This is a genomic window from Xanthomonas sp. NCPPB 3570, from assembly GCF_056725115.1.
In genome coordinates, this window is sequence record NZ_CM161513.1 from 1,077,284 (window position 1) to 1,303,094 (window position 225,811).

The 225,811-nt window shown below is 68.6% G+C and carries 198 protein-coding genes, 3 tRNA genes, 1 pseudogene and 1 riboswitch (1 of these 203 only partly in view); of the genes and pseudogenes, 118 read left to right on the forward strand and 84 right to left on the reverse strand.

The window, feature by feature from the left end; translation table 11 throughout:
- Together AC1PLR_RS04845 and AC1PLR_RS04850 are read left to right on the forward strand one after the other, a co-directional pair.
- On the forward strand, positions 1-243 hold the 3' portion of the coding sequence (locus AC1PLR_RS04845; protein WP_481103526.1) for a helix-turn-helix domain-containing protein. 78 nt of this gene lie to the left of the window's left edge; only the last 243 of its 321 coding nucleotides appear in the window; its start codon lies beyond the left edge, outside the window; the stop codon is at positions 241-243.
- A 343-nt stretch (positions 244-586) separates the two neighbouring features.
- A complete protein-coding gene (locus AC1PLR_RS04850) occupies positions 587-784 on the forward strand; it encodes a hypothetical protein (RefSeq protein WP_481102833.1) in 198 nt (65 codons plus the stop codon).
- 218 nt (positions 785-1,002) lie between these two features.
- Here AC1PLR_RS04850 and AC1PLR_RS04855 read toward each other — a convergent pair whose 3' ends face one another.
- The 4 genes from AC1PLR_RS04855 to AC1PLR_RS04870 all read right to left on the reverse strand — a co-directional run bounded on the left by AC1PLR_RS04855 (position 1,003) and on the right by AC1PLR_RS04870 (position 5,552).
- The gene (locus AC1PLR_RS04855; protein ID WP_481102834.1) at positions 1,003-2,403 is read right to left on the reverse strand and encodes a site-specific integrase; all 1,401 of its coding nucleotides are present in this window, start codon (positions 2,401-2,403) and stop codon (positions 1,003-1,005) included.
- Positions 2,404-2,708: 305 nt separating this feature from the next.
- Positions 2,709-3,407 carry a hypothetical protein gene (locus AC1PLR_RS04860; protein ID WP_481102835.1) on the reverse strand — a complete coding sequence of 233 codons (699 nt, stop codon included), beginning with the start codon at positions 3,405-3,407 and terminating at the stop codon, positions 2,709-2,711.
- A 57-nt stretch (positions 3,408-3,464) separates the two neighbouring features.
- Positions 3,465-5,171: a hypothetical protein gene (locus tag AC1PLR_RS04865; RefSeq protein WP_481102836.1), complete on the reverse strand. Its 1,707-nt coding sequence runs from the start codon at positions 5,169-5,171 to the stop codon at positions 3,465-3,467.
- Between the two features lie 75 nt (positions 5,172-5,246).
- Positions 5,247-5,552, reverse strand: coding sequence for a hypothetical protein (locus AC1PLR_RS04870; protein WP_481102837.1), 306 nt, complete (start codon positions 5,550-5,552; stop codon positions 5,247-5,249).
- A 260-nt stretch (positions 5,553-5,812) separates the two neighbouring features.
- On the opposite strand from AC1PLR_RS04870, the gene AC1PLR_RS04875 reads away from it, so the two are divergent.
- Positions 5,813-7,396 carry a MobA/MobL family protein gene (locus tag AC1PLR_RS04875; protein WP_481102838.1) on the forward strand — a complete coding sequence of 528 codons (1,584 nt, stop codon included), beginning with the start codon at positions 5,813-5,815 and terminating at the stop codon, positions 7,394-7,396.
- A gap of 52 nt (positions 7,397-7,448) precedes the next feature.
- Here the strand turns inward: AC1PLR_RS04875 and AC1PLR_RS04880 are convergent, their stop codons facing one another.
- The 4 genes from AC1PLR_RS04880 to AC1PLR_RS04895 form a co-directional block, all read right to left on the reverse strand.
- A complete protein-coding gene (locus AC1PLR_RS04880) occupies positions 7,449-7,775 on the reverse strand; it encodes a hypothetical protein (RefSeq protein WP_481102839.1) in 327 nt (108 codons plus the stop codon).
- 101 nt (positions 7,776-7,876) lie between these two features.
- Positions 7,877-8,677, reverse strand: coding sequence for an NYN domain-containing protein (locus AC1PLR_RS04885; RefSeq protein WP_481102840.1), 801 nt, complete (start codon positions 8,675-8,677; stop codon positions 7,877-7,879).
- Positions 8,674-10,239: a DUF6538 domain-containing protein gene (locus tag AC1PLR_RS04890; RefSeq protein WP_481102841.1), complete on the reverse strand. Its 1,566-nt coding sequence runs from the start codon at positions 10,237-10,239 to the stop codon at positions 8,674-8,676. Before AC1PLR_RS04890 ends, AC1PLR_RS04885 begins: the two co-directional genes overlap by 4 nt.
- Before the next feature lie 87 nt (positions 10,240-10,326).
- A tRNA-Ser gene (locus AC1PLR_RS04895) sits at positions 10,327-10,419 on the reverse strand.
- A 236-nt stretch (positions 10,420-10,655) separates the two neighbouring features.
- On the opposite strand from AC1PLR_RS04895, the gene dnaX reads away from it, so the two are divergent.
- From dnaX to AC1PLR_RS04915, 4 genes are all read left to right on the forward strand, one after another.
- The gene (dnaX, locus tag AC1PLR_RS04900) at positions 10,656-12,461 is read left to right on the forward strand and encodes a DNA polymerase III subunit gamma/tau (RefSeq protein WP_481102842.1); all 1,806 of its coding nucleotides are present in this window, start codon (positions 10,656-10,658) and stop codon (positions 12,459-12,461) included.
- A 6-nt stretch (positions 12,462-12,467) separates the two neighbouring features.
- Entirely contained in the window at positions 12,468-12,788 is a 321-nt protein-coding gene (locus AC1PLR_RS04905) for a YbaB/EbfC family nucleoid-associated protein (RefSeq protein WP_017909282.1), read from the forward strand.
- 213 nt (positions 12,789-13,001) lie between these two features.
- Positions 13,002-13,616 carry a recombination mediator RecR gene (recR, locus tag AC1PLR_RS04910; RefSeq protein WP_019802203.1) on the forward strand — a complete coding sequence of 205 codons (615 nt, stop codon included), beginning with the start codon at positions 13,002-13,004 and terminating at the stop codon, positions 13,614-13,616.
- Between the two features lie 75 nt (positions 13,617-13,691).
- Positions 13,692-14,039 carry a histidine triad nucleotide-binding protein gene (locus AC1PLR_RS04915; RefSeq protein WP_010342491.1) on the forward strand — a complete coding sequence of 116 codons (348 nt, stop codon included), beginning with the start codon at positions 13,692-13,694 and terminating at the stop codon, positions 14,037-14,039.
- Positions 14,040-14,121: 82 nt separating this feature from the next.
- Here the strand turns inward: AC1PLR_RS04915 and AC1PLR_RS04920 are convergent, their stop codons facing one another.
- Genes AC1PLR_RS04920 through AC1PLR_RS04935 form a run of 4 tightly spaced genes read right to left on the reverse strand, consistent with a single transcriptional unit; the run spans position 14,122 to position 18,494 of the window.
- Positions 14,122-14,640: a Slp family lipoprotein gene (locus AC1PLR_RS04920; protein ID WP_150410546.1), complete on the reverse strand. Its 519-nt coding sequence runs from the start codon at positions 14,638-14,640 to the stop codon at positions 14,122-14,124.
- Positions 14,637-16,586: a transglutaminase TgpA family protein gene (locus AC1PLR_RS04925; protein ID WP_481102843.1), complete on the reverse strand. Its 1,950-nt coding sequence runs from the start codon at positions 16,584-16,586 to the stop codon at positions 14,637-14,639. Before AC1PLR_RS04925 ends, AC1PLR_RS04920 begins: the two co-directional genes overlap by 4 nt.
- Positions 16,579-17,535 (reverse strand): DUF58 domain-containing protein, encoded by a 957-nt coding sequence (locus AC1PLR_RS04930; RefSeq protein ID WP_481102844.1) that lies wholly within the window; start codon positions 17,533-17,535, stop codon positions 16,579-16,581. The genes AC1PLR_RS04925 and AC1PLR_RS04930 overlap by 8 nt, the downstream gene beginning before the upstream one ends.
- A gap of 5 nt (positions 17,536-17,540) precedes the next feature.
- Positions 17,541-18,494 (reverse strand): AAA family ATPase, encoded by a 954-nt coding sequence (locus AC1PLR_RS04935; RefSeq protein WP_481102845.1) that lies wholly within the window; start codon positions 18,492-18,494, stop codon positions 17,541-17,543.
- Positions 18,495-18,530: 36 nt separating this feature from the next.
- Here AC1PLR_RS04935 and AC1PLR_RS04940 point away from each other — a divergent pair, with 36 nt between their 5' ends.
- Genes AC1PLR_RS04940 through AC1PLR_RS04950 form a run of 3 tightly spaced genes read left to right on the forward strand, consistent with a single transcriptional unit; the run spans position 18,531 to position 23,257 of the window.
- Positions 18,531-20,375 carry an ArnT family glycosyltransferase gene (locus AC1PLR_RS04940; protein WP_019801464.1) on the forward strand — a complete coding sequence of 615 codons (1,845 nt, stop codon included), beginning with the start codon at positions 18,531-18,533 and terminating at the stop codon, positions 20,373-20,375.
- 48 nt (positions 20,376-20,423) lie between these two features.
- Entirely contained in the window at positions 20,424-21,413 is a 990-nt protein-coding gene (locus AC1PLR_RS04945; RefSeq protein WP_481102846.1) for a glycosyltransferase family 2 protein, read from the forward strand.
- On the forward strand, positions 21,410-23,257 hold the full coding sequence (locus AC1PLR_RS04950; RefSeq protein ID WP_481102847.1) for a hypothetical protein: 1,848 nt from the start codon (positions 21,410-21,412) through the stop codon (positions 23,255-23,257). Before AC1PLR_RS04945 ends, AC1PLR_RS04950 begins: the two co-directional genes overlap by 4 nt.
- A gap of 1 nt (position 23,258) precedes the next feature.
- Here the strand turns inward: AC1PLR_RS04950 and AC1PLR_RS04955 are convergent, their stop codons facing one another.
- Positions 23,259-23,831, reverse strand: a complete 573-nt coding sequence (locus tag AC1PLR_RS04955; protein ID WP_481102848.1) for a Maf family protein — start codon at positions 23,829-23,831, stop codon at positions 23,259-23,261.
- Between the two features lie 132 nt (positions 23,832-23,963).
- Between AC1PLR_RS04955 and AC1PLR_RS04960 the strand changes: the two genes are divergently transcribed.
- The 13 genes from AC1PLR_RS04960 to AC1PLR_RS05020 all read left to right on the forward strand — a co-directional run bounded on the left by AC1PLR_RS04960 (position 23,964) and on the right by AC1PLR_RS05020 (position 34,796).
- Positions 23,964-24,473 (forward strand): YceD family protein, encoded by a 510-nt coding sequence (locus tag AC1PLR_RS04960; RefSeq protein ID WP_481102849.1) that lies wholly within the window; start codon positions 23,964-23,966, stop codon positions 24,471-24,473.
- Positions 24,474-24,574: 101 nt separating this feature from the next.
- A complete protein-coding gene (rpmF, locus tag AC1PLR_RS04965; RefSeq protein WP_010342479.1) occupies positions 24,575-24,769 on the forward strand; it encodes a 50S ribosomal protein L32 in 195 nt (64 codons plus the stop codon).
- Between the two features lie 97 nt (positions 24,770-24,866).
- Positions 24,867-25,850, forward strand: coding sequence for a beta-ketoacyl-ACP synthase III (locus AC1PLR_RS04970; protein WP_420009064.1), 984 nt, complete (start codon positions 24,867-24,869; stop codon positions 25,848-25,850).
- Positions 25,851-26,397: 547 nt separating this feature from the next.
- Positions 26,398-27,342: an ACP S-malonyltransferase gene (fabD, locus tag AC1PLR_RS04975; RefSeq protein ID WP_043092930.1), complete on the forward strand. Its 945-nt coding sequence runs from the start codon at positions 26,398-26,400 to the stop codon at positions 27,340-27,342.
- 91 nt (positions 27,343-27,433) lie between these two features.
- Positions 27,434-28,177 (forward strand): 3-oxoacyl-ACP reductase FabG, encoded by a 744-nt coding sequence (fabG, locus tag AC1PLR_RS04980; protein WP_010342476.1) that lies wholly within the window; start codon positions 27,434-27,436, stop codon positions 28,175-28,177.
- 205 nt (positions 28,178-28,382) lie between these two features.
- Complete coding sequence (acpP, locus tag AC1PLR_RS04985; protein ID WP_010342475.1) at positions 28,383-28,622, forward strand: acyl carrier protein; 240 nt, start codon at positions 28,383-28,385, stop codon at positions 28,620-28,622.
- A gap of 129 nt (positions 28,623-28,751) precedes the next feature.
- The gene (fabF, locus tag AC1PLR_RS04990) at positions 28,752-29,987 is read left to right on the forward strand and encodes a beta-ketoacyl-ACP synthase II (RefSeq protein ID WP_010342474.1); all 1,236 of its coding nucleotides are present in this window, start codon (positions 28,752-28,754) and stop codon (positions 29,985-29,987) included.
- A gap of 184 nt (positions 29,988-30,171) precedes the next feature.
- Positions 30,172-31,521 (forward strand): aminodeoxychorismate synthase component I, encoded by a 1,350-nt coding sequence (locus AC1PLR_RS04995; protein ID WP_481102850.1) that lies wholly within the window; start codon positions 30,172-30,174, stop codon positions 31,519-31,521.
- Positions 31,522-31,589: 68 nt separating this feature from the next.
- On the forward strand, positions 31,590-32,657 hold the full coding sequence (gene mltG / locus AC1PLR_RS05000; protein WP_481102851.1) for an endolytic transglycosylase MltG: 1,068 nt from the start codon (positions 31,590-31,592) through the stop codon (positions 32,655-32,657).
- On the forward strand, positions 32,654-33,325 hold the full coding sequence (gene tmk / locus AC1PLR_RS05005) for a dTMP kinase (RefSeq protein ID WP_481102852.1): 672 nt from the start codon (positions 32,654-32,656) through the stop codon (positions 33,323-33,325). The genes mltG and tmk overlap by 4 nt, the downstream gene beginning before the upstream one ends.
- Positions 33,322-34,284 (forward strand): DNA polymerase III subunit delta', encoded by a 963-nt coding sequence (locus tag AC1PLR_RS05010; protein ID WP_481102853.1) that lies wholly within the window; start codon positions 33,322-33,324, stop codon positions 34,282-34,284. Before tmk ends, AC1PLR_RS05010 begins: the two co-directional genes overlap by 4 nt.
- On the forward strand, positions 34,281-34,634 hold the full coding sequence (locus AC1PLR_RS05015) for a PilZ domain-containing protein (protein WP_010342469.1): 354 nt from the start codon (positions 34,281-34,283) through the stop codon (positions 34,632-34,634). Before AC1PLR_RS05010 ends, AC1PLR_RS05015 begins: the two co-directional genes overlap by 4 nt.
- Positions 34,635-34,721: 87 nt before the next feature.
- Positions 34,722-34,796: transfer RNA gene (locus AC1PLR_RS05020), tRNA-Val, on the forward strand.
- Positions 34,797-34,898: 102 nt separating this feature from the next.
- Here the strand turns inward: AC1PLR_RS05020 and AC1PLR_RS05025 are convergent.
- Both AC1PLR_RS05025 and AC1PLR_RS05030 read right to left on the reverse strand, forming a co-directional pair.
- Entirely contained in the window at positions 34,899-35,156 is a 258-nt protein-coding gene (locus tag AC1PLR_RS05025; RefSeq protein WP_209229046.1) for a Txe/YoeB family addiction module toxin, read from the reverse strand.
- Positions 35,153-35,404: a type II toxin-antitoxin system Phd/YefM family antitoxin gene (locus AC1PLR_RS05030; protein ID WP_420009087.1), complete on the reverse strand. Its 252-nt coding sequence runs from the start codon at positions 35,402-35,404 to the stop codon at positions 35,153-35,155. The genes AC1PLR_RS05025 and AC1PLR_RS05030 overlap by 4 nt, the downstream gene beginning before the upstream one ends.
- Positions 35,405-35,567: 163 nt before the next feature.
- Between AC1PLR_RS05030 and AC1PLR_RS05035 the strand changes: the two genes are divergently transcribed.
- Positions 35,568-36,338, forward strand: a complete 771-nt coding sequence (locus tag AC1PLR_RS05035) for a DNA-formamidopyrimidine glycosylase family protein (RefSeq protein WP_481102854.1) — start codon at positions 35,568-35,570, stop codon at positions 36,336-36,338.
- 179 nt (positions 36,339-36,517) lie between these two features.
- Here the strand turns inward: AC1PLR_RS05035 and AC1PLR_RS05040 are convergent, their stop codons facing one another.
- Complete coding sequence (locus AC1PLR_RS05040; protein ID WP_481102855.1) at positions 36,518-37,270, reverse strand: ArsR/SmtB family transcription factor; 753 nt, start codon at positions 37,268-37,270, stop codon at positions 36,518-36,520.
- 94 nt (positions 37,271-37,364) lie between these two features.
- On the opposite strand from AC1PLR_RS05040, the gene AC1PLR_RS05045 reads away from it, so the two are divergent.
- On the forward strand, positions 37,365-37,814 hold the full coding sequence (locus AC1PLR_RS05045) for a nuclear transport factor 2 family protein (protein ID WP_371181201.1): 450 nt from the start codon (positions 37,365-37,367) through the stop codon (positions 37,812-37,814).
- 76 nt (positions 37,815-37,890) lie between these two features.
- Here AC1PLR_RS05045 and AC1PLR_RS05050 read toward each other — a convergent pair whose 3' ends face one another.
- The 7 genes from AC1PLR_RS05050 to AC1PLR_RS05080 all read right to left on the reverse strand — a co-directional run bounded on the left by AC1PLR_RS05050 (position 37,891) and on the right by AC1PLR_RS05080 (position 45,910).
- Complete coding sequence (locus AC1PLR_RS05050) at positions 37,891-41,103, reverse strand: error-prone DNA polymerase (protein ID WP_481102856.1); 3,213 nt, start codon at positions 41,101-41,103, stop codon at positions 37,891-37,893.
- Positions 41,100-42,524 (reverse strand): Y-family DNA polymerase, encoded by a 1,425-nt coding sequence (locus tag AC1PLR_RS05055; protein ID WP_481102857.1) that lies wholly within the window; start codon positions 42,522-42,524, stop codon positions 41,100-41,102. Before AC1PLR_RS05055 ends, AC1PLR_RS05050 begins: the two co-directional genes overlap by 4 nt.
- Positions 42,525-42,534: 10 nt before the next feature.
- A complete protein-coding gene (gene imuA, locus AC1PLR_RS05060; protein WP_481102858.1) occupies positions 42,535-43,155 on the reverse strand; it encodes a translesion DNA synthesis-associated protein ImuA in 621 nt (206 codons plus the stop codon).
- On the reverse strand, positions 43,155-43,763 hold the full coding sequence (lexA, locus tag AC1PLR_RS05065; RefSeq protein WP_481102859.1) for a transcriptional repressor LexA: 609 nt from the start codon (positions 43,761-43,763) through the stop codon (positions 43,155-43,157). Before lexA ends, imuA begins: the two co-directional genes overlap by 1 nt.
- A 157-nt stretch (positions 43,764-43,920) precedes the next feature.
- On the reverse strand, positions 43,921-44,277 hold the full coding sequence (locus tag AC1PLR_RS05070) for an XRE family transcriptional regulator (RefSeq protein WP_371181206.1): 357 nt from the start codon (positions 44,275-44,277) through the stop codon (positions 43,921-43,923).
- A complete protein-coding gene (locus AC1PLR_RS05075; RefSeq protein WP_010342458.1) occupies positions 44,274-44,615 on the reverse strand; it encodes a type II toxin-antitoxin system RelE/ParE family toxin in 342 nt (113 codons plus the stop codon). The genes AC1PLR_RS05070 and AC1PLR_RS05075 overlap by 4 nt, the downstream gene beginning before the upstream one ends.
- Positions 44,616-44,668: 53 nt before the next feature.
- Positions 44,669-45,910, reverse strand: coding sequence for a citrate/2-methylcitrate synthase (locus tag AC1PLR_RS05080; protein WP_481102860.1), 1,242 nt, complete (start codon positions 45,908-45,910; stop codon positions 44,669-44,671).
- A 119-nt stretch (positions 45,911-46,029) separates the two neighbouring features.
- On the opposite strand from AC1PLR_RS05080, the gene prpB reads away from it, so the two are divergent.
- The 6 genes from prpB (at position 46,030) to prpF (ending at position 53,401) form a co-directional block, all read left to right on the forward strand.
- Positions 46,030-46,917, forward strand: coding sequence for a methylisocitrate lyase (gene prpB / locus AC1PLR_RS05085; protein ID WP_010342451.1), 888 nt, complete (start codon positions 46,030-46,032; stop codon positions 46,915-46,917).
- Between the two features lie 31 nt (positions 46,918-46,948).
- Entirely contained in the window at positions 46,949-47,551 is a 603-nt protein-coding gene (locus tag AC1PLR_RS05090; protein WP_481102861.1) for a DUF1003 domain-containing protein, read from the forward strand.
- A gap of 40 nt (positions 47,552-47,591) precedes the next feature.
- Complete coding sequence (prpC, locus tag AC1PLR_RS05095) at positions 47,592-48,755, forward strand: bifunctional 2-methylcitrate synthase/citrate synthase (RefSeq protein WP_209032030.1); 1,164 nt, start codon at positions 47,592-47,594, stop codon at positions 48,753-48,755.
- Between the two features lie 264 nt (positions 48,756-49,019).
- Complete coding sequence (acnD, locus tag AC1PLR_RS05100; RefSeq protein ID WP_481102862.1) at positions 49,020-51,635, forward strand: Fe/S-dependent 2-methylisocitrate dehydratase AcnD; 2,616 nt, start codon at positions 49,020-49,022, stop codon at positions 51,633-51,635.
- A gap of 66 nt (positions 51,636-51,701) precedes the next feature.
- Positions 51,702-52,169, forward strand: coding sequence for an SRPBCC family protein (locus AC1PLR_RS05105; RefSeq protein WP_481102863.1), 468 nt, complete (start codon positions 51,702-51,704; stop codon positions 52,167-52,169).
- Positions 52,170-52,207: 38 nt separating this feature from the next.
- Positions 52,208-53,401: a 2-methylaconitate cis-trans isomerase PrpF gene (prpF, locus tag AC1PLR_RS05110; protein ID WP_267081866.1), complete on the forward strand. Its 1,194-nt coding sequence runs from the start codon at positions 52,208-52,210 to the stop codon at positions 53,399-53,401.
- 60 nt (positions 53,402-53,461) lie between these two features.
- On the opposite strand, the gene AC1PLR_RS05115 is transcribed toward prpF, so the two are convergent.
- Positions 53,462-54,061 (reverse strand): hypothetical protein, encoded by a 600-nt coding sequence (locus tag AC1PLR_RS05115; RefSeq protein WP_481102864.1) that lies wholly within the window; start codon positions 54,059-54,061, stop codon positions 53,462-53,464.
- Positions 54,062-54,631: 570 nt separating this feature from the next.
- On the opposite strand from AC1PLR_RS05115, the gene AC1PLR_RS05120 reads away from it, so the two are divergent.
- From AC1PLR_RS05120 to pbpC, 12 genes are all read left to right on the forward strand, one after another.
- On the forward strand, positions 54,632-56,851 hold the full coding sequence (locus AC1PLR_RS05120) for a TonB-dependent receptor (RefSeq protein ID WP_043092898.1): 2,220 nt from the start codon (positions 54,632-54,634) through the stop codon (positions 56,849-56,851).
- A 75-nt stretch (positions 56,852-56,926) separates the two neighbouring features.
- The gene (locus AC1PLR_RS05125; protein ID WP_481103527.1) at positions 56,927-57,916 is read left to right on the forward strand and encodes a nucleoside hydrolase; all 990 of its coding nucleotides are present in this window, start codon (positions 56,927-56,929) and stop codon (positions 57,914-57,916) included.
- 508 nt (positions 57,917-58,424) lie between these two features.
- Positions 58,425-63,314, forward strand: coding sequence for an alpha-2-macroglobulin family protein (locus tag AC1PLR_RS05130; RefSeq protein ID WP_481103528.1), 4,890 nt, complete (start codon positions 58,425-58,427; stop codon positions 63,312-63,314).
- A 289-nt stretch (positions 63,315-63,603) separates the two neighbouring features.
- Positions 63,604-64,260: an HAD family hydrolase gene (locus AC1PLR_RS05135; protein ID WP_481102865.1), complete on the forward strand. Its 657-nt coding sequence runs from the start codon at positions 63,604-63,606 to the stop codon at positions 64,258-64,260.
- Between the two features lie 474 nt (positions 64,261-64,734).
- Positions 64,735-67,425 (forward strand): TonB-dependent receptor, encoded by a 2,691-nt coding sequence (locus tag AC1PLR_RS05140; RefSeq protein WP_481103529.1) that lies wholly within the window; start codon positions 64,735-64,737, stop codon positions 67,423-67,425.
- 19 nt (positions 67,426-67,444) lie between these two features.
- Complete coding sequence (locus AC1PLR_RS05145; RefSeq protein ID WP_481102866.1) at positions 67,445-68,386, forward strand: glycerophosphodiester phosphodiesterase family protein; 942 nt, start codon at positions 67,445-67,447, stop codon at positions 68,384-68,386.
- A 147-nt stretch (positions 68,387-68,533) separates the two neighbouring features.
- A complete protein-coding gene (locus AC1PLR_RS05150) occupies positions 68,534-69,784 on the forward strand; it encodes an efflux RND transporter periplasmic adaptor subunit (RefSeq protein ID WP_481102867.1) in 1,251 nt (416 codons plus the stop codon).
- A 21-nt stretch (positions 69,785-69,805) separates the two neighbouring features.
- The gene (locus AC1PLR_RS05155) at positions 69,806-70,576 is read left to right on the forward strand and encodes an ABC transporter ATP-binding protein (RefSeq protein WP_481102868.1); all 771 of its coding nucleotides are present in this window, start codon (positions 69,806-69,808) and stop codon (positions 70,574-70,576) included.
- Positions 70,573-73,014, forward strand: coding sequence for an ADOP family duplicated permease (locus tag AC1PLR_RS05160; RefSeq protein ID WP_481102869.1), 2,442 nt, complete (start codon positions 70,573-70,575; stop codon positions 73,012-73,014). Before AC1PLR_RS05155 ends, AC1PLR_RS05160 begins: the two co-directional genes overlap by 4 nt.
- A gap of 42 nt (positions 73,015-73,056) precedes the next feature.
- On the forward strand, positions 73,057-74,451 hold the full coding sequence (locus AC1PLR_RS05165) for a sigma-54-dependent transcriptional regulator (protein WP_481102870.1): 1,395 nt from the start codon (positions 73,057-73,059) through the stop codon (positions 74,449-74,451).
- A 799-nt stretch (positions 74,452-75,250) separates the two neighbouring features.
- Positions 75,251-75,739, forward strand: a complete 489-nt coding sequence (locus AC1PLR_RS05170; RefSeq protein ID WP_481100839.1) for a sensor histidine kinase — start codon at positions 75,251-75,253, stop codon at positions 75,737-75,739.
- A gap of 301 nt (positions 75,740-76,040) precedes the next feature.
- A complete protein-coding gene (gene pbpC / locus AC1PLR_RS05175; protein ID WP_481102871.1) occupies positions 76,041-78,434 on the forward strand; it encodes a penicillin-binding protein 1C in 2,394 nt (797 codons plus the stop codon).
- A gap of 557 nt (positions 78,435-78,991) precedes the next feature.
- Here the strand turns inward: pbpC and AC1PLR_RS05180 are convergent.
- Both AC1PLR_RS05180 and AC1PLR_RS05185 read right to left on the reverse strand, forming a co-directional pair.
- Positions 78,992-79,576, reverse strand: coding sequence for a ferritin-like domain-containing protein (locus AC1PLR_RS05180; RefSeq protein WP_019801047.1), 585 nt, complete (start codon positions 79,574-79,576; stop codon positions 78,992-78,994).
- Between the two features lie 38 nt (positions 79,577-79,614).
- On the reverse strand, positions 79,615-80,097 hold the full coding sequence (locus AC1PLR_RS05185) for a peroxiredoxin (RefSeq protein WP_010341348.1): 483 nt from the start codon (positions 80,095-80,097) through the stop codon (positions 79,615-79,617).
- 223 nt (positions 80,098-80,320) lie between these two features.
- On the opposite strand from AC1PLR_RS05185, the gene AC1PLR_RS05190 reads away from it, so the two are divergent.
- Together AC1PLR_RS05190 and AC1PLR_RS05195 are read left to right on the forward strand one after the other, a co-directional pair.
- A complete protein-coding gene (locus AC1PLR_RS05190; RefSeq protein WP_481103530.1) occupies positions 80,321-80,734 on the forward strand; it encodes an Hsp20/alpha crystallin family protein in 414 nt (137 codons plus the stop codon).
- Positions 80,735-80,869: 135 nt separating this feature from the next.
- On the forward strand, positions 80,870-81,757 hold the full coding sequence (locus AC1PLR_RS05195; protein WP_048490191.1) for a DnaJ C-terminal domain-containing protein: 888 nt from the start codon (positions 80,870-80,872) through the stop codon (positions 81,755-81,757).
- A 226-nt stretch (positions 81,758-81,983) separates the two neighbouring features.
- Here the strand turns inward: AC1PLR_RS05195 and pilH are convergent, their stop codons facing one another.
- The gene (gene pilH, locus AC1PLR_RS05200; RefSeq protein ID WP_010340114.1) at positions 81,984-82,361 is read right to left on the reverse strand and encodes a twitching motility response regulator PilH; all 378 of its coding nucleotides are present in this window, start codon (positions 82,359-82,361) and stop codon (positions 81,984-81,986) included.
- Positions 82,362-82,443: 82 nt separating this feature from the next.
- Positions 82,444-83,448 (reverse strand): acrylyl-CoA reductase family protein, encoded by a 1,005-nt coding sequence (locus AC1PLR_RS05205; RefSeq protein WP_481102872.1) that lies wholly within the window; start codon positions 83,446-83,448, stop codon positions 82,444-82,446.
- A 141-nt stretch (positions 83,449-83,589) separates the two neighbouring features.
- Between AC1PLR_RS05205 and hflK the strand changes: the two genes are divergently transcribed.
- The 6 genes from hflK to AC1PLR_RS05235 all read left to right on the forward strand — a co-directional run bounded on the left by hflK (position 83,590) and on the right by AC1PLR_RS05235 (position 91,605).
- Positions 83,590-84,732, forward strand: coding sequence for an FtsH protease activity modulator HflK (gene hflK / locus AC1PLR_RS05210; protein WP_371181228.1), 1,143 nt, complete (start codon positions 83,590-83,592; stop codon positions 84,730-84,732).
- Entirely contained in the window at positions 84,729-85,595 is an 867-nt protein-coding gene (hflC, locus tag AC1PLR_RS05215) for a protease modulator HflC (RefSeq protein ID WP_209245784.1), read from the forward strand. Before hflK ends, hflC begins: the two co-directional genes overlap by 4 nt.
- A 386-nt stretch (positions 85,596-85,981) precedes the next feature.
- On the forward strand, positions 85,982-86,167 hold the full coding sequence (locus tag AC1PLR_RS05220; protein ID WP_481102873.1) for a DUF2065 domain-containing protein: 186 nt from the start codon (positions 85,982-85,984) through the stop codon (positions 86,165-86,167).
- 257 nt (positions 86,168-86,424) lie between these two features.
- The gene (locus AC1PLR_RS05225) at positions 86,425-87,717 is read left to right on the forward strand and encodes an adenylosuccinate synthase (protein WP_010340110.1); all 1,293 of its coding nucleotides are present in this window, start codon (positions 86,425-86,427) and stop codon (positions 87,715-87,717) included.
- Positions 87,718-87,857: 140 nt separating this feature from the next.
- Positions 87,858-89,093, forward strand: coding sequence for a DUF1444 domain-containing protein (locus AC1PLR_RS05230; protein WP_481102874.1), 1,236 nt, complete (start codon positions 87,858-87,860; stop codon positions 89,091-89,093).
- A gap of 397 nt (positions 89,094-89,490) precedes the next feature.
- Complete coding sequence (locus AC1PLR_RS05235) at positions 89,491-91,605, forward strand: tetratricopeptide repeat-containing diguanylate cyclase (RefSeq protein ID WP_481102875.1); 2,115 nt, start codon at positions 89,491-89,493, stop codon at positions 91,603-91,605.
- Between the two features lie 208 nt (positions 91,606-91,813).
- Here the strand turns inward: AC1PLR_RS05235 and AC1PLR_RS05240 are convergent, their stop codons facing one another.
- Positions 91,814-92,353 carry a hypothetical protein gene (locus AC1PLR_RS05240; protein WP_481102876.1) on the reverse strand — a complete coding sequence of 180 codons (540 nt, stop codon included), beginning with the start codon at positions 92,351-92,353 and terminating at the stop codon, positions 91,814-91,816.
- Positions 92,354-92,576: 223 nt separating this feature from the next.
- Between AC1PLR_RS05240 and AC1PLR_RS05245 the strand changes: the two genes are divergently transcribed.
- The 7 genes from AC1PLR_RS05245 (at position 92,577) to AC1PLR_RS05275 (ending at position 103,957) form a co-directional block, all read left to right on the forward strand.
- The gene (locus AC1PLR_RS05245) at positions 92,577-93,467 is read left to right on the forward strand and encodes a restriction endonuclease (RefSeq protein WP_481102877.1); all 891 of its coding nucleotides are present in this window, start codon (positions 92,577-92,579) and stop codon (positions 93,465-93,467) included.
- Positions 93,468-93,623: 156 nt separating this feature from the next.
- Positions 93,624-96,125 carry a type I restriction-modification system subunit M gene (locus AC1PLR_RS05250; RefSeq protein ID WP_481102878.1) on the forward strand — a complete coding sequence of 834 codons (2,502 nt, stop codon included), beginning with the start codon at positions 93,624-93,626 and terminating at the stop codon, positions 96,123-96,125.
- Between the two features lie 94 nt (positions 96,126-96,219).
- Positions 96,220-97,443 carry a restriction endonuclease subunit S gene (locus AC1PLR_RS05255; RefSeq protein ID WP_481102879.1) on the forward strand — a complete coding sequence of 408 codons (1,224 nt, stop codon included), beginning with the start codon at positions 96,220-96,222 and terminating at the stop codon, positions 97,441-97,443.
- A complete protein-coding gene (locus AC1PLR_RS05260) occupies positions 97,440-99,101 on the forward strand; it encodes an ATP-binding protein (RefSeq protein WP_481102880.1) in 1,662 nt (553 codons plus the stop codon). The genes AC1PLR_RS05255 and AC1PLR_RS05260 overlap by 4 nt, the downstream gene beginning before the upstream one ends.
- A 151-nt stretch (positions 99,102-99,252) precedes the next feature.
- Positions 99,253-102,600 (forward strand): type I restriction endonuclease subunit R, encoded by a 3,348-nt coding sequence (locus AC1PLR_RS05265; protein ID WP_481102881.1) that lies wholly within the window; start codon positions 99,253-99,255, stop codon positions 102,598-102,600.
- A gap of 16 nt (positions 102,601-102,616) precedes the next feature.
- Positions 102,617-103,318 (forward strand): M48 family metallopeptidase, encoded by a 702-nt coding sequence (locus AC1PLR_RS05270; protein ID WP_481102882.1) that lies wholly within the window; start codon positions 102,617-102,619, stop codon positions 103,316-103,318.
- A 327-nt stretch (positions 103,319-103,645) separates the two neighbouring features.
- Complete coding sequence (locus AC1PLR_RS05275; protein ID WP_481102883.1) at positions 103,646-103,957, forward strand: XAC0095 family protein; 312 nt, start codon at positions 103,646-103,648, stop codon at positions 103,955-103,957.
- 134 nt (positions 103,958-104,091) lie between these two features.
- On the opposite strand, the gene AC1PLR_RS05280 is transcribed toward AC1PLR_RS05275, so the two are convergent.
- The 7 genes from AC1PLR_RS05280 to AC1PLR_RS05310 form a co-directional block, all read right to left on the reverse strand.
- Positions 104,092-105,912, reverse strand: coding sequence for an XVIPCD domain-containing protein (locus AC1PLR_RS05280; protein ID WP_481103531.1), 1,821 nt, complete (start codon positions 105,910-105,912; stop codon positions 104,092-104,094).
- 5 nt (positions 105,913-105,917) lie between these two features.
- Positions 105,918-106,526: a hypothetical protein gene (locus AC1PLR_RS05285; protein WP_481102884.1), complete on the reverse strand. Its 609-nt coding sequence runs from the start codon at positions 106,524-106,526 to the stop codon at positions 105,918-105,920.
- Positions 106,527-106,773: 247 nt separating this feature from the next.
- The gene (locus AC1PLR_RS05290; protein ID WP_481102885.1) at positions 106,774-107,355 is read right to left on the reverse strand and encodes a hypothetical protein; all 582 of its coding nucleotides are present in this window, start codon (positions 107,353-107,355) and stop codon (positions 106,774-106,776) included.
- Between the two features lie 21 nt (positions 107,356-107,376).
- Positions 107,377-107,973, reverse strand: coding sequence for a hypothetical protein (locus AC1PLR_RS05295; protein ID WP_481102886.1), 597 nt, complete (start codon positions 107,971-107,973; stop codon positions 107,377-107,379).
- Positions 107,974-108,037: 64 nt separating this feature from the next.
- Positions 108,038-108,460 carry a hypothetical protein gene (locus AC1PLR_RS05300; RefSeq protein ID WP_481102887.1) on the reverse strand — a complete coding sequence of 141 codons (423 nt, stop codon included), beginning with the start codon at positions 108,458-108,460 and terminating at the stop codon, positions 108,038-108,040.
- A 78-nt stretch (positions 108,461-108,538) separates the two neighbouring features.
- Positions 108,539-108,799 carry a hypothetical protein gene (locus AC1PLR_RS05305; protein ID WP_295842809.1) on the reverse strand — a complete coding sequence of 87 codons (261 nt, stop codon included), beginning with the start codon at positions 108,797-108,799 and terminating at the stop codon, positions 108,539-108,541.
- Between the two features lie 142 nt (positions 108,800-108,941).
- Entirely contained in the window at positions 108,942-109,403 is a 462-nt protein-coding gene (locus AC1PLR_RS05310) for a GNAT family N-acetyltransferase (protein ID WP_481102888.1), read from the reverse strand.
- A gap of 221 nt (positions 109,404-109,624) precedes the next feature.
- Between AC1PLR_RS05310 and AC1PLR_RS05315 the strand changes: the two genes are divergently transcribed.
- Positions 109,625-110,266 (forward strand): HD domain-containing protein, encoded by a 642-nt coding sequence (locus AC1PLR_RS05315; protein WP_481102889.1) that lies wholly within the window; start codon positions 109,625-109,627, stop codon positions 110,264-110,266.
- Positions 110,267-110,397: 131 nt separating this feature from the next.
- The gene (locus AC1PLR_RS05320; RefSeq protein ID WP_481102890.1) at positions 110,398-112,914 is read left to right on the forward strand and encodes an excinuclease ABC subunit UvrA; all 2,517 of its coding nucleotides are present in this window, start codon (positions 110,398-110,400) and stop codon (positions 112,912-112,914) included.
- A 166-nt stretch (positions 112,915-113,080) separates the two neighbouring features.
- On the opposite strand, the gene AC1PLR_RS05325 is transcribed toward AC1PLR_RS05320, so the two are convergent.
- Positions 113,081-113,710: a DUF4291 domain-containing protein gene (locus AC1PLR_RS05325; RefSeq protein ID WP_481102891.1), complete on the reverse strand. Its 630-nt coding sequence runs from the start codon at positions 113,708-113,710 to the stop codon at positions 113,081-113,083.
- Positions 113,711-113,886: 176 nt separating this feature from the next.
- Here AC1PLR_RS05325 and AC1PLR_RS05330 point away from each other — a divergent pair, with 176 nt between their 5' ends.
- The 3 genes and pseudogenes from AC1PLR_RS05330 to AC1PLR_RS05340 form a co-directional block, all read left to right on the forward strand.
- Positions 113,887-115,272, forward strand: coding sequence for a DUF763 domain-containing protein (locus AC1PLR_RS05330; RefSeq protein ID WP_481102892.1), 1,386 nt, complete (start codon positions 113,887-113,889; stop codon positions 115,270-115,272).
- A 374-nt stretch (positions 115,273-115,646) separates the two neighbouring features.
- Positions 115,647-116,219 (forward strand): phosphatase PAP2 family protein, encoded by a 573-nt coding sequence (locus tag AC1PLR_RS05335; RefSeq protein ID WP_481102893.1) that lies wholly within the window; start codon positions 115,647-115,649, stop codon positions 116,217-116,219.
- 124 nt (positions 116,220-116,343) lie between these two features.
- Positions 116,344-116,838, forward strand: a pseudogene (locus AC1PLR_RS05340) (DUF6496 domain-containing protein); the annotation flags it as partial.
- A gap of 478 nt (positions 116,839-117,316) precedes the next feature.
- Here the strand turns inward: AC1PLR_RS05340 and AC1PLR_RS05345 are convergent.
- Entirely contained in the window at positions 117,317-117,667 is a 351-nt protein-coding gene (locus tag AC1PLR_RS05345) for a nucleotide pyrophosphohydrolase (RefSeq protein ID WP_481102894.1), read from the reverse strand.
- A 180-nt stretch (positions 117,668-117,847) separates the two neighbouring features.
- Here AC1PLR_RS05345 and AC1PLR_RS05350 point away from each other — a divergent pair, with 180 nt between their 5' ends.
- From AC1PLR_RS05350 to AC1PLR_RS05370, 5 genes are all read left to right on the forward strand, one after another.
- Positions 117,848-119,011: a zinc-dependent alcohol dehydrogenase gene (locus AC1PLR_RS05350; RefSeq protein WP_481102895.1), complete on the forward strand. Its 1,164-nt coding sequence runs from the start codon at positions 117,848-117,850 to the stop codon at positions 119,009-119,011.
- Positions 119,012-119,215: 204 nt separating this feature from the next.
- Positions 119,216-120,196 carry an acyl-CoA dehydrogenase gene (locus tag AC1PLR_RS05355; protein ID WP_481102896.1) on the forward strand — a complete coding sequence of 327 codons (981 nt, stop codon included), beginning with the start codon at positions 119,216-119,218 and terminating at the stop codon, positions 120,194-120,196.
- Positions 120,184-120,951, forward strand: a complete 768-nt coding sequence (locus AC1PLR_RS05360) for a PIG-L deacetylase family protein (RefSeq protein WP_481102897.1) — start codon at positions 120,184-120,186, stop codon at positions 120,949-120,951. The genes AC1PLR_RS05355 and AC1PLR_RS05360 overlap by 13 nt, the downstream gene beginning before the upstream one ends.
- Positions 120,948-121,544: a class I SAM-dependent DNA methyltransferase gene (locus tag AC1PLR_RS05365; RefSeq protein WP_481102898.1), complete on the forward strand. Its 597-nt coding sequence runs from the start codon at positions 120,948-120,950 to the stop codon at positions 121,542-121,544. Before AC1PLR_RS05360 ends, AC1PLR_RS05365 begins: the two co-directional genes overlap by 4 nt.
- Positions 121,541-122,239: a glycosyltransferase family 2 protein gene (locus tag AC1PLR_RS05370; protein WP_481102899.1), complete on the forward strand. Its 699-nt coding sequence runs from the start codon at positions 121,541-121,543 to the stop codon at positions 122,237-122,239. Before AC1PLR_RS05365 ends, AC1PLR_RS05370 begins: the two co-directional genes overlap by 4 nt.
- 633 nt (positions 122,240-122,872) lie before the next feature.
- Here the strand turns inward: AC1PLR_RS05370 and AC1PLR_RS05375 are convergent.
- Together AC1PLR_RS05375 and gcvP are read right to left on the reverse strand one after the other, a co-directional pair.
- Positions 122,873-124,993 (reverse strand): catalase, encoded by a 2,121-nt coding sequence (locus tag AC1PLR_RS05375; RefSeq protein ID WP_481102900.1) that lies wholly within the window; start codon positions 124,991-124,993, stop codon positions 122,873-122,875.
- 230 nt (positions 124,994-125,223) lie between these two features.
- Positions 125,224-128,085: an aminomethyl-transferring glycine dehydrogenase gene (gene gcvP, locus AC1PLR_RS05380; RefSeq protein WP_481102901.1), complete on the reverse strand. Its 2,862-nt coding sequence runs from the start codon at positions 128,083-128,085 to the stop codon at positions 125,224-125,226.
- Positions 128,086-128,187: 102 nt separating this feature from the next.
- Positions 128,188-128,292, reverse strand: a riboswitch (glycine riboswitch).
- 290 nt (positions 128,293-128,582) lie between these two features.
- Between gcvP and AC1PLR_RS05385 the strand changes: the two genes are divergently transcribed.
- The 12 genes from AC1PLR_RS05385 to AC1PLR_RS05440 all read left to right on the forward strand — a co-directional run bounded on the left by AC1PLR_RS05385 (position 128,583) and on the right by AC1PLR_RS05440 (position 137,769).
- A complete protein-coding gene (locus tag AC1PLR_RS05385) occupies positions 128,583-129,833 on the forward strand; it encodes a multidrug effflux MFS transporter (protein ID WP_481102902.1) in 1,251 nt (416 codons plus the stop codon).
- Positions 129,834-129,883: 50 nt separating this feature from the next.
- Positions 129,884-130,294: a hypothetical protein gene (locus tag AC1PLR_RS05390; protein WP_481102903.1), complete on the forward strand. Its 411-nt coding sequence runs from the start codon at positions 129,884-129,886 to the stop codon at positions 130,292-130,294.
- Between the two features lie 4 nt (positions 130,295-130,298).
- Positions 130,299-130,829 (forward strand): GNAT family N-acetyltransferase, encoded by a 531-nt coding sequence (locus tag AC1PLR_RS05395; protein WP_481102904.1) that lies wholly within the window; start codon positions 130,299-130,301, stop codon positions 130,827-130,829.
- A 512-nt stretch (positions 130,830-131,341) separates the two neighbouring features.
- Positions 131,342-131,977: a hypothetical protein gene (locus AC1PLR_RS05400; RefSeq protein ID WP_481103532.1), complete on the forward strand. Its 636-nt coding sequence runs from the start codon at positions 131,342-131,344 to the stop codon at positions 131,975-131,977.
- Positions 131,978-132,026: 49 nt separating this feature from the next.
- Entirely contained in the window at positions 132,027-133,163 is a 1,137-nt protein-coding gene (locus AC1PLR_RS05405; RefSeq protein ID WP_481102905.1) for a TrbL/VirB6 family protein, read from the forward strand.
- A 24-nt stretch (positions 133,164-133,187) separates the two neighbouring features.
- A complete protein-coding gene (locus AC1PLR_RS05410; protein ID WP_481102906.1) occupies positions 133,188-133,724 on the forward strand; it encodes a DUF4189 domain-containing protein in 537 nt (178 codons plus the stop codon).
- Positions 133,725-133,944: 220 nt separating this feature from the next.
- The gene (locus tag AC1PLR_RS05415; protein WP_481102907.1) at positions 133,945-134,271 is read left to right on the forward strand and encodes a DUF4189 domain-containing protein; all 327 of its coding nucleotides are present in this window, start codon (positions 133,945-133,947) and stop codon (positions 134,269-134,271) included.
- A gap of 225 nt (positions 134,272-134,496) precedes the next feature.
- A complete protein-coding gene (locus tag AC1PLR_RS05420) occupies positions 134,497-134,835 on the forward strand; it encodes a DUF4189 domain-containing protein (protein ID WP_244667380.1) in 339 nt (112 codons plus the stop codon).
- Between the two features lie 54 nt (positions 134,836-134,889).
- Positions 134,890-135,216, forward strand: a complete 327-nt coding sequence (locus AC1PLR_RS05425) for a hypothetical protein (RefSeq protein ID WP_481102908.1) — start codon at positions 134,890-134,892, stop codon at positions 135,214-135,216.
- A 24-nt stretch (positions 135,217-135,240) separates the two neighbouring features.
- Positions 135,241-135,765: a hypothetical protein gene (locus AC1PLR_RS05430; RefSeq protein WP_481102909.1), complete on the forward strand. Its 525-nt coding sequence runs from the start codon at positions 135,241-135,243 to the stop codon at positions 135,763-135,765.
- A 70-nt stretch (positions 135,766-135,835) separates the two neighbouring features.
- Positions 135,836-136,426 (forward strand): hypothetical protein, encoded by a 591-nt coding sequence (locus AC1PLR_RS05435; RefSeq protein ID WP_481102910.1) that lies wholly within the window; start codon positions 135,836-135,838, stop codon positions 136,424-136,426.
- Entirely contained in the window at positions 136,423-137,769 is a 1,347-nt protein-coding gene (locus AC1PLR_RS05440; protein ID WP_481102911.1) for a Tle-like phospholipase domain-containing protein, read from the forward strand. Before AC1PLR_RS05435 ends, AC1PLR_RS05440 begins: the two co-directional genes overlap by 4 nt.
- A 127-nt stretch (positions 137,770-137,896) precedes the next feature.
- Here AC1PLR_RS05440 and AC1PLR_RS05445 read toward each other — a convergent pair whose 3' ends face one another.
- The 3 genes from AC1PLR_RS05445 to AC1PLR_RS05455 form a co-directional block, all read right to left on the reverse strand.
- Positions 137,897-139,885 carry a M2 family metallopeptidase gene (locus AC1PLR_RS05445; protein ID WP_481102912.1) on the reverse strand — a complete coding sequence of 663 codons (1,989 nt, stop codon included), beginning with the start codon at positions 139,883-139,885 and terminating at the stop codon, positions 137,897-137,899.
- 126 nt (positions 139,886-140,011) lie between these two features.
- Positions 140,012-141,673, reverse strand: coding sequence for a phosphoethanolamine transferase (locus AC1PLR_RS05450; RefSeq protein WP_481102913.1), 1,662 nt, complete (start codon positions 141,671-141,673; stop codon positions 140,012-140,014).
- The gene (locus AC1PLR_RS05455; protein ID WP_481102914.1) at positions 141,670-142,449 is read right to left on the reverse strand and encodes a phosphatase PAP2 family protein; all 780 of its coding nucleotides are present in this window, start codon (positions 142,447-142,449) and stop codon (positions 141,670-141,672) included. The genes AC1PLR_RS05450 and AC1PLR_RS05455 overlap by 4 nt, the downstream gene beginning before the upstream one ends.
- Positions 142,450-142,753: 304 nt before the next feature.
- On the opposite strand from AC1PLR_RS05455, the gene AC1PLR_RS05460 reads away from it, so the two are divergent.
- Positions 142,754-143,455, forward strand: coding sequence for a response regulator transcription factor (locus AC1PLR_RS05460; protein ID WP_010340248.1), 702 nt, complete (start codon positions 142,754-142,756; stop codon positions 143,453-143,455).
- Positions 143,445-144,761 (forward strand): sensor histidine kinase, encoded by a 1,317-nt coding sequence (locus AC1PLR_RS05465; protein WP_209229866.1) that lies wholly within the window; start codon positions 143,445-143,447, stop codon positions 144,759-144,761. Before AC1PLR_RS05460 ends, AC1PLR_RS05465 begins: the two co-directional genes overlap by 11 nt.
- 4 nt (positions 144,762-144,765) lie before the next feature.
- Here AC1PLR_RS05465 and AC1PLR_RS05470 read toward each other — a convergent pair whose 3' ends face one another.
- The 5 genes from AC1PLR_RS05470 to AC1PLR_RS05490 all read right to left on the reverse strand — a co-directional run bounded on the left by AC1PLR_RS05470 (position 144,766) and on the right by AC1PLR_RS05490 (position 147,845).
- Complete coding sequence (locus tag AC1PLR_RS05470) at positions 144,766-145,257, reverse strand: hypothetical protein (RefSeq protein WP_209029459.1); 492 nt, start codon at positions 145,255-145,257, stop codon at positions 144,766-144,768.
- A 124-nt stretch (positions 145,258-145,381) separates the two neighbouring features.
- Positions 145,382-145,639, reverse strand: a complete 258-nt coding sequence (gene minE / locus AC1PLR_RS05475) for a cell division topological specificity factor MinE (RefSeq protein ID WP_010340245.1) — start codon at positions 145,637-145,639, stop codon at positions 145,382-145,384.
- A 2-nt stretch (positions 145,640-145,641) separates the two neighbouring features.
- Positions 145,642-146,451, reverse strand: coding sequence for a septum site-determining protein MinD (minD, locus tag AC1PLR_RS05480; protein WP_010340244.1), 810 nt, complete (start codon positions 146,449-146,451; stop codon positions 145,642-145,644).
- A 36-nt stretch (positions 146,452-146,487) separates the two neighbouring features.
- Positions 146,488-147,249: a septum site-determining protein MinC gene (minC, locus tag AC1PLR_RS05485; RefSeq protein ID WP_481102915.1), complete on the reverse strand. Its 762-nt coding sequence runs from the start codon at positions 147,247-147,249 to the stop codon at positions 146,488-146,490.
- Between the two features lie 2 nt (positions 147,250-147,251).
- The gene (locus AC1PLR_RS05490) at positions 147,252-147,845 is read right to left on the reverse strand and encodes a GNAT family N-acetyltransferase (protein ID WP_019801958.1); all 594 of its coding nucleotides are present in this window, start codon (positions 147,843-147,845) and stop codon (positions 147,252-147,254) included.
- A gap of 140 nt (positions 147,846-147,985) precedes the next feature.
- Here AC1PLR_RS05490 and AC1PLR_RS05495 point away from each other — a divergent pair, with 140 nt between their 5' ends.
- The 4 genes from AC1PLR_RS05495 to AC1PLR_RS05510 all read left to right on the forward strand — a co-directional run bounded on the left by AC1PLR_RS05495 (position 147,986) and on the right by AC1PLR_RS05510 (position 151,912).
- A complete protein-coding gene (locus tag AC1PLR_RS05495; RefSeq protein WP_041500026.1) occupies positions 147,986-149,176 on the forward strand; it encodes a sensor histidine kinase in 1,191 nt (396 codons plus the stop codon).
- Positions 149,176-149,817 (forward strand): response regulator, encoded by a 642-nt coding sequence (locus AC1PLR_RS05500; protein WP_010341202.1) that lies wholly within the window; start codon positions 149,176-149,178, stop codon positions 149,815-149,817. Before AC1PLR_RS05495 ends, AC1PLR_RS05500 begins: the two co-directional genes overlap by 1 nt.
- A 455-nt stretch (positions 149,818-150,272) precedes the next feature.
- Entirely contained in the window at positions 150,273-151,439 is a 1,167-nt protein-coding gene (locus tag AC1PLR_RS05505) for a polyketide cyclase (protein WP_481102916.1), read from the forward strand.
- Between the two features lie 101 nt (positions 151,440-151,540).
- Positions 151,541-151,912, forward strand: a complete 372-nt coding sequence (locus tag AC1PLR_RS05510; RefSeq protein WP_481102917.1) for a DUF423 domain-containing protein — start codon at positions 151,541-151,543, stop codon at positions 151,910-151,912.
- A gap of 182 nt (positions 151,913-152,094) precedes the next feature.
- Here the strand turns inward: AC1PLR_RS05510 and AC1PLR_RS05515 are convergent, their stop codons facing one another.
- The 11 genes from AC1PLR_RS05515 to AC1PLR_RS05565 form a co-directional block, all read right to left on the reverse strand.
- Entirely contained in the window at positions 152,095-152,691 is a 597-nt protein-coding gene (locus AC1PLR_RS05515) for a hypothetical protein (protein WP_481102918.1), read from the reverse strand.
- Positions 152,688-153,497 carry a M15 family metallopeptidase gene (locus tag AC1PLR_RS05520; RefSeq protein ID WP_481102919.1) on the reverse strand — a complete coding sequence of 270 codons (810 nt, stop codon included), beginning with the start codon at positions 153,495-153,497 and terminating at the stop codon, positions 152,688-152,690. Before AC1PLR_RS05520 ends, AC1PLR_RS05515 begins: the two co-directional genes overlap by 4 nt.
- Positions 153,498-153,579: 82 nt before the next feature.
- The gene (locus AC1PLR_RS05525) at positions 153,580-154,398 is read right to left on the reverse strand and encodes an APH(3') family aminoglycoside O-phosphotransferase (RefSeq protein ID WP_481102920.1); all 819 of its coding nucleotides are present in this window, start codon (positions 154,396-154,398) and stop codon (positions 153,580-153,582) included.
- A gap of 255 nt (positions 154,399-154,653) precedes the next feature.
- Positions 154,654-155,247, reverse strand: a complete 594-nt coding sequence (locus AC1PLR_RS05530) for a hypothetical protein (protein ID WP_481102921.1) — start codon at positions 155,245-155,247, stop codon at positions 154,654-154,656.
- On the reverse strand, positions 155,244-156,566 hold the full coding sequence (locus AC1PLR_RS05535; RefSeq protein WP_481102922.1) for an alpha/beta hydrolase: 1,323 nt from the start codon (positions 156,564-156,566) through the stop codon (positions 155,244-155,246). The genes AC1PLR_RS05530 and AC1PLR_RS05535 overlap by 4 nt, the downstream gene beginning before the upstream one ends.
- A gap of 1 nt (position 156,567) precedes the next feature.
- Positions 156,568-156,744 carry a DUF4177 domain-containing protein gene (locus tag AC1PLR_RS05540; protein WP_481102923.1) on the reverse strand — a complete coding sequence of 59 codons (177 nt, stop codon included), beginning with the start codon at positions 156,742-156,744 and terminating at the stop codon, positions 156,568-156,570.
- Positions 156,741-156,920 (reverse strand): type II toxin-antitoxin system antitoxin, encoded by a 180-nt coding sequence (locus tag AC1PLR_RS05545; protein WP_010341193.1) that lies wholly within the window; start codon positions 156,918-156,920, stop codon positions 156,741-156,743. The genes AC1PLR_RS05540 and AC1PLR_RS05545 overlap by 4 nt, the downstream gene beginning before the upstream one ends.
- A complete protein-coding gene (locus tag AC1PLR_RS05550) occupies positions 156,917-157,207 on the reverse strand; it encodes a hypothetical protein (RefSeq protein WP_420010168.1) in 291 nt (96 codons plus the stop codon). Before AC1PLR_RS05550 ends, AC1PLR_RS05545 begins: the two co-directional genes overlap by 4 nt.
- 13 nt (positions 157,208-157,220) lie before the next feature.
- The gene (locus AC1PLR_RS05555) at positions 157,221-158,093 is read right to left on the reverse strand and encodes an SPFH domain-containing protein (RefSeq protein WP_026143690.1); all 873 of its coding nucleotides are present in this window, start codon (positions 158,091-158,093) and stop codon (positions 157,221-157,223) included.
- A 344-nt stretch (positions 158,094-158,437) separates the two neighbouring features.
- The gene (locus AC1PLR_RS05560) at positions 158,438-159,064 is read right to left on the reverse strand and encodes a DapH/DapD/GlmU-related protein (RefSeq protein WP_481102924.1); all 627 of its coding nucleotides are present in this window, start codon (positions 159,062-159,064) and stop codon (positions 158,438-158,440) included.
- Positions 159,054-160,205 (reverse strand): aromatic ring-hydroxylating oxygenase subunit alpha, encoded by a 1,152-nt coding sequence (locus AC1PLR_RS05565; protein ID WP_481102925.1) that lies wholly within the window; start codon positions 160,203-160,205, stop codon positions 159,054-159,056. The genes AC1PLR_RS05560 and AC1PLR_RS05565 overlap by 11 nt, the downstream gene beginning before the upstream one ends.
- 194 nt (positions 160,206-160,399) lie before the next feature.
- Between AC1PLR_RS05565 and purT the strand changes: the two genes are divergently transcribed.
- The gene (gene purT / locus AC1PLR_RS05570) at positions 160,400-161,587 is read left to right on the forward strand and encodes a formate-dependent phosphoribosylglycinamide formyltransferase (RefSeq protein WP_481102926.1); all 1,188 of its coding nucleotides are present in this window, start codon (positions 160,400-160,402) and stop codon (positions 161,585-161,587) included.
- Positions 161,588-161,665: 78 nt separating this feature from the next.
- Here the strand turns inward: purT and AC1PLR_RS05575 are convergent, their stop codons facing one another.
- The 7 genes from AC1PLR_RS05575 to AC1PLR_RS05605 all read right to left on the reverse strand — a co-directional run bounded on the left by AC1PLR_RS05575 (position 161,666) and on the right by AC1PLR_RS05605 (position 166,952).
- The gene (locus AC1PLR_RS05575; protein WP_481102927.1) at positions 161,666-162,301 is read right to left on the reverse strand and encodes a hypothetical protein; all 636 of its coding nucleotides are present in this window, start codon (positions 162,299-162,301) and stop codon (positions 161,666-161,668) included.
- Positions 162,298-162,939 carry a hypothetical protein gene (locus AC1PLR_RS05580; RefSeq protein ID WP_481102928.1) on the reverse strand — a complete coding sequence of 214 codons (642 nt, stop codon included), beginning with the start codon at positions 162,937-162,939 and terminating at the stop codon, positions 162,298-162,300. The genes AC1PLR_RS05575 and AC1PLR_RS05580 overlap by 4 nt, the downstream gene beginning before the upstream one ends.
- A gap of 7 nt (positions 162,940-162,946) precedes the next feature.
- The gene (locus tag AC1PLR_RS05585) at positions 162,947-163,702 is read right to left on the reverse strand and encodes a PhnD/SsuA/transferrin family substrate-binding protein (RefSeq protein ID WP_481102929.1); all 756 of its coding nucleotides are present in this window, start codon (positions 163,700-163,702) and stop codon (positions 162,947-162,949) included.
- Positions 163,699-164,199 (reverse strand): PAS domain-containing protein, encoded by a 501-nt coding sequence (locus tag AC1PLR_RS05590; protein ID WP_481102930.1) that lies wholly within the window; start codon positions 164,197-164,199, stop codon positions 163,699-163,701. The genes AC1PLR_RS05585 and AC1PLR_RS05590 overlap by 4 nt, the downstream gene beginning before the upstream one ends.
- Before the next feature lie 9 nt (positions 164,200-164,208).
- Positions 164,209-164,571 (reverse strand): roadblock/LC7 domain-containing protein, encoded by a 363-nt coding sequence (locus AC1PLR_RS05595; RefSeq protein WP_481102931.1) that lies wholly within the window; start codon positions 164,569-164,571, stop codon positions 164,209-164,211.
- Between the two features lie 229 nt (positions 164,572-164,800).
- On the reverse strand, positions 164,801-166,033 hold the full coding sequence (locus AC1PLR_RS05600; RefSeq protein ID WP_481102932.1) for an endonuclease/exonuclease/phosphatase family protein: 1,233 nt from the start codon (positions 166,031-166,033) through the stop codon (positions 164,801-164,803).
- A 91-nt stretch (positions 166,034-166,124) separates the two neighbouring features.
- Positions 166,125-166,952, reverse strand: coding sequence for an arginyltransferase (locus AC1PLR_RS05605; RefSeq protein WP_481103533.1), 828 nt, complete (start codon positions 166,950-166,952; stop codon positions 166,125-166,127).
- A gap of 132 nt (positions 166,953-167,084) precedes the next feature.
- Between AC1PLR_RS05605 and AC1PLR_RS05610 the strand changes: the two genes are divergently transcribed.
- A complete protein-coding gene (locus AC1PLR_RS05610) occupies positions 167,085-167,708 on the forward strand; it encodes an EF-hand domain-containing protein (RefSeq protein WP_481100109.1) in 624 nt (207 codons plus the stop codon).
- Positions 167,709-167,912: 204 nt separating this feature from the next.
- Here AC1PLR_RS05610 and AC1PLR_RS05615 read toward each other — a convergent pair whose 3' ends face one another.
- The 3 genes from AC1PLR_RS05615 to AC1PLR_RS05625 all read right to left on the reverse strand — a co-directional run bounded on the left by AC1PLR_RS05615 (position 167,913) and on the right by AC1PLR_RS05625 (position 170,204).
- On the reverse strand, positions 167,913-168,434 hold the full coding sequence (locus AC1PLR_RS05615; RefSeq protein WP_010341177.1) for a putative signal transducing protein: 522 nt from the start codon (positions 168,432-168,434) through the stop codon (positions 167,913-167,915).
- Positions 168,435-168,444: 10 nt separating this feature from the next.
- Complete coding sequence (gene tesB, locus AC1PLR_RS05620; protein WP_010341175.1) at positions 168,445-169,353, reverse strand: acyl-CoA thioesterase II; 909 nt, start codon at positions 169,351-169,353, stop codon at positions 168,445-168,447.
- A 71-nt stretch (positions 169,354-169,424) separates the two neighbouring features.
- Positions 169,425-170,204 (reverse strand): enoyl-CoA hydratase/isomerase family protein, encoded by a 780-nt coding sequence (locus tag AC1PLR_RS05625; RefSeq protein ID WP_481102933.1) that lies wholly within the window; start codon positions 170,202-170,204, stop codon positions 169,425-169,427.
- A gap of 64 nt (positions 170,205-170,268) precedes the next feature.
- Here AC1PLR_RS05625 and AC1PLR_RS05630 point away from each other — a divergent pair, with 64 nt between their 5' ends.
- Complete coding sequence (locus AC1PLR_RS05630; RefSeq protein ID WP_481103534.1) at positions 170,269-170,685, forward strand: copper chaperone PCu(A)C; 417 nt, start codon at positions 170,269-170,271, stop codon at positions 170,683-170,685.
- 234 nt (positions 170,686-170,919) lie between these two features.
- Here the strand turns inward: AC1PLR_RS05630 and AC1PLR_RS05635 are convergent, their stop codons facing one another.
- Both AC1PLR_RS05635 and uvrA read right to left on the reverse strand, forming a co-directional pair.
- Entirely contained in the window at positions 170,920-171,327 is a 408-nt protein-coding gene (locus AC1PLR_RS05635) for an acyl-CoA thioesterase (RefSeq protein WP_420009161.1), read from the reverse strand.
- Positions 171,327-174,323, reverse strand: a complete 2,997-nt coding sequence (gene uvrA / locus AC1PLR_RS05640; protein WP_481102934.1) for an excinuclease ABC subunit UvrA — start codon at positions 174,321-174,323, stop codon at positions 171,327-171,329. Before uvrA ends, AC1PLR_RS05635 begins: the two co-directional genes overlap by 1 nt.
- Positions 174,324-174,619: 296 nt before the next feature.
- Between uvrA and rplU the strand changes: the two genes are divergently transcribed.
- From rplU to cgtA, 3 genes are all read left to right on the forward strand, one after another.
- A complete protein-coding gene (rplU, locus tag AC1PLR_RS05645; RefSeq protein ID WP_010341170.1) occupies positions 174,620-174,940 on the forward strand; it encodes a 50S ribosomal protein L21 in 321 nt (106 codons plus the stop codon).
- Positions 174,941-174,952: 12 nt separating this feature from the next.
- Positions 174,953-175,213 (forward strand): 50S ribosomal protein L27, encoded by a 261-nt coding sequence (gene rpmA / locus AC1PLR_RS05650; protein WP_010341169.1) that lies wholly within the window; start codon positions 174,953-174,955, stop codon positions 175,211-175,213.
- A 266-nt stretch (positions 175,214-175,479) separates the two neighbouring features.
- Complete coding sequence (cgtA, locus tag AC1PLR_RS05655) at positions 175,480-176,535, forward strand: Obg family GTPase CgtA (RefSeq protein WP_420009163.1); 1,056 nt, start codon at positions 175,480-175,482, stop codon at positions 176,533-176,535.
- 121 nt (positions 176,536-176,656) lie between these two features.
- On the opposite strand, the gene rpsT is transcribed toward cgtA, so the two are convergent.
- Positions 176,657-176,929: a 30S ribosomal protein S20 gene (gene rpsT / locus AC1PLR_RS05660; RefSeq protein ID WP_010341167.1), complete on the reverse strand. Its 273-nt coding sequence runs from the start codon at positions 176,927-176,929 to the stop codon at positions 176,657-176,659.
- Positions 176,930-177,045: 116 nt separating this feature from the next.
- Here rpsT and murJ point away from each other — a divergent pair, with 116 nt between their 5' ends.
- The 5 genes from murJ to ispH all read left to right on the forward strand — a co-directional run bounded on the left by murJ (position 177,046) and on the right by ispH (position 184,292).
- Complete coding sequence (murJ, locus tag AC1PLR_RS05665; RefSeq protein ID WP_481103535.1) at positions 177,046-178,638, forward strand: murein biosynthesis integral membrane protein MurJ; 1,593 nt, start codon at positions 177,046-177,048, stop codon at positions 178,636-178,638.
- Between the two features lie 196 nt (positions 178,639-178,834).
- On the forward strand, positions 178,835-179,833 hold the full coding sequence (locus tag AC1PLR_RS05670; protein WP_481102935.1) for a bifunctional riboflavin kinase/FAD synthetase: 999 nt from the start codon (positions 178,835-178,837) through the stop codon (positions 179,831-179,833).
- 6 nt (positions 179,834-179,839) lie between these two features.
- Entirely contained in the window at positions 179,840-182,671 is a 2,832-nt protein-coding gene (gene ileS, locus AC1PLR_RS05675) for an isoleucine--tRNA ligase (protein WP_481102936.1), read from the forward strand.
- 109 nt (positions 182,672-182,780) lie between these two features.
- Complete coding sequence (gene lspA / locus AC1PLR_RS05680; RefSeq protein ID WP_481102937.1) at positions 182,781-183,284, forward strand: signal peptidase II; 504 nt, start codon at positions 182,781-182,783, stop codon at positions 183,282-183,284.
- Positions 183,285-183,341: 57 nt separating this feature from the next.
- Entirely contained in the window at positions 183,342-184,292 is a 951-nt protein-coding gene (ispH, locus tag AC1PLR_RS05685; protein ID WP_150409294.1) for a 4-hydroxy-3-methylbut-2-enyl diphosphate reductase, read from the forward strand.
- 270 nt (positions 184,293-184,562) lie between these two features.
- Here ispH and AC1PLR_RS05690 read toward each other — a convergent pair whose 3' ends face one another.
- Positions 184,563-185,285 (reverse strand): hypothetical protein, encoded by a 723-nt coding sequence (locus AC1PLR_RS05690; RefSeq protein ID WP_481102938.1) that lies wholly within the window; start codon positions 185,283-185,285, stop codon positions 184,563-184,565.
- The gene (locus AC1PLR_RS05695) at positions 185,282-186,238 is read right to left on the reverse strand and encodes a hypothetical protein (RefSeq protein WP_481102939.1); all 957 of its coding nucleotides are present in this window, start codon (positions 186,236-186,238) and stop codon (positions 185,282-185,284) included. Before AC1PLR_RS05695 ends, AC1PLR_RS05690 begins: the two co-directional genes overlap by 4 nt.
- A gap of 120 nt (positions 186,239-186,358) precedes the next feature.
- Here AC1PLR_RS05695 and AC1PLR_RS05700 point away from each other — a divergent pair.
- The 5 genes from AC1PLR_RS05700 to cyoD all read left to right on the forward strand — a co-directional run bounded on the left by AC1PLR_RS05700 (position 186,359) and on the right by cyoD (position 190,661).
- A tRNA-Thr gene (locus tag AC1PLR_RS05700) sits at positions 186,359-186,434 on the forward strand.
- A 317-nt stretch (positions 186,435-186,751) separates the two neighbouring features.
- The gene (gene cyoA, locus AC1PLR_RS05705; protein WP_010341159.1) at positions 186,752-187,693 is read left to right on the forward strand and encodes a ubiquinol oxidase subunit II; all 942 of its coding nucleotides are present in this window, start codon (positions 186,752-186,754) and stop codon (positions 187,691-187,693) included.
- Positions 187,693-189,693, forward strand: a complete 2,001-nt coding sequence (gene cyoB, locus AC1PLR_RS05710; protein WP_010341157.1) for a cytochrome o ubiquinol oxidase subunit I — start codon at positions 187,693-187,695, stop codon at positions 189,691-189,693. The genes cyoA and cyoB overlap by 1 nt, the downstream gene beginning before the upstream one ends.
- A 3-nt stretch (positions 189,694-189,696) precedes the next feature.
- Positions 189,697-190,323 carry a cytochrome o ubiquinol oxidase subunit III gene (gene cyoC, locus AC1PLR_RS05715; RefSeq protein ID WP_242156489.1) on the forward strand — a complete coding sequence of 209 codons (627 nt, stop codon included), beginning with the start codon at positions 189,697-189,699 and terminating at the stop codon, positions 190,321-190,323.
- The gene (gene cyoD / locus AC1PLR_RS05720) at positions 190,323-190,661 is read left to right on the forward strand and encodes a cytochrome o ubiquinol oxidase subunit IV (protein ID WP_010341155.1); all 339 of its coding nucleotides are present in this window, start codon (positions 190,323-190,325) and stop codon (positions 190,659-190,661) included. The genes cyoC and cyoD overlap by 1 nt, the downstream gene beginning before the upstream one ends.
- Before the next feature lie 200 nt (positions 190,662-190,861).
- Here the strand turns inward: cyoD and AC1PLR_RS05725 are convergent, their stop codons facing one another.
- A complete protein-coding gene (locus tag AC1PLR_RS05725) occupies positions 190,862-191,335 on the reverse strand; it encodes a MarR family winged helix-turn-helix transcriptional regulator (protein ID WP_481102940.1) in 474 nt (157 codons plus the stop codon).
- Between the two features lie 41 nt (positions 191,336-191,376).
- On the opposite strand from AC1PLR_RS05725, the gene AC1PLR_RS05730 reads away from it, so the two are divergent.
- The 3 genes from AC1PLR_RS05730 (at position 191,377) to radA (ending at position 196,227) form a co-directional block, all read left to right on the forward strand.
- Positions 191,377-192,213 carry an SDR family NAD(P)-dependent oxidoreductase gene (locus tag AC1PLR_RS05730; RefSeq protein WP_481102941.1) on the forward strand — a complete coding sequence of 279 codons (837 nt, stop codon included), beginning with the start codon at positions 191,377-191,379 and terminating at the stop codon, positions 192,211-192,213.
- Between the two features lie 159 nt (positions 192,214-192,372).
- Complete coding sequence (locus tag AC1PLR_RS05735) at positions 192,373-194,262, forward strand: M61 family metallopeptidase (protein ID WP_481102942.1); 1,890 nt, start codon at positions 192,373-192,375, stop codon at positions 194,260-194,262.
- 579 nt (positions 194,263-194,841) lie between these two features.
- Positions 194,842-196,227, forward strand: coding sequence for a DNA repair protein RadA (radA, locus tag AC1PLR_RS05740; RefSeq protein WP_017907382.1), 1,386 nt, complete (start codon positions 194,842-194,844; stop codon positions 196,225-196,227).
- Between the two features lie 296 nt (positions 196,228-196,523).
- Here radA and AC1PLR_RS05745 read toward each other — a convergent pair whose 3' ends face one another.
- The 6 genes from AC1PLR_RS05745 to AC1PLR_RS05770 all read right to left on the reverse strand — a co-directional run bounded on the left by AC1PLR_RS05745 (position 196,524) and on the right by AC1PLR_RS05770 (position 206,123).
- Positions 196,524-197,828, reverse strand: coding sequence for a jacalin-like lectin (locus AC1PLR_RS05745; protein WP_420009171.1), 1,305 nt, complete (start codon positions 197,826-197,828; stop codon positions 196,524-196,526).
- A 110-nt stretch (positions 197,829-197,938) separates the two neighbouring features.
- Positions 197,939-199,240 (reverse strand): histidine-type phosphatase, encoded by a 1,302-nt coding sequence (locus tag AC1PLR_RS05750; protein ID WP_481102943.1) that lies wholly within the window; start codon positions 199,238-199,240, stop codon positions 197,939-197,941.
- Positions 199,241-199,333: 93 nt separating this feature from the next.
- A complete protein-coding gene (locus AC1PLR_RS05755) occupies positions 199,334-202,231 on the reverse strand; it encodes a TonB-dependent receptor (RefSeq protein WP_481102944.1) in 2,898 nt (965 codons plus the stop codon).
- Between the two features lie 269 nt (positions 202,232-202,500).
- Entirely contained in the window at positions 202,501-203,496 is a 996-nt protein-coding gene (locus AC1PLR_RS05760; protein WP_481103536.1) for a FecR family protein, read from the reverse strand.
- Between the two features lie 65 nt (positions 203,497-203,561).
- Positions 203,562-204,086: an RNA polymerase sigma factor gene (locus AC1PLR_RS05765; RefSeq protein WP_209029497.1), complete on the reverse strand. Its 525-nt coding sequence runs from the start codon at positions 204,084-204,086 to the stop codon at positions 203,562-203,564.
- Positions 204,087-204,398: 312 nt separating this feature from the next.
- Entirely contained in the window at positions 204,399-206,123 is a 1,725-nt protein-coding gene (locus AC1PLR_RS05770) for an IlvD/Edd family dehydratase (protein WP_481102945.1), read from the reverse strand.
- A gap of 173 nt (positions 206,124-206,296) precedes the next feature.
- Here AC1PLR_RS05770 and AC1PLR_RS05775 point away from each other — a divergent pair, with 173 nt between their 5' ends.
- Positions 206,297-207,094 (forward strand): SDR family NAD(P)-dependent oxidoreductase, encoded by a 798-nt coding sequence (locus AC1PLR_RS05775; protein ID WP_267095909.1) that lies wholly within the window; start codon positions 206,297-206,299, stop codon positions 207,092-207,094.
- Between the two features lie 182 nt (positions 207,095-207,276).
- Here the strand turns inward: AC1PLR_RS05775 and AC1PLR_RS05780 are convergent, their stop codons facing one another.
- Entirely contained in the window at positions 207,277-208,248 is a 972-nt protein-coding gene (locus tag AC1PLR_RS05780; protein WP_371181296.1) for a LysR substrate-binding domain-containing protein, read from the reverse strand.
- A 152-nt stretch (positions 208,249-208,400) separates the two neighbouring features.
- On the opposite strand from AC1PLR_RS05780, the gene araD1 reads away from it, so the two are divergent.
- The 6 genes from araD1 to yjfF all read left to right on the forward strand — a co-directional run bounded on the left by araD1 (position 208,401) and on the right by yjfF (position 215,552).
- A complete protein-coding gene (gene araD1 / locus AC1PLR_RS05785) occupies positions 208,401-209,408 on the forward strand; it encodes an AraD1 family protein (RefSeq protein ID WP_481102946.1) in 1,008 nt (335 codons plus the stop codon).
- Between the two features lie 18 nt (positions 209,409-209,426).
- Entirely contained in the window at positions 209,427-210,866 is a 1,440-nt protein-coding gene (locus AC1PLR_RS05790; RefSeq protein ID WP_481102947.1) for an aldehyde dehydrogenase family protein, read from the forward strand.
- 97 nt (positions 210,867-210,963) lie between these two features.
- Positions 210,964-211,956, forward strand: a complete 993-nt coding sequence (locus tag AC1PLR_RS05795; protein WP_267084573.1) for an ABC transporter substrate-binding protein — start codon at positions 210,964-210,966, stop codon at positions 211,954-211,956.
- 10 nt (positions 211,957-211,966) lie between these two features.
- Complete coding sequence (locus AC1PLR_RS05800) at positions 211,967-213,478, forward strand: sugar ABC transporter ATP-binding protein (RefSeq protein WP_481102948.1); 1,512 nt, start codon at positions 211,967-211,969, stop codon at positions 213,476-213,478.
- Positions 213,475-214,530: an ABC transporter permease gene (locus AC1PLR_RS05805; protein ID WP_481102949.1), complete on the forward strand. Its 1,056-nt coding sequence runs from the start codon at positions 213,475-213,477 to the stop codon at positions 214,528-214,530. Before AC1PLR_RS05800 ends, AC1PLR_RS05805 begins: the two co-directional genes overlap by 4 nt.
- Positions 214,527-215,552: a galactofuranose ABC transporter, permease protein YjfF gene (gene yjfF, locus AC1PLR_RS05810; RefSeq protein WP_481102950.1), complete on the forward strand. Its 1,026-nt coding sequence runs from the start codon at positions 214,527-214,529 to the stop codon at positions 215,550-215,552. Before AC1PLR_RS05805 ends, yjfF begins: the two co-directional genes overlap by 4 nt.
- Before the next feature lie 64 nt (positions 215,553-215,616).
- On the opposite strand, the gene AC1PLR_RS05815 is transcribed toward yjfF, so the two are convergent.
- Complete coding sequence (locus AC1PLR_RS05815) at positions 215,617-218,349, reverse strand: cellulosome protein (protein ID WP_481102951.1); 2,733 nt, start codon at positions 218,347-218,349, stop codon at positions 215,617-215,619.
- Between the two features lie 243 nt (positions 218,350-218,592).
- On the opposite strand from AC1PLR_RS05815, the gene AC1PLR_RS05820 reads away from it, so the two are divergent.
- Positions 218,593-219,213, forward strand: a complete 621-nt coding sequence (locus AC1PLR_RS05820) for a glutathione S-transferase family protein (RefSeq protein ID WP_481102952.1) — start codon at positions 218,593-218,595, stop codon at positions 219,211-219,213.
- Positions 219,214-219,308: 95 nt separating this feature from the next.
- Complete coding sequence (locus tag AC1PLR_RS05825) at positions 219,309-220,028, forward strand: hypothetical protein (RefSeq protein ID WP_481102953.1); 720 nt, start codon at positions 219,309-219,311, stop codon at positions 220,026-220,028.
- Positions 220,029-220,094: 66 nt separating this feature from the next.
- On the opposite strand, the gene AC1PLR_RS05830 is transcribed toward AC1PLR_RS05825, so the two are convergent.
- Entirely contained in the window at positions 220,095-221,360 is a 1,266-nt protein-coding gene (locus tag AC1PLR_RS05830; RefSeq protein ID WP_481102954.1) for a cation:proton antiporter, read from the reverse strand.
- Between the two features lie 178 nt (positions 221,361-221,538).
- Here AC1PLR_RS05830 and AC1PLR_RS05835 point away from each other — a divergent pair, with 178 nt between their 5' ends.
- The 4 genes from AC1PLR_RS05835 (at position 221,539) to AC1PLR_RS05850 (ending at position 225,802) form a co-directional block, all read left to right on the forward strand.
- Positions 221,539-221,874: a hypothetical protein gene (locus tag AC1PLR_RS05835; RefSeq protein WP_481102955.1), complete on the forward strand. Its 336-nt coding sequence runs from the start codon at positions 221,539-221,541 to the stop codon at positions 221,872-221,874.
- Positions 221,875-221,876: 2 nt separating this feature from the next.
- On the forward strand, positions 221,877-222,662 hold the full coding sequence (locus AC1PLR_RS05840; protein ID WP_481102956.1) for a dipeptidase: 786 nt from the start codon (positions 221,877-221,879) through the stop codon (positions 222,660-222,662).
- Positions 222,663-223,126: 464 nt separating this feature from the next.
- Positions 223,127-225,190, forward strand: coding sequence for an elongation factor G (gene fusA, locus AC1PLR_RS05845; protein WP_481102957.1), 2,064 nt, complete (start codon positions 223,127-223,129; stop codon positions 225,188-225,190).
- A 129-nt stretch (positions 225,191-225,319) separates the two neighbouring features.
- On the forward strand, positions 225,320-225,802 hold the full coding sequence (locus tag AC1PLR_RS05850; RefSeq protein WP_481102958.1) for a hypothetical protein: 483 nt from the start codon (positions 225,320-225,322) through the stop codon (positions 225,800-225,802).
- The last annotated feature ends 9 nt before the right edge of the window (positions 225,803-225,811 follow it).

The following is a 225,811-nucleotide window of genomic DNA, read 5'->3' on the forward strand; positions in this document are numbered from 1 at the left end:
CGGGCGTTGGGGGTGCTGATGGGGCTTGATAAGAGGCTGGCCAGTAGCCGGGTCAACCGCTACGAGAACGAGACCAGTGGCATTGACCTGGATGGCTTGGGGAAGTTGGCCGAGACGCTCGGGGTGCCCATGGCTTACCTTGTGGCTGAAGACCAATTCACGGCAGATGTAATATTGGTTTTGGCGACTATGTCGGCGGAAAGAAAAGCAGAGCTGGTTCGGCAGCTATCAGGTGAGACCTGATTCCTCCTGTGATAGAAAATCGATGTTGGGAACGGCGCAAAGGATCGCAATGCACTGGGGGGACGTAACAAGCGGAGGAGTTACCTATTCACTGACGCATCTCCATCCGTTCACTGTGCCTGTGCCGGTAGGAAGTCGCGTCATTAGCCTGCATGTGACCTTCGGATTTCACGTTTTCACAGATGAAAAAGGAAATGGGAAGCCATTGACGCATAGAGGTGAAAACAGGTTTTTCTGTAAAACGCGGTGTCTTGATAGTCATCAAGCGGTTTATTTCCTACAGAATCAGATGGCTACTGCTTTCGCTAGGCCTTACACGACTAAGCGGGGGCAGCAATATTTCGTGATGGACATCGCGGATTACGCAATGTTTTTAACGCTGCGCAAGCCTCAAAACACCGTCAACGAGCTGAAGTGCCACGTCGTTTCAGCCTATAGCGTCGACCAGTGGGGTAAGGCCGGCTTGCCAACGTGGGCCAAGATCAGGACGATGGGCTATGTGTTGGACAGGCGGGAAAGAGGCGAGCAGATCCCAACCTGAATGGACGAGCCGCTCTACCTCTTGACATGGATCCGCTCATGCGTTCAAATGACCCTGTCGCCGCAAACCGGAACCCGAAAGGGGGTGGCGATGCCGGTAGCCTAGCTACCCCTAGCCCTACGAGCAGGATAAGGCGCTTGCGCTGAAAGGGTAGACCGATAATTGAGCATCAAGCAAAACGCCCCGAAAGGGGCGTTTTGTTTTGCTGTCGTCGTCCGTTAGGGATAGAACTTACCGGCATCAGATAGCTGTGACGAAAACTGCCCCCGCTGGTAGCAAGGCAGCTTAACGCTGGGCCGGTAGAGCTCCAACGCCTTTATCTGTTTGGCCCGGGTCACAGCCGGCCGCTTGTGGAGATAGTGCGTCCGCAGAACCTCGACCCGCTCCCGCTTGTCGGTTGCGTGGCCGGTGACCAGGGCAATCTCCCGCTCGGGCACGTCCTGGACATCGAGTTCGGTGGCCAGCGTGTGGCGGAAGGCATGGAATCCGATCCCTTTGTGGAAGCCTAAGGCCTTCAGGTAGCGGCCGAAGTCCACGACAAGTTGCTGGCTATACCGGGCATTGGTCTCGCCGGTCTTGCGGTTCACCCCTGCCGAGAGATGGGGGAATAGCCGAGGGTGGCCTGTTGCCTTCATGTCCTCCACGAAGTCGAGGAAGCCTGCTTCCAACAGCGGTTTGGCAATGGGGATGATGCGCATGCAGCCCTTGCCCTTCATGCTCTGCCGGCTTTGCCGCTGGCGCTTGGGGTCGGCAACCAAGTCTTCGTCCATGGTCTTCCGGAAGGCGATGCACCAGGTGCCGCGCTCCTCGAGAACGTCAATAAGCTTGAGCTGGCAGACTTCGTTGACCCTGGCCCCGGTATACAAACCGATCATGGGTGCCCACCAGTGGTGCGGCTTCTTGGCCCAAGGGATGAAAGTCTCGGGGTTGAAGATGGCTTGCAGCTCCTCGTCCTCAAAGAGGCGAATCGCCTTGCTCGGGTCGATGGTGTAGTCCTGTTCCGGCTTCTTGAACGCATCCATGGGCGAGGAGGGGATGGCCCGGCCGCGCACCAGGTGATTGAAGAACGCAACCAGGAAGCGGCGGTGCCGCTCCTCGGTGGCCGGGGCCAGTGGCGAGACCTCTTGCTCTTTGCCCAGGGCGATGGCCTCTTTGAAGGACAGATCCTTCAGCAGGGGATCGGAAACCAGGTTCTTGGGAGCCCAGCGCAGCAGCTTCCACAGTTCGTGGATGTGCTTGTAGTCGATGCGTGCCACCGAAATGTTGCCGCAGGTCAGCAGGAGCAGTTTGAGGGTGCGATGGGTCGCGTCCACCGTCTTGGGGTCGAGCTTGCGCCGGCGCATGTCCTCCAGGTGGTCTTCAATCTCGGTCGCCAGGGCGCGGGCCGGCGTGCCCATCGGCAGCGGCTCGGGATAGCGGGTCCCGCCCTTGGTGGCGTTCTTTCGACCGGTCTCGTCCAACGCAGCCAGGATGCATTCTTGGAGGTTGATGGCCGCTTCCCGGCCATGGATGACGGCGCGCTCGATGCGGAACCGGCCGATTTGGACGCCCTCCAGGTGGAGCGTGCCGAGCGGGGCGGCGATGTAGTCGGCGAGTGTTGAGGAGGGCCGGTGGGACATGTCTTGCTTCCATCGTTTCGATGGAAGTAGGCATAAAACACGGCGCACTTTCGTCAACCCAGTTGAGACAGAAATCTGCACCGGCGGCGCAGACCTTAGGCATTGGGTTTGGCTGGCAAGGTGGTCACTAAAAGACGGCGAATCGTTATCTTCGGAAAAATCAGCGGAATCAAGGCGTTGACTCGAATCTCGTTCGATTTTCAGCAGTCATAACCGTACTGTTTGCATAACTTAAGCTAACGAATAAGTCGATGCGAGGCCGTCGAATAATTAACCAGAGATAAATTGGTGGTCAAGATGTTAGCTTAATCGTCCTTTTTCGATTCGCTTTCATCTTGTTGAGTCGGGTTACCTTCCCTGAATTCCTCAAATGCTTTTCTTGCTTTGTCCTTCTCGTCTCTTCTGTCCTCGCTGCTAAAGCTATCTACCTTCAGTCGCTTTGAGCCGCGAAGAAGTGGGCTTAAATTCTCATCGATATGCTTTAGCGACTTCGCAAGTTGGACGGTTGGCTCCTCGCCAAGCCTGCTGACCCCTGTTTGGTCAAGCATGCTCAAGGTATAACAGTTGGATTGGACTTCGGCCGCGCCTGCCGATTTGCGCCAAGTGACTTCTACTTTGTAGACGCGTCCCTTTAGTAAAGCGAATTCACAAAGATAGCTTGACAGCCCTTGTGCGGGTTTCAGAACGCTTAGCCGCTGAAGAGGTATTCCCTTGCTCGAACGAATTTCACCGTTTTCCAGCGGCGGGTCAAAGTGCACGTTGATATCGTAGGCGGTGGCATTTCCAGTATTGTCCACATGAATGTCAAAGTGATTCAAAGACCAGTGATTTGGTGCAAGTGTGGCGACCACATGAGGCTGGGCAGAGGCCTCAGCCATGCGTTTCGTTTCTACTGCCAACACGCGGGTCACTTTGAACAAGTAAAAAGTTGCTATGGCTGTAACAACAGTCGCAGCCGCTCCAGTGCTTGCAACGGCAAGGCTGATGATCTGATCCGCGGTCATATCTTATTCCTTTTTGGGAATGACTAGGAACTAGCTGCTGTCTGGCGTAGGAACGCGTTAACGGGGTGGCCTAACTGTCGCCAAAACGCCCAGCATTGAGTTCGCTGCCTGCCGTTTCTCCACGACTTCGCCAGTCTTTTCCTTCCCGTAACCCCACGCAGCGCTTGCTGCTGCAACGGCTGGGACGGCAGCACCGAGGAATGGGGACAAGCTTGGAAGTAGGATGGCCGTAGCCGCTGCGCCCACGCCTGCTATACCGCCCACATAGGCCGCAACCTTCTTAGGCGCATATTTGCGCTCAATGTCATTTAGGCTCTTCTGCTGCCTCTGAACCAGGGAGGCCAATCCATGACTTACCTCTCTTACCATATCGCTAGTTTCGATGGGGCCAGCTGACGCCAGCTGATTAGTATATTTATTCAGCTCTTCTCGGAACCAGCGATGCTCATTGTTGATCAGAAGTTCTCTAAGCGTCTCGACGGGAATCTTGGCCAGCCAAGAAAGGCTGTCGTCCTGGACAGCTCTTAGTGTTTGGAATGCCTGCTCAGAGAGGATCTTCTGGGAGCGAAGGCCTCTTGCATTTGACTCTGAAATTTTCTCGAAATAGTGCCAGTGGACCGGTTGCGACAAAAGTGGCTGCGCATTTAACTCATTTGCATTTTCTAACAGATGGTATTGGGGGCGGAGTCGCTCAATGACCCCGTTGAGCAACAAGATGCCGACTGGCAGTCGCTTCAAATGTTCGACTGCGTCAGATGCTCTAACTCCCTCTAGCTCGCGAAGATATCGGCTTGCAGCCTCGTCAGGTCCGAGCTCGGTGTCAGGCATTCCTCCTGGAGGGATAAAAAGCTTGGCCGGCATGAGGGCATCTAGAAATGCTTTCTCATGATTTTGGGCGTAGTCAAATAGCTCTTCGACTGAAGAAATACTTCCTTGGCAGAGCGGGCCAAGAAGGCGTATCGCCATTTCTCCCAGACCAAGCTTGGTATGGGCATCTCGCTCTTCAAGTGTTTCTTCGAAGCTTGGGAAGACGAAAATCGGAGGGACAGGCAACTCCGCGTCTACTAACGGGCGGAGCTGAAGAAGATAAAAGAGCTGGTTAGCGAGTTGCAGATGGACCGCGTTAAGGTTCAGGTCGGAGCACAAAAAAGGGAACACCGGGTCAGGTATAAGCTGTGTGTCAGCGTAAAGGCCCGTTATACGGACAGCGCTGAGTGCCGAAGGACCAAACATCCTTTGCCCACCGGTCACCAATCTCATGCCGCCTAAAATTTTTGCGTATCTAAACGTGCTGGTCGCATACTGGGTGTAGAACTCTTCAAGCTCTTCGATTGCCCCGTTGACGGAGGTTCTGAAAGCTTCCGGCTCATAACTAACCCTCGAGAGCATGAGGCTTTTTATCTCCTCATCGTTTTGAACGAGACCGTGTGCGCGTCCAGTTAGGGCGGAAAAGAGATTGCTGAAAAGGCTGAAGAGTTCAACCTGTAGCTGTTGCATAGGTGGCGAACTGGCCGATGACTTTTGGCTATCCTCTGCTTGTCCTTGCATGGACATCGCGGTGCCCAATGATTTTGCAATCGTGAGCGCTTCCCGCGACAAAGCTCTGACATCTACCAAGCCGAACGCGGTCAGAGGTGCTGATAAAAGCTCATCTGCGTAGTGTTGAAGGTGGGGAGGGACCTGCGCTTTTCCCTGCTGAATTGCTTCACGTGCTAACAGCAGCCGCTGAGCTGTCCAAGTGTCAACTTCGTCCGTGGTGCTCATGAGCGTCCTCGTTCTCCTATAGAACCCACCGGATGATAGTGTTTGCTCGAGCATCCGGCACGCTACCTGTTGCGATTAGCGCGTTGGCAACCTGAGTCGTTCGGCGCCTCTCGAGTGAGCGAGGTCGCGGACCACTTGGCTTTCTCGATTCGCTGCATGCTCCAAGAGTGCTCCCACAAGCTCCGCGTCGTCCATCGCGTGGGCGCCCGTCAGAAAAACCAGATCGGCCACGCGCTGGCGTCGTTTCATTTCTTCCCGCCTCGCCGCTTCCTGCGCCTTGGCTTCGCGCCGCTGGTTGGCTAAAAGCTCCTTCGCTTGCAGTTGGGCCAACCGTTCCATGGCTCTTCCGATTTGGTCCCGGTAGTGATTCGTTTCGGTCATGCGCATCTCCCTTGGTCTGGCATTGAGTCAACCAGGGAAAACCGCCTCGTCAAGTTTCGACCGCTTCCGAAAATTCGAAGGTTGCGGAATCGTTCAAGTCTGAAAAACAGGAGCTTTCGAGAATAAGCAAGAGCGCACCTAGGCATTCCTGCGGAACGCGTGCGCAAAGGGCTTCGCCCCTTGAACCCCAAGCGCCATGGGCGCTTGCGAAAACCGAAAGCTACGGCATAACCAAAGCATCGTCACCGCTTCGGAGCCGCATGGCCATCTACCACGCAAACCTCAAAACATTTAGCCGCGCCAGGGGCCACTCATCGGTGGCCGCAGCCGCTTACCGTGCCGGCCTTCTGCTCGCCGACGAACGCACGGGCGTGCGCCACGATTACCGTCGACGGGATGGCGTGGTCGAGACCCGGGTCATCGCTCCCGAGCACGCGCCGGACTGGGCCCTGGTCCCTGCCAAGCTCTGGACCGCAGCGGAGGCCGCCGAGCGTCGCAAGGATGCCACCGTGGCCCGCGAGTTCGAGTTTGCGTTGCCTCACGAACTGGACGACGGGCAGCGGTCGGCCTTGGCGGTCGAGGTGACCAGGGCCTTGGTCAACCGTTACGGGTTTGCAGCGCAGGCGAGCATCCACAGCCCGGGCACCAAAGACGGACTGAACTACCACGTCCACGTGCTGGCCACGACGCGACGCGTCGGGCCCGATGGCCTGGCCGACAAAACCCGTGAACTGGACGGCGGGCCATCGGGCAGGGCCGAGGTGGAGTGGGTGCGAGAGCTGGTGGCCGCCAAGACCAACGCCCACCTGGCAGCGGCCGAGCTGGACGCGCGGGTGGATCACCGCAGCCTTAAAGCTCAGGCGGACGAGGCCCTCGCCAACGGCGACTTGGCCACCGCCGCCGTCCTCTCTCGCGAACCCACTCAGCACGTCGGCAAAAATGGCACCGCCATCGAGCGCCGAGGTGGGAAGTCGGAGCGTGCCGAGGTCAACCAAGCGGTGGAAGAAGCGAACGAAGAGACCTTCCGCAAACTGGTGGCACTGTTCGAGGACCAGGGCCGGGCGATGCCTATGCCGGAGGGGCACAACCAGGCCCAAGCGCTTCGCGAAGCCCGCCGTCCCCCGGCCGTCCTTTCCCTTCCGCTGACTTCGGGCCAAGGGCAGATCGTGGTCAACCGCCGCCTGGCCCGGGCGCTCCAAGGACGCAGTGGCACGCAGACAGGTGAGGGCACCGTCACCGCTTCGCCGCCCAGTGCCGAAGAACTGTTCGCGGAAGCGGCCGACCTGTGGTCCCCGATCCTTGACCAGGCCTTGGCCCAAACCCTTCGCGCCACCCGGCAGCTGCTTGCCTGGGCCAAGGAACGGGCATCGGCGTTCGCGGAAAACACGCGGCTGCCGTCGGACCTCAAAGAACTGGTTCGCCGCCTTCGTCGCTTCAAAGCCAACCTACTGAAGTTCTCCCGTCGCTTGGACGCGGTGCGACGCGCCGAACGGCTTTGCCACATGGCGGAACAGTCTTGGGAGGACTTCACCGTCAACCACGCGCAGCCTGGCCCGTCGTGGAGTTCCAAAGATTGGACGCAGCGACGGGGACGACGCCTGTCCACTCTGGAAATGCGCACCCAGGAACTGGCAGAAGTCCGCGTCTTGGTGACTCCGGAGCAGCAAGCGGTGTGCGAGGAAGAAGCCGAGGTCGCGGGCAAGCACCTGGAGGCGTGGAGCCAAGAGCTGCTGGGACGTTACCGGCTGCCATCGGAACCGGCAGAAATCTTGGAGGGTCAGGAGTCGGCAATACCCGCCCCAACGTTGGCGCCTGGAGTTCACCGCCGGCCACGCCTCCACTGAAACGGCAACGCCCCGCAGTGCGGGGCGTCTTCCTGTTGAGGGGGGGCGTTTCTCAGTGAAGCGTTGGCTTCTTCCGCGGCGTGGCGGTGGGGTCGGGTGCCGCTTTTCGCTGCCGGTTTGCCCGCCATTGTTCTTGACTCACCATCTCGCGGACGATGAGCGCTTCTCGGGTCCGAGGCTCTTCCGTTAGCTGGGGTGGGGCGTAATCGTAGGTGGGCGGGGCGCCATCTCTGCCGCTCTGCTGGCGCATCAGTTCGGCGGCCACGTCCAGCGAATAACGGATGTCCAGCATGCTTGCGGGGATGGTTCTATTGGACTGCTGGGAAAGCAGATGGCCGAGCAGTTGGCTTGCGATGCGGAGTTGGGTTTCAGCGGGCATGGTGCTCCTTTCGAGCGTTGAGGGATTGCCTGCATACAACCGCGTATTCAGGAACCCACAAGCGCGGAGGGCGAGCGCTGGTTCACACATCTGAACTTTAGTCAGACTGTCTGCACCGCGGCGGGCGGCTTGGGTGCCAGGCCTACCGACCAGCCGCCGGCTTCCTCTCGCTGGGTGGTCAACAGATCGTAGGTCTTGACCATATTGAGCAGGCCCGAATGGCCGTAGACGTTGGGCGAGAAGGACGGATCGGTTCGCTTCAAATACTGGCCAAGCGCCCCCAGTCCGACCTTGCCCTCGGAGGTGTCTCCAGCGAGCAACGTCACCGCCTCGACCAGGAACAGGGGCCGGCGCTTCGGCAATGGCTTCCCGTCAGACCGGGCAGCTTCTTCTTTGACTGTCTCCGCCTTTGGTGTCTCCGGCTCGGCCGCTTGGCGCTTCGCGGTCGCTTCCTCTTGAGCAGTGCGGTCCCATTCGAAGAACTGATCGCAGGCGTTGCGCAGGGCGTCCGGGGTCTTGGGCTCCCCAACGATGCACACCGTGGCGCCACGCTCGCGGAGCTTGCGGCAGAGGTAGGAGAAGTCCGAGTCGCTGGTCACCAGGCAAAAGGTGTCGGCACGGCCGTCGAATAGGGCTTCCAAGGCGTCAAGCGCCAGGGCGATGTCCGCGGTGTTTTTGCCCGAGGCGTATTGGTATTGAAGGCACGGGGTGAAGGCCTGCCGAACCAAGACCTCCTGCCATTTGTTGGCCAGGGTGGCGTGGTTGCCGTAGCCGCGACGCAGCACGACCCGGCCGAACTGGGCCACCATGCGCAGGGCGTGCTCTACGATGTCGGTGGGCACGTTGTCGCAGTCCACCAAGACAGCCACGCGGGATTCGTGCGGAAGTCCAGGTGTGCTCATGTGGGTTGCTTCCTTGGCTTGGATGGTTTCTTGCTCGGCGTTGGTTCTTCGAGCAAGGGGAGAAGAGCGTCCAGGCCTAGGCCGTAGGCCAACACCGAGAGCCCAGGCGACACACCACGGAGCCCGTCAAGCTTTTCCTTGGCGGTGAAGGCCCGGCTGTAAGTGACGTGGTGCTCATCGTCCAACTCATGGCCTACCAACTGAGCCCGGAGCTCGGACACCACGCCCGCGCCCTGCAACTCCTGGATGAGAGTTTTACGCAAGGAATGAAAGCCGCGCTTGGCCTTGGGCCAGTTCTTGCCCACCTCGGCCAGGTGCCGGCTGAAGGCTTTGGAGATCCAGTTGCCTTGCCCATTTTTAGCATCGGCCTTCGCCGCCGGAAACAAGCGCTCCTGGCCGTCGGCGCGCGACCGCTCGACCCAGGCCAGGATGCCCAGGGCGAGGAGGTCGGGGTGAATCGGCACGGTCCGCAAGCTCACGTCGGTCTTCACTTTCTGGTGTTCGCCCTCGTCCGAAATCTGGATGCAGGGGAGGCCGCCGTCCTCGACCACGTCGGAGGTCAACAGTTGGCCGACTTCCGAAGCGCGGGCGCCGGTATACAGACCAATGAGGGACGCCCACCGCGCGGCCAGGGGCAGGCCCTCGAAGGCCGCGGGTGCGAACAAGGCCTGGACCTGGTGGGCGTCGTAGGCTTTGAAGCCAAACTTGCGCCGCGCGCGCTTTTCCCGAGTGGAGTAGCTCACGTGCCCGGACGCGGGGTTGTCGCCGCGGGGATAGTGGCCCGATGCCTGGGCCCACTCGAAGAACCCGCCCTTGCCGCCGATGTAGCTTTGCTTGTTCGTCAGGGTCGGGGTGGAAGCCTTATTGTCGCGCATGTGCTGATACCACCGGGCCAGGTCGGAGCGGGTGACGGTGTGCAGCTTGGTCTTTTCCCCGAGAAAGCGGGTCAGCAGGTCGATGGCGGTGCGCTTGATGGTCCAGGTCTTGGGCAGGGTGCTGGCTTTGATGCTATCAAGCCACGCGTCCCGGGCCTTGCCCAAGGTGATGGTCTCGATGACCGCTCTGGCTTCGGTTTCGGTCTTGGCTGGATGAACAAAGTCCTCCGCGAAGACCCGCCGCCGGCCTGGCTTGGGCGGGGGCGGGGGCGGGGATGGAGCGGGATAGGACGCCAACTTGGCTTCCAGCTCCATCATCTGCTTGTAGAGCTTGATGTCCTTGGGGCTGTCGATTTCCCAGCGCTCGGACGTGGTGCCGTCCGGCGCGCGGGTCCGGTGCAGGGTGAGCTCTGCAAAGCCGTTGGGGTTGTTGGTCAGCCGAGCGATGAGCTCGTCCACTTCCTGCGGAGTCATCTTGGACACGCGTCGTTCCCTCAACACGGTGAAGGCCTGAGCATAGCCGGCCGCCAACACCAACGCGCGCATCCGCGCGTCTTTCATGTCGCAGGTTTGCAGGGTGCGCTTGAAGGTCTGTCGGCCCACGACCGGCTGCAGATCGACAGGAACCCGCTGCCGGAACGACCAGAGGCCAGACGGTGCACGGGAGAGGTGATGAGGGATGCGCATGGGGCGTCATGTGTCCCGCCTTGCGTCTCTGTAACCCAGTCCTTACGCCAACAAAAAACCCCTGCGTAAACAGGGGCTTGCGTAATCTGGCGGAGAGAGGGGGATTCGAACCCCCGAAGCGCGGTTTAGACGCTTACACACTTTCCAGGCGTGCTCCTTCAACCACTCGGACACCTCTCCGGGTCTTGCGCGGGCCATGCGGTCCGGGCAAGGGCGGGAATTCTAGCCGTCATGGCCGCCGTTCACAAGGCGAGCCGCCGCGGCCGCGCTGACCGGGGTCACCTTCGCCCTGTTCATCGTCGCAGGCGGCCCTACGCCGGAGGCGGCGCGCGTCGGGACGGCGGCTGACCGGGCGACTGAACGATCGCGGTGGCCCGGCGTGGCACAATGGTGGTTCAGATGAAGACGGTCGCCTGATGTCCTATCTCGTTCTCGCCCGCAAGTGGCGCCCCAAGCGTTTCGCCGAGCTGGTGGGGCAGGAGCATGTGGTCCGCGCGCTCACCAACGCGTTGGACAGCGGCCGGGTGCACCACGCGTTCCTGTTCACCGGTACCCGCGGCGTCGGCAAGACCACCATCGCGCGCATCTTCGCCAAGTCGCTGAACTGCGAGCAGGGCACCAGCGCCGACCCGTGCGGCCAGTGCGCGGCCTGCCTGGACATCGACGCCGGCCGCTACATCGACCTGCTGGAGATCGACGCCGCGTCCAACACCGGTGTGGACGACGTGCGCGAGGTGATCGAGAACGCGCAGTACATGCCCTCGCGCGGCAAGTTCAAGGTCTACCTGATCGACGAAGTGCACATGCTCTCCAAGGCGGCGTTCAACGCGCTGCTGAAGACCCTGGAAGAGCCGCCGGAGCACGTGAAGTTCCTGCTCGCCACCACCGACCCGCAGAAGCTGCCGGTGACGGTGCTGTCGCGCTGCCTGCAGTTCAACCTCAAGCGTCTGGACGAGGAGCAGATCCAGGGGCAGATGACCAAGATCCTGGCCGCCGAGCAGATCGAGGTGGATGCCTCGGCGATCGTGCAGCTGGCCAAGGCCGCCGACGGCAGCCTGCGCGATGGCCTGTCGCTGCTCGACCAGGCCATCGCCTACGCCGGCGGCGCGCTGCGCGACGACGTGGTGCGGACGATGCTGGGCACGGTCGACCGCACCCAGGTCGGGGCGATGCTGGACGCGCTGGCCGATGCCGACGGGCAGCGGCTGCTGCAGGTGGTGGCCGGGCTGGCCGAGTTCTCGCCCGACTGGGGCGGGGTACTGGAGGCGCTGGCCGAGGCCCTGCACCGCATCCAGGTGCGGCAGCTGGTGCCGGGCGCGGCCACGCCCGCGCTGGACGGACTGGACCCGGCGCCGCTGGCCGAGCGCCTGCGGCCGGAGATCGTGCAGCTGTGGTACCAGATGGCGCTGAACGGGCGCCGCGACCTGTACCTGGCGCCGAGCCCGCGCGCCGGGTTCGAGATGGCGCTGCTGCGCATGCTGGCGTTCCGGCCGATGGGCGCCGCGGCGCTGCCGGCCGGCACCGCGACCGGTGCGGCGGCGCAAGGACACGGCACTGCGCCGGCCGCGGTGGCTGCCGCTGCCCCGGCGGCGCCTGCCGTTGCCGCGCCGGTTCCCGCTGCGCCCGTGGCGGCTGCGCCCACCGCCGCAGCGGCCCCGCTGGATCCGCCCTGGGATCCGCCGGCAGCACGCCCGGCGCCGTCCGCGCCCGTCGCGACGCCGGCGCCAGTGGTGGTCCCGGCCGCCGCCGCCGAACCGGAAATGGCGATGGTGCCGCCGCTGGCGCCGCCGCCGCGCACCCATGCCCCCGTGTCCGATACGCCGCGCGCGCTGCACAGCGCCGAGGACTGGCTGGAGCTGGTCGCCGATTGCGGCCTGAACGGCCCCTCGCGGCAGCTCGCCGCCAATGCCGCCTTCGTCAGCCATGCCGAGGGCGTGCTGCGCCTGTCGCTGTCGCCGGGCTTCGAATACCTGCAGTCCGAGCGCTCGCTCGGCGAACTGGCCGCGGCCCTGGCCGACGCGCTGGGCCAGCGTCCGAAGATCGTCATCGAAAGCGGCATCGCGGTCGATGCCGAAACCCTGCATGAGCGCTCGCACCGGCAACGCGGCGAGCGCCAGAACGCGGCCGAGGCCGCGTTCATGAACGACCCGGCGGTGCAGGCGCTGATCCAGCAGCAAGGCGCGCGGGTCGTCCCCGATTCCATCCGTCCCTACGATGAGTGAACCACGATGCGCGGCAATATCGCCCAATTGATGCAACAGGCGCAGAAGATGCAGGAAAACCTGCAGCGCGCCCAGGAAGAACTGGCCAAGCTGGAAGTCACCGGCAGCGCTGGCGGCGGCATGGTCAACGTGACCCTGACCGGCGCCAAGGAGTGCCGCAAGGTGCGGATCGATCCGAGCATCCTGGCCGACCAGGAAATGGCCGAGGATCTGATCGCCGCCGCCTTCAACGATGCGTCCAACAAGATCGATGCCGAGTCCAAGGCGCGCATGGGCGCGGCCACCGCCGGCATGCCGATCCCGCCGGGCATGAAGCTGCCGTTCTGAGTTGCCGGGATTGGGGAGTGGGGATTGGGGATTCGCGGTTTTTCGCGAGTGCGCTGCCTCTCCTGCTTCGGTGAATTCCTCTTGTAGGAGCGGCTTCAGCCGCGACCGGTCAGATCAAGCCGTCGCGGCTGAAGACGCTCCTACGAAAACATCGTGTGACAGCGATGTTTTCCTTACGAATCCCCAATCCCCACTCCCGAATCCCCAACCACAATGAGCTCGCCGCTGCTCGAACAACTGATCGATGCGTTCCGCGTGTTGCCTGGCGTCGGCCAGAAGACCGCGCAGCGCATGGCCTACCACGTGCTCGAGCGCGAGCGCGAGGGGGGGCAGCGGCTGGCCGAGCGGTTGCACGAGGCGATCGAGCGCATCGGCCATTGCGCGCAGTGCCGCGATTTCAGCGAAACCGAGGTCTGCGCGATCTGCGCCAGTCCCGCCCGCGACCGCCAGCAACTGTGCGCGGTGGAATCGCCGGCCGACCGGCTGGCGATCGAGCACGCCACCGGCTACCGCGGCCTGTACTTCATCCTGCAGGGCCGGCTGTCGCCGCTGGACGGGATCGGCCCGCGCGAGCTGGGCCTGGACCGGCTCGGCGCGCGGCTCGCGCAGGGCGAGGTGGCCGAGCTGATCATCGCCACCAACTCCACGGTCGAGGGCGAGGCCACCGCGCATTACCTGGCGCAACTGGCGCGCCAGCACGGCGTGCGGCCGAGCCGGCTGGCGCAGGGCCTGCCGCTCGGCGGCGAGCTGGAGTACGTGGATCGTGGCACGCTGTCGCACGCCTTCGGCAGCCGCAGCGAAGTGCCGCGCGCCGGCGCCGGCGAGTAAGCGCCGCACGCGGCTGCGGCGCGACGCCGAATTGGGCTATAACGGCGGCCCCTTCTTTCGTTCCGGGCGCGCTCCATGGACACCATCTTCGGCAAGATCATCCGTCGCGAAATTCCGGCCAGCATCGTCTACGAGGACGACGCCGTGCTCGGCTTCAAGGACATCGCGCCGCAGGCGCCGGTGCATGTGCTCTTCATCCCCAAGCAGGTGGAGATTCCGACCCTGGACGACCTGGCGCCGGAGCAGGCGACCCTGGTCGGCCGGCTGGTGCTGGCCGCGGCCAGCTACGCGCGCGAGCAGGGCCTGGCGCAGGACGGCTACCGGGTGGTGATCAACTGCCGCGAGCACGCCGGGCAGACCGTGTTCCATCTGCACCTGCATCTGCTCGCCGGCGCGCCGCTGGGACGCTTCGGCACGCCGTGAGCCGCGGCTGGCGCGAACGTGCAGGCATAAAAAAACGCCGCTGGGACCAGCGGCGTTTTTCGTTGCGGCAGAAACGCAGGGTTTACCACCAGCCCCAGCGCGGGCCCCACGGACCCCACGGGCCGCCCCAGGGGCCGTACGGGTAGGCGGGCACCACTTCGACCTGGCGCACCACCGGCCACAGGTAGACCACGTCCGCGTCCATCTTCGGCAGGCGGTAGTCGTAGTCGCCGATGCGGGTGTTGTCGTAGCCGGACACGTGGCCGATAAACGTCACTTCGCGGCCGGGCTCGAACACTGCCGGATCGTAGAAGCCGGCGCGGCAGGCGATGAAGCGGCCATCGCTGGCGTCGGCGGCATCGCTGTCCGGGCGGCCGCTGGCATTGAGCGGACGCGACAGCATCTGGAAGCAGGTCTGGCCCTGGCCGGGCGTGGTCTTGATGATCTTGCCGCCCCAGCGCACCGGCGCGCCGGCCTGCTGGCCGGCGACCGAGTCGCGCGGGCTGACGGGCGCGAACTGGCCCTGCAGCGGCTTGGGAGCGGTGGCGCAGGCGCCGAGCGCCAACGCAGCGATCACGGGGAACAGCAGGCGAATCTTCATCGGGATGCTCCAGTGGGCGGACGGTGCCTGCGCAGGTCGCGCAACAATGAAGCGCTGTCCGAATCAGCGCCAGCGTAGCGCGCATCGGCGAAACGCCGGCTGAGCGGAATCAGGCTCGCATCGCCGGTTTCCCGCTCTACGCGCGCTGCCCAGGTCAGTGCCGGTTCGTGCGGGTCGCGGCCCAGCCCGCGCCGGGCGTAGCGCCGGCCCAGCGCCCGCCAGGCCCGCAGCAGCGGATCGCGTTCGCGCTCGCCGCGCGCCAGCCACCAGGCCATCGCACCCAGCAGCACCGCGGCGAATCCGGCGAACAGCGCCACCAGTTGCCCGGGTTCCAACCGGGCGATGCCGAACTGGCTGAGCAGGCGCTGCTGGCGGCTGGCATCGAAGGACAGCACCAGGTCGTTCCAGCCGCGCCGCGCCCAGTCGGCGAGGTCGCGCCAGCGCCAGTCGCCGGCGCCGCCCTGCGCGCCGGCGCCGCCATCGAGCCGGTCCTCCAGGGTGTCGTAGATGCGTTCCGGCGCCACCGCCGCGGTCGGGTCCACCCGCACCCAGCCGCGTCGCGGCAGCCACACCTCGGCCCAGGCGTGCGCATCCATCCGCCGCACCACCCAGTAGTCGCCGAACGGATTGCGGGTGCCGCCGGCATAGCCGGTGACCACACGCGCGGGAATGCCGGCGCCGCGCATCAGCACCACGAACGCCGAACTGAAGTGCTGGCAGAACCCGGCTTTCTGCTGGAACAGGAACTCGTCCACGCCGTCGCGGCCGGGTGGCGGCGTCTCAAGGGTGTAGGCGAAGTCGCGGCGGATCCATTGCAGGGCGCGGGCGACGATCGCCGCATCGTCGGCACCGGCCTGCTGCCGCCACTGCCGGGCCAGCGCCAGGGTGCGCGGGTTGTAGCTGGGTGGCAGCGCCAGCGCGCGCTGCCGTTGCGCCGGCGCGAGATCGGGCTCGACCCGCTGCGGCAGCGCCGACCGCAGCCGCCAGCGGGTCAGCGCGCTGAGCGGACGCTCGGTCTGCAGCACGGCGTCGGCCGTCAGCCGGGTGCCGGCTGGTGCCTGCCGTGGCAGGTCCAGGGCGACCAATTGCCGGCGGTCGGTCGGTTCCACCTCGAGCTGGTAGTCCCAGCCGCCGGGTGCGAGCTGGATCGGCGGTGCCGGCGCGAAGGCGTTGTCGCGCGGCGCACGCCAGGTCTGGCCATCGAAATCCCACAGCACCGGCCCGCGCCAGTAGCGCTGCGCCGGCGCCGGCACCGGGCCGAAGAACTGCACGCGCAACGCGGGAGTGTCGTCGGCCAACAGGTCCAGCCACTGCCCCGGGCTCATCGTGTCCGACAGGCCAGGTCGGCCCAGCGCACGTTCCGGCACGCCCCACAGCGGCGAGCCCAGGCGCGGGAACAGCCAGAACGCGGCCAGCGCCAGCGGCAGGCCCAGCGCCAGCAGGCGGCCGACGCCGCGCAGTTGCCCGCGCAGCGGCCGCCGCGCGCTGTGGCCTTCCTGGTCGGCCAGGCGCTGCATGCACAGCAGCGCCGCGATCACCGCGGCCAGTCCCAGCGCCATCGTCACCGGCCCCTGATCCAGCAGGAAGGCGGCGAACGGGGCGAACAGGGCGAAGCCGAGCAGGCTGCGCGCATCGCGCAGGCTCTTCAGTTCCGAGGGTTTGATCGCCAGCATCGCCGCCAGCAGCGCGCAGCCGGTGTCGCGGCCGAAGCGCAGGCCGACCTGCCAGTACAGCGCCGCGAGCATGACGGCGACCAGGACCAGGCGCAGCAGCGCCGGCAGCGGCCGCCACGCCGAACTGGCGCCGATCAGCAGCGCCGACAGCGCGATCAGCCCGGCCAGGGTGCCGGGCAATTGCAGCAGCAGCGGCAGCAAGGCCAGCAGCGCCGCACCCAGCGCCCAGGCGCGGCTGGCGGCATGCAGCGTCGGCGAGCGCGGCTCAGCCATGCGGCAGCAGCGCCAGCGCGCGCAGGCACAGATGCCGATGCTGCGGGCCGCGGCCCGGGCCCAGTGCCGGCTGCCCCGGCAACAGCAAACGGTAGCGGCGGCCGTCGCGTTCGGCTTCCTCGACCCAGCGCGCCAGCCGCGCGATGCGGCGTTCGTGCGGCAACGTCGGCAGCGTGCGCCAGTCCAGCACCACGTCCACCCCGATCGGGCGTTCGTACTCGCGCACCAGCAGGGTGTCGCGGCGTGCCGAGTGCTTCCAGGCGATCGCCCGCGGTGCGTCGCCGGCCCGATACGGGCGCAGCTGGTGCAGCTCCTCGCCGAGCGCGTGCAGGCGGGTCTGGGTCGGGGTGCCGGCGCCTGCAGGCAGCGGCGGGCCGTCGGCTTCCGGTTGCGGATAGACCAGCAGCGGGGTGTCCGGCCAGAACCAGGCCCAGGCGCGCAGCAGGCCCAGCGGCTGGGTGGTGGAGACCTGGATGCGTTGCAGGTCGAGCCAGCCGCGGCGCTCGGTGGGCACCTCCAGGTCGGCCTCGTTGCGATCGTCGCGGTGCAGGTCGAGGTAGGTGTGCGCTGCGCCGTGGCGCACGCGCAGGCCGCGCCGTCGGCGGCCGTCGGCGGTGGCCAATGCCAGCCGCAGGCGCAGCGGTTGCCCGGCCGCGACCGGCTCGGCCGACAGTGCCTCAAGGCACAGTCCGGACAACTGCAGATGGGCGACGATGGCGCTGGCCATCGCGGCCGCGCCGAGCAGCATCGCCAGCAGCAGCGCGGGATTGTTGTTGTAGTTCAGCGCGCCGAGCAGCATCGCCGCCAGCAGCAGCGCCAGGAAGCCGCCGAATGGCGTGGGCAGGATGTAGATGCGGCGCCGGTCCAGACGCACCGGCAGCGCTTCCGGCGCGCGCGGCGCGGCCAACTGCGCCAGTCGCTGCCGCCAGTCGCGCCGCCCGCCCGGCATCGGTGTCAGTCCACCGCGACGCTGTGCAGGATCGCCTTGGCCAGGGCCTGGCCGGAGGCCGATTCCTGTTCGGCTACCAGGCGATGCTCGGCCACGGCCACGAACAGCGCCTGCACGTCCTCGGGCAGCACATGGCCGCGGCCGAGCAGCAGCGCATGCGCCTTGGCCGCGCGCAGCAGGGCGATGCCGGCGCGCGGCGACAGGCCGACGCGCACGCCGGGATGCTGGCGGCTGCGCGCCAGCAGCGCCTGCACGTAGCCGACCAGCGCCTCGCTGGCATGGATCTGCTCCACGCCCTGGCGCAGGGTCGCCATGTCGGCCTCGCCGAGCAGCGGCTGCGCCTGCGCGATCAGGTCGCGGCGGTCGCTGCCGCTGAGCAGCGCGCGTTCGGCCTCGGCGTTGGGATAGCCCAGCGCCAGCCGCAGCAGGAAGCGGTCCAGTTGCGAGTCGGGCAGGGGGAAGGTGCCGGACAGGTCCACCGGGTTCTGCGTGGCGATCACGAAGAACGGCGAGGGCAGCGGATGGGTGGTCCCGTCGAGGGTGACCTGCTGCTCGGCCATCGCTTCCAGCAGCGCGCTCTGCGTGCGTGGCGGCGCGCGGTTGATCTCGTCGGCGAGCAGCACGTGGGTGAACACCGGGCCGGGGTGGAACTGGAACTGGCGCGACTGCGCGTCGTACACCGACACGCCGAGCACATCGGCCGGCAACAGGTCGGAGGTGAACTGCACGCGCTGGAAGCCCAGTCCCAGGCTCGCGGCCAGCGCATGCGCCAGCGTGGTCTTGCCCAGGCCGGGCAGGTCCTCGATCAGCAGATGTCCGCCGGACAGCAGGGCGACAAACGCCATGCGCACCTGTTGCGGCTTGCCCAGGACCAGCGCGTTGACCTGCTGCTGGGCGCGCGTGAGCGCCGCGCGCAACGTATCGGTTAGCATTTCCGGCAAGCGGGGCGGACTAGGCATCGCATTCTCGCAACGGTTTCAGGGAGTTTACGGGCAATGCAAGGGGAACAACGTGCACGCAGCGTCTTCATCGTGCTGTGGACGCTCGTCACTGCCGCCAAACTGCTGGTCGCCGCGCGCCTGCCGTTGTTCGTGGACGAGGCATTCTATTGGCAGGAAGGCCAGCACCTGGCGCTGGCCTATTCGGACCTGCCCGGGCTGACCGCGTGGCTGGCGCGGCTGGGCGTGGCGCTCGGCGGCGACCACCTGCTGGCGCTGCGCGCGCCGTTCCTGCTGCTGGGCGCGGCCGTGCCCTGGCTGATCGCACGCATCGCCACGCGCTGGTTCGGCGCGGTGGCGGGCTGGCGGGCCGGCAGTCTGGCCTTGCTGATGCCGCTGTCCGGCACCCTGGGCATCCTGGCGCTGCCGGACGTGCCGATGGCGCTGGCGACGATTCTGTGCATCGACGCCACAGCGCGGCTGCTGCGCCAGACCGAGGCGCTGAGCGCGGTGGAGCTGGCGCTGGGCCTGGTCATCGGCGCGCTGAGCCATTACCGCTTCGTCGGCGTGATCGGCGTCGGCGCGATCGCGCTGCTGCTGATCCCGCAGGGCCGGCGCATGCTGCGCGATCCGCAGGTCTGGGTCGCGCTGGCGCTGGGCATGGTCGCCTGGCTGCCGCTGCTGGCCTGGAACGCGGACAACGGCGAGGCCGGTCTCAAGTTCCAGTTGGTCGACCGCCATCCCTGGAGTTTCCAGCCCGCCGGCATCGCCTTCCTGCTGATCCAGTTGCTGCTGGTCACGCCGCTGCTGGCGGTGGCGATGACCAAGGTGGCGCTGATGGCCACGCGCGGCGGTAGCAGCGGCACGCGCGTGCAGTGGCGGTATTTCGGCCTGCTCGGCGGGGTGTCCACGCTGGGCATCTTCCTGCTCGGGTTCTTCACCGACGCCGAGCGGGTCAGCTTCCACTGGCCGCTGCCGGGCTATCTGGCGCTGCTGATCGCCACGCCGGTGATCCTCAACGGCTGGAGCAAGCCGCTGCGCCGCGCGACCTGGCTGCTGGCCGGGCTGGGCCTGGTCGGTGCGTTCGGCTACTACCTGGCGGTGTCGGTGCCGGCGGTGCGCGAGCACACTGCCGGCGACAAGTACTACCCGCGCAACTTCGCCGGCTGGCGGCCGCTGGCCGGCGCGGTGCGTCGCGAACTGGCGAGCATGCCGCCCGGCACCAAGGTGCTGGCGGACAACTTCAAGGTCGGCGCCGAACTCGGCTTCGAACTGCGCGATCCGAACATCCAGGTGCTGCCGCATCCGTTGAACGACAAGCACGGGCGCAGCGCGCAACTGCAGCAGTGGGGCCTGCTCAACGACGGCCACCGCGACGGTCCGCGGCTGCTGGTGCTCTCGCCCAGCGACATGAAGTACCGGCTGCTGCTGCAGCGCTACCACGCGGTGTGCGACTTGGTCGGCCCGCTGCCGCCGCCGCGGGTGGTGTCCAGCGACCACGGCAGCCAGCGCTTCCTGCTGTTCGCGCTGCCGGCGCAGCGCGCGAGCGGGCCTTGCACCACGCCGGCGATGGCCTGGTTCAATACCCCGGACGTGGACGCCAGCGTCGGCCGCCGCTTCGACGTGTCCGGCTGGGCGTTCAAGGACGGGGTGGGGATCGACCGGATCGAGGTGCTGCTCGACGGCAAGGTCGCGGCGCAGGCGCACTACGGCGACGTCTACGACGTGACCAGGTTCTGGAAGATCTCCACCGATCCCAACCATCCGAACATCGGCTTCCGCGCCACCGTCGATGCCAGTGGCCTGGCACCGGGCACGCACTGGCTGGGCCTGCGCCTGCACGGCCGCGACGGCAGCGTCGAGGACTGGTGGGAACAACCGATCGTGCTGCGCCCGCACTGAGCTAGGATGGCGCGCCTTTCCGCCGCCGCGCAGGACCGCACGCCGCCCATGTCCAGTTTCCCCTCCGATCGCCCCGCGGCCGCGCCGCGGATCGCGGTGCTGGTGCCGTGCCACAACGAAGCGGCCACCATCGGCCAGGTGGTGGCCGATTTCGCCACGCAGTTGCCTGGTGCGCAGGTCCACGTGTTCGACAACAACTCCAACGACGCCACCATTGCCCGGGCGCGTGCGGCTGGCGCGGTGGTGCGCGAGGTCGCGCTGCAGGGCAAGGGCAACGTGGTGCGGCGGTTGTTCGCCGACATCGAGGCCGACGTCTACGTGCTGGTCGACGGCGATGCGACCTACGATGCAGCGATGGCGCCGGCTCTGGTCGAGCGCCTGCTGCGCGACGGGCTGGACATGGTGGTGGGCGCGCGCCGCAGCGACGCGGCGGCGGCCTATCGCGCCGGCCATCGCACCGGCAACGTGCTGCTGACCCGTTGCGTGGGCTTTCTGTTCGGCCGCAGCTTCGACGACATGCTGTCCGGCTACCGGGTGTTCTCGCGGCGCTACGTGAAGTCGTTCCCCGCGCATGCCGCCGGCTTCGAGACCGAGACCGAACTGGCGGTGCATGCGCTGCAACTGCGCATGCCGGTGGCGGAAGTGGACACCGCCTACGGCGCGCGTCCGGAAGGATCGCAGAGCAAGCTGCGCACCTGGCACGACGGCACCCGCATCCTGTTGACCATCCTGCGCCTGTTCAAGGCCGAGCGGCCCTTGCTGTTCTTCTCGCTGGGCTTCGGCGCCTGCGTGTTGCTGGCGCTGGCGCTGGCGGTGCCCTTGCTGCAGACCTATCTGCAGACCGGCCTGGTGCCGCGCTTCCCCACCGCGATCCTGTGCTCGGCGCTGGTGTTGCTCGGCGTGCTGCTGCTGGCCTGTGGGCTGATCCTGGACACGGTCACGCGCGGCCGCATCGAGGCCAAGCGCCTGGCCTACCTGGCGATCCCGGCCTGGCCGGCGGCGGACGCGCAGGCTGCGCCGCGGGGAGACGGCGCATGAGCGCGGGCATGTCTTCGGCGGCGCTGCCGCGCCCGACGCGCTGCCAGCGCCTGCTGGCCGCGCTGGATCGCCGCTTCACCTTCCACAGCCGCGGCAACGTAATCGCCGCCGGCGTGGCGGTCGCGCTGCTGGGCGGGCTGCTGTCGCTGTGGCTGGGCCAGGATGCCAACTGGGACCTGCGCAACTACCATCTGTACAACGGCTACGCCGCGCTGCACGGCCGCCTCGGCATCGACCTGGCGCCGGCGCAGATGCAGAGCTACTTCAATCCGCTGCTGGACGTGTTGCATTACGCGCTGTTCGTCGGCTTGCCTGCCCCGCTGGCCGGGTTCGCGATGGGCGTGCTGCACGCGTTGGCGTTCCTGCTGCTGGCCGGCATCGTCTGGCAGGTGCTGGACCCGCGGCTGGACCGCGCGCGGCTGGTGCCATGGCTGGCGCTGGCCGGGCTGTGCAGCGCCGCGTTCCTGTCCGAGTTCGCCGGCACCATGGGCGACAACACCAGCGCGCTGCCGGTGCTGGGCGCACTGCTCGCCGCACTGCACGCGCAACGCCGCCAGCAGGCCGCGGGGCAGGGCGTGGCGCTGGGCTGGTGGGCGCTGGCCGGCGCCCTGCTCGGGCTGGCGATGGCCTGCAAGCTGACCAATGCGCTGTTCGCGCTGGCCCTGGGCGTGACCGCGCTGGTCGCCGGTGGGCGCCCGCGGCAGCGGATCGGCGGCGCCGCGGTGCTGACCGCGGTGACGCTGCTCAGTTTCGCACTGCTGGCCGGGCCGTGGCTGCTGCGGGTCTGGCAGACCTTCGGCAATCCGCTGTTTCCGCAGTTCAACAGCCACTTCCTGGCGCCGCTGGCGCAGCCGGTGGCGGTCAGCGACACGCGCTGGTTGCCGAAGACGCTGTGGGAGTGGCTGACCTGGCCGCTGCAGTTCTCGCTGGCGCCGAACCGGGTCAGCGAGGTGCGCCTGCGGCAACTGGTATGGCCGCTGCTGTATCTGCTGGGCCTGGTCGCGCTGCTGCGCTGGATGCTGCGGCGTCCGCGCGGCTCCGCGCCGGCGGAGGTGGTCGCGCCGGCCTGGCGTGCGGTGCTGGTGTTCGTGGTGGTGGCCTTCCTCGCCTGGCAGGCGGCCTTCAGCATCCAGCGCTACCTGGTGGTGCCGGAGCTGCTGGCGCCGCTGCTGCTGTGGGTGGGGCTGCGGCGGCTGTTGCCGGCGCGCATCGCCGCGCCGGCGGCGCGCTGGACCCTGATCGCCTGTGCGGCCTTTGCGCTGTACGGCTGGGGCGAGTGGGGGCACGAGCGCTGGGCGCGCGAGGCGTTCCGGGTGCAGGCGCCGCCGATGCCGCAACCCGAGCGCAGCCTGGTGCTGCTGGTCGGCGATGCGCCGGAGTCCTGGCGCATTCCGTTCCTGCCCGGGCAGGCGGCGTACGCGTCGGTCGCCTCCAATTTCCCGGAAACGCCGGCCTACGCCGGGCGGGTGCGCGAGATGCTGGCGGCGCGCGGGCAGGGCTACGCGATGTTGCCGGCGGAAGTGGATCGCAATGTCGAGCGCCTGCAGCGGCTCAATGCAGTGGCCGCGCGCCTGGGCCTGGATCGCGGCCCGGACTGCGCGCTGATGCGGCGGCTGGCGTATCGCCCGGTGCGCGCGGGCGTGAACGTCGATGCCGGCCGCTGCCGCTGGGTGCTGCTGCCGGAACGGGCCGTGGATGTCGCCGCCGCGGACCGCCAGACCCAGGCACTGGCGGCGCAGCAACTGGCGCGCTACGGCCTGGCGCTGCAGCCGGGGTCCTGTCAGCTCTACGCATCCTGGGTCGGGCAAGCGCGCTTCCCGTACCAGTGGTGCCGTCTGCAGTGAACTAGGGCAGGGTGTAGCCGGCCTCGCGCAGCAGTTCGGACAGCGCGATCAGCGGCAGGCCGATCAGCGCGGTCGGATCCTGGTTGCGGATCGCGCGGAACAGGCTGATCCCCAGGCCTTCGCACTTGAAGCTGCCGGCGCAGTCCAGCGGCTGTTCGGCGGCGACGTAGCGGGCGATGGCGTCGGGCTGCAGGTCGCGGAACTGGACCTCGGTGAGGTCGCAGGCCTGCAGCGTGCGCGTGCCGCGCTGCAGGCACACGGCGGTATGGAAACGCACGCTGCGCCCGGACATGGCCGCCAGCTGCGCGTGCGCCGCGGCCACCTCGCCGGGCTTGCCCAGCGGTCGGCCATCCAGTTCGGCCACCTGGTCCGAGCCGATCACCCAGGCCTCCGGCATGCTGGCCGCGACCGTCGCGGCCTTGGCTGCCGCCAGCCGCTGCGCCAGCGCCAGCGGCGCTTCGCCGGGCAGCGGGGTCTCGTCGACCTGCGGGCGCACGCACTCGAAAGGCAGGCGCAGCCGCTGCAGCAGTTCGCGGCGGTAGGCGGAGGTGGAAGCCAGGATCAGCGGCGGCATCGGCGGTGGGGCTAGGCGGCGGCGGGCCGGGGCCGGCAGTCTGCGGCGGCCGGCGCGGACCGGCAAGCCAACCCGGGACCGGGTTGGGGCGGTTTGACAGGGGCGCCTGTAGTCCTTAACATTCTGCGGCTTATGTCCGCGAACGTGCCCGAACTGTTGGATGCCTGGCGGATGGTCGCAGCGCGCAGGGTCTTCGAAGACCGCCTGCCGCTCTCGGCGATGACCCGTCTGCAAGGCAGCCTGGCCGACACCGAAGGCGAATGCCGCTACACGCTGGAATTCGGCCGCGACGCTGTAGTGCAAGTGTCCTATGTCGAACTGAAGATCGAAACCGAGCTGCCGCTGATCTGCCAGCGCAGCCTGCAGCGCTTCCTGCTGCCGGTGTCGAGCGTGCAGCGGCTGGGGCTGATCCGCAGCGAGGAAGAAGAAGCCGCGCTGCCGCCGGATCACGAGGCCTTGCTGGTGCCGGAAGACGGCATGCTGCGGCCGGCCGATCTGGTCGAGGACGAGCTGGTGCTGGCGGTACCGCTGGTGCCGGTGGCGCCCGGAAGCGAGGCGGTCGATCGCGACTGGCCGGCGACCGAGGAAGAAACGAGCAAGGTCAACCCGTTCGCGGCGTTGGCGGCGCTGAAGAAACAGTAGCGGTCGGTCCGCCTGCCGCTGCCTGAGGTTGTTGCCGGACGCGCGCGTCCTGCGCGACGTAATGACGACAGATGTAAACGAACCGAGTTTGGAGCAATCCCATGGCTGTGCAGAAATCCCGTGTCACCCCGTCCCGCCGCGGCCAGCGCCGTTCGCACGACGCCCTCAGCGCCAAGCAGCTGTCGACCGATCCGACCAGCGGCGAGATCCACCTGCGCCACCACGTCACCGCCGACGGTTACTACCGTGGCAAGAAGGTGATCGCCACCAAGACCGCGCAGGTCGAAGAAGATTGATCCGTGCCCGTCCACCGCGCTGCGGCGGACGGAGTCACCCATCTTCACAGGCCGCGCCGCACCGGGGCGGCCTGCGTAACAGGCAACAGGAACCAGCATGAGCAAGCGGATCTATTCCAGGATCGCGGGCACCGGCAGCTATTTGCCTGAAAAAGTGTTGACCAACGACGATCTGTCGCAGATGGTCGACACCAGCGACGAATGGATCCGCAGCCGTACCGGCATCCGCGAGCGGCACATCGCCGCCCCCGGCCAGACCGCCGGCGACCTGGGTTACGAGGCCGCGCTGAAGGCGATCGAAGCCGCCGGCATCGATGCCGCCGAACTCGACATGATCGTGGTCGGCACCACCACGCCGGATCTGATCTTCCCGTCCACCGCCTGCCTGATCCAGGCCCGCCTCGGCGTGGTCGGCTGCCCGGCCCTGGACGTCAACGCCGCCTGTTCGGGCTTCGTCTACGCGCTCAGCGTGGCCGACAAGTTCATCCGCAGCGGCGACGCCAAGACCGTGCTGGTGATCGGCACCGAAACCCTCAGCCGCATCGTCGACTGGACCGAGCGCACCACCTGCGTGCTGTTCGGCGACGGCGCCGGCGCGGTGGTCCTGCGCGCCGACGAAGACACCGGCATCCTCAGCACCCATCTGCATGCCGACGGCAGCAAGAAGGAACTGCTGTGGAATCCGGTCGGCATCGCCACCGGACTGGGCGACGGCACCGGCGACCCGGCCGCCGGCGGCATCCAGATGAAGGGCAGCGAGGTGTTCAAGTACGCGGTCAAGGCGCTGGACGCCGTGGTCGACGAGACCCTCGAGGCCAACGGCCTGGACAAGCACGACCTGGACTGGCTGATCCCGCACCAGGCCAACCTGCGCATCATCGAAGCCACCGCCAAGCGCCTGGAGCTGCCGATGGAGCAGGTGGTGGTGACGGTGGACATCCACGGCAACACCTCGTCCGCCTCGGTGCCGATGGCGCTGGACGTGGCGGTGCGTTCGGGCCGCGTGCAGCGCGGCCAGTTGCTGCTGCTGGAAGCCTTCGGCGGCGGCTTCACCTGGGGCTCGGCGCTGCTGCGCTACTGAGCCTGTTCCCGCGCCCGGCGCCGTTGGCGGCGTCGGTGCGCGGATGCCAATCCAATACCGGTGTTGGGCGTCGTCACCACGACGCGCTGCAATGCGCTGGCCGAATCCAATTCTCCTGACGCCAGCGCGCGCATCGCGGCGCGTGGTCTGCGCTGCCCGTACCGCGCGCTGCGTCTGCGATCGCCTTCCTTTCGCAAACATCACGCCGCGCGCGAAAAGCGCGATTCGCCCAGCGTGGTCGCCTGTGGGTGCGCGCTTTTTGCGTTGTCGCCTGGGCGTCCAGCCGCGCCCATCGGACATGCCCCTCGTTCCGCTTCTCCCCGGTTACGCGCTGCCAGCCCCCTTGCCCGCCCTCGTGATCGCAACGCCGTGCGCCCGCGTGCGTCCCGCGCTTCACGTGTGCTGTCGGCCTGACACCGGTCGTCGCCGAGCGAGGCGCGAACGGCGGCATGCGATGGGCGAGCCGCCATTTCACATACGCCCGGGTACAGACGCCCGGCCGGTTTCGCCCGTATCATCGCCGCTCGATTTTCGCAGGGCCAACCGCGTGACCGATTCCACACTCGCCTTCGTCTTCCCCGGCCAGGGTTCGCAATCGCTGGGCATGCTGGCCGAACTGGCCGAATTGCATCCGCAGCTGCGCGACAGCTTCGCCGAAGCCTCCGAGGGCGCCGGCGTGGACCTGTGGGCGCTGAGCCAGGGCGGCCCGGAAGAGATGCTCAACCGCACCGAGTACACCCAGCCGGCGCTGCTGGCCGCCAGCGTGGCGCTGTGGCGGCTGTGGCTGGCCGAGGGCGGGGCGCGTCCGGCGCAACTGGCCGGGCACAGCCTGGGCGAATACAGCGCGCTGGTCGCCGCCGGCGCCCTGTCGCTGCACGACGGCGCGCACCTGGTGCGGCTGCGCGGGCAACTGATGCAGGACGCCGCGCCGGCCGGCGTGGGCGCGATGGCCGCCGTGCTCGGCGCCGAGGACGCGTTGGTCGAAGAGGTCTGCGCGCAGGCCGCCGGCAGCCAGGTGGTGGTGCCGGCCAACTACAACTCGCCGGGCCAGGTGGTGATCGGCGGCGATGCCGCGGCGGTCGACCGCGCGCTGGCGCTGCTGGCCGAGCGCGGCGTGCGCAAGGCGGTGAAGCTGGCGGTCAGCGTGCCCTCGCACACCCCGCTGATGCGCGAGGCGGCCAACCGCCTGGCCGAAGCGATGCGTGGGCTGGCCTGGCAGGCGCCGCAGCTGCCGGTGGTGCAGAACGCCGACGCGCAGGTGCACGAGGGCGTCGAGGCAATCCGCCAGGCGCTGGTCGAGCAGTTGTATCTGCCGGTGCGCTGGACCGGTTGCGTGCAGGCGTTGGCCGCCGGCGGCGCCACCCGCCTGGCCGAGTGCGGCCCGGGCAAGGTGCTGACCGGGTTGGTCAAGCGCATCGACAAGTCGCTCGACGGCCGTGCCCTGGGCACGCCTGCCGAGTTCGCCGGCGCGCGCGAGGCCTGGGCCTCCTGATCGCCGGCCGCCGCGCGGTGCGTGTCGCGCCCGCGCCGGCCTCCTTCTCCTTCCCCGGCGCCATGCGCCGTCCGTCTCCAAGGAAACGCAGATGAGCAAGCCATTGCAGGGCGAGATCGCGCTGGTCACCGGCGCCAGCCGCGGGATCGGCGCGGCCATCGCCGACGAACTGGCCGCACAGGGCGCCACCGTCATCGGCACCGCCACCTCCGACGCCGGCGCGCAGGCGATCGGCGCGCGCCTGGCCGCCCACGGCGGCCACGGCCGCGCGCTGGACGTCACCGACGGCGCCGCGGTCGATGCGCTGATCGAGGCGATCGCCAAGGAATTCGGTCCGGTCTCGATCCTGGTCAACAACGCCGGCATCACCCGCGACAACCTGCTGATGCGGATGAAGGACGACGACTGGCAGGCGATCATCGACACCAACCTGACCAGCGTGTTCCGCACCTCCAAGGCGGTGCTGCGCGGCATGATGAAGGCGCGCAAGGGCCGCATCGTCAACATCGCTTCGGTGGTCGGCGTGACCGGCAATCCGGGCCAGGCCAACTACGCCGCGGCCAAGGCCGGCATCATCGCCTTCTCCAAGTCGATGGCCAAGGAAATCGGCTCGCGCGGCATCACCGTCAACGTGGTCGCGCCGGGCTTCATCGATACCGACATGACCAAGGCGCTGCCCGAAGCGCAACGCACCGCGCTGCTGGAGCAGATCGCGCTCGGCCAGCTCGGCCAGCCGTCCGACATCGCCAACGCGGTGGCGTTCCTGGCCGGGCCCGGCGCCGGCTACATCACCGGCGAAACCCTGCACGTGAACGGCGGGATGTACATGCCGTGAGCCTGCGGCGCAACGGACGCGCCTAAGTGGCTGATCGGCCGGCATTTGTGCAGCGCTGCAAGGGCCAGTCGGTTTCCACTACACTATCCAACGCGGCCATCGCAGCCCGATGGCGTTTTGTGAGTCCCTCACAGGAGCACCGCACATCCGTGTGCGGGGATCCTAAAACTCGAACCACCACTACTCCATCTGGAGCGATATCCCAATGAGCACCATCGAAGAACGCGTCAAGAAAATCGTCGTCGAACAGCTCGGCGTCAAGGAAGAAGAAGTCACCAACAACGCATCGTTCGTCGATGACCTGGGTGCCGACTCGCTGGACACCGTCGAGCTGGTGATGGCCCTGGAAGAAGAGTTCGAGTGCGAGATCCCGGACGAAGAAGCCGAGAAGATCACCTCGGTGCAGCAGGCCATCGACTACGTCAAGGCGCACGTCAAGAGCTGAGGCTGCGTTCGCGATCGCCATCGGCGCCTGCGTGGGCCCGATGCGCGTGACAATCCCATGGGGCCGCGCATGCGGCCCTGTGTTTTTACAGCGTCAAGGCCGCGCGTATCGCGGTGAGGAGATTTCGCAATGAGCCGTCGTGTCGTCGTAACCGGCATGGGCCTGGTGTCGCCGTTGGGCAATGACCTGGCCAGCAGTTGGGAAGGGATCGTCAACGGACGCTCCGGCATCGGCCCGATCACCCAGATCGATGCGTCTCAGTTCACCACCAAGATCGCCGGCGAGATCAAGGATTTCGATCCGACCAAGTTCATCTCGTCCAAGGACGCGCGCAAGATGGACTCGTTCATCCATTACGGCGTCGGCGCCTCGTTCATGGCGCTGGACGATTCCGGCCTGGAGATCACCGAGGCCAATGCCGAGCGCATCGGCGCGATCCTCGGCTCCGGCATCGGTGGCCTGCTCGGCATCGAGGAACAGACCGTCAAATTCCACGAGGGCGGCGCGCGCAAGATCTCGCCGTTCTACGTGCCCAGCACCATCATCAACATGCTGCCGGGCCAGGTGAGCCTGATCAAAGGGCTGAAGGGGCCGACCTTCTCCGCGGTCTCGGCCTGCGCCACCTCCAACCATTCCATCGGTACCGCGATGCGCATGATCCAGCACGGCGACGCCGACGTGATGCTGGCCGGCGGCGCCGAGCGCGGCTCCTCGCCGACCTCGGTGGGCGGCTTCTGCTCGATGAAGGCGATGTCCACCCGCAACGACGATCCCGCCGCCGCCTCGCGCCCGTGGGACAAGGAGCGCGACGGCTTCGTGCTCGGCGACGGCGCCGGCGTGCTGGTGCTGGAAGAGTACGAACACGCCAAGGCGCGCGGCGCGCGCATCTACGCCGAGCTGGTCGGTTTCGGCGCCAGTTCCGACGCCTTCCACATGACCGCCCCGAGCGAGGACGGCGAAGGTGCCGCGCGCAGCATGGTGGCGGCGATGAAGGACGCCAAGCTCAACCCGGACCAGATCGACTACCTCAACGCGCACGGCACCTCCACGCCGCTGGGCGACCTGGCCGAGACCCTGGCGATGAAGCGTGCGCTGGGCGACCACGCCTACAAGACCATGGTCAGCTCCACCAAGTCGATGACCGGCCACCTGCTCGGCGCCGCCGGCGGTGCCGAAGCGATCTTCTCGGTGATGGCGATCCATGCCGGCATCATCCCGCCGACCATCAACCTGCACGAACCGGGCGAAGGCTGCGACCTGGACTACGTGCCGAACGTGGCGCGCGAGAAGCAGATCGACGTGGCGATGTCGAATGGGTTCGGCTTCGGTGGGACCAACGGGACGTTGGTGTTCAAGCGGGTCTGAGGGGGCGTAGCCCCCTCGGGATTCGGGAGTGGGATTCGGGATTGGGTAAAGCCGGCGCCTGATTGATGCCGCGCTTTTTCTCCCTGACACGGGTGCGCGGCATGTCCGCGCTGCCATCCCCGGCGCCGCATCGCCCGACGGCGCCTTCGCCGCCTCACGTTTTCATTCTTCCAGCGGATCTTCGATGCTGCGTACCGTTCCCTTGCCGGCCGAGGTCGATCTGCTGGCGCTGCATCGCCTGGCGCCGCAGCGGTATCCGGTGTTGCTGGAATCGGCGGCGTCGGGCACGGCGCAGGGGCGCTGGGATCTGTTGCTGGTCGCCGACGGGCAAGGCCTGCGGCTGGATCGCGACGGGGGCACTCGCGCGTTGGACGGTACGGCGGTCGCCGGCGATTTCCTCGATGCGCTGGACGCGCACTGGCAGGCCGAGCGCTGCGAACGCGACGAACCGCGCTGGCCGTTTCGTGGCGGCTGGGCGCTGCTGCTGGACTACGAACTCGCTGCGCAGGTGGAGCCGGTGCTGCAGTTGCCGCAGTCCGCCGCGGCCTCGCCTGCCGCGCTGGCCTTGCGCTGTCCCGCGGCGCTGCTGCGCGATCACGTCACCGGCGACTGCGTGGCGCTGGCCGAACCCGCGCATGCGGCATTGCTGGAGGCAGTGCTCGACGATCTGCAGACGCTGCCTACAGCCACACCGGCACCGGCCTGGCAGGCGCCGCTGGCGATCGAGGAAGACCCGCCGCAGCGCTTCGTCGACGGCGTGCGCCGCATCCTCGACTACCTGCGCGCAGGCGATGTGTTCCAGGTCAATCTGTCGCGACGCTGGTCGGCGCGCTTCGCCGCGCCGCTGGCGCCGGCCGCGCTGTACGCGCAGCTGCGCCGCGCCAATCCCGCACCGTTCGCTGGCCTGTTCGTCGGCCACGGCCGCGCCGTGGTCAGTTCCTCGCCGGAACGGCTGGTGTCGGTGCGCGGCGACGTGGTCGAGACCCGGCCGATCGCCGGCACCCGCGCACGCGCGCCGGGCGACGACGAGGCCGCGCGCATCCGCGAACTGGTCGGGCACCCCAAGGAGCGCGCCGAGCACGTGATGCTGATCGACCTGGAGCGCAACGACCTGGGGCGGATCTGCGCGCCGGGCAGCGTCGAGGTCGACGAGCTGATGACCGTGGAGAGCTACGCCCACGTGCACCACATCGTCAGCAACGTGCGCGGCCGGCTGCGTGCGGGCACCACCCCGGGCGAGACGATCCGCGCCACCTTCCCGGGCGGCACCATCACCGGCTGCCCCAAGGTGCGCTGCATGCAGATCATCGCCGAGCTGGAGCAGACCCCGCGCGGCGCCTACACCGGCGCGTTCGGTTGGCTCAACCGCGACGGCGACATGGATCTGAACATCCTCATCCGCACCGCCGAGGTGGACGGCGCGCAGGTGCAGTTCCGCACCGGCGCCGGCATCGTGTTCGATTCGGACCCGGAGCGCGAACTCGACGAGACCCGGGCCAAGGCGCGCGGCCTGCTGCGCGCGCTGGAGCCGTGAGCGGGGCCGCGCGATACCGGGCCATGCCGGCCGCGCGGTATCCTGCACGCCATTGAATTCGCTCCGAGGTGGTCGTGGCTTGGGCTAAACGCGGGTGTCTGACCCTGCTGGGGACATTGCTGGTGCTGGCGCTGCTGGTGGCCGCGGCCGGCGCCTGGTGGTGGCACAGCTATCGCGCCTTTGCCGAGCAGCCGCTGCAGGCGAGCCAGCCCAGCGTGGAGGTGGCGCGCGGCGCCTCGCTCAACGGCGTGCTGCGCAAGCTGCGCGCCGCCGGCGTGACCCAGGGCAGCGACCTGCAATGGCAGGTGCTGGCGCGCGAACTGGGCGTGGCCGGCAAGCTCAAGTTCGGCGAATACGCGTTGCAGCCGGCACTGAGCCCGCGCGAACTGCTGCTGCGCATGCGCAAGGGCCAGGTGATCCAGTACCGCTTCACCATCGTCGAAGGCTGGAACGTGCGCCAGTTGCGCAGCGCCTTGAACGCGGCCACGCCGCTGGTGCACACCACCGCCGACCTCAGCGACAGCGAACTGATGGCCAAGCTCGGCCAACCCGGCCAGCACCCGGAAGGCCGCTTCCTGCCCGAGACCTACCTCTACCAGCGCGGCGACACCGACCTGCAACTGCTGCGCCGCGCGCATGCGGCGATGGACAAGGCCCTGGCCGAGGCCTGGGACGCGCGCGCCAAGGACCTGCCGCTGCAGTCGCCGGAGCAGGCGCTGATCCTGGCCTCGATCGTGGAGAAGGAAACCGGCCTGGCCGCCGAGCGCCCGCAGATCGCCGGCGTGTTCGTGCGCCGCCTGCAACTGGGCATGAAACTGCAGACCGACCCGAGCGTGATCTATGGCATCGGCAGCGCCTACGACGGCAACATCCGCAAGCGCGACCTGGAGACCGATACGCCGTACAACACCTACACCCGCACCGGTTTGACCCCGACCCCGATCGCCATGCCCGGTCGCGAAGCGCTGCGTGCCGCCACCAACCCGGCTCCGGGCGACAGCCTGTACTTCGTGGCCATCGGCGACGGCAGCGGCGCGCATGCGTTCTCCGCCAACTACGCCGAGCACAACGCGGCGGTGGCGCGCTACCTGCAGCGTTTGCGCCAGGCGCGCAGCGACGCGGCGGTGTCGCCATGAGCGAGGCCGTGCTGCGACACCATCGCTTCGTCAGCCTGGAGGGCGGCGAGGGCGCCGGCAAGACCACCGCGATCAACGCGATCCGCGACGCATTGCAGGCGCAGGGCCGCGAAGTGGTGCTGACCCGCGAACCGGGTGGCACGCCGTTAGCCGAACGCATCCGCGCGCTGCTGCTGGACAAGACGCCCGGCGAGGTCGCCGAGCCGCTGGCCGCCGAGACCGAACTGCTGCTGGTGTTCGCCGCGCGCGCGCAGCACGTGCGCGAGGTGATCCGGCCGGCGCTGCAGCGCGGCGCCTACGTGGTCAGCGACCGCTTCACCGATTCCAGCTACGCCTACCAGGGCGAAGGCCGTGGCCTGGACCGCGCCTGGATCGCCGACCTGGAACGGCGCGCGGTCGGCCTGCAGCCGGGCCTGACCCTGCTGCTGGACCTGGACGTGCAGATCGGCCGCGCCCGCACCAGCGGCCGCGATCTGTGGCCGGACCGGATCGAGAGCGAGCAGGACGATTTCTTCCAGCGCGTGCGTGCCGGCTTCCGCCAGCGCGCCGCGCAGGACCCGCAGCGCTTCCGCGTCATCGACGCCAGTCAGCCACCACAGGCGGTCGCCCAGGCAGTCGCTGCTGCGCTGGCGGCGTGGATACAGCAGCAACAGGAGCCGACGCCATGAGCGATCTGCCGTTCGCGCCCTGGCAGCAGCGCGCCTACGACCAGACCGTGGCCGCGCTCGACGCCGGCCGCCTCGGCCACGGCCTGCTGATCTGCGGGCCGGAAGGCCTGGGCAAGCGCGCGGTGGCGCTGAAGCTGGCCGCGCACGTGCTCGGCCAGGGCGAGCCGGCCGCGGCACTGCGCAGCGCGCAGCTGATCGCTGCCGGCACCCATCCGGACCTGCAGCTGATCTCGTTCATCCCCAACCGCACCGGCGACAAGCTGCGCACCGAGATCGTCATCGAGCAGGTGCGCGAGATCTCGCAGAAGCTGGCGCTGACCCCGCAGTACGGCGTGGCCCAGGTGGTGGTGGTGGACCCGGCCGACGCGATCAACCGCGCCGCCTGCAACGCCTTGCTGAAGACATTGGAAGAGCCGCAGCCCGGCCGCTACCTGTGGCTGATCAGCGCGCAGCCGGCGCGGCTGCCGGCGACCATCCGCAGCCGCTGCCAGCGCCTGGAGTTCAAGCTGCCGCCGGCCGACGAAGCGATCGCCTGGCTGCTGGCGCAGGATTTCCCCGAGAAGACCGCACGCGAAGCGCTGGACGCCGCGCGCGGCCATCCCGGCCTGGCCGCGCACTGGCTGCGCGAGGACGGATTGAAGCTGCGCCGGCAGGTGGCCGCCGACCTGGAACAGGTCGCTGCCGGCAAGCTCGGCGCGCTGGACGCCGCGCAGCGCTGGAGCGGCGACGCACTCGCCGAGCAGCGCCTGGGCCATGCCGCAGACCTGGCGCTTGCCCAGGCGTCGCAGGCCGGCTTGACCGACCCGGCGCGATTGCACAAGCTGGCCGCGTGGTTCGACGCCGCCAATCGCACCCGCGATCTGCTGCGGACCACCGTGCGCGCCGACCTGGCGATCGCGGAACTGTTGCTGGCCTGGCGCGATGGCGATCGCCCGGCCCGGAGAGGGGCACAACGATGAGCGCGATGAGCGGACGCCAGGGCATTCTGTCGCTGGCGGTGAAGGACAAGGCGGCGCTGTACAACGCCTACATGCCGTTCGTGAAGAACGGCGGCATCTTCGTGCCCACCCCCAAGCGCTACTTCCTCGGCGACGAGGTGTTCCTGCTGCTGACCCTGCCCGATTCCAGCGAGCGCCTGCCGGTGGCCGGCAAGGTGATCTGGGTGACCCCGGTCGGCGCCCAGGGCAACCGCGCGGCCGGCATCGGCGTGCAACTGCCGGACAACAGCGAAGGCGAGACCATCCGCACCAAGATCGAGACCCAACTGGCCGGCATCCTCAACGCCGACAAGCCCACCCAGACCATGTAGCGGCCGCGCGGCGACGCCGCGCAACGGACCTCGCAAGGACCCATTGACGCCGCGCGCCACAGCCCTATAATGTGCGGCTCGCGACACGGGCGGTTAGCTCAGCGGTAGAGCATTGCCTTCACACGGCAAGGGTCGCAGGTTCGAACCCTGCACCGCCCACCACGAATTTGAGCGTCAACGAAAAAGCCGGCCTAGTGCCGGCTTTTTTCGTAGTTGCGGGATGCAGTGCTATCAGTGATTGCATGCCTCACGCAGGTACTGAAGTTACACGTAGTGATATCGCACTTGTGCAATCAGCAGGACGCCATGCTCGACCTTATAAACGATCCGGTGTTCGTCGTTGATGCGTCGCGACCAGTAGCCTGCAAGTGCATGGCGTAGCGGTTCGGGTTTGCCGATGCCCTGGAAGGGATCGCGTTGAATGGCCTTGATCAGGTCGTTGATGCGCTTGAGCATCTTTTTGTCGGCCTGCTGCCAGTAGAGATACTCCTCCCAGGCGTTGTCCGAGAACTGCAGCGTCACTCGCTAAGTTCCCGCGCCTTGCCGCGACCGGATTCGAGTTGGGCGATGGATTCCAGCAGGCGCTGCGCGTTCTTTGGACTGCGCAGCAGATAGACGGTTTCCTCCATCGCCTTGTAGTCCTCCAGCGACAGCATGACCACGGCTTGCTCGCGACTGCGCGTGATGATCACCGGCTCGTGATTGTTGACCACGCGGTCCATGGTGTCCGCAAGGGCGGCACGTGCGGCGCTGTAGGTGATGGTATCCATTGGATAACTCCGAGTTGTACAATAAATTGTACGATCATACATGGGTCTGTCAACTCGCACCTGGCGGCCGGATTCATGGAGATTTTGAGTGGAGGTCAGAGCGATGACGCGCTTGATATGATCGGCTCACGACCCGCTCACAGCATCGCTCGATACTTGGGCCATGCCAGAAGGTCCCTCGATCGTCATCCTCAAGGAAGAAACCGCCGCGTTCGCCGGGCGCAAGGTGCTGCGGGTGTCCGGCAACAGCAAGCTGGACCTGGAGCGGATGCGCAGTCGCAAGATCCTGTCGCTGCGCAGTTGGGGCAAGCACTTTCTGATCGAGTTCGATGCGTTCAGTGTGCGCATCCATTTTCTGCTGTTCGGCAGCTACCGGATCAATGCGCGCAAGGACGCGTCGGCGCGTCTGAGCCTGGGCTTCGCCAAGGGCGAGGAGCTGAACTTCTACGCGTGTTCGATCAAGTTCATCGATGGGCCGCTGGATGCGGTCTACGACTGGACCGCGGACGTGATGAATCCCGACTGGGATGCGGCGCAGGCGCGGCGCAAGTTGCGGCTGCGGCCGCATACGCTCGCCGCCGATGCCTTGCTGGATCAGGACGTGTTCGCCGGGGTCGGCAACATCATCAAGAACGAGGTGCTGCATCGGATTCGCGTGCATCCGGAGAGCGAAATCGGGGCGTTGCCGCCGCGCAAGCTGAGTGAGTTAGTGGCGCAGGCGCGCGAGTACAGCTTCGATTTCTATCGCTGGAAGAAAGCCTACGAACTGAAGAAGCACTACCAGGTGCACACCAAGACGGTGTGTCCGCGCGACGGTCATTTGCTCACGTATCGCAAGCAACTCGGCAAGGCGCAGCGGCGCGCGTTCTTTTGCGAGCATTGTCAGCGGCGGTATGCGCTGGATGATGGGCTCCAGACCGACATGTTCAAGTAATCCTGCTATCGCCAGCGAAGAGCGGATCGTGTTGGCAGCTAAAGAGGCATGTACCTTGGCTGCAGTGTCCGCGTTGGATGAGGTGGCGGAGACCGCGTCGTCGGTGCCGGCGGCCGGCGCGCATGCGTCAGGAAGGGCATGGGGCGTCGCCGTCCGCCACGCGCGCTGCTCGTGCTTCGTCAGGAGCGCAGCGCCACGGTCTCGTCTTCGCACCGCCGAATGCCCAGTTCGGCGAGCAGGCCGGCCCAACCGAGATCCGTCACGACGAATGCGCGCGAGCCGTCGACGCGGCGCAGCCAGTGTCGGGTGGAGAGTTGGTCGAGCAGGGCGGCGCCCAGGGCGCCGGCGAGGTGGTGGCGGCGTTCGGTCCAGTCCAGGCAGCGCCGAGCCAGAGCCCGTCGGCCTTGGGCAAGCTGTGGCAGATCCACGCCCATGCGCGCAAACCATGCCGCGCCTTCGGGGGAGACGGCGTAGCGGATGGTGTCGTCGTGGGCGATCAGCCAGGCGCGCTGTTCCAGTGCGTCGGTGATCGCCACGCCGAGACGCCCGGCGAGGTGGTCGTAGCAGCAGCGTGCCAGGCGCAGCGATTGGGCGTCGCGATGCGGGCGGCGGCAGCGCGATGTCTGTGGTGGCGCGAGAGTGGCCAGGGTCTCGAGCACGGTGGCGACGTGCGCGTTGGCCAGGCGGTAGTAGCGATGGCGGCCCTGGACCTCGACCGCGAGCAGGCCACCGTCCAGCAGCTTTGCCAGGTGCGCGCTCGCGGTCTGCGGGGTGACGCCGCCGGCGAAGGCCAGTTCGCCAGCCGGCAGTGCGCGCCCATCGACCAACGCCATCAGCATGGCGGCGCGGGCCGGGTCGGCGATCAGGAACGCGGTCGCGGCCAGCTTGGGGTGTTCCAGATGCATCGCCGCGCTCCCGATGGACGTGGCCATGATAGGACCGGCCGCGCCGCGACGTTTCGATGCGCACCGAAACGATGCCGGCGGCGGATTCCTAGACTGCGCGCATTCCTACCGGAGCCTGCCGATGCAGACGAACGAAACGCCGCCGAACCCCGCCGAGCACGATGCGCACCTGGTGTTCGAACGCTGGCATCGGCATGTGGTCGCGCGCGATCTGCCGGCGTTGATGGCGCTGTATGCGCCGGACGCACAGTTGGAATCGCCGTTGGCTTATGTGGCGTCGGCGACGCGTCAGGACGGGCGGCTGCAGGGCCGCGAGGCCATCGCGGCGTTCTTCGCCGCGTCCTTCGCCCAGCCGGAGAACGGCCTGGGGCGCTGGTATCGCAGCGGCCACTGTCATGTCGCGGGGCGGCAATTGGTCTGGGAGTATCCGCGCGAAACGCCGCAGGGCGACCAAGTCGATCTGGTGGAAGTGATGGACCTGGATGCCGCTGGATTGATCGCCTGCCATCGCGTGTACTGGGGCTGGAAAGGCGTGCAGACGTTGCTGGCTGCGCTGGGCAAGCAGTCCTGAACTTGCGGATGTCACAGTAGCGAGCGCGGCTGCACGTGCGCAGGCGTCGCGTCCATCCGCGGGCCGCTCCGTCGCCTCAATGAAAATCCCGGCTGCGGATGTCCAGGCCGAGCAGCATGGGCGTCAGGTCCTCGAGGTGGCCGGCGATCAGGTGGCGCACGCCATCGGCGGTTTCCATGCGGCCGCGCACCAGCAGCAGCCGCGATTCGAGCAGGGCCTGGCGCTGGCGCTCGGCCAGGCGCCGCCACACCACCACGTTGACCAGGCCGTGCTCGTCTTCGAGGGTGACGAAGGTGACGCCGCTGGCGGTCTGCGGGCGCTGGCGCATGGTCACCAGGCCGGCGATGGCGACGGCGCTGGCATGCGGCAACGCGCGCAGTTCGCCGGAATGGCGGTAGCGGCGCGCACGCAGCTGCGCGCGCAGCAGGGTCAGCGGGTGCTTGCCCAGGGTGGTGCCGAGCGTCGCGTAGTCGGCGCGGATGTCTTCGCCCTGGCTGGGCAGCGGCAGCGCGACCTGTTGCTCGGGCGTGGCCGCCAGCGCTTCGAACAGCGGCCGTTGCGCTTCGACGCCGGCCACGGCCCAGCGGGCACGATGACGATGGCCGGCCAGTGCTTTCAGCGCGCCGGCGTCGGCGAGCGCGGCGCGGGCCTTGTCGTCGAGCACGGCGCGGTGGCACAGGTCGGCGAGGTCGTGGAACGGCGCCTGCACGCGCGCCTGCTGCAGGCGCAGGGCGGCGTCCTCGGCCAGGCCGCGGACCAGGCGCAGGCCCAGGCGGATCGCCGGCTGCACCTGTGGATCGGGGCTGTACGCTTCCAGACTGCAATCCCAGTCGCTGTAGCGCACGTCCACCGGCCGCACCTGCAGGCCGTGGCGGCGCGCGTCCTGCAGCAACTGGTCGGGGCTGTAGAAGCCCATCGGCCAACTGTTGATCAAAGCGCAGGTGAACGCCGCCGGCTCGTGGCACTTGAGCCAGCAACTGGCGTAGGTGAGCAGGGCGAAACTGGCGGCGTGGCTCTCGGGAAAACCGTAACTGCCGAAGCCCTTGATCTGCTCGAAGATGCGTCCGGCGAATTCGGCGGTGTAGTTCCTCTCCAGCATGCCCTTCAGCAACTTGTCGCGATGGGGTTCCAGGCCGCCGTGGCGTTTCCAGGCCGCCATCGAGCGACGCAATTGGTCGGCCTGGCCCGGCGTGTAGCCGGCGGCGACCACCGCGAGTTGCATCACCTGTTCCTGGAACAGCGGTACGCCAAGCGTGCGTTTGAAGACCTCGCGCAACTCGTCTGGCAGATCGTCGGTGGCTTCCTCGCCGCTGCGCCGGCGCAGGTACGGGTGCACCATGCCGCCCTGGATCGGGCCGGGGCGCACGATCGCCACCTGGATGACCAGGTCGTAGAACTCTTTCGGCTGCAGCCGCGGCAGCATCGCCATCTGTGCGCGCGATTCGATCTGGAACACGCCGATGGTGTCGGCACGCCGGATCATCGCGTAGGTCTGCGGGTCTTCGGCGGGAATGGTGGCGAGCGTGTAGTCGCGGCCGCGGTGCGCGCGCAGCAGGTCCAGGGTGCGCCGCAGTGCGCTGAGCATGCCCAACGCGAGCACATCGACCTTCATCAGCCCGACCAGTTCCAGGTCGTCCTTGTCCCACTGGATCACCGTGCGCTCGGCCATGGTCGCGTTCTCCACCGGCACCAGGGTGTGCAGCGCATGCTCGGAGATGACGAAGCCGCCAGGGTGCTGCGACAGGTGCCGCGGGAAGCCGATCAGTTGGCTGGCGAGCACCAGCAGCCGCCGCATCACCGGCGTGTCCGGATCGAAGCCGCGTTCGCGCAGCAGCTCCTGCGCCGACTCCACCGGATCGCGCTGACCCAGCGCGGAGGACAGCGCGTCGACGGTATCGCTGGGCAGGCCCAGTGCGCGCGCCACGTCGCGCACCGCGCTGCGCGTGTGGTAGCTGATCGCCACTGCCGCCAGCGCGGCGCGCTCGCGGCCATAGTGGCGGAAGATGTACTGGATCACTTCCTCGCGGCGGTCGTGCTCGAAATCGATGTCGATGTCCGGCCGCTCCTTGCGCTCTTCGGAAATGAAGCGCTCGAACAGCATGCCGATGCGGTCCGGATCGATCGCGGTGATGCCCAGTGCGTAGCACACCGCCGAGTTCGCCGCCGAGCCGCGACCCTGGCACAGGATGTCCTTGGAGCGTGCGAAGCGCACCAGGTCGTAAACGGTGAGGAAGTAGGATTCGTACTTCAGCCGCTCGATCACGCCGAGTTCGTGTTCGATCAGGCGCCGCGCCTTGTCCGGCACGCCGCGCGGCCAGCGCTCGGCCGCGCCGCGTTCGGTGAGGATGCGCAGCCATTGCGTGGGCGTGTGCCCGGGCGGCACCAGTTCGTGCGGGTATTCGTACTGCAGTTGGCCGAGGTCGAACGTGCAGCGCTGGGCGATGCGTACGGTTTCGGCAAGCAGCGCCGGCGGATACAGCGTCGCCAGCGTGGCGCGTGGGCGCAGGTGGCGTTCGCCGTTGGGATACAGGTGGGCACCGGCTTCGTGCAGCGGCAGGCGCTGGCGGATCGCGGTCAAGGTGTCCTGCAGCGCGCGACGGCCGCGCGCGTGCATGTGCACGTCGCCGCTGGCCACGGCGGGCAGTTGCAGTGCATGTGCCAACTGCAGGCGCGCCTGCAGCAGCGCGGCATCGTCGGGGCCGCGCAGCAGTTCCACCGCCAGCCATAGCCGCTGCGGGAAACGTGCCTGCAGCCAGGCACCGTCCGCTGCATCGTCGCCGTCGCCGCGCGGCAGCCACAGGCACAGCAGGTCCGAACCGTCGTCCGCGCTGGCCAGATCCTCGCGCAGCGCGCGATAGGTACCTTTGTCGGCGCGGCGCCGCCCCAGGGTGATCAATCGGCACAGGCGCTGGTAGCCATGCAGGGTCTCGGCCAGCAGCACCAGCTTGGGGCCATGCTCGAACTGGATCTCGCTGCCGACGATGAGGTGCAGGCCCATGTCCCGGGCCGCCTGCCACGCACGCACGATGCCTGCCAGGCTGCATTCGTCGGTGATCGCCAGGGCGCGGTAGCCATGGTGCAGCGCGCGCTCGCACAGCTCCCAGGGATGCGAGGCGCCGCGCTGGAAGCTGAAGTTGGACAGGCAATGCAGTTCGGCGTAGTCAGGCAGGGTGGGGTCGGCTGGCGCGTGCGGCGCGCTGGTGGCGGGCGCGTTGGTTTGCGCAGGCTCCGGTGTCGGCAGCAGCCGCAGGCGCGGCGGCATGCGCGGGTGCGGCGGGGTGTGGCTCATGCGAACCAGCCGTGCAGCATCAGTGCGTCCGGCGCGTCGGCCGGGGCGAAGGCCCAGGCGCGCTGGCCCTGGCGGGTGCGCACGACGTAGTAGTCGCGGCGCACGTCGCCGTCGTCCCACCAGCCGCTCTCGATGCGTTCCGGCCCGGCCAGGCGTTCGGGCGCGCGTTCGCGCAGCGGCACCGGCCGCGGCAGCAGCCAGCCGGGGCGTGGCGGTGCGTTGGCGGCGGGTGTGGCCGTGTTGCGCGCCGGCGTGGACTCGGCGCGCCAGGCCAGTTCCGGGCGGTGGTCGGCGTGCGCGCGCAGGCCATGCACGGCGTCGTCGCCCAGGCGCGCGCGCAGGCGTTCGCGCAGTTGTTCCCACGGCAGCGCCTGTTGCGCGCGCTCGTCGAACAGTTCGCGCGCGGCCGGCACGAACGGCGGCAGTTCGTCGGCGCACAGGCGCAGCGCCTGCACCGGCGCCGGCACGCTGGCCTGCTGCAGGCGCCCGCGCGCCAGTTCGAACAGCATCGCCGCATCGCGCTCGGCGGCGAGCAAGCCCACCGGCACCACGCTGGGCTCCAGGTCCTCGTGTTCCAGCAGCAGGCGGAAGCGCTGCACGCCGCCGTCGCGCCCGGCCAGGAACGCGGCCAGGTCCTGGGTCAGCCGGCGCAGCGGGAACAGCAGCGCCTGGTTGGATTCGGTGGCATAGCCCAGTTCCACGCGCGCATCGAAGCGGTCCGGCGGCAGGTAGTACTGCAGCGGCAGCGGCGCCTGCCCGCGCAACGCATCCAGATGCTGCAACAGGGTGGGCGGATAGCGCCGCGCCAGCCCGGTGCGCGGCAGCGCGAACACCTGCTGCAGGCGGCGCAGGCCCATCCGCGCGAAGCCGTCGGCCAGCGCGGGTGGCAGCCCGGCGCGGGCGATCGGCAACTGCCCCAGCGCGCGCTGCAGTGCGGCGTTGTCGAGCAGGGCGATGCCGTCGTGCGCATTGACCAGCGCACGCGCGGCCAACGGATGCGATGCGACCACGATGCGGTGGCGGAAGCCCAGCGCGGTCAGCTCCTCGCGCAGCCGCGCCTCGAAGCGCGGCCATGGCCCGAACAGGCCGAGGCTGGCCTCGATCTCCAGCAGCAGTGCGCCGGGGTAGTCGGTGCTGACCAGCGAACTGAAGCGGTACGCCCACGCCGCGAGGAACTGCTGGCTGCGGCGGCTTTCCTCGGCATCGTGCAGGGCGGTGGCGAAGCGGTCGCACAGCGCCTGCGCGGTGACCAGCGATTGCCCGGGACGCAGGCCGCGGGCGCGCGCGGCGGCGTTGACCGCCTTCAGCGTGCGCCGCTGCGGCGGGCCGTCGAGCAGCGCCAGCGGTTCGTCCGGCGACGGCCATCGACGCAGGACGGTGTCCAGCGCCAGTTGCGGCAACAGGATGCAGGCCCAGCGCATGGCAGCGGTCTCACCCGGTCGCCAGGGCGGACAGCGCGATCGGCTGCGTCGGCGGCAGCCCGCCGCGGCACTTGAGCACGCGCAGTTGCGCCGGCACGGCATCGAGGGCGATGCGCAGCGCGGCCGGCGACGGATTGGCGGCGGCCTTCAGCGGCCGGTAGGCGAAGCCCAGGGTGCGTCCGGTCTCGGCGGCCACCTGCAGCCGGCGCAGGGTCTTGTCGCCGGCCAGCCCCGGCCAGCACAGCACCGCCGCGCAACTGCCGGCGCGCAGGCACTGCTCGGCGGCCCAGGCCGCATCCGCACCGGCGCGGACGATCTGCACCTGCGCCAGCGCCACCCCGGCCTGGGCCCAGGCGGCGGGGTAGGGCAGGTACGGCGGATCGACCAGCACGATGCGGCCGCCGCCCTGCGACAGCCGCGCCAGCGTCGGCCACAGCAGTTGCAGTTCGCCGATGCCGTCGGCGGCATGCAGCAGTTCGGTCAGCGCCATCTCCGGCCAGCCGCGCGCGGGCAGCACCGCGTCCAGCGCGGCGTGCCCGGTGGGCTGCGCGCTGGGCGGCAGCGCCGTCGGCTGGCCGCGCCAGACCCGGCGCTCGGCCAGCAGGCGGTCGAGGGCGACGACGGCGGCCATCAGCCGGGCCGGATCAGGCCGCAGTAATGCCCTTCGATGGCGAAATCCTGCCCGGGAGCGACCACGATCGGCGCATAGGCGGGATTGCGCGGCAGCAGCGCGATGCCGTCGCCATCGGCGCGGTAGCGCTTGATGGTGAGTTCGCCGTCCAGCCGCGCCACCACGATCTGGCCGTTGCGCGCGTCGGCGGCGCGGCGCACCCCGACCAGGTCGCCGTCGAGGATGCCGTCGTCGATCATCGAATCGCCCTGCACCCGCAGCAGGTAGTCCGGGCGCAGCGCGAACACCGCGCGGTCCAGGCGCAACTGCTGGTCCAGGCCGATGTCGGCGCCGATCGGCGCACCGGCGGCGACCCGGCCCAGCACCGGCAGTTGCAGCAGTTCGCTGCGGCTGCCGGCCTGCGCCGGGCGCAGGCTGCGTGCCTGCTGCGGCACCTGCTCCAGCAGCCCGGCCTCGACCAGCGCCTGCACGTGCTTGCGCGCGGCATTGCGCGAGGCGAAGCCGAAGCGTTCGGCGATCTCGGCCAGGCTCGGCGGCCGCCCGTCCTGCTCGGCGCAGGCGTGGACGTAGGCGAGGATGGCGGCGCGCTGCGGGGACAGGGTGGTCATGGTGTACATTTGTACACCGCGGGCGCGGCCTTGGCGAGATGGGGCGCTGAACGCGTTCGGACGCCACTCCCGCTCTGAGTCGTCGGCGCAGTCCCCGGTCAGCCCGGCGCGTCCAAGCGAGGCGTCGGAAGAGTGACGACTGCGCTGACGACTGCGCTCAGGTGCCGATGCCGGCCGAAGTCTTGGCCTTTGCCGTTGGCGGTTTGCCGACTGACCTGCCCGATTGCGCGGCGACCAGGTCGATCTGGATCCGGTAGCCCAGCGCGGTGGCGGCGCGGCTCAGCGTGTCCAGGGTGAGGCTGGTATCGGTGGCGTCCAGCACGCGGTCCAGTTGCGAGCGACTGGTGTTCATGCGCCGGGCCAGTGCGCTCTTGGTGAGCTTGGCGGACTTCATCGCTTCGGCGACCTGCCAGGCGATCACGCGCTTGGCGGCGAGCGCGGCGGTGTCTTCGAGGATGCCTTCCTCGTCCAGGAAACTGTCGAAGCTGGACCCGATATGGGGATTGCGGCTCATCGCATCACCTTGTCTCTGCGGCGTTTGGCGGTGGCGAGATCGGCGCTCGGGGTCTTGCCCGACTTCTTGACGATGCCGTGCAGCAGCACCATGTCCGATCCAACGGTGGTGAAAAAAATCCGCGCAATGCCCTCGGGAATCGCACTGCGCACTTCCCACAGGCGCTGGTCCAGCTTGCGCACCAAGGGCATGCCCAGCGGCCATCCCAACTGCACCGTCTTGATGTCGCCGCCGATGGCGCGCCTGGCATCGGCGGAGACGTCTTCCCTGAGCCAGACCCGCACCGGCTCGACGCCCGATGCGGCACGGTAGAAGCGCACGTCCAGTGTGGTCTCCATGGCGGCATGGTGTACCAATCTTGGTGCATGCGCAAGGTGCGTTCGCCGCCCTTTCAGCCGCGCCCAGCGCCATCTTCCGGCATCGCCCCGGTGTAGCGGGCGCGTGGCCGGATCAGCTTGCCCAGGGCCTGCTGCTCCAGGGCGTGGGCCAGCCAGCCGGCCTGGCGGGCGGCGGCGAACAGCACCAGGGCGTGCGCCGCCGGCAAGTCGTGGACGAAGCAGAGCGCGGCCAGCAGGCAGTCGATGTTCGGGCGCTGGCCGCTGCAGTCCTGGGCGGCGGCGATCACCGCGTCCACGTGCTGCATGCGCGTGCTGCCGGCGCTGCGTTCGCGCAGCAGGCGCAGCACTTCGGCCGCGCGCGGGTCGCCGTCGGGGTACAGGGCGTGGTGGAAGCCGGGCAGGTCGTCGCCGCGCTGCCAGCGTTCGGCGATCAGGGCGGCAGCGCTGGGCGCGTCCTGAGCGTCGCGCAGCAGGGCGTGGGCGCGGGCGGTGGCGCCGCCGTGGCGCGGGCCGGACAGCGCGGCCAGGCCGGCGCTGACGGTGGCGTGCAGCGGCGCGCCGGTGGAGGCGACCACGCGGGCGGCGAAGGCGGAGACGTTGAGCTCGTGGTCGGCGCACAGCAGCAGCGCGGCGCGCACCAGTTCGGCGAAGTCGGCGTCGCCGGGACGCCAGTGGTCGGCGATCAGGCCATGCAGCGGGCGCGCGTCCGGCGCGGTGCCGACCAGCAGCGCGGCGTTCTGCCGCAGCAGGGTGGCGGCGATCTCACGGCGCACGCCGGGGGCGGCGTTGAGCGACTGCCGAAGCTCCAGGGCCAGCAGCGGGATACAGGCCATGGCGCGTTCCAGCGGCGGCAGCGCGGCATGCCCGGCCAGCGGTGCCAGCACCGCCGGCCACGGCGCGACCGGGGCGCTGGCGAACGGGTCTTCGCCGTCGGGGCAGTCCCATAGCAGCCGCGCGACGTCCTCTAGGCTGGCGCCGGCACGCACCATGGCCACCGCCGAGCGTCCGCGGTAGTAGGGGCCGTCGGGGCGGATCAGCGAGATCCGCGTCTCCAGCACCGGCAGGCCGCGGTCCAGGCTCTGCGCGGCACCACGTGCGGCGCCGCGGCCGGCGCGCTTGCGCTGCGCCAGCCGCTCCACTTCGGCGCGCAGGTAGGCGCGGCTGCGGTGGTCGGCGCCGGCGCGCGAGCTGAGCAGGCCGCGGCTGACGTAGGCATACAGGGTGGCGCTGCTGATGCCGAGCAGGGCGCAGGCCTGTGCGGCGGAGATCAGGTTGCGGTCAGGGCTGTCGGACATGAAGGGACGATAGGTTGATTCATTGAATCAAGATTGATCCATGCCAGCGAGAGTGCCAGATTGGCGCCCATCGCGGAACGCCCGGCGGGGCGTTGCCGCCTCTTCGTCAGGAGTCGCCCATGTCCCTCGTTTCCCCCGGCGCCGGTTTCCGCGCCGCCCTGGCCGCCGAAGCGCCGTTGCAGGTGATCGGTGCGATCAACGCCAACCATGCGCTGCTGGCGCAGCGCGCCGGCTACAAGGCCATCTACCTGTCCGGCGGCGGCGTCGCCGCCGGCTCGCTGGGCCTGCCGGACCTGGGCATCAACACGCTTGAAGACGTGTTGATCGACGTGCGCCGCATCACCGACGTATGCCCGCTGCCGCTGTTGGTGGACATCGACACCGGCTTCGGGCCGAGCGCGTTCAACATCGAGCGCACCATCAAGGCGCTGATCAAGGCCGGCGCGGCGGCCTGCCACATCGAGGACCAGGTCGGCGCCAAGCGCTGCGGTCACCGCCCGGGCAAGGAGATCGTCAGCCAGGGCGAGATGGTGGACCGGGTCAAGGCCGCGGCCGACGCCAAGACCGATCCGGACTTCTTCCTGATCGCGCGCACCGACGCGATTCAGACCGAGGGCGTGGACGCGGCGATCGAACGCGCCATCGCCTGCGTGGAGGCCGGCGCCGACGGCATCTTCGCCGAGGCTGCGTACGACCTGGACACCTACCGCCGTTTCGTCGACGCGGTGAAGGTGCCGGTGTTGGCCAACATCACCGAGTTCGGCAAGACCCCGCTGTTCACCCGCGACGAACTGGCCTCGGCCGGCGTGGCGATCCAGTTGTTCCCGCTGTCGGCGTTCCGCGCCGCCAACAAGGCCGCCGAGGACGTATACACCGCGATCCGCCGCGACGGCCATCAGCAGGGAGTGCTGGAGCGCATGCAGACCCGCGAGGAACTGTACGAGCGCATCGGCTACCACGCCTTCGAGCAGCGCCTGGATGCGCTGTTCGCCGGCAAGGGCGCATGATCGGCGGCGATTTTCCTGCCCGGGCCTGCCCATGAATACCCACGCCAGCGCTGCCTCGTTCCTGCGCAGCCGCATCGACCGCCGCCAGACCGCGCGGCACCTGCTGCAGACCGAACTGGACAAGCTGTCCGAGACCGAGCGCGAGGTGGTGGAGCGCTTCATCGCCAAGCGCCACGTGGCACGCGACATCGTCACGCAGGCCGATCGCGACCGCTCGCTGGGCGAGCGTGTCGCCGACCGCGTCGCCGCGATCGGCGGCAGCTGGACGTTCATCATCGGCTTCTGCGTGGTGCTGCTGGGCTGGATCGTGCTCAACAGCCTGGTGCTGGCGCACGCCTTCGATCCGTATCCCTACATCCTGCTCAACCTGTGCCTGTCGTGCCTGGCCGCGATCCAGGCGCCGGTGATCATGATGAGCCAGAACCGCCAGGCGGCGGTGGATCGCCTGCATGCGCAGAACGACTACGAAGTGAACATCAAGGCCGAGCTGGAAATCCTGCAGGTGCACGAGAAGCTCAACCAGCTGCGCGAGCAGGACTGGGCGACGCTGGTGGAATTGCAGAACCGCCAGATCCTCATGCTGCAGCAACTGCTCGAGCGCGCCGGCGTCACGCCGCCACCGCAGGCCCCCTGATCCACCGCACTCATCCGACCGCAATACCGGGAGATTCGCCATGAACGACACCGCTCCGCAGACCGCCCCCGCCTTCAAGCCGAAGAAATCGGTGGCCCTGTCCGGCACCGCCGCCGGCAACACCGCGCTGTGCACGGTGGGCCGCAGCGGCAACGACCTGCACTACCGCGGCTACGACATCCTGGACCTGGCGCGCAGTAGCCAGTTCGAGGAGATCGCCTACCTGCTGGTGCACGGCAAGCTGCCCAGCAACAGCGAGCTGCGCGGCTACAAGGCCAAGCTGCGCTCGCTGCGCGGCATCCCCGCCGCGGTCAAGGCCGCGCTGGAGCAGTTGCCGCCGTCGGCACATCCGATGGACGTGATGCGCACCGGCGTGTCGGTGCTGGGCTGCGTGCAGCCGGAGAAGGACGACCACAACCATCCCGGCGCGCGCGACATCGCCGACAAGCTGATGGCCAGCCTCGGCTCGATGCTGCTGTACTGGTACCACTACAGCCACAACGGCCGGCGCATCGAGGTGGAGACCGACGACGACTCGATCGGCGGGCATTTCCTGCGCCTGCTGCACGGCTTCAAGCCGCACGAGGAATGGGTGCAGGCGATGCACACCAGCCTGATCCTGTACGCCGAGCACGAATTCAACGCCTCCACCTTCGCCTGCCGGGTCATCGCCGGTACCGGCAGCGACATGTACAGCGCCATCGCCGGCGGCATCGGCGCGCTGCGCGGGCCCAAGCACGGCGGCGCCAACGAGGTCGCCTTCGAGGTGCAGAAGCGCTACGACACCCCGGACGAGGCCGAGGCCGACATCCGCGCGCGGGTCGAGCGCAAGGAAGTGATCATCGGCTTCGGCCACCCGGTGTACACGGTGTCAGACCCGCGCAACCAGGTCATCAAGGACGTGGCGCGCGAGCTGTCCGAGGCGCAGGGCAGCCGCAAGATGTACGACATCGCCGAGCGGCTGGAGACGGTGATGTGGGACATCAAGAAGATGTTCCCGAACCTGGACTGGTTCAGCGCGGTCAGCTACCACATGATGGGCGTGCCGACGGCGATGTTCACCCCGCTGTTCGTGATCGCCCGCACCGCCGGCTGGAGCGCGCACATCATCGAGCAGCGCATCGACGGCAAGATCATCCGCCCCAGCGCGCACTACGTGGGACCGGAGGATCAGGCGTTCGTGCCGATCGATCAGCGCAGCTGATCCTCCCCTCTCCCATCGGGAGAGGGGTCGGGGGTGAGGGTACGGGCGCAGCCTCGTGGTGTTGGGTTGCATTGAGCTTCGCTCGTAACCTCATCCGCCCCTCATGAGGAATCGGGTTGCACCAGGCTTCGCCCGTACCCTCATCCGCCCTCATGAGCGATCTGATTGCATCAGGCTTCGCTCGTACCCTCATCCGCCCCTTCGGGGCACCTTCTCCCGATGGGAGAAGGGATCCGTCTTCGCTTTTTTCTACTGTAGCCAGCCATGAACAGCCACTACCGTAAATCCCTTCCGGGCACCGCGCTGGACTACTTCGACGCGCGTGCCGCGGTCGATGCGATCAGCCCGGGCGCCTATGCCGGCCTGCCCTATGTGTCGCGCGTGTTCGCCGAGAACCTGGTGCGCCGCTGCGATCCGGATCTGCTGCACGATGCCCTGCTGCAGTTGATCGAGCGCCGCCGCGACCTGGATTTCCCGTGGTTTCCGGCGCGGGTGGTGTGCCACGACATCCTCGGCCAGACCGCGCTGGTGGACCTGGCCGGGCTGCGCGATGCCATCGCCGAGCAGGGCGGCGATCCGGCCAAGGTCAACCCGGTGGTGCCGGTGCAGTTGATCGTCGATCACTCGCTGGCGGTGGAGTGCGGTGGCGACGATCCGCAGGCCTTCGCCAAGAACCGCGCGATCGAGGATCGCCGCAACGAGGACCGCTTCCACTTCATCGACTGGAGCAAGCGCGCGTTCCGCAACGTGGACGTGATCCCGCCGGGCAACGGCATCATGCACCAGATCAATCTGGAGAAGATGTCGCCGGTGATCTACGTGCACGACGGCGTCGCCTTCCCCGATACCTGCGTGGGCACCGACAGCCACACCCCGCACGTGGACGCGCTGGGCGTGATCGCGATCGGCGTCGGCGGGCTGGAAGCGGAGAGCGTGATGCTCGGCCGCGCCTCGTGGATGCGCCTGCCGGACATCGTCGGCGTGGAGCTGAGCGGCCGGCCGCAGCCCGGCATCACCGCCACTGACGTGGTGCTGGCGCTGACCGAGTTCCTGCGCCAGGAGCGCGTGGTCGGTGCGTACCTGGAATTCTTCGGCGAAGGCGCCGCCGCGCTGACCATCGGCGACCGCGCCACCATCTCCAACATGTGCCCGGAATACGGCGCCACCGCGGCGATGTTCTACATCGACCAGCAGACCCTGGACTACCTGCGCCTGACCGGGCGCGAGGAAGCCCAGGTGGCGCTGGTGGAGCAGTACGCACGCACCACCGGGCTGTGGGCCGATGCGCTGGCCACCGCGCAGTACGAGCGCGTGCTGCGCTTCGACCTGTCGCAGGTGGTGCGCAACATGGCCGGCCCCAGCAATCCGCACAAGCGCGTGGCGACCACCGAGCTGGCCGCGCGCGGCATCGCCGACGCCAGCAAGCTGGCCGCCGGCCAGACCGAGCAGGCGCAGGGGCGCATGCCCGACGGCGCGGTGATCATCGCCGCCATCACCAGTTGCACCAACACCTCCAACCCGCGCAACGTCATCGCCGCCGGCCTGCTGGCGCGCAATGCGCGCGCGCGCGGCCTGGCCCGCAAGCCGTGGGTGAAGACCTCGCTGGCGCCGGGTTCCAAGGCGGTGCAGCTGTATCTGGAAGAGGCCGGCCTGCTGCCGGACCTGGAGGCGTTGGGCTTCGGTATCGTCGCCTTCGCCTGCACCACCTGCAACGGCATGAGCGGCGCGCTGGATCCGCGCATCCAGCAGGAGATCGTGGAGCGCGACCTGTACGCCACCGCGGTGCTGTCGGGCAACCGCAACTTCGACGGGCGCATCCATCCCTACGCCAAGCAGGCGTTCCTGGCCTCGCCGCCGCTGGTGATCGCCTACGCCATCGCCGGCACGGTGCGCTTCGACATCGAGAAGGACGTGCTGGGCACCGACGCCGACGGCCGCGAAGTGCGGCTGAAGGACATCTGGCCCAGCGACGCCGAGATCGATGCGGCGGTGCGCGCCGCGGTGAAGCCGGAGCAGTTCCGCCGCGTCTATGCGCCGATGTTCAATGTGCGCGTGGAGCAGGGTGCGCCGGTGGCGCCGCTGTACGCCTGGCGCCCGCGCAGCACCTACATCCGCCGCCCGCCGTACTGGGAAGGCGCGCTGGCCGGCGAACGCACGTTGCGCGGCATGCGCGCGCTGGCGGTGCTCGGCGACAACATCACCACCGACCACCTGTCGCCGTCCAACGCGATCCTGGCCGACAGCGCCGCCGGCGAATACCTGGCGCACATGGGCGTGCCGGAGGAGGACTTCAATTCCTATGCCACCCATCGCGGCGACCACCTCACCGCGCAGCGCGCCACCTTCGCCAACCCGAAGCTGATCAACGAAATGGCGGTGGTCGATGGCAAGGTGCAGCAGGGCTCGCTGACCCGGCTGGAGCCGGACGGGCAGGTGCTGCGCATGTGGGAGGCGATCGAAACCTACATGGCGCGCAAGCAGCCGCTGATCGTGATCGCTGGCGCCGACTACGGCCAGGGCTCCTCGCGCGACTGGGCGGCCAAGGGCGTGCGCCTGGCCGGGGTCGAGGCGATCGTCGCCGAGGGCTTCGAGCGCATCCACCGCACCAACCTGATCGGCATGGGCGTGCTGCCGCTGCAGTTCCTGCCGGGCACCACGCGCACGACCCTGGGCATCGACGGCAGCGAGACCTTCGACGTGGTCGGCGCGCGCACCCCAGGCGCCACGCTGACCCTGCGCATCGTCCGCAAGGACGGCGCCGCGGTGGAGGTGCGGGTGCTGTGCCGGCTGGACAGCAACGAGGAAGTGTCCATCTACGAGGCTGGCGGCGTGCTGCAGCGCTTCGCCCAGGATTTCCTCGAGGACGCCCGCAGCGCCTGAGCCGGCTGTCGCTGTCATCGGGCGCGTGCCATGCTGGCCGCGCCCGCCACCGCCGAGGAGACCGCCATGACCACGTCCGCCACCACCACCGGGAGCGTCCACTTGCATCGCGTGCTGCGCGCGCCGGCCGAGCGCGTCTACCGCGCCTTCCTGGAACCGGCGGCGCTGGTCAAATGGCTGCCGCCGCATGGCTTCGTCGCCACCGTGCACGCGCTGGACGCGCGCGTGGGCGGCAGCTACCGGATGAGCTTCACCAACCTCGGCACCGGCACCAGCAGTGCCTTCGGCGGCACCTATCTGGAACTGGTGCCCGGGCAGTTGATCCGCCACACCGACCGCTTCGACAATCCGGACCTGCCCGGCGAGATGATCGTGACCGTGCGGCTGCGGCCGGTGGCCTGCGGCACCGCGCTGGAAATCGTGCAGGAGGGCATCCCGCCGCAGATCCCGGTGGAGTTCTGCCACCTCGGCTGGCAGGAGTCGCTGACCCTGCTGACGCAACTGGTCGAGCCCGAGATTCCCGATTCGCCCTGATCCGCCGTCTCTTCTTTTCGTACGCACCCGGAACCGCCATGGCCCACGCTCCGCAACTCCGCATCCCCGCCACCTACATGCGCGGCGGCACTTCCAAGGGCGTGTTCTTTCGCCTGCAGGATCTGCCCGCGGCGGCGCAGACGCCGGGCCCGGCGCGCGATGCGCTGCTGCAGCGGGTGATCGGCAGCCCCGATCCCTATGCCAAGCAGATCGATGGTATGGGCGGGGCGACCTCCAGCACCAGCAAGACCGTGATCGTGGCGCCGAGCACGCGCCCGGACCACGACGTGGACTATCTGTTCGGCCAGGTGGCGATCGAGCGCGCCTTCGTGGACTGGAGCGGCAACTGCGGCAATCTGTCCGCCGCGGTGGGGCCGTTCGCGATCGCCGCTGGGCTGGTGGATCCGGCGCGGATTCCGCGCGATGGCGTGGCCACGGTGCGGATCTGGCAGGCCAACATCGGCAAGACCATCGTCGCGCAGGTGCCGATGACCGACGGCGCGGTGCAGGAGACCGGCGATTTCGAACTGGACGGGGTGACCTTCCCGGCGGCGGAGATCGCGCTGGAATTCCTCGACCCGGCCGCCGACGAGGACGGCGCCGGCGGCGCCATGTTCCCCACCGGCAACCTGGTCGACACGCTGGAAGTACCCGGCGTCGGCAGCTTCCAGGCGACCCTGATCAACGCGGGTATCCCCACGATCTTTCTCGAGGCGCAGGCGCTGGGTTACCAGGGCACCGAACTGCAGGATGCGATCAACGGCGATGCGCAGGCGCTGCAACGCTTCGAGACCATCCGCGCGTACGGCGCGCTGCGCATGGGCCTGATCGCCACGCTGGAAGACGCGGCGACGCGCCAGCACACGCCCAAGGTCGCCTTCGTCGCGCCGCCGGCCGACTACATCGCCTCCAGCGGCAAGCCGGTGGCGGCCGCCGACATCGACCTGCTGGTGCGGGCGATGTCGATGGGCAAGCTGCACCACGCGATGATGGGCACCGCGGCGGTGGCGATCGGCACCGCCGCGGCGATCCCCGGCACCCTGGTCAACCGCGCCGCCGGCGGCGGCGAACGCACCGCGGTGCGCTTCGGTCACCCCTCGGGCACCTTGCGGGTCGGCGCCGAGGCGCGCCAGGTGGACGGCCAGTGGACCGTCACCAAGGCCTTGATGAGCCGCAGCGCGCGCGTGCTGATGGAAGGCTGGGTGCGGGTACCGGAGACGCCGGCCGGTTGAGCCGGCAGGCCGTGCGGAGGCGCCAGCGCCGCACGGCGCAATCAACGGTGGCGGGTCCGCTCAACTGCAGTCCGCGTTGAGCGACGGGTAGGCCGTGTTGAGCAGCCACTTGCCGTTCGTGGTCCTCGAATTGGCGTACCAGAAGCAGACCTTGACCGGCTTGAACTTGCGCCAGTTGGTGCAGATGCCGTCCCCGTCCGCGGAGGTGCAGGCCCATCCCGCGGTGATGCCGACGCTGGCCGCATCGACGATGTCCTTCGCGCCGCCACTAGTGCCGCAGTCGACGTGCTTGCCGGTCTTGGCCGCTGCCCAGTTGTTGAAGACGCCCTGGAACGTCGCCCAGTTGGCGAACGCCGATTTCCCGAGCTGACTCTGCGCGCCGCTGGGCGGCAGCGGCGTCGTGGCGTTCTGCATGTGCAGGCCGACATGCCCGCCAGTGCCGCCAGCGTCGCGATTGGCGGTGTCCGACGCGGTGCTGGCCACGATGTTGTCGACCGTGGTACAGGTCTTGGCCTGGGCGGAACAGGTGAGCAGCGTCGCGCAGAGCACGGCGACGAGGGACAGGGATCGGGGTGTGAACATCGGGGTCTCTCCAGGGCAGCGCGGATGCGCGCTCTTCAGACGTCGGCAGCGGTCGCTGTGTGAAGCGGCGCGCGGCATGCGATGCGATTCGTGCGGCCCGGGTGGGCTTGCGCCAGCGTATGGCCTTTTGCGCTGCTGGCCTTTCGGCCGCGGGCGCAGGACGTGCGGTTTGGCGTGGTCGCTTGGAAGAGCGGTGTGCCATGGATCGAGCGTCGTCGCGGCGTGTTGCTGCCACCGGTGCGCCAAAGCGGTCTGGAGTCTGAGGACTTCGCGCGTCGGGACTGAAGTCCCTCCCACAGGGCATGTCGCGGTCCCATGCTCTGCCACCGCCACCGCCACCGGCACCGGCACCGGCACCGGTGCCGGTGCCGGTGCCGGCGACCGCGCGCTGTGCATGTCCTTGTGGGAGGGACTTCAGTCCCGACGCGACGAAAAGCGGCTACCGCAATCCGAGAAGGGAGGCCGGCCCAGGCCGGCAGGCGAGCCGCCGCCAGCCCCCGCTTTTGCCAATCCCGACTCCCCAATCCCAAATCCCCACCCCAGCAGATGACGCCAGTCGCCACAGGATGTATATTTTGTGTTAATTATGCTGCGGCGCGGCAAGGACTCGGCGCGCTCCCGATTACGCCCACCCATCCCGGAGTTCCCATGTCTGCCAGTTGGTCGCTGCGCGCCAGTGCGCTTGCCGTTGCCGTCGTTTCCGCGCTTTCGTTCCCCGCCGCCGCCCAGCAGGCGGACAGCACCGACGGGGTCGCCCGTCTGGACACGATCAAGGTCACCGCCGAGCGCCGCGCCGAGGACTCCAAGGACGTGCCGGTGTCGGCCAGCGTGCTGCGCCCGGAATACCTGGACGCCATCGCCACCAGCGGCTCGGACGTGCGCGTGCTGGCCGGCAAGGCGCCCAGCCTCAACGTCGAGTCGTCCAACGGCCGCGTGTTCCCGCGCTTCTACATCCGCGGCTACGGCAACACCGACTTCAACACCTACGCCTCGCAGCCGGTATCGCTGATCTATGACGACGTGGTCGCCGAGAACGCGTTCCTGAAGGGCTTCCCGATCTTCGACCTGCAGAGCCTGGAAGTGCTGCGCGGTCCGCAGGGCACGCTGTTCGGCCGCAACACCCCCGCCGGCGTAGTCAAGTTCAACTCGGTCAAGCCGACCATCGGCGCCAACGACGGCTACGCCAGCCTGTCCTACGGCACCTACGGCACCATGACCATGGAAACCGGCCTGAGCGTGGCGATGGGCGACAAGTGGGCCGCGCGCCTGTCGGCGCTGGGCCAGCGCCGCGGCGATTGGGTCGACAACACCGTCGACAACCGCTCCTTCGAAGGCTACATGGATTCGGCGGTGCGCCTGCAGGTGCTGTTCCAGCCGGGCGAGGACTTCAGCGCGCTGTTCAACGCGCACGCGCGCCACCTCGACGGTACCGCGCGGCTGTTCCGCGCCAACATCTTCCAGCCGGGCACCAACCAGCTGGTCGCCGGCTTCGACCCGGACAAGGTGTCCATCGACGGCAAGAACACCCAGGAACTGCAGACCTACGGCGGTAGCGCCAACCTGACCTGGGACCTGGGCGACATCGTGCTGCACTCGATCACCGGCTACGAGGGCATCGGCAAGTACTACAGCCGCGGCGACATCGACGGCGGCTATGGCGCGGTGTTCGCGCCGCCGTCCGGCCCCGGGGTGATCCCGTTCCCGGTGGAGACCGCCGGCGGCATCAAGAACCTGGACCAGTATTCGCAGGAGCTGCGCGCCGAGTCGCAGTACGCCGGGCCGCTGAACTGGCAGGCCGGCCTGTACTACTTCAACGATTCGGTGGAAGGCGAGAACTACACCTACAACACCCTGGCCGGCGGCACCCTGGCCAGCTACCAGCTGACCCGCCAGCGCAACACCTCGTGGGCGGCGTTCGGCTCGCTGAACTACGCGGCCACCGAGCGTCTGAACCTGCGCGCCGGCATCCGCTACACCTACGACAAGAAGACCTTCGACGTGCTCGCGCTGGACCGCGTGACCCTGCAGCAGCCCTCCAGCGGCAGCACCGACAATTCCAAGGTCACCGGCGACCTCAGCGCCACCTACACCATCAACGACAACGTCAACGTCTACGGGCGCGCCGCCCGCGGTTTCCGCGGCGCCAGCTTCGGCGTGCCGTCGGCCACCGCGCCGCTGACCGTGGCCGCGCCGGAGACCGTAGACTCCTACGAGATCGGCATCAAGTCCGACCTGTTCGACAAGCGTGCGCGCCTGAGCTTCGACGTCTACGACTTCAAGGTGAAGAACCAGCAGCTGACCGCGGTCGGCGGCACCTCCAACGACGTGCGCCTGCTCAACGCCAAGGCCTCCAAGGCGCGCGGCGCCGAGTTCGACTTCGAAGCGCTGCTGACCCAGAACCTGCGCATGACCCTGGGCGGCGCCTACAACTGGACCCGCATCGAGGACCCGACCCTGTCGGTGGGCGTGTGCCGCACCTGCACCGTGACCGATCCGATCAACGCCTCCGGCCGCGCGCTGATCGACGGCAACGTGCTGCCGCAGGCGGCCAAGTGGATGGGCAACGCGACCCTGCGCTACGGCATCCCGGTCGGCGACGACGCCGAGTTCTTCTTCTTCACCGACTGGTCCTACCGCAGCGAGATCAACTTCTTCCTGTACGACTCGCGCGAGTTCGTCGGCCAGCCGCTGCTCGAGGGCGGTGCCAAGATCGGCTACAACTGGGGCGCCGGCGCGTACGAGGTCTCGGTGTTCTGCCGCAACTGCACCAACCAGATCCGCGCCACCGGTGCGATCGACTTCAACAACCTCACCGGCTTCATCAACGATCCGCGCATCGTCGGCGCGCAGTTCCGCGCCAACTTCTGATCGGCGGCCTCGCCGTTGCAACACCGACCGCCGGCTATCATGCCGGCGGTTCTTTTTTGGGAGACGCGCATGCGCGTGCTGAAGCAATGGGCGGCGTCAGCGCTGCTGATCGCGGCGACCTGGGCGGCCGATGCGGTGGCGGCGCCACCGCCAACGACGACCGCGCCGGTGCAGAAGGTGGTGGTGTCCACCGACGTCGGCGACGACATCGACGATGCGTTCGCGCTGGCGCTGCTGTTGCGCAGCCCGGAGCTGCAGGTGCTGGGCATCGCCTCGGCCTGGGGCGACACCGGCCTGCGCGCGCAACTGCTGCAGCGGCTGCTGCAGCAGGCCGGGCGCAACGACATCCCGCTGGCGATCGGCCAGCGCACCGACAGCACGATTCCCTTCAGCCAGGCGCGCTGGGCGGCGAAGGGTACGCTGCCGCGCAAGGCGCCGGATGCGGCGCAGTTCATCCTGGACCAGGCGCGGCGCCATCCCGGCGACGTCACCCTGCTGGTGCTCGGCCCGCTGACCGACGCGGCGCGCGCGCAGCAGCGCGACCCGGCCGGTTTCGCGCAGCTCAAGCAGGTGGTGTTGATGGGTGGTTCGGTGCGCGTCGGCTACGGCAAGTCGCGCTACCGCCCACCGAGTCCGCCGGCGGCCGAATACAACATCGCCGCCGACATCCCCGCTGCGCAGCGCGTATTCGGCGCCGGCGTGCCGATCGTGATGCTGCCGCTGGACGCCACCCAGGTGACCCTGGAGGAGCCGGAGCGGGTGGCGCTGTTCGCCCATGGCGAACCGCTGACCGACGCGCTGGCACAGCTCTACTACCAGTGGCGCGACACCGACCAGCCCTGGGCCAGCGCCACCCCGACCCTGTTCGACGTGGTGCCGGTGGCGCAGTTGCTCGACCCGGGCCTGTGCCCGACCGTGCCGCTGCGCATCGTGGTCGACGACAAGGGCTATACCCGCGAGACGCCGACGGCAGACGCGCCGGGGGCTGCGGCCAACGCGCAGGTGTGCCTGGCGCTGGACCGATCGCGGCTGATCGCGCTGTACATGCAGCGGGTGCTGCGCTGACGTGTCGTTGCGACGAGCGGAGTCGCTGGCCGATCTGTTGCTCTGCAGTCTGGACTGAAGTCCCTCCCACATAGGACGCGTGTCGTGGGTGCTGTCGGCATGGGCGATCGGATTGGCTCCCCTGTGGGAGGGACTTCAGTCCCGACGCGTGGAGCCATCGGTACACCCAGCGCCGTCGCGTCTCGACCGAAGTCCCTCCTACATGACCTCGAAGCGAGGGTGCGCGGATACTCATCCAGGGGGTAGGAGCGGCTTCAGCCGCGACCCGCGTTCCCGGTAAGGCCCGTCGCGGCTGAAGCCGCTCCTACAGGGGCTCCATGGCGATCGGTGGTGCCGTGGCGGGAGGGACGTCCGCACCGACGGCAGCCTGCCGCGAAAACGCCGACGGATGGTGCGCCTTCGCCCCTCCTGACCGTCGCGCCGGCGCTTTATACTCGCGCCACATTCACGGAGCGAACGCATGCACACGGATTCGAAGCGGCGCTGGGCGGGCCTGCGCGCGGGGTTGATGGGGACGTTCTTGCTGCTGGGCCTGGCGCTGGCGCTGGGCGGCTGCAAGCGCAACGAATCCGGGCAGTTGCCCGAGGCCAGCGGCGAGCCGGTGAAGGGGCAGAAGGAAGCGATGAAGGGCTTCGGCCTGGTGCGCGCCTATCCCGACCAAAAGGGCGACGGGCTGTCGCTGGCGCTGGAGTTCTCGCGGCCGCTGGTCGGCACCCAGGATTTCGACAAGCTGCTGCGCTTCGAGGAGAAGGTCGGCACCGACGAGAGCGCCTGGTCGCTGTCCGACGACGGCAAGACCTTGCGCTACCCCTACGTGGAGGCGGCCAAGGACTACACCGTGGTGATCTCGGCCGACCTGCTGGCCGCCGACGGCAGCCGCCTGGGCAAGCCGCTCAAGCAGAAGGTCTACACCGGCGAACTGACCCCGGCGGTCGGCTTCGCCTCGCAGGGCAGCGTGCTGCCGGCGCGCGAGAGCCGCGGCCTGCCGGTGGTCTCGCTCAACGTGCCGGAAGTGGACGTGGAGTTCATGCGGGTCAAGGACAGCGCGCTGCCGGCGTTCTTCGCCCAGTACCAGCGCGGCGGCCGACGCGGCACCTGGGAGCTGGACAGCGACTACGGCGACCACACCCCGATCTCGCAACTGGCCGACTCGGTCTATACCAACCGCTTCGTGCTCGGCGGCGACAAGAACGAGCGCGCGCTGACCTACCTGCCGATCCAGGAGATCAAGGAACTGCAGGCGCCCGGCCTGTACTTCGCGGTGCTGCGTCGCCCCGGCAAGTTCGACAACGAGTACGACACCGCCTTCTTCACCGTCAGCGACATTGGCCTGCACGCGCGCGCCTACAAGGACAAGCTGTTCGTGCACACCGCCTCGCTGCAGAGCGGCGAGCCGCTGAAGAAGGTGGAACTGCGCGTGCTCAACGCCGACGGCGAGCTGTTCCTCAAGGGCCAGACCGACGACAACGGCAATGCGCTGCTGAACTACACGCTCGACGCCGGCCAGGTGCTGGTGGCGCGCAGCGGCACCGACCTGTCGATGCTGCCGTTCAACCAGCCGGCGCTGGACCTGAGCGAGTTCGCCGTGGCCGGGCGCGAGAACGCCTGGTTCGACGTGTTCGCCTGGTCCGGCCGCGACCTGTACCGCCCCGGCGAGACCGTGCGGGTGTCGGCGCTGCTGCGCGACAACGACGGCAAGCCGGTGCCGACCACCGGCAAGGGCGCGCAGCCGGTGTTCCTGCGGCTCAAGCAGCCCGACGGCAAGATCTTCCGCGAGACCCGGCTGCAGCCGGGCGAGCAGGGCTATTTCAGCTTCGAGCAACTGATCCCCGCCGACGCCCCGACCGGGCGCTGGCAGGTGGAGTTCCGCACCGACCCGACCAGCAAGGAAGCGGTGCAGGGCATGACCCTGCGTATCGAGGAGTTCCTGCCCGAGCGCATGAAGCTGGACCTGGACAGCGCGCAGAAGACGCTCAAGCCGGGCGAGCCGTTCAAGCTGCAGGCCACTGCCGCCTACCTGTATGGCGCCCCGGCCGCGGGCAACCGCTTCACCGCCAAGCTGGCGGTGGCGGTCGAGCAGCATCCAGTGGAGGCGCTGCCGGGCTACTTCTTCGGCGACCCGACCCTGCAGTTGCCGCGCGAAGCCAAGGACGTGGTCGATACCGAGTTCGGCGCCGACGGCAAGCTCAGCGAGGACCTGGCGCTGCCCGACGAGGCCAAGCCGACCAGCACCATCGCCGCGTTGGTCTCGGCCAGCGTGTACGAGACCGGCGGCCGTACCGTCACCCGTACGCTCAAGCGCGTGCTGTGGCCGGCGCCGGCACTGGTCGGCGTGCGCCCGCTGTTCGACGACAAGGACGGCGCCGACGCCAACGCCAATGCGCGCTTCGAGCTGATGCGGGTGGATGCGCAGGGCAAGCCGCAGCCGGCCAAGGGTCTGAAGGTGACCCTGGTGCGCGAGTTGCGCGACTACCACTGGGCGTTCACCGACAACCGCTGGGACTACGACTTCACCCGTCGCTTCGAGAACAAGCAGACGCTCACCGTCGATGCCGGCGCCAGCGCCGCCAAGTTCGATTTCCCGGTGGAGTGGGGCGAGTATCGGGTGGACGTGTTCGACCCGGCCACCGGCCTGACCACGCGCTATCCGTTCCATGCCGGCTGGAGCTGGAACGACGACAACCGCGGCCTCGACGCGCGCCCGGACAAGGTCAAGCTGGCGCTGGACAAGACCGGCTACAAGGCCGGCGACACGCTCAAGGTCACCCTGACCCCGCCGCACGCCGGCCCCGGCCTGCTGATGGTCGAGAGCGACCGCATGCTGTACGTGCAGGACATCGACGTGAAGCCGGGCAGCACGTTTGAGATCCCGGTGACCAAGGACTGGGAGCGGCACGACGTCTACGTCACCGCGCTGGTGTTCCGCGGCGGCTCGGCGCCGAGCAAGATCACCCCGGCGCGCGCGGTCGGCGTAGCCCACGTGCCGATGGACCGCAAGGCCCGGCGCGTGGCGGTGGGCCTGGTCGCGCCCAAGCAGATGCGCCCGGAGCAGCCGCTGCCGGTGACGGTGAGCGTGCCGGAGTTGGCCGGCAAGCAGGCGCACGTGACCATCTCCGCGGTGGACGTGGGCATCCTCAACATCACCCGCTTCCCGGTGCCCGACGCCAACGCGCAGTTCTTCGCGCAGCGGCGCCTGGGCGTGGACGCCTACGACATCTACGGCCGGGTGATCGAGAGCTTCGAGGGCGGCACCGGCAAGCTGCGCTTCGGTGGCGACATGGCGCTGGCGGCATTGCCGCAGGCCAAGCGTCCGACCGCGCGGGTGCAGACGGTAGACCTGTTCTCCGGCCCGGTGCAGCTCGACGCCAAGGGCAACGCCCGCGTGCAACTGCCGGTGCCGGACTTCAACGGCACCCTGCGCGTGTCGGCGCTGGTCTATTCGGACGAGCGCTACGGCAACCGCGACGTGGAGACCCTGGTGCGCGCGCCGATCGTGGCCGAGGCCAGCATGCCGCGGGTGATGGCGCCGGGCGACCGCAGCACGGTGACCCTGGACGTGCAGAACTTCACCGGCCAGCCGGGCGAGTTCAAGGTGCGGGTGGATGGCGAAGGCCCGCTGGCGATCGCCGACAACGCACGCAGCGCCAAGCTGGGCAAGGACGGCAAGGCCACGCTGAGCTTCCCGCTGGTGGCGCAGGAGGGCTACACGGTGGCCAAGGTGCGGGTGCGGGTGGAAGGCAATGGCTATGCCGCCGACCGCCGCTACGACCTGCCGGTGCGCGCGGCGTGGCCGTCGGTGCTGCGCACGCAGACCCGCGTGCTCGACCCGTTGGCGCCGGTGACGCTGGGCGCCAGCGATGCCGAAGGCCTGATGGCCGGCTCGGTCAACGCGCGCATGCTGGTCAGCGCCTTGCCGCCGATCCCGTTCGCCAGCGCCCTGCAGGGCGCGCTGGAATACCCCTACGGCTGCGCCGAGCAGACCACCAGCAAGGGCTACGCGGCGCTGCTGCTCGACGATGCCACCGCGCGCCTGCTCGGGGTCAAGGGCCTGGACGCGGCCACGCGCCGCGCGCGCATGGAAGGCGCGTTCGGGCGGCTGGCCTCGATGCAGGTGTCCAGCGGCCACTTCTCGATGTGGGGCGACGACGGCTACGTCAATCCGGGGCTGACCCCGTACATCGCCGAGTTCCTGCTCGACGCCAAGGACGCCGGCTTCGCGGTGCCCGACAACGTGCTGCAGAAGGCGTTGAACCGGCTCAGCGAGGACCTGCTGTCCGGCGGCAACAACTTCTACGGCCAGGACCGCCGCGAGAACCTGAAGTTCGCCAACCAGGCCTGGTCCGGCTACGTGCTGGCGCGGGTCAACCGCGCGCCGCTGGGCACGCTGCGCGCGTTGTACGACAACGACCGCGGCAAGGCGCTGACCGGCCTGTCGCTGGTGCACCTGGGCGTGGCGCTGTCGCTGCAGGGCGACAAGAAGCGCGGCGAAGCGGCGATCGCCGCCGGTTTCGCCAAGGACAGCGCCGACCGGCCGCGCTACTTCGGCGACTACGGCAGCGTGGTCCGCGACGATGCGCTGATGATCGCGCTGCTGCACGAGCGCGGCCTGGCCAAGCCCGAGTACGACGCACGGGTGATGGCGCTGGGCCGCGAGCTGGACGCGCGCCGCCGCGGTGGCTGGCTGTGGCTGAGCACGCAGGAGCAGGTGGCGCTGGCGCGCATGGGCAAGGCCTTGCTCAACAGCCAGACCGCGCAGGTGTCCGGGCAGTTGAGCATCGGCGACAGCAGCGAGGCGATCGCCCCGGCCAAGGCGTTCGGCCGCCAGTTCGGCGAGGCAGAGCTGGCGCGCGGCGTGCACTTCGTGCCGCAGGGCAAGCCGCCGCTGTACGCCAGCCTGGAAATCGCCGGCGTGCCGCGCACCCCGCCGGTGGCCGACGACAGCACGCTGAAGGTGGAGCGCAGCTTCTACGGCACCGACGGCAAGCCGTGGACGCCGCAGCCGCTGAAGGAGGGCGAGGCGCTGATCGTGCGCGTCACCATCACCTCCGACACCGGCATGCCCGACGCGCTGCTGACCGACCTGCTGCCGGCCGGCCTGGAGATCGAGAACTTCAACCTGGGCGACGCCAAGCAGTGGGCCGACGTGGTGGTGGACGGCATCGAGATCAGCGACCGCTCCAACGCCGCCGACGTCAAGCACGAGGAGTTCCGCGACGACCGCTACGTGGCCGCGCTGAGCCTGTCGGCGGGCAGCAAGGCGCAGGTGTTCTACCTGGTACGCGCGGTAACCCCGGGCACCTACACGGTGCCGCCGTCGCTGGTCGAGGACATGTACCGCCCCGACCTGCGCGGGGTGGGCCGCAGCAACCCCGGCACGATCAACGTCGTGCAGCCCTGAGGAAAGCCCCCCTCTCCCCCCGGGAGAGGGGCCGGGGGTGAGGGTCAGACCGCGAGGGAAGCCGCCTGACTCCCCTCTCCCCCCGGGAGAGGGGCCGGGGGTGAGGGTACGACCGCCAGGGACGCCCACCAGCAACGCCGCACCAACCCCCTAAGGGCCGGCGATGAAGGGACGCCGGCCAGCACTGTCAGCCAGAAGGGACAGCTACCATGACCGCCGCACCCAGCGCGCCGCCGCCGGCGCACGCCTGGTCCGTCGCTGCGTCCCCCTCTCGTTCCTGGAGCCTGTCATGCCCCCCGCATCCTCCCCGCCTGCCGCACCCCACCTGGACACCGTGGTGTTCGATCTCGGCGGTGTCCTGATCGACTGGAATCCGCGCCATCTGTACCGCCGCCTGTTCGACGACGAGGCGGCGATGGAAACCTTCCTGCGCGAGGTCTGCAGCCCGCAGTGGAACGAGCGTCAGGACGCCGGGCGGCCATGGCACGACGCGGTGGCCGAACTGAGCGCGCTGCATCCGACGCATGCGCCGATGATCGCCGCCTACCACGCGCGCTGGCCGGAGATGCTGGGCGGGGCGCTGGACGCCACGGTGGCGGTGCTGGAGGAACTGCGCGGGCAGGGCGTGCGGCTGTACGCATTGACCAACTGGTCGCACGAGACCTTCCCGATCGCGCGCGAACGCTATCCGTTCCTACAGTGGTTCGAAGGCGTGCTGGTGTCGGGCGAGGAGCGCCTGGTCAAGCCGGACCCGGCGATCTTCGCGCTGCTGTGCGAACGGTATGCGATCGACCCGGCGCGTGCGGTGTTCATCGACGACGCGCCGCGCAATGTGCACGCCGCCGCGGCCACCGGCATGCATGCGCTGCAGTTCCGCGACGCCGTCACCTTGCGCCAGGACCTGGTCGCACTGGGCCTGCTGCCGCCGCGCGCGCCAGCGACCTGATCCGCGCCGTCGCCGCGCTCTGACGATCACGGTACCGGCGCCGTTGCGCCGGCAGCGATGCCATGGGCCGCTCCACGCCCTGCGAGCGGCCTGCCGTTCGCCGATACCGTGAAGACGTCTGGCCACCGCCGCGCGTGCGCTGTCGCCAGGCTTTCCGCTGACCGCCATCGCTCCGTCATATCCCTGGGATTAAATAACGAACTTTAAGTTACTTAATTCGGTCAACCAGGGGACATCGCCATGCAACCACTCACCCATCGGCGCCGCGCGCTGATCGTCTGCGCGCTCGCCGCCAGCTGCCAGGCCGCGCTGGCGCAGGACGCCGCATCCACCACGGCGACGGTCGCCGCCGACGCCGGCGCCGTCGCGGCCGCCACCGCACCGGCAGTCGGCGACACCACGCCAACCTCCACGCCCGATACCGCGCCGAACGCCGCCACCAGCGACGACGGCACCACCACGCTGTCCAGCGTGATGGTCACCGGCGTGCGCAAGGCCAATGCCGCCGCGATCGAGAGCAAGCGCGCGGCCACCAACATCACCGACGTGGTCAGCTCCACCGACGTGCGCGCGCTGCCCGACACCACCATTGTCGAGGCGCTGCGCCGCATCCCCGGCCTGTCGGTGCTGCCGGCCACCGACAACGAACATCCGCGCGACGAGGCCGCCACCCCGGTGCTGCGCGGTCTCGGCCCGTCCTACAACAACGTCACCATCGACGGCCTGACGGTGGCCTCGCCGGGCACGCCCAACGGCACGCTCGGCTCGATCACCCGCGGCGTGCGCCTGGACATCCTGCCGGCCTCGATGGTCAGCGAACTGCAGGTCATCAAGACCTTCACCCCGGACCTGGACCCGAACGCCACCGGCGGTGCGATCAACCTCAAGACCCGCAGCGCGTTCGAGAACGGCGGCAAGCCGTTCTTCACCGCCGAGGCCTCGCTGGGCCATGCCAACGACGTCGGCAAGCCGCGCGACCAGGACGACCCGGGCTACCGCCTGCTCGCCACCGGCAGCCGCACCTTCGGCAGCGAAGGGCAGTACGGCCTGACCCTGTCCGGCAACTACCAGACGCTGAGCAGCTACACCGAAACCCACATGACCACCGACACGGTGCACTACGGGTTCTACGACAACAGCGGCGTACTGCAGAGCGGCAACAACCTGGGTAACGGCTGGGCCGTGCCGCAGCAGGACAAGTACTGGTACGTGATGGACAAGCGCGACCGCTACGGTCTCACCGGCAAGTTCGAGGCGCGGTTGAGCGAATCCCTGCAGGCCTACGCCATGGCCGGCTACTACTACTTCCGCGACAACATGGAGCGCAACGAGATCATCCTCGATCCGCGCAACCGCAACCGCGTCTACAACCAGACCGCCACCAGCGGCACGTACCCGGTCGGCGACGTGGAAGTGGGCTACTCCAACCAGATCACCACCACCCGCACCAAGCTCGGCCAGACCGGTTTCGAGTGGCGCCCGGACGACCGGCAGGTGCTGTCGGCGCGCGCGTCCTGGTCCGATGCCACTTATGCCGAACCGATCAAGATGATCAAGTACGTCACCGGCGCGCAGCGCCCGGCGGCGGTGCCTACCGGGCAGACCGGCGCCGGCGTCACCGTGGTGCCGACGGCGGCCTATGGCTTCAACTACGACACCTCTGCGCTCAACCAGCGCTTCCCGATGTCGGCGCAGTCGTACTACAACTACGACAACTACAGCCTGCTGTACTGGCGCCCGGACTACCAGCGCAATGCGCGCGACAAGGTGCTCACCGGCCGCCTGGACTACGCCTTCAACCGCGGCGAGATGGACCGCGGCGTCGGCTTCGGCAGCGGCCTGAGCTACACCCGCGACGAACCCGGCTTCGACATCTACCGCGTCGAATACCAGCCCAACCGCAGCGCCCCGCCGCTGAAGATCGCCGACGTGCTGGCGCCGTCCAACGCGCCGATGCGCTACCTGGGCCTGAACCTGATCGCGATCGATCCGGACAAGGCCAACCAGATCCTCAGCGCCACCCCGCTGAGCGCGTTCAACCGCACCGACCAGAGCGCCTTCAGCAACCAGGACAACTTCAGCCATCGCGAAGAAATCTTCGGTGCCTACGGCCTGGTCGGCTATCGCGCCGACGATTTCGACGTGGAAGCCGGCCTGCACTACGACCATACAGACCAGTCCACGGTCGGCCGCCAGCGGCAACTGGACGCGGCCACCGGCAGCTACGTCTACGTCGATGCGCCCACCGAGTCGCGCTACGCCAAGGTGCTGCCGTCGGCGGTGATGACCTACCACGTCAACGACCGCCTGGACCTGCGCGCCGGCGCCAGCCGCACGCTGGGCCGTCCGCCCTACGACGCCTACGCCGCGCGCACTTCGATCGGCTTCGTCAACAGCAGCGACATGGGCAATCCCAACGCGCAGGGCGTGACCGTCACTATCGGCAACCCCGATATCAAGCCGCGTGTGTCCACCAACCTGGACCTGTCGCTGGAGTGGCGCCTGCCCGACGATTTCGACGGCATGCTCGCCGCGGCGCTGTTCGACAAGCGCATCCAGGACGAGATCTTCACCCTCTCGCGCACCGACCAGTTCAGCTTCAACGGCACCACCTATTCCAACGTGCTGATCAGCACCCCGGCCAACGCCGCCAAGGCGCACGTGCGTGGCCTGGAACTGAGCGCGGTGTTCAACACCTTGTTCCCCGGCGTGCCGGCCCTGTCCGGCCTGGGCGCCAGCGCCAACCTGGCGCTGCTCGATGGCGGCATGGACGTGCCGTTCACCAGCGGCAGCGCGCCCAACCTGGTGCAGAGCCAGCGCACCGTCGATCGTCTGGTCGGGCAGCCGGGCTACACCGCCAATGCCTCGCTGTTCTACACCGTCGGCGGGGTGGAGCTGCGCGCGGCCTACAACCGCCAGGGCAAGGCGCTGCGCGCCATCGTCAGCAACATCGCCTGGCAGGATCTGTACTGGGCGCCGCGCTCGCAGTTGGACCTGTCGGCGACCTGGGCGGTGAGCAAGCAGCTCAGCGTGTTCGGCCAGATCAGCAATGTCACCCACAGCCGCCTCACCAGCTTCACCGGCCCCGGCGAGAACCTGCTGAAAGACAGTTATTCGATGCCGACCACCTACTGGCTCGGCCTGCGCTTCACCCCGTCGCTGTGACCGTTGCCGGAGACCTTCCATGAACCTGCTTTTCTCGCGCGGCGCGGTCATTGCCGCCCTGCTGACCGCCACGGCCCCGGCCGTGGCCGCCATCGCCCCGATCCAGGCGCGCCTGGCCAATCCCGACGGCGGCATCTTCGTCGTCGCCCACCGCGGCTGCCACAACCCCGCGCCGGCGCATGGCTTCGCCGGGCATGCGCCGGAGAACTCGCTGCTGGGCCTGGAGCGCTGCGTGGCGCTGGGCGTGGACATGCTGGAAACCGACATCCGCCGCGCTGGCGACGGCACCCTGGTGATGTTCCATGACGCCACCGTCGACCGCACCACCGACGGCACCGGCAAGGTCGCCGAACTGACCTGGCCGCAACTGTCGCGGTTGCGCCTGCGCGACGACGAGGGCGGCGCCGACGCGCCGCTCACCGACCAGCATCCGCTGACCCTGCAGCAGATGCTGGCCGCGGCCAAGGGCCGGATCATGCTCAACCTCGACGTCAAGGCGCCGATCTACGCCGAGGTGGTCGAGGCGGTGCGCCGCGCCGGCATGGAGCGCCAGGTGGTGGTGAAGACCGAGGTCGGCGTCGCCAGCCAGAATCTGGCATCGATGCCGCCGTTCGACCGGATCAACTTCACCCCGGTGCTGCTCAACCCGCCGGGCACCGACGACCTGGTGCAGACCGTGCGCACCCAGACCGATGGCAAGGTGCGGCCGGTGGCGATCGAACTGCCGCGGATGCGTCTGGCGCAACTGCCGGCGGTGGCGGCACTGGCCAAGCAGCGGCAGGTGCGGCTGCTGGTCAATACGCTGTGGGAGGGCTTCGTCGCCGAGGTCGGTGGCGATGCCGATGCGGTGCGCGATCCGCAGGCGGTGTGGGGGCGGCTGTATCGGGCCGGCATCGGCGCCTTCCAGACCGACGAACCGGAAGCGCTGTTGCGCTATCGCGCCTCGCTGGAAAAGCCGTGAGCCGCGCGTGACCGCGCCACTGTCCGGAATCGGTCGGTGCGCGACCGCTTGCGGACGTGGCGATTGCGCGCGTCGCCAGCGCAGCATAGGTAATTCAATGCGTTAGCGTGGTTCGGCGCTTGGCACGCAGCCTGCTGCACAGCAGGCATGGATATCGCGAAATCCCCGAACCGTTCGTTCTGGCGCCAGCGCCGCCGCTGGCTGGTGGCGGCCGCCATCGGCGTGGTGCTGTTGGGCGTGGCGCTGCTCGGCAGCGGCCGCGCCGCGCCGCGGGTGGCACGCAGCGAAGTGTGGATCGATGCGGCCACGCGCGGCGAGATGCGTCGCGAGGTCCGCGCCAACGGCGTGCTGGTGCCGCGGCAGATCCGCTGGATCACCGCCGGGGCGCCGGCCACGGTGCAACAGCAACTGGTCGAGGCCGGCGCGCGTGTACAGGCCGACACGCCGCTGCTGCAGTTGGCCAATCCCGAACTGGAGGCCGGCCTGGACCGCGCCCGCGCTGCGCTGGCCGCCGCCGATGCCGACCTGGCCGCACTGCACGCCGCGCTGGCCTCGCAACTGCTGGACCAGCAGGCGCTGCAGGCGCAGGCAGAGTCCGAGTTGCAGATCGCGCAGATCAAGGCCAAGGCCTACCAACGCGGCCACGACGGCGGCGCGATCTCGGTGATCGACCTGACCCAGAGCCAGATCGTCGAGGCGCAGCAGCGCGGCCACGCCGAGATCGAGCGCAAGCGCGTGGCCGCGTTCCGGCAGAACATGGCCGCGCAACTGCGCGCGGCACAGGCACGGCGTGAACAGGCCGCCAGTGCGCTGGCCATCGCCACGCAACAGGCCGACTCGCTGCAGGTGCGTGCAGGCAGCGACGGCATCCTGCAGCAGGTGGACGTGGAGCCGGGCCAGCGCGTCGAGGCTGGCGCCAAGCTGGCGCGGGTTGCGCGCCCGGACGACCTGCTGGCACGCCTGCAGGTGCCCGAACTCCTGGCCAAGGACGTGATCGAAGGCTTGCCGGTGGCGGTGGACACGCACAACGGCGTGGTTCGCGGGCAGGTGGCGCGGATCGATCCGGCGGTGCGCAGCGGCAGTGTGGCGGTCGACGTGCGGCTGACGCCGCCGCTGCCGCCCGGCGTGCGCCCGGACCTGTCGGTGGACGGCCGCATCGTGCTCGGCACGCTGCGCGACGTGGTCAGCATCCCGCGCCCGGCGCTGGCCGTGCCCAACGCCGCCGGCAGCCTGTTCGTGCTGCGCGACGGCGGCGACACCGCGCAGCGCATCCGCGTGCGCTTCGGCGCCGCCTCCAGTGACCGCATCGAAGTGCGCGCCGGCCTGCGCGCCGGCGATCGCGTCGTGCTGTCCGACACCAGCCAGTGGAATGCCGACGCCACCTTGCGCTTACGCTAGCCTCACCAGGAGAGATCCCGCATGACCGCACTATCCGCACCATCCGCCGCGCCGCTGATCCACCTGCACGGGCTCAGCAAGGTGTTCCACACCGAGGAAGTGGAGACCCACGCCCTGGCCGAGATCGCACTGGACGTGGCGCCTGGCGATTTCGTCGCCATCACTGGCCCGTCCGGCTGCGGCAAGTCGACGCTGCTGTCGATCCTGGGCCTGCTCGATGCACCCAGCGGCGGCACCTACCGGCTCAACGGCCGCAGCGTCGCCGAGCTGGACACGGTCGGTCGCGCGCGCATCCGCAACGCCGAGATCGGCTTCATCTTCCAGGCCTTCAACCTGATCGCCGACCTCACCGTGGAAGAGAACGTGGCGCTGCCGCTGACCTACCGCGAGGGCGCCCAGCGCAGCCAGATCCGCCAGCGCGTGCGCGAGGTGCTGGAGCTGGTCGGCATGCAGCATCGCCACAAGCACTATCCGGGGCAGTTGTCCGGCGGCCAACAGCAGCGCGTGGCGGTGGCGCGCGCGCTAGCCGGCAATCCGGCGATCCTGCTCGCCGACGAACCCACCGGCAACCTGGACAGCCGCAACGGCGAGGCGGTGATGCAATTGCTCGAGCAACTGCACGAGAACGGCACCACCTTGTGCATGGTCACCCACGATCCGGCGTTCGCGCGGCGCGCGCAGCGCATCGTGCACATGCTCGACGGCCGCATCGTCGACGAGGACACCTTCGAGCGGCTGCGCCACGAGCAGGATGTCGTGTTGCCGGTGCGCGCCGCGGAGCCGGCGCGATGAGCGCCGCCCTGCAGTGGACCGAGATGCGGCAATCCTGGCGCACGCTCGCGCGCAGGCCGGGCTATCTGCTGCTGGCGGTGCTGACCCTGGCGCTGGGCGTGGCCACCACCACCGCGGTGTTCGCACTGCTCGACCAGGCCCTGCTGAAGCCGCTGCCGTTCCCGCAGCCGGAACGGCTGGTCACCCTCGGCCTGTCCAGCGACCCTGGCCGCAACGTCGCTGCACCCGGCTATTACCCGGTGTTGCGGCGCATGTCGAGCCTGCAGTCGATCGGCATCGCGCGCGGGTTCCCGGTGCCGGCCAACATCGCCCGCGGCGCTGCCAGCGAGGTGGTCGCGTCGATCAGTGCCGATGCCGGCGTCCTGCGCACGTTCGGCCTGCCGATGGCGGCCGGGCGCAACTTCAACGACGAGGAAAGCCGGCCCGGCGGGCCGCAGGCGGTGATCCTCAGCCATCGCTTCTGGCAACGCTATTTCGCTGCCGACCCGTCTGCGGTGGGACGCACCCTGCAGGTGGAAGGCAAGCCGGTGCAGATCGTCGGCGTGCTGCCGGCAGAGTTCCCCTGGGCCGAGCCGTTCGACCTGATCCGCAACATGCAGCCGGACCTGGCCGCGACCAACCTGTCCACCAACGAGATCGTGGTGGCGCGGTTGCGGCCCGGCGTCAGCGTGGCCGCCGCGTCCGCGCAGACCGCGACGACGCTCCAGGCGCTTTTGCGCAACAGCCCGCACATGGACGCGTCGTGGTGGGCGTCGCTGCAGCGACGGCCGCCCAACGCGCTGCCGCTGCAGGACAGCCTGTACGACGCCAACAGCGGCAACACGCTGTGGCTGTTCTTCGCCGCGGCCACCTGCGTGCTGATGATCGCCGCGATCAACCTCACCAGCCTGATGTTGTTGCGCGCGCTCGGGCGCAGCCACGACAGCGCGGTGCGCGCCGCATTGGGTGCATCGTGGCTGCGGTTGAGCCTGCCGGCATTGGCCGAAGGCGTGTTGATCGGCGCGCTCGGCAGCCTTGCCGGACTGGCCCTGGCCTGGCTGGGGCTGCGCCTGCTCGGCGGCTGGGTGCCGCTGATGTGGATGCGCGGCGAGGCCCCGCACCTGACCGGCGCCAGTGTGCTGTTCGCGCTGCTCGCCGGTGGCGTAACGGCGCTGTTGGCCGCCGCGCTGGGCATCGTCCGCGGCCGCCGCCGCAATCTGGTGACTGAACTAGCTGGCGGTGGGCGGGGCGGCTGGAGCCTGCAGGCCGGCCGCCTTGGCCGTGTCCTGGTGATCGCGCAGGTGGCCATCGCCGTGGTGCTGCTGATCGGCGCGGCCCTGTTCACCCGCACCCTGCAGAAGCTGGCGGAGGTGCCGATGGGCTTCGAGAGCCGCTCGGCGGTGGTGTTCACCCTGGCGCCGGTGAAGGAGCGCTACGTCACCGCGGCCGATGCGGTGGAGCAGACCCGGCGCATCGTCGCGCGGCTGCAGCAGGTGCCGGGCATCGACCGCGTGGGGGTGTCGACCAATCCGCCGACGGCGACGCGGTTGAGCTGGAGCGTGGAGATCGATGGCGCGCCGTCTGTCGACAGCCAGTACCGGTTGGCCACACCGCAGTTCCTGGAGGTCTTCCGCATTCCCTTGCTGGCCGGGCGCGGGATCGCCGACAGCGATGTGGCCGGAGGCGAGCGGGTCTGCGTGGTCAGCGCCAGCTTCGCTGCGCGCTACCTGCACGGACAGGCGCTCGGCAAGATCGTCACCTTGCCCGACGACGGCGGCGACCAGCGCGTGTCGATGCGCGTGGTCGGCGTGGTTGGCGACGTGCGCCACACCAGCCCGGCCGAGCCGCCGGAGCCGACCGTGTACCAGCCGCTGGCGCAGATGAGCGAGCCGATGTGGCAGATCATCCGCGGCTTCGGCGCGCTGACCTATGCGGTGCATCTGCGGGCCGGCGCACTCGGTGCCGACGAGCGCGCGCTGCGCGCGGCGATCGACGAAGTGGCGCCGCAGCAGCCGATCGCTGAGTTGCAGCCGATGCAGGCGCTCGTCGCCAGTACCACCGGCGAACAGAAGCTCAACCTGCTGCTGGTCGGCCTGTTCGCTGGGCTGGCGCTGCTGCTGGCGGCGGTCGGGCTGTACGCGGTGATGGCGGTGGCGGTGGCCGCGCGCCAGCACGAGTTCGGCGTGCGCGCCGCGCTCGGCGCACCGCCGGCGCGGCTGCGGCGGCAGGTGCTGGGCGAGGCCGGCGTGCAGATCGGCGTGGGCCTGCTGCTGGGCCTGGGCGTGGCGATGGCGCTGTCGCGGCTGCTGCAGCGGTACTTGTTCGAGGTGCGCGTGGCCGACCCGCTGGCGATCGGCGCGGTGCTGCTGGTGCTGGCCGCGGCCGGCCTGCTCGCCGCGCTGGCACCGGCGCGGCGCGCGGCGCGAGTGCCGCCGATGCAGGCCTTGCGTGCCGAATGATCGCCTCGTTTCTCGATGCGGCAGGCCGCTAGACTCTGCGCCATGACCGACCCTCGCACACCGCCCTTGCCGCGCATCCTCGTCGTCGACGACCAGGCCGACGTGCGCGAGGCCTTGCGCATGCTGCTCAAAAGCGCCGGCTACGGCATGGTCGGCGCCGAGTCGCCGGAACTGGCGCTGGCCTGCCTGCGCGGCGACGCGTTCGCCGCGGTGCTGGTGGACATGAACTACGCCCGCGACACCACCTCCGGCGCCGAAGGCCTGGCGTTGATCGCGCAGATCGCCGCGCAGTGGCCGGGGCTGCCGGTGATCGCGATGACCGCCTGGGCCAGCATCGAGCTGGCGGTGGCGGCCATGCGTGAGGGCGCGGTGGATTTCATCGAGAAGCCCTGGCAGAACGCGCGGGTCCTGGCGGTGCTGGAGAGTCGCATCGCACTGGACCGCAGCCGCCGCGCCGCGCAACGGCTGGGCGAAGCGCAGGCGCTGTTGCTGCAGGATGGCGCCGCCGGCTTCGTTGCCGAATCGGCACCGATGCAGCGCCTGGTCGAGGATCTGCTGCGCATCGCCGGCAGCGGCGCCAACGTGCTGCTGCTGGGCGAGAACGGCACCGGCAAGAGCCTGCTGGCGCAGTTGCTGCACCAGTGGTCGCCGCGCCGCACGCAGGCCTTCGTCAAGGTCAACATCGGCGGCCTGGCGCCGACCCTGTTCGAGGCCGAACTGTTCGGTCACGTGCGCGGCGCCTACACCGACGCGCGCCAGGATCGCGCCGGCCGTTTTGAACTGGCCGACGGCGGCACCTTGTTCCTGGACGAGATCGGCAACCTGCCGCTGCAGCAGCAGCCCAAGCTGCTGCGCGCGATCGAGGACGGCGAGTTCGAGCGACTTGGCTCCTCGCGCACGCAACGGGTGGACGTGCGCATCGTCGCGGCGACCAACGCCGACCTGGAGGCGGAAGTGGCCGCCGGCCGCTTCCGCCAGGATCTGCTGTACCGGCTCAACACCTTCCAGGTGCGCGTGCCGCCGCTGCGCGAGCGCGGCGCCGACATCCTGCCACTGGCGCGGCATTACCTCGCCGCCGCCTGCACCCGCTACCGGCGGCCGCTGCCGGCGCTGGCGCGCGACGCCGAGCGCGCGCTGCTCGGTTACGCCTGGCCCGGCAACGTGCGCGAGCTGGCGCATGCGATGGAGCGTGCAGCGCTGCTGGCCGACGGCAGCATCCTGGGCAGCGACGACCTGCGCCTGCAGCCGGCGACGAATGCCGCGCCGGCACTGTCGACGCAACTGACCCTGGAAGAAGCCGAGGCGCTGCTGCTGAAGCAGGCGCTGGCGCAGCACCAGGGCAATCTGCAGCGCACCGCCGACCAGCTCGGCATCACCCGGCAGAGCCTGTACCGGCGCCTGGGCAAGCACGGGCTGCGCAGCGATGACGCCGGCTGAGCGACAGCGCTTCCGGCCGCTGTGGCTGGTGGCGCCGGCTTCGCTGGCCTTGGTGCTGGTGCTCGCCGCCGGCGCGCCGCAGTGGCCCGAGGCGGTGCTGTTGCTGCTGTGCGTGCTGCTGCTGACCGCGGCGCTGTGGCGCTGGCAGCAGCGCGACGCCGGGCAGCGTCTGCGCACCCTCGGTGGCCTGCTGGACGCGCTGCGCGAAGGCGACTACAGCGTGCGTGCGGCGCAGGACGCGCGCGATGCCGACGGCCTGCTGGCGCGCTTCAACGCCCTGGCGCAACGCCTGCAGGACGAACAGCGCGATTCGCACGAAAGCCTGCAACTGCTGAGCAAGACCCTGGCGGCGCTGGACGGGGCGGTGTTCGCGTTCGAGCAGGACCAGCGCCTGCGCCTGGTCAATCCAGCCGGCGAGCGCCTGCTCGGCGTCGCCGCCCCGCAGGCGATCGGGCAATCCGCGCAGGCGTTGGGACTTGCCGGCCTGTTCGAGGTGCCGTCGGGCAGCATCCAGGCGCATGCGTTCGCCGGGCAGCAGGGGCGCTGGCAGATCGGCCACGCCGCCTTGCGCAGCCGCAGCCAGGCCGGGCGGCTGCTGCTGGTGCAGCCGATGGAGCGCGCGCTGCGCGAGGAGGAGGCGCAGGCCTTCCGCCGCCTGCTGCGCGTGCTCAGTCACGAGATCAACAATTCGCTGACGCCGATCGCCTCGATCGCCGACACCCTCGCGCGGCTGCTGGCAGCCGCGCCGCAGGCACTCGACGCCGAACTGCAGGCCGACCTGCACAACGGACTGGGCGTGATCGAACAGCGCAGCGCGGCGCTGCAGCGCTTCCTGGGTGGCTACGCGCGGCTGGCCAGGCTGCCCGCGCCGGTCCCGGCGCCGGTGGCGCTGGCGCCGCTGTGCGCGCGCGTGCAGCGGCTGCTGGACGATGCACGAGTGCACGTGGAGATCGACCCGGCGCTGCACGCGCGCGCCGACGCCGATCAGCTCGAACAGGTGCTGATCAATCTGCTGCGCAACGCCCTGGAAGCCGGCGGCAGCGCGCCGGTGACGCTGCGCGCCTGCGGCGACGGCGCCAATGTGCGGATCGAAGTGCGCGACGGCGGTGCCGGCCTGCCGCCCAGCGACAACCTGTTCGTCCCGTTCTTCACCACCAAGCCCGGCGGTTCGGGCATCGGCCTGGTGCTGTCGCGGCAGATCCTGGAAGCGCAGGGCGGCAGCCTGAGCCTGGAGGCCCGCACCGATGCGCCCGGCAGCGTGGCGACGCTGCGCCTGCCGCTGGCGTAGGGTGGGAGGGGAGCCCCGGCGGGATCCACCCTTGCGCCACATGCTGGCATTGCGCGTCTTCGGGAGGTTCCATGCCGTCGTAGGAGCGGCTTCAGCCGCGACGGGCGTTCCCGATAACCCCCGTCGCGGCTGAAGCCGCTCCTACAAAAGCACCAGCGCGTCCGATCGCGTCGCGGCAACCGCGAACTGTTGGCGGTGTTCCGGCCCGCATATCGCCGGTGACGCCGTACGCGCCGGGGCGATCCCGCTCGCCGCGTCGTCGCCGCAACAGGCAAAATGGCCGCTTCCATCGGGAGCCCGCATGCCACTGGACGACACCGCCGCCCCGCACGCCGCGCGGCGCCCCCGGCGCTGGATGCGCCTGCTGCCGTGGCTGCGCTGGGGCACGGTGGCGCTGCTGGCGAGCCTGTTGTTGCTGGACCTGGCGTTCCCGCTGCAGCTGCCGAAGTCGCGCGACACCTCGACCCTAGTGGTGGCCGCCGACGGCACCCCGCTGCGTGCCTTCGCCGACAGCAACGGCGTCTGGCGTTATCCGGCCACCCCGGACAGCGTCTCGCCGCTGTACCTGCAGGCGCTGCTGAACTACGAGGACCGCTGGTTCTGGCAGCATCCCGGGGTCAATCCCTGGGCGCTGCTGCGTGCGGCCAAGCAGTGGCTGTTTTCGCGCCACATCGTCTCCGGTGGTTCCACCCTGACCATGCAGGTGGCGCGCATCCTGATGCCGCCCGAGGTCAGTACGCGCACGCCGTGGGGCAAGGCCCAGCAGGCCCTGCGCGCGTTGCAGTTGGAAGTGCATTTGAGCAAGCGGCAGATCCTGCAGCTGTACCTGGAGCGCGCGCCCTACGGCGGCACCATCGAAGGCGTGGAGGCGGCGAGCTGGGCCTATCTGGGCAAGCCGGCCGCGCGCCTGTCGCAGGCCGAGGCGGCGTTGCTGGCGGTGCTGCCGCAGGCGCCGAGCCGGTTGCGCCCGGACCGGCATCCGGAGGCGGCGCGCGCGGCGCGCGACAAGGTGCTCGAACGCATGGTGGCGCTGCGCGTGTGGCCGCGCGCGCAGGTCGACGATGCGCGTATCGAACCGGTAGTGGCGCGCTCGCTGCAGACGCCGCTGCACGCCGCGCTGCTGGCCGAGCGCCTGCGTCAGCAGCGCCCGCACGCCGCGCACATCGTCTCCACCCTCGACGCCGACCTGCAGCGCACCCTGGAGGACCGGGTCAGCGCCTACTTCTCGCAACTGCCCGAGCGCACTTCCGCGGCCTTGCTGGTGGTGGACAACCGCGACCTGCAGGCGCGCGCCTACATCGGTTCGGTGCAGTTCGGCGACCGCCGCCGGCTCGGCGACGTGGACATGGTGCAGGCCTGGCGCTCGCCCGGCTCCACGCTCAAGCCGTTCCTGTACGGCATGGCCCTGGACGATGGCCTGATCCATTCCGAAAGCCTGCTGGTCGATGCGCCGCAGAGTTTCGGCGACTACCGCCCGGGCAATTTCGACGAGGCCTTCAACGGCCCGATCGGCGCGGCCAGCGCCCTGCGCCTGTCGCTCAACGTGCCGGCGGTGGACTTGCTCGACCGCGTTGGGCCGGCGCGCTTCGCCGCGCGCCTGAGCAACGCCGGCATCGGCCTGCGGTTCCCGCGCGGCAGCACGCCCAACCTGGCGCTGATCCTCGGCGGCACCGGCGCGAAGCTGGAAGAACTGGTCGGCGCCTTCGCCGCGCTCAATCGCGACGGCATCGCCGGCCACGTGCGCTACAGCGCGGCCGACCAGCGCATCGAGCGGCGCCTGATGTCGCCCGGCGCGGCCTGGATCGTGCGCGAGATGCTCGAGGCCAATCCGCGTCCTGGCTACGGCATCGGCACCTTCGATGTCGGCGCACGCCCGCGGGTGGCCTGGAAGACCGGCACCAGCTACGGCTACCGCGACGCCTGGGCGATCGGCAGCACCCGCCGCTACACCGTCGGCGTCTGGGTCGGCCGCCCCGACGGCACCCCGCTGCCCGGCCAGTACGGCGCGGTGACCGCCTTGCCGCTGATGTTCGAGACCATCGACAGCCTGCCGCGCCTGCGCGGCGACAACGCACCGCGGCCGATGCCGGCGACGGTGCAGCAGGTGGACGTGTGCTGGCCGCTGGGTATCGCCGCCGAGCAGACCCCGCCGTCGTTGTGCCAACGCCGCTTCTCCGCCTATGCGTTGGATGGCGCGGTGCCACCGACCTTCGCCGAGCGCGACGCACGGCTGTGGAGCGCCGGCCGCGAGACCGTGCAGGTGGACGCGCACAGCGGCCTGCGCCTGTCGCCGGACTGCGCGCAGCCGCACGAGGCGATCACCCGCGACCTGGCGCGCTGGCCCGCGCTGCTGACCCCGTGGCTGCACGCCAGCGAGCGCCAGGCCGGGCAATTGCCGGCGCTGTCGCCGGACTGCCGCGACGACGGCCGCGGCCGCAGCGACGTGCTGCGCATCGAAGGCCTCAACGACCGCGCCACCCTGGCGCGCGCGCCGGGCAGCACCACGGTGCGCCTGCAGGTGCGCGCGCTGGGCACGAGCACCCCGGTGGACTGGCTGCTGGACGGCCGCTGGATCGCCCGCACCGAGGGCGCACGCACCTTCCAGCGCGACTTCGCCGACGCCGGCGACCATACCCTGACCGCCCTGGCCAGCAACGGCGCCTGGACCCAGGTGCGGTTCCGGGTGTTGCGTTGAGCAGCGGTGACGCGCGCTCGTAGAAGCCAACTGTCACGCAACGACGACGATCAGAGTAGACGGGCGATCCGACCTTGGAAGCAGTCGGGACTGAAGTCCCTCCCACATCGCTCCCGGACACCGATAACTGCGGTCCCTGTGGGCGGCTGTCGCTTGGCTTTGGCTGTTGCTGTCGCTCTTGCTCTTGCTTTTGACTTGCCGGGTTCCCTTCCGAAGCGGCGAACCGGCGGGAAAAACCCGAAGGGCGGCGTACATGGATGTACGCCGTCCGCGGCAGGGGCAGGATGCCCCTTCCGCGGATCCCGTCTGGTTCGCGGACCCGGAGCGCGCAGCGCGGAGGGCGCGAAGGCAGGGCGCGCTTTCTTTTGGTTACCTTTTCTTTGCGTGAGCAAAGAAAAGTAACTCGCCCGCAAGGGCGAAAGCCTTCGCTTTAGCTTGAGATTTGCGTATCGCGCGAAAAGAAAAACAGTAGGAGCAGCTTTGCCGCGACAGGCGCCATCGAAACGGCCTGTCGCGGCTGAAGCCGCTCCTACGAGAGGGCGTAACGCTGAACCGGCTTACTTGCCGATCCAGCCTTCCAGCATGTCCGAGAACTCGTCGGCGTGCTCTTCTTCCTGGGCCAGGATGTCTTCCAGGATGCGCTTGGTGGTGGTGTCCTTGTCGCCGACGAAATTGATCATCTCGCGGTAGCTGTCGATGGCGATGCGCTCGGCGATCAGATTCTCCTTGACCATGTCGCGCAGATCCTCGCCTTCCTTGTACTCCGCGTGCGAGCGCGCGGTCAGCGTATCCGGATTGAGGTCCGGCTCGCCGCCCAGCTGCACGATGCGCTCGGCCAGCTTGTGCGCATGCGCCTGCTCCTGCTGCGCGTGCTCCAGGAACTCGGCCTTGACCGCGTCGGCGAGCATGCCGGCGGCCATGAAGTAATGGCGGTAGTAGCGCAGCACGCACACGTACTCGGTGGCGAGCGCGTCGTTGAGCATCTTGATCACCGCCTCGCGGTCGGCGCTGTAGGTCTTGGTGATCGCGCCGTCCTCGATGCTCTGGCGGGCATTGGCGCGCAGCGTGGCGGTGTCGGTCAGGCCGGCGGTGTGCTGCAGCGGCTTGGCATCGGTCTTCGGGGAGGCTGGCTTGTTGGACATGGCTGGCCGTTTCCTGTGGTGGGTAAGGGGAAGGGGAATCAGTCGGGAAGATGCTGCAGCACGTAGTCGGCGGCGGAGACCTTGAACTCGCCGGGCGCCTCGACGAACAGCGCACGCACCACGCCGTCGTCGGCGTACAGCGCGAAGCGGCGCGCCCGCACGCCCATGCCGTAGCTGCTGGCGTCCAGTTCCAGGCCCAGCGCCTTGGCGAAGTCGCCATTGCCGTCGGACAGCATCTGCAGGCCGTCCGGCACCAGCTGGCTCTTGCCCCAGGCCTGCATCACGAACGGGTCGTTGACCGCCATGCAGTACACCTCGATGCCGCGCTTGCGGAACTCCTCGAAGTGCTCCACATAGCCGGGCAGGTGCTTCTCCGAACAGGTCGGGGTGAAGGCGCCAGGTACCGCGAACAGCAGCACGCGGCGGCCATCGAACAGGGTGCGCGTGTCCACGGCTTCGACGCCGTCGCGGATGCGCTGCAGCACCACTTCGGGAATGCGTTCGCCGGTCTGGATGGGCATGTCGGGCTCCTTGGATGAACCGAGTCTAGAAACGGAAATGGGAAGGTGGCGTCAACGCCTTGAAAAGCGCTGCGGCAGGCCTATCTGACGGGCATGGACGGCGGGCCGGTCCCGCCGCCGCGAACCGTCCCCTTCGGGGTGTACCTCATTCACGTTTCAGGAGACCACGATGAGCATCGTCCGTTATCGCCAGTGGCCGGCCTAGGCCGCATTCCAGAACGAGATCAAGCAGGTGTTCGACCGCTTCTTCGACCCGAACGGCGGCACCGACGAATCGGCCGTCGTCACCGCGCAGTGGGTGCCGCGCGTGGACATCAAGGAGGAGCCGGAGCGCTTCGTGCTGTACGCCGACCTGCCGGGCATCGACCCGTCGGAGATCGAGGTGTCGATGGACAAGGGTATCCTCTCGATCAAGGGCGAGCGCAAGAGCGAATCGGCCGCCGACACCGAGCGTTTCTCGCGCATCGAGCGCCGCTACGGCAGCTTCCACCGCCGCTTCGCGCTGCCCGACAGCGCCGATCCGGATGGCATTTCCGCCACCGGCTACCATGGCGTGCTGGAAGTGCGCATCCCCAAGCGTCCGGCGAGCACGCCGCGTCGCATCCAGGTCGATACCGGGGCCACGATCGTGCAGTAAGCGCGCGCTCGCAGCGGCGTCGCCATCGCGACGCCGCGCCACCGCTGCCGGCCGTAGAATGGCCGGGCGATGGCGCAGTGCATGCAACCGGCCCGTTGCCGCAAGGCGGCGGGCCGACTCTTTTTGAGGTGATGGATGGAATTCAAGGATTACTACGCGACCCTGGGCGTGGAACCCAGCGCCGGCGATGCCGAGATCAAGACCGCGTACCGGCGGCTGGCGCGCAAGTACCATCCCGACGTCAGCAAGGAGCCTGGGGCCGAAGAGAAGTTCAAGGCGATCAATGAAGCCTACGAGGCCTTGCGCGACCCGCCCAAGCGCGCCGCCTACGACCAGTTGCGCGCGCAGGGCTACCGCCCGGGCGAGGAGTTCCACGCGCCGCCGAACTATGGCGGCGCGCAGGGCTTCGATTTCGAGGAAGTGTTCGGCAACGGCGGCGCCGGTGGCGGCTTCAGCGATTTCTTCGAGAGCCTGTTCGCCCGCCAGCAGCGCGCCCGCCAGGGCGGCGCCGGCCCCGGGCCGGGACCCGGTGCGCCGCGTGGCGATACCCGCGCCAAGCTGGCGGTGCCGCTGGAGGCGGTGTACGCCGGCGACAGCGTGCGCATCACCATCAACGGCAAGCAACTGGACGTGCGCGTGCCCAAGGGCGTGCGCCCCGGCCAGGTGATCCGGCTGAGCGGGCAGGGCAACGGCGGCAGCAACCTGCTGCTGGAGATCGAGTACGCCGCGCATCCGCAGTTCGAGGTGGACGGCCGCAACATCCTCTACACACTGCAGGTGACCCCATGGCAGGCGGCGCTGGGCACCAGCATCAGCGTGCCGACCCTGGGCGGGGCGGTGGAACTGAAGATCCCGCCCGAGTCCGATGCCGGCCGCAAGCTGCGCCTGCGCGGCCGCGGCCTGCCGGGCACCCCGCCCGGCGACCAGATCGTCGAACTGGAAGTGCTGGCGCCGGCGCCGGAAACCGAAGCGCAGCGCAAGGCGTATCGCGGGTTGGCCAAGGCGTTTGGCGAAGCCGTTTGATTGGGGCCGGGATTGGGGATTAGGGATTGGGGATTCGCAAGAGCGGTGTCCCCGGCGCTGCAACGTCGTAGGAGCGGCTTCAGCCGCGACAGGCGTTACCGGTAACGCCTGTCGCGGCTGAAGCCGCTCCTACAAGGGGCGCCGATGGCAATGCGGCCTTACGCCGCGCGCCCAAACGCCGCCCGGAAACCCGCCCTTACGAATCCCCAATCCCGATTCCCGGCTTCTAGGGCGCATCCTCGCCACTGAACACGCGCTCGATCACCTCGTACAGCTCGTCCTCGGAGAACGGCTTGGTGATGTAGGCGCGGGCGCCCTGGCGCATGCCCCACATGCGGTCGGTGTCCTGGTCTTTGGTGGTGACCAGGATCACCGGGATGTTCTGCGTGGTCGGCTCGCGGCGCAGGGTACGGGTAGCCTGGAAGCCGTTGAGGTTGGGCATCACCACGTCCATCAGCACCAGATCCGGCAAGGCCGCCTTGGCCGCTTCCACGCCGGCGGCGCCGTCGGTGGCGGTGATCGTTTCGTGCCCCAGCTTTTCCACGATGCGCTGGATGCCCAGCAACTGCGACGGCGAATCGTCGACGATCAGAATGCGTGCCATGTAGTTCCCCCTAGGAGGCTCCGAGTGTAGAGGCAGCGGCGCGAAGGCGGAAAGCGTTGCGTGTCACAAAGCGTCGGCGTGGCTACGCGCTTGGATCCAGCCGCACCACGGTGCGCCCGAACGACTGCCCGGCCAGCATCGTGGCGAACACCTCCGGCAGGCCGGCCAGGTCCACTTCGCGGGTGCAGATCGTCTCCAGGTGGCGGGGCTTCCAGTCGCTGCCCAGGTGCTGCCAGATGCGGTCGCGCAGGTCGCGGGCGGTGCCGGCCGAGCCGATGCCCAGCAGCGACACCCCGCGCAGGATGAAGGGCATCACCGTCATGTCCAGCTCCGCGGTCGCGGCCAGGCCGGCGCTGGCGACGTTGCCGTACGGCGCCGTCTGCGCCAGCAGGCTGGTCAGCATCGCCCCGCCCACGTTGTCCAGACCGCCGCCGAAGCGCACCGACTCCAGCGGCCGGCTGGTCTGCAGGGCGTCGCGGCCCAGCACCTGGCTGGCGCCCCAGGCCTGGAGTTGCGCGGCGCGGTCGGCCTTGCCGCTGACCGCATGCACCTCGAAGCCGGCGCGGCTGAAGAGGTCGACCGCCAGCGAGCCGACCCCGCCGGTGGCGCCGGTCACGCACAGCGGGCCATGCGCCGGGGTCTGGCGGTTGTCGAGCAGGCGCAGCAGCGCCAGCGCCGCAGTGAAGCCGGCGGTGCCCAGCACCATGCTCTCGCGCAGGCTCAGCCCGGCCGGCAGCGGCACCACCCACCTGGATTCCAGGCGCACGTATTCGCTGTAGCCGCCGTCGCGGGTCTCGCTGAGGCCGCAGCCGGTGACCAGCACTGCATCGCCTTCCTTGAACGCCGGGTCGCGGGAGGCGACCACGTGCCCGGCCACGTCGATGCCGCCGACCAGCGGGAAGCGGCGCAGGATCTTGCCCTGGCCGGTGCCGGCCAGCGCGTCCTTGAAGTTCACCGACGACCAGGCCGCCCGGATCACCACCTCGCCCTCGCTGAGCTGGTCCAGCGACAGCGGGACGAGGCCGGCGTGGTAGCCGCTGGCGTCCTGGTGGATGCGGAAGGCGGAGAACTGGGCGGGAACGGACATGGAACACCTTGGTCGGCACGCAGGAATGCACCAAGATACCCTTTCGAAACGGCGGGTCTGCCCCATCTTGTAGAATCGGCGACTCATTTCCGGTGACCGGCGCGTGACCGACGCGGCGCCACCTTCCTTCTTGGAGCATGCATGGCCTGGAACACACCTGGCGGCAAGGGCGGAGACGGCCCGGACAATCACGGGCGCGGTCCCTGGCCGCCGCGTGGCGGCAATGGGGGAGGCAAGTGGGGTGGGCTGCCCGGTCCGTTGAAGGACCTGTTCGGCGACGGCGGCGGCATCGGCCGCTGGGTCCTGGGTGCGGTGGTGCTGGTGCTGCTGTTCAGCAGCTTCCAGTTGATCGGCGAGCAGCAGCGCGGCGTGGTGCTGCGTTTCGGCCAGTTCTCGCGGATCCTGCAGCCCGGCCCGAACTTCAAGCTGCCGTGGCCGATCGAGACCGTGCGCAAGGTCGACGCCACCCGCATCAAGACCTTCGACAGCCAGTTGCCGGTGCTGACCGGCGACGAGAACATCGTCAACGTCTCGCTCAACGTGCAGTACCGGGTCGAGGATCCGCGCACCTACGTGTTCGGTGCGCGCAACGCCGACCTGGTGCTGGAGCAGGCCGCGCAGAGCGCGGTGCGCGAGCAGATCGGCCGTTCGAACCTCAATGCGGTGCTCAACAACCGCGGGCCGATGGCCGTGGCCGCGCGCGAGCGCCTGCAGGCCGCGCTGAAGGCCTATCACACCGGCCTGATCGTGACCGGCCTGACCCTGCCCGACGCGCGTCCGCCGGAGGAAGTGAAGTCGGCCTTCGACGAGGTCAACGGCGCCCAGCAGGTGAAGGCGCGGCTGATCGACGAAGCGCAGGCGTACGCGGCCAAGGTGGTGCCGGAGGCGCGTGGCCAGGCGGCGCGGACCCGTACCGTGGCCGAAGGCTACAAGGAAGCGGCGATCGCCCGCGCGCAGGGCGACGCCGAGCGCTTCACCCTGCTGCAGCAGCAGTATCAGAACGCGCCGGACGTCACCCGCAAGCGGCTGTGGCTGGAGACCGTGCAGCAGGTGCTGGCGGAGAACCGCAAGGTCATCGGCGGCGATGGCCGTCAGTTGATCTACGTGCCGATGCCGGCCGACAGCAAGGCGCCGGCGGCGGCGACCCCGCCGACGCCCACCACGTCGCTGCCGACGTTGCCGCAGGAGGTGTTGCTGCCGGCCTCGAACAGCACGTCGGCCGAAAGTGTCCGTAACCCGGAGCGCACGCCGCGCCCGACCGGCCGTGAGGAGATCCAGCGATGAAATTGTCATTGTGGGCGGGCATTGCCGTCGTCGCGCTGTTCGCGCTGCTCAGTTCGGCGTTCGTGGTGCCCGAGGACAAGGCGGCGATGGTGCTGAACCTGGGCCGCGTGGTGCGTGCCGACCTCAAGCCGGGCCTGCACTTCAAGGTGCCGCTTGTCGAGTCGGTGCGCATGTTCGACCGCCGCTTCCAGGTGCTCGACACCAACCCCGCGCGCTACTTCACCGCCGAGCAGAAGGACGTCAGCGTCAGCTTCTTCGCCATCGGCTACATCTCCGACGTGCGCGCCTTCTTCCGTGCCACCCAGGGCGGCGACGAGAAGGTGGCCAACACGCTGCTGGCGCCGATCATCACCGACTCGCTGCGCAACCAGATCAACTCGCGCACCCTGCAGCAGCTGGTGTCCGGCGACCGCAGCGAGCTGATCGCCAAGCAACTGGTGGCCATCAACGCGGCGAGCAAGACGCTGGGCATGCAGATCGTCGACCTGCGCATCAAGCAGATCGACCTGCCGACCGACAGTCAGGTGATCACCGACGTGTACGAGCGCATGCGCGCGCAGCGCAAGCAGGAAGCGGCCAAGCTGCGCGCCGAAGGCGAGGAGCAGGCGCTGACCATCCGCGCCCAGGCCGACCGCGAGAGCACCGTGCTGGTCGCCGAGGCCGAGCGCGACGCGCAGAAGCTGCGCGGCGAGGGCGATGCCGAGGCCGCCAGCGTATACGGCAAGGCCGGCTCCGCCGACCCGTCGTTCTACGCCTTCTACCGCAGCCTGGAGGCCTACCGCGGCGGCATGGCCGACGGCAACGGCGTGATCGTGCTCGACAAGAACGATCCGTTCCTGCAGTACCTCAAGAGCGATCGCTGAGGGGCGGGATTGGGGAGTCGGGATTGGGGATTCGTAAGAGCGGGTTCCCTGCTTAGCCTCATTCTTTGCTCTTGCGATTGTTGCTTTTGCTTCGCTTTTGATGTGCCGGGCCCCTACGTAGCGGCGAATAGGGCGGGAAAAACCCGAAGGGCGGCGCACATGGATGTGCGCCGTTCGCGGCAGGGGCAGGATGCCCCTTCCGCGAATCCCGTCCTGTTCGCGGACCCGTAGCGCGCAGCGCGAAGGGCGCGGAGTCGGGGTGTGCTTTCTTTTGGTTACTTTTCTTTGCACAAGCAAAGAAAAGTGACCCGCTTCAGCGGAAGCTGTTGCTCTTGCTCTGATACTCCTGCATCCGCCTTGACGGCTACTCATCTCCGGAGGCCGCCATGCACGATCTCATCGCCGCGGTCTGCCTGATGGTGATCCTCGAAGGTCTGCTGCTGTTCGCCGCGCCGGAGGCATGGCGGCGCATGGTGCAGCAGATGTCGGGCATGCCGCCGCGGCAGTTGCGTGGGGCCGGCGCCATTGCCGTCGGCGTGGGCCTGCTGGCGCTGTGGTGGGTGCGCGGCTGAGCCAGGCGGGTGGTGGCCGCTGGCCCTGAACGCGGCCGGTCAGGGGGTGGTGACTGCCACCCAAAACCCGGATAATGCACAAAAGCCGGCCGGGCCCGCTCCACGCGAGCGTCTCGACCGGCTTTTTCCGTGTATGGGTCCGCCGCCGCCTGGACGCTCCCCGATGGAGCAACCGCGCTGGTGCCGGTCGGTCCTCGCACGGCCACCACATCCGCGTGGCCCCGACGGTCGCGCAGCAAACCAGGAGTTACCCAGCCATGGGTCAGTCAGTTGTCGTGCTCGGCGCCCAGTGGGGCGATGAAGGCAAAGGCAAGATCGTCGATCTGCTCACCGAGGAAATCGGCGCCGTCGTGCGCTTCCAGGGCGGCCACAACGCCGGCCACACCCTCGTCATCAACGGCAAGAAGACCGTCCTGCACCTGATCCCGTCCGGCATCCTGCGCGCCGACGCGCTGTGCCTGATCGGCAACGGCGTGGTGATCTCCCCGGCCGCGCTGCGCAAGGAGATCGAAGAGCTGGAGACCTCCGGCGTGGAAGTGCGTTCGCGCCTGAAGATCTCGCCGGCCGCGCCGCTGATCATGCCGTACCACATCGCCCTGGATCAGGCCCGCGAGAAGGCCGCCGGCGGCAAGGCCATCGGTACCACTGGTCGCGGCATCGGCCCGGCCTACGAAGACAAGGTGGCGCGCCGCGGCATCCGCGTCGCCGACCTGCATTACCCGCCGCAGCTGGAAGAGCTGCTGCGCACCGCTCTGGACTACCACAACTTCGTGCTGACCAAGTACCTGGGCGTGGAAGCGGTCGACTTCCAGAAGACCTTCGACGAAGCGCTGGCCTTCGGCGAATACGTGCAGCCGATGAAGTCCGACGTCGCCGGCATCCTTCACGACCTGCGCAAGCAGGGCAAGCGTGTGCTGTTCGAAGGCGCGCAGGGCGCCCTGCTGGACATCGACCACGGTACCTATCCCTACGTCACCAGCTCCAACACCACCGTCGGTGGCGCGCTGGCCGGCACCGGCGTGGGCGCGCAGGACATCGACTACGTGCTGGGCATCGCCAAGGCCTACGCCACCCGCGTCGGCGGCGGCCCGTTCCCGACCGAACTGGACGACGAGATCGGCCAGGGCATCCGCGACCGCGGTGCCGAGTACGGTGCCTCCACCGGCCGTCCACGCCGCTGCGGCTGGATGGACATCGTCGCGCTCAAGCGCGCGGTGGCCATCAACGGCATCTCCGGTCTGTGCATCACCAAGCTCGACGTGCTCGACGGCATGGAGAAGCTGAAGGTGTGCATCGCCTACGAATACCGCGGCAAGCGCACCGAGTACGCGCCGCTGGACGCGCAGGGTTGGGAAGAGTGCACTCCGGTGTACCTGGAGTTCCCGGGCTGGAGCGAGAACACCCACGGCATCACCGTGTGGGACGAACTGCCGCCCGCCGCCCGCGCCTACCTGCGCGCGCTGGAGGAACTGGCCGGCTGCCCGATCTCGATCGTCTCCACCGGCCCGGACCGCGAGCACACCATGGTGCTGCAGGATCCGTTCGCCTGATCCTGGCGCGCGCTGCGGCGTTCAGCGAAAGCCCCGCCTCGGCGGGGCTTTTTTGCGAGAGGATGGTGAGCCAGCAGCCACTCGCGCGATTCGCCTGCGACGGCGCGTTGCGCGCACCCGACTCCAAGGAAGATCCGCCGATGTTCAATGGCCTGTTCGACACGCTGTTCAACCGCAAGCCGCCGGGCCCGGATGCGTTCGCTCGCTTGTTCCTGGAGGCGTTGCAGGCGCGCGGCTATGCCGAACCTCTCACGTACCAGCCGGACGCGTTCCGCCTGGTCGGCCAGAACGGCCGCACCATCCATCTGCACAACGCTTACCACTCCTACACCCAGGCCGACCGGCGCCGGCGCGACGAGGCGCTGCACAGCTATGTCGCCGCCTTCCTCAACGAGCAGGAGGAAAGCCGCCAGCAACGCAGCTTCGAGGAACTGCGCGCCACGCTGATGCCGGTGATCCGCAACCGCGGCATGTTCGAGGACCTGCGCCTGGAGCAGCAGTGCGAGAAGGGCATGGACGTACCGTTTCCCTATGCCTGCCGCGATATCGCCGAGGATTGCGTCGAGTTGCTGGCGCTGGATCTGCCCGATTCGACCTCCACCCTGATCGCCGGGCCGCGGGCGGAGTGGGGCATCACCCTGGACGAGGGTTTGGCCATCGCCCGCGACAATCTGCGCGACGCCACCGAGGACCGCTTCGCCGAAGTCGCGCCCGGCGTGTTCCGCGGCGCCTGGTACGACGCCTACGACACCAGCCGCGCCTTGTTGCCGGATGTGCTGCATCGCGCGCCGGTGGCGGGGCGTCCGGTGTTCATGCTGCCCACGCGCGATTGCCTGCTGGTGGTCGGCGAGCGCGACAACGTGGCCATGGCCCTCATGCTGGAACTGAGTCTGCAAGCGGCCGAGCACGGTCGCTGCATCTCCTGGCTGGCTTTTACCTATGACGACGCGCGCCGCATGGTGCCGTTCGCCCTGGCGGCGCCCGAGCACCGGCAGCGCCAGGCCGAACTGCGGCGGAGGCTGGATACGCCCGCCTACGCCGGCCAGAAGGCGCTGCTCGACAGGCTGCATGAGGCCAACGACGTGGATGTGTTCGTGGCTTCGTTCAACGTCTACCAGGACCGCAACGACAGCACGCAGCAGGTGTCGGTCGGCACCTGGACCGAGGGCGTGGACACCTTGCTGCCCAGGACCGACCACATCGCCTTCGTCGTCCCGCGCGACGACGGCGAGGCCGACGTGACCGTCGCCGAGTGGGAGCCGGCGTTCGCCCTGCTCGGCGACCTGATGGAGCGACAACCGAATCTGTATCCGCCGCGCTATCGTGTGCGCGCCTTCCCCAGCGCGGAGCAACTGAGGCAATTGCCGCCGGTGTGAAGTCCGGCGTGCGGTGTGGTGCCGTGGCGAAGAGGGCACATGCGCAGGATCGCCTCGTGTCGCAAAGCTGCACGTCTCGCGCCTGAATCCTCTCGGTGGTGCGTCATGTGCGCTACGTGGCTTCCCGCATGAGATGGGACTCAAGAATCCGGCCGCGCGGCCGATAGCAGCGCACGGGTCGGCGTCGCTGCACATCGGCAGCGACACGCGGGGAACCAGATTGCGACGGCACCTGCCGCGCCCAGGGCTCCGGCGTGCGCCGCGGCATCTTGGGGAGAACGCAGTGCGCAGTCGCTTGGTTTGGCAGTCGCTCGGGGCGCTGCTGTGGTGGGGTATGCACGCGCCGTGCGCGGTGGCACAGACAGCGTCAGCGCCCGCATGTGCGCCGGCGCAGGCGTTGCCGGCCTGCGTGGAGGCGGTGCGTGGCGACGACCCGGCGGCCGCGCTGCGCATGGGCATGCCGGCCTGGGACGGCGCCGCCGACAAGCAGGGCCTGGTGCCCCTCGGGCTGGAACTGGTGGATGCGGCGTCCGCCGCCGGCAAGCCGGAGACCGTGGTCGCCCTCGGCTCGGCTCTGCTCACCCAGCCGTTGTCGCCGCTGCAGCGGCTTCGTTTGTTCAAGCAACTCAACGGCGCCATCTGGCAGCCGCGCGATGCCGCCCGCATCGCCGAACTCGAAGCCGACCTGCAGCGGTTGGAGAAGGAACTGCCGGACGATCCGCATATCGCCGAACTGTGGCGGCAACTGGCCGCGTCCTACTACCGGATGGGTGCACAGGACGATGCCTTACGCGTGGCCCGCATCGCGTTGTCGAAGGTGCGCAAGCATCCCGATCTGGTGGAATACAACGCCAACCAGATCATCTTCATCGTGTCATCGCAGCAGGGGCGCATGCCTGACGCGATCGCCGCCCTGCTCGAGGTCGAGCGGTTGGGCAAGGCGCTGGGCAAGCCGGACGACGCCGCCATGCTGCACAACGCCACCGCGGTGTTCATTTACGCCCACGAATGGGAGAAGGCGATCGCCTACGGCCAGCGTGCGCTGGCTGCCTACGACGCCAAGCCGCGCAAGGGACTGCCGCGCGCAGCCGTGCTTGGCAATCTGGGTGCGGCCTACGAAGGCGCCAACGAACTGCAGCGCGCCGAGGCCATCTACCGGCAGGCGCTGGCGTCGGCGCGCGCCGATGGCAACGCCTCGCTGATCGGTCCGCTCAACAATCTCGCCAACGTGCTGTCCAGCCAGCATCGCCCACAGGAGGCCTTGCCCTTGCTGCGCGAAGCGGCCGCACTGCTGGAGAACGCGGCGCACACTGGCGATCATGGCGACAACGGCGAAGGCGCCATCGTTTATTCCACCCTCGGCGCCGCCCTGGCCGATCTCGGCCAGCGCGAAGCCGCCGCCGACGCGTTCGCGCGTTCGCGGCAATTGTTCGCGCAGTCGGACAACGTGACGCGGCGCTTGGAACTGTACCCGCGCATGATCGACAACCTCGATGCGCTCGGCCGCGACCGCGAGGCGCTGGCGCTGATGCGCGAATACAAGGCGGTCAACGACAAAGCAGTGAACGTCGAATCCAAGACCCGCATTGCCGAGCTCGAATCGGCGGTGGACCTGGCGCGCAAGAAGAGCGAATTGGCCGCACTCGGCCGTACCCGCGCCGCCGAACAGGCCGCCTACGCGCAACTGCAGGCGCGCGAACAGCGCCAGCGCAGTGTGCTGTACGGTCTGCTCGCCGCATTGCTGGCGCTGGCCGGCTTCTTCCTGCTCAAGGTGCGCGAAGGCCGCGTGCGCCGGCGCATCAACGCCGAACTGGCGCGCAAGAACGACGAGATCCAGACCCAGCACCGCGAACTGGAACAGCTCACCGCCACCATCCGCCGCCAGAGCGAAGAGGATGCCCTCACCGGCCTGCGCAACCGCCGCTACATCACCGCCTGGTTGCAGGCACGCGAGGCCGCCGCGACGCCCGAGCGCACGCAGGAGCCGCTGCTGATTGCGCTGCTGGATATCGACCACTTCAAGCGCGTCAACGACCTGCACGGCCACGAAGGTGGCGATCACGCCCTGATGCACCTGGGCGACCTGCTGCGCGAGTGTGCACGCAGCACCGACATCATCGCCCGCTGGGGCGGCGAAGAGTTCCTGTGGATCTGCCCCGGCGGCACCCTGGCCGACGCCCCGCGGCTGTTCCGCCGCCTGCGCGAACGCCTGCAGGCCGATCCGCTGGTACGCCCGACCGGCCGCATCGCCCTCACCGTGTCGATGGGCGTGAGCCTGTTCCCCGCCCACCCCGGCGGCGATTGGCCGCTGAGCCTGCGCATCGCCGACGCTGCGCTGTACCGCGCCAAGCATGCCGGTCGGGATCGTTGGGTGGGGCTGACGTTGGAAGGCGGGGCGACTGACCTCGGCGCCGATGTGTCGCTTGAGGTGCTGGAGGCAGAGGGGCGGTTGCGGCTGAGCGGGGGTGGGGGTGATGGGGTGGTGTTTGTGGTGGGGCAGGGGGTGGTTTGAGGAAGTGATTCAGGCTGATCGCATCATTGGCATGACGCGCTGAGTGGTAGCTCCACAACGCGCTTTTACCTAGGCCTGAGACGGGAGGGAATGCCTTGCATCCTTTTCCAGTTCTGCTACGCCACGAAGGTATCCGGATGTCTTGGCCGTGCTCACTGCCCAGGATGGGCAATCCTTGTGTTTGGTGTTGGCAGAGCGTGGCGAACGGCTAGCGCGCTCGACCTCTAAAGCGGCTGCGTCCATAGCTCATGCTGCCGCTTGAGATCATGAAGCCGTCTTCTGGATCGAACAGGTAGCGGTCGTGGACGTCGTATTGCATGAGGCCCACGATGCAGCCGAGCGCACGATCCAGCGTCTCCATCAACGCAAGATGCTGCTGCATCACTTCTGGTATCTGTCCCTTCGAAGCGAGCAGCGTCTGAAAGCGCTGAGGATCGCTCATGGTGACCACGACCTCGGAGAGCGTCTCCTGAAGAGTGGAAAGGTCTGTGACAGCCCGTTGATGCAATGGGTGATCGCTACTCGGTAGCGCAGCAGATGACGCAGCTGCGACTTCCCTGGCAACGTCGGCCAATGAGGGCTCCCAGTCTGGTGTGCCCGCGGAACGCGCCAGCCTCTCCACCGTCCGCCGCAGCCGATCCACCGTTTCTTCTTGCAGTCCGCGGTCCATCGCATCCTCGCAATACATGGGTTGAATTGAGTCAGTAGGCGTAAAGGCCAGCCACTGAGGCAAAGCTTGGCGGATCATAGCGCTAGAGGCGCCTGTGCGGTACCCGACTGCAACACGAAGCTGAAAGTTGAGGATCTTGTCGCCTATCTGTATCCGGATCCTCCGGACATGAGGGGCAGCAGACGCTTCCGCTTCGACGGCACACGTGTACGGCGAAGCCTGGCTGGAAGTTCGAGCGATGCGAAGGCGGCTATCATTGCATCTGCGCCCCGCGCCAACACACCGGAGACATGGAAAGCCGATGGCCAACATCACCAAGCGCCGCAAAGGCGAGCTGATTCGCATGCTGTTCCAGATCCTCAAGGCGCAGCCGGAGGGGATGCGGGCCAGCGACGCGCTGGAGGTACTGGCGAAGCAGGTCACGATGACCGAGTACGAGGCGGGGGACTACCAGACCGGCGGCCGCCGCTTCGAGAAGATCGTGCGCTTCAGTACCGTGGCGCCGGTGAAGGCTGGTTGGATGGTCAAGGACAAGGGCATCTGGACCCTGACGCCCGATGGCGAAGCTGCCTTGCAGGCCTATCCCGAACCCGAACAGTTCACCCGCGCGGTCGGCCAGCTCTACCGCAAATGGAAGAGCGCCCAGCCCGACCCCGTCGAGGACGACGAAGGCGAGGAAGAACTCGGCGAAGGCTCGGCCACCATCACCCTGGAAGAAGCCGAGGAGATGGCCTGGACCGAGATCGAGGCGTACCTGGCGGCGATGCCGCCTTACGATTTCCAGGAGCTCGTTGGCTCTCTGTTGAAGGCGATGGGCTACCACGTCGCCTGGATCGCCCCGCCCGGCAAGGACGGCGGCACCGACATCATCGCCTACAACGACCCGCTCGGCACCCGCCCGCCGCGCATCAAGGTGCAGGTCAAGCGCAATGCCAATTCCCCGCGCATTGACGTGATGGGTCTGCGCAGCTTCATGGCCGTCCTCGGTGAGGGTGACGTGGGTCTGTTCGTGGCTCTGTCCGGCTTCACCAAGGATGCGGACTACGAGGCGCGGCAGTCGCATCGGCGGATCAGCCTGATCGATGCGCGCAAGTTGCTGGGGTTGTGGACGGTGCATTACGCGCAGCTTGACGACATCGCCCGTGCACGTCTGCCGCTCAAGCCGGTGTGGTTTCTTGCTGGGGACGAATGAGAGGGGTGATTCCTCCCGACAAACCATCGCGCGCGAGTTGTTCGTGCCATTCCATGACCTGCTTGCCTTCTCGCCAATGGCGTGGATAAGGCACTATCGCCTCCCGCCGCCTTTCGCGTTTGGGTGGCCATGTATTCATTGCGAGACATTTGATTCATGCCATTGACTCTTCCCCAACTGGAACGCCATCTATTCAAAGCCGCCGACATTCTGCGCGGCAAGATGGATGCGTCCGAATTCAAGGAATACATCTTCGGGATGTTGTTCCTCAAGCGTTGCTCCGATGTGTTCGAGCAGCGCCGCGAGCAGGTCATCGCCGAGCGCAAGGATGCGGGCGAGAGCGACGCGCAGGCCAAGGCGTCCGCCGAAAATCCCCGTTGGTACAAGGTGGAAGATGTGGTCTGGGTGCCGCCGAACTCGCGCTACCAGACGCTGCTCAACGATGCCCACCAGAACGTGGGCAATGCGCTGAACAAGGCGCTGTCGGGGATCGAGGACACCAACAGCAGCCTCGAAGGTGTGCTCGAGCACATCGACTTCACCCGCAAGGTCGGCCAGAGCAAGATCCCCGACATCAAGCTGCGTCAGTTGATCACCCACTTCGGCCTGTACCGCTTGCGCAATGAGGATTTCGAGTTCCCCGATCTGCTGGGGGCTGCCTACGAATATCTGATCGGCGAATTCGCCGACTCCGCCGGCAAGAAAGGCGGCGAGTTCTACACGCCGCGCTCGGTGGTACGGATGATGGTGCAGCTGCTCAAGCCAGAGCAGCATCACGACATCTACGATCCCTGCAGCGGCTCGGGCGGCATGTTGATCCTGTCCAAGGACTACATTGACGAACACGGCGGCGACGGCCGCAAGGCCAATCTGTTCGGGCAGGAGTTCAACGGCACGGTCTGGTCGATTTCCAAGATGAACATGCTGTTGCATGGCATCAGTACCGCCGACCTGCGTAACGAGGACACTCTGGGTGACCCACAGCATGTCGCCGGTGGCGAGCTGCAGCGCTTCGATCGCGTGTTGACCAACCCCCCGTTCTCGATCAACTGGGGCACCGCCGACAAGAACACTGACGGCAGCCCCGCCTGGGCGCCGAAGTTCCCCGAGCGCTTCCGCTACGGCCAGGTGCCGCTGGGCGCGAAGAAGGCCGACCTGATGTTCCTGCAGCACATGGTGGCCGTGACCCGTGACGGCGGCATGATCGCCACGGTCATGCCGCACGGCGTGCTGTTCCGCGGCGGCGACGAGGCGCGCATCCGTGCCGGATTGATCGCCGACGATCTGCTGGAGGCGGTGATCGGCGTCGCGCCCAATCTGTTCTACGGCACCGGCATCCCGGCCTGCATCCTGGTGCTGCGCCAGCAGGTGCAGCACGGTGGCAACCGCGTCAGCGGCAAGCCGGCGCAGCGACAGGGCAAGGTGCTCTTCATCAATGCCGACCGCGAGTATTTCGAGGGGCGCGCGCAGAACTATCTGCTGCCCGAACACATCGAGAAGATCGTCACGACGTTCGACGAATTCCGCGCCATCGACGGTTTTTCCGCCATTGTCGAAAACGCCACGCTGCTGCAGAACGGCTGCAACCTCAACATCCGCAGGTATGCCGACAACGCCCCGGTGCCGGAACCGCACGACGTGCGCGCGCATCTGGTCGGCGGCGTGCCGAAAGCCGAGGTGCAGGCCAAGGCCGCGTTGTTCGCCGCACATGGCCTGGATCCGCGGGAGCTGTTCGTCGTGCGTGACGCGGCGTATTTCGATTTTGCGCCGACGCTCACTGCGCGCGCGCTGCTCAAGCCTGCCGTCGAAGGCAATCCCGGCCTGCAGGCGAAGGAGGCCGCGCTGCGCGGCGCGTTCGAGGGCTGGTGGCAGGCGCATGGCACCCGCATCACCGCGCTGGCGGGGCGTCAGAACGATGCGGCCGCGCTGGTCGCGCTACGCCATGAACTGCTGGCCAGCTTCAGCGAAGCGCTGGAAGCCGTCGGCCTGCTCGATCCGTTCCAGGTGCGCGGCATCATCGCCGGTTTTTGGGTGCAGACCCGCTACGAATTCCAGACCCTGATGGCGCGCGGCGCCCGCGGCGTCATCGACGCCTGGCGCACCAGCATCGTCACCGCACTGGAGGACAAGGCCGGCAAGGACAACCCGCTGGACCACAAGCTGGTGCGTTTCCTGTTGGCCGAGTTCGTCGAAGCCATCGCCGAACTGGACGCGAAGAAGGCCGAGCTGGACAGCCAGATCAAGGCGGCCGACCCCAAGGCAGCGAAAGACGCCGATGGCGAGGAAGGCGATGCCGAACCGGCCGATGCGGACGAGAATGAAGATACCGTCGATGAGGTACAGCTCAAAGACTGGAAGAAAGACCTGGCTGCGGTGAAGAAGCAGCTCAAGGCGCAGCAAGCCCGCTTCACCGACGAACTCGATCGCAAGGTCGCTGCGCTGGACGAGCCGGCGGCCGCGGCGCTGCTGCTGACCATCCTGCACGACGACATGCGCGCGATCGTCGAGCGCTACGTCGCTGCGCAGCGAAAGGAAGTAGTCGCAGCGTTCGAGACCTGGTGGGACAAGTACCGGGTTACGATGGCGGATATCGAAGGCAAGCGCGATGAGGCGGCGCGGACGTTGCAAGGGTTCTTGAAGGGGTTGGGGTATGTCTGAGTGGCGTCGAGGGAAAATTGGCGACCTCGCGAAGGGACACCGAGGTGTCACATACGCGGCTGGACAACTTTTAGAACTTCATTCGCCTGACTCTGTGACCCTGCTGAGGTCGAACAATATTCGCTTTGGCCGCCTTGAATACGATGATGTTCAGATCGTTCCAAAGCACTTGGTTGCAGAAAACCAGTTGATGCGTGATGGGGATATTGCTGTGTGCATGTCCAACGGATCGAAGTCATTGGTTGGTAAGGCTGCGGCGTTCTTCGGCGGCGGCGCGGGCAAAATCACAGTCGGGGCGTTCTGTTCCATTTTCCGTCCTGAAGTGGGTTGTGTCCCGGAATTTGTAAGGCAGCTGTTTCAATCAGGTGAATATCGAAAGAATCTAGACTTGGCGTTGGCCGGAAGTGCCATCAGCAATCTTCGAAATCGCGATTTGGAGGATTTCGGTTGCGACGTCCCGCCAGAGTGTGAGCAACGCAAGATCGCGGTGATCCTCGGTGCCCTCGACACTGCCATTCACGAAACCGAGGCGCTGATCGCCAAGCTCAAGGCCGTCAAGCAGGGCCTGCTGCACGACCTGCTGACGCGCGGCATCGACGCCAACGGCGAACTGCGCCCGCCGCAGTCCGAAGCGCCACATCTCTACAAGCCTTCATCGCTGGGCTTAATACCTGCGGGCTGGGACACCAAGTGCATTTCGGAGCTGCTTGCGGATCTTGATCCGTCGATGCGCTCTGGTCCTTTCGGAAGTGCGCTTCTGAAGCACGAGCTCGTGGATGATGGATTTCCACTCCTCGGTATCGACAATGTGCACACCGAGCGATTCGCCAGCGACTACGCACGTTTTGTAACTCCGATGAAGTTTGCACAGCTAGCTCGTTATGCTGTTCGTCCGGATGATCTGATGATCACGATCATGGGGACAGTCGGTAGGTGCTGTTTAGTGCCTGGCAACATCGGTCATGCTCTGTCATCAAAACATACATGGACGATCACCTTGGATCACGATGCATACTCCCCGTATCTTGCAATGCTGCAGATAAATTATTCGCCATGGGTTCTGGCTCACTTCGCTCGGGATCAGCAAGGAGGCACGATGGCTGCGATCAGGTCTGATACGTTGCGATCCACTTTGCTTCCAGTGCCTCCGCGAGAGGAACAGCGCCTTATGGAGCAGCGTCTTCGGACGCTAAGCGAGAGGATTGAATCGGAAGCCACCTCTCTGACAAAGCGTCGCGCAGAGAAGGCCGGTCTCATGGACGACCTCCTCACCGGCCGCGTCCGCGTCACGCCGTTACTGGATGCCGCCGCCGCATGACCCACATCCTGCCACCCGCCGAATCGCTGACGGTCGAGTTCAAGAGCGACCGCAGAAAGCTGCCCGACAGCGAGTTGGCCGAGGCCGTGGTGTGTCTGGCCAACGCGGATGGTGGCGAGCTGTGGTTGGGCGTGGAAGACGATGGCACCGCGACCGGTCTGCATGCCGACCACCGGCAGCTAGCCGGCTTGCCCGGCCTGATTGCCGCGCGCACGTCGCCGGCCATCGCGGTGCAGGTGGAGGTAGTCGAGATCGATGGTGTGCCCGTCGCGCGCATCCTGGTGCCGAAGGCCGCCACGGTGGTGGCCACCGCCGCTGGCGTCTACCTGCGCCGCCGCGTAAAGCACGACGGCACGCCCGAATGCGTGCCGATGCTGCCGCATGAGCGCGACAGCCGCCTCGGCCAGCTCGGCCTGGTCGATGCCTCGGCGCAGCCGGTGGCCGGCGCGCAGTTGTCCGATTTCGACCCGCTGGAGCGCGAGCGTCTACGCCAGGCTGTGCAGCAGTACGGCGGCGACCGGGTGCTGCTGGAGCTGGACGACGAGGCGCTGGACGGCGCACTGGGCTTCACTGCGCGCCAGTCCGATGGCCGCCGCGTGCCGACGTTGTGTGGCCTGCTGGTGATCGGCCGGGTCGAGGCGCTGCGCCAGCATGTGCCCACGCATGAGTTTGCGTTCCAGGTGCTGGCCGAACAGGCGGTGCGCTTCAACGAGTTCCGTCGCGTGCCGCTGCTGCAGGCCATCGACTGGCTGGAGACCAACTTCCGCCCGTACAACCCGGAAGAGGAGCTGCAGGTCGGGCTGTTCCGTGTGCCGGTGCCCAAGGTCGATATGGGGGCCTACCGCGAGGCGGTGGCCAATGCGCTGATCCACCGCGATTACCACCGCCTGGGCGCGGTGCATGTGCGGCTGGAGAACGACGCGCTGGTGGTCAGCAACCCTGGCGGTCTGGTCGATGGGGTGACGCTGGACAATTTGCTCACCACCGAGCCGCGTCCACGCAACCGCGCACTGGCCGATGCGATGAAGCGCATCGGCGTGGTAGAACGCTCGGGGCGCGGGGTCGACACGATCTATCGCGGACTGTTGCGCTTCGGCCGCTCGGCGCCGGACTACTCTCGCACGGACAGCCACAGCGTGGTGGTGCGGCTGGATACTGGTGCGGCGGATCTCGACTTCGGCCGCATGGTGGTGGAGCGGGAGCGGCGCAGCAACGGCGAGTTGCCGATCGACAGCCTGATCGCGCTGGCCGCGTTGCGCGAGCTCAAGCGTGTGACCGCCGACGAACTGGCCGCGCGCATCCAGCGCGACCCCGCCAGCGCCAAGCGCACGCTGGAGGCGCTGACCGAGGCCGGCCTGATCGAGGCGCATGGGCAGACCCGCGCGCGCAGCTACACACTGTCGGCCGCCGTGTATCAGCGCCAGGGCGACAAGGCCGCCTATACCCGGCAAGCCGGGTTCACCAGCCTGCAGAACGAGCAGTTGGTACTGAACTACGTGCAGCAGCACGGGCAGATCCGCCGTGCCGAGGTGATGGAACTGTGTCGATTGGGTGCCTTGCAGGCCAAGGCGCTGTTGGGGCGGCTAAAAGCGCAAGGGCGGCTGTCCCAACATGGGACACGCCGGGCGGCCTACTACACCCTTGAACCTGACGACTGAAAGGTGTCGCCAGGAGAACGGGGCCTTTGGAGGTCTTTGGGGCCTTTGGAGGTCTTTGGACATCTTTGGATGTCTTTGGATCGCTTTGGGGTTCTTTGGAGGTCCATGAGAATGTTGGGATGTCCATGGATGCCTGCATCCAGCCAGGGAGATGCTGATGGGTTGGGAGTTGGAAGACGTCGAAAAGCCTTTCGTGACGCAACTGCAGGCGGTGGGCTGGACGCACCTGGCCGGTAGCCTGGACGACCCCGCCGCCACGGAACGCAGCGGCTTCGCCGAGGTCGTTCAGGAAACCCGGCTGCGCGAGCGCCTGCTGGCGCTGAATCCGGGGCCGGACGGCCGCCCATGGCTGGACGATGCCCGTCTGGCTGACGCGGTGGCCGCCATCACGCGCCTGGGAGGACACAAGTTGATGGAGGCCAATCAGCAGGCCACCGAGCTGCTGATCAAGGGCCTGACGGTCGACGGGCTGCCCGGTTGGGAGGGCGGGCGCGGGCAGACGATCCGCTATATCGATTGGGACACGCCGGCCAACAACCGTTTCACCGTGGTCAGCCAGTACCGCGTGGACTGCCCGCCCGGCTTCAACAGCGCCAAGGCGTTCATCGTGCCGGACCTGGTGTTGCTGGTGAATGGCATCCCGCTGGTGGTGGTGGAGTGCAAGAGTCCGTCCATCCCCGAGCCGTTGAGCGAGGCCGTGGACCAGTTGCGCCGCTACAGCAACCAGCGCAAGGCCGCGCTGGAAGTGGACGAGAATGAAGGCAACGAGGCGCTGTTCGCCACCAACCAGTTGCTGGTGGCCAGTTGCGTGGACGAGGCGCGGGTTGCAAGCATCGGTGCGGGCTTCGAGCACTTCGCGCAGTGGAAGACCGTGGTGGGGCCGGACGGTGCAGGATCGGAGGCGGAGGCGGCGCAACGCTTCGGCAAGCAGAAGCTCAACGCCCAGGAGCGGTTGGTTGCCGGCCTGCTGGCGCCAGCGAACCTGCTGGATGTGGTGAAGCACTTCCTGCTGTTCATGCAGGTGGGCGGACAGACCATCAAATCGGTGTGCCGCTATCAGCAGTACCGTGCGGTGAACCGCGCGATCGCAAAGCTCAAGCGTGGCCAGACCCGGCTGCAGCATGGCGAAAGCGATCAGCGAGGCGGCATCATCTGGCATACCCAGGGCTCGGGAAAGTCGCTGACCATGGTGTTCCTGGTGCGCAAGATGCGCGCCGAGCCAGCGCTGCGACGCTTCAAGGTTGTGGTGATCACCGACCGCAAGGACCTGCAAGGCCAGCTATCCGTGACCGCCACGCTCACCGGCGAGACGGTAGAGGTGGCCGACAGTACGTCAGGCCTGAAAGCCCTGGCACGCCGCAAGGGGCCGGGGTTGGTGTTCGTCACCATCCAGAAGTATCGCGATGGCGACACGGCCAACGATGCGCCGCTGAAGGCCGATGACCTGCCGGGTGCTGGACACGCGGTCAAGGAGGTGCGTGCTGCGTATGGCAAGGCCGAAGCGGCTGCGGAGCACTTCGAGGTGCTCAACGATGACGATGCCATCCTGGTGCTGGTGGACGAGGCGCATCGTACCCAGGCCGGCGACCTGCATGCCAACCTGCTGGCCGGATTGCCCAACTGTGCGCGCATCGGCTTTACCGGCACGCCGATCATCATGGGCGAGAAGAAGCGGACACACGAGATCTTCGGCGAGTTCATCGATCGCTACACCATCAAGGAAGCCGAGGCCGATGGGGCGACGGTGCCGGTGCTTTACGAAGGACGTACCGCCAATGGCGCCATCAAGGATGGCGCTAACCTGGACGAACTATTCGAGGATCTGTTCCGCCAGCACACACAGGAAGAGCTGGAAGCGATCAAGCAAAAGTACGCCACCAAGGGCCACATTTTCGATGCGCCCGCACTGATTGCCGACAAGGCGCGCGACATCCTCCGCCATTACGTCGCCAACATCCTGCCCAATGGCTACAAGGCCCAGGTGGTGGCTTACAGCCGGCTGGCCGCCACCCGCTATTTCGCCGCTTTGAAAACCGCACGCGACGAACTGCTGCAGGAGGCCGATGCGTTGAGCCCGCAGGACCAGGCGATGGACGATGAGGCCCTGTGCCTGCGGTCGCCGAAGGTGCGGGCGGTGGTCCAGGCCTGGCGCTATCGCGAGGTGCTGGCGCGGATCGAGTTCGCGCCGATCATCTCCGGCAGCAACAACGACGATCCCGGCTGGAAGCGCTGGACCGACAGTGCTGTCCATGATTCGCTGATCAAACGCTTCAAGAAGCCGCTGCTGCATCCGGATGCGACCAAAGCGGATCCGCTGGCGTTTCTGGTGGTCAAGTCGATGCTACTGACGGGATTCGATGCGCCGATCGCGGGCGTGATGTACCTGGACCGGCCCGTTCGCGAGGCCGAGTTGCTGCAGGCCATTGCGCGCGTCAATCGCACGGGCTTTGGTAAGCGCCGCGGCATCGTCGTGGACTATTATGGTGTGGCCCAGCACCTGAAGGAAGCGCTGGCTGCCTATGCCGACGAAGATGTGGTCGGCGCACTAGCAAGTTTGAAGGACGAAGTGCCGGTGTTGCGCGATCGGCATGCGCGGGTGGTTGAGCTGTTCCGCGAACGGGGCATCGCATCACTAGCCGATACCGAGGCCTGTGTGGATGCACTGGGTAACGAAAAGCTCAGGGCGGAGTTCGTGGTCAAGCTCAAGGCCTTTCTTGGGTCGCTGGACACGGTTTTGCCACGTCCGGAAGGCCTGCCGTTCTCTGCCGATGCCAAGCGCCTGGCCTACATCCACGCGCGCGCCCGTAATCGCTACAAGGACACGCCGGTGCTTGGAAAGGACGTGGGCGCCAAGGTGCGCAAGTTGATCGACGATCATGTGATCTCGCTGGGCATCGACCCGAAGATTCCGCCGATTCAGTTGACCGACGCCCAGTTCGATGCCCATGTGGGCCGGGCCGCGAATGACCGCGCCAAGGCTTCGGAAATGGAACACGCGGTGCGCTCGCATATCCGCAAGCATGCCGACGAGGACCCGGTGCTGTACCGCAAGCTTTCTGAGCGATTGAACGAGATCTTGCGGGCGTTGGGCGAACAATGGAGTGAGGTGGTTGCCCAGCTGCAGGCGCTGGTCGACGACGTGCGCAACGGTAGCGTCGGCGCCGCCGATACGCCGGCGGGTGTGCCGGAGTATTGCGCGCCGTTTCTTCGCACGGTGATGGACGTGGTCTGCGCCGGGCGCGAGCCGACTCCGGCGGAACTGCTTCGGTTGATGGACGTGACCGTGGAACTGGTCGAGCTGCTGGTGCAGGAGCTGCAGAGCAACCGCAATATCTGGAGTCCGCACAAGCGCGCGGCACAGGAACAGCTCAACGGTTTGCTGTTCGATCGTCTGATGCGGCTGCGCCCCCCGCTGATGGATGAGGATGCGGCGGGGCTGCTCACCGACAAGCTGATGGAACAGGCGCGTGCCAGCCATGAGCGGCTGATGCAGGTGTGATGCCATGCGAGCTGCCATGACTGCCTCCAGTCTGCAGGTGGACGATCTGCTGTTCACCGTGCGGTACAGCGCGCGCCGACGAACGATGGAGATCACTGTCGAGCGTGATGGTGCGCTTGTGCTTTCTGCACCGCCGGACGTGACGGAGTCCAGGTTGCGCGCCTTCGTGCAGGAAAAGCGCTTCTGGATCTACACCCGGTTAGCGGAGAAGGATCGCCTGCAACGCCATGCGCCGCGCAAGGCGTTTGTGGGTGGCGAGGGCTTCCTTTACCTGGGGCGAAGCTACCGGTTGAAGATGGTGGCCGATCAGGAAGTACCGTTGAAGCTGTCCGCCGGGCGCTTCTGCCTGGCATCCCATGCATTGCCCGCTGCCAGGGAACATTTCATTCGCTGGTATGGCGAACGTGCCAAGCGCTGGCTGTCGGATCGCATGCTCGAACACGCGCTGCGCATGGACGTCGCTCCGGTCGGGGTAAAGGTTCAGGATCTTGGCTACCGCTGGGGTTCGTGCGGCAAGGGGGATTGGCTGTACTTCCATTGGAAGACCATTCTGCTGCCGGCTCGCATCGCCGAGTATGTGTTGGTGCATGAGATGGCGCATCTGCACGAGGCGCACCACACGCCTTCATTCTGGCTCCGTGTGGAGCGCGCCATGCCGGACTATTTGCAGCGCAAGGCTTGGTTGGCGGAAAACGGCATTGATGTCGAAGGGATCTGACGCGCGGCGAAAGGCGTGTGTCGCTTGATGTTTGCCGCATGCCACCATCCGCGGATGAGGCGGCTTGACGCGTTGCATCGGTGGTAGCAATATTACTAAACGGAGCCTAGAAACTCTGCTAACAGCGGTACCCACCTCCGACAAACCGGTGGGTTTTTTGTGCCTGCGTGCTTTGCAGGTGCAGCCGACGCGACCTCTGCGTCGGGAGGGCGGTGAATACAACACCCGCAAGGGGAATAAGCCCGCCGGCTGTTAGCGGTTTCTAGCCTCCCGACTTCCCATCCGCCATTGGCGGCGGACGGCCACTTCATGGAAGGAGAGGCGACGATGTCGGAGCACAGAACGGACGACCTTGAAAAGGTGGGCTATTTCCTGCCCGAAGCGAGCCAGTTCCGGCTGGTGCGGCTGGGCGAGTTCATCAAGTTCCTCGCACGACTGGCGGAGCCACGCAGCGTGTCCGAGGAACGCGAGGCCGCACCGAAGGTACGTGCGGGGGAACTGGCGGTGTGCATGGAACTGCTCGCGGAGCAACTGGACATGGTGCTGCGCGAGGTGTCGTGGCCGGCGCAGCGTCAGTCCCCCTATCAGGCGCCGGGCCATGACGCCGGGAGCGGGGCGCCCGGGCATCGTCTACGGTAGACGCATCGCCGTTCGACCCATGCGTTGTGGCTTTGATCGGTGGCCACACCGTTGCTGTGCAACCCCGCGCGCGTGACCGGTGGCGCCCCTGCGGTCGTGCCGATGCTGGCGTTCGTTGGTAGAGCTTGCGGCGTCTACATCGAACGCAGCGGCGCCGCTTGCGGCTGTACGGGCGCCTGCTGCTGGCTGCGCTGCAGTTCCTCGGTCCTTGCTTGCTGCTGCACCGCCTCCAACTGCGCGAAGCGTTGCTCCGCCGGCGCCGCGAGCGCGTCCTGCATGGGCATGTGCGCGCGGTGCGCGGCAGGGTCGGGCGATGGGTGGCCGGTGCGCCACAGGTGCACCACCTCGCCACTGCCCAAGGTTGAGGTAGGCGTGTTGGCGGCGATCTTCAGGTCGTCTTTTGCCGTGAAGCCCTTTTCGCCCGCCAGCAGCAACAGGCTCGCGCTCAGCCGCTCGCTGTTCTCATCCCAAGGTTTGCCGGCCTGTTGATCCAGCCCGCGCACGCCTTCGCGGATCTTCTCTAACAAGGGGGTGCTGGGATGTCCAGGGTCGCCGGGCTGGGCGCGCCCTGCGTGCGGCGAGTCGCGCTCGGAGGTTGGACTGATGTGCTGGTGGGAATCTTGAGTGTGTTGCAGCAGGCCGGGTGTGGGCGGTGTGGTGCTGGTATCCCAGAACGCCTGAGGGGTGGCCGTGCTGTCTTGCGGCAAGGCGATGCCATTGCGCTCCAGCAAGGTCTCGTTGAAATGCAGGCGTTGCATGTTCAGATGCATTTGCGGCGCGACGCCGCGGATGGGGTGCGCGTTTTCTCTGTCGATCTTGATCGCGCGGCTCAGTGCCAAGGCGCCGTAGTAATTGGGGTAGTCCGAGTCGCCGTGGTACCCGATGCCGGTTGTCTGGTCCACTGATAGGCCAGGCGTGCCTTTGGGAAGCTTGTCGAAGTAGTAGCGGCCTTGTGCGGCAATGTTCTCCGGCGTCATCGGGAGCGAACCGTCCGCATTGAAGCTGAGTCCTGGTCGTGCCCTGGCTTGACTAGGATTGGCCGGGTCTGCTTCGACAAAGTCCTTGATGCGGCTGTTCGGAATGCCTTTCATGGCGGTCAGATCGACCTGAGGGTTGATCTGACGCTCTCGATCGATCAATGCGTTCCAGCCCGAAATTTGTGCCTTGGCTTCATCCTCCCGGTTTCTTGCAACCAAGTTTTCGATAGGAACCGTGTAGTCGTTGATCGGATTGTTGTCGCTGGCGATCGCCTTCACGGCGGAATCGAATTGACGATAGGCGCCGACCATCGACACTTGATTGAAGGCGTGTTGGGTCTCGTGGCCCAGTACGAATGTCAGATCAGTAGCGCCGTTCTGATTGAATCGGCTTGGCGATTGCCCCAGCGTAGTAGGCGGGATGCTCATCGTCTTGTTTGCAGGATTGAAGGTTCCTCCTGCGATGGTTCCGCTGAGCGGTGCGAAATTCTCAAGCAACATGTGCTGTTGCCGGTTGCTACTGGTGTTGCTGTCGATCGTGGTGACCGCTCGCTTCATTTCGGTGGCCAGTGCGGGCGAGCTGTTGATCGTCGCTTGCAGATTGGTGACCATGTCTTGGGTCACCGCCTGGCTTTGCTGGTTGGCGTCTACATAGGTGGTGTGAGCGAAGCGTATGCTCATCTCCTGCAGACGCAGAGTGCCGCGCAAATCTTCTGCAGCGGCGGAGCCAGGTTGGAGTGTGGGAAGGGTGACAACCCCGGACGACTTGTCGTAAGACCCGATCAACGATTGGGAGCCGCTTTGGCTCAATGCGAAGCCGCTCAAATGACCGTTGGCAGCTTCTTGATTGAGACGCTGTGTGAGGTCCTGATCTGCAGCAATGGTTGCGCGCAACTGTGCTGCCTGATCAGCGGTGACCCCCGGCTGGCTGGCGAATCGCGTCAAGGCCGCCTGCAACTGTGCGTTTGCTGCCGGCATCGTCGTCACCCCTCTAGTTTGTGGAGGCTGATCGCTTCGATGCAGGTTCCGCCAGGTGCGTCTGGAGACTTCAGTGCTTTGTTCTGGGGGGTGACTTGGATGTAGAGATCATTGCGCGAATAATAGAAGGAAAGCGCCCATCCGAACTCGTTGTAGGATGTTGGCTCGGGCTTGAAACCGTGCTTCTTCAAGGATTCATCGTAGTTTTTCAATATCAGGTCGCATGGCGGTGAATTTGCTTCACTTGTGCTTCCTGCTGCGGATAGTTCCAGATTTACATTCGAATATCTTGGAAATTTTTCGTTGAAGTTGTAGGTGAGGTTGTATTCCCGGTTGTCTTGGGACTTCAGCACGTAGAATCCGGAATTTTTCGCTTCATCCCTGGTGAATGGGACGTCCATGAGCCGTTGCAGCGACTCCGCGGACAGGTCATCGAATTTGTCGATAGTCTCTATCATCGCTAGGAAGCGATGGCCCAGTTCGCCTGGCGTCATTTCCGTGTGCTCCTTCATGTTTCCTGCTTGTCGCTCGTTGGCTGCCAAGCTGTTGGTTGCGCAGGATGTTGATAGAAAGATGATTGCTAAGGCCAATGGAATCGTTGAAGTTGCTTTCACGTTGCCTGCTCCGTTTTTGCTGGCCTCGACGCTGCTTCTTCTTGCGCCGGACAATACTGTCGATCTCAAACGTTTGTGTCTGGGCTCCCGATGGATGTCTTCTTTCTGGTCGGAGCAATGTCACATGCGCATCCACCATTTGCTTTTGTTGCGCGTAATTTCGCTCCTTGATCGGTGGTCACTCCCGGCTGGTTGGCAAACTGAGCCAGGGCGGCTTCTAACTGAGCATTGACGTTTGTCATTACGGTCACTCCCCAAATTTCTGGATGCTGATCGCTTTGGCGCAGGTCGAATTTTGGCGCTGGGGGACGATCTGAACATGCATGTTGTTGCGGCTGTAGTGCAGCGCCACGAGTCCTCTGATCTCGTCTTGCGTACTGGGTCTGGTACTGAACCCCGCCGCCTTCAGGGCATGGTCGTATTCGTCAAGCCCAAGGTCGCAAGGAAGGCTGTTTTCATCGACTGAATTGGCCGCCTTGATCAGCTCAATCGTTACGTTCGAGTATTCCTCGAGTTTGCTGTCCAAGTTATACGTTATTCCGTATTGCCACTTCCCATCTGGCAATTTGAGTGCATAAGCCCCCGATTTTTCGTCTCCCTCGAAGGTTGCTCCAATGGCGGACTGAATCGATTTGGCCGACAGGTCGTTGAAATTCTGCGTGCTCTCGATCATCGATAGGAAGCGATGTCCAAGATCGGCTGCAGTCATTTCATTATTCGAGTTCATGTTTCTTCCTTGGCTTGTGTCGGCTGCCAGGCCAGTGGTTGCACAGGAGGTTGAACAAACGGTTAGCGTCAAGGCGAGTAAGATTTTTTCAATTCTTTTCATGGTATGTACTCCTCCTCGGCGTCACTGCGAAAGTGGATGCATCGCATGCCGAATTAGACCATCATGCCTCAGCCTCTTGGGTGCGTGATACCGCAGTTCCTCGGTGCGTTCCGGCGACAGCATGCGGTTGCCGATGCCCGGTTCGAGGCGTCCGCGAAACCCCAGCACGGACACATTCATCAGCTCGCCGAAGGTGCGGTAGGCGGAGTTGCTGTTGACGGTGTCGCCGAAGACCTTGAAGCCGTAGTTCGGATAGTCGCGGTCCTGTGCGTTGAGTTCCGGCACGGCGCGCACCGCGGTGTTCCAGCGCTCCAGGATCTCGTGCTTGTCGCCGGTGGCCACCGTGCGCGACGGTTGGTCGTCGCGGATGTAGCTGGTGCTGTCGACCTTTTCGCCGATGGAGCGGGCGTACGCAGGATCGTGCGGGTAATGCCAGGCGCGCAGCGCGTGCCGGGTGGCGTCGGTGCCGATGGGGATGGCCTGGCCGGTCTGGCGATCGGTGGCCAGGCCATGCAGTTCCGCCACGGCCTTGCCATGTTCGTCCCGTAACACCCAGAAGGCGTGGCCGGCGATGCCGATGACGCCGAGCGAGCGGGCTTCGATGGCGTAATTGGGCATGGTCGTGTCCTTCCTTGGTCGCTTTGATGGCGCGGGGATCAGAACCGCCGTGTCCTATTCGGGCTCAATACGGTTGCGTGGCGACGCAGCGATCCAGTGCGGTCTTGAGATCCTGCATCGCCTTGTCGACGCCCAGGTCGACGAAATAGGCGCCAGCGCCCTTGAGGGCGAGCTTGGCCTGGTTGGCGCCCGGTGGGCGCTCCAGGCGCAGGCGAAAGCCGCTGCGGTTCGTCTCGGGGAAGTCGCCCGATTCCAGGATGCCTAGCGCTGGATCTTCGCGAGTGACCTTGGGCCAGGAGCTGCTTGTCTCGGACAGGGTGGCGATGCTGGATTCGGCGCAGTCGAACAGGCGCTGGTTGGGCAGGTCGGCTGGAACGCGCAGCACCGCCGAGGCCATGGGCGTCTTGCGGGCGGCAGCGGGCATGCTGCAGGCGCTGGCGACCAGCGCCAGGCCGGCGAATTGGGCGATGCGGTGCCATGGCGTCATGAGGACGTTCCTTGCGTGGGCTGCGGCGAGCTTCCTGCTCGGCGCATGCTGCCGAATGCGCTAGGTGTCGCTGCGCGGTCAGCGCCGCGCGCGCCGCCAGGCAATCAGCGCCACGGCGGCCAGGGCGGCGACTGTGCCAACCGCGGCCACCTGCGCCGCACGCTTGGCGCGTTGTTCGCGCAGGCGCAGCGCCTCCGCGTCGGCGTCATCGGCGGACAGCGGCGAGCGGTACACGCTGTGCGCGGCGGCGCGGCCGGAGATGGCGGCACGGCGCGCGGGCGGGGTCGGGGCGCTGTCGGTGGCGGTGTCGTCCACGGCGTGGGCTGTGTCGGTGATCATGGTGGGTTGCATCCTCGGCGCTGCGTTCATGCGTGTGTGGATCGAGCGGTAGGTTAGGTAAGGCCGCTCCATCTTTCCAAGCGCCACGTTAACGCGGCGCGGGGGAAAAGTAATGTGCAGGCGCGGCGACGCGGGCACCCGCTCAGCCGACCGGGCGCACCATCAGCAGCACGCGGCTGCCGTAGGAATCGGCTTCCTGCACGGGCTGCCAGCCGTGGCGGGCATACAGGCCGCCGTCCAGGTGCTCGGTCTGCAGATACAGCGCGCCCAGGCCCAGGGTCGCGGCGTCGGCCAGGGCATGGGCAAGCAGGCGGCCGGCAATGCCACGTCCGCGATAGGCCGCGTCCACGTACACGCCGCCCAGCCAGTAAGGGTACTGGGGGAAGGCATCCATTTCCCGGTATTTCAGCTGCGCCACGGCGATCGCGTGGGCGCCGTCGAAGGCCGCCAGCAGGCGCGGCAGGCCGTGCGCATCCGGCGCGCGCTGCAGTTGGCGCAGTTCGTCATCCAGCGAGAAGCCCGCCTCGCGGCCCCAGGCCGCGTGGTACCAGGCCGCGATCTGCGGCAGGTCCGGGGCGTGCTGGTCGAGATGACGGACGTCCATGTGCGGGCGTTGCGATGATAGGGAAGCAGGCAAGTGTAAGTGGGAAGGAGCTTAGGCCAGGCAGGGCGACGCGGCGGCCTGCGTCCGTGCGCGCTATCGGCCGATCACGCAGGCAATGCCCGCACGCGCGGCTTGAACGGCGGCCATGTCCACGTGCCTCTCCACGCGCTCACGTCGGCAAGTTTGGCGATAATGCCGGCCTGTTCCGTCAGGATCGCCGCATGACCGCTCTTACCGAACGTTACGCGCGCGCCGTGGACTATGCGCGCATCGCCCACGCCGGCCAGTTCCGCAAGGGCGGCACGGTGCCGTATCTGAGTCACGTGTTGGGCGTGTCGACGCTGGTGCTGGAGGCCGGCGGCGACGAGGACCAGGCGATCGCGGCGCTGCTGCACGACGTGGTGGAGGATTGCGGCGCCGGGCACGAGGCGGTGATCCGCGCGCAGTTCGGCGAGGCGGTGGCGGACATGGTGATGGCGTGCACCGACGCGACCGCCGAGCGCAAGGCAGTGCAGGCGGACGTGCCGGCCAGGCGCCGCGACTGGCGCATCCGCAAGCAAGCCTATCTGGCGCACCTCGCCGAGGCCCCGGACGCGGTGCTGCTGGTATCGGCCTGCGACAAGCTCTACAACGCGCGCAGCATCGTCGCCGACCTGGAAGACCCCGACGTCGGCATCGCAGTGTTCGAGCGCTTCACCGCCGGCCGCGACGGCACGCTGTGGTACTACCAGGCGCTGCATGCGATCTACGCCGAACGCGGCGTGGCGGTGCTGCGCGCCTTCTCCAGCGCGGTGACGCGGATGCAGGCGCTGGCCGCGCGTGCCGAAGATGCCGATACGATGACGGCGCCCGCGTTGAGCTGAGACCTGCGTCACTCGCGACGCTGCGCTTTCGCCGACGACCGACCAAGCGCGCTGCAGCGCAGTCGCCGCGACACGCCCATGTCGGCCGACCGGCTAAGCTTGCGCGCTCCTTCGCGTTGCCGGTCCTGCCCATGTCCACGCCTCCCGCTTCCGCCGCTTCCGGCTTCGTGCGCGTCCGCGGTGCGCGCGAGCACAACCTCAAGGACGTGGACGTTGAGCTGCCGCGCGATGCGCTGGTGGTGTTCACCGGCGTGTCCGGTTCGGGCAAGTCGTCGCTGGCGTTCGGCACGTTGTTCGCCGAGGCGCAGCGGCGCTACCTGGATTCGATCTCGCCGTATGCGCGGCGGCTGATCGACCAGGCCGGCGTGGCCGACGTCGACGCCATCGATGGCCTGCCGCCGGCGGTGGCGCTGCAGCAGCATCGCGGCGCGCCGAGCACGCGCTCGTCGGTGGGTAGCGTCACCACCATCTCCAACTCGCTGCGCATGCTGTACTCGCGTGCCGGCACGTATCCGCCGGGACAGGGCATCATCCACGCCGACGGCTTCTCGCCGAACACGCCGGCCGGTGCCTGCCCCACCTGCCACGGGCTGGGCCGCATCTACGACGCCACCGAGGCGTCGATGGTGCCGGACCGTTCGCTGAGCATCCGCGAGCGCGCGGTGGCGGCGTGGCCGCCGGCCTGGCATGGTCAGAATCTGCGCGACATCCTCACCACGCTCGGCCACGACGTCGACGTGCCATGGTCCAAGTTGCCGAAGAAGACCCGCGACTGGATCCTGTACACCGACGAGCAGCCGACCGTGCCGGTGTATCCCGGCTTCACCCTGGCCGAGACCCAGCGCGCGCTCAAGCGCAAGCAGGAGCCGGCATACATGGGCACCTTCAGCAGCGCGCGCCGTTATGTGCTGCACACCTTCGCCACCACGCAGAGCGCGATGATCAAGAAGCGTGTGGCGCAGTACCTGATCAGCACCGCGTGCCCCAGTTGCGACGGCAAACGGCTGCGCCGCGAGACGCTGTCGGTGACCTTCGCCGGGCTGGACATCGGCGCACTGTCGCAGCGCCCGCTCGGCGAGGTGGCCGACCTGCTGCGGCCCGCGGCCGAGGGACGCCTGCAAGGCCGCTCGCGGCATCCCGAGCAGGCGCTGGCCGCGCAGCGCATCGCCCAGGATCTGCTGTCGCGGATCCAGGTGGTGGAGGCGTTGGGCCTGGGCTATCTGACCCTGGAGCGCAGCACGCCGACGCTGTCGCCCGGCGAACTGCAGCGGCTGCGCCTGGCCACGCAGATCCGCTCGCAGCTGTTCGGCGTGGTCTACGTGATGGACGAGCCGTCGGCGGGCCTGCATCCGGCCGACACGCAGGCGCTGCTGGGTGCGCTGGACCAACTCAAGGGCGCGGGCAATTCGCTGTTCGTGGTGGAACACGAGATCGACGTGATCCGCCATGCCGACTGGATCGTCGATGTCGGCCCCGGTGCCGGCGAGCACGGCGGCCAGGTGCTGTACAGCGGCCCGCCGGCGGGACTGGCGCAGGTACAGGCCTCGTCCACGCGCCGCTACCTGTTCGCCGAACCGCAGGCCGCTGCCCATTCGCCGCGCACGCCGGAGGCCTGGCTGCAGTTACGCGAGGTCAGCCGCAACAACGTGGTCGCGCTGGACGTGGACATCCCGCTGGGCGTGTTCACCACCGTCACCGGCGTGTCCGGCTCGGGCAAGTCCTCGCTGGTCAGCCAGGCGCTGGTGGAGTTGCTGGGCACGCAATTGGGCCAGGCGCCGGCCGAGGCGGAGGAGGAACTGGATCCGCTGGAACGCGGTGCGCGCGTGGCCACCGACGGCTACATCGCCGACGGCCTGCAGCACGTGCGGCGGCTGGTGCAGGTGGACCAGGCGCCGATCGGACGCACGCCGCGCTCCAACCTGGCCACCTACACCGGCCTGTTCGACCATGTGCGCAAGCGCTTCGCGGCCACGCCGGCGGCGCGCAAGCGCAAGTACGATGCCGGGCGTTTTTCCTTCAACGTGGCCAAGGGTCGTTGCGAAACGTGCGAAGGCGAGGGCGCGGTGAGCGTGGAACTGCTGTTCATGCCCAGCGTGTATGCGCCGTGCCCGACCTGCCATGGCGCGCGCTACAACGCCAAGACGCTGGAGATCGAACTGCGCGGCCAGAACATCGCCCAGGTGCTGCGCATGACCGTGGCGCAGGCGCTGGACTTCTTTGCCGACGACTCGGCGATCGTGCGGCCGCTGCAGGTGCTGGTGGAGGTGGGCCTGGGCTATCTGCGGCTGGGCCAGCCGGCCACCGAGCTGTCCGGCGGCGAGGCGCAACGCATCAAGCTGGCCAGCGAGCTGCAGCGCGCACAGCGCCGCGGCACCGTGTACGTGCTGGACGAACCCACCACCGGCCTGCACCCCGCCGACGTGGACACGCTGTTGCGGCAATTGCACGGGCTGGTGGAGGCTGGCAACACGGTGGTGGCGGTGGAGCACGACATGCGCGTGGCCGCGGCCAGCGACTGGATCATCGACATGGGCCCGGGCGCGGGCGGGGCGGGTGGCAAGGTGGTGGCGGCGGGCGTGCCAGCTGTGGTGGCCCGGCAGGCCGAGAGTCGAACCGCGCCGTTTCTGGCGGCGGAGTTGGCGGGGTGATCGGGCCGCTGCAGTGAGCGCCTGTCGCCTGATGTAAATCCCACGTGGGAGCGGCTTCAGCCGCGACAGGCATCGCGGGAATGCCTGTCGCGGCTGAAGCCGCTCCTACGACGGTCGACGAGCCCGCTCGCGCGCCTGGGGCGTGCGCCACCGCAGCCGATGATGGCTACTGGTCGTCCAGCCCGAGGTTCTGCGCCGCGCTGGCTGGCGGTACGTAGACCCGCTCGTGCGGCACCTGCAGCGCCGCCTCGCCGTGCTGCAGGTTCAGCGCCTGCGCGTGCACGAAATCGGTGATGTCGGTGATCGAGAGGGCCCGCCGTTCGCCGTACTGGCGCAGCGCCTGGCCGCGCAGCCCCAGTTGCAGTGCGCGACGCGGCAGCGCGCTGCCGTCGGGCGCGTGGTCGGGGTCCCACTGCAGGCGCACGTCGGATTGCTGGACTGCGTCCTTCCACGCGGCATGGCTGGCGAAGCGCACCGGATCGAACGTCGACGGTACCGCGGCGCGCAGCAGTTCGTCGAAGAAGGCGCGCGGCAGCCGGATCGCCAGGATCCGCTCCTGCCCTTGCTTCTGCGCCCAACCGGCGCGGTACATCATCCACAGGAAGTTCGGCTTGATCCAGCTCATGCGGTCGTAGCTGAACTCGCCGCCGAAGCGTTGATGGGCCACCGCGAACTGCGCGATCGCGGGGCGGTAGGCCTGGTAGACATCGATCGCATCGGCGTCGAAGTGCGCCAGGATGTGACGGCCCTGGCGGGGCCAGGCGGGCTGCAAGGCAGCATAGGGAACGGAATGCATCTGCGTGCAGTCTACGTCGTCGCAACAGCGTCGTCGATCTGTCGCCACGTCTTCCCGTGTCGGTTGGCTGCGGTCGCATGTGCGTGCACTGAACCACTCAGCCTGCGCTCGCCCCCAGGCTCGCGCACTGAGACCGGCACTGGCTACCCTGGTGCACCGCCATTCCCGGAGCCCCCATGAGCCGACGTTCCGGCAGCGCCGATCTGCCCCTGCACGGTGGCCGCGTGCCGCACTGGCTGGGCGCGCGCATGACCCGGCTCGGCGCGGTGATGTGCCAAGCCATCGTGCACAGCTACGGCCGCGACGAACTGCTGCGGCGCCTGGCGCATCCGTTCTGGTTCCAGTCGCTGGGCGCGGTGATGGGCATGGACTGGCATTCCTCCGGCATCACCACCAGCGTGCTGGGCGCGCTCAAGCGCGGCCTGGCGCCGCTGTCCGGCGAACTGGGCATCCACGTGTGCGGCGGCCGCGGACGGCATTCGCGGGCCACGCCGGACGAACTGCTGGCGGTGGGCGAGCGCACCGGCCTGGACGGCGTGGACCTGGCGCGGGTCAGCCGCCTGGTTGCCAAGGTCGACAGTGCCGCGGTGCAGGACGGCTTCGACCTGTACCTGCATGGCTTCATCGTCAGCGACGACGGGCGCTGGGTGGTGGTGCAGCAGGGCATGCACGGCGCACGCAAGCAGGCGCGCCGCTACCACTGGCTGTCGGAAGGCCTGAGCAGTTTCGTCGACGCGCCGCATGCGGCCATCGACGGTCCGCGCCAGGGCCGCATCGTCAATCTTGCCGATCACCGTGCCGCCGCGGCGCGCGCGGCGCAGGTGGACCTGCTGCAGACGCTGGCGCCTGAGCGCATTGCCCGCGAGTACGCCGCGCTGGAGGCCGCGCAGGCGTCGGCACCGGTCGCCGCAGCGCCGGCCCGCACCGCGCAGCCGCGGTGCGACACTGTGCCGGCCGCCGATGCGCTGTTCGCCGAGACCGGCGACCTGTTCGCGCCGGCAGCTGCTGCGCTGCCAGAGCGTCGGCCCGCCGACCTGCCGCATCTGTCGCTGCCCGACCGTCACGACGTGCGCGGCAGCGACGTCGTGGTGCGGCGCCTGCACGGGGCGCTGGCCGCCGCCGCCGAATGCGGCCCGCGCGATTTCCAGGATCTGCTGCAGGTGCCGGGCATCGGTGCGCGCACGGTGCGGGCGCTGGCGCTGGTGGCCGAGGTACTGCACGGTACGCCGTGCCGCTTCAGCGACCCGGCGCGTTTCTCGCTGGCCCACGGCGGCAAGGACCGGCATCCGTTCCCGGTGCCGACGCGGGTCTACGACCACACCATCGGCGTGCTCAAGACCGCGGTCGCGCAGGCCAAGCTGGGCCGCGAGGAGAAGCTGGAGGCGATCCGCCGCCTGGACGCGCAGGCGCGCCTGCTCGAAGCGACCGCGCATGGCCCGTCGGTGGAGGACTACATCGCCGAGGAGCGCGCGCAGTCGCATGCCTATGGCGGGCGCAGCGTGTTCGGCTGGGAGCCGGCGCCGCAGGCTGCTGCAGAGAGGCGCGCCGCACGCGCCACCTGAGAGGCACGTGCGGCGGGTTGCTTGCGTCGCGCGCGAACGGATCCGGGATGTCGTGCAGAAGCGGCGTCCGGGCGACTGTGATGATTGCGATACGTGCTGTAGGAGCGGCTTCAGCCGCGATGGGGTTCCCTGTAAAGCCCGTCGCGGCTGAAGCCGCTCCTACGAGGGGCTGGCTGCGGCTCGGGAAGCCGCCGGGACGCGCATTGCGATGCGGCGGCTGGATCAGGGGTCGCGCTTGTCGTCGCCACGCTTGCACCTCCGTCGCGCGCTGCGCACCGCGCTCCTCACGCTTCCTGGATCGCCCGTATCATGGCGGCCGCGGCGCAGTGCGTCGGTGCTCCCAAACGACGCGTACGCCGAAGGACGTTTTTAGCATGTGGTCTGCCATCAGCAACTTCGGCGACGCGGCGATGACGCTGCCGCTCGCGCTCGCCTGCGCCCTGTGGCTGGCGCTCGGTGGTGGCGGTTGGCGCGCCGCCGGCACCTGGCTGGGCCTGCTGGCGACCGCCGCGGCGCTGGTGGGAGCGACCAAGATCCTCTACGCCGGCTGCGGCGTGGAATTGCGCGCGCTGCAGTTCCGGGTGATCAGCGGGCACACCATGCTTGCCGCCTGCGTGTGGCCGATGGCGTGCATGCTGTGCCTGCGGGCGCGCCCACGCCCGCGGCTGGCGGTCGCCTGCGGGTTCGCCATCGCCAGCGTGATCGCCATCGCCCGCGTCTATGCACGTGCGCACAGCCTGTCCGAGGTTGCGGTCGGCGTGGTCGTCGGGGCCGCGACCACCGCCTGCTATCTGCAGTGGCGCGGTGCGCCGCAGTTGCCCGCGCGCCTGCGCGTGTACGCCATCGCGTCGGTGCTGTCGGTCTGTGCGCTGATGTACGGACGCCACGCGCCGATCCAGCACGCCATCCAGACCTACTCGCCGGCGCTGTGCGGCCGCGATGGCTGATCGCGGCGTCGCTGGCGTGCAGGCATGTGCACGCGCGCTTCGCCTGTCGTATGCCTGCTCTTGACCTGGGCGTTGCTACACCCGGAAGCGATGGCCGTCATGGCCGCTTTCAGGAGACGTCGCGATGCCGGAGCAATCCACCACCACCCGTGCGCGCCGCGCCAAGCGCGAAGGCAAGGCCGGCACCACCCAGGCCGGCGAATTCGTGCGCGAGGAGATCGACCGCGTGCGCGAGGGCAAGACCGAGGTGAAGTCGACCAAGCAGGCGATCGCCATCGGCCTGTCCAAGGCGCGGCGCGCCGGGGTCAAGACCGGTGCGTCGAAGACCGCGTCGAAAGCCACCAAGAAGAAGGTTGCGCAGGAAGAGGCCAAGGGCGGCAAGCAGGGCAAGCCGTCGCCGGCGCGCTCGCGCGGTGCCAAGAAGGCACTCAAGACCGCCAGCAAGGGCACGACCGCGCGCAAGACCGTCGGCAGCGAGGCGCTGTCGACGCAGACCAAGCGCGCAGCGAAGAAGCGTAGCGCCAGCAGCCGCTCGGCCGCGGCGAAGAAGGCTGCGCAAACCAAGGGTGCGACGGTGCGCAAGGCCGCAGCCAAGAAGGCGGCGCAGACGCGGGCCAAGAAGTCCGGTACGCGTACGTTCGCTGCAAAGAAGAGCACGGCCAAGTCCGCCTCGGCGAGGAAGACGACGGCCAGGAAGGCCGCGAGCAAGACGGCTTCGGCAAAGAAGACCGCAACAAAAAAAGCTGCGACGAAAAAGACCGCATCCAAGAAGTCGACGGCCAGGAAAACGCCGGCGAAGAAGAGCGCCACGCGTGCGAGCAGCAAGCGTGCCAGCAAGACGTCGTCCGCGCGCAAGGGCAGTACGCGGTAACAAGGCTTAGCTGCCGCATGCTGCGCCATAGCGCATGGTGGGCATCCCTGATCGCTCAGGAACTTCCACTGTAGGAGCGGCTTCAGCCGCGACGGGCTTTACCCGGAAACGCCCGTCGCGGCTGAAGCCGCTCCTACGAGGTAAGCTGCAATCGGCTTGTCGCGCAAGCCGGCGATTAGAGGGGGCTTGCTGCTGCATCGTCGCGCGGCAGCCGCCTCGTGCTCCCCTATAGCTCGGTGTACTTGGTGATGCGCCCCTTGGCTAGCTCCACCGGATACTTGACGGCGTTGGCCAGCATCTTGCGTTGCGCGGCCTCGATCGGATCGATCTGCAGCTTGTCGCACAACTGCACCAGATACAGCAGCACGTCGGCGATCTCGCTACCGACCTGCTGCTTTTTTTCTTCAGAAAGCTGGCGGCTCTGCGCATCGTCCAGCCATTGGAAATGCTCCAGCAGCTCCGCCGCTTCCACCGAGAGCGCCGCGGCGAGATTGCGCGGACTGTGGAACTGACCCCAGTCGCGGGCGTCGGCGAAGGCGCGCTGGGCGGCTTGCAGGTCGTGGAGGCTGTCGGGCATGGGCGTCGGCTCGCAGTGGGGGACGGCGCATGGTAATGCAGCGGCCGCGCATGCACGCAGGGCATTGCCCGCAAGGCGCGCGCCGCGGTCGCGACGTCGGACTCACGGCATGGTCACCGACGTTGCACGGCATCGACGGCAACACTGCAGTCACGTGTTCGCAGACGAAAGGAACTACCCATGCAAGCTCTGACCTATCACGGCACCCGGGACGTGCGCGTGGAAACCGTTCCCGACCCGGTGCTGGTCGAGACCGACGACATCATCCTGCGCGTCACCGCCACCGCGATCTGCGGTTCGGACCTGCATCTGTACCGCGGCAAGATTCCCGACCTGCACACCGGCGACGTGCTCGGGCATGAGTTCATGGGCGTGGTGGAGGAGGTCGGCCCGGACGTGCAGCGGGTGAAGAAGGGCGACCGCGTGGTGATCCCGTTCGTGATCGCCTGCGGCGAGTGCTTCCATTGCCGCCTGACCGAGTACGCCGCCTGCGAGACCACCAATACCGGCAAGGGCGCAGCGCTGAACCAGAAGGGCATCCGCCCACCGGCGGCCCTGTTCGGCTACAGCCATCTGTACGGCGGCGTGGCCGGCGGCCAGGCCGAATACGTGCGCGTGCCCAAAGCCAATGTCGGCCCGCTGGTGGTGCCGGACGTGCTGCATGACGAACAGGTGCTGTTCCTCTCCGACATCCTGCCCACCGGCTATCAGGCCGCAGTGAATGCGGGCGTGCGTCAGGGCAGCACGGTGGCGATCTTCGGCGCCGGCCCGGTCGGGCTGATGACCGCGGCCTGCTGCCGCATGCTCGGCGCCGAGCGCATCTTCATGGTCGACCGCTACCCGTATCGGCTGGACTTCGCCCAGCGCACCTACGGGGTGATCCCGCTGAACTTCGAGGAGATCGACGACCCGGCCGACATCATCGTCGGCCAGACCGACGGCCGCGGCGTGGACGCCAGCGTCGATGCGGTGGGCTTCGAGGCCAAGGGCAGCACCGTGGAAACGGTCATGGCCACGCTGAAGCTGGAAGGCAGCAGCGGCACCGCATTGCGCCAGTGCATCGCCGCCACGCGCCGCGGCGGCACCGTCAGCGTGCCGGGCGTGTACGCCGGTTTCATCCATGGCTTCCTGTTCGGCGACGCCTTCGACAAGGGGCTGAGTTTCAAGATGGGCCAGACCCACGTGCAGCGTTTCATGCCCGAACTGCTGGAGCACATTGGCGAGGGCCGGCTGCGCCCGAACGAGATCATCACCCATCGCCTGAGCCTGGCCGAGGCCGCGCAGGGCTATTCGATCTTCGACAAGAAAGAGCAGGACTGCCGCAAGGTGATCCTGACGCCGTAAGCCCGCGCCACGCCCTCGCACACCGCATCGGTAGGCGAGGGCAACGCGTTGGCGATGAATGCTTCATGCGTGTGCACATCGCTGTGCGATGCGCACACGCTGCGTGCGCATGCAGGCTGTTGTGATTCACGCCACCTTTCACCTCGGACGCTCCGCATTGCAGCTTTCGGCAGCTTGCTTGGCGCCTTCGCACAGAGGATCCGCTTGACCGAACTGCGTTCCCCCATCGCCCTTGGCGATGTCGATGACCTACACGGTGCCGCGCTGCATGCGTTGGCACGCTACCCACGCTTGCCGCTGCCTGGCGGCGGTGACACCCTGGACCGCTGGCGGATCCTGGCCGAGATCGCCGCGGTCGACGTGTGCCTTGCCAAGGTGCTGGAAGCGCATTACGACGCGCAGGCGATCCTCGCCGAACTGGGCGCGCCGGCACCGCCGCCCGGGCAGCTGTTCGCCGTATGGGCTGCAGAGGCGCCGGACGCGCGCCTGGCCTACCGTGGCGATGCGCAGCGCGGCGAGGTGCTTGGCCGCAAGGCCTGGTGTTCCGGCGCCGGCATCGTCGACCAGGCGCTCGTCACCGCGCACGACGCGGAGCGGCAGCAGTTGGTGCAGGTGCAACTGCGCCAGCCCGGCATCGCCATCGATGCGCAGGCCTGGGCCGCGGTCGGCATGGCCCGCGTGGTCAGCGGGCCGGTGACCTTCGATGCGGTGCCGGCGCTGGCGATCGGCGCGCCGGGGCAGTATCTGCAACGGCCTGGGTTCTGGCATGGCGGCGCCGGGATCGCCGCTTGTTGGTATGGAGCCGCCAGCGTGGTGGCCGAGCGCCTGCGCGCACATCCCAAGCTGCAGCGCGATGCGCATGCGGCAATGCACCTGGGCGTGATCGACCAGCAGCTCGGTGCCGCGCGCGCGTTGCTGCGCGAACTGGCGACCGCCATCGATGCCGCGCCCGAGCAGGCGCATCGGCACGCGGTGGTCCTGGTGCGTTCGTTCGTGGAACGCGCCGCCACCGATGTGCTCGATCGCGTCGGACGCGCGCTCGGCCCGGCGCCGCTGTGCAGCGACCGCGAACACGCCATGCGCTGCGCGGATCTGGCGGTATTCGTGCGGCAGAGCCATGCCGAGCACGACTGGGCTGCACTCGGCCAGGCGCTGGGCGAGCAGGTGCGGCCATGGCGGCTGTGAGCGTGCCGCAGCCGCAGATCCATGGCGACGGCACGCCGGAGTCGGCGTGGCAGCGTTCGTCCTGGCTGGCCGCGTTGCCGCAGCGACCGATCGAGGACCTGATCGCGGGCGCCGCGCGGTTGCTGGTGGTGTCGCCGCATCCGGACGATGAAGCGCTGGGCTGTGGCGGCGCGATCGCCTGTGCGCGCCGGTTGCGCATCCCCGTGCAACTGATTGCGGTGACCGACGGCGAAGCCTGCTATCCGCACGATCCGTACTGGACGCCGCAGCGCCTGCGCACAGTGCGGCGCGCCGAACTCGCCGCGGCCATGGGCCGCCTGGGCGCCGATCCTGCCGCGATCTGTCACCTGGGTCTGGGCGACGGCCAGGTCGGCGCGCAGGAGACGGTGCTGGCCGAACGCCTGCATGCGCAGTTGCGCGCGGGCGACCTGGTGCTGACCACCTGGCACCGCGATGGCCATCCCGACCATGAGGCCAGTGCACGTGCGGTGCGGCAGGCCGTCGCCGCCGCCGACGCACGGCTGCTCGAGTTCCCGGTCTGGGCCTGGCATTGGCTGCAGGCCGACACCGCGCCGCAGGCCCTGCGCGGCGCCGTCCGCTATGCCTTGAACGATGCCGACTGGCAGGCCAAGCAGGACGCGCTGCAGTGCTTCGCCTCGCAGCTGGGTACCGCGCAACCAACGGTGCCGGCGCCGATCCTGCCGCCGCAGGTCCTGCAACGGTTCGCACGCCGCTTCGAGGTCTTTGTCGCATGAGTTCGGTCCAGGCCTATTTCGGCGCCCTCTACCGCGACGACGATCCGTTCGGCTATCGCGAGCGCTGGTACGAAGCGCGCAAACGCGCGCTGCTGCTGGCCAGCCTGCCGCGTGCGCGCTTCGCGCGTGCCTGGGAGGTCGGCTGCTCCAACGGCGAACTGACTGCGGCGCTGGCGCCGCGCTGTGATGCGCTGCTGGCCACCGACCTCTCCGAGCGCGCGGTGGCCCTGGCCGCGCAGCGCAATGCCGCCACGGCGCACGTGCAGGTGCAACAGGCCGAGCATCCGCGCACCTGGCCGCCGGGCCGTTTCGACCTGATCGTGTTCAGCGAGGTCGGCTACTACCTGCCGTTGCCGCAGTTGCAGGAATGCGCGCAGCGCCTGCGCGCCTCGTTGAGCGAGCAGGGCGTGCTGGTTGCCTGCCACTGGCTGCACCCGTTCGCCGAGGCCTGCATGGACGGGCGCGCGGTGCACGCCTGCCTGGCGCAGCGCCTGGAGCTGCCGCGGCTGTTGCGCTACGAGGACGAGGACGTGGTGCTCGACGCCTGGAGCGCCACGCCGTATTCGGTGGCCGCGGCGGAGCGCCTGCGGTGATCGCGGTGCTGATCCCGGCGCACAACGAGGAGGCGCTGATCGGCGCCTGCCTGCGCTCGGTGGCGCATGCGGCGCGATGCGCGGGCCTGCGCGGCGAGGCGGTGCAGGTGTTCGTCGCCCTGGACCGCTGCAGCGACGGTACGGCCGGCATCGTCGCCGCGCATGGCGCGCACGCCATTGCGCTGCAGAGCGGCAATGTCGGCAGCGCGCGGGCGGCGGCGGCGCAGGCGGCGCTGGCTGCCGGCGCGCGTTGGCTGGCCTGTACCGATGCGGACTCGGTGGTGCCGGCGAACTGGCTGTCGGCCCAGTTGGACTGCGCCAGCGATGCGTTCTGCGGCATCGTCACGGTGAACGACTGGGCCGACTACGACACCACGTTGCGCGAGGCGTACCTGGCCGGCGAGTGCCATGAGGACGACCACCCGCACGTGCATGGCGCCAACCTCGGCGTCAGCGCCGAGCTGTACCGGCGCTGCGGCGGCTTCCTGCCGCTGGCCGCGCACGAGGACGTGGCGCTGGTGGAGGCGCTGGTGTGCGCGCAGGCGCGGATCGCGCGGCGCGCGCAGCCGGCGGTGGTCACCAGCGCGCGGCGGGTGGCGCGTGCCTGCGGTGGCTTCAGCGACTATCTCAAGCAGATGGAACGCCGCCTGGCCGACGCGTTGCTGCCGGCGGCCGACGGCGACGTGCTGGCCTGAGCGCGCGCGCCGGTTCATGCGGGCATCGGGACAGGTGATGGGCGCGGGTCGCGTGGCGGGCCGACCAGAGCGGCGGTCGGGTGCCGCGGGGCCTTGATGCCTTGCGGTGGTGCCGCAGTGCAGCATCTTCGCTGTGTTGGTGCTTCCCGGACCATGGCCGTCGGCCGGTGCGGCTGGGCCTGTTGGACGCCTGTCAGCCGTCCGTCGTCGACACGTGAAAATTTCACACCCGCTTCACCTCGGGTGGTTGTAGACACGCCGCCCCCGAGTTCGGGATAAGTTTTTGCCGCCGCGCCCGCCGACCGGCCGTGCAGAAGCCGCTCGCTCGCTTCTTGTCAAGCCTGTGACAGTCCTTTTTCTTCTGAATCAATCACTTGCTTGTCTGGGCAAGGTGAGGGCGGCCGTGCCCCGTTGTCCACAGGGGGTGTGGATGACTTCTGCATAAAGGTGTGGATAACACCGACGCCGGCCCGTGACACAACAGTGTCAAGAGGGGTGGCGAAAAATTGACCAGGCTTTTTTTGGGGCGCCGCGGGGGCGTCCTGGAGGGGGCGCTTCCCCCCTCCTTGGTGCCATCGCCCTGGCGCCACACCCATGCGGCGCCAGGGCGGACCCGTCTGGCCTGGCCCGGGCTTAGGCGAGCAGGCGCAGCTTCGGCTCGCGGCTCCACTGGCGGGTCTTGGCCGCGGTCACGAAGCCCTTGCTGTCGCCGGCCTCGACCACGCCGGCATCCTTCTGCACGTTGCCGGCCTTCAGCAGCGGCTGCGCGCCGGCGTCGGCGGCGATGGCCTTGAGGTGGGCGAAGGCGTTGCTGACGAAGTCGATGGCCGCCGACTCCTTGCTCAGCCGCTTGCCGGCCTCGGCCGACAGCACCACCGCCACCGCGTCGAACACGAACGACGGCGTGCCGGCCAACTGGCCGTCGGCGGCCAGCCGCTTGCCGTCGCTGAGGATGGCGCCGCCCAGCTTGGGCGCGACGATCTTGACCGCGGCACCGGCGTCGGTGGCGGCCTTGCGCAGGTCGCGCACCAGTTTCGCGTCCGAGCCCTCGTCGATCAGGATGCCGATCGCGCGGCCCTGCAGGGTCGGCTTCATGCGGCCGATGAGCTGCAGCGCCGGCGACAGCGGCATGTCCTGCGGCGCGACCGCGGCCGGTGGTGCCGGCGGCAATTTGTCCATGCCCAGGCCGTCGGCGACGCGTTGCGCCAGCTTGGGATCGATGTGGCGCAAATGCCCGACCACCGTCTCACGCACGTGCGCGGTGTCGACCTTGGACAGCTCGAACACCAGCGCCGAGGCCACATGCGCCTGCTCCGGCTGCGTCTGGCTACGGTAGAACAGCCGCGCCTGGCTGTAGTGGTCGGCGAAGCTCTCGGCGCGCACGCGGCCCTTGGCGCCATCGTCGGGCTGGGTGCGGTGGCTGACGAAGCCGCGCGCGGTCTCGCGCGGGCTGTCGGCCTGCAGCGAGCTGGGTTCGTAGGCGACGCGGCCTTTGGGCACGCCCATCTGCATGTGGCCGTCGCGCTGCATGTTGGCGAACGGGCACTTCGGCGCGTTGATCGGCAACTGGTGGAAGTTGGGCCCGCCCAGGCGGCTGAGCTGCGTGTCCAGGTACGAGAACAGGCGGCCCTGCAGCAGCGGGTCGTTGGAGAAATCGATGCCGGGCACGATGTTGGCCGGGCAGTACGCCACCTGCTCGGTCTCGGCGAAGAAGTTGTCCGGCCAGCGGTCCAGCACCATGCGCCCGACGATCTGCAGCGGCACCAGCTCTTCGGGGATCAGCTTGGTGGCGTCGAGATGGTCGAACGGGAAGGCGTCGGCCTGTTCCTCGGTGAACAGTTGCACGCCCAGTTCCCACTCCGGGAAATCGCCGCGCTGGATCGCCTCGAACAGGTCGCGGCGGTGGAAGTCCGGATCGGCGCCGGCCAGCTTCACCGCCTCGTCCCAGATCGTGGACTGCAGGCCGAGCTTGGGCCGCCAGTGGAACTTGACGAAAGTGCTGCGCCCTTCCGCGTCGAGCAGGCGGAAGCTGTGGATGCCGAAGCCTTCCATCATGCGCAGCGAGCGCGGGATGGTGCGGTCGCTCATCGCCCACATGATCATGTGCAGCGATTCGGGCATCAGCGAGACGAAGTCCCAGAACGTGTCGTGCGCGCTGGCCGCCTGCGGGAAGCCACGGTCCGGTTCCATCTTCACCGAGTGGATCAGGTCGGGGAACTTCAGCGCGTCCTGGATGAAGAACACCGGGATGTTGTTGCCGACCAGATCCCAGTTGCCTTCCTTGGTGTAGAACTTGACCGCGAAGCCGCGCACGTCGCGCGGCGTGTCCACCGAGCCGGCGCCGCCGGCGACGGTGGAGAAGCGGGTGAACACCGGGGTCTTCACCCCGACCTCGGTGAGCAGCTTGGCGGTGGTGTACTTGGCCAGCGAGGCGGTCAGCTCGAAGTAGCCGTGCGCGGCGCTGCCGCGCGCGTGCACGATGCGCTCGGGAATGCGCTCGTGGTCGAAGTGGGTGATCTTCTCGCGCAGGATGAAGTCTTCCAGCAACGTCGGCCCGCGCGGCGTGGCGCGCAGCGAGTTCTGGTTGTCGGCGACCGGAATGCCCTGGTTGGTGGTCAGCGGCGGATGCGTGCCGCCGGCCTGCTGGTGCAGTTCGTCGCCGTGGCCGCGCTGGTCGGCAGGGGCGGCGGTGGAGGTGGGAGCGGGGGCGGTGGACGATGCGGAATCGCTGGGCGTGCGCTTGCGGCTGGCCATGGAAGATCGCTCCGGGAGGCGACGGACGGGGAGGGTGCTGAGAGACCGACGCGCGGACACGCGGGCTGCAGTGCAATCCCGATCCTGGGCGGCGCGGCGTGAACGAGCCGTGCAACGCGCCGCATCGCGCGCACTTGTCTACTGCGGTACGCGCGCTGCGCACGCATAAAAAAAACCCAGTCTCGCGCACGAGGCTGGGTCTCGGGTGCAGCGTCGAACGAGAACGCGGCTCAGACCACCGCGTCTTCCTTGTACGCATCCACCGGAATGCATGCGCACATCACGTTCTTGTCGCCGTACACGTTGTCCACGCGCGCCACCGGCGGCCAGTACTTCTGCTGCTTGAGCGTCGGCAGCGGGAACGCGGCCAGTTCGCGCGGGTAGGCGTGGGTCCACTCGCTGGCGGTGACCTGCGCGGCGGTGTGCGGGGCGTGCTTGAGCGGGTTGTCCTCGCGGTCCAGGCGGCCGTCCTCGATCGCGGCGATCTCCTCGCGGATCTGGATCATCGCGTCGATGAAGCGGTCCAGCTCGTGCTGCGATTCGCTCTCGGTCGGCTCCACCATCAGCGTGCCGGCGACCGGGAAGCTCAGCGTCGGCGCGTGGAAGCCGAAGTCGATCAGGCGCTTGGCGATGTCCTCGGCACCGATGCCGCTGGTCTTCTCCAGCGGGCGCACGTCGAGAATGCACTCGTGCGCGACCAGGCCGTTGCGGCCGGTGTACAGCGTCTTGTAGTACGGCGCCAGGCGCTTGGCGATGTAGTTGGCGTTGAGCAGCGCGACCTGGGTGGCCTTGCGCAGCCCGCTGTTGCCCATCATGGTGATGTACATCCAACTGATCGGCAGGATCGAGGCCGAGCCGAAACTGGCCGCCGAGACCATGCCGACGTCGCCCTCGCCGCCGAGGGTGCGCGGCAGATACGGCGCCAGATGCGCCTTCACCGCGCACGGGCCGACGCCGGGGCCGCCGCCGCCATGCGGGATGCAGAAGGTCTTGTGCAGGTTCAGGTGCGACACGTCCGAGCCCCACTTGCCCGGCTTGGCCAGGCCGACCAGCGCGTTCATGTTGGCGCCGTCGGTGTAGACCTGGCCGCCGTGCGCGTGCACCGCTTCGCAGATCGCCACCACGTCTTCCTCGAACACGCCGTGGGTGGACGGATAGGTGATCATCAGCGCGGCCAGACGGTCGGAATACTTCTCGGCCTTGGCGCGGATGTCGGCGACGTCGACGTTGCCGTTGCCGTCGCACTTGGTCACCACCACGGTCATGCCGCACATCTGCGCCGAGGCCGGGTTGGTGCCGTGCGCCGATTCGGGGATCAGGCAGATGTCGCGATGGCCTTCGCCGCGGGCGCGGTGGTAGGCGCGGATCGCCAGCAGGCCGGCGTACTCGCCCTGCGCGCCGGAGTTGGGCTGCAGGCTGACCGCGTCGTAGCCGGTGCACTCGACCAGCATCGCTTCCAGTTCGTCGATCAGCTGCTTGTAGCCGACGCTCTGCTCGGCCGGGGCCAGCGGATGGATCGCGCCGAACTGCGGCCAGGTCACCGGGATCATCTCGGCGGTGGCGTTGAGCTTCATGGTGCAGCTCCCCAGCGGGATCATGGTGCGATCCATCGCCAGGTCCTTGTCGGCCAGCGCGCGCATGTAGCGCAGCAGTTCGTGCTCGCTGTGGTGGGTGTTGAACACCGGGTGCTGCAGGAACGCGCTGTGCCGCAGCAGCTGCGGCGGCAGCGCATCGGCGGTGGCGGCGTCGAGCGCGTCCACGTCGGCCTGCGCGCCGAACAACTGCGCCAGTGCGACCACGTCGGCGCGGGTGGCGGTCTCGTCCAGGCTGATGCCCAGCGACGCGCTGTCGATCGCGCGCAGGTTGATGCCGGCCGCACGCGCCTTGGCATGGATGGCCTCGGCATCGACGCCGGTGACGTGCAGGGTGTCGAAGAAGCGCTCGCCGACGGCGACGCCGGCACCGCGCAGCGCTGCGGCGAGGATCGCGGCCAGGCGGTGGGTGCGGCGGGCGATGCGCACCAGGCCCTCGGGGCCGTGGTACACCGCGTACATCGAGGCCATCACCGCCAGCAGCACCTGCGCGGTGCAGATGTTGGAGGTGGCCTTCTCGCGGCGGATGTGCTGCTCGCGGGTCTGCAGGGTGAGGCGGTAGGCGGGGTTGCCGGCGGCGTCGATCGACACGCCGATCAGGCGGCCCGGCATCGAACGCTTGTAGGCGTCGCGGCAGGCCATGAACGCGGCGTGCGGGCCGCCGAAGCCGAACGGCACGCCGAAGCGCTGCGAATTGCCGACCACGATGTCCGCGCCCCATTCGCCGGGCGCGGCGATCAGGGTCAGCGCGAGCAGGTCGGTGGCGACCGCGACCAGGCCGCCTTGCGCATGCACCGCGTCGGCCAGGGCCTTGTGGTCACCGATGTGGCCGAAGCTGTCCGGATACTGCAGCAGCACGCCGAAGCACTCGGCCTGCAGCGCTTCCTCCGGGGTGCCCACGCGCAGCACGATGCCCAGCGGCTCGGCGCGCGTGCGCAGCAGCTCCAGGGTCTGCGGGTGCACCGCGTCGTGCACGAAGAAGGTGTCGGACCTGGACTTGGCCGAGCGCTTGGCCAGGGTCATCGCTTCGGCCGCGGCGGTGGCTTCGTCCAGCAGCGAGGCGTTGGCGATCTCCATGCCGGTGAGGTCGGCGCACATGGTCTGGAAGTTGATCAGCGCTTCCATGCGGCCCTGCGAGATCTCCGCCTGGTACGGCGTGTAGGCGGTGTACCAGGCCGGGTTCTCGAGGATGTTGCGCAGGATCACCTTCGGCGTGTGGGTGCCGTAGTAGCCCTGGCCGATGAAGCTGCGGAACACGGTGTTCTTGTCGGCGATGGCGCGGATCTTGGCCAGCGCCTCCTCCTCGGTGACGGCATCGGGCAGCGCCAGTGCGGCCGGCGATTTGATGTTGCCCGGCACGATCGCGTCGGTCATCGCCTCCAGCGAGTCGTGGCCGACGGTGCGCAGCATGTGCGCGATCTCGGCGTCGTTCGGGCCGATGTGGCGCTCGATGAAGGCGCAGTGGTGTTCGAGGTCGCGCAGCGAAGAGGTGTGAGACATGGCAGTCGTCCGGCTGAGGAAGGCACGAGGAGGCGGGGACGCGCGCAAGACCGTCGTCGGACCGCAGCGGCGGGCACGATCGACGGGAAGCGCGTGTCTTCCCAATGCCCCTCTGTCCTTTTGCCTGAGAGTTTGGAAGCGGCGGCTGGCGCTGCGCTTCGTGCCCCTTCGGCGCCGGGTTTGACCGGTCTCTCCAGAGTCTTGGTGCGGGTGGTATCGGGCCTGAGCGATTACGGGCGTTTGCGCCTTCGGCAGCGGGTCGCCCCGCTTCTCCCACCTTGCTGCGCCGCGATTATAGCGTGGCCGGCGCCGCCCACGGCGGGCGGTTCGCCCCCCACGCCAGGCTGAATGGGCAAGCCGTGGCGGATGCGCGCCGGCGGCGGCTGCGCGTATCATGCCCGCACTCCCTTCTCTCGCGCCCGTCCATGCCGGACGGCGTCGTCGCGCGTGCGCCGGTCCTGCGGCCGCCGCGGCCGGCTTTTCAGGATGATCTCCCCATGACGCTCCCGTCCGTGTCCACACGCCGCATGGCCCTGTTGCTGGCCGGGCTGGCGATGTTCGGCCCGTTCTCCATCGACACCATCTTCCCGGCGTTCCCGCAGCTGGCGCAGCGCCTGCACGCCGATCCGGTGGCGATTCAGCAGACGGTGAGCGTGTACCTGCTGGCCTACGCGCTGATGGGCCTGGCCCACGGGCCGCTGTCCGACGCGCTGGGGCGGCGGCGGGTGATCGTCGCCGGCCTGATCGTGTTCATCCTGGCCTCGGCCGGCTGCGCTTTGTCGCGCGACCTGCCGACCCTGCTGACGTTCCGCGCGCTGCAGGGCGTGTCGGCCGGGGTCGGCATGATCGTCGGCCGTGCGGTGATCCGCGACCTGTTCCACGGCGACGACGCGCAGCGGCTAATGAGCCAGGTGTCGATGATCTTCGGCATCGCCCCGGCGATCGCGCCGGTCATCGGCGGCTGGATCCTGGGCAGCGGCCGCGGCTGGCCACTGATCTTCTGGTTCCTGGTCGGCTTCTCCTCGCTGTTGCTGGTGGCGACCCTGCGCTGGATGCCGGAGACGCATCCGCCGCAGGCGCGCACGCCGCTGGCGCCGCGTACGCTGCTGCGCGACTACATCGGCATCGCGCTCAATCCGCGCTTCCAGCGCCTGGCCGCGGCCGGTGCGTTCAATTTCGGCGGGGTGTTCCTGTACATCGCCTCGGCGCCGGTGTTCATGATCGACCTGCTGGGCAAGACCGAGCGCGACTTCGCCTGGCTGTTCCTGCCGACCATTGGCGGCATGACCCTGGGCGCGTTCCTGTCCGGGCGCATGGCCGGGCGGCTGGGGCCGATGCGCCAGGTGCGCTTCGGCTTCGTCTGCTGCGGCCTGTCGATGGCCGGTAACATCGCCTACACCGCGCTGACGCCGGCGATCGCGCTGCCGTGGGCGGTGCTGCCGATCTTCTTCGCCGGCCTGGGCACTGCGCTGATCTTCCCGATCCTGGCGCTGGCGGTGCTGGACATGTACCCGCGCCAGCGCGGGCTGGCCTCGTCGCTGCAGGCCTTCACCCAGTTGATGGTGACCGTGCTGGTGGCCGGGGTGCTGTCGCCGCTGCTCAGCGGCCATGCGCTGCACCTGGCGCTGGGTTCGGGCGCGTTCTTCCTGCTTGGCTGGGGCTTCTGGCGCTGGGAGAGGCGCAGCGGCAAGCGCCTGCCGCGGCCGGACGCGCAGGTGCCGCGGCTGGAACCGGCGGACCCGCTGTGAGCGGCGTCGCGGTTGGGCTATCGTCGTCGGGTCATCGTTGAGGAAACCGCATGTCCATCCAGTCCAAGCAGCGCCGCGATCTGCGCAAGAAGCTGGCCGAGCGCCTGCGCCACCGTGCCGAGGACGCCGCGCCGGCCGCGCCCATCGAGCCGCATGCGGAACTGCGCGACCAGCAGCGCACGCTGCTGGCCGGTATCGTGCGCCGCGACGGCGAGTGGGTGCTGGGCATGGACGGGCGCATCGCCGGCCAGAGCGAGAGCGCCGCGCAGGTGCTGTCGTTGATCATGCAGGCGGCGGAACTGCACGAACGCGCCGGCACGCCGGTGCGGCTGATGTACTCGGACGCGCTGAAGGACGCCGCGCACGCCGATGCGCACGCGCAGGGCCTGAGCTTCGACGAGTTCAAGACGCGCCACGCCCAGGTCATGCGCCGCGACGACGGCGCGGCGGCCCCGGCCTGAGACCATGGGCCAGAGCGCGGGCCAGGCTGCGCAGGAGGCCGTGTCGCTGGCGCGGGTGCGGCGCCGCGACGGCATCGCGCTGATCCAGGCGCACCGCGCCAGCGTCGCCCTGCATCACCCGTGGAGCTATCCGTTCACCGACGTGCCCGGTTTCGAGGCCTGGTACGCGCAGACCCTGGACGGCAGCAACATCGCGCTGCTGGCGCGCGAACGCAGCAGCGGCGCGCTCGCCGGCCTGTTCACCTTCAGCCAGGTGGTCGGCGGCTGTTTCCAGAGCGCCTATCTCGGCTACCACGCCATGGCCGGCTGCGAAGGCCGCGGGCTGATGACGCATGCGCTGCGCCTGTGCGTGGCGTACGCCTTCGCCGAACTGGGCCTGCACCGGGTGGAGGCCAACATCCAGCCGGACAACGCCCGCTCGCTGGCCCTGGCGCAGCGCGCCGGCTTCCGCCGCGAAGGCTATTCGCCACGCTACCTGCGCATCGGTGGGGTCTGGCGCGACCACGAGCGCTGGGCGCGGCTCGCCGACGACTGAGCGGTCGCATCGCGGTCGGCTGAGGCGGGCTGGCGCGGATCTGGCTGCGCAAAACCGGCGGTGACGGCATCGCTGCCAGGCTCGGGACATGCCGCGACGCAATGTCGGAGTTTTCCTACCCCGATCGGCGAAACCATTGGCGTGCCTGGCTTTACTGAATACGCCTCCCTACGGGGCCGCATGGGGCGGTGGAAATGGAATGCACTTCATGCAAGAGTCCCGCGCCACCTGACGCATCCGCGCATCAAGGACGATGGCCGCAGCAGGCTCCCGAACCCGACCATCCAGTGGCCGCGCTGCGGCCGCTGACGGCGGTTCGTCGCCGCCTGCCGCCGTGCAGTCGCCGCGATGATCGCCACCCCCTGTATCGCACCAGACTTGCCGAGACCGCCATGACCCACCCCTCGACCCGTCGCCACCGCTTCTCGCGCCTGTTCGCAGGTGTCGCGCTCGCCGCCTGCCTCGTCGCTGCGCCCGCCAACGCGACGTGGATCGTCAACGACCCGATGTCGATGGCCAAGGCGCTGCAGGAATACGCCGAGCAGGCCAAGCGCTGGAGCGAGACGATCAAGCAGTACCAGATGCAGCTGGAGCACTACCAGCAGCAGCTCATCAAGCTGCAGCGGCTGCAGTTCGGTGATTCCACCATGGCCGACACCTTTCCGGAGCGGCCCCAGGACTACGGCCTGGAGGACAGCTGCCCGGGCGCGAGCCAGAGCGGCATCGACCGGCTGATGAGCCAGTTCAAGGCGTTGGCGCCGGACATGAACGGCAGCGCGGTCGACGAGCAGATGAAGGTCTGCGCGCGCATCGTGATGGCGAAGAACGCCCAGTACAACGAGACGGTGCGCATGCTCAAGCGCCTGATCCAGCGCAACGAGCAGTTCAAGCAGGTGCAGGCGCAGCGCGACAGCGTAAAGACCAGTCAGGGCGCCCTGGCCGCCAACGACAACGAAGTGCAGCGTTTCGTCGCCCAGAACGCCATGGACCTGGACTACTGGCAGGCGAAGATGAAGGCCTACGACGCCTACATCGTGGCGCTCAAGGACGACCAGTCGCGGCTGGCACGGCGCGCGCTGGACGGCAACAAGAACATCCTGGGGCAGGTGATCCAGGCGGGTGTGCTCGCCGGGGCGCTGTCGAAGTGACGGCACAGGCAACTCCAACACAGCACAGGACATCGGGCAGGCACGCAGCATGAACGGACTTTTCGACACCGCCACGCACTGGATGCAACCGTTGGCGGACGCCAATCTGGGGGACTTCCTGTTCTTCCGCCTGGTGAACAACTACTTCACCGACGAGATCGCCGATTTCGGCCTGGAGCTGATGCGCCGGGCGATGCATTGGGTGAGCGTGATCGCGCTGACCGCGACCACGTTCTGGGTCCTGATCCAGGGCTACCGCATCGCGACCGGGCAGTCGCGCGAGTCGGCCATGGCGACGATGGTCAAGGCGGCCAAGGTCGCGGTGATCCTGATGATCGCCTCGACCCTGGGCGCGAACGGCGCGGCGCTGCACAAGACGATGACCGACAACCTGGACAAGGAGATCCATGGGTTGTTCACGGGCGACGACACCAGCAGCGCGGCCGACTCGATCGACGACAACCTCAAGTACACGCAGCTGGCCCTGTCGGCGCTGGATGCAGTGCGTGTGGATGCCAACGATCCCGAATCGATCGAGAAGAAGGGGCGCTCGATGCTGCTGGCCAGCTTCGGCACGGCCAGCCCGCCGATGGCGGCGGGGGCGATGTTGCTGCTGTTCAAGTTCACCATGGCATTTCTGGTGGGCATCGGCCCGATCTTCATCTTCTTCCTGATGTTCGACCAGACCAAGGACCTGTTCCGGAAGTGGCTGTTCTACGTGATCGGCACGCTGTTCTCGATGTCCATGCTGTCGGTGGTGTCGGCGATGGTCTTGAAGTTCACCGCCAAGGTGGCGGCAGCGTACTGGGCGATGAAGTTCATTCCGCTGGCCAACGCCGAAGGCCTGTCGTCCCAGGCGCTGCAGCAGGGCGGGATCGGGTTGCTGATGACGGTGCTGATCGTCACGGTACCCACGATCGCGGCGGCGGTCTGGCAAGGCAACATGGGCACGTTCATGACCTACACGGCCTTCGGCCCTGCGACTGCGTCTTCGCCGGGGCCACAGGGGCAGCCGCCGGGGTCTTATTCGCCTTTAAGGGTTCCAAGCAATAGTACCCAGGCTTCTTCTGAATTGAATGGCGGCACTGCTGCAAACATGCAGGGAGTGCGAGGAACCGGACCGACTTCACAAGCGCCAGCAGGATCTCGGGGCTTGGCCAGTTCCAAGGATAGTAACTTTACTTGAGTTATTGGAAGTGGAGTTTTTATTATGAAATTAGGTTTTATATCATTGTGTCTGCTTTTTTTTTATTTTCCTTTGGTGGCTTGTGCAGAAGGTAATTGCCCTTCGGGGCAATATCCCGTGGGCGGTCAAGGAGCTGTTGGTTGCGCGCCAATTCCGGGCTATCAGCAGTCCACTTCAGTTGAGTCGCCGCGGCCTACCGGCAGATGGATCCCAACTTGGGGCGCTATTGCCATGGGTTCAGTGGATCTTGTGCGTAACTATGGCGTAAGTAGTGGTAAGCGCTCTAAAGAAGAGGCGGAAAATGATGCCATGGCGCGCTGTTCCAAGCATGGGGAAAAAGATTGTCAAATTGGTTTGGCTTACTTTAATCAGTGCGTTGCAGTAGGTGAGCCTCAGATAAACGGAAAGCCAAACTTGCTGGGGAATGTGCAGTTTTTTGGCGATGCGAAAATTGGGAAAGCTGCAGAGGCGGCGCAAGCCGCCTGTGAGCGAAGGAATCCAGGGGATCAGTGTAAAGTAGTTTATAAGGCATGCACTGAGCAGATATTTGAGAAATTCTGAGAGGTGTTTGGAGGCGGAGGTTATGCGCTTCAAGTTTCTAATGCTTTGCTTCCTGATGGCTGCGGCGCATGGAGCTCACGCGGAAGGAGGATGTCCCCCCGGTCAGTATCCCATTGGGGGTCAGGGGGCGGCGGGCTGCGCTCCGATACCTCAGTCAGGCGCTGTGGAACAGTCAAATCAACCTGCAGGAAGGTGGATTAAGACTTGGGGGGCGATTGCGATGGGTATGGTTGATGGCGTGCCGAATTATGGTGTGCCTGTTGGGAAAAAAACCAAGGCGGAAGCGGAATCTGACGCTGTGATGCGATGTGCGAAGCGAGGCGCAACAGGCTGCGAAGTCCTTCTAAGTTACTTCAATCAGTGTGCTGTACTCTCAGAGCCAATTGGCGAAGATGGAAAAATTAGCGGTAATGTGGTGGCTGTTGGTAGTGCGACAGTAGAGCTTGCTGAAAGCAGGGCTCTCGAGAAATGCGCGCGAGAGAACGCTGGCGCTCATTGTGAAGTTTCATACAAGGCATGCTCGACGCCTTTTTTTGAAAAGTATTGACTGGCATTTGCTGTGGCGTGAGTGGCCGTGATGTCTCCAATTTTCCTGTTTCCTCTGATGCTACTTTGCGGAAGTGCCTTGGCCGAAGGTGGATGCCCTGCTGGGCAGTATCCAATCGGAGGCCAGGGCGCGGCCGGTTGCGCTCCGATACCGCAGAGCCAAGCGGTCCCGCAGGGATCTCCCCGGCCGACTGGCTACTGGGTCAAGACCTGGGGCGCCATTGCGATGGGCGCTGGCGACGGCTGGAACAGCTTTGGGGTGACGACAGGCAAAGCGTCGAAATCCGAGGCGGAGGCTGACGCGCTTAAACGATGCGTCTCCAATGGCGTAAAGGATTGCAGGATTGGCTTTGTCTACAAGAACCAGTGCGCTGCCGTCGCGGAGCCACAAGTGGGGGGAAGGGGGTACCTCGACGGGCCGACAAGTTTCGCCGCGGCAGGCGACGAAGAAGCAGCCAGCGGTGTCGCGATGGAGCGTTGCGAGCGGGAGAATCGCGCGGTCACCGGCATGCAATGCAAAGTCATCTACACCGCATGTTCCAAGGCGGTTTTCAAGCGCTATTGATGCCTGGCATCAAGCGGGGCTGGAAGATTGGCAACCCATCAAGGAGAAAGGGTCGTGAAGAAGCGTGGATTGTTTCCCCTGGCGCTGCTGTCAGTGATGGCGTTGCCCTCGTCGGCGCAGACTGACGGCTACTATGAGTTCATTCCGTACTACAACAACGATCCCTTCCTCTTCTGCACGATTGGTGTGCCCAGCGACTGCTGGGCGCCGATCAATCCGGCCACGGGAGCGTTCACTGTCACCAACCCGTACTGCTACAACGCGTACTCGTCGGAGTTGTATGCGCGTGTCTGCCCCCATGCATTCACGAGCGGGAAGGTGGGGTCAGCGGCGGCGACGCCGCGCTCTTCCGTGGTGCGGGACAGCGCTGCCGTTCCCTGACTTGGTCGATGCAGGAGCAGTGACATGTCCCACGTGCTGTGGTCGAAGGAGTGGCAGCTATGCGTGCGGCGCACGAGTGCGCTGCTGACCACGGCGCTGCTTGCACTGCTGCTCACCGCCGGGATGGCTGCGCTGGCCTACCGTCATGCGGGCGGCGCGGCGCTGCTGATGGCCCAGGCGCTGGCGGTGTTGGGTGCTCTGCTGCAACTGGGCATGGTGGGCATGCTGGCGCTGCTGGTCGTGCGCGCGTCGCGCGCCTGGTGGCGCCTGCGCTCCGGTGGCAAGCGCACGGTGCAGTCCAGGCAGTTGTGCCATGCCATCCTGCAGGTAGCCGGGATGACCCTGCTGATGTGGTTGTCCGCGCTGGCGGCCGTCGCGCTGCCCGGTTCGCTGCCGCTCTTCATCCGGGTGCCGGAAATGGGTCTGTCGTTGCTGATGTTGATCGCTCTGTTGCTGATGCAGCGCCTGCACGTGCGCCATGGCTGTCGCCGGCTGACCGACGCCCTCGCTGCCGCCGAGCATGCCGCGCGGCGCACCATCGTGGCCTGAGACCCATTCCGTGAAAGCCAAGATCCTCTGCGCTTTTCCCATTCTGATGTTGTTGACAGGATGCAACCCGATGAACACCACCTCGGAGAATGCCGCCAATCCTCATGTCGACGCCCATGGTGACCCGGTGTATCGCAAGAATCCGCATCCGACGCAGGCCTATCGGATCACGATGACGATTGAGGACGCGCCGGGGCCGTTTGGATTCGTGGATGCTGCCGCTGTTTACCAGATGAGCAACTACGAACAATGCACGCCAGGAGAACCGCTTGAAGGCGTGTGGACAAAACGCAAGGACGATCATATCCCTGCGGCTTTTGCGAAGATCGATGTCAACACCTATGTCACTACGATCTATACCGATGGGATGGTGGATGCTGACTACTACGGTAAGGGTATCTGCCACTGGAGGATCAATGGCATCGTCATCGGATTGAAGGCAACAGGCAAGCAGCAGGAGACGAATTTCTCTCCCAGTCTTGAGAGGCCAGAGATCATCGAGTCCCGGTCGAAGGTCACCTACTTCTGGAAGGGCCGCTATCCCAAGGAGGATATGGATGATTTCCAGGATATCGGTCAGCGCAATGCGGAAGATTTCGACGAAGAGGCTCGCAAGAACCTGTTCAAGATCACGCTCAAAGCAGAGCGGGTGGCCCCATGACGTTGACCAGTCAACAGTACGCAACCCTCGCATACGACGTTTATTCGAAGCCGAATGAGTTTGGGCCGAAGAGCGCCACCATTGAAATCGGTGGAGAGTTCTACCGGCGCCTTGCATACGTGGATCGACCTTCCGGCTATCAAGGCATTCTTTACCAGCGAGTGAATACCGGTGAGTTGGTTGTCGCGCATCGCGGGACCGAATTCGATCGTCAGCCGTTGCAAGATGGTCTTGCGGCCGATGGCGGCATGGTCGCTACGCGGCACAATAGGCAGGTGAATGACGCCATCGAGTTCACGCGCGAAGCCGTGCAATATGCCGAGAAGATAGGCGAGCATGGAAGGGTTCCGCCTGTCGTTGTCACTGGTCACTCCCTGGGCGGCGACCTCGCGCAGGTGACGGCGCACCACTTCGGCCTGAAGGGCGAAACCTTCAACGCTTACGGCGCGGTGACCCTGGACCGCCGCATTCCCGAAGGCGGCACCGATGTCATCAACCACGTGATGGCCGGCGATCCCGTCAGCGCGGCCAGCCGGCACTACGGTCAGGTCCGCATCTACGCCACGCCCGAGGAAGTCGCTACGCTGCAGCGCGCCGGCTACGACAACAGCAAGGGCGGCTGGGACGCACGCAACCCCTTCAGTGCGGTCGGCGGGTTGATCGTCGAGTCGCACCGCATGCACAACTTCCTGCCGGTGGATGGCAACGGGCGGCCCGACCGGTCCGTGCTGGAAGACCCGGCGGCGCATCAGCGCGCCGCGCAGGACGCGCCGATGATCGGCAGGTACCGCGAGGATGTCGAGTCCATGCGGATCGGCACCACGCTTCTGGCGCGCGGCGTGCGCGGGCTGGCCGATGACGCCGTCAACGAGCTGCGCGGGCCATTGCCGCCGGGCGAAGGCCGGCAGGGCATCGGTGCGCCGGAATGGTCGGAGCACATGCAGCGGCTGCATCTGCCGAAGAAGGACGCCCACGCGCCGCAGGGTTGGCATGTGCCGTTGAAGGTGCCGGAGCAAGGGGCGGCAGTGCGCGACGAAGACCCGCTGTTTCGTGCCATCAAGGCGCGATTCCCGGCCGCCACGCCGGATGCCACGCTGAGGCATGCCGCGGCGCAGGCCCAGCGCGACGGCATGACGCGGCCCGAGCAGATCAAGCACGTCGTGGTCGACGGCTGCAGTGCCTGGATCGAAGGGTATACGCCGGGGTTCCGGGTGAAGGTCGATCTCTCTGTGGCGCCATCGCGACCGGAAGAGGCGATCGCCTCACCCGCCAAAGGCGGGGCGGCGCTCGCTTTGCCGCAGGCCGACAGCGAGGCGCAGCAGGTATCTGCACGGACGCGATGAGCACTTCAGGCATGTCGCGGCTTCTTTGCCAGCCTGACTGATCTGTACGCCCCGCATCTCCCCTGCGCGCTTACCTGCATGGTCTGTCCTGACGGCTGCGCTTCGGCGTTGCGGCCGCCGCGCCGCGTCAACCTTGCTTCTGCGCCGGCACTGCAGTGGGTCGCGTTGCCGCAGATGCCTCCCACCCGCACATCCGCCCCTGGTTCTGTTGCTTGAGCCACTCCTGCATCGGTGCGAAGTACTCCAGCAGCGGGCCGGCGTCGATGCGCTCGTTGCCGGTCAGTTCCTTGAGCGTGGCCTGCCAGGGCTGGCTGGCGCCGCGCTGCAGCATCGACCAGAACTTCTGCCCGGCTTCCTTGTTGCCGTAGAAGGTGCACTCGTACAGCGGGCCCTTGTAGCCGGCGGCGTCGCACAGGCTCTTGTAGAACTGGAACTGCAGGATGTGCGAGAGGAAGTAACGCGTGTACGGCGTGTTGGCCGGCACGTGGTACTTGGCGCCGGGGTCGAAGAAGTCCTCGCCGCGCGGTGTCGCCGGTGCCACGCCCTGGTACCTGGCCTTCAGCTCCCACCAGGCCTGGTTGTAGCGGTCCGGGGCGATCGAGCCGTCGAACACGCCCCAGCGCCATCGGTCGATCATCAGCCCGAACGGAAGGAACGCGACCTTGCTCAGGGCCATGCGCATCTGCGCATTGATCAGCGCCTCGCGGCCGACCTGCGGTGCGTCGACCAGGCCGATCGAATGCAGGTACTGCGGGGTCATCGCCAGCACCACGGTGTCGCCGATGGCTTCGTGGAAGCCGTCGTTGGCGCCGCCCTGGAACAGCGGCGGCAGCGGGTTGTAGGCCAGGTCGTAATAGACGTGGCCGAGTTCGTGGTAGATGGTGGTGAAGTCCTCTTCGGTCGGCTTGACGCACATCTTGGTGCGCACGTCGCCGGCCATGTCCATGTCCCAGGCGCTGGCGTGGCAGACCACGTCGCGGTCCAGCGGCTTGATGAACTGGCTGCGCGTCCAGTAGCTGTCCGGCAGCTTGGGCATCGCCAGCGAGGTGTAGAAATCCTGCGCGCGCTCGGTCATCTGCCGCGCGCTGAGCAGTTGCGCCTCGCGCTGGGCCATGAACCGCGCTTCCGGCGAGGTGTCGCCGTTGCGCCGCGTCAGTGCCGCGCTCAGGTTGCCCTGGTACTGCCGCTCCAGCGCGTCGGTGATGTCCAGGCTGCCGGCGCCGGGGTAGGGCTGCAGCAGGTCCCACAGGTTGCTCCAGTCCTGCTGCCACATGTTGCCCATCAGGTGCGCCGGCAGCAGGCCGCCAGCCAGTTCGCCCTTGTCCTTGCCATACTCGGCGTCGAGCTTGCCGCGCGTGTAACAGTGCAACTGTTCGTAGAGCGGCTTGACCTGGGTCCACAGCCGGTCGGTCTCGGCGGCGAGCTGCGCGGGCGGCATGTCGTAGCCGCTGCGCCACAGCGCGCCGGTGTCGGCGTAGCCCATGTCGCGCGCGCCTTCGTTGACCAGCTCGACGAAGCGCTGGTAGTCCTTGCGCATCGGTTGCACGGCGGCGTGCCAGCCCTGCCAGGCATCCAGTTGCTGGTCGTAGTCGCGGCTGCGGCGCAGCACGTCCTCCAGTTCGCCCAACTGCCGGCAACGGCGCGCGTCGCCCTCGCCGGTGCAGTAGGACGCGGCGCCGTAGGCGCCTTCCATCTTCGTCGCCAGGGCGGCCAGTTCGCCCAGCCGCGCCGGATCGCGCGGCGCCGGCATCGCGGTCATCTGCTGCAACAGACGCAGTGCGCGGGCGCTGTCGGCCGACATCGGCTTGCCGTCGTAGCGCCGCGCCTGCGCGATCCAGCCGTTGAGCGTGGTCAGCCAGCGCGCATTGGCCCTGGCCGCCAGCCGCTCGCTGTCGCCGTTGATGTAGGTCGCCGACAGCCATTGCGCCGCGGTCAGTTCCGGCAACAGCGCGCGGTATTCCTCGTTGATGCGGGCGACGAACTGATCGGCGCTTTCGCCCTCGGGCTGCGCTGCGGCGGGGGCGGCGGTGTCGGCCGCGGGTTCCTTGCGGCAGGCGGACAGCGTCAGCAGGCTCGCGCCGAGGCACAGCGCGAGCAGCGGAGAGCGGAGGGTCACGGCGAATCCTTGCAGGGCGATTGCCCGGAAGGCTAGTGGCCCGCCCGCACCGCCGCAAGTTCGGGCGGCGCGTCCCTGGCCGCGCCGCGGTGTCCGGTCACGCCGTGGCGGCGCGTGGACGGCCGATCATTGCGGCTTGCTGCACTGCGCGAACAGGTCGCGCGAGCGGTCGTAGACGCCGGTCCTGACCTGCATCAGGCCCAGCACCGACGGGAACAGGTTGTCCTGGTCGGCGTAGCGGCGCGACCGCGCCTGCAGGCAGGCCAGGTCCAGGCCGCGCGCGCTGGCGAAGCCCGGCGAGAACCACATCACCATCGGCACGTGGGTCTGCTCCTGCGGCGCGATCGCGTAGGGCACGCCGTGCAGGTACAGGCCCTTCTCGCCCAGTGACTCGCCGTGGTCGGAGAGGTAGAGCATCGCCGTGTCGTAGTCGGGCATGGCCTGCAGCGTGTCGATGGTGCGCGCCAGCAGGTGGTCGGTGTACAGCAGCGAGTTGTCGTAGGCGTTGGTGATCAGCTCGCGGCTGCAGTTGCCCAGGTCGGCGGTGTCGCAGGTCGGGGTGAAGCGGCGGAACGCGGCCGGGTAGCGCTCGAAGTAGCTGGGGCCGTGGCTGCCGAGCTGGTGCAGCACCACCACGCGGTCGCCGGGCTTGGCGCGCACCTGCGCGGCCAGGTCCTGCAGCAGGATCTCGTCCATGCAGCGCCCGTCCTTGCACAGCTGCGGATCCTTGGCGTCGTCCAGGTGCTGGATCTGCAGGCCGTCGCACACGCCCTTGCAGCCGGACTGGTTGTCGCGCCACAGCGTGCTGATGCCGGCGTGCTCGAGTACGTGCAGCAGCGACTGGTGCTTGCGGATGTTGCTCTCGTTGTAGTCGTGGCGGCCGAACGGCGAGAACATGCATGGCACCGACACCTCGGTGCTGGTGCCGCAGGAGTGCATGTCGGGGAAGTTGATCACGTCGCGCTTGGCCAGCTCCGGCGTGGTCTGCCGCGCATAGCCGTTGAGGCCCCAGTTCTGCGCGCGGGCAGTCTCGCCCAGCACCACCACCAGCAGCCGCGGCTTGCTGCCCGGTGCGCGCGCGGTGGCCTTGGCATCGTGTTCCAGCGGCAGCTTCGGCGCCTTGCGCGTGGGGCTGTCGGACTTGAAGTTCTGCCGCAGCGCGACCAGGTAGTTGATCGGCGTGGCCAAGTAGCGGATCTCGCGATGATTGCGCATCATCGCCGACAGGTCCTGGAACGAGAGCATCGCGCCGATGCCGCCCAGCGCCAGCATGCCGACCAGGAAACCTGCGCGGATCGCCAGCGCCTTCAGCGGCGAACGCCGGATCAGCCGCACCCGCCACAGCACCAGGATCGGCAGCGCCGCGTAGAACAGCAGCGGCGCGATCAGCGCCGGGGTCATCAGCTCGCGCGATTCCTTGTGGTCGGTGGCCAGCACGTTGCGCAGCATGTCCGCGTCCAGGTAGACGCTGTAGCTGTTCATGTAGTGCGCGGCGAACGCGGTGGTGATCAGCAGCACCGTCAGCACCGGCTTGGCGATGCCGCGCCACAGCAGCAGGCCGAGCAGCAGGCCGTGCACCGCCAGCAGCAGCAGGAACAGCGACAGCGCCAGCTTGACGTCGCCGCCGTGGCCGCTCATCGCGCTGCGCCAGAACATGCCGTTGCAGGCCAGGGCGAAGAACGCGCTGGCCGCCAGCGCCAACATCTCGTTGCTCAACTGCGGACGCCAGGCCCACCAGCGAGCACGGGATGCGGTGGACGGCGAGGGCGGTGCGACGGATCGGCTCATGCGGCGGCATCGTTGGTGGTGGAAGGGCGTCGATCGGCCTGCGGCGAGGTCGCGCGCGGCCACAGCATCGCCCGGTACAGGCCCAGTGCCACGCCCCAGCACAGGGCCAGCGTCCACAGGTCGTGCGACATGAAATGCGCGCCGCGCAGCTGTTGGCCGAGACCGAACAGCAAGCCTCCCCCGAGGCCGATCGCCAGCGCTGGCCAACGCCACGCCGGCTTGAGCGCCAACGCGACGAAGTACAGCCCCACCCAGGCATAGCCGGCACTGGAATGACCGGCGGGGAAGCATACCCCGCGCGGCATGCCCGCCGGGCGGGTCTCGAACAGGCCCACGAAGATCCGCTCGCCGCCATAGCGGGTCAGGTCCCAGGGGCAGTCCATGTGGGTCACCGACTTCAGCAGCGACACCACACCGGTACTCAGCGCCACCGTCAGCAGCAGGTACAGCAGCGGCAGCCGGTAGCGGCGGCCATCGGGACGGCGCCAGGCCCACACCGCCAGCGCGGCGGTCACCGCCCACGCCGCGGCGCTGAGCATCTTGCCGTCGTGGTGGATCAGGCTACGGGTCAGCGCCGCATCCTTCAGTGCCCACTGGCCGCCTTCCCAGCGATACAGCAGGTCGGCGATCCAGAAATCCCCGCCCAGGCCCATCAGCGCCGTGCTGGCCAGCAGCACCAGCGCCAGCGGCACCCAGAGGTGGGAGAGATAGAAGTACCGGCGCGCGCCGAGGTCGGGCGCCGCCGCAGCGGACAATCGCAGGGGCGTACTGATCATGGTCGACGAAAGCGGCCAGGGATGGCGGGAAAGTGGGGGCATGGTCGGGTTGCCGGTGTCGGATAGCTGTCGGAACTGCCGGTAGGAGGGCCAGGGCTTCAGCGAAGGTTGCGCACGGCCGCGGTGATGCAAGCGCCGGGCCATACAAGTCCGTGACCGGCAGGAATGCCAGCCTGAGGATGTCGTGTTGGGATTCCTTCCAGGTTTTGTCGAGATTCGATCAAGGGCGCGCGGCCGTTCTGACTTCGTTCCGACACGCTTCCGCTAGCATGGGCAGGTCCGTCCCCCGAATTCGAGCGCGCCCATGCGGCTGCTGGTCATAGAAGACAACCGGAACCTGGTCGCCAACCTGTTCGACTACTTCGAGGTGCGCGGCCACACCCTGGATGCGGCACCGGACGGCGTCACCGGGCTGCACCTGGCCACCACGCAGCGCTACGACGCGCTGATCCTGGACTGGATGCTGCCGCGTCTGGACGGGCAGCAGGTGCTGCGCGCGCTGCGCGAGGAACACCACGCCGACGTGCCGGTGATCATGTTGACCGCGCGCGACGAGCTGCCGGACAAGATCGCCGGTTTCCGCGCCGGCGCCGACGACTACCTGACCAAGCCGTTCGCGCTGCCGGAACTGGAAGTGCGGCTGGAAGCGCTGCTGGTGCGCGCCAGCGGCCGCGGCCGCAGCAAGCTGCTGCGCGTGGGCGACCTGCAACTGGACCTGTCCACGCTGGAAGTGACCCGTGGCGGGCGCACCCTGCACCTGTACCCGGCCTGCCGCAAGCTGCTGGAGGTGCTGATGCAGGCCAGCCCGGCCGCGGTCACCCGGGATCGCCTGGAGCAGGCGCTGTGGGGCGACGAGCCGCCGGACGGGGACATGCTGCGTTCGCACATCTACGACCTGCGCCGCAGCGTCGATGGCCCGTTCGCGGCCAAGCTGATCCACACCCTGCCGCGCATCGGCTACCGCCTGGCGGTGGTCGGCCCCCACGAGGGCGAGCATGCCGACTAGGGCCGGCCTGCGGCAGCGGCTGACCCTGTGGCTGGTGGGCTACGCGGCGCTGCTGTCGCTGGCGGTGTTCGTGCATGGCTACATCGTCAACGACCAGGCCGAGCAGCTCACCTGGCGTTCGCTGCTGACCTCCGAGCTGGACCACTTCCTGGCGCGCAGCGCGGCCGACCCGGACTATCGCTGGATCGACACCCGCACGGTGAGCCTGTACGGCGACGAGGGCGGCGCGCCGCTGCCGCCGGCGGTGGCGGCGCTGGGGCCGGGCCTGCACGACGAAGTGCAACTGGAAGGCAGCGAGAAGGTGGTGCTGGTGCAGGACGTGCGCGGCCGCCGCCTGGCGCTGGCGCTGGACATCACCGAACTGCACGACCACGAGGACAACCTGGCGCTGTGGATGCTGGTGTCCAATGCGGTGGCGGTGCTGCTGCTCGGCGCGCTGGTGGCGTGGGGCATGGGCCGGGTGGTGCAGCCGCTGATCGACATGGCCCAGCGCATCGGCAGCCTGCGCCCGGACCGGCCCGGGCAGCGCATCGAGGTGCATCCGCGCGCCAGCGCCGAACAGGTGGTGATCGCCGAGGCGCTGAACGACTACCTGGCGCGCAACGACCTGTTCGTGGAGCGCGAGCGCGCCTTCATCGACAGCACCAGCCACGAACTGCGCACGCCGGTGGCAGTGATCGGCGGCGCCGCCGAGCTGGCACTGGAGCAGCACGACGTGCCGCCCAGCGTGCGCAACCAGTTGCTGCGCATCCGCCGCACCGCCAGCGGCGTCGGCCAGCTCATCTCGCTGCTGCTGGTGCTGGCCAAGGATCCGGCGCGGATGGCGCGCGGCAGCGACCTGGTGCGGCTGGACCAGTTGCTGCCGGAGATCGTCGAGGACCACCGCCACCTGTGTGCGGACAAGCGCCTGGAACTGGCGCTGGCGCCGATGCCGGCGTGCGAGGTGGAGACCCCGCTGGCGATCCTGCAGGTCGCCATCGGCAACCTGCTGCGCAACGCCATCGAGAACAGCGACAAGGGCCGCATCGAAATCACCATGCCGGCGCCGGGCGTGGTCTGCATCGACGATCCCGGCCACGGCATGAGCCCGGAAGAGATCAGCGCGATCTACATGCGCATGGCGCGCGGCGGCGGCAGCCGCGAGGGCAGCGGCATCGGCCTGGACCTGATCGCGCGGCTGTGCGAGCACCTGGGCTGGGCACTGCACCTGGATTCGCTGGCCGGCAGCGGCACCCGCGCCACCCTGGACCTGAGCAGCGCGTTGAAGCGGCCCGGCGCGTCGCCGCCGTCGCCCGCGTCGGCGTGACCGGCTAGTCCGGCAGCAGCCCGCGTTGCGCCAGCCAGGCGCGCGCGTCGTCGGCGTCCTGCTCGAACCAGGCGCGGGTGGAGCCGAGCCGGTAGGTGTAGCCCCAGGCATCCATGTCCGCCATCAGCCGCGCGCGGCCCACCCCGGGCAGGGCGTCGGCCAGCACGATCTGCAGGTAGCAGGTGGCGTCTTCCTCTTCCACCGAGTCGGTGGCGTCGGTATGCACCTGTGCGCGCCGCTGCGGCGGCAGCACGATCAGGTGGCAGGCTTCGTGCAGCAGCGAATGCACCGGCGTGTCGTCGCGCACGTAGACGTCGCTGGCGATCACCCCGGCCTCCGGCTCGCCCCAGTAGCTGCCGGGAATGGCGGCGCCGTCGGCGACGCGGTGCAGGGTCAGCCCGTAGCCGGCCAGCAGCGCACGCGGCGCGTCCAGGCCGATCGCGCCCACGGTCAGCACCTGGGCGGCGGCAGCGGGAAGGGCGGCGTCGGTCTGCATCATGTAGAGGTCGTCGGGATGGAAAGGCGCGGCGGGCGCGCCCGATCACGGCAGGCGCGTGCGTCGCAGCGCCGGCCCGGATCGACGCGTCAGCCGCGGCGGTTGCCACGGCCGACGCGCGGCCTCAGGGCGTCGGCCCTTCCGGCAGGGCGACGGAGATGTCGAGCACGTCGTGCTCGCCGTCCTTGACCAGGTCCACCTTGACCGCATCGGCGTCGATGTTGACGTACTTCTTGATCACTTCCAGCAGCTCGCGCTGCAGCAACGGCAGGTAGTCCGGGCCGCCGCGGTGGCTGCGTTCCTGCGCGATGATGATCTGCAGGCGGTTCTTCGCGGTCTCGGCGGTGTTCTTCTTGGTCTTGAGGAAATCGAATAGTCCCATGCTCACCCTCCGAACAACTTGGTGAAGAAGCCCTTCTTCTCCACGGAGATGAAACGCATCGGACGTTCCTCGCCGAGAATGCGCGCCACGGCGTCCTCGTAGGCCTGGCCGGCCGGGGATTCGGCGTCCAGGATCACCGGCTCGCCCTTGTTGGAGGCGTTGAGCACGTCGCCGGATTCGGGGATCACGCCGATCGCCTTCAGGCCGAGCACTTCCTCCACGTCGCCGATGCTGAGCATCTCGCCGGTTTCCACGCGCGCCGGGCTGTAGCGGGTCAGCAGCAGGAACGCGGGCAGGCTCTTGCCGCTCTCGGCCTTGTGGGTCTTGGAGTCGAGCAGGCCGAGGATGCGGTCGGAGTCGCGCACCGAGGACACTTCCGGGTTGACCACCACCACTGCGCGGTCGGCGAAGTACATCGCCAGGAACGCGCCCTTCTCGATGCCGGCCGGCGAATCGCAGACGATGTAGTCGAAGCCGTCGGCGGCCAGGTCCTTGAGCACCTTCTCCACGCCTTCCTGGGTCAGCGCGTCCTTGTCGCGGGTCTGCGAGGCGGCCAGCACGAACAGGTTGTCGAAGCGCTTGTCCTTGATCAGCGCCTGCTTCAGCGTGGCTTCGTTGTGCACCACGTTGACGAAGTCGTACACCACGCGGCGTTCGCAGCCCATGATCAGGTCGAGGTTGCGCAGGCCCACGTCGAAGTCGATCACGGCGACCTTCTTGCCGCGTCGCGCCAGCCCGCAGGCCAGGCTCGCGCTGGTGGTGGTCTTGCCGACGCCGCCCTTGCCGGAGGTGACAACGATAATTTCAGCCAAAGGACTATCTCCTGATACGTTCGTAGTTGGGCCGCGTCAGTCTTGCGCGGCGATCATGATCTGGTCCTGCTCCAGCCAGACCTGGACGGCCTTGCCACGCAGTTCCTTGGGAATATCGTCCAGCACCTTGTAGTGGCCGGCAATGGCGACCAGTTCGGCGTGGAAATCGCGGCAGAAGATCCGCGCCTCGGTGTTGCCCTGGGCGCCGGCCAGCGCACGGCCGCGCAGCGTGCCGTAGATGTGGATGCTGCCGTCGGAGATCACCTCGGCGCCGGCGCCGACGGTGGCCATCACGGTCAGGTCGCAGTTCTCCGCGTACAGCTGCTGCCCGGAGCGCACCGCGTTCTTCTGCATGCGCCCGGGTTGCGGCCGCGCCGCCGGAGCGGGCGGCGGCGGAGGCGGGGGCGGCGGCGAGACCGGTGCCGCTGCGGCGCTGGGGGCGCCGCCATCGAAACGTTCGTACTGCGCGCGGAACTTGGCCAGCAGCGGCAGGCCCAGCGCCACCGACAGCTCCTCGATCTCGCGGGTGCCGTAGGCCAGCGCCACCGGCAGCACGCCGGCGTCGCGCAGCCCGTCCAGCAGCGCCTGCGCGGTGGCCACGTCCGGGGTCTGCGCCAGGCCGCCGAAATCGATGATCACCGCGGCCCGGCCGAACAGCTTGGGCGCGCGCTGCACGCGCTCGCGCATCTCCTGGCTCAGCCGCGCCACGTCCAGCGTGCGCACGCGCAGGTTGGCGATGCCGACCTGGCCGATCTTCAGTTCGCCGGCCTGCTCGAAGTCCAGATTCACCGACGACACGCTCAGGTCCCGGTCGGGCGCTGCGCCCGCTGCAGACGATGGGCGTGGCCGGCCCAGGGCAGCTCGGGCAGGGTATCGCCGTAGGTTTCGCGCACCCAGGCGTAACTGCACAGGTCCTTCAACAGCATGCTCGCACGCACCTCCACTTCGTTCATCGTGTTCTGGCCCACTTCGCGGAAGCCGAAGCTGCCATGGAACAGCAGCGCCGCATCGGCGCCGTGATCCAGAAAAACCTCGCACGCCAGTTGCGGGTAGCGCAACTCGGCGTAGCTCTGCACGTCGGCATAGAACGCCCGGCCGACGCCGCCGCCGCGGCGGCGGCTGGCCACCACGATGCGGTCGATATAGAAAAACTGCGGATAGCGCTCGCGGAACCAGGCGAAATTGCTGCTGTCGTGGTCGCTGTCGCTGCCGAAGCCGACCAGGAAGCCGGCCAGGTTGCCGTCGCGCTCGGCGACGCGGAAGTACTCTGCGGTTTCGTAGAAGCGGTGCAGCTTGGCCGAATCCAGCGGCAGGATCGCCAGTCCGGCGTTGTTGTTCAGGGCCAGGACCGAATCGAGCTCGTGCTCGCGCACGTCGCGGATGACGATCGACATTGAGACTCCATTGCTGATGCGCGCGCGGCCCCGTGCGGACCGCAGGGGCGGATTATCGCACGCGCGACCCGGGGCGGCGAGCCGCGCCGGCATGACTTCCGTGGGAGTGCAATGCGCGCCGTTCATCCTAAGATGGCTGCATGTTGGGATATCTCAGCCATACCCGCGTCCTGCGCTATGCCGGCCTGTTCACCTGGGCCGTCATCTGCATGCCGTTGCTGTACCTGTACTGGGAGCCGGTCGAGGAATCGGGACGGATGCCCAGCGGCGAGGTGTGGCTGCTGCTGACCAGCTACCTGGGCTTCGGCGTGGTCTATTTCCTGCTGACCCGGCGCCTGCACAGCGGCGACGGCGTGCGCTGGTACGACCGCGGCATGCTGGTGCTGCTGACCATCTGCGCGCTGGCGGTCGGCTATCTGCACCGCTCGGGGCTGGGCAGCATTCTGATGATGGTGGCGGCGGGGGTGATCCCCTGGCTGCTGCCGGTGCGCGCCGGCGTGGCCTGGTTGCTGCTGAGCCAGCTGGCGGTGCTGCCGGTGTACCTGACCATCGGCTTCCCGCCGTTCGAGGCGCTGATGCAGTCGCTGCTGTACGGCGGCTTTTCCATGTTCATCTTCGTCACCAGCCTGGTCGCGCGCCAGCAGACCCAGGCGCGGGAGGAGCAGCGCCAGCTCAACGCCGAGCTGCGCGCCACCCGCGCGCTGCTGGCCGAGAGCGCCCGGGTCAACGAGCGCACCCGCATCTCGCGCGAACTGCACGACCTGCTCGGCCACCACCTGACCGCGCTGAGCCTGAACCTGGAAGTGGCCGGCCACATCACCGAGGGCCGAGCGCAGGAGCATGTGCAGCAGGCGCATACCCTGGCCAAGCTGCTGCTGACCGACGTGCGCGAGGCGGTGAGCCAGTTGCGCGACAGCGGTGCGATCGACCTGGCGGCGGCGCTGCGGCCGCTGGCCGAGCGGGTGCCGTCGCTGCAGATCCACCTGCAGGTGGAGGAGCCGCTGACCGTGGAAGATCCCGAGCGCGCGCACGTGTTGCTGCGCTGCACCCAGGAAATCATCACCAACGCGGTGCGCCACGCCCAGGCCGACAATCTGTGGATCGAGGTGCGCCGCGACGGCCCGCAGGTGGTGATCCAGGCGCGCGACGACGGCCGCGGTTGCGAGACCCTGGCCCCCGGTAACGGCCTGCGCGGCATGCGCGAGCGCCTGAGCCAGTACGGCGGCAGCCTGGACGTGGCGGCCGCGCCCGGTGCGGGCTTCCGCCTGCGGGCCGCCGTTCCCGGCGCCGCCACCCTGCTGCCGCCCGCCGTTTCCCAAGGAGTGCTGTGATGATCCGTGTGTGTCTGGTCGACGATCAAACCCTGGTGCGGCAGGGCATCCGCTCGCTGCTGGCGCTGGACGGCGGCATCGAGGTGGTGGCCGAGGCCAGCGACGGCCGGCAGGCGGTCGAACTCATTCCGCAGGTGCTGCCCGACGTGGTGCTGATGGATATGCGCATGCCGTCGATGTCGGGGCTGGAGGCGCTGCAGGTGCTGTCGCGCGCCGCCGCGCTGCCGCCGACCATCATCCTGACCACCTTCGACGACGACCAGTTGGTCCTGGCCGGGCTCAAGGCCGGGGCCAAGGGTTATCTGCTCAAGGACGTGTCGCTGGAGCAACTGGTCGGCGCGATCCGCACCGTCGCGGCCGGCGGCTCGCTGGTGCAGCCGGCGGTGACCCAGCGCCTGCTGTCGGGCCTGGAGCACATGCGCAACGATTTCGTCAGCCTGGACCGGCCCGACCCGCTGACCGATCGCGAGACCGAGATCCTGCGCCTGATGGCCAGCGGCTTCTCCAACAAGGAGATCGCCAATTCGCTGGGCGTGGCCGAGGGCACGATCAAGAACCACGTCTCCAACATCCTGTCCAAGCTGGGCGTGCGCGACCGCACCCGGGCGGTGCTGAAGGCGTTCGAGCTGCAGCTGGTCTGAGGAACAGGATGCCCGGTCCGGCGCAGCGGGTCGTCTGAACGAGACAGGATGACGGCCCGCGGAGGCCGCTAACGCGCACGTCGGGCCGGTCCGGTGCAGCCGGGTGCCATGCACTAGATGCCGCCACAGGAGGGGCGAGCTTGTCCCATGCAGGCAAGTGGTCTGGCCTGGGGCGCGCACGCTTCCGGCACGTCCACCCGAGCGATGGTGCCGCCGTTGCTCGCTTCGATGCGGTCGTAGACCGGGCGCGCAGGCCTGTCCGGTGCCGCTGCCAGGACAATGGTCTGGTCGCCCTCGGTGCCGTTCCTGCGGCCGTCGCCGGCACCGCGCAAGCCCGTTGCGGCACGGGGCGAAGCGGCATTCCGTGATGTGCTGACCACGGACAGCGAAGCCTGCTAGGATGGGCGCTTCGCTTCATCAACCCGGCCGTGGGATCGGCCCCGGAGACCTCCTGAATGACCCGTATTATCGAGTTCCTGATCGCCCTGGGGATCGTGGCTGGCCTGTTCGTCATCGTCGGCGTGGTGCTGCCCTCGGAGCGTCACATGTCCGAAAGCGTCGAGACCAATCGGCGCATGACCATCGTCTATGACACGGTCAACAGCCTGCGTCGGTTCAAGGACTGGAACCCCCTGGTGCTGCGCGACCCGCGCATCGAGCTGAAGCTCTCCGGCCCGGACTCCGGCGTCGGCGCGCGCCTGGACTACAGCTCCAAGGAGGGCTACATCGGCAAGGGTAGCTGGACCATCACCTCGACCGAGAAGAACAAGGACGTGGTCATCGCCATCGAGGACGAGACCAAGGGCAAGGACAAGACCACCAGCTTCAAGCTGGAGCCGACCGGCAAGAACGGCCGCAACGTGAAGATCACCCAGGACTACACCGTCAAGTACGGTTGGGACCTGCTGGGTCGCTACGCCGGTCTGTATGTCAGCCGCCACGTCGGCGACGACATCAAGCTGGGCCTGTCGCGCCTGAGCAACGTGCTGGCCACCGTGCCGAACGTGGACTACCGCTCCGACGACACCCCGCTGAAGGACCTGAAGGTCGTCGACGTGCCGGCCGAGGATCTGCTGGTGGTCAACGCCGGCAACATCGACCGCGACAACGACTCCATCAAGAAGTCCATCAAGGACAACCAGGAGTGGATCAAGCGGGTGATGGAGGCCAACGGCCTGGAAGCGGCCGGTCCGGTGCGCATCGTCACCACCGACTTCGGCGCCGACAAGTACGCGTTCGACGTCGCCCAGCCGGTGCGCAAGCGTGCCGGTGGCGCGCCGAAGGACGACGCCAAGAAGGATGAGAAGACGGACGCCAAGAAGGACGACGCGGCCGCCGCGCCGGTCGATGCCACCCCGGTTGCCGCCTCCGGCGATCCGCTGAAGGTGACCATCCCGCAGGGCGCCCCGGTGACCTACGTGCGTACCGAAGCGCACCGCTCCGCCTTCGCCAGCTACACCGGCCACATGGCCGGCCTGGATGCGGCGCGCAATGCGCTGCGTGCCTGGGCCGCGACCAGCGGCTACGACGTGACCGACCGTCCGTACGAAGCCTGGAAGGGCGGGGTGGACAAGGCGTTCACGCCGGAAGGCACCTACGACATCTACTGGGCGATCAAGTAAGTCCTGCCCTGGTGGACGAGTGAACCGGAACGCGCCGCATCTTGCGGCGCGTTCTGTTTATGGGGCCGGCAAAACGCTGCCGCGCTCCCGGAGGAACCCTCATGCTGACATTCGATCGCCGTGCGCGCGGGCCGTTCTGGCTGTGCAGCGCCGGCGCGCTGCTCGCGGCCGTGTCCATCGGCCTGTCCGCCTATGCCTCGCACGGCGTGGCCGAGCCCCTGGCGCAATCGCACCTGCAGACCGCCGCGCTGTACGCCTTCGGCCACGGCGTGGCGCTGGCGGCGCTGGGCCGCCGCAGCGAGCGCCTGCTCGGGCGCCTGGCGCTGTGCCTGTTGCTGCTCGGCACCCTGCTGTTTTCCGGCAGCCTGGCCGGCAACGCGCTGGCGCAATGGCCGACCCGGCTGGCGCCGATCGGCGGCACCACGCTGATGCTGGGCTGGCTGCTGTGGGCGGTGGATGCGCTGCGGCGCTGAGTCGGATTGACGTCGGCACTGGGCGAGGCAAGCCAGGCGCAGCGGGTAAGTGCGCAACGACGTACTTGAAACCTTGCGGTTGCGAAGCTGAGGCAGTGCGGCGCGATGCTGTCGGCGCGGCACGCGCGCTGGCGGTCGTGTCCGCGCTGGGCGACGCGGGGTTTTGGGGTGGGGCGCCGCGCTCAGCGGTCGCCGACCAGTTCCACCTGCGTCTGCAACCGCACCCACGCGTCCTGGCTGGGGTCGTTGACCGTGACCTGCACGGTGTAGGTGCCGAGCGGGTCGCTGTCCTCGAAGCGCAACTGCACCGACAGCGGCGCCAGTTCCAGCAGGCCGGCGGCGGCCGGTGGGCCGCCCATGCCCAGCGGCCGCATCGGATCCTGCAGCGTCGTGCTGCCATCGGGGCCGAGCATGCGCAGGCTCATCTGCGCATCGCAGGCGCCGCCGTTGTTGGGGCTGGGCGCGCAGCCGGAGTACAGCAACGCCACCCGCACCAGTTGCCCGCGTCGCACGCGCGCGATGGTATGCAGGTTGGGCGCATGCGCGGCGTCGGTCTGCCCCCACTCCTGCGCGAACGTGGCGAAGTCGGCGTCGTCGGCGATCTGCAGCGCGGCGGCGAAGGCCTTGTCGTGGCCGCGCTCGGCGCTGTCAGGCAGAGCTTGGCCCTGCCGGTCGTGCCATTGCGCGGCGGCGCAGGTGGGCAGTGCCAGGGCCAGCAGGGTCAGCGCCTGCCACGTGGCGGTGCCGGCGCGCGGCCGGCGCGTGTGGGAGCGGATCATGTGCGAGCGGCCTCCTGCCAGCACCAGTGCCAGGGTTCGTAGACGATGCCATGCGGGTTGTCGCGCGGATAGCTCATCCGGTAGCCGAAGGCAGCGGCATGCTGGAGTAGCCAGGCGAAGGCGGGCGTGCGCTCGAAGCTTTCCTCGGCCGGCGGCTCGCCGGGCGTGCCGATGTCCAGCGCGTGCCCGCTGTGGTGCTCGCTGAAGCCCGGCGCGGCATTGACCGCGAGGATCTGTTCCAGGGTCTGCCCGCGGGCGAACTTGCGGGCGAAGATGCCGTGTTGATACGCGTGGCTGCGATAGCCGGAGATCGCCTCCAGCACCACACCATCGCGTGCGGCGACGCGGCGCAGCGCGTGCCAGGCGCGTGCGGCGCCCGCGCTCAGCCACAGCGGGCGGCGGTAGCGGTCGGCGCCGGCCGCGTGCAGGGTGGCCGGTTCCGGTTGCAGCGGTAGGCCGCTGCGCTGCGCGTAGGCGTCGGCGGCCAGGCCCAACTGATCCAGTTGGGCCTGCAGCGCGTGCAGCGGCAACCAGGCCTCGTCCGCGGTCGTCGTGCCGCGTGCGGGCAGGGCGTCGAGCCGATCCAGCGCCGCGTCGATGCCGGGTTCGTGCATCAGTCGCGGTACCAGTGCGTGCAGCCCGTGTGCGTTAGCGCTCGCCAGGTAGCGCCCGTCGTGCTTGCGCCGCAGCAGCCAGGTCGCCTGCGCGAGCTGGCGCGCGTCGGCGTTGCTGCGGGCGCGCAGCAATGCGGCCGGCAGCAGTTCGATGGTCTCGGTGTTGAGCAGCAGGTGGGGAACGGTGCGCATCGGCACAGGGTAGAGCCAAGCACCGCGGGCGGCCAGTCGCCTGGCGATCCCGCCGCGCCGCGCACGACGGGGCAGGCGCGGCTCAGAAGAACTCGTCGAGCAACTGATGGAACTGCAGCCGCGTGAGGTCTGGCGTGGCGACGCCGTACGCGGCGAAGAAGTGGTCGGCGAGTTCCAGGCCGAATTCGTCCAGGCAGTTGGCCAGGATCGCCAGGTCCTGGTACGGATCGGCGACCCCGGCGCGGCCGAGGTCGATCACGCCGACGACGCGATCCGGCGCGTCGAGCAGGATGTTGTCCAACGAGTAGTCGCCGTGGCTCAGCACGCGTTCGCTGGCCAAGGGCAGCAGCGCGGTCATCGCCTGCCACACGGCCTCCGCCGACCAGCCGGCGCGCGCGGCGTCGAAGTCCTCCGTGTCGACCAGGCCTGCCTGCAGCCGGCGTTGCGCCGCGGCCAGGCGCCGTGGGTGGCTGGCGTCGAACGGGCAGGTGTCGATCGGCGTGGCGTGGAAGTGGCGCAGGAACTCGGCCAGCGCCTGCACGATGCGCTCGGCCTGCGCCGGCGCCTCCTGCAGCCATTGGTAGGCGGTCTTGCCCGGCAGCGCTTCGCTGAGCAGCCAGGCGCCGGCAGCGTCGGCCTCGAAATGCAGTACGCGCGGCACGCCGCGTGTTCCGCGCAACCAGTGCAGCCGTGCGAACTCGTCCACCACATCGTCGTGCGAGGTGCCGGTGCCGCGCTTGAGGTACAGATCCGGGGTGCCGGCACCGCCGAGCCGGTAGACCTGGGCGCCGGCTTCGCCGACCAGATTGCGGTGCCAGTGCAGCCCGTGCAGCCGCGCCGACAATGTCGGCGGCAGCGCCGGCGCGGTGGTGGGAATCTCGCGGGGCGCTGCGTCGTCCATCGGGCCGATCCTCGAGGCGTCATGTGGCGGGCGACGTCGTCGTCGCGACGCGCGCGGCTGGCGTCGAACACGCGCGTGGCCGGTGTTCCAGCATATCGCTTCGCAGACGCCAGAACGCTCGACGCGGTGTGCTCCACGGATCGGGCGCGTCGCACCGCGAGACCGTGCCGCACCGCGCAGCATGTCGTGCCCTGCGCGGCCGGTCGCAGCAGCGGCCGGTCGCAGCAGAGGCCGACGCCGAGAGGCCCGCCGGGCTCAGGCCATGCGGCGCGCCGTGCCGCGCGTGTCTTCGCCGCCGCGTACCTGCCCCGCGAGCGTCTGCCATTCCTGCAGCACCTGCCTGGGGTGTTCGACGCTGAGCAGCAGCCAGCCGCCCTCGTGCAGCGGAACGGCCAGGACGCGGTCGCTGGTGATCAGGCAGAACGCCTTGTGTCCGTCGCGGGTCCGGTAGTGGCCGGCGTGGAAGCCGGGATAGCCGAAGCCGAGCAGCTTCAGTGCCGGCTTGAAGCCGGTGTGCTCGGACAGCGCGATCACGCGCGCGTTGTCCAGGCGTAGGGCGGCCAGCGGCACGCGCTTGGTCAGGAAGGTCGCGCGCACGTCCAGCAAGCCGTCGTGCAGCAGCACGCGCTGCCGCGCGAAGGTGGCGGTGCCGGCCACGCCGATCAACGCCAGCAGTCCGAAATGCCACCAGAGCGCGCCGGGCCGTGCGGCGTGCAACGCGAAGGCACCGATCACGGCGGCGACGAGCAGCAGCGGCAGCCACAGCCACAAGGCCGGGCCCAGTCGATGCGCCGGCGCCACCGGATACTGCCGCGCCGGGGAGGGCGACGCAGAGCGCAGCCGGCTCATGGTGCGGCTCCATGGCTGGCGGGCAGGGCACGCACCCAGGCCACGACATCGGCGATCAAGGCCGGGTCGACGTGGCCGGGCGTCGCGTACTCGGCTGGTCCGGGCGCGCCGGTGCCGGCGATGCCCAGATGGTTCAGTGAGGCGTAGCGATGCAGGGTGGCGTGTGGATCGTCGCCCAGCGCCTGTTGCCACCGCTGCCAGTCCGGCGCGGTGACCTGGAAATCGCGCTCGCCCTGCAGCCACAGCACCGGCTGCCCGAGCGCGCGGACGTCGGCGACCGGATCGACCTTGTCGAACGCACGCCAGTAGGTGGCGGGCACGTCCAGCGGCGAATCGCTTCGCGCGACCTCGCCACCGCCGCGGACCTTGGCCACGCGGCGCTCGATCTCGGCCAGCGCCGCCTGCCGCTGCGGCGACGGCGGATGTTCCTGGCTCAGCAGGTAGCGGTTCTGTTCGACCAGCAGGTCCAGCAGTGGCCGCGCCGGCGCCGCCCACAGCACGATGCCGGCGGTCTTGCCGGAGCGGCGTGCGATGCGGGCGGCGAGCATGCCGCCCTGGCTGTGGCCCATCACCACGATGCGTGCAGGGTCGATGCCGGGCGTGCGCGCCAGCGCCGCCACCGCGGCGACGGCGTCGTCGGTGGTCTCGTCGTCCATGGTGAACCCCTGGTTGATGCGTCCGGCAAAGCTCTCCGGCAAGGCGAAGGTCCGCTTGTCGTAGCGCAACACCGCGATGCCCTGCGCGGCGAGCCCGCGTGCGACGTCGAGGAACGGACGGTTCGGGCCGATGGTCTCGTCGCGGTCCTGCGGGCCCGAGCCGTGCACCAAGACCACCGCCGGGAACGGACCCTTGCCCACCGGCAGGGCGAGCGTGCCTGGCAGCGGACCGACCGAAAACGCCTGTTCGCGGAAGCCGGCGTTGGCGGCGGGAGGCGGAGGCGCCGGCGGCGGTGCGGGGGTAAACAGAAGGCCGGCGATCTTGCCGTCCGCGTCGATCGACACATGCGCCAGCAGTGCGCCGCGCTCGAACTGCAGGCGCTGTTCGATCACCCGCAGCCCGTGCTGCTGGCGTTCGCTGGCCGGGCCGCGCTGTTGCAGCGCGCCCAGTTGCGCGGACAACGTGTGCCACGCCTCGGCCAGTTTGGCGGGCGGCACCGCCTTGGCCATCGCCGGGGTGAACTCAGCTTCGACCGCGGCGAGGTCGCCGGCCTGCAGGCGATCCAGTAGCGCGCTGGCGGTTTGTTGTGGCGCCGCAGCCAGCACCGTGAGCGGCGCCAGCAGCGCCGCCAGTACAGGTGCGAGGACCCGATGCCGGCGCATGTCAGACCTCCCGCTTGAACATCAGCAGCGGTTTGGTGCCCGGCAGGGCGACGACGTTGACCAGTTCCCAGCCGAGCTTCCCATACTTGTTCAGGTCGGCCTGCAGTTCGTCCAGTTTCAGCCCCAGCATCAGATTGGTCTTGGCCTCGACGGTGAGGTATTCCCAGCGCTTGCTCATGCTTCCGGCTCCTTGTCGTCACGCGGCTTGGGCAGCCGCCCTGCCTTGCGCAGCGCGTCGCGCAACACGTATTCGATCTGCGCGTTGAGGCTGCGCAGTTCGTCGTCGGCCCAGCGCTGCGCCGCCGCCAGCACGTCGGCGTTGATGCGCAGCGGATAGGCCTTCTTCTCGCTCATGACCGCTCCCGCCGCGCGGCGTCGCTGCGCCGCAGGTGCAGCAGCATCGACACGATCAGCGCGTTCACCGTCAGCAGCAGTGCGATCGCCACCGTGTAGACGCCGGTGCGCTGACCGCCGGTCCAGTACAGCGCCGCCGCGCCGAGCAGGATCGCCAGGCCGATCAGCGCCCAGCGCAGGCCCAGCCCGCGCGCGCGGTCGTCGCCCTTGCCGCCGACCCAGGCGGCGATGACCAAGGCCGGCAGGCCGGAGAGGGCGAGCGCCAGCGGCGCGATGGCGGCGTGCATGGACATCGACACCTCAGTACAGCGAGCCGGCGTTGACGATCGGCTGGGTGCCGCGGTCCGAGCACAGCACGGTCAGCAGGTTGCTGACCATGTGCGCCTTGCGCTCCTCGTCCAGCTCGACCACGCCGTTCTTCTGCAGTTCGGCCAGGGCCATCTCCACCATGCCCACCGCGCCGGCGACGATGCGGGTGCGCGCGGCGATCACCGCGTTGGCCTGCTGCCGCTGCAGCATCGCCTGGGCGATTTCCGGGGCGTAGGCGAGGTGGCTGATACGCGCCTCGATCACGTCCACGCCGGCCTGGGTCAGGCGTTCGTCGAGGTGGCGCTTGAGCTGCTCGCTGATCTCGTTGGGATGGCTGCGCAGCGAGATCTGCCCGTCCTCGTGCTGGTCGTAGGGATAGCTGGTGGCCATCGCGCGCAGCGCCGCCTCGGACTGGATGTGCACGAAGCTCTCGTAGTCGTCGACGTTGTAGACCGCTTCGGAGGCATCCATCACCTGCCACACGATCACCGCGGCGATCTCGATCGGGCTGCCGTCCAGTTCGTTGACCTTGAGCCGGCCGCTCTCGAAGTTGCGCACGCGCTGGCTGACCTTGCGCTTGCTGAAGAAGGGGTTGTTCCAGCGCAGGCCCGGGTCCTTGACCGTGCCGACGTAGCGGCCGAACAGGCTCAGCACCGCGGCCTGGTTCGGTTCCAGCGCGTACAGACCGACCACCAGGAACAGCGCGACGGTCAGCACCGGGATCGCGACCAGCAGGGTCCACGGCATCGCCGACGGCTGCAGCACGCCGGTGGCAATGATCGCGCCGGCGCCGGCCACGAACACCAGGACCAGGCCCACGATCATCGGAATGCCGGGCAGGGAGGAACGGGGCTGCTCTTTCATGGTGGACGTCCTTGGGTGGTTGGACGAAACGATATCAAATTGATATCAGATTGCAACGAGGCCGGGAATTGGGAATCGGGAATGGGGAATCGTGGGAGCGGGTTCATGGGGGCGGGCGGGTCTAGGGGAGCCGGCTACCCGCCTGCGTGCGGCATCCGCTTTCGAGGATCGGGAAGGTGCTGAAGTCGCGCGGTATGCAGAGGCGGGCAGCCCGGTTGTCGACTTGGCGGGCGTCGGCGGTGTGCATCCATCGGCCGCGTGCTGTCACGCCGGGGGCAGCAGACCCAGCGCTTTTACGATTCCCCAATCCCGATTCCCGATTCCCGGCCTCCGCAAGGCGGCCTTCACCCGCCGAGGATCAACACCGGCGAGCAGAAACCGCTGAGGTGATGGGTGCCGGTGGCGATGTCGCTGCGATAGCGGCCGGGGATGTCGATCTGGCAGCGTTTGCCGATGCGCACGCCGGGGCCGATGTCCACCTGTCGGCCGAGTGTGGCCTGGGCGCCGATCTGCGCTTCGGCGCCGAGCGTCGCGCCGGCCTCGATCCACGCCGAGGCGCCGACCTTGACCGCCGATTCCAGCACCGCCGCCGCGCCGATCCAGGCATTGAAACCGATGTCGCAGTGCGCATCGACGATGGCGCCAGCGCCGATCGCGCAGTTCTCGCCGACGCGCGCGCTCGCCGCCACCTGCGCGCCGCGGCAAATCAGCGGCGGCATCTTGAAGCCGCGTGCCTTCAGTTCGCCCATCAGTTCCTGGCGGCGGAAGTTCAGGAACTGCGGGCCCCAGGCGACGAAGGCGGTGGCGCCGGTGTCGGCCAGTGCGTGCAGGGCATCGAGGTCGAAGCGGTAGTCCTTGCCTTGTGCCACGTCCAGCGGATGCAGCACGCAGTCCGGCGCCGCCTCGGCCCAGGCCGCCAGCGCCCAGCGCAGCAGCGCACCGCTGCCGACCACGTATTTCTCAGAGGACATGGCGGCCTTCCATGACGTCCATGTACCAGCGTTCGATCTGCATGTTGGCGTGCTCGTAGTCGCCCAGCACCGCGCGTGGGGCGCCGGCGCGCAGTCCAGACTGCACCTGTTCCATGATCTCGATGTCCTCGCGCAGCACCTTCTCGGCGCCGTGCAGGTGCCCCAGCAGCACCGCGTCGGAACCCGGGTAGCGCTGCTTCTTGCGTGCGGTGACGTAGTAGACCAGCAGGTCGGTGCGCTGCGCCGACACCGGTTGATGGTGCTCGATGATGAAGGAATAGCCGCCCGAGCCCGAGGCGATGTGCAGGTTCGGGTACAGCAGCCAGTTCAGATACCAGTCGTCGTTGCCGAAACGCTCGACGTGCGCATGCCAGGGGTAGTGCGCCATCGCCAGCAGCGGTTCGTTGAGGCCGCCGCTGCTGAATTCGCGCAGGCGCGCCAGATGCGCCTCGCGCGAGGCGCTGCCCTCGGCGTAGTAGCGGCGCGCCTCGGCGACGCCGGCATCGTCCATCTGCACCTGGAACTTCACCTGCTGCGCCAGCGTGCGCGCGTGCACGAAGCGCGGGTGCAGCGCATCGCGCAGGTTCTCGTAGGCCAGCTTCCAGTTGAAGTTGGCCTGGAAGGTCGCCACCAGCACTTCGTCGTCGAACTGCTCTGAGGCGGCGCGCAGCATCTCCAGCGCCTCCAGCGAGAACTGCGTTTCCAGCGGCATCGGCGCGGGCGACAGGTTCACGAACACCAGCTTGCCGATGCAGGCCACCGCGAAGCGGCGCAGCCGCAGGCAGGCGCGTGCCTCCGGTGACAGGCGGTAGGCATCGTCCTGGAAGGGGATGTTGTCCACGCTGCCGTCGGCGCCGTAGCGCCAGCCGTGGTAGCTGCAGACCAGCGGGCGCACGCCCTGCGGTTGCTGTTGCAGCGGGTTCTGCCGGTGCAGGCACAGGTTGTCGAAGGCGCGCAGTTCGCCGTCGATGTTCTGCACCACCACGTCCACCCCGCACACCGAGCGGCGGACGAAGGCATTGGGCTTGTCCAGCAGCATGCGCGGGGCCACGAACTGCCACAGCGGCTTCATCAGGAGCTCGCGTTCGCGCGCGAACCAGGCCTCGTCGATGTAGGCCTCGGCCGGCATCAACGAGTGCATGGGCGCTCCCCGGTGGTGCGGCAGGGCGTGCCGAGGCGGTTTCCGGCGCTGCGTGCGTGCATGGCGACATCCCCAGTGACGCCGCAGAAGATAGCACCTCGCTGCGCGCCGGCGATGGCGTAGCCGGCCCCGCGCCGGCACGGGGCGCCGGCCCGTTAGAATACGGTCCCCCTCTTCGCGCAGGCGCCGCCGTCATGGTCACTCTGGGAACCCCGCTGTCCGCTTCCGCCACCCGCGTGCTGCTGCTCGGCTCCGGCGAACTCGGCAAGGAAGTGGCGATCGAACTGCAGCGCTTCGGCGTGGAGGTGATCGCGGTGGACCGTTATGCCGATGCGCCGGCGATGCAGGTCGCGCACCGCAGCCACGTGGTCGACATGCTCGATGCGATGGCGCTGCGCGAGCTGATCGCGCGCGAACAGCCGCACCTGATCGTGCCGGAGATCGAGGCGATCCATACCGAAACGCTGGTGGCGCTGGAGCGCGACCTGGGCCAGCGGGTGATTCCGACCGCGCGTGCGGCGCGGCTGACCATGGACCGTGAAGGCATCCGCCGCCTGGCCGCCGAGACCCTGGGCCTGCCGACCTCGCCGTACCGCTTCGTGGACACGCCCGAGCAGTACCGCGAGGCGATCGCCGCGGTCGGCCTGCCGTGCGTGGTCAAGCCGGTGATGTCGTCCTCCGGCAAGGGCCAGAGCACCCTGCGCAGCGCCGCCGACATCGATGCGGCCTGGGAGTACGCGCAGACCGGTGGCCGCGCCGGCGCCGGCCGCTGCATCGTCGAAGGCTTCATCGACTTCGAGTACGAAATCACCCTGCTGACCGTGCGCCACGCCGGCGGCACCGCGTTCTGCAATCCGATCGGGCACTGGCAGAAGGATGGCGACTACCGTGAGAGCTGGCAGCCGCAGCCGATGTCGGCGCTGGCGCTGCAGCGCGCGCAGGACATCGCCCGCGCGGTCACCGACGATCTCGGCGGCTGGGGCCTGTTCGGCGTGGAGCTGTTCGTCAAGGGCGACGAGGTCTGGTTCAGCGAAGTGTCGCCGCGGCCGCACGACACCGGCCTGGTCACCCTGGTGTCGCAGGAACTGAGCGAGTTCGCCCTGCATGCACGCGCGATCCTCGGCCTGCCGATTCCGGCGATCCGCCAGAACGGCCCGTCGGCCTCGTGCGCGCTGCTGGCGCACGGCGAAGGCGTGCCGCGCTTCGGTAACGTCGATGCCGCCCTGCAGGCCCCGGACACCGCCCTGCGCCTGTTCGGCAAGCCCAGCGTGCACGGCCACCGCCGCGTCGGCGTGACCCTGGCCCGCGGCGCAAGCATCGACGAAGCGCGGCAAACCGCTCGCGACGCCGCGGCCGCCCTCACCATCGATCTAGACGCATAAAACGGCGAGCGCTCGGAAAGCGGGGCCAAAGGGAACCCGCTTTCCCATTCCCCACTCCCGATTCCCCATTTCCGGCTCTCAAGCCGGCGGCGCAAACCGTGCCGCCGCCAGCCGGATGCTCCACACCAGTTCCACCATCGCCAGATTGTTGAGCAGGGCCTCGCCGCCCAGCACCAGCCAATAGCCGGCGCCGTCGACCCAGAACGGTACGAACGACCAGTCCGGCAACAGCAACTGCGGCTCGCTGTAGAACGCCACGTAGCGGTGCGCGCCATGCCAGCCGCGCGCGCTCTGGCGCTGGGCGAAGCCGGAAAAGTCGGCGGCGGCCACGCTCAGCGTCTCGGCCTGTTCCTGGTCCAGGCCGGCATGGCCCAGGCAGAAGCCGCTGTCGGAGGCCAGCACCGCGCGGCGTTCGGCGGACAGCGGGGCGATCACGTGCTGGGCGAAATCGTCCAGGCGGATTTCCGGCCCCGGTACCGCGCGCCGCAGCAACTGCACCCATTGCTGTTCGCGCGCCTCCTGCAGCAGCCGCTGCGCGTCGCCGCCCACGCGCTGTCGCCATTCCTGCAGCGACAACGCACCGTGCGCACCGAGCAGCAATTGCAGCGCGCGCTGCATGCGGTCGGGGGTGGCGCTGGCAAAGCCGTGCAGCACGCCGTGCGGGGTCGGCATCAGCCAGGTCGGTTCGGAGCTGGTCGGTTCGTGGGTCGTCATTGCGGCGCACTCGCGCTGGAAAAGGACAGGGCGTCGACGCTGCGGCCGCCCAGCGGCTCGCGTTGCTGCAGCCAGCGTGCGGTGCGGTCCCAGCGGTCGCCCAGGGCCAGCGCGTGGCGGCGCAGTTCGCGGGTGGCAAGCATGAAGGCGAGCTTGTCCTGGCAACTGATGCAGTAGTCCAGGAACTCGCGCTCGCAGCGCGCCGCGGCGATCGGCGCGCCATCGCACAGCGCGTCCACCACTTCGCGCACCATCCGCCGCGAATGATCCGGGCTGGCCCGGCGCACCCGCGCCGGCACGTCGGCCGACGGCCGCGCCAGCACGCTCCAGCGCGTGGCCAAGGCGTTGATCGGCAGCAGCGCGTGGCCCTGGCTGTGGCGCTGGAAGGCCTCGGCCACGTGCGGCGGCAGATGCGTCGCGGCCATCTGCAGCGCCAACTGGCGCAAGGCGATGTCGTGGCGTGGCAGCGCCACGAACAGGTCGGCGAGCACGCCCTGGGTCGGTTCGTTGTCGTGCAACTGCAGCGCCGCGTGCAGCCGCGCCAGGTGCGCGGCGGCGTCGCGCGGGTCGCGCAGCAATGCGCGGGCATGGGTGCGCATCACCAGGCGTGCGGGATCGCGAGCGGGAGTCGTGGCCATGGGCGCCTCAGTCCAGCAGGGTGTCGATCAGGTCGATCATGAATTCGGCGTCCTCCGTGGCCATCGCCTCGAAGCCCTGCTCCAGGCCCAGCGCGTCCAGCACCGCCTGGTCGTCGCGGTGCGCGGCATCGCCGAGCGCGAGCAGGGTGTCGCGCAGCACTGGCAGTTGCGGGCCCAGGCGCGGATGCGCCAGCAGCACGTGGCCGATGTCGCACAGCGCGCTTTCCACCAGCGGGCGCAGCCGCGCGCGAGTCAGCCGCGACAGGCCGTGGTAGGCGGTGGCCAGGAACAGGCCGGCGTCGGCTTCGCCCTCCAGCAGCAATCGCGCCACCGCGGCGTAGCTGCTGGCCGGGCGCCAGGCGATGCGTTCCGGCTCCAGGTCGGCCGGTTCCAGCAGGCGCAGGCCGATCAGGCGCACGTCGTGGTTGGCGGTCAGCGCGATGCGGCAGCCGTAGGACAGGTCTTCCACGCAACGCGCCGGCGCCTCGGCCGCGGTCGCGATCACCACCTCATCGGCGCGGCCGCGCGGCCGCACCAGCGGCAGGTAGCCGCGGTCGCGGATCAAGGCGCTGGCGTCGAACGGGCTGGCGTACACCAGGTCGACGACGCTGTCGTCCAGCAATTGCCGCTGTTCGGCGGCATCAGCCGGCATCAGCAGGCGCAGGCCGATGCCGGCGCGGCGCTGCAGCACCGTGCTGAGCAGGTACCAGCCGCCGAAGTATTCGGGCGCGAAGTCCGGCGCGACCAGGAACGTGCAGCTCATGCCGGCGTCTCCGCCTGTTCGTCCTGCAGCCATTGCGCGTACAACGACTGCAGCGCCTCGATGCGCCGCCGCGAGGGCTTGCGCCGCACCGAGGTGAAGCCGACCACGCGGCCGTCGCGCACGTTCGGCAACGCGGTGGCATAGACCCAATAGCAGGCGCCGTCGCGGCGCAGGTTCTTGACGTAGCCGTGCCACTTCTCGCCGGCCAGCACGGTGTCCCACAGTTCGCGGAATGCGCGCCGCGGCATCTCCGGGTGGCGCAGGATGCAGTGCGGCGCGCCGATCAGCGTCTCGCGCGGCCAGCCGCTGAGTTCGACGAAGGCGTCGTTGGCGTGGGTGATGACGCCGTCCAGGTCGGTGCGCGAGACGATCAGGCGTCCATCGGGGTAGGCGACCTCGCGCTCGCTCCAGTACACGGTGCGGCGGCTGCCATCGTGATAGCGCAGCTCGGCGCTGCGGTGCGGCTCGTGCGGCGGATCCATCGGCGGCAGCGGCATGGCGGCGCCCTACAGGATCTGCTGCAGCGCCTGCGCGACGCGCTTGATGTCCAGGAACACCAGGCCCAGCCTGGCGCTGGGCTTGGCCAGCACGGTGAGCACCGCCTCGCGGCCGGCCGCGCTCATGATCACGTAGCCGAGTTCGCCCTGGATCAGCACCCGCTCCAGCGTGCCGCGCGCCAGCTCGCGCGCGCTGCGTTCGCCCAGCGCGAGCAGCGCCGCCGACATCGCGCCGACCCGGTCCTCGTCCATGCCCTGCGGCATCGCCGAGGCGATCATCAGCCCGTCCAGGGAGATCAGCGCCGAGGCCTCGATGTCGGCGGTGGCGCCGTTGAGGCCCTCCAGCGCCTGTTGCAACTGTTGCGTTCGCATGCTCGCCTTCCGCTTGCGCATCCCGACCGGGTGCGGGAGGCATTGGACCGCGTCGGCGCGGGTTTGCCCTTGATCTGGATCAAGGCCGATGGCGGTGCTTGGCGCGGCAGGCGGTCCCCGGGGGTACGCGGGCCATGGTCTGCCAGAAACAACGCGGCGGCCCATGGGGCCGCCGCTGCTGTGCTGCGCGGGCCGCGTCGCGACCTGCGCGGTGTTCTCTCGCCTGCGTTTACGGTCCCGCGGCGACGTCGACCCAGACCAGATGGTGGTCACTGCCGTCGGCGATGGCGGCAGCGGGATCGCTGGACGCCGGCCAGAACACGCCGCTGTCCAGGTAGCGGAAGCTGCGCGACGGCAGCACGTAGTCCAGGCGCATGGTGCCGGCCTTGGGCCCGAAATCGCCGGTGACCTGCTGCGGCGGGCCGCGGTGCGCGACGCCGTTGGCCGCGTAGGCGCGCGTGGTCTCTTCGCCGCCGGCGCTGTGCGGGGTGGGGTATTGCAGCACGCGCGGATGCGTCACCAGTGCACGGATCGCATCGTGGCGGCCTTCGCCGTCGATCACGTCGTTGTTGAGGTCGCCGAGCATCACGAACTGCGCATCGGCGGCGAGTCCGCCGCAGCGGCCGGCGTCGTCGCACAGCCAGCGCGCCGTGCCGCGGCCGGCATCGTCCAGGTATTCGCGCCACAGCCGCAGCTCGTCGTGGTTGCGCGCCGCGTTGCGCTTCTCCGCGCCGTCGAACACCGGCGGGGTCGGATGCGCCACCAGCGCATGCAGCACGCCCAGCGGGGTGCGCACCGGCACGTCCCAATGCGATTTCGACGACAGCCGCAGCTGCGCCCACACCGCGTCGCTGTAGAAGAAGCGGCCGGTGGCCGGATCGACCGGACGCAGCGCCCCGGGCATCGCGCTCCACTTGAACAGGCGGAAGCTGCGCACCGCGGCGGTGTCGACCGGGTACCTGGACAGCAGCAGCATGCCGTACTGGCCGGGATGCAGGCCGTAGCCCCAGGCATCGTTGCCGCGCGCGCGGCCTTCGCCGCCGATGTGCCCGTCGTTGTCCAGGTCCAGGCCGCTGGGCACGCCGGTGTTGACCGGCGCCAGGTAACGATACGGATAGCGCAGCGCCGCGCCGCCGTGCGGCTGCGGCACCGCCAGGTAGCGTTGTTCGAACAGATCGGCGGCGCGGTGCGCGTCGTCGTAGTCGAACTCGTTGAGCAGCACCAAGTCCGGGCGCACCTGCTGCAGCACCGCGGCGATCTTGCGCGCCTGCGCGCTGTCGCCCTGCAGCGCGGCGATCAAACCGCCGGGTTCGTCGGCATTGAGCGAGGTGTTGTAGGTGGCCAGCCGCAGCGTCGTGGCGGCTGGCGCGGCAGCGTCGGTCATCGTGGAGGAGGTGGGAGCGGTGTGCGCGCAGGCGCCGCACAGCAGGGTCAGGGCGAGCAGGAGGAGGCGTGATGTCATGCGCCCAGTTTCGCATGCGCTGCATGTCGGCACGATGGCGCAAGCGCTCGCGGCGGCACCGGCTGGGCCGCGCTGCGCCAGCGGCCGTCGGCTAGCCGCCGAGCTGGCGCAGGTAGTCGTCGAAGTCGCGCCAGTGGCGGCCGTCGTAGGCTTGCAGCGGCCGGAAGCGGCGCTTGTAGTCCATCTTCTGGTGGCCGCGGATCCAGTAGCCCAGGTACAGGTGGCGCAGGCCCTCGCGTCGCGCCCAGGCGATCTGCTGCAGGATCGCCAGCGTTCCCAGGCCGCGTGCGCCGGCGTCCGGGTCGTAGAAGGTGTAGACCGCCGACAGCGCCTGTTCGGCGATGTCGGTGACCGCCACCGCCAGCAGCGGCCCACGTCGGCCGTCCGGCAGGCGTTGCCGCAGTTCCAGAAAGCGCCCATGCGACCAGCGGCCGATCAGGAACTGGTCGAACTCGTGCGCGCCGTGATCGTCCATGCCGCCGCCGGGATGGCGATGGCGCAGGTAACGTTGATACAGCGCCAGTTGTTCCTCGCTGCGCTCGGCGGCGACGATGCGCACCTCGATATCGGCATTGCGCGCCAGGCAGCGGCGCTGGCTGCGATCGGGCACGAAGTCCTCGATCGGAATGCGCACCGCCACGCAGGCGCGGCAGTGGTCGCAGTGCGGGCGGTAGACCAGGTCGCCGGAACGGCGGAAGCCCCAGCTCAACGCCAGCGGATACAGCGCGCCCAGGCGCGGATCGTGCGGGTCCAGCACCAGGTCGCGCGCCTGCCGCTCGGGCCAGTAGCCGCACGCGTGCTGGCCGGTCTGGAACAGCCGCAGGTCGTCGCTGGCGTCGGAGTGGATGGCCATGCGCCGAGCATAGCGCTTCGCCATCGCAGGGGCCGCGACTGTCCGCACCATGAATACGCCCGGCAGCCGGTCAACCGTGGCGGCGACGGGGCGTTGTCTGCAGGGAAGGCGCCACGGCGCCGGCCCGATGCACGGGCCGCCCGCGGCGCCGGACGCCTGCCGTCCCGGCAGGTTCCCATCATCCTCAGGGAGTGACCCATGAAGTCTCGCAAACCGCTGCTTGCCCTGGCCGTGCTGGCCGTGCTGTCCGGCGCCGCCTACGCCGTTACTCCGCCGCCGGCCGATCCCGCCGCGCCCGCCGATGCCGGCGGCATCGCCGCGCTCGACAAGAACGGCGACGGCGTCATCGACCGCAGCGAGGCCGCCGCCGATCCGCGCCTGGCCGAGCATTTCGACGCGCTGGACAAGAACCACGACGGCAAGCTCAGCCGCGACGAGTGGCCGCGTCACGGCCGCCATGGTGGCCGTGGCGGCCCGGGTGGCCCGGGCGACCACGGCGTGCCCGGCGCGATGATGGCCAAGCTGGACACCAACAAGGACGGCCGCATCAGTCGCGCCGAAGCGCAGGCCGATCCCAAGCTCGCCGCGCGCTTCGACAAGATGGACGTGAACAAGGACGGCTACATCGACCGCGCCGACTTCGAGCTGCGCGCCAAGCAGCATCGCGATGCCTGGTTCGCCGCCGCCGACACCAACAAGGACGGCATGCTCAGCCGCGCCGAGTTCGATGCGGCGCAGGCCAAGCGCTGGGCGCATCGTCCGGACGGCCCGCGTGGTGGCGACGCACCGCCGCCGCCGATGCCGGCTCCGGACAGCAACTGAGCCATCCGCCGCGGCGATGGCCGCGGCGTCTCTGCACCAAGGCGCCGATCGACAGCGCCCCTGCGCCCCTGGCACAGGGGCGTTTTTTTGTGTGGGAGGAACCTGCTGTCTCGCGTCGCGCCGTCATGCACGGGAGGCGATCATCGGCTGGCTGTCACCAGCATGGGCGACAGCGCGCAGGCGTCGCCTTGCGCTCGGCGCGGCTCAGTTGCCGCGCGGTGCCGGCTGCACGCGCACGCGCACTTCGTCGCTGCCGGTGTCCTGTGCCGGCGGCCTGGCCGGCTGCGTCGCGGCGGGGTGCGCCGGTGCGGCGGTGGGCGCGCGGTTGTCGCGATGGCGCAACACCGTGATCAGCGCCACCGCGCCGATCGCCAGCAGCAGGGCGATGCGGATGCGCCAGGCCCAGCGCTTGCCGGCGTCCGGCGCCACCTGCGAGCGGAACTCGTTCAGATAGGGTGCGCGGCCTTGTTCCGGGTCGCGGCGGGTACTGTCGAGCAGGCCGGCGTCGCGCAGCAGTTCGCGCGCGCGCGGCTGGTCGTTGGCATGCACCACCCACACCGTGGGCTGCGCCTGCGCCGCCACCGGATCGAGATAGCTGAACTGGCCGCTGCGGCGGGTCCGGTAGGAGCGGCCATTGCTCAGCCGCACCTCGATGCCGGCATCGCGCAGCAGGGCGGCCACGCCTTCGGCGGTTTCCACGCGTTGGCTGCTGAAGATCTGGCGCATGTCCGTGTCCTCAGCGCTTTGCCGGAACCTGCGCCGCGGCGTCGGCGTCAGGGACCACGCGGATCAGACCTTCCTGTGCGGTGCTCGCCACCAGGGTCCCGTCGCGGGTGAAGAACTGCCCGCGCGCCAGGCCGCGCGCACCCTGCGCGCTGGGGCTGTCCAGCGAGTACAGCAGCCAGTCGTCGGCGCGGAACGGACGGTGGAACCACAGTGCGTGGTCGAGCGAAGCCATCTGCACGTTCGGCGTGTAGTAGCTGATGCCGTGCGGGAAGGTGGCGGTGCCGAGCAGATGGAAGTCCGAGGCGTAGGCGAGCAGCGCCTGGTGCAGTTCCGGCGCATCGCCGACCGGCTCGCTCAGGCGCAGCCACATCTGCTGGAACGGCGGGCGCTTGGGCGGATTCAGTTCGTCGCGCGGATACACGTGGCGGAACTCGAACGGGCCGCCGCGCGAGAGCCAGCGCTGCACCTTGGTCGGCAGCGTCGCCAGCACTTCCGGGCGCGCCGCCGGAGTCGGCTCGATGTCTTCCGGCTGCGGCACTTCCGGCATCTTCAACTGGTGCGTGGCGCCGTCCTCCTGTTCCTGGAACGAGGCCGCGCAGAAGAAGATCACCTTGCCGTGCTGGATCGCGGTGACCCGGCGCACCGAGAAGCTGCCGCCGTCGCGGGTGCGGTCCACGTCGTAGACGATGGGATGCTCGATGTCGCCGGCGCGCAGGAAGTAGGCGTGCAGCGAATGCACGCGGCGCGCGTTCTCCACCGTGGCCTGCGCCGCCGACAGCGCCTGGCCCAGCACCTGGCCGCCGAACACGTACTTGGTGCCGATGTCGCGGCTCTGGCCGCGGAACAGGTTGTCCTCCAGCCGCTCCAGCGACAGCAGCTCGATCAGTTCGGAGACGACGGGGGCGGGCTTGGCGGACAAGAGGCGGGGCCTGGCGACGGACGTGGGCCGATTATAGCGGGCCGTCCGCGCGTGCCCGCCTGCCGCCGCGCTCAGCCCTTGCCGAGCCGCGCCGCCAGCGCGCGCAGCGCGGCCTGGGTGTCCGGCGCCTGCCAGTCGTCGATCAACCGCTCCAGGCCGATGTGCTCGTCGGCCAGCGCCGCGCGCAGGTCGGCGCGGGCGATGGCCCGGGTCTGCAGCATCGGCTGTCGCGGCCGCTTCAGCAGGTCCAGCAGCCAGGCCAGCGCGCGCGCCACCACCAGGTCGGCATCGACCAGTTCGTCGACCAGGCCGATCTCCAGCGCACGCTCGGCGCTGACCAGGTCGCCGCCGACCAGCAGGCGCTCGGCGCGCTGCGCGCCGACCACCCGCCGCAGCAGGCGCTGGATGCCTTCCGGCGCGACCAGGCCGACCTGGGTCTCGTTGAGCCCGATGGTGACCGGGCGCGCCGGCTCGGGGCTGCGCGCCATCACCCGGTAGTCGCAGCACAGCGCCAGCACGCAGCCGCCGGCCGGGGCGTGGCCGGTCAGCGCCGCCACCACCGGCATCGGGCTGGCGGCCAGCGCGCGCGCCGCGCCGAAGAATTGCTGCCAACTGGCGAGCAGCTTGGCGCGGTCGTCGCCGTGGCCGAGCAGGTGCGGCACGTCCATGCCGGCGGAGAACAGCCGCTCGTTGCCCGACAGCACCAGGCCATGCGCGCCGTCGGCACCGGCCTGCTCGATGGCCTGGATCAGCTGCCGGCACAGGTCGGTGTCCAGCGCATTGACCGGCGGCCGCGCCAGGCGCAGTTCGCGGACGGGGCCGTGGTTGATCACGTCGATGAGCGTCGTCATGCTGCGGTCTGCTTTCGAAGAAGGAACCGCGGCGATGATAACCAAACCATTCGCTGGCGTATTGATGGTGCTGTGCACGGTCGCCACCGTGGCGTCGGCCGCGCAGCCGGCCTGCGTCACCCTGGAGCAGGGCTGGGTGCGGTTGCCGCCGAATCCGGCGATGCCGATGACCGCCGGCTACGGCGTGCTGCACAACGGCTGCGGCAAGCCGGTCACGGTCACCGGCGCCAGCAGCCCCCGCTTCGGCGATGTGTCGCTGCACGAGACCACGCTCGTCGCCGGCGTCAGCCGGATGCGCGCGGTCGAGCGCGTGCCGCTGGCCCCCGGCGCTCGCGTGGAACTCAAGCCCGGCGGCATGCACCTGATGCTGATGCAGGGCACGGGTGCGCTGACCGAAGGCCAGGCCGTGCCGCTGCAGTTGCAACTGGAAGATGGCCGCAAGGTCGATGCGACGCTGGCCGTGCGCAAGCAGGCGATGTAAGGGGGAGTTCCTTGGTACCTCGTAGGAGCGGCTTCAGCCGCGACAGGCATTCACTGCAACCGCGTCGCGGCTGAAGCCGCTCCTACAAGGGCTGCGGCTGCAAAAATCGGGCTATTAGAGGTGCCTGCAGGTGCTTGACTAGGTACGCGCCGCGCCGGCGAACTCAAGCGCGAATGCCGCCGGTGCTGCGATGGTTTGCCTTGCGCCGGGCGGTGCCCGGCGCAAGCGCAGGCGTCAGCTCGTCGCCTTGCGTACGGCCTCCGGCAGCGGCGCGCTCTTGCCGGTCTGGGTGTCCATCCACACCACCACCACGTTGCCGTCGGAGTACAGCTTGCTCTCGTCCTGCTGGTCGACGATGCGGTGGCCGATGGTCACGCTGCTGGTGCCCAGGCGCTCGACGAACAGTTCGACCAGGATGTCGTTGGGCCACACGATCGGCGCGCGATAGTTGACGTTGGTCGCCGCCACTACCGGGGCGATGCGGTCGCTCATCGACACGCCTTCCACGCCCAGCATCCAGCGCACGCGCGCCTCTTCCAGGTAGGAGATGTACTTGGCGTTGTTGACGTGGCCCATGCTGTCCATGTCGCGCCAGCGCACGCTGATCGGGATGCGCGCCAGGATCTTGTGTTCGCTGCTCATCAAACGTCCTTCTTCTTCTTGCTGGTACTGGTGGCGCTCTTGCTGGCCTTGCCGCTCTTGGCGGCCACTGCCTGCTTCTTCGCCGGCTTTTCCGGCTTGGCCTTGCGCGGCGGGCGCGCGTCGGGCTTGTTGGCCATCGCCGCCGGCTGCTCCGGGCGCGCGCTGGTGGAGGGCAGCATCCGCGCCAGGAACTGGCCGGTGTACGACTGCGGGCAGGCCGCCACGTCTTCCGGCGTGCCGGTGACCAGGATGGTGCCGCCGCGGTGGCCGCCTTCCGGGCCGAGGTCGACGATCCAGTCCGCGGTCTTGATCACGTCCAGGTTGTGTTCGATCACCACCACGGTGTTGCCCTCGTCGCGCAGCTTGTGCAGCACGCCCAGCAGCGCCTCGATGTCGTGGAAGTGCAGGCCGGTGGTCGGCTCGTCGAGGATGTACAGGGTGCGGCCGGTATCGCGTCGCGACAGCTCCTTGGACAGCTTCACGCGCTGCGCCTCGCCGCCGGACAGGGTGGTCGCACTCTGCCCGAGCTTGATGTAGCTCAGGCCCACGTCGACCAGGGTCTCCAGCTTGCGCGCGATCGACGGCACCGGCTCGAACAGCTTCAGCGCATCCTCGACGGTCATCTCCAGCACGTCGTTGATGTTGAAGCCCTTGTACAGGATCTCCAGCGTCTCGCGGTTGTAGCGCTTGCCGTGGCAGACGTCGCAGGGCACGTACACGTCCGGCAGGAAGTGCATCTCCACCTTGATCAGGCCGTCGCCCTGGCAGGCCTCGCAGCGGCCGCCGCGCACGTTGAAGCTGAAGCGGCCCGGCGAGTAGCCGCGCGAGCGCGCTTCCGGCACCTGCGCGAACAGTTCGCGCAGCGGCGTGAACAGGCCGGTGTAGGTGGCCGGGTTGGAGCGCGGGGTGCGGCCGATCGGCGACTGGTCGATGTCCACGACCTTGTCGAACAGGTCCAGGTGCTCGATCTCGCGGTACGGCGCCACGCTGTGCGAGGCACCGTTGATCTCGTTCGCCGCCAGGGTGAACAAGGTGTCGTTGATCAGGGTCGACTTGCCCGAGCCGGACACGCCGGTGATGCAGGTCAGCAGGCCGGCCGGGATGTCCAGGTCGACGTTCTTGAGGTTGTTGCCGGTGGCCCCGCGCAGGTGCAGGGTCATCTTCGGATTGGCCTTGTGGCGCTTGGCCGGGATCTCGATGCGGCGCTTGCCCGACAGGTATTGCCCGGTCAGCGAGCGCGGCGCCTTCAGCAGGTCCTGCACGCTGCCCTGGCCGACCACCTCGCCGCCGTGCACGCCGGCGCCCGGGCCGATGTCCAGCACGTAGTCGGCCAGGCGGATCGCATCCTCGTCGTGCTCGACCACGATCACCGTGTTGCCGAGGTCGCGCAGGCGGGTGAGGGTGCCGAGCAGGCGTTCGTTGTCGCGCTGGTGCAGGCCGATCGAGGGCTCGTCGAGCACGTACATCACCCCGACCAGGCCGGCGCCGATCTGGCTGGCCAGGCGGATGCGCTGCGCCTCGCCGCCGGACAGGGTGTCGGCCTTGCGCTCGAGGGTGAGGTAATCCAGGCCGACGTCGACCAGGAAGCCCAGCCGCTCGGCGATCTCCTTGACGATCTTGCTGGCGATCTCGCCGCGCCAGCCGGGCAGGTCGAGCTGGCGGAAGAAGCTCAGCGCGTCGTCGATCGGCAGCACCACCAGGTCCGGCAGCGGGCGGTCGGCGACGAACACGTTGCGCGCGGCCTTGTTCAGGCGCGCGCCCTTGCAGTCCGGGCACGGCCGTTCGCTGATGTACTTGGCCAGTTCCTCGCGCACCGCCGGCGATTCGGTCTCGCGGTAGCGGCGCTCCAGGTTGGGGATGATGCCTTCGAAGCGATGCTTGCGCTGGGTGCGGCCGCCGGCATCGGTGAAGTAGGTGAAGGTGATGGTCTCGTCGCCGCTGCCGTACAGCACGGCCTGGCGCACGCTCGCCGGCAGCGACTGCCAGGGCGCGTCGACATCGAACTTGTAGTGCTTGGCCAGCGAGGCGATCAACTGGAAGTAATACGCGTTGCGCCGGTCCCAGCCGCGCACCGCGCCGGCCGACAGCGACAGCTCCGGATGCACCACCACCCGCTCCGGATCGAAGAACTCGGCCACGCCCAGGCCGTCGCAGCTCGGGCAGGCGCCCATCGGCGCGTTGAACGAGAACAGGCGCGGTTCCAGTTCCGGCAGCGAGTAGTCGCAGACCGGGCAGCTGTACTTGGAGGAGAACAGGTGCGGCGCGGCCGCGGTGTCGTCCAGCGACTGCACCGAGACCATGCCGTCGGCCAGCTTCAGCGCGGTCTCGAAGCTCTCGGCCAGGCGCTGCTTGATGTCCTCGCGCGGACGGAAGCGGTCGATCACCGCCTCGATGGTGTGCTTCTGGCGCAGCGCCAGCGCCGGCACCGCGTCGATCTCGTACAGCTCGCCGTCCACGCGCACGCGCACGAAGCCCTGCGCGCGCAGTTGCTCGAACACCTGCGCATGCTCGCCCTTGCGCTCGCGGATCACCGGCGCCAGCAGCATGTAGCGCTGCTCCGGGTCCAGGGTCAGCACCTGGTCGACCATCTGGCTGACCGTCTGCGCCTCCAGCGGATAGCCGTGGTCGGGGCAGCGCGGCTGGCCCACGCGTGCGTACAGCAGGCGCAGGTAGTCGTAGATCTCGGTGATGGTGCCGACGGTCGAGCGCGGGTTGTGCGAGGTCGACTTCTGTTCGATCGCGATCGCCGGCGACAGGCCTTCGATGTGATCGATGTCGGGCTTCTCCATCACGCTGAGGAACTGCCGCGCGTACGCCGACAGCGACTCCACGTAGCGGCGCTGGCCTTCGGCGTAGATGGTGTCGAACGCCAGCGAGGACTTGCCGGACCCGGACAGGCCGGTGATCACGATCAGCTTGTCGCGCGGCAGGTCGAGGTCGAGGTTCTTGAGGTTGTGCGTCCGCGCGCCGCGGATGCGGATGTAATCCATCGCCATGAAGAGATTCCGGAATGTGCCGGCCGTGGCGGTGCCGCTGGCCAGTGTGGGGGCGGAAAGGGGACGGCAATCGATCAGCGTACCCAGCTTGTCAGGTGGGGGCAATTGCCGCAGATCCCAGCGCCGCCGGGCGCCGGCGGCTGGCTGGTTCAGGCAGCCGCGCCAGGTCGCGGGGCTTGACAGTCCGGGTCTGGGTGGGCTTGACCCTGTCGCGTGCGGCGGCTTACAATCCCGCTCCTGTCTGCCCGAAACGGCACGACGGGAACGACCACAATAACTACAGAGGAAGTCTGGTCATGTACGCAGTACTGGTCACCGGCGGTAAGCAATACCGCGTCGCGCAGGGCGAAACGCTCCGCGTGGAAAAGCTCGAAGTCGAAGCCGGCAACGAGATCACGTTCGACAACATCCTGATGCTGGGCGATAGCGACGGCATCAAGATCGGCGACGCGCTGAAGGGCGCCGCCGTCACCGCCAAGGTCGTGGCCCACGGCCGCGCCGACAAGGTGCGCATCATCAAGTTCCGCCGCCGCAAGCACCACATGAAGCGTCAGGGTCATCGGCAGCACTACACCGAAATCGAGATCACCGGCATCGCCGGTGGCGACAAGAAGTAAGGAGCAGCAGTCATGGCACACAAAAAAGGCGTAGGTTCCTCGCGCAACGGCCGCGACTCCAACCCGAAGTACCTGGGCGTGAAGATGTTCGGCGGTCAGGCCATCGAAGCCGGCAACATCATCGTGCGTCAGCGCGGCACCCAGTTCCACCCGGGCGCCGGCGTCGGCCTGGGCCGCGACCACACCCTGTTCGCGCTGGTCGACGGCAAGGTCGAGTTCTCGGTGAAGGGCGCCAAGAAGCGCCGCACCGTGAGCGTGGTCACCGAGGCGTAAGTCGCCGGTGTCCAGGGCCTGCGCCGTGGCGCAGGCTTGCTGACGAAAGCCCCGCTTCGGCGGGGTTTTTGTTTTGCGGCTGGGAATGGGGAGTGGGGAATCGGGAATGGCAAAGGCGCCTCCCGTGAACTCGCCCTGTCCTGGTTGCGTCAGGCAATGCAGTGATGGATTTTGCCGATCTGTGGCTGCGACATAGAATCGTCGCCGCGGCGGTGGCTCGCTTTTTCCATTCCCGATTCACCATTCCCCATTCCCGGTTGTTATCCATGAAACTCGTAGACGAAGCGGAAATCCAGGTCACGGCCGGCAATGGCGGCAATGGCTGCATCGGCTTTCGCCGCGAGAAGTTCATCCCGCTGGGTGGGCCCGATGGTGGCGACGGCGGCAACGGCGGCAGCGTGTGGCTGGTCGCCGACGAGAATCTCAACACCCTGGTCGACTTCCGCCACCAGCGCGCGTTCCGTGCGCAGCGCGGCGAGAACGGCATGGGCCGGCAGATGTACGGCAAGGCCGGCGAGGATCTGACCATCACCGTGCCGGTCGGCACCGTGGTGATCAACGTCGAGACCGACGAGGTCATCGGCGATCTGGTCGCGCACGGCGACCGCCTGCTGGTCGCGCAGGGCGGCAAGGGCGGCCTGGGCAACATGCACTTCAAGAGCTCGGTGACGCGCGCGCCGCGCAAGGCGACGCCGGGCGAGGAGGGCGAGCAGCGCACGCTCAAGCTGGAGCTGAAGCTGCTGGCCGACGTCGGCCTGCTCGGCTTCCCCAATGCCGGCAAGAGCACCTTCATCCGGGCGGTGTCCGCGGCCACGCCGAAGGTCGCCGACTATCCGTTCACCACGCTGTATCCGAACCTGGGCGTGGTCAGTGTCGAGGCCTACCGCAGCTTCGTGATCGCCGACATTCCCGGGCTGATCGAGGGTGCCGCCGACGGTGCCGGCCTCGGTGCGCAGTTTCTGCGCCACCTGCAGCGCACCCGCCTGCTGCTGCACCTGGTGGATCTGGCGCCCATGGAAGGCGGCGTGGACGGCGTGTCGCCGACCGAGCAGGTGCGGGCGATCGAGCGCGAGTTGCAGAAGCACGATCCGGAGCTGCTGGCCAAGCCGCGCTGGCTGGTGCTGAACAAGGCCGACCTGATGTTCGAGGACGAGGCGCGGGCGCTGGCCGAACAGGTCGTCGCCGAGCTGGGCTGGACCCAGCCCTGGTACCTGGTCTCGGCGCTGGGCCGCGAAGGCACCTGGCCGATCATGAAGGATGTGATGGCGTTCTTCGATCGTCAGCGCGAGGACGCGCTGGATGCGGCCGCCGATGCCTCCTGAGTCCCGCGCCGTGCGACGGCGCACAGCGGGGGACGGCGCGCACACGAAAAACCCGGCCGAGGCCGGGCTTTTTCGTGGTGCTGCCGGAAGCGTGGGCGCTTCCGGCGTCGACGGCAGCCGATCAGGCGGCGGTCTTGATCGCCTTGATGCGGGCGCTCAGACGGCTCTTGTGACGGGCAGCCTTGTTCTTGTGGATCAGGCCGCGCGAGCTGAAACGGTCGAGGATCGGCTGGGCGATGGCGAAAGCGGCTTCGGCGCCGGCTGCGTCGTTGGCGTCCAGGGCCTTGATGACCTTCTTGACGGCGGTGCGCAGCATCGAACGCTGAGCCGTGTTGCGCGCGTTGCGCACGACGGTCTGCTTGGCGCGCTTCTTGGCGGACTTGATATTGGCCACGGTGGTGGTTTCCTGGAAAGCTGTGTGGTGGATAAAAACAAGCGGGAGAGTATGAAGCGTCCGAATATTCGCGTCAAGTCAATTGTCAAGAGGGCCGTCGCATGAGCCAGCCGCGCATGCTCCGCGGGCTGCTCTCCTTCAGCAGCATGACCATGGTGTCGCGCCTGCTGGGGCTGGTGCGCGACCAGGCCATCAACTATTCCTTCGGCTCGAACGCCACCAGCGATGCGTTCTGGGTGGCGTTCCGCATTCCGAACTTCCTGCGCCGGCTGTTCGCCGAAGGCTCGTTCGCCACCGCCTTCGTGCCGGTGTTCACCGAGGTGAAGGAAACCCGCCCGCACGCCGACCTGCGCGCGCTGATGTCGCGGGTGTCCGGCACCCTGGGCGGGGTGCTGCTGCTGGTCACCGCGCTGGGGCTGATCTTCACCCCGCAGATGGCGATGCTGTTCAATCCCGGCGCGATCGACAATCCGGCCAAGTTCGGGTTGATCGTCGACCTGCTGCGGCTGACCTTCCCGTTCCTGCTGTTCGTGTCGCTGACCGCGCTGGCCGGCGGTGCGCTCAACAGCTTCCACCGCTTCGGCCTGCCGGCGCTGACGCCGGTGATCCTTAACCTGTGCATGATCGCCGGCGCATTGTGGCTGGCGCCGCGGCTGCAGGTGCCGATCCTGGCGATGGGCTGGGCGGTGCTGGTGGCCGGCGTGCTGCAGTTGCTGTTCCAGTTGCCGGCCCTGCGCGGCATCGACCTGCTGACCCTGCCGCGCTGGGGCTGGCGGCATCCGGACGTGCGCCGGGTGCTGACCCTGATGGTGCCGACCCTGTTCGGCTCCTCGATCGCGCAGATCAACCTGCTGCTGGACACGGTGATTGCCTCGTTCCTGTACGCCGGCTCGCAGAGCTGGCTGTCGCAGGCCGACCGCTTCCTGGAGCTGCCGCTGGGCGTGTTCGGCGTGGCCCTGGGCACGGTGATCCTGCCGGCGCTGTCGCGGCATCACGTCAAGACCGATCGCGCGGGGTTCTCCAGCGCGCTGGACTGGGGGCTGCGCACCACCTTGCTGATCGCGGTGCCGGCGACCCTGGGCTTGATGTTGTTGAGCCAGCCGCTGGTGGCGACCCTGTTCCAGTACGGCAAGTTCACCGCCTTCGATACGCGGATGGCGGCGATGTCGGTATTCGGGCTGAGCTTCGGCCTGCCGGCGTTCGCCCTGCTCAAGGTGCTGCTGCCGGCGTTCTACTCGCGCCAGGACACGCGCACGCCGGTGCGTGCCGGCGTCGCCGCGCTGGTCGCCAACATGGCGCTGAACCTGCTGTTCCTGGCGATCCTGTACCAGTTGTGGGTGCCGGCCGAGTTGCGCGCGCAGGGCGTGCGTGCGGCGCTGGAGGCGGTGCCGGGCCTGCACCTGGCGCTGGGCCTGGCCAGCGCGGTGGCCAGCTACCTCAACCTGTCGCTGCTGTGGCGCTGGCTGCGCCGCGACCAAGTCTACCAGCCCAAGCCGGGCTGGGGCGGTTACCTGCTGCGGCTGGGCCTTGCCTGTGCGCCCATGGTTGCGGTGCTACTGCTGGGTCAGCATTGGCTGCCGGCGTTCACCGGGATGGACAAGTGGCACCGCATCGGCGGCCTGCTGCTGCTGGTCGGCGGTGGCGGCGCGGTGTACCTGCTGGCGTTGCTGGCGCTGGGGTTCCGGCCGCGGGATCTGCGCGAGCATTGAGAGGCGCCGGGAGCGGCGAGTCGGGATGCGTAGGAGCGGCTTCAGCCGCGACCTGGGGTGCCGGTGAAATCCCCCGGTCGCGGCGTAAGCCGCCCCTTCAACGGTTGGCTGCGCCCGGGCTGTGGCCCCACCCGCTATACTCGACGGTTACGCATCATCGACCGGCGCTTCCTGTGCCGGCGCTTCGGACCGAGGAATGAGCAGGCTGTTTAGAGACGTCGAGGGCGGGACCCTGTTCCCGCAGGGAAGCGTGGTCTGCATCGGCGCCTTCGATGGCCTGCACCTGGGCCACCGCGCGCTGGTGCGGCAGGCGATCGCGCGCGCGCGCGCGGCGGACGTGCCGGCGGTGGCGCTGAGCTTCGAGCCGCTGCCGCGGGAGTTCTTCGCCCCGGCCGCGCCGCCGCCGCGGCTGACCCTGGCCCGGGCCAAGGTGCAGGGCCTGCTCCAACTCGGCATCGACAGCGTCGGCCTGCTGCGCTTCGACCGGCGCATGGCCTCGATGAGCGCGGAAGACTTCGTGCAGCGCGTGCTGGTCGAGCGCCTGCGCGCGCGCGAGGTCTGGATCGGCCCGGCGTTCCGCTTCGGCCACAAGCGTGGCGGCGACATCGCGCTGCTGCGCGCGCTGGGCGCGCGGCACGGCTTCGCCGCCGACGAGATCGCGCCGGTGCACCTGCGCGAGGAGCGCATTTCCAGCACCCGCATCCGCGAGTTGCTGGTAGCGGGGGAGTTCGCCCATGCCGCCGAACTGCTCGGCCGCCCGTACGCGATCGGCGGCCGCGTGGTGCGCGGCAAGCAGCTCGGGCGCACGCTCGGCTATCCCACCGCCAACCTGCGGTTCGCCCGCACCCCGGCGCTGTCCGGCATCTACGCCACCTGGGTGCACGGGGTGGCGGCGCAGCCGTGGCCGTCGGTGTCCAGCTTCGGCACCCGCCCGACCGTGCAGGGCGTGGAGCCGCTGCTGGAAGCGCACCTGTTCGATTTCCAGGGCGACCTGTACGGTCGCCACATCGAGGTGGAGTTCGTCGCCAAGCTGCGCGACGAGGAAACCTTCGCCGATCTGCCGGCGCTGACCGCGCAGATGCACCGCGACGCCGCGCTGGCGCGGCAACTGCTCGCCGCCCCTGCGGTGGCGGGCATGCCGCCCGTGTCCGCCGCCCCGCGTGCGGACCTCCCCCTGAAGACCACCGACCGGTAACTGCCCGTGACCCAGGACTACAAAGCCACCCTCCATCTGCCGGCGACCGAGTTCCCGATGCGCGGCGACCTGCCCAAGCGCGAGCCGGATATCCTGGCGCGCTGGGAGAGCGAGGGCCTGTACACGCGGCTGCGCGACAACGCCCAGGGCCGGCCGCTGTTCGTGCTGCACGACGGCCCGCCCTACGCCAATGGCGCGATCCACCTCGGCCATGCGGTCAACAAGATCCTCAAGGACATCATCGTCAAGTCCAAGTACCTGTCCGGCTACGATGCGCCGTACATCCCGGGCTGGGACTGCCATGGCCTGCCGATCGAGATCGCGATCGAGAAGAAGTTCGGCAAGGTCGGGGTCAAGCTGGATGCCGAACAGTTCCGGCAGAAGTGCCGCGAATACGCCAACGAGCAGATCGACATCCAGCGCCGCGACTTCAAGCGTCTGGGCGTGATCGGCGACTGGGACAACCCCTACCGCACGCTGGACTTCCATTTCGAGGCCAACGAGATCCGCGCGCTGGCCCGGATCGTCGAGAACGGCCACCTGACCCGTGGCGTCAAGCCGGTGCACTGGTGCTTCGACTGCGGCTCGGCGCTGGCCGAGGCCGAGATCGAGTACGCCGACAAGCAATCGCCGACGGTGGACGTGGCCTACACCGCCCGCGATGGCGCGGCGCTGGCCGCCGCGTTCGGCGCGACCCTGCCGGACGGCGCCGAAGTGGCCGTGCCGATCTGGACCACCACGCCGTGGACGCTGCCGGCCTCGCTGGCGGTGTCGCTGGGGCCGGACCTGGTCTATGCGCTGGTCGAAGGCCCGGCCCGCGACGGCCGTCGCCGCTGGCTGGTGCTGGCCGATGCGCTGGCCGAGCGCGCGCTGCAACGCTATGGCGTCGATGAGGTGGTGGTGCACGGCCGCGTCGCCGGCGCGGCGCTGGAACACCAGCTGCTGGCGCACCCCTTCTACGACGAGCGCGACGTGCCGGTGATCCTCGGCGACCACGTGTCCGACACCGACGGCACCGGCGCGGTGCACACCGCCCCCGGCCACGGCCAGGAGGACTACGTGGCGGTCAAGCCGTACGGGCTGCTGGAGCGCTACGGCGCGGCGCAGATCAACCCGGTCGATGCGCGCGGCGTGTACCTGCCGTCGACCCCGGCGGTCGATGGCACGGAACTGGCCGGGCTGCACATCTGGAAGGCCAATGACGTCATCGCCGACCTGCTGGCCGGGCGCGGGCTGTTGCTGGCGCGCGCCAGCATGGTCCACAGCTACCCGCATTGCTGGCGGCACAAGACCCCGATCGCGTTCCGCGCCACGCCGCAGTGGTTCATCTCGATGGAGCAGGCCAACCTGCGCGCCGAGGCGCTGCAGGCCATCGAGGGCGTGCACTGGTACCCGGCCTGGGGCCAGGCGCGCATCGCCGGCATGGTCGCCGGGCGCCCGGACTGGACGATCTCGCGCCAGCGCACCTGGGGCGTGCCGATCGCGCTGTTCGTGCACCGCGAGACCGGCGAGCCGCATCCGCGCAGCACCGAGCTGATGCGCCAGGTCGCCGACCGCGTCGAGGAGGGCGGGGTGGACGTGTGGTACGCGCTGGACGCCGCCGAGCTGCTCGGCGACGAAGCGGCCGACTACGAGAAGATCACCGACATCCTCGACGTCTGGTTCGACTCCGGCGTCACCCACGAGGCGGTGCTGACCGAGCGTGGCCTGCCCAAGCCGGCCGACCTGTACCTGGAAGGCTCCGACCAGCACCGCGGCTGGTTCCAGTCCTCGCTGCTGACCGGCGTGGCGCTGGATCACGCGGCGCCGTACCGGCAGTGCCTGACCCACGGCTTCACCGTGGACGAGCACGGCCGCAAGATGTCCAAGTCGCTGGGCAACGGCATCGAGCCGCAGGACATCATGAAGACCCTGGGCGCGGACATCCTGCGCCTGTGGATCGCCTCGGCCGACTACAGCAACGAGATGTCGCTGTCGCAGGAGATCCTCAAGCGCAATGCCGACGCCTACCGGCGCCTGCGCAACACCGCGCGCTTCCTGCTCGGCAACCTGCATGGCTTCAACCCTGCCGTGCACCTGCGGCCGCTGCCGGAGCTGGTGGCGCTGGATCGCTGGATCGTGCACCGCGCCTACGAGGTGCAGGAGCAGATCAAGGCCGCCTACGCGCGCTACGACTTCGCCGCGATCGTGCAGGCGCTGCTGAACTTCTGCAGCGTGGACCTGGGGTCGCTGTACCTGGACGTGACCAAGGACCGGCTGTACACGATGGCCGAGGATTCGCTTGGCCGGCGCTCGGCGCAGACCGCGATGTTCCATGTGGCCGAAGCCTTCGTGCGCTGGATCGCGCCGATCCTGAGCTTCACCGCCGACGAGCTGTGGGGCTACCTGCCGGGTGCGCACCTGGGCAACGTGCTGTTCGCGACCTGGTACGAAGGCCTGGCGCCGTTGCCGGAGGACGCGGCGCTGAGCGCGGCCGACTTCGAGCAACTGCTGGCGCTGCGCGAGCAGGTGGCCAAGGTGCTGGAGCCGATGCGCGGCAACGGCGTGATCGGCGCGGCGCTGGAGGCGGAGATCACCGTCGCCGCCGACGCCGCCACCGCGGCCAAGCTGCAGCCGCTGCAGGAGGAACTGCGCTTCCTGTTCATCAGCGGCGACGTGGTGGTGCGCGAGGCCACGACCGACGAGATCTTCGTCAGCGCCCAGGCCACCGAGAAGCCCAAGTGCGTGCGCTGCTGGCACTACCGCGCCGACGTCGGCGCCGACCCGGCGCATCCGGAACTGTGCGGCCGCTGCGTCAGCAACATCGAAGGACCGGGCGAGGAGCGCCGCTGGTTCTGAGTCCCGTCCCCGGCCACGCCACCTGCGCGTCGCCGGGGCCAGCGGCGGCGCCGTGGCTGCGGCGCCGGCCGACCTCCCTTTTCTTCTTCGCCCAAGGCGGACTTCCCGCATGACCGCACGACCCAACCCTTCCGCCCTGATCTGGCTGCTGCTGTCGGCCGCGGTGATCGGCCTGGACCAGTGGAGCAAGGCCTGGGTGCTGTCCAGCCTGCCCGAGTTCACCGCGGTGCCGGTGATTCCCGGCTTCTGGAACTGGTACCGGACCTACAACACCGGTGCGGCGTTCAGTTTCCTGAGCCAGGCCGGCGGCTGGCAGCTGTGGTTCTTCACCGCGCTGGCGGTGGGCATCAGCGGCCTGCTGGCCTGGTGGCTGGCGCGTACCCCGCGCGGCGAGTGGCGCAGCGCGCTGCCGTACGCGCTGGTCATCGGTGGGGCGATCGGCAACGTGATCGACCGGCTGATGCACGGCCACGTGGTCGATTTCATCCAGTGGTACGTGGGCGAGCACTACTGGCCCTCGTTCAACATCGCCGACTCGGCGATCGTCGCCGGCGCCATCGGCATCGCCGTGTTCGGCGTGTTCGACGGCAAGGCGAAGCGAAAAGCGGGATAATCGGTGCCACTCTCCCTGTCGAAGCGCCTGGCCCCCTGCGGCCGGCGGATCTAGCTAATGGATGTCCTGCTCGCCAACCCCCGCGGCTTCTGCGCCGGCGTCGATCGCGCGATCGAGATCGTCAAGCGGGCGATCGAAACCCTGGGTGCGCCGATCTACGTGCGCCACGAGGTGGTGCACAACCGCTTCGTGGTCGACGACCTCAAGCAGCGCGGCGCGATCTTCGTCGAGGAACTGGACGAGGTACCCGACGGCAACACAGTGATCTTCAGCGCCCACGGCGTGGCCCAGGCGGTACGCCAGGAGGCCGAGCGGCGCGGACTGAAGGTGTTCGACGCGACCTGCCCGCTGGTGACCAAGGTGCATTTCGAGGTGGCCCGGCACTGCCGCGCCGGCCGCGACGTAGTGCTGATCGGCCATGCCGGCCACCCGGAGGTGGAAGGCACGATGGGGCAGTGGGACCGCGAATGCGGCACCGGCCGCATCTACCTGGTCGAGGACATCGAGCAGGTCGCCACGCTGGACGTGCAGCAGCCGGAGAACCTGGCCTACACCACCCAGACCACGCTGTCGGTGGACGACACCCGCGGCATCATCGAGGCGCTGCGCGCGCGCTACCCGGCGATGCAGGGCCCGAAGAACGACGACATCTGCTACGCCACCCAGAACCGCCAGGACGCGGTGCGCGACCTGGCCAGGGAGTGCGACCTGGTGCTGGTGGTCGGCTCGCCGAACAGCTCCAATTCCAACCGGCTCAGCGAACTGGCGCGGCGCGACGGGGTGGAGTCCTACCTGATCGACGGCGCCGACGAGATCGACCCGGCCTGGATCGCCGGCAAGCGCCGGGTCGGCCTGACCGCAGGCGCCTCGGCGCCGCAGGTGCTGGTGGACGGCGTGATCGCGCGGCTACGCGAACTCGGCGCCGATGGCGTGTCGGAACTGGCGGGCGAGCCGGAGTCGATGGTGTTCGCGCTGCCCAAGGAATTGCGGCTGCGGCTGGTCGACTGACGGTCGCGTTTTCACCGCAATCAAGCCGGATGCAGGTTTTCTCGTAGGGGCGGCTTCAGCCGCGACAGGCCTTATCGGAAACGCCCGTTGCGGCTGATCCCGAAAAGGGGACAAGAGCCGCTCCTACGAAATAGCCGAGACGGCGCGATGCGCGCGCCGACAGGGTATTGGCGGCGCCCGAGGCCGCCTCGCGTGAGCGCAAGGCGTCCTGGCAGCGGTGCTGGCACCGCGCGTGGCCTCCGGCGCCTGCAGCGCCGAAGCCACTACGGCTTACTGGCGCTGCAAGCCGCGCGGCCGTCCCTGCGCATCGAAGGCGATGCCCACGGTGATGCGATCGCCTTCCACGCCATCGGGCATCCAGCGCAGGCGGCCGCGCCGGCCCACCAGCACGTACACGTGATCCACCTTCTTCGGCTCGGCCTGTAGCGCCTGGCCCTGTTCCTGCAAGGCCGTGGCCACCCGGTAGGCGCCCTCGAAATCGATGTCCTGCAGCGCGGCGGTGTCGTTGGCCGGCTTGAGGAACGGCCCGAACATGCGCGGATTCACCGGCGCATCCTTGTGCCAGGTCTCGTCGTGGAAACTGTATTCGTCCACGTGGTCCGGCTGTGCGGGGTCCAGCAGTTCGAGTCCGATCCGGTTGTCGTAGAAATGCACGGCATGGAACACGCGCAGCTCGTGGCCCTGCAGGGCGGGCAGGCCCGCCAGCGCCTGCCGGGCCGCGCGCAGCCGCTGCGGGTCGAACAGCAGGTTGCCGCGTGGTGCCGGCGTCGGCTCCGGTTCGGTGTCGGCAGCGGGGGCGGTTGGGGGCGGCACCGCCGCCAGCGATTGCGGCGTGGAGGGGGCCTGCATGGCGGCCGCCGGGGCTGCCGCCTGCAGGCGCGATCCCGCCTGCAGGGTGGCGCGGATGGTGTCCCAGGCGCCGCCGGCGAAGGCGAGGCCGCTGAGCAGCAGCACCACGCCGGCGAAGACCGGTGGGGTGGGCGGCGTCTTCATGGCAGCTCCAGGTCGGCACGGGCGGGGTGTTGCGGGTCGTACAGCACCGACACCGTCTCGCGCGGCAACTGCCCGATGTCGAGCAGCGACACGAACCGTCGCATCGTCGCCTCGTGCGGGTTGCCCGACGCGTCCGCGAACGCCACGCGGAACTCCACCTGCGGCTGCTCGTTGAGGGTGGTGCCGGTCTGGCGCACGTCCAGCACCCGCGCCCGCGCGCGCAGGCCGCGGTACTTCAGGGTCTCGTCGGTGGCGTTGCGGCGAATCACGCGCAGGATCACGCGCAGCGCCAGCACATAGCCGTTGAGTACCAGCGCACTCATCAGCAGCGGGTGGTTGAAGGACAGGAAGGTCCAGCCCAGGCCGCGGTTCTGCAGGCGCCAGGCCACCACGTAGGCCGCGCCGACCAGGACCACCAGCAGCACGGCGCCGGCCGCACGTCGCCACAGGCTGGCGCGGTCCAGGGCCGGCTCGGCGTCCTCCAGCACCAGGTTCGGGGTGGCGCCCGGCGTGGTGCTCAGCCGCAGCGGCACGGTGCGTCCGCTCTCGAAGCGGCGTTGCGCCGGCTTGCGGTCCACGATCAGCAGGGTGTCGCGGATGGACGTGCCGGACAGGTTGTCGAAGGCCAGGGTCAGCGACAGCTGCGGCCAGCCCTTGACCTCGACCCCGGTCGGGGCGGCGCGTTCGATCAACGCCTCGCGGCGCATGCCGTGGGCGAGCAGGTGGTGCACGCGGTGCAGGGCGCGCCCCGGCATCAGCAGCAAGGTGTCCAGGTAGGCGTAGAGCAGGTGCAGCCACAGGCCCAGCGACAGCGCCAGCAGGGTCAGCGCCCATGCGGGCGAACTGGGCTGGGCCAGTACGCGTGGCCAGTCGCTGCCGAAGTAGAGGATGCAGGGGAAGGGGATGGCGAAAAACAGCAGGAACGCGAGCCAGAACCAGGCGAACAACTTCACGATGAGCAGGGGGATGGGTGCGTCGGGGGCGGGAGGGTAACCCATCGATTGCGGCGCTCGCGCGAAGGCCAGGGCATCGATTGACCCCGGCCCGGGCCGACGCCTAGAATTGCCAGTTCCGCCGGAATAGCTCAGTCGGTAGAGCGGCGCATTCGTAATGCGTAGGTCGCAGGTTCGACTCCTGTTTCCGGCACCAGTTGCACCCAGAAGGCAGCCGCGAGGCTGCCTTCCTGGTTTCTGCGCTCCCGTTTTTCTGCGAAGCAGGTCCGTGCGCGCAGCGGCCTGCGACGCCGTGTCGCAGGCGGGTGCGGCAATGTGTCGCACATAAAAACGCGGCCTGGCGCCCGCCCGGGCTTGTCAATGACTTCCGGAGTTGCCGCACGGCAGCATAAAATGCGTCGTTGATCGCGCATGCCGGCCCGGATGCCGCGGCGGACGCGGGACAGCCCTCTCTACGGCGCCCCGCCTCCCGCTCCCGCGCGGTCCGCATCCCCTACGCAATTGGATCGTTCGATGATTCCGTTGAAACAACTCCGGCGCTCGCTGCGCTCCGGTCTGTTGCTGCTGGCCGCGCTGCTGCTGGCCGGCTGCAACTCGGCCATCCTCAACCCCAAGGGTCAGATCGGCCACGACGAGAAGACGCTGCTGATCACCTCGGTGGTGCTGATGCTGCTGGTGGTGATCCCGGTCATCGTGATGACCCTGGCCTTCGCCTGGCGCTACCGCGCGTCCAACACCAAGGCCCGCTACGAGCCGAACTGGTCGCACTCCACCGCGATCGAGGTGGTGGTGTGGTCGATCCCGTGCATGATCATCCTGGTCCTGGCGGTGCTGACCTGGCGCTCCTCGCATGCGCTGGATCCGTACAAGCCGCTGGACTCCAAGGTCAAGCCGATCACCATCGAGGCGGTGGCGCTGGACTGGAAGTGGATGTTCATCTACCCGGAGCAGGGCATCGCCACGGTCAACGAGATCGCGTTCCCGGTCGACACGCCGCTGAACTTCAAGATCACCTCCGACACGGTGATGAACTCGTTCTTCATCCCGCACCTGGGCACGCAGATCTACGCGATGGCCGGCATGGAGACCAAGCTGCACCTGATCGCCAACGAGCCGGGCGAGATGTTCGGCCTGTCGGCCAACTACAGCGGCCACGGCTTCTCGAAGATGGGCTTCGCCGCGCATGCCACCGACCGCGCCGGTTTCGACGCGTGGGTGGCCAAGGTCAAGGCCTCGCAGAAGACCCTGGACCAGGCCGAGTTCCAGGTGCTGGCGGCCAACCGCAACGACAAGGCCGCCTACCCGGTGACGTACTACGCCTCGGTGCAGGACGGCCTGTTCAAGTCGTTGATCGACAAATACATGATGGGCAAGGGCCACAAGATGGAAGGCCACGACGCTCATCCGGCATCGGCTGCTGAGCCGGTCGCCATGTGCACTTCTGGAGACAAGTGATGCTAGGCAAACTCACGCTCGAGGCGGTTCCGTACCACGAGCCGATCATCATGGCGGCCCTCGGCGGCGCCGGCCTGCTCGGCCTGCTGGTGGTGGCCGCGGTCACTAAGTACAAGCTATGGGGCTACCTCTGGAAGGAGTGGTTCACCTCGGTCGACCACAAGCGCATCGGCGTCATGTACATCGTGGTGGCGCTGGTCATGCTGCTGCGCGGCTTCGCCGACGCGGCGATGATGCGCACCCAGCAGGCGATCGCGCACGGCGGCAACGAGGGCATCTTCCCGCCGCACCACTACGATCAGATCTTCACCGCGCATGGCGTGATCATGATCTTCTTCATGGCCATGCCGTTCATGACGGGCCTGCTGAACCTGATCGTGCCGCTGCAGATCGGCGCGCGCGACGTGGCGTTCCCGTTCCTGAACTCGCTGAGCTTCTGGCTGTTCGTGGCCGGCGCGGCGCTGGTCAACATCTCCCTGGGCGTGGGCGAGTTCGCGCAGACCGGCTGGCTGGCCTACCCGCCGCTGTCCGGGCTGGAATACAGTCCAGGCGTCGGTGTCGACTACTACATCTGGGCGCTGCAGATATCGGGCCTGGGCACATTGCTCACCGGCATCAACTTCTTCGTGACGATCATGCGCATGCGCGCGCCGGGCATGACCCTGATGCGCATGCCGATCTTCACCTGGACCGCGCTGATCACCAACATCCTGATTATCGCCGCGTTCCCGATCCTGACCGTGGCGCTGGCGCTGCTGGGTGCGGACCGCTACCTGGGCACGCACTTCTTCACCAACGACGGTGGCGGCAACGCCATGATGTACGTCAACCTGATCTGGATCTGGGGCCACCCGGAGGTCTACATCCTGATCCTGCCGGCGTTCGGCATCTTCTCCGAGCTGATCGCCACCTTCAGCCGCAAGCGCCTGTTCGGCTACACCTCGATGGTGTACGCGACCTCGTGCATCGGCGTGCTGTCGTTCATCGTGTGGCTGCACCACTTCTTCACCATGGGCTCGGGCGCCAACGTCAATGCCTTCTTCGGCATCACGACGATGATCATCTCGATCCCGACCGGCGTGAAGATCTTCAACTGGCTGTTCACCATGTTCCGCGGCCGCGTGCACATGACCGCACCGGTGCTGTGGACCATCGGCTTCATCATCACCTTCGTCATCGGCGGCATGACCGGCGTGATGCTGGCGATCCCGGCGGTGGACTTCGTGCTGCACAACAGCCTGTTCCTGATCGCGCACTTCCATAACGTGATCATCGGCGGCGTGGTGTTCGGCTACCTGGCGGGCCTGACCTACTGGTTCCCGAAGGCGTTCGGCTTCAAGCTCAACGAGAAGCTGGGCAAGGCCTCGTTCTGGTGCTGGATCATCGGCTTCTTCATCGCCTTCATGCCGCTGTACGTGCTCGGCTTCATGGGCATGACCCGGCGCATGAACAGCTACAACCATCCGGAGTGGGCGCCGTGGCTGATGGTGGCCGCGGCGGGTGCGGCGATCATCGGCACCGGCATCTTCCTGAACCTGGTGCAGATCGGCTACAGCATCTGGAAGCGCAAGGACAACCTGGACCTGACCGGCGACCCGTGGGATGGCCGGACCCTGGAGTGGGCGACCTCCTCGCCGCCGCCGTTCTACAACTTCGCGGTGCTGCCGCACATCGACGACCGCGACCAGTTCTGGGAAGACAAGCTCAAGGGCAAGGGCTGGCCGCGTCCGGCCAAGTACGAGCCGATCCACATGCCGCGCAACACGGCGGCGGGTCTGTGGATCGGTGCCTTCAGCGTCGTCATGGGCTTCGGTCTGACCTGGCACATCTGGTGGATGGCGGCGATCGGCCTGGTCGGCATGATCGGCAGCTTCATCGCGCGCACCTTCGATGACGACATCGATTACTGGGTCCCGGCGGAGGAAGTGGAGCGCATCGAGAACGCGCGCTTCGCCCTGCTGGAACAGCAACACGCGGCCAACGCCGCAAAGGCGGTCTGAACCATGGCTTCCACGACGCTCGATCCCCACGCCGCCCACGCGGGCGGCCACGACCACGACCACGAACATCACGACGCGGGCGGCAACACCGTCTTCGGGTTCTGGGTCTACCTGATGAGCGACTGCCTCATCTTCGCCGGCCTGTTCGCCACCTACGCGGTGCTGGCCGGTGCGACGGTGGACGGCCCGACCGCCAAGGAACTGTTCGACCTGAAGTTCGTGCTGGTGGAAACCTTCCTGCTGCTGTTCAGCAGCCTGGGCTTCGGCCTGGCGATGATCTCGGCGAACAAGCGCAGCATGGGCGGCCTGTACGGCTGGCTGGCGGTTACCGCGGCGCTGGGCCTGGGCTTCCTGGGCATGGAGCTCTACGAGTTCCACCACCTGATCGAAGAGGGCGCCGGCCCCGGCCGCAGTGCGTTCCTGTCGGCCTTCTTCACCCTGGTCGGCACCCACGGTCTGCACGTGGCCTCGGGCCTGCTGTGGATGACCGTGCTGGTGATCCAGATCGCCAGGAACGGCCTGACCCCGCGCAACATGACCCGCCTGGCGTGCCTGAGCCTGTTCTGGCACTTCCTGGACGTGATCTGGATCGGCGTGTTCACCATCGTCTACCTGCTGGGAGCGCTGTAATGGCCAACCATCATTCCTCCGACACGCACGCCGAGCACGGCCATGGCGGCGGCCTGAAGTCCTACCTGGTCGGCTTCGTGCTGGCGGTGATCCTGACCGTGATCCCGTTCGGCATGGTGATGAGCGGGGCGTTCCCGCGCGGCGTCACCGTCATCGTCATCGCGGTGCTGGCCGCGGTGCAGATGCTGGTGCACCTGATCTACTTCCTGCACATGGACCGTTCGGCCGAACAGCGCTCCAACGTGCACGTGGGCCTGTTCTCGCTGCTGATCATCGGCATCGTGGTGGTCGGCTCGCTGTGGGTGATGCACAACCTCAACGTCAACATGATGCACTGAGGGCGGGCACCGCCGCAGGTTCGCACAGGCCGCCTCCGGGCGGCCTTCTGCGTTCTACGGTCCGGCGCGGCCGCCCTGCAAGGTGCAGATGGCCGATAGGCGCGACGTCGGCGTCGCGGGTTTTTAGCGATCGGCGTGCCGAGGCGACCCGCGCGCATCGGCGCCGGGGGCCGGCCACGACGACGTGCGGCGCGCCGCTGTCAGCTGCGGTCCGAGCCGAGCGTCGCGGAGAGTTTCAGCAGGACCTGCGCGTCTTCCGCGCTGAGGCGATCGAGCAGCCAGGTTCTGACCGCGGCGGCGTGGATCGGCCGCGCCGCCGCGATCTTCTCCCGGCCCAGGGCGGTGATGGCCACCGTCACCACACGCGGTTCGGCGTCGCTGCGGCGGACCAGGCCGCGCGTCTGCATGCGCGTGAGCTGATGCGACAGCCGGCTCTTGTGCCACCCCATGGAATCGGCGAGCGCCTGCTGACGCAACTCGCCCTTGCCCAGATCCACCAACCGCGACAGCACGCCGAAGTCGCTGCCGGTCAGGCCGGCATGGTCGGCCAGGTCCTTTTCGACGGCGGTCATCACCGTCTGGCCCATCTGCTTGAAGGCGTGCCAGATCGCCAGTTCGCCTGCGGAGAGTCGTGGGTGTTTCATGCGGTCACCATAGTTGGCGCTGGTTGACATGGCAACCCGAAGGGCGTACTTCTAGGTTGACATGACAACCTATGCGTGGCCGCTGGCAGGCGTGCGATGCCAGCCGAGCGGATACGCAGTTCCTGGAGGCGATGGCGATGTCCGCAATGACGTTCGCAGGTGTGGATGTGGTGATGACCGGCGGCAGCGACGGCATCGGGTTCGGCCTCGCGCGGCGCTTCCTGGCCGCGGGGGCAAACGTGCTGGTCACCGGCCGCGATGCAGGCAAGCTCGACCGCGCGGCCCAGGCCGCGCCCGGTCTGCAGACCCTGGTCAACGACATCGGGGTCGCCGAAGAGCGCGAGCGACTCGCGCAGTACCTGCACGCGCGGCATCCCGGGCTGCGCGTGGTCGTCAACAATGCCGGCATTCAGCGACGCGTCGCGCTCGCCGACGACCAGGCGCCCTGGGCCGAGCGCCAGCGCGAGATCGACATCCTGTTCGCTGCCGTCGTGCATCTGAACCATCTGCTGGTCCCCCTGTTGCTGCAGCATGGCGCGCCTGCGCTCATCGCCAATGTCTCCTCCGGCGGCGCCTTCGTTCCGCAGCCGTTCGCCCCGGTCTACAGCGCCTGCAAGGCGGCGCTCCACAGCTATACGCGCAATCTCCGCTTCGCGCTTGCCGCGACGCCGGTCAGGGTCGTCGAGATCGTTCCGCCCGCGGTCCGCACCGCGCTGGCGGGCCCGGGCATGGCCCATGGCGCCGACCTGGACGACTTCTGCGACGCCATCTTCGCCGGCCTCGCAGCGGGGCAGGTCGAAGAACTTGGCTTCGGAATGACCGAGTCGGCGGAGTTTCGGCAGCGTCTCGACGTGGAGCGTGCCGTGTTCGATGGATTCTCCGGGCGCTTTCCCGTGCGCAGGTACTGAAGCGTGATCTGCGGCCTCTTCGGACTCGCCTCTCGTCGAACGCGGCACGAACCGGCCGCGCGATCGCCGGGGGCATGACCTATGGCATGGCACGCGGCGGCTGCGCAGGCATAGCATGGGGGTTTGCCTGTCCGCCGTCGTTCGCCCCCTGGAGACCCCATGAAGAAGTCCACCGCCTGGATGGCGCCGTTGCTGCTGGCCGCCACTGTCGCGTTCCAGGCCTCGGCGCAGACCGCCCCGCCGCGCGACGTGCCGTTCGCCGGCACGCTGAAGATCGATGTCGATGCCACCGATCTGGCCCATCGCATCTTCCGCGTGCGCAGCACCATCCCTGCCATGCCGGGGCCGATGACCCTGCTGTACCCGCAGTGGATCCCCGGCAACCATTCGCCGACCGGCCCGATCGACAAGCTCGCCGGGCTGGTGATCAAGGCCAACGGCAAGGTGCTGCCGTGGACGCGCGACCAGTACGACGTCTATGCGTTCAAGGTCGACGTGCCCGCCGGCGTCAGCGAGATCGTCGCCGAGTACCAGTTCCTGTCCTCGCAGGGCGACGGCCAGGGCCGGGTGATGATGACCCCGGAGATGCTCAACCTGCAGTGGAACACCACCGCGCTGTATCCGGCCGGCGTGTACGCGCGCAACATCAAGGCGCAGGCCAGCGTGACCCTGCCGGCGGGCTGGAGCTATGCCACCGCGCTGGAGACCGCTACGCGCAGCGGCGACACGGTCACGTTCAAGCCGATCGATTTCGACGACCTGGTCGATTCGCCGATGTTTGCCGGCAAGTACTACAAGCGCATCGTGCTGGACGACAAGGGCAAGGCGCCGGTGGCGCTGAACGTGTTTGCCGACAAGCCCAAGTCGCTGGAGGCCAAGCCCGAGCAGGTCAAGGCGCACGTCGCCTTGGTGCAGCAGATGGACAAGCTGTACGGCGCGCGCCACTTCGACCACTACGAGTTCCTGCTGGCGCTGACCGACAAGCTCGGCGGCATCGGCCTGGAGCATCATCGCTCCAGCGAGAACAGCGGCCCGCTCGACTACTTCACCGAGTGGGACAAGAGCTGGGAGATGCGCGACCTGCTCGCGCACGAGTTCAACCACTCCTGGAACGGCAAGTACCGCCGCGGCGCCGACCTGGCCACGCCCAACTTCAACGTGCCGATGGGCGACAGCCTACTGTGGCTGTACGAGGGCCAGACCCAGTTCTGGGGCGAGGTGGTCGCCGCGCGCGCAGGGCTGTGGACCCAGGACCAGGCGCGCGACATGCTGGCCAACGTCGCCGCGACCTACCAGCGCGGCCGGCCCGGCCTGGCCTGGCGCGCGCTGCAGGACACCACCAACGATCCGACCATGTCGATGCGCCGGCCACGCGCCTACCGCAGCTACCAGTTGAGCGAGGACTACTATTCCGGGGGGCAGATGGTCTGGCTGGAGGTCAACGCCAAGCTGCGTGAGCTCAGCGGCGGCAAGCGCTCGCTGGACGATTTCGCCAAGGCGTTCTTCGGCATGCACGACGGCGCCTGGGACGTGAATCCCTATACCTTCGACGACATCGTCGCCACGCTCGACGGCATCGCCAAGTACGACTGGGCGACCCTGCTGCGCAGCCGTCTCGATGCGCACGATTCGCTGGTCGGCGGCATCGAGGCCAGCGGCTGGAAGCTGGTCTATACCGATCAGCCGAACGCGGCCAACAAGACCAGCGAGGCGCGCAACAAGAGCCTGGACCTGAGCTATTCGCTGGGTCTGAGCCTGGACCAGCAGGGCCAGGTGCAGGCCGTGCTGTGGGACAGCCCGGCGTTCAACGCCGGCCTCATCGCCGGCAACCGCGTGGTCGCGGTCGGTGGCCAGGAGTACAGCGCCGAGGCGCTCAAGGACGCGATCACCGCGGCCAAGGGCGGCAGCACGCCGATCGAACTGCTGGTCAAGCGCGGCGACCGCTACGACACCTTGCGCATCGCCTACCACGGCGGTCTGCAGTATCCGCACCTGGAGCGCATCGCCGGCACGCCGGATCGCCTGAGCGAGCTGTACAAGGCGCGTTGAGTGGTGGATGCGGCTGTCCCTGGCGCAAGTTTGCGCCAGGGGCGGGGTTGCGGCGGTGTCGCCCTGTGCTGCGGTAGATCGCTTCCGTCGCATCGATAGATTCGCGTGTGTAGGAGCGGTTTCAGCCGCGACCGGGCTAACGGGTATGCCTGGGTCTCGGCCGATTCCGAAAAAGCAGTCAAGAGAACCGCTTCCCACGCAGCCGGCGTTTGGTGCGCGAGGCCGCCTCGCACCGTTGCTTGCCGGAGGCGGCAGATCGCCCGATATCGTTGCGCGCCGCTCGGCATCGTGTGGGAGCGGCTTCAGCCGCGACGCGCATAGAGGGCACGCCTCCCAGGTAGCGTGCAGTCGGGACTGAAGTCCCTCCCACAAGGCATCGTCTGGGCGCATCGTGTAGGAGCGGCTTCAGCCGCGATCGGGCATTACCTGTAACGCCAGGTCGCGGCTGAAGCCGCTCCTACGGAAATGCCTGGTTTGCCTGCCCGCCGATGTCGCTGGACGCTCGTGGCGCACCTCCGTCGCGGACGCTGAGACGGTCAGCCACTATGCTGATGCATTGTCTGAGCGGACCAGAAGCAGATGGCGAAAGCGAAAACGGCCTATGTCTGCGGCGAGTGCGGCGCCGAATACAACAAATGGCAGGGCCAGTGCACCGAATGCGGTGCCTGGAACACGTTGAGCGAGATCGTGCTGGAGAGCGCGGCCACGGCCAAGGCGCCGGCCGCGGCGCGCCGCAGCGGCTGGGCCGGCAAGGCCGAGACGCCGAAGATCACCGCGCTCAAGGACGTGGAGCATCGCGACCAGGCGCGCGTGTCCACCGGCATCGGCGAGTTCGACCGGGTGCTGGGCGGCGGCCTGGTGGAAGGCGCAGTGGTGCTGATCGGCGGCGACCCCGGCATCGGCAAGTCGACCCTGCTGCTGCAGGCGCTGGCGAAGATGGCCGGCACGCTGCCGGTGCTGTACGTGACCGGCGAGGAATCGCTGGGCCAAGTCGCCGGGCGCGCGGTGCGCCTGGACCTGCCGCTGGACGGCCTCAACGCGCTGGCCGAGACCGGCATCGAGCACATCCTGCAGCACGCCAGCGCGGCGCGACCCAAGTTGATCGTCGCCGACTCGGTGCAGACCCTGTGGACCGAGGCGCTGACCGCCGCGCCCGGTTCGGTGAGCCAGGTGCGCGAGAGCGCGGCGCGGCTGGTGCGCTATGCCAAGGAGACCGGCACGGCGGTGTTCCTGGTCGGCCACGTCACCAAGGAGGGCGGCATCGCCGGCCCGCGCGTGCTCGAGCACATGGTCGATGCGGTGCTGTACTTCGAGGGCGAGAGCGGCAGCCGCTTCCGCCTGCTGCGCGCGTTCAAGAATCGCTTCGGCGCGGTCAACGAGCTGGGCGTGTTCGCGATGGGCGAAAAGGGCCTGAAGGAAGTCTCCAACCCGTCGGCGATCTTCCTGTCCGGCGGCAGCGCGCACCAGCCCGGCAGTTGCGTAATGGTCACCCGCGAGGGCACGCGGCCGCTGATGGTGGAAGTGCAGGCGCTGGTGGATGCCTCGCCGCTGTCCAATCCGCGGCGCGTGGCGGTGGGCCTGGAGCAGAACCGGCTGGCGATGCTGCTGGCGGTGCTGCACCGTCATGGCGGCATCGTGGTCGGCGACCAGGACGTGTTCGTCAACGTGGTCGGCGGCATCCGCGTGCAGGAGACCGCGGCCGACCTGCCGGTGCTGCTGGCGGTGCTGTCGTCGCTGCGCGACCGGCCGCTGGCGGAGAAGACCATCGCCTTCGGCGAGGTCGGCCTGTCCGGCGAGATCCGCCCGGTGCCCAACGGCGAGGACCGGCTGCGCGAGGCGGCCACGCACGGCTTCAAGCGCGCCATCGTGCCCAAGGCCAATGCGCCCAAGACCGGTACGGTGAAGGGCATGGAAGTGATCGCGGTGGAGCGCCTGGCGCAGGCATTGGAGGCGGCGAGCGAATAGGCCGCGGCTCGACAGTCGCGTCATCGCTGTTTCTGCGGGCTGCGTCGCTGCGGATCGCGGCGAGGTGGTACGTGCGACGCTGCGGTCCAGGTCGCGCCGCCGTCGCATCGCGCGGCTGGCGTGGGCGCTCCGCTCGCTCCGTCAGCATGCGATGCATCCATTCGCTGCACACGGATGCGTGCGATTGGCCATGGATCGCAGTCAGGACATGATGCTTTCGTACAGCGAACGGCGCGCGTCGCCACGCGCGCCATTGCCGTTGCGGTGCCGCAGGCGCGATGGCGCCCGCGGGTCCGTCAATCCTTGCGGTAGATCGCGCCGAGCTTGTCGATCTCGTCGCCGTCGCGGCCGGTGAAGCCGGCGATGTGCCAGCCGCTGGGCGCGGTGAGCGTGTAGGTCTCGGCGGTCGGCGTGCCGGCGCTGAGGCTGCGGCCCTGGTTGGTGCGCAGGCTCAGCGAGAACAGCCGGGTGTGGCCGTTGTACTGGCCCACGCTCAGCGTGGCCGAGGTCAGTCGTTCGTTGGCCGCCAGGCGCAGCGTGACCGGGTCGCCGCCACTGCCGCCGTGGGCCAGGGTGCTGCCGTTGTCCAGGCCCAGCGCGATGCCGTCCAGGCGCTCGGCGCCGCGCAGGGTCACGCTGGCGATGGTGCGCTGCTCGGCGCCCTTGGCGATGTCGTTGAACGGCGTGCCGTGCGGACCGCCAAACTGGTCGCTGGTGCGCACGGTGGTGCCGACCGCCCAACCGAACTGCGCGGCCAGCGGGTAGTGGTCGGACAGCGGCTTGCCGGCGCTGTCGTAGAAGTTGCCGTCGTCGAGCTTGTAGCGGTTGGCGACCAGGGTCAGTTGCGGCGCGTCGCGGTACAGGATCTTGTCCACCACCTCGCAGTCGTTGGTTGGCGGGGTGCCGCACAGCAGCGGCGCGGCGCCGGCCGCCGGGGCGCTGCCCTTGACCAGTTCCACCCAGGCATCGGTCAGGCCGTTGCCGGCGATCAGCGTGCGGATGTTGTCGTCGGCGCGGGTGTAGCGGGTGTTGGAGTCCATCATCACCAACACCGCGTTGCCCGCCGACCAGGTCTGGATGAACTGCGAGAGCTGGCTGATGTTGGCGCGCCGCGCGGCCAGGTCCGCGCTCTCGGTGCCGGCGTTGGGATGGGCGTTGTACACGTCGAGCAGCACGCCGTCGTCCAGGCGCACACGCATGTAGCTGAAGCCCTTGGGGGTGAGGCAGTCGGTGCCGTTGCACTTGTCCCACTTGATGCGGGTGAAGTCGTCGAAGCGGTAGTTGCTCAGGGTGTTGAGGCCGTCGCCGATCGCCGCGCCGCCGCTGGTGGGCGTGCGGTAGGGGTGCTGGTCGCCCGCGTACAGCGTGGCGTGGTAGTTGAAATCTTCCTGCACGTTGATCAGGCCGTACGGCGCCAGCTTCGGTGCGATCTGGGCGGTGTTGGCGGCCGGGTTGCTGCTGGAAATGCCCTGCGGCAGGCCGGCGACGTTGTAGGTGAGCACGTCGAGCACGCCGACGTCCGATTGCGCGTGGACCACGCCGGCGCAGGCCAGGCTCAATCCGATACCGTAGCTCACGAGGGTGCGTAGATGCTGGATCATGAATCGCCTCTTGCGGGTTGGGAGGAACAGCGGGTGGCGCGAGCGCCAGGGGGCGGTGCCGGAAGGCACCGATGCCGCCGCGCGACCGGCAGGGGCCGGCGCACGTGGCGTCATGGGGTCAGGAACTGCGGATCGAGCGCGGCCTCGACCGCGGCGGCGAAGGCCGGCAGCGGGCAGTCGTAGGCGGCATCGGCGCGGCTGCACTGCGGAATGAACACGGGCGAGCTCAGCGGCGGCGCCTGCACCGTCAGCGCGCGGCGCTCGCGTAGCTGCGCCAGGCTCTGCGCGGTGTAGCGCAGGCGGATCACGCGTTCGCCGTCGGCGCGGCGCCAGCGCTCGAACACCAGCGCGCCGCCGGGCACGGTCTGGTCGGGCTGGTAGCCTTGCAGTTGCCAGTGCAGGTCGAGCATGCCGGCCAGCATGGTCAGGGTGCCGTCGTGGCCGGACAGCACCACCAGCCGCGCCGCGCCGCCGATCGGTTCGGCGCGCGTGGCCTGGCCGCTGCCGTCCAGCAGCGTCGCCAGCAGCCGCGCCGCCAGCGGCGAGGCGGCCATGCGCGCCACCGCCGGCGCGCGCAGGCGCAGCGCGAATTCGGCCTGGTGCGGGGCGAAGGCGCGCAACAGGCTGGCCTCGTCGACGCCGCGCCAGCCGAGCGCGGCGAAGTCCTGGCCGTCGGCCCAGGCCATCAGCAGGCTTTCGCTGAGGCCGGAGGCGGCCGCGGCCGGGCCTTCGATGCCGGGGATCGCGTCCTCGGCGTCGCCCAGTCGCGCCGGCACCGCATCCAGGCGCAGCTTGCCGCTGCCGGCGTCGGCCGGGCAGGGCCGTTGCGCGCACTGCAGCAGCAGGTGCTGCAGGCTGTCGATGGCATCCGCCTGGGCCGCGTTCCAGGCCTGCGCATCGCCGCCGATGCGGCCGGCGATGGCCGCACGCATCCGCGCCACTGCGGCGGGATCGCGCAACGCGGACGCGCCGTCGAACAGCGGGTCGGAGGCACTGTCGGCGACACTGTGCACTGGGTTGGCGCAGCCCGGGGTCAGTGTGCTGGCCAGCGCCTGTGCCGAGGCGATGGTGCGCTGGGTGCGGTTGGCCCAGTAGTACGCGGCCGCGCAACCTTTGCCGGCGAACAGCCCTAGCGGTGCATAGCGCGCGCGATAGTAGGCGCCGAACAGCCGTTCCAGCGCCGCGCCGTTCGCGGTGAGATAGCCGGCCGGCACCGCGAAGCGCGGCCATGGGCGTGCCGAATAGCGCTCCAGTTGCTCCGCGCTGGACATCGCTGCGCGCACGCCGTGGCGCTTGAGGATGACGACTTTTTCCAGCGTCTCCGTCGCGGCCGCTTGTGCGCGTGCCGCGGCACAGCCCAGCGGCATCAGGGCGAACAGGACGAGGGTGGCGAGGCGCGGCAGCGATGGCATCGGCAAGCTCCAGGCAGAGGTTGTGCGCCGCGCAGCGGTGTGCGGCGCACGGTGCGGTGGCGGGCTACGGCACGTGAGCCGCGGCGCGGCGGATCAGAAACGTGCGCGCAGGCCCACCGACCAGGTGCGGCCGTAGTCGGTGTAGCCGCCGAACAGGCGGTCGCCGACGTACTGGCGCTGCACGGCACCGGTGAGGTTGATCGCGTTGACGAACACCGACAGGGTGTCGTTGACCTTCCAGGCCACGTTCGCGTCGAGGCTGCCGAACTGGTCGCTGTTGAGCGTGGCGACGTTGGCGGTGCCGACCGCGTTGACGATGTCGTCGCTCCAGCTGTAGCTCACCCGCGCCATCAGCGGGCCCTTCTCGTAGAACAGCACCGCGTTGTAGGTGTTCTTGGCCACGCCTTCGAGGCTGTCGGTGAAGGTGCGGCTGCCGTCGCGATAGGTGGCCTCGCTGTCGGTCCAGGTGTAGTTGAGCTGCATGCCCAGTCCGTCCAGCGGCGCCGGCAGGCCGGCGAAGACCTGTTGGTACGCCACTTCCACACCCTTGACGCTGGCCTGGCTGCCGTTGGTCTTGGACGAGAGCAGGTAGGTCTGGCCCTGGTACTGCAGGTTCGACATCTGGGTCTGGATGAAGCTGGAGATGTCCTTGTAGAACACGCCGCCGGTCAGCGCCGAGGTGCCGTCGATGTACCACTCGAAGGTCAGGTCGTACTGCCACGCCTCGAACGGGCGCAGCGACGGATTACCGCCGCTGGCGGTGAGGATTTCGCCGCTGGAATTGAAGGTGAGCTTGGACGACAGGTCGGTGAGGTCGGGGCGGGTGATGACCTTGGCCGCGGAGCTGCGCAGCACCATGTCGTCGCGCACGTCCCAGGCGGCGTTGAACGAGGGCAGGGCGTTGCTGTAGCTGCGGGCGAAGTGCACCGGTTGCGCGCTGCCGTTGACGTCGGCATGGCCGTCGGTGGTCTGCTCGGTGCGCACCAGGCGCACGCCGAGGTTGCCGCGCAGTTCGCGGCCGGCCAGTTCGCTGCCGAAGTCGGCCATCGCATAGGCCGAGCCGATCTTCTCCTTGACCTCGTAGGAGTTCTGCAGGTCGGCGCTGTTGGGCGTGTTGGCCCGGTCGGCCGCGGTCGGCCAATTGCCGAAGAAGGTCGATTCGATCGGCGCCAGCCAGTGTCGCGGAAGGTTGCCGTTGGCGTCGGCGAGCATGTCGTCCACCGGCAGCGCGGTGAAGTTGCCGGCCGGGAAGCGCACGCCGGCGATGCTGGTCAGCAGCAGGTCGGCGCGATCGTAGGTGCGCGAGCGCTGCCGGTACTTGGCGCCGACCTTGAGGTCGCGGAAGAAGCCGTCGCCGAGCGCGCGTTTGGCGTCGAACTGCAGTGCGTCCTCCTTGTCGCGCGCGTCGATCTCGCGCCACTCCAGGCGCCGGCCGGCCACGCTGCCCGGGTTGGTCGGATCGAAGCTGTTGGTGAAGCGCCAGTCGGGTACGTTGTCGCCATCGGCCTGCGGCATGTCCACGCGCATCGACAGATTGGTGCCGCTGCGCAGGCGCGTGCGCCGGATCGGATCGGAATCGTAGCTGTGCGCCTGCGAGTGGAACGCCACCGCGCCCAGCGTCCACGCATCGCCGCTCCAGGTGCTGGACAGGCGCGCGCTGCGGTTGTCGTCGGTGATGCCGGACGTCTCGCGTGAGATCTGCACCTGGCCGTTGCGATAGTCGAAGCCGGCGACGCCGTCGTGCGCCACGCGCAGGTTGCTGAGCTTGGCCAGGCTGTCGAAGCCCACGCCCAGGCTGTACTCGTCGTAGTGAACGGTCTGCTTGGCGTACAGCAGGTCCAGGTTGGTTTCCCAGGCCGCGCTCGGCTTCCATTGCAGCGAGGCGGCGATGCCGGTGCGTTCGCGCTGTTCAAGCTCCAGCGTCGGGCGCAGGCCGGTGGGCACGTAATGGGCGCCGGGCACGCCTGGCACGCCGTCGCGGTAGTAGTCCCAGCTCACTTCGTTGACCCGGTCCTGGCGCAGGCTGCGCTGCGCATAGGCGCCGGACAGCAACACGCCGAAGGTGCCCTCGGCGTTGACCCAGTTGAACAGGCCGGACACGCGCGGGTCGTTGGCGTGGGTGCGCTGCGCCTGGCTCGACTCCAGCGAGACGTTGGTCAGGGGTTTGCCCAGTTCCAGCGGGCGAAAGGTGCGCACGTTGACGATGCCGCCGATCGCGCCTTCGTCCAGGTCGGCGGTGGGGCTCTTGATCACGTCCAGGCCGGCGACCAGTTCCGCCGGCAGTGTGTCGTAGCGGAACTGGCGGCCGGTCTGGCCGGAGGTGCGCACGTTCTCGTTGACCGCCATGGTCTGGCCGTTGAGCGTGGTCACCTGGAAGTTGGGCCCGAGGCCGCGCACGCGCACGTACACGCCTTCGCCGCGGTCGCGCACGATCGACACGCCGGGCACGCGCTGCAGCGCTTCGGCCACGTTCTGCGCCGGCAGCTTGCCGATGTCCTCGGCGGCGATCACGTCGACCACGCTGTCGGCGTAGCGCTTCTCGCGCAGCGCGGCGCTGAGGCTGCCGGCGTAGCTGCCGAGCACCTGGATGCCGTCCAGTTGCTTGACCGGTGCGTCTGCGGTCGGTGTCGGTGCCTGCGTCGGTGCGGCGGTCATCGCGGCCGGCGCGGTGCTGGCGGTCTCGGCCGGCGCGCTCACGGCCTCGATGGTCACCGTGGTCGGGGTCAGGAAGCGATAGCGCAGCCCGGTGCCGTCGAGCAGTTGCTGCAGCGCCTGTTCCGGCGCCGCGCCGGCGCGGCTGCCATGGGTCTGCGGATTGCCGGTGCTGCCGGCGGCGTAGACGAACTGCAGGCCGGTCTGCCGCGACAGCGCGTTGAGCGCGCGCGCCAGCGGCTGCGCGGGAATCGCATCGACCGCGACGGGTGCGGTCTGCGCGCCGGCGGCGCCGGCGTGCAGGGCGAGGGCGATGGAAAGGAACAGGGTGCGGCGCATCGTCGGGTCCTGTGAGAGCGGGGGTGGTGGTGCGCGCGGCATCGCCCTCGGGCGTTTGCCTGCGCTGTCCCCGGACTACGAGGCGCGACGGCGAAGATCGGGCACCGTTTTTCGATGAATTTTCTGTGACACGTGCAGGGCGTGCTGGCGTCGCGTGCGCGCACGGATGCGCGTGCACGATGCGTGTGACGTGTTGATGGCACGACGGCGTACCGACCCAGGTCTGGACGATGCGTGCGATGTGCATCGCGCGCGACGTGCTTGTCGCGCTACTGCAGGTGCGTCTGGATGGGCGCGCGGCTGCGTACGTGGATGCCGTCGGCGCTGGTGCGCACCTGCAATGTCGGCTGCGCATCGAGGAACGCGCGCAATGCGGCGACGTCGTCGCCGCGCAGGTTGCCGGTCAGCCGCATCGCCCCGGCATCGGCATCGTCGATCAGCAGGCGGGTGCGGTTGAGCCGGTTGAAATCCTCGGCGACATTGGCCAGCGGTTCGTCGCGGAACACGATGCGGTGTTGCCACCACGCGTGCATGGCGGCGACATCCTCGTTGCCCAGTTCGACCCGGCCGTCGGCGGTGTCGATGCGTGCGCTCTGGCCGGCACCGAGATCGGCCAGCATCGGCTGCTGCGGCCGATCCTCGCGCCACACCTGTACGCGTCCGGACGACACCTCGATGCGCGCCTGGTCGGGGTGCAGGGCGATGTCGAAGGTGGTGCCGATGTCCTGCACGCGCAGGCCGCCGGCCTGCACCTGCAGCGGGCGGCGGTCGGCCGCAACCACGAAGCTGGCCTGGCCCTGCAGCAACTGCAGCGTGCGACTCCACGGGGTCAGTGTGGCGCGCACCCGGGTCTGCGCGTTGAGCCGCACCACGCTGCCGTCGGCCAGTTGCACGCTGCGCTGTTCGCCGAGCGCGGTGCGGTAGGTCTGGGTGCGCGGCCAGGCCCAGCCGACCAGGACCGCCATCGCGCAGACCGCGGCGGCCGCGGCCAGGCGCCAGCGCGATGCGGCGTGGGCGCGCGCCGCGCGCACCGGTGCTGCCGCTGGCGCGCGCCGCGGCACGGGCAGGACGATCACGTTGCCGCTCGCGGCACCATCGGCGGCGTCGCTGGCGAGCAAGGCGTCCACGTCCAGGTCCATGCCGCGCAGCGCCTCGCCGAGGTCGCCGGCCACGCGCTGCATCGCCAGATACTCGCGCAGGTGCTGCGGCGAGGCGGTCAGCCAGTCCAGCAACTGCTGTTCCTGTTGCGCATCCAGTGGCTGCATGCGTTGCAAGGCATGCCAGTGTGCGGCATCGGCGATGGCGCTGCGCGAGGAGAAGGCGCTGTCGTTCACCAGCGGTCTCCGCTGTCGGCCAGCGCGCGTCGGCAGGCCGACAGGCCGCGCACCACGTGTTTCTTGACCATGTGCGGCGACACGCCCATGCGTTCGGCGATCTGCTTGTAGCTCAGCCCGTCGCGGTATTGCATCACCAGCACCGCACGGGTGCGCGCGGGCAGGTCGGCGAGCAGGGCCTGCAACTGCTGCTGGCGCTGCCGGCGGTGTGCGCTGTCTTCCACGTCGTCTCCCGCCGCCAGCAATTGCGAGAACTGTTCCATCTCGTCGATGCGCAGCGGCGCCTGGCGGCGACGCGCGGCCTGTTCGCGCGCCAGGTTCTGCGCGACCGTGTACAGATAGGCTTCGGGATTGGCGATGGCCTCGCCCTGTTGCCGATGCGCGCGCAGCAACCGCAGATAGGTCTCCTGCACCATGTCCTCGGCGTCCTCGCGTGCGCCGCGGCGCACGAAGAAGCCGCGCAGCACCGGGCCGTGTTCGGCGAACATGCGCGCCCATGTGCGTTTGGGGTGAGCCGCCACCGCGCCTGCCTTGTCCCTGGGGTGCCGGGCAGGCTAGAAGCTGCAGATGACGGTTCGGTGACGTGGGGTGCGATGCTTCGGGAAGAAGGCGGTGTTCGCCACTTCCTGTGGGAGTCGCCTGTCATGCAGTGGCGACGCGCGACGTGGTGCGCTTTCCGATGGCGCAATGCGTCGGGACTGAAGTCCCTCCCACAGTGCACACGGCCGGCTTGCTGTAGGAGCGGCTTCAGCCGCGATGGGCTCTACCGGTAGCGCCTGTCGCAGCTGAAGCCGCTCCTACGAAAGCAAGGTGGATGCATCTGGCCGCGTCCGCTAATGCGAATCGCGCGCCACCGCGTCGCCGCTGCCGCCGACCAGGAAGTCCAGGTCGGCGCCCAGATGCGCCTGCTGCACGTGCTCCACGTAGAGCTTGCTCCAGCCGCGCGTCGGCGCCGGTGGCGGGGTCCATTCGCTGCGTCGGCGCAGCAGTTCCTCGTCGCTGACTTCCAGGTGCAGCGCGCGGCCGGGGACGTCGAGTTCGATGATGTCGCCGTCGCGCACCAGCGCCAGGGTGCCGCCGGCGGCGGCCTCCGGCGAGGCGTGCAGCACCACGGTGCCGTAGGCGGTGCCGCTCATGCGCGCGTCGGAGATGCGCACCATGTCGGTGACGCCGGCGCGCAGCAGCTTCGGCGGCAGCGGCATGTTGCCGACCTCGGCCATGCCCGGGTAGCCGCGCGGACCGCAATGCTTGAGCACCATGATGCAGTCGGCGTCGATGTCCAGCGCCTCGTCGTCGATGCGCGCTTTGAAGTCCTCGATGCTCTCGAACACCACCGCGCGCCCGCGGTGCCGCAGCAGGTGCGGCGAGGCGGCCGAGGGCTTGATCACCGCACCGTCCGGCGCCAGGTTGCCGCGCAACACGGCGATGCCGGCCTCCGCGCGCACCGGCGCGTCCAGCGGGTGGATCACCTCGCGGTTCCAGCACGGCGCCTGCGCCACGTTCTCGCCCAGGGTGCGGCCGTTGACGGTGCGCGCGTCCAGCGCCAGTTCGCTGCCGAGTTCGCGCATCACCGCCGGCAGCCCGCCGGCATAGTAGAAGTCTTCCATCAGGTACTGGCCGGACGGTTTGAGATTGACCAGGCACGGCAGCCGCGAGCCCAGCCGGTCCCAGTCGTCCAGTTGCAGCGGCACGCCCACGCGGCCGGCCAGGGCGAGCAGGTGCAGCACCGCGTTGGTGGAGCCGCCGATCGCCGCATTGACCTTGATCGCGTTGGCGAAGGCGTCGGCGCTGAGGATCTGCGACATGCGCAGGTCCTCTTCCACCATCTGCACGATGCGCCGGCCGCTGAGCCGCGCCAGCCGCGCGCGGCGCGCGTCCACTGCCGGGATCGCCGCGTTCTCCGGCAGCGACATGCCCAGCGCCTCGACCATGCTGGCCATGGTCGAGGCGGTGCCCATGGTCATGCAGCTGCCCTTGGAGCGCTGCATGCAGGCCTCGGCCTCGACGAAATCGTCCTGGCTCAGGGTGCCAGCGCGGACCATCTCCGACATCTCGATCACGCCGGTGCCCGAGCCCAGTGGCTGCCCGCGCCAGTTGCCCGACAGCGACGGCCCGCCGGACACGCCGATGGTCGGCAGGTCCACGCTGGCCGCGCCCATCAGCAAGGACGGGGTGGTCTTGTCGCAGCCCATCAGCAGCACCACCCCGTCCAGCGGATTGGCGCGGATCGATTCCTCCACGTCCATGCTGGCGAGGTTGCGGAACAGCATCGCGGTGGGGCGCATCTGCGTCTCGCCCAGCGACATCACCGGGAACTCCAGCGGGAACCCGCCGGCCTCGTACACGCCGCGTTTGACGTGTTCGGCCAGTTCGCGCAGGTGGCCGTTGCACGGGGTCAGTTCCGACCAGGTGTTGCAGATGCCGATCACCGGGCGGCCATCGAACATGTCGTGCGGATGGCCGGCGCTCTTGAGCCAGCTGCGGTAGTAGAAGCCCTGCTTGCCTTCGCGCCCGAACCACGCCTGGCTGCGGCGCGGCGGTTTGCTGGGTGAGCCCATGTCGGCGGATTCCTCGAGTCCAGGACGCCGGGATCCGCTTGTGCGCAAGCCGCCCCCGGATGCTTTACGCCGGGGATGCTAGCGGGCATATTGATACGTGAAAAATAGCAAATATCTCCGAATGGATATTTGTTTTCATATATCGAAATCCTATCCACCTAGAGCGAAACGGCATGGACAACTCGGCAAGCGCAGCGCCTTCCTCCCTCGGCAACGCAACCTACGGCAGCCTGCACGGGCGCCGCGTCTTCATCACCGGCGGCGGCTCCGGCATCGGCGCGGCGCTGGTCGAGGCCTTCGCCGCGCAGGGCGCGCAGGTGGCCTTCGTGGACGTCGCGGCCGAGGCCAGCGCCGCGCTGGCCGAGCGGCTAGCCGCGTCCGGCCTGACCGCGCCGTGGTGGCGTCGCTGCGACGTCACCGACGTGGCCGCGCTGCAGGCGGCGATCGGCGACGCGGCGGCCGAGCTGGGCGACTTCCACGTGCTCCTCAACAACGTCGGCAGCGACGACCGCCACGCGCTCGACGCGGTGACCCCGGAGTACTGGGAGCGCTGCGTGTCGATCAACCAGCGTGCGGCGTTCTTCGCCATCCAGGCGGTGGTGCCGGGCATGCAGCGGCTGGGCGGCGGTTCCATCGTCAACCTCGGCTCCACCGGCTGGCAGAGCAAGACCGGCGGCTACCCGGTGTACGCCACCGCCAAGTCCTCGGTGAACGGCCTGACCCGCGGCCTGGCCCGCGACCTGGGCGCGGCGCGGATCCGCATCAACGTGCTGACCCCGGGCTGGGTGATGACCGAACGCCAGGTCACCCTGTGGCTGGACGAGGCCGGCGAGCGCGAACTGGCGCGCAACCAGTGCCTGCCGGACAAGGTGATGCCGGAGGACATTGCACGCATGGCGCTGTTCCTGGCCTCGGACGAGGCGCGCGCGATCACCGCCCAGGAGTTCGTGGTGGACGGCGGCTGGACCTGAGTGGTGCGGGATTCGGGCACCGCGCGTCGCGGCTGAAGCCGCTCCCACAAAAGCCGCGCGCCGGGAACGGCGGCGGTGTTGTGGGAGGGACTTCAGTCCCGATGCGATCGGCTGCCCCTGGCAGTGGCAGGTGCGTCACGCAGTGCGTGTCGCGGCTGAAGCCGCTCCTACGGCAGACGCAATCAGTCGTCCGTCGACAGCGACGGTGCAGCGACACCGTAGACGGTGGTCGCCGCCTCCTGCAGCGCCTGCAGCACGATCCGCGCGCCCGGCGACAGCAGCCAGTCGCGGCGGGTGATCAGGCCGAAAGCGTCCATGCGGCAGGACAGCGCCACCGGCACGATCGCCACGCTGCCGTGGTCGGCGAAATGCCGGGCCACGTCCTCCGGTACCACCGCCAGCGCGTCGCCATGCCGCAGCAGTTGCGGCAGCACCACCAGCGCAGAGGTCTCGATCACCCGCTTGGGCGCTTCCAGCCCGGCGTTCTGGAACATCAGTTCGAAGCGGTGGCGCAGCACGCTGCCGTCCGGCGGCACGATCCACGGCGTCTCGGCCAGCACCGCCAGCGTCGGCACCGGCCCCGCCAGCAGCGGATGGCCCGGGCGGGCGATGGCGCAGACCTTTTCCTCGGCCAGCGCCTGGTAGTGCAAGTGGCGCTTGTCGTGCCGCGCGAACAGCCGCGCCACCACGATGTCCAGTTTGTTCTGCGCCAGGTGCTCCAGCAGCACGTCGCTGCCGTCCACGCGCAGGCTCACCCGCAGCAGCGGATGCTGCGCGCCGACCTGAGCCAGCGCCGACGGCAGCAGGCTCATCGCCGGGCCGGCGATCGCGCCGACGCCGACGCTACCGGCATAGCCGGCCTTCAGCGCCTCGATCTCCGCGCCGGCCTCGCCGAGGCTGGCCAGGGCGATGCGCGCGTGGCGGATCATCGCCTCGCCGTACCAGGTGGCGCGCATGCCGCGCGGCAGGCGCTCGAACAGCGGCACCGCCAGCATGTCCTCCAGGTCCTTGAGCAGCTTGGAGGCGGCCGGCTGCGACATGTTCAAGGTCTCGGCGGCGCGGTGGATGTTGCCTTCCTCCTCGATCGCCAGCAGCAGCATCAACTGCCGGGTCTTCAGGCGGGCGCGGACGAACCAGGGCGGGGCAGCGGGCATGGCGCTCAGAGCGATATGAATGTTCGTATACGTTAAGCCAAAACCGATATTTGTTGCATATAGGTCGTCCGGCCAGAATAGGTCGGGCGCATCGCGCCACGCGTGTCCCGCGTCGCCCGCTGCGCGTCCGCATTCCGACAGGCGACCGATGCATGCGATTGATCCAGTTGCTCGATGACGCCGGCACGCCCGGCGTCGGTGTGGTGGAAGACGACGGCCGCCAGGTGCGGCTGCTGCGCGAGGTGGCGTCCACCTATGCGCTGGCCAACGCGGCGCTGGCCGCCGGCGCCAGCCTGGAGGCGCAGGCGCAGCAACTGCGCGGCGAGCGCGTGCTCGACTACGCCGCGCTATTGGCCGCCGGTCGGGTGCTGCCGCCGTTGACCCATCCGGACCCGGCGCATTGCCGCGTCACCGGCACCGGCCTGACCCACCTGGGCAGCGCCGCCACCCGCGATGCCATGCACCAGAACCTGCAGCAGCAGGCGGCGCAGGGCACGCTCACCGATTCGATGAAGATCTTCCAGCTCGGCGTGGACGGCGGCATCCCGCGCGACGATCAGCCCGGCGCGCAGCCGGAATGGTTCTACAAGGGCGACGGCAGCAGCCTGGTCGCGCCGGGTGCGCCGCTGCCGTCGCCGGACTTCGCCCTGGACGGCGGCGAGGAGCCGGAACTGGTCGGGCTGTACGTGATCGGCGCCGACGGTGTGCCGTACCGGCTCGGCTTCGCGCTGGGCAACGAGTTCTCCGACCACGTCACCGAGCGCCAGAACTACCTGTACTTGGCGCATTCCAAGCTGCGCGCCTGCGCGGTCGGCCCGGAGCTGCGCTGCGGCGCGTTGCCGCGCGACCTGCGCGGGCACAGCCGCATCCGCCGCGGTGATGCAGTGATCTGGGAGAAACCCTTCGTCACCGGCGAGGCCAACATGTGCCACTCGCTGGCCAATCTCGAGTACCACCATTTCAAGTACGCCGCGCACCGCGTGCCCGGCGACGTGCACCTGCATTTCTTCGGCACCGCCACGCTGAGCTTCGCCGACGGCGTGCAGGCGCAGCCCGGCGACCGCTTCGAGATCGAACTGGCCGAGTTCGGCGCGGCGCTGGTCAATCCCTTGCAGCGCGTCGACAGCGGATTCGCCCTGGGCGGCGTGCGCGCGCTGTAGAACCGCACGGAGGTAGGCATGACCCGACGTTTCCAGAGCTACATCGACGGCCGCTGGGTGGCCGGCGACGACCTCGCCCCCGACGAGAATCCGTCCGACCTGTCGGCACCGGTCGGCGAAGCCGGCAGCCTCGACACGGCCGCGGTGCGCGAGGCGATCGCCGCGGCCAACGCGGCGCAGTCGGCGTGGGCCGCGAGCACCCCGCAGCAGCGTGCCGACGCGCTGGACGCGGTCGGCAGCGAGATCCTGGCGCGCAAGCAGGAACTGGGCGCGCTGCTGGCCTCGGAAGAGGGCAAGACCTTGCCGGAGAGCATCGGCGAGGCGGCGCGCGCCGGGCAGATCTTCAAGTTCTTCGCCGGCGAGGCGCTGCGCATTCCCGGCGAGACGCTGGCCTCCACCCGGCCCGGGGTCAACGTCGAGATCACCCGCGAGCCGGTCGGCACCGTCGGCATCATCGCGCCGTGGAATTTCCCGCTGGCGATCCCGGCGTGGAAGATCGCGCCGGCACTGGCCTATGGCAACACGGTGGTGTTCAAGCCGGCGGAGATCGTGCCGGGCTGCGCCTGGGCGCTGGCCGAGATCCTCAGCCGCGCCGGCCTGCCAAACGGCGCGTTCAACCTGGTGCTCGGCAGCGGCAGCACGGTCGGCCAGGCGCTGGTCGGCGAGCGCGGCATCGATGCGCTGAGCTTCACCGGCTCGGTGCCGACCGGCAACCGGCTGCTCAAGCAGGCCGCCGAGCGCGGGCTGAAGATCCAGTTGGAGATGGGCGGCAAGAATCCGCTGGTGGTGCTGGCCGATGCCGACCTGGACCTGGCGGCGGAGATCGCGGTCAACGGCGCGTATTTCTCCACCGGCCAGCGCTGCACCGCGTCGAGCCGGCTGATCGTCGAACGCGCGGTGCACGACGACTTCGTCGCGCGCGTGCGCACGCGCCTGGCCGCGCTGAAGATCGGCCATGCGCTGGAGCCGGGCGTGGACATCGGCCCGGTCGCCAGCGCCAGCCAGTTCGACCAGGACCGCGACTACCTGCGCATCGCCCGCGAGGAGGGCGCCGAACTGCTCTACGGCGGCGAGGCGCTGGAGTGCGCGCACCGCGGCTACTACCTGCGCCCGGCGCTGGTGGCCGCGCAGCCGCAGCACCGCATCGCCCGCGAGGAGGTGTTCGGCCCGGTCGCCGCGGTGCTGGTGGCCGACGACTACGAACACGCGCTGGCCCTGGCCAACGACACCGAATTCGGCCTGTGCGCCGGCATCGCCACGCGCTCGCTGAAGCACGCCACGCATTTCAAGCGGCACGCGCAAGCGGGCATGGTGATGGTCAACCTGCCCACCGCCGGCGTCGACCCGCATGTCCCGTTCGGCGGACGCAAGGCCTCCAGCTACGGCCCGCGCGAGCAGGGCCGGTATGCGGTGGAGTTCTACACCACGGTCAAGACGGCTTACACATCCGCACCATGAACTGATCGAATCAGCGCACGCCGGCCTGGGAGGGTGGGCGGCGCGGCGCGGCCTCCGGGCCCGTCCGCCGCCAGCGTGCCATCAACGAGGAGGGGCTATGCACAAGCACACGTCGGGAATGCGGGCGCTGGGAATCGCGGCACTGCTGGGGATGGCGCTGGCCGCCTGTTCCGGCGGCGGCAAGGACGCCGGCAAGGCGCACGGGCAACTCACCGTCGGTTTCAGCCAGGTCGGCGCCGAGAGCGAATGGCGCACCGCCAACACCGCCTCGATCAAGCAGGCCGTCGCCGATGCCGGCATGACGCTGAAGTTCTCCGACGCGCAGCAGAAGCAGGAGAACCAGATCAAGGCGCTGCGCTCGTTCATCGCCCAGCGCGTGGACGTGATCGCGTTTTCGCCGGTGGTGGAGTCGGGCTGGGAGACGGTGCTGCGCGAGGCCAAGGCCGCGAAGATCCCGGTGGTGCTGACCGACCGCGCGGTGAAGGTGTCCGACGACAGCCTCTACGTGACCCTGATCGGTTCGGATTTCGTCGAGGAAGGACGCAAGGCGGCGCGCTGGCTGGTCGAGCGTTCGCCGCTGAAGGACGGCGACAAGCCGGTGCGCATCGTCGAACTGCAGGGCACCGTCGGCTCGGCGCCGGCGATCGATCGCATGAAGGGCTTCAAGGAGATCCTGGCGGCGCATCCGCGCTTCCAGATCGTGCGCTCGCAGAGCGGCGACTTCACCCGCGCCAAGGGCAAGGAAGTGATGGAGGCGTTCCTGAAGTCGGAGGGACGCAACATCGACGTGCTCTACGCGCACAACGACGACATGGCGATCGGGGCGATCCAGGCGATCGAGGAAGCCGGGCTGAAGCCGGGCAAGGACATCCTGGTGATTTCGGTGGACGGGGTGAAGGGCGCGTTCGAGGCGATGCAGGCCGGCAAGCTCAACGTCACCGTCGAATGCAATCCGCTGCTGGGGCCGCAACTGGTGCAGGCCATCCGTGATCTCAAGGCCGGCAAGCCGCTGCCCAAGCGCATCGTGGTGGAGGAATCGGTGTACACCCAGGACCAGGCCGCGGCCGAACTGCCCAAGCGCAAATACTGAGGCCGCGCGCATGCATCCGCTGGTGCTGGAGGCGCAGGGACTGAGCAAGGCCTACGCTGGCGTGGCTGCGCTGGAGGACGTGGCGTTGCGCCTGCGCGGCGGCGAGATCCATGCGTTGATGGGCCAGAACGGCGCCGGCAAGTCGACCCTGATCAAGCTGCTCACCGGCGTGACCGCCGCCGACGCCGGGCGTATCGCGCTGGACGGTGCAGTGGTGGCGCCGGCGTCGCCGCAGCAGGCGCAACGGCTCGGCATCAGCACCGTGTACCAGGAAGTGAACCTGTGCCCGAACCTGTCGGTGGCCGAGAACCTGTTCGCCGGCCGCTACCCGCTGCGCGGCTGGCTGCGGCGCATCGACTGGCGCCGGGTCGAGCGCGAGGCCGAGGCCGGCCTGCAGCGTCTGGGCATCGCCATCGACGTGCGGCGCGCGCTGGGCAGCTATCCGGTGGCGGTGCAGCAGATGGTGGCGATCGCGCGCGCGGTCGGCGTGTCGGCGCGGGTGCTGATCCTGGACGAACCCACGTCCAGCCTCGACGAAGGCGAGGTGGCCGAACTGTTCCGGGTGATGCGCGCGCTGCGCGATGGCGGCATGGCGATCCTGTTCGTCACCCACTTCCTGGACCAGGTGTACGCGGTGGCCGACCGCATCAGCGTGCTGCGCAACGGCCGCCTGGTCGGCGAATACACGCCGGCGGAATTGCGGGCGCCGCAACTGGTCGCGGCGATGGTCGGGCGCGCGCTCGACCCGGCCAGCGCCGCGGCCGCCGCGGTGCGCGCGGCCGCGCCCGAGGACACGGCGCCGCTGCTGCAGGCGCAGGGCCTTGGACGGCGCGGCCAGTTGCAGCCGGTCGACCTGCAACTGCGTCAAGGCCAGGTGCTTGGCCTGGCCGGCCTGCTCGGCGCCGGCCGCACCGAACTGGCGCGGTTGCTGTTCGGGCTGGACCGTGCCGATCGCGGCCGCGTGGCGATCGACGGCCGCGACGTGGCGCTGCGCGGCCCGCCCGACGCGATCGTCCACGGCCTGGCGCTGTGCCCGGAAGAACGCAAGACCGAGGGCATCGTCGCCGAACTGTCGGTACGCGAGAACATCGTGCTGGCGCTGCAGGCGCGCATGGGCCTGCGCCGGTTCCTGGCGCCGGCCGAACAGCTGCGCATCGCGCAGGGCTACGTGGACGTGCTGGGCATCAAGACCGCCAGCTTGGAGACGCCGGTGGGGCTGCTGTCCGGCGGCAACCAGCAGAAGGTGGTGCTGGCGCGCTGGCTGGCGACGCGGCCGCGGCTGCTGATCCTGGACGAACCCACCCGCGGCATCGACATCGCCGCCAAGCAGGAAATCATGACCCGGATCCTGGCCCTGGCCCGCGAGGGCATGGCGGTGCTGTTCATCTCCGCCGAGGTCGCCGAGATCGCGCGCATCGCCGACCGCATCGCGGTGCTGCGCGAACGCCGGCTGGTCGGCGAGCTGCCGGGCGGCTGCGGCGAGCGCGCGATCTTCGAGCTGATCGCCGGGAGCGCGGCATGAGCGCCGCCGCCGCCCCCGAGACCACCGTGGCGCGCTGGCCGGCACGGCTGCGCACGCACCCGCTGTTCTGGCCGCTGGCCACGCTGGCCGTGTTGCTGCTCGGCAACGGCCTGTTCGATCCGGGCTTCCTGAGCCTGCAATGGCGCGACGGCCACCTGTACGGCAACCTGGTCGACATCGGCAACCGCGCCGCGCCGCTGGCGCTGGTGGCGATGGGCATGACCCTGGTGATCGCGGTACGCGGCCTGGACATCTCGGTCGGCGCGGTGGTGGCGATCGCCGCGACGGTGGCGGCGTGGATGATCGGCGGCGGCGAACACAGCCGCTTCCCGCTGTGGGCGGTGCTGCTGGCACCGCTGCTGGTGGCGGCGCTGTGCGGGCTGTGGAACGGGCTGCTGGTGGTCAAGGTCGGCATGCAGCCGATCATCGCCACGCTGATCCTGATGGTGGCCGGGCGCGGCATCGCGCAGTTGATCGGCGACGGGCAGATCCTGACCATCTACTACCCGCCGTACTTCTATCTCGGCAACGGCTTCCTGCTCGGCCTGCCGTTCGCGCTGTTCGTGGTCGCGGCGGTGTTCGCGGCGTTGCAACTGCTGCTCGGGCGCACCGCGCTGGGGCTGTTCCTGCGCGCGATCGGCCACAACCCGCGCGCGGCGCGGGTGGCGGGCGTGCGTGCGCGGCTGATCGCGGTGCTGCTGTACGTGTTCTGCGCGTTCAGCGCCGGCCTGGCCGGGTTGCTGATCAGCTCCAACGTCAAGAGCGCCGACGCCAACAACGCCGGGCAGTTGATGGAACTGGACGCGATCCTCGCGGTCACCCTCGGCGGCACGCTGCTCGATGGCGGCCGCTTCAGCCTCGCCGGCAGCGTGATCGGCGCGCTGATCATCCAGACCCTGACCGCGACCATCTACGCCTTCGGCGTGCCGGCGCAGGTGACCATGCTGATCAAGGCGTTGCTGGTGTTCGCGGTGATGCTGCTGCAATCGCCGCGCTTCCGCGCCAACCTGCGCGGCTGGATCCGGCGGCCGCCGCCGCAGGTGCGGCCATGAGCGCGGCGGCTCCACGCCTGGTTGGGTCCGGCCTGCGCAAGGCGGCGGGCATGCTGCAGGGCGCGCGCCTGCCGCTGGCGATCACCGTGGCGCTGTTTGTGGCCATGCTCGTGGCCGGCGGGGTGCTCTACGACGGCTTCCTGGCGCCGCAGGTGCTGGCCAATCTGCTGATCGACAATGCCTTCCTGTGCATCGCCGCGGTGGGCATGAGCCTGGTGATCCTCAGCGGCGGCATCGACCTGTCGGTGGGTGCGGTGCTGGCGTTCACCACCGTGCTGTCGGCATCGCTGGTCGAGCGCCATGGTTGGTCGCCGCTGGCGGCGATCCCGCTGGTGCTGCTGCTCGGCAGCGTCTTCGGTGCGTTCATGGGCCTGCTGATCCAGCGCTACCGCCTGCAGCCGTTCGTGGTGACCCTGGCCGGCATGTTCCTGGCGCGTGGCGCCAGTTACCTGATCAGCGTCGATTCGATCCCGATCACCGACCCGCTGTACACCGCGATCGCGCAGGCGCGGCTGCCGCTGGGCGGCGACGCGTCGCTGTCGGTCGGTGCGTTGATCGCGCTGGCGATGGTGGCGCTGGGCATGTGGCTGACCCAATGCACCCGCTTCGGCCGCTGCGTGTACGCGCTTGGCGGCAGCGAGGCCTCGGCGCGGCTGATGGGCCTGCCGGTGGAGGCGACCCAGGTGCGCGTCTACGCCTTCAGCGGCTTCTGCTCGGCGCTGGCCGGGGTGGTGTGCACGTTCTACATGCTGTCCGGCTACAGCCTGCATGCGCAGGGTCTGGAACTGGACGCCATCGCCGCGGTGGTGATCGGCGGCACGCTGCTGGCCGGCGGCAGCGGCTACGTGATCGGTACCCTGTTCGGCGTGCTGATCCTGGGCGCGATCCAGACCCTGATCGTGTTCGACGGCACGCTCAGTTCGTGGTGGACGCGCATCGTGATCGGCGGCCTGTTGCTGCTGTTCTGCCTGCTGCAGCGGCTGCTGACCCGGCGCCTGCCGGCGGCGGATGCGGTTGCCTGACCCAGGCCGCTGCGTGGCACCCGCGCGCCCGCGCGCGCGCCTGCGTTGCCGGCGTCGGCACCCGCTAGCGGGGCGCCAACGCCGCGGTGTCGTCCTGCAGCGGGGTGACCGCGATCCAGTCGATGTCCGGTGCGTACCGCGAGCGCAGCAGGATGTCGGGCGCGCGCTGCGAGATGTAGTGGATGCCGTCGGCGTCCGGCACCTCTTCGCCGGAGATCTGGATGCGATTGCGCCCGGCGTGCAGTTCGACTGGTACGCTCAGTTCCCACCAGTTGTTGCGGTGGAAGCTGTGCGGGAAGCTCGCCAGTATCGGCGGCGCCCCGTTGACGCGGATGCGCCCGATGCGCGCCAGCGGATCGGGGTTGTAATGGCTCGCCTTCGACTGCTCGTCGTTGGCGTAGCGCAGGGTGAGCATGTACGAACCGGTGCATGCGACCGCGACCGAGTCGAAGGCGAGCGTATTGCCGTTGCCGGGCTCGCCGCCGATGCCGGTGACCGCCTCGCCGCCGCTGGCGAGCGTGGCCTTGGTGCGCTGCGTGCTGCCGGCGAGCGTCGCCTGTTCGGCTTCGTAGCGCGGGCCGAGCACGGCACCGGGGCCTACACGCAGGCGATCCAGCAGCGGGCGCTCGGCGCTGCCGCCGACCACGATCTTGTTGATCCCGCCCATCAGGAACACGCGCTGCGCAGGTGCCTGCAGCGGATGGCCGTTGACGGCGAGCGACAGCGCGCCGGGCGTGGCCAGATCCAGCGACAGCGGCGTCAATCCCGCCTGCGGCGCGTACACCCAGAAGGTGGCGGTGGCGCCGGCCGGCAGCGCCACCGCGCCGGCGCCGGAGACGTCGTCGCGGTCGTAGCGCGCCTGCGCGCCGCCGTCCAGTCTGGCGAGTTCGGCTTCGTAGACCTGCGTGTCGCTGGTGGGGTCGGGCAAGGACAGGCCGATGCGATCGATCAGCGCATTGCCGTGCGTATGCCGGCGCCGGTCCGCGCTCGCGCTGGCGATGCTAAGCACATGGCGGCCCGCGCGCAGGGCGATGCGCAGATCGGCGTGGTCCCACACCACCGGCTTGTAGCCGAGCGGCAGCATCACCTCGCGTTCGCTGGCCGCGTCCCCGTCGATGCGCACGAAGACATTGGTCGGGCCGAGCGCTGCGACCAGCGGATCCTGATTGAAGCTGTTGGCGAGGATGCGCAGATCGTACACGCCGTCCTGCGGCACCTCGATGGGGAAGTCCAGGCGCACGTCGCGCGCGCTGGCGAATCCGCCGACGGCATAGCGGCCGGAGGTGAAGAAGCGATCGAGCGCCTGCGGCGAGCCTTCCGGGCCGCGACGTTCGTAGCCGCTGCCGTGGTGCGCGGCGTCCTCGGCTTCGTACTGCCGCTGCCAGCGCAGTGGCGGCGTGCCCGCGGGGCCGCCGTGCGTGCCGGGCATGACCACCACGCTGTAGGCCGATTCGGCCGCCAGCGCCGGCAACGCGCCGTGGCCGAACTGCAGATCGATGCCGTCCGCGACGACCGGCACCTGCACGTCCGCGAGCAGGCGCGGCGCAGCGGCGTCGCCGAGCTGTCCGGTCCAGGGGATTTCGTGCACCACCACGCGGGCCTGCGCGCCGAAGCTGGCATGGGAAACGTGGGTCAAGGACAGCGTGGCGGGCCCGCTGCCGCCGCCGAACAGGACCCGCGCCTGCGTCTGCTGCGGGTCGAACGCGGCCACGGCCTGCAGGCTGTCGTCCTGCCCGGGATGCGGTGGCATGACCGCCACGGTGCGCATGCCGCGCATCGCGGCATAGGCGTTCAGCAGCCACCACTGGCCGTTGCCGCGATTGGCCTGGACGGCCGAGTCGCTCAGGTTGCCGTCGATGTTCCAGTACGCCAGATCGGCATCGACCTTCGCCGCTTCGATCGCCGCCGCCCACTGCACGATCTGCCCCGGCACCGAGGTGTGGTAGTTGAACGCGTATTCGTCGATGTTGATCGGCAGGTGCCGGCCGGCCAGCGCGGTGCCGGCGAACAGTTCCTGCTCCCAACCGCGGAAGCGGGCCACACTGCGCGTCAGCGACGCGGGATTGGTCAGTTCGTGCCAGGTGACCACGTCCGGCAGGGTGCCCGCGCGCAGCGCATGGTGCAGGAAACCCTTGTCCTGGTCGTACAGGATGCTGGTGTTGGGGCCGGCGATGCGCGCGTCTGGCAGGATGGCGCGGATGCGTCGCCATGCACGGTCCCATGCGTCGAAATAGGCGCTCGGGTCGCTGCGCCAATCCACGCCATTGCAACTGTCCGGACCTGCCTGTCCCGGCGCGGCGGCCTTGGCGAACATGTTGCCTTCGGGCTCGTTGAACGGCACGAACACCACGTGCCGGCGGTACTGCGCGGGCAGCGCCTTGACCTGTTCGACCTGGCGCGCGATCTCGTCCAGATAATGCGCCACCGACTGCGCGCAGTCGCCCTGCGTCCAGCGATAGGGGAAACCGCGGTGGATATCGGTCATGTAGATGTAGGTATCGCCACCGGAGCCGCTAGCGATGGAACGGATCACCTCCAGCGCATCGGCGCCGGGATGCTGCAGCCCGTCCTGCGCCTTGGTCGCCACGCTGCGCAGGCCGATGCCCTCGACCAGGTTCGGGGACGGCAGGCGCGCGTCGTAGAGGCCGTAGAGAATGCCGGACGCGCCGCCGTGGAACGGGCCGGTGTCCTGCCCCAGGTCGACGGTGAGGCGATCGGCGGCGATCGCGGTGCCGGCGCAGGTGGCCAGGCAGCAGGCCAGCAGCCGCGAGGCGGGAGAACGGTCGAATGCGCGCATGGGCGGGAGGTCGGTAGGGATCGATGCGTCCGGCTGGGCACAGGAACAGCGTCTGCCAGGCCTTGGCGGCAGGATAGGGCAGCCGTCCAGCGCCGACCAATCACGTAAATCGACCGCGCGATACGCAAACTGGAATGGTGCGCCGCGCACGCGCCGACCGCGATGGCGCGGCGGCGCATGCCGCGTTGGGCGCTGGCGCAGTGTGCCGGCGTAGAATCCGGCAACCGCAAGCGGAGTGCCGACATGCTGACCATCTGGGGCCGCCACAACTCGAGCAACGTCCGCAAGGTGCTGTGGTGCGCCGAGGAGATCGGCCTGGCCTACACCTCCATCGAGGTCGGCGGCGCGTTCGGCGGCAACGACGCACCGGCCTATCGCGCGCTCAATCCCAACGGCCTGGTGCCGGCGATCGAGGACGATGGCCTGGCGCTGTGGGAATCCAACGCCATCGTGCGCTACCTGGCCGCGCGCTACGCGCCTGGCACGCTGTACCCGCAGGATCCGGTGCTGCGCGCGCACGGCGACAAATGGATGGACTGGACCACCTCGCGCTTCGCCGGTGCCTTCCGCGATCTGTTCTGGGGCGTGCTGCGCACCGCGCCCGAACAGCGCGATGCGGCCAGGATCGCTGCCGCGCTGGACCAATCGGCCGCGTTGTTGCGCACCGCCGACGCCGCGCTGGCGCAGCAGCCGTGGCTGTCGGGCGAGCACTTCGCGATGGGCGACATTCCGCTGGGCAGCTTCGCCTATGCCTGGTTCGAGATGCCGATCGAACGCCCGGCGCTGCCGCACCTGCACGCCTGGTACCAGCGTCTGCGGCAGCGCCCGGCCTACCGCAAGGGCGTGATGACGGCGCTGACCTGAGTGGCAACCGTCACGGCCGGCGCGTCGTCGCGGCGGCGGCACGCCTGTGACGCACGCGCCTCTGCGATTCCCCCGACGGCAAGGAGCCGCGAACCATGATCGAACCCCCCAAGATCGTGCTCTGCATTCCCGGCCCGTGGCCGGATCGCGCCGACCTGCTCGCGCGCATCGTCCAGGACAGCGGCGGCTACCTGTTCGCCGGTCAGGTGCTGATGCACATGGACAGCGGCCAGGCGTGCGAACTGCAATACGAACCGCACGACGCACGCATGATCGACGCGTTCGCCGCCGCCGGACCACACTGGCGCGGCTCCGCGGACATGGCGCGTATCGGCACGCACGCATCGGTCGTCTACCTGATCGGTGCTGGCGGCTCACGGGTGCGCGCGGAGGCGATGATGCGCGCGGCCGCGGCAGTGCTGGATGCCGGCGGCCTGGGAGTGAAGGTCGAAAGCAGCGGCGTCGCCCATAGCCCGGCCGCTTGGCGGCAGCTGTGCATGACTCTGTCGCAAGGCAGTGCCCATCGCGCCTATGTACTGAACATCACCGGCGAGCATGTGCATTCCTGCGGCATGCACCAGTTCGGCATGAAGGACGCGATCGTCGCGGCGCAGGCGGCGCCCGACCCGGTCGGCCTGCTGCACGCCTTCACCTGCTACCTGTTCAACGAAGCGCCGGATATGCGCGCCGGCCACACCTTCTCGGTGGCGGCGGACGCGCCGCGCTACCGGCTCCAGGCCGAGGCGAGCAGCCAGTTCCAGCCCGGCGACCTGTTCGCCAATCCCTATGGACTGTGGCGGCTGACGCCGCTGTGACCGCGCGTTTCTTCCCGCATGCGTGTACGCCGATCGACGCTGCCGTCGTCGAACGCCTGCGTGGCGTCAGGGGCGTCCGCCCGCCACCGCCGGCAGTGCATCGCCGCCCGCGCGGCGCATCACCCAGTTGAACAGCGGCGTGGCCATCAGCGTGGAGGTGATGGCCATCAGCACCAGGATCGAGAACAGCCCCTGTTCGATCACCCCGGCCTGCAGGCCGATGTTGATGATGATCAGCTCCATCAGCCCACGCGCGTTCATCAGCGCGCCGATCGCCATCGCATTGCGGTTGTTCTCGCCGCTGATCCGTGCCGCGGCCCAGCAGGCGATGCCCTTGCCCAGGAACGAGGCCAGCAGGACCGCGCCGGCGGCCAGCAGGATCTGCGGGTCCAGCAGCACGCTCAACTCGGTCTTGAGGCCGGAGAAGGTGAAGAACATCGGCAGCAGGAACACCACCACGAACGGTTGCAACTGCTCGCGCAGCTTCTCGGTCAGCGCGCCCTTGGGCAGGCAGGCGCCGAGCAGGAAGCCGCCGAACACCGCGTGGATGCCGATCGCGTCCATCGCCCAGGCGCTGAGGCAGAACAGCATCAGCACCACCGCCAGTACGCCGGCGCTCAACGGCTGGTCGGGGCGCGCGTGGTCGGCCAGGCGGCGTAGCCAGTGGCGGCCGACCAGCAGCATGAACAGCGCGTAGCCCACGCCGCCGCCGATCGCCAGATAGGCGCTGCCCCAACTGCCGCCGAAGCTGGCCAGCACCACCGCCAGGATGCACCAGGCCGCGGCGTCGTCGACCGCACCGGCTGTCAACGCCAGGGTGCCCAGCGGGCTGTTGGTGAGACCGCGCTCGTGGATGATCCGCGCCAGCATCGGGAACGCGGTGATGGCGATGGCCGCGCCCAGGAACAGCGAGGCCTCCAGCAGCTTGGCCTTGGCCGAGAACAGCCCCGGCACGTGCAGCAGCCACGGCGCCAGCACGAACGCCAACACGAACGGCACGGCGATGCCGGCCAGCGACACGCCCATCGCGCTGCGGTAGCGCGTGCGGAAGTGGTCGCCACGGAAATCGGTGCCGACCAGGAACATGTACAGGCCGACGCCGAACTGCGCGGCCACGTACAGCATGTCCAGGGTCGGCTTGGGAAACAGCGCCTGCTGCAGGTCCGGCAGCAGCGCACCGAACAGCGATGGGCCCAGCGCGACGCCGGCGATCATCTCGCCGACCACCTGCGGCTGGCCCAGGCGCCTGGCCAGCAGGCCGACCAGCCGGCACACCAGCAGGATCACCGCCGCCTGCAGGAAGAAATACACCGACATCTGCGGGGTGGTCATGGGCGGCCGTCCTGGAAGTGTCGGCGGATGATAGGAGGCCGGCGCTGCGAAATCCATGCGCGCGCCGCGTCACGTGGTGGGGCGGGGCGCGTTTGCGGTATGGTGCCTCGCGCGCCGCGCGGCGCATGCCTGTTGGGCGCGCAGGCCGACACCGCAGGACGCATCGGAGGATGAAGCGATGAGCACGGGATGGACGCGGCGACAATGCCTGGGCGCCGTTGCTGCAGGCGCGGTAGCCGGTTCGCTGCCTGGGACCGCCATCGCAGGCGCTGCCAGTGCGAGCGATGCCGAGGCGCTGTATCGGCGTGCGCTGGTGCTCGACGCCAACGCCCTGGCCTCGATCGGGCAGGTGTTCGACGGCCCGGATGTGCCGCAACTGCTGCAGCAACTGCACGACTCCGGCGTGTCGGCGCTCAAGACCACGCTGGGCGGTGCGGCCGGCGACTTCGAGACCGCCGTGCAGGACATCGCCGCCGCGCAGGCGCTGGTCGACCGCTATCCGCAGCACTTCTGAAGGTGCTGCAGCCGGCCGACTTGCGCCTCGCCAAGCGCGACGGCCGCGTGGCGTTGATTTTTTCCTTCGAGTCGGCGGCGATGCTGGAGGACAAGCCGGCGCGCATCGACCTGTTCCGCCAGCTCGGGGTGCGGGTCATGCAACTGACCTACAACCGCACCACGCCCTTCGGCGTGGGCTGCCTGGATGGGGACACCGGCGGCGTCACCATGCTCGGCCGCGACGCCATCGCGCGCATGAACCGGCTCGGCGTGGCACTGGATCTCAGCCATTGCAACCTGCAGACCACCCGCGACGGCATTGCGCTGTCGCAGCGCCCGCCGGTCATCACCCATGCCGGCTGCGCCGCGGTGTTCGTGCATCCGCGCAACAAGCAGGACGCCGAACTGCGCGCGCTGGCCGACAAGGGCGGGGTGATGGGCGTGTACATGCTGCCGTTCCTGACCGAGGACAGCCGCCAGCCGCAGCTGGCCGACTACATGCGCCATCTGCAGCACGCCCTGGACGTGTGTGGCGAGGACCATGTCGGCATCGGTACCGATTCGCTGTTCTTCCCGATCACCGAGCAGGACCGGCGCGCCTTCGAGGAAGACCTGGTGCAGCGCCGTCGCGACGGCATCGGCGCTCCGGGCGAGAACCGTTTGCCCTACCTGCCCGACGCCAATACCCCGCGCAAGCTCGAACGCGTCGCCGATGCGCTGCTGCGCCAGGGCTATAGCGCCCGCGTCGCCGAGAAGGTGCTGGGGCTGAACTTCGAGCGGGTGTTCGGCGAGATCTGGGCCACCTGACACCGCGGAACGATGCAAGGGCGTGCCTGCGGTCGTGTCACGCGACGCCATGCCGTCGTTCCACGCAGCGCCCCCGACCGTTCCAGTGGCGCTGCGGCGCGCGCATTGACCTCGATCGCGCGCAGGTTCAGACTTTCCATCCTCATTCGCACCAGAACGTCCTGCCGCCATGGCCCACGCACCGCTGCTGATATTGCCCAACGCCCTGCGCGTCAGCGCAGGCCGGGTGCGCCTGCCTGAAGGAGTGGTCGACGCCGTGCGCTAACGCCGGCTATCGCCGATCCGCCGCAGACAAGCACCCGACGGGTGCTTTTTTATTGCCTGTTTTTCGCTGTTCCACCGTTCCGACACGCCAAGGAGAACGTGCCATGCACTACGCCGCCGAACCCGAAACCTAGCCGCATGCCCGCCTCGCCAACCGGGGCATGCGGCGTCCCCAGTGTTGGCAATGCGGAACCTATCTCATGAACACGCACACCCTTTCCCGCTGGCGCAATCTCGGCATCATCGCCCACATCGACGCCGGCAAGACCACTCTCACCGAACGCCTGTTGTGGGCCACCGGCGCGATCCATCGCATCGGCGAAGTCCACGATGGCGCCGCCACCACCGACTTCTCCGACATCGAGCGCGCCCGCGGCATCACCATCGGCGCGGCCGCGGTACAGGCGCAGTGGGCGCCAGCCGGGCAGCCGGCGCATCGCCTGACCCTGATCGACACCCCCGGGCACATCGATTTCGCGATCGAGGTGGAACGTTCGCTGCGCGTGCTCGACGGCGCGGTCGCGGTGTTTTCCGCGGTCGACGGCGTGCAGCCGCAGTCGGAGACCGTGTGGCGGCAGGCGCGTCGCCACGGCGTGCCGATGCTCGCCTTCGTCAACAAGATGGACCGCGCCGGCGCCTCGTTCGACGGCGTGCTGGCGCAGTTGCGCGGCAAGCTCGACGCGACGGTGTGGCCGGTCGGCGTGCCGTTGCCCGGCGACTCCGGTTTCGACGGCTGGAGCGATCTGGTCGGCGGCCGTCTGCTGACCTGGGACGACGCGGGGCAACTGCACACGCGCGCCTGGAGCACCGAGGAGGAGGCCACATTCGCGGAGGCACGCGAGCAGTTGATCGCCGCGGTGGCCGAGCACGACGAGGCGCTGGCGCAGGCCTATCTCGAGGAACGCGCGATCGACGCCCAACTGCTGCGCGCTGCCTTGCGCCGGGCCACCCTGGCCGGCGCCGGCGTGCCGGTGCTGGCCGGCTCGGCGTTCAAGGGCAAGGGCATCGAACCGTTGCTGGACGCGATCGTCGACTGGTTGCCGTCGCCGCTGGACCGCCCGCCGGTCGTCGCCCGCGCCGATGCGGACACCGATGCCGGTGCCGAAGACGGGCACGCGACCTTGCTGGCGCCGGATCCGTCCGGTCCGCTGGCGGCGCTGGTGTTCAAGTTCGCGCATACCGCGCAAGGGCCGCTGGCGTTCGTGCGCGTGTATTCGGGCACCTTGCGCGTCGGCGACACGGTGTGGACCTCGCATACGCGACGTCCGCGCCGGGTCGGGCGGCTGGCGGTGGTGCAGGCGCAGCGCACCCACGACGTGGAGCAGGCCCAGGCCGGCGAGATCGTTGCCGTGCTCGGCTGGAAGGACGCGGTCAGCGGTGAGACGCTCAGTGGCGTGCAGGCGCGGTGGGTGCTGGAACGCATCTGCACACAGCCGCCGGTGCTGGCGTGGCGCCTCGGCGCGGCCAACGCGACCGAGCTGGTGCGGCTGGGTCAGGGCCTGGCGCGGTTGGCGCAGGAGGATCCGTCCTTCCGCGTCGACAGCGATCCGCAGACCGGTGAAGCGGTGATCTGGGGCATGGGCGAACTGCACCTGGAGGTGATGGTCGAGCGATTGCGCAGCGAGTGGCACGTGGACGTGCGCACCGGCGCACCTCGCGTGGCCTACCAGGAAACGCCGCGCACGGCTGCGCTGGGCGTGGCGGCGCGGTTGTCCAAGCAGAACGGCGGCCAGGGCCAGTTCGCGCAGGTGGTGCTGGATGTGCTGCCGCGTGCGGACGGTGCAATCACCTTCGTCGACCGCAGCCGTGGCGGGGTGGTGCCGAAGGCCTTCGTTGCCGCCACCGAGAAGGGGGCGCGTGCGGCGCTGGCGCAAGGCCCGCTCGGTCATCCGGTGGTCGGCGTGGAGGTGGTGCTGGTCGATGGCCAGGCGCACGCGGTGGATTCGTCGGACCTGGCGTTCCAGCGCGCGGCATCGGACGCGGTGAAGGCGGCGCTGGCGCAGGTCGGCACGCAGTTGCTGGAGCCGGTGATGGCGGTGGCGATCGACACGCCGGCGGGCAGCGTCGGTGACGTGCTCGGCGATCTGCAGCGGCGCGAGGGACGCGTCGTGGCGATCGAAGAGCGCGGCTCCCGTGCCGAGGTGGTCGCGCAGGCGCCGCTGGCGCAACTGCAGGCCTATACCACCGCGTTGCGTTCGCTGACCCAGGGGCGCGCCTCGGCGAGCATGACCTTCGATGGCTATGCGCCGGTCAAGGCTGCGTGAGCCGGATCGCCTGCTGGCGATGCGGCAGGAGGACGAGGAGCCGGTTCGCCGGCTCCTCTTTTTTTGTCCGCGCTTGCGTTGGCGCCGCGATCCGGGCTTCATAGCCGGCCCCGATCGCCGGAGCCACCCATGCATCGCCGTCTTGTCCTCCTGACCCTGCTTGCCCTGTCGCCGGCGCTCGCCGCGGCGCAGCCGCCGGCATGCGCGACGCCGCTGCAGATAGCCGAGCGCCTGTACAAGGCGCGCGATTTCTACTGGCAGCCGCAGAACCTGGACGGCTTGCTGACGCCATCCTTTGCGCATGCGCTGCAGGCCGACCAGCGCTGCGCGGCGCGCGAGGGCGTGTGCCGGCTGGACTTCGACCCGTGGACCAGCGCGCAGGACGGCGACATTCAGGGCGCGCCGACCTTCACCCTGGTCTCGGGTGGTTCGCAGGCCACCGTGGTGGAGGTGCGCATGGACTACCGCTTGGCGCTCGGCGGTCGTGCCGCGCGGGCGCAGTCGGTCAAGATCGAGCTGCAGCGCCGCGGCAACGGGTGCTGGGCGGTCAGCGACCTGATCGCGCCGGACGGGCAGTCGCTGTTCGCGCTGCTGACCGATCCGGAGGACTAGGCGCGCGGA

Excerpts from the sequence above, each read along its gene's own strand:
- AC1PLR_RS04855 (WP_481102834.1), bottom strand. The coding sequence starts at position 2,403 with ATGTCCCACCGGCCCTCCTCAACACTCGCCGACTACATCGCCGCCCCG.
- AC1PLR_RS04860 (WP_481102835.1), bottom strand. The coding sequence starts at position 3,407 with ATGACCGCGGATCAGATCATCAGCCTTGCCGTTGCAAGCACTGGAGCG.
- AC1PLR_RS04865 (WP_481102836.1), bottom strand. The coding sequence starts at position 5,171 with ATGAGCACCACGGACGAAGTTGACACTTGGACAGCTCAGCGGCTGCTG.
- AC1PLR_RS04870 (WP_481102837.1), bottom strand. The coding sequence starts at position 5,552 with ATGACCGAAACGAATCACTACCGGGACCAAATCGGAAGAGCCATGGAA.
- AC1PLR_RS04875 (WP_481102838.1), top strand. The coding sequence starts at position 5,813 with ATGGCCATCTACCACGCAAACCTCAAAACATTTAGCCGCGCCAGGGGC.
- AC1PLR_RS04880 (WP_481102839.1), bottom strand. The coding sequence starts at position 7,775 with ATGCCCGCTGAAACCCAACTCCGCATCGCAAGCCAACTGCTCGGCCAT.
- AC1PLR_RS04885 (WP_481102840.1), bottom strand. The coding sequence starts at position 8,677 with ATGAGCACACCTGGACTTCCGCACGAATCCCGCGTGGCTGTCTTGGTG.
- AC1PLR_RS04890 (WP_481102841.1), bottom strand. The coding sequence starts at position 10,239 with ATGCGCATCCCTCATCACCTCTCCCGTGCACCGTCTGGCCTCTGGTCG.
- dnaX (WP_481102842.1), top strand. The coding sequence starts at position 10,656 with ATGTCCTATCTCGTTCTCGCCCGCAAGTGGCGCCCCAAGCGTTTCGCC.
- AC1PLR_RS04905 (WP_017909282.1), top strand. The coding sequence starts at position 12,468 with ATGCGCGGCAATATCGCCCAATTGATGCAACAGGCGCAGAAGATGCAG.
- recR (WP_019802203.1), top strand. The coding sequence starts at position 13,002 with ATGAGCTCGCCGCTGCTCGAACAACTGATCGATGCGTTCCGCGTGTTG.
- AC1PLR_RS04915 (WP_010342491.1), top strand. The coding sequence starts at position 13,692 with ATGGACACCATCTTCGGCAAGATCATCCGTCGCGAAATTCCGGCCAGC.
- AC1PLR_RS04920 (WP_150410546.1), bottom strand. The coding sequence starts at position 14,640 with ATGAAGATTCGCCTGCTGTTCCCCGTGATCGCTGCGTTGGCGCTCGGC.
- AC1PLR_RS04925 (WP_481102843.1), bottom strand. The coding sequence starts at position 16,586 with ATGGCTGAGCCGCGCTCGCCGACGCTGCATGCCGCCAGCCGCGCCTGG.
- AC1PLR_RS04930 (WP_481102844.1), bottom strand. The coding sequence starts at position 17,535 with ATGCCGGGCGGGCGGCGCGACTGGCGGCAGCGACTGGCGCAGTTGGCC.
- AC1PLR_RS04935 (WP_481102845.1), bottom strand. The coding sequence starts at position 18,494 with ATGCCTAGTCCGCCCCGCTTGCCGGAAATGCTAACCGATACGTTGCGC.
- AC1PLR_RS04940 (WP_019801464.1), top strand. The coding sequence starts at position 18,531 with ATGCAAGGGGAACAACGTGCACGCAGCGTCTTCATCGTGCTGTGGACG.
- AC1PLR_RS04945 (WP_481102846.1), top strand. The coding sequence starts at position 20,424 with ATGTCCAGTTTCCCCTCCGATCGCCCCGCGGCCGCGCCGCGGATCGCG.
- AC1PLR_RS04950 (WP_481102847.1), top strand. The coding sequence starts at position 21,410 with ATGAGCGCGGGCATGTCTTCGGCGGCGCTGCCGCGCCCGACGCGCTGC.
- AC1PLR_RS04955 (WP_481102848.1), bottom strand. The coding sequence starts at position 23,831 with ATGCCGCCGCTGATCCTGGCTTCCACCTCCGCCTACCGCCGCGAACTG.
- AC1PLR_RS04960 (WP_481102849.1), top strand. The coding sequence starts at position 23,964 with ATGTCCGCGAACGTGCCCGAACTGTTGGATGCCTGGCGGATGGTCGCA.
- rpmF (WP_010342479.1), top strand. The coding sequence starts at position 24,575 with ATGGCTGTGCAGAAATCCCGTGTCACCCCGTCCCGCCGCGGCCAGCGC.
- AC1PLR_RS04970 (WP_420009064.1), top strand. The coding sequence starts at position 24,867 with ATGAGCAAGCGGATCTATTCCAGGATCGCGGGCACCGGCAGCTATTTG.
- fabG (WP_010342476.1), top strand. The coding sequence starts at position 27,434 with ATGAGCAAGCCATTGCAGGGCGAGATCGCGCTGGTCACCGGCGCCAGC.
- acpP (WP_010342475.1), top strand. The coding sequence starts at position 28,383 with ATGAGCACCATCGAAGAACGCGTCAAGAAAATCGTCGTCGAACAGCTC.
- fabF (WP_010342474.1), top strand. The coding sequence starts at position 28,752 with ATGAGCCGTCGTGTCGTCGTAACCGGCATGGGCCTGGTGTCGCCGTTG.
- AC1PLR_RS04995 (WP_481102850.1), top strand. The coding sequence starts at position 30,172 with ATGCTGCGTACCGTTCCCTTGCCGGCCGAGGTCGATCTGCTGGCGCTG.
- tmk (WP_481102852.1), top strand. The coding sequence starts at position 32,654 with ATGAGCGAGGCCGTGCTGCGACACCATCGCTTCGTCAGCCTGGAGGGC.
- AC1PLR_RS05010 (WP_481102853.1), top strand. The coding sequence starts at position 33,322 with ATGAGCGATCTGCCGTTCGCGCCCTGGCAGCAGCGCGCCTACGACCAG.
- AC1PLR_RS05015 (WP_010342469.1), top strand. The coding sequence starts at position 34,281 with ATGAGCGCGATGAGCGGACGCCAGGGCATTCTGTCGCTGGCGGTGAAG.
- AC1PLR_RS05030 (WP_420009087.1), bottom strand. The coding sequence starts at position 35,404 with ATGGATACCATCACCTACAGCGCCGCACGTGCCGCCCTTGCGGACACC.
- AC1PLR_RS05035 (WP_481102854.1), top strand. The coding sequence starts at position 35,568 with ATGCCAGAAGGTCCCTCGATCGTCATCCTCAAGGAAGAAACCGCCGCG.
- AC1PLR_RS05040 (WP_481102855.1), bottom strand. The coding sequence starts at position 37,270 with ATGGCCACGTCCATCGGGAGCGCGGCGATGCATCTGGAACACCCCAAG.
- AC1PLR_RS05045 (WP_371181201.1), top strand. The coding sequence starts at position 37,365 with ATGCAGACGAACGAAACGCCGCCGAACCCCGCCGAGCACGATGCGCAC.
- AC1PLR_RS05050 (WP_481102856.1), bottom strand. The coding sequence starts at position 41,103 with ATGAGCCACACCCCGCCGCACCCGCGCATGCCGCCGCGCCTGCGGCTG.
- AC1PLR_RS05055 (WP_481102857.1), bottom strand. The coding sequence starts at position 42,524 with ATGCGCTGGGCCTGCATCCTGTTGCCGCAACTGGCGCTGGACACCGTC.
- imuA (WP_481102858.1), bottom strand. The coding sequence starts at position 43,155 with ATGGCCGCCGTCGTCGCCCTCGACCGCCTGCTGGCCGAGCGCCGGGTC.
- lexA (WP_481102859.1), bottom strand. The coding sequence starts at position 43,763 with ATGACCACCCTGTCCCCGCAGCGCGCCGCCATCCTCGCCTACGTCCAC.
- AC1PLR_RS05070 (WP_371181206.1), bottom strand. The coding sequence starts at position 44,277 with ATGAGCCGCAATCCCCATATCGGGTCCAGCTTCGACAGTTTCCTGGAC.
- AC1PLR_RS05075 (WP_010342458.1), bottom strand. The coding sequence starts at position 44,615 with ATGGAGACCACACTGGACGTGCGCTTCTACCGTGCCGCATCGGGCGTC.
- AC1PLR_RS05080 (WP_481102860.1), bottom strand. The coding sequence starts at position 45,910 with ATGTCCGACAGCCCTGACCGCAACCTGATCTCCGCCGCACAGGCCTGC.
- prpB (WP_010342451.1), top strand. The coding sequence starts at position 46,030 with ATGTCCCTCGTTTCCCCCGGCGCCGGTTTCCGCGCCGCCCTGGCCGCC.
- AC1PLR_RS05090 (WP_481102861.1), top strand. The coding sequence starts at position 46,949 with ATGAATACCCACGCCAGCGCTGCCTCGTTCCTGCGCAGCCGCATCGAC.
- prpC (WP_209032030.1), top strand. The coding sequence starts at position 47,592 with ATGAACGACACCGCTCCGCAGACCGCCCCCGCCTTCAAGCCGAAGAAA.
- acnD (WP_481102862.1), top strand. The coding sequence starts at position 49,020 with ATGAACAGCCACTACCGTAAATCCCTTCCGGGCACCGCGCTGGACTAC.
- AC1PLR_RS05105 (WP_481102863.1), top strand. The coding sequence starts at position 51,702 with ATGACCACGTCCGCCACCACCACCGGGAGCGTCCACTTGCATCGCGTG.
- prpF (WP_267081866.1), top strand. The coding sequence starts at position 52,208 with ATGGCCCACGCTCCGCAACTCCGCATCCCCGCCACCTACATGCGCGGC.
- AC1PLR_RS05115 (WP_481102864.1), bottom strand. The coding sequence starts at position 54,061 with ATGCCGCGCGCCGCTTCACACAGCGACCGCTGCCGACGTCTGAAGAGC.
- AC1PLR_RS05120 (WP_043092898.1), top strand. The coding sequence starts at position 54,632 with ATGTCTGCCAGTTGGTCGCTGCGCGCCAGTGCGCTTGCCGTTGCCGTC.
- AC1PLR_RS05130 (WP_481103528.1), top strand. The coding sequence starts at position 58,425 with ATGGGGACGTTCTTGCTGCTGGGCCTGGCGCTGGCGCTGGGCGGCTGC.
- AC1PLR_RS05135 (WP_481102865.1), top strand. The coding sequence starts at position 63,604 with ATGCCCCCCGCATCCTCCCCGCCTGCCGCACCCCACCTGGACACCGTG.
- AC1PLR_RS05140 (WP_481103529.1), top strand. The coding sequence starts at position 64,735 with ATGGTCACCGGCGTGCGCAAGGCCAATGCCGCCGCGATCGAGAGCAAG.
- AC1PLR_RS05145 (WP_481102866.1), top strand. The coding sequence starts at position 67,445 with ATGAACCTGCTTTTCTCGCGCGGCGCGGTCATTGCCGCCCTGCTGACC.
- AC1PLR_RS05150 (WP_481102867.1), top strand. The coding sequence starts at position 68,534 with ATGGATATCGCGAAATCCCCGAACCGTTCGTTCTGGCGCCAGCGCCGC.
- AC1PLR_RS05155 (WP_481102868.1), top strand. The coding sequence starts at position 69,806 with ATGACCGCACTATCCGCACCATCCGCCGCGCCGCTGATCCACCTGCAC.
- AC1PLR_RS05160 (WP_481102869.1), top strand. The coding sequence starts at position 70,573 with ATGAGCGCCGCCCTGCAGTGGACCGAGATGCGGCAATCCTGGCGCACG.
- AC1PLR_RS05165 (WP_481102870.1), top strand. The coding sequence starts at position 73,057 with ATGACCGACCCTCGCACACCGCCCTTGCCGCGCATCCTCGTCGTCGAC.
- pbpC (WP_481102871.1), top strand. The coding sequence starts at position 76,041 with ATGCCACTGGACGACACCGCCGCCCCGCACGCCGCGCGGCGCCCCCGG.
- AC1PLR_RS05180 (WP_019801047.1), bottom strand. The coding sequence starts at position 79,576 with ATGTCCAACAAGCCAGCCTCCCCGAAGACCGATGCCAAGCCGCTGCAG.
- AC1PLR_RS05185 (WP_010341348.1), bottom strand. The coding sequence starts at position 80,097 with ATGCCCATCCAGACCGGCGAACGCATTCCCGAAGTGGTGCTGCAGCGC.
- AC1PLR_RS05195 (WP_048490191.1), top strand. The coding sequence starts at position 80,870 with ATGGAATTCAAGGATTACTACGCGACCCTGGGCGTGGAACCCAGCGCC.
- pilH (WP_010340114.1), bottom strand. The coding sequence starts at position 82,361 with ATGGCACGCATTCTGATCGTCGACGATTCGCCGTCGCAGTTGCTGGGC.
- AC1PLR_RS05205 (WP_481102872.1), bottom strand. The coding sequence starts at position 83,448 with ATGTCCGTTCCCGCCCAGTTCTCCGCCTTCCGCATCCACCAGGACGCC.
- hflK (WP_371181228.1), top strand. The coding sequence starts at position 83,590 with ATGGCCTGGAACACACCTGGCGGCAAGGGCGGAGACGGCCCGGACAAT.
- hflC (WP_209245784.1), top strand. The coding sequence starts at position 84,729 with ATGAAATTGTCATTGTGGGCGGGCATTGCCGTCGTCGCGCTGTTCGCG.
- AC1PLR_RS05220 (WP_481102873.1), top strand. The coding sequence starts at position 85,982 with ATGCACGATCTCATCGCCGCGGTCTGCCTGATGGTGATCCTCGAAGGT.
- AC1PLR_RS05225 (WP_010340110.1), top strand. The coding sequence starts at position 86,425 with ATGGGTCAGTCAGTTGTCGTGCTCGGCGCCCAGTGGGGCGATGAAGGC.
- AC1PLR_RS05230 (WP_481102874.1), top strand. The coding sequence starts at position 87,858 with ATGTTCAATGGCCTGTTCGACACGCTGTTCAACCGCAAGCCGCCGGGC.
- AC1PLR_RS05240 (WP_481102876.1), bottom strand. The coding sequence starts at position 92,353 with ATGATCCGCCAAGCTTTGCCTCAGTGGCTGGCCTTTACGCCTACTGAC.
- AC1PLR_RS05245 (WP_481102877.1), top strand. The coding sequence starts at position 92,577 with ATGGCCAACATCACCAAGCGCCGCAAAGGCGAGCTGATTCGCATGCTG.
- AC1PLR_RS05250 (WP_481102878.1), top strand. The coding sequence starts at position 93,624 with ATGCCATTGACTCTTCCCCAACTGGAACGCCATCTATTCAAAGCCGCC.
- AC1PLR_RS05260 (WP_481102880.1), top strand. The coding sequence starts at position 97,440 with ATGACCCACATCCTGCCACCCGCCGAATCGCTGACGGTCGAGTTCAAG.
- AC1PLR_RS05265 (WP_481102881.1), top strand. The coding sequence starts at position 99,253 with ATGCTGATGGGTTGGGAGTTGGAAGACGTCGAAAAGCCTTTCGTGACG.
- AC1PLR_RS05270 (WP_481102882.1), top strand. The coding sequence starts at position 102,617 with ATGACTGCCTCCAGTCTGCAGGTGGACGATCTGCTGTTCACCGTGCGG.
- AC1PLR_RS05275 (WP_481102883.1), top strand. The coding sequence starts at position 103,646 with ATGTCGGAGCACAGAACGGACGACCTTGAAAAGGTGGGCTATTTCCTG.
- AC1PLR_RS05280 (WP_481103531.1), bottom strand. The coding sequence starts at position 105,912 with ATGCCGGCAGCAAACGCACAGTTGCAGGCGGCCTTGACGCGATTCGCC.
- AC1PLR_RS05290 (WP_481102885.1), bottom strand. The coding sequence starts at position 107,355 with ATGAAAAGAATTGAAAAAATCTTACTCGCCTTGACGCTAACCGTTTGT.
- AC1PLR_RS05295 (WP_481102886.1), bottom strand. The coding sequence starts at position 107,973 with ATGCCCAATTACGCCATCGAAGCCCGCTCGCTCGGCGTCATCGGCATC.
- AC1PLR_RS05300 (WP_481102887.1), bottom strand. The coding sequence starts at position 108,460 with ATGACGCCATGGCACCGCATCGCCCAATTCGCCGGCCTGGCGCTGGTC.
- AC1PLR_RS05305 (WP_295842809.1), bottom strand. The coding sequence starts at position 108,799 with ATGATCACCGACACAGCCCACGCCGTGGACGACACCGCCACCGACAGC.
- AC1PLR_RS05310 (WP_481102888.1), bottom strand. The coding sequence starts at position 109,403 with ATGGACGTCCGTCATCTCGACCAGCACGCCCCGGACCTGCCGCAGATC.
- AC1PLR_RS05315 (WP_481102889.1), top strand. The coding sequence starts at position 109,625 with ATGACCGCTCTTACCGAACGTTACGCGCGCGCCGTGGACTATGCGCGC.
- AC1PLR_RS05320 (WP_481102890.1), top strand. The coding sequence starts at position 110,398 with ATGTCCACGCCTCCCGCTTCCGCCGCTTCCGGCTTCGTGCGCGTCCGC.
- AC1PLR_RS05325 (WP_481102891.1), bottom strand. The coding sequence starts at position 113,710 with ATGCATTCCGTTCCCTATGCTGCCTTGCAGCCCGCCTGGCCCCGCCAG.
- AC1PLR_RS05330 (WP_481102892.1), top strand. The coding sequence starts at position 113,887 with ATGAGCCGACGTTCCGGCAGCGCCGATCTGCCCCTGCACGGTGGCCGC.
- AC1PLR_RS05335 (WP_481102893.1), top strand. The coding sequence starts at position 115,647 with ATGTGGTCTGCCATCAGCAACTTCGGCGACGCGGCGATGACGCTGCCG.
- AC1PLR_RS05345 (WP_481102894.1), bottom strand. The coding sequence starts at position 117,667 with ATGCCCGACAGCCTCCACGACCTGCAAGCCGCCCAGCGCGCCTTCGCC.
- AC1PLR_RS05350 (WP_481102895.1), top strand. The coding sequence starts at position 117,848 with ATGCAAGCTCTGACCTATCACGGCACCCGGGACGTGCGCGTGGAAACC.
- AC1PLR_RS05360 (WP_481102897.1), top strand. The coding sequence starts at position 120,184 with ATGGCGGCTGTGAGCGTGCCGCAGCCGCAGATCCATGGCGACGGCACG.
- AC1PLR_RS05365 (WP_481102898.1), top strand. The coding sequence starts at position 120,948 with ATGAGTTCGGTCCAGGCCTATTTCGGCGCCCTCTACCGCGACGACGAT.
- AC1PLR_RS05375 (WP_481102900.1), bottom strand. The coding sequence starts at position 124,993 with ATGGCCAGCCGCAAGCGCACGCCCAGCGATTCCGCATCGTCCACCGCC.
- gcvP (WP_481102901.1), bottom strand. The coding sequence starts at position 128,085 with ATGTCTCACACCTCTTCGCTGCGCGACCTCGAACACCACTGCGCCTTC.
- AC1PLR_RS05385 (WP_481102902.1), top strand. The coding sequence starts at position 128,583 with ATGACGCTCCCGTCCGTGTCCACACGCCGCATGGCCCTGTTGCTGGCC.
- AC1PLR_RS05390 (WP_481102903.1), top strand. The coding sequence starts at position 129,884 with ATGTCCATCCAGTCCAAGCAGCGCCGCGATCTGCGCAAGAAGCTGGCC.
- AC1PLR_RS05395 (WP_481102904.1), top strand. The coding sequence starts at position 130,299 with ATGGGCCAGAGCGCGGGCCAGGCTGCGCAGGAGGCCGTGTCGCTGGCG.
- AC1PLR_RS05400 (WP_481103532.1), top strand. The coding sequence starts at position 131,342 with ATGGCCAAGGCGCTGCAGGAATACGCCGAGCAGGCCAAGCGCTGGAGC.
- AC1PLR_RS05405 (WP_481102905.1), top strand. The coding sequence starts at position 132,027 with ATGAACGGACTTTTCGACACCGCCACGCACTGGATGCAACCGTTGGCG.
- AC1PLR_RS05410 (WP_481102906.1), top strand. The coding sequence starts at position 133,188 with ATGAAATTAGGTTTTATATCATTGTGTCTGCTTTTTTTTTATTTTCCT.
- AC1PLR_RS05415 (WP_481102907.1), top strand. The coding sequence starts at position 133,945 with ATGGGTATGGTTGATGGCGTGCCGAATTATGGTGTGCCTGTTGGGAAA.
- AC1PLR_RS05420 (WP_244667380.1), top strand. The coding sequence starts at position 134,497 with ATGGGCGCTGGCGACGGCTGGAACAGCTTTGGGGTGACGACAGGCAAA.
- AC1PLR_RS05430 (WP_481102909.1), top strand. The coding sequence starts at position 135,241 with ATGTCCCACGTGCTGTGGTCGAAGGAGTGGCAGCTATGCGTGCGGCGC.
- AC1PLR_RS05435 (WP_481102910.1), top strand. The coding sequence starts at position 135,836 with ATGAACACCACCTCGGAGAATGCCGCCAATCCTCATGTCGACGCCCAT.
- AC1PLR_RS05440 (WP_481102911.1), top strand. The coding sequence starts at position 136,423 with ATGACGTTGACCAGTCAACAGTACGCAACCCTCGCATACGACGTTTAT.
- AC1PLR_RS05450 (WP_481102913.1), bottom strand. The coding sequence starts at position 141,673 with ATGAGCCGATCCGTCGCACCGCCCTCGCCGTCCACCGCATCCCGTGCT.
- AC1PLR_RS05455 (WP_481102914.1), bottom strand. The coding sequence starts at position 142,449 with ATGATCAGTACGCCCCTGCGATTGTCCGCTGCGGCGGCGCCCGACCTC.
- AC1PLR_RS05460 (WP_010340248.1), top strand. The coding sequence starts at position 142,754 with ATGCGGCTGCTGGTCATAGAAGACAACCGGAACCTGGTCGCCAACCTG.
- AC1PLR_RS05465 (WP_209229866.1), top strand. The coding sequence starts at position 143,445 with ATGCCGACTAGGGCCGGCCTGCGGCAGCGGCTGACCCTGTGGCTGGTG.
- AC1PLR_RS05470 (WP_209029459.1), bottom strand. The coding sequence starts at position 145,257 with ATGCAGACCGACGCCGCCCTTCCCGCTGCCGCCGCCCAGGTGCTGACC.
- minE (WP_010340245.1), bottom strand. The coding sequence starts at position 145,639 with ATGGGACTATTCGATTTCCTCAAGACCAAGAAGAACACCGCCGAGACC.
- AC1PLR_RS05490 (WP_019801958.1), bottom strand. The coding sequence starts at position 147,845 with ATGTCGATCGTCATCCGCGACGTGCGCGAGCACGAGCTCGATTCGGTC.
- AC1PLR_RS05495 (WP_041500026.1), top strand. The coding sequence starts at position 147,986 with ATGTTGGGATATCTCAGCCATACCCGCGTCCTGCGCTATGCCGGCCTG.
- AC1PLR_RS05500 (WP_010341202.1), top strand. The coding sequence starts at position 149,176 with ATGATCCGTGTGTGTCTGGTCGACGATCAAACCCTGGTGCGGCAGGGC.
- AC1PLR_RS05505 (WP_481102916.1), top strand. The coding sequence starts at position 150,273 with ATGACCCGTATTATCGAGTTCCTGATCGCCCTGGGGATCGTGGCTGGC.
- AC1PLR_RS05510 (WP_481102917.1), top strand. The coding sequence starts at position 151,541 with ATGCTGACATTCGATCGCCGTGCGCGCGGGCCGTTCTGGCTGTGCAGC.
- AC1PLR_RS05515 (WP_481102918.1), bottom strand. The coding sequence starts at position 152,691 with ATGATCCGCTCCCACACGCGCCGGCCGCGCGCCGGCACCGCCACGTGG.
- AC1PLR_RS05520 (WP_481102919.1), bottom strand. The coding sequence starts at position 153,497 with ATGCGCACCGTTCCCCACCTGCTGCTCAACACCGAGACCATCGAACTG.
- AC1PLR_RS05525 (WP_481102920.1), bottom strand. The coding sequence starts at position 154,398 with ATGGACGACGCAGCGCCCCGCGAGATTCCCACCACCGCGCCGGCGCTG.
- AC1PLR_RS05530 (WP_481102921.1), bottom strand. The coding sequence starts at position 155,247 with ATGAGCCGGCTGCGCTCTGCGTCGCCCTCCCCGGCGCGGCAGTATCCG.
- AC1PLR_RS05535 (WP_481102922.1), bottom strand. The coding sequence starts at position 156,566 with ATGCGCCGGCATCGGGTCCTCGCACCTGTACTGGCGGCGCTGCTGGCG.
- AC1PLR_RS05540 (WP_481102923.1), bottom strand. The coding sequence starts at position 156,744 with ATGAGCAAGCGCTGGGAATACCTCACCGTCGAGGCCAAGACCAATCTG.
- AC1PLR_RS05545 (WP_010341193.1), bottom strand. The coding sequence starts at position 156,920 with ATGAGCGAGAAGAAGGCCTATCCGCTGCGCATCAACGCCGACGTGCTG.
- AC1PLR_RS05550 (WP_420010168.1), bottom strand. The coding sequence starts at position 157,207 with ATGCACGCCGCCATCGCGCCGCTGGCGCTCGCCCTCTCCGGCCTGCCG.
- AC1PLR_RS05555 (WP_026143690.1), bottom strand. The coding sequence starts at position 158,093 with ATGAAAGAGCAGCCCCGTTCCTCCCTGCCCGGCATTCCGATGATCGTG.
- AC1PLR_RS05560 (WP_481102924.1), bottom strand. The coding sequence starts at position 159,064 with ATGTCCTCTGAGAAATACGTGGTCGGCAGCGGTGCGCTGCTGCGCTGG.
- AC1PLR_RS05565 (WP_481102925.1), bottom strand. The coding sequence starts at position 160,205 with ATGCACTCGTTGATGCCGGCCGAGGCCTACATCGACGAGGCCTGGTTC.
- purT (WP_481102926.1), top strand. The coding sequence starts at position 160,400 with ATGGTCACTCTGGGAACCCCGCTGTCCGCTTCCGCCACCCGCGTGCTG.
- AC1PLR_RS05575 (WP_481102927.1), bottom strand. The coding sequence starts at position 162,301 with ATGACGACCCACGAACCGACCAGCTCCGAACCGACCTGGCTGATGCCG.
- AC1PLR_RS05580 (WP_481102928.1), bottom strand. The coding sequence starts at position 162,939 with ATGGCCACGACTCCCGCTCGCGATCCCGCACGCCTGGTGATGCGCACC.
- AC1PLR_RS05585 (WP_481102929.1), bottom strand. The coding sequence starts at position 163,702 with ATGAGCTGCACGTTCCTGGTCGCGCCGGACTTCGCGCCCGAATACTTC.
- AC1PLR_RS05590 (WP_481102930.1), bottom strand. The coding sequence starts at position 164,199 with ATGCCGCTGCCGCCGATGGATCCGCCGCACGAGCCGCACCGCAGCGCC.
- AC1PLR_RS05595 (WP_481102931.1), bottom strand. The coding sequence starts at position 164,571 with ATGCGAACGCAACAGTTGCAACAGGCGCTGGAGGGCCTCAACGGCGCC.
- AC1PLR_RS05600 (WP_481102932.1), bottom strand. The coding sequence starts at position 166,033 with ATGACATCACGCCTCCTCCTGCTCGCCCTGACCCTGCTGTGCGGCGCC.
- AC1PLR_RS05610 (WP_481100109.1), top strand. The coding sequence starts at position 167,085 with ATGAAGTCTCGCAAACCGCTGCTTGCCCTGGCCGTGCTGGCCGTGCTG.
- AC1PLR_RS05615 (WP_010341177.1), bottom strand. The coding sequence starts at position 168,434 with ATGCGCCAGATCTTCAGCAGCCAACGCGTGGAAACCGCCGAAGGCGTG.
- AC1PLR_RS05625 (WP_481102933.1), bottom strand. The coding sequence starts at position 170,204 with ATGACGACGCTCATCGACGTGATCAACCACGGCCCCGTCCGCGAACTG.
- AC1PLR_RS05630 (WP_481103534.1), top strand. The coding sequence starts at position 170,269 with ATGGTGCTGTGCACGGTCGCCACCGTGGCGTCGGCCGCGCAGCCGGCC.
- AC1PLR_RS05635 (WP_420009161.1), bottom strand. The coding sequence starts at position 171,327 with ATGAGCAGCGAACACAAGATCCTGGCGCGCATCCCGATCAGCGTGCGC.
- uvrA (WP_481102934.1), bottom strand. The coding sequence starts at position 174,323 with ATGGCGATGGATTACATCCGCATCCGCGGCGCGCGGACGCACAACCTC.
- rplU (WP_010341170.1), top strand. The coding sequence starts at position 174,620 with ATGTACGCAGTACTGGTCACCGGCGGTAAGCAATACCGCGTCGCGCAG.
- rpmA (WP_010341169.1), top strand. The coding sequence starts at position 174,953 with ATGGCACACAAAAAAGGCGTAGGTTCCTCGCGCAACGGCCGCGACTCC.
- cgtA (WP_420009163.1), top strand. The coding sequence starts at position 175,480 with ATGAAACTCGTAGACGAAGCGGAAATCCAGGTCACGGCCGGCAATGGC.
- murJ (WP_481103535.1), top strand. The coding sequence starts at position 177,046 with ATGCTCCGCGGGCTGCTCTCCTTCAGCAGCATGACCATGGTGTCGCGC.
- AC1PLR_RS05670 (WP_481102935.1), top strand. The coding sequence starts at position 178,835 with ATGAGCAGGCTGTTTAGAGACGTCGAGGGCGGGACCCTGTTCCCGCAG.
- lspA (WP_481102937.1), top strand. The coding sequence starts at position 182,781 with ATGACCGCACGACCCAACCCTTCCGCCCTGATCTGGCTGCTGCTGTCG.
- ispH (WP_150409294.1), top strand. The coding sequence starts at position 183,342 with ATGGATGTCCTGCTCGCCAACCCCCGCGGCTTCTGCGCCGGCGTCGAT.
- AC1PLR_RS05690 (WP_481102938.1), bottom strand. The coding sequence starts at position 185,285 with ATGAAGACGCCGCCCACCCCACCGGTCTTCGCCGGCGTGGTGCTGCTG.
- cyoA (WP_010341159.1), top strand. The coding sequence starts at position 186,752 with ATGATTCCGTTGAAACAACTCCGGCGCTCGCTGCGCTCCGGTCTGTTG.
- cyoB (WP_010341157.1), top strand. The coding sequence starts at position 187,693 with ATGCTAGGCAAACTCACGCTCGAGGCGGTTCCGTACCACGAGCCGATC.
- cyoC (WP_242156489.1), top strand. The coding sequence starts at position 189,697 with ATGGCTTCCACGACGCTCGATCCCCACGCCGCCCACGCGGGCGGCCAC.
- cyoD (WP_010341155.1), top strand. The coding sequence starts at position 190,323 with ATGGCCAACCATCATTCCTCCGACACGCACGCCGAGCACGGCCATGGC.
- AC1PLR_RS05725 (WP_481102940.1), bottom strand. The coding sequence starts at position 191,335 with ATGTCAACCAGCGCCAACTATGGTGACCGCATGAAACACCCACGACTC.
- AC1PLR_RS05730 (WP_481102941.1), top strand. The coding sequence starts at position 191,377 with ATGCGTGGCCGCTGGCAGGCGTGCGATGCCAGCCGAGCGGATACGCAG.
- AC1PLR_RS05735 (WP_481102942.1), top strand. The coding sequence starts at position 192,373 with ATGAAGAAGTCCACCGCCTGGATGGCGCCGTTGCTGCTGGCCGCCACT.
- radA (WP_017907382.1), top strand. The coding sequence starts at position 194,842 with ATGGCGAAAGCGAAAACGGCCTATGTCTGCGGCGAGTGCGGCGCCGAA.
- AC1PLR_RS05745 (WP_420009171.1), bottom strand. The coding sequence starts at position 197,828 with ATGATCCAGCATCTACGCACCCTCGTGAGCTACGGTATCGGATTGAGC.
- AC1PLR_RS05750 (WP_481102943.1), bottom strand. The coding sequence starts at position 199,240 with ATGCCATCGCTGCCGCGCCTCGCCACCCTCGTCCTGTTCGCCCTGATG.
- AC1PLR_RS05755 (WP_481102944.1), bottom strand. The coding sequence starts at position 202,231 with ATGCGCCGCACCCTGTTCCTTTCCATCGCCCTCGCCCTGCACGCCGGC.
- AC1PLR_RS05760 (WP_481103536.1), bottom strand. The coding sequence starts at position 203,496 with ATGCAGCCACTGGATGCGCAACAGGAACAGCAGTTGCTGGACTGGCTG.
- AC1PLR_RS05770 (WP_481102945.1), bottom strand. The coding sequence starts at position 206,123 with ATGGGCTCACCCAGCAAACCGCCGCGCCGCAGCCAGGCGTGGTTCGGG.
- AC1PLR_RS05775 (WP_267095909.1), top strand. The coding sequence starts at position 206,297 with ATGGACAACTCGGCAAGCGCAGCGCCTTCCTCCCTCGGCAACGCAACC.
- AC1PLR_RS05780 (WP_371181296.1), bottom strand. The coding sequence starts at position 208,248 with ATGCCCGCTGCCCCGCCCTGGTTCGTCCGCGCCCGCCTGAAGACCCGG.
- araD1 (WP_481102946.1), top strand. The coding sequence starts at position 208,401 with ATGCGATTGATCCAGTTGCTCGATGACGCCGGCACGCCCGGCGTCGGT.
- AC1PLR_RS05790 (WP_481102947.1), top strand. The coding sequence starts at position 209,427 with ATGACCCGACGTTTCCAGAGCTACATCGACGGCCGCTGGGTGGCCGGC.
- AC1PLR_RS05795 (WP_267084573.1), top strand. The coding sequence starts at position 210,964 with ATGCACAAGCACACGTCGGGAATGCGGGCGCTGGGAATCGCGGCACTG.
- AC1PLR_RS05800 (WP_481102948.1), top strand. The coding sequence starts at position 211,967 with ATGCATCCGCTGGTGCTGGAGGCGCAGGGACTGAGCAAGGCCTACGCT.
- AC1PLR_RS05805 (WP_481102949.1), top strand. The coding sequence starts at position 213,475 with ATGAGCGCCGCCGCCGCCCCCGAGACCACCGTGGCGCGCTGGCCGGCA.
- yjfF (WP_481102950.1), top strand. The coding sequence starts at position 214,527 with ATGAGCGCGGCGGCTCCACGCCTGGTTGGGTCCGGCCTGCGCAAGGCG.
- AC1PLR_RS05815 (WP_481102951.1), bottom strand. The coding sequence starts at position 218,349 with ATGCGCGCATTCGACCGTTCTCCCGCCTCGCGGCTGCTGGCCTGCTGC.
- AC1PLR_RS05820 (WP_481102952.1), top strand. The coding sequence starts at position 218,593 with ATGCTGACCATCTGGGGCCGCCACAACTCGAGCAACGTCCGCAAGGTG.
- AC1PLR_RS05825 (WP_481102953.1), top strand. The coding sequence starts at position 219,309 with ATGATCGAACCCCCCAAGATCGTGCTCTGCATTCCCGGCCCGTGGCCG.
- AC1PLR_RS05830 (WP_481102954.1), bottom strand. The coding sequence starts at position 221,360 with ATGACCACCCCGCAGATGTCGGTGTATTTCTTCCTGCAGGCGGCGGTG.
- AC1PLR_RS05835 (WP_481102955.1), top strand. The coding sequence starts at position 221,539 with ATGAGCACGGGATGGACGCGGCGACAATGCCTGGGCGCCGTTGCTGCA.
- fusA (WP_481102957.1), top strand. The coding sequence starts at position 223,127 with ATGAACACGCACACCCTTTCCCGCTGGCGCAATCTCGGCATCATCGCC.
- AC1PLR_RS05850 (WP_481102958.1), top strand. The coding sequence starts at position 225,320 with ATGCATCGCCGTCTTGTCCTCCTGACCCTGCTTGCCCTGTCGCCGGCG.